General features: G+C 66.6%; 213 protein-coding genes and 9 tRNA genes (1 of these 222 cut by a window edge). 91 read left to right on the plus strand and 131 right to left on the minus strand.

Features of this window, described 5'->3' with window-relative positions; translation table 11 throughout:
- Positions 1-40: 40 nt before the first annotated feature.
- The 7 genes from SriyCCGPB3_RS14095 to SriyCCGPB3_RS14125 form a co-directional block, all read right to left on the minus strand.
- Positions 41-1,477, minus strand: a complete 1,437-nt coding sequence (locus tag SriyCCGPB3_RS14095; protein WP_110712845.1) for a replicative DNA helicase — start codon at positions 1,475-1,477, stop codon at positions 41-43.
- Between the two features lie 345 nt (positions 1,478-1,822).
- The gene (locus tag SriyCCGPB3_RS14100; RefSeq protein ID WP_110712846.1) at positions 1,823-2,383 is read right to left on the minus strand and encodes an NADPH-dependent FMN reductase; all 561 of its coding nucleotides are present in this window, start codon (positions 2,381-2,383) and stop codon (positions 1,823-1,825) included.
- 66 nt (positions 2,384-2,449) lie between these two features.
- Positions 2,450-4,393, minus strand: a complete 1,944-nt coding sequence (gene asnB / locus SriyCCGPB3_RS14105) for an asparagine synthase (glutamine-hydrolyzing) (RefSeq protein ID WP_164162678.1) — start codon at positions 4,391-4,393, stop codon at positions 2,450-2,452.
- A 3-nt stretch (positions 4,394-4,396) separates the two neighbouring features.
- Positions 4,397-6,676: a thiamine pyrophosphate-dependent enzyme gene (locus SriyCCGPB3_RS14110; protein WP_350259444.1), complete on the minus strand. Its 2,280-nt coding sequence runs from the start codon at positions 6,674-6,676 to the stop codon at positions 4,397-4,399.
- A 78-nt stretch (positions 6,677-6,754) separates the two neighbouring features.
- Positions 6,755-7,411 (minus strand): glutathione S-transferase family protein, encoded by a 657-nt coding sequence (locus tag SriyCCGPB3_RS14115; RefSeq protein WP_110714347.1) that lies wholly within the window; start codon positions 7,409-7,411, stop codon positions 6,755-6,757.
- A gap of 175 nt (positions 7,412-7,586) precedes the next feature.
- Entirely contained in the window at positions 7,587-8,129 is a 543-nt protein-coding gene (locus tag SriyCCGPB3_RS14120; RefSeq protein WP_032129637.1) for a GNAT family N-acetyltransferase, read from the minus strand.
- Positions 8,130-8,255: 126 nt separating this feature from the next.
- Positions 8,256-9,101 (minus strand): glycine zipper 2TM domain-containing protein, encoded by an 846-nt coding sequence (locus tag SriyCCGPB3_RS14125; protein WP_283102585.1) that lies wholly within the window; start codon positions 9,099-9,101, stop codon positions 8,256-8,258.
- 163 nt (positions 9,102-9,264) lie between these two features.
- On the opposite strand from SriyCCGPB3_RS14125, the gene SriyCCGPB3_RS14130 reads away from it, so the two are divergent.
- Both SriyCCGPB3_RS14130 and SriyCCGPB3_RS14135 read left to right on the plus strand, forming a co-directional pair.
- A complete protein-coding gene (locus tag SriyCCGPB3_RS14130; protein WP_110712850.1) occupies positions 9,265-9,480 on the plus strand; it encodes a DUF6116 family protein in 216 nt (71 codons plus the stop codon).
- Complete coding sequence (locus SriyCCGPB3_RS14135; protein WP_153855969.1) at positions 9,477-10,250, plus strand: TatD family hydrolase; 774 nt, start codon at positions 9,477-9,479, stop codon at positions 10,248-10,250. The genes SriyCCGPB3_RS14130 and SriyCCGPB3_RS14135 overlap by 4 nt, the downstream gene beginning before the upstream one ends.
- Before the next feature lie 77 nt (positions 10,251-10,327).
- Here the strand turns inward: SriyCCGPB3_RS14135 and SriyCCGPB3_RS14140 are convergent, their stop codons facing one another.
- The gene (locus tag SriyCCGPB3_RS14140) at positions 10,328-11,155 is read right to left on the minus strand and encodes a tRNA threonylcarbamoyladenosine dehydratase (RefSeq protein WP_033835434.1); all 828 of its coding nucleotides are present in this window, start codon (positions 11,153-11,155) and stop codon (positions 10,328-10,330) included.
- An 80-nt stretch (positions 11,156-11,235) separates the two neighbouring features.
- Here SriyCCGPB3_RS14140 and SriyCCGPB3_RS14145 point away from each other — a divergent pair, with 80 nt between their 5' ends.
- On the plus strand, positions 11,236-11,670 hold the full coding sequence (locus SriyCCGPB3_RS14145; protein WP_153855968.1) for a cytochrome c: 435 nt from the start codon (positions 11,236-11,238) through the stop codon (positions 11,668-11,670).
- A 136-nt stretch (positions 11,671-11,806) separates the two neighbouring features.
- Positions 11,807-12,301: a glycine zipper 2TM domain-containing protein gene (locus SriyCCGPB3_RS14150; protein WP_110712854.1), complete on the plus strand. Its 495-nt coding sequence runs from the start codon at positions 11,807-11,809 to the stop codon at positions 12,299-12,301.
- Positions 12,302-12,373: 72 nt separating this feature from the next.
- Here SriyCCGPB3_RS14150 and SriyCCGPB3_RS14155 read toward each other — a convergent pair whose 3' ends face one another.
- The gene (locus tag SriyCCGPB3_RS14155) at positions 12,374-12,583 is read right to left on the minus strand and encodes a cold-shock protein (RefSeq protein WP_010486802.1); all 210 of its coding nucleotides are present in this window, start codon (positions 12,581-12,583) and stop codon (positions 12,374-12,376) included.
- Between the two features lie 235 nt (positions 12,584-12,818).
- On the opposite strand from SriyCCGPB3_RS14155, the gene SriyCCGPB3_RS14160 reads away from it, so the two are divergent.
- The 3 genes from SriyCCGPB3_RS14160 to arsC all read left to right on the plus strand — a co-directional run bounded on the left by SriyCCGPB3_RS14160 (position 12,819) and on the right by arsC (position 14,919).
- Entirely contained in the window at positions 12,819-13,304 is a 486-nt protein-coding gene (locus tag SriyCCGPB3_RS14160; RefSeq protein WP_153855967.1) for a DUF456 domain-containing protein, read from the plus strand.
- 119 nt (positions 13,305-13,423) lie between these two features.
- Positions 13,424-14,578: a phospholipase A gene (locus tag SriyCCGPB3_RS14165; protein WP_019337376.1), complete on the plus strand. Its 1,155-nt coding sequence runs from the start codon at positions 13,424-13,426 to the stop codon at positions 14,576-14,578.
- Positions 14,578-14,919: an arsenate reductase (glutaredoxin) gene (arsC, locus tag SriyCCGPB3_RS14170; RefSeq protein ID WP_164161913.1), complete on the plus strand. Its 342-nt coding sequence runs from the start codon at positions 14,578-14,580 to the stop codon at positions 14,917-14,919. The genes SriyCCGPB3_RS14165 and arsC overlap by 1 nt, the downstream gene beginning before the upstream one ends.
- A gap of 96 nt (positions 14,920-15,015) precedes the next feature.
- Here the strand turns inward: arsC and SriyCCGPB3_RS14175 are convergent, their stop codons facing one another.
- The 3 genes from SriyCCGPB3_RS14175 to SriyCCGPB3_RS14185 all read right to left on the minus strand — a co-directional run bounded on the left by SriyCCGPB3_RS14175 (position 15,016) and on the right by SriyCCGPB3_RS14185 (position 17,684).
- The gene (locus tag SriyCCGPB3_RS14175) at positions 15,016-15,651 is read right to left on the minus strand and encodes a glutathione S-transferase family protein (protein WP_350259445.1); all 636 of its coding nucleotides are present in this window, start codon (positions 15,649-15,651) and stop codon (positions 15,016-15,018) included.
- A gap of 57 nt (positions 15,652-15,708) precedes the next feature.
- Complete coding sequence (locus SriyCCGPB3_RS14180) at positions 15,709-16,044, minus strand: hypothetical protein (RefSeq protein WP_350259446.1); 336 nt, start codon at positions 16,042-16,044, stop codon at positions 15,709-15,711.
- A gap of 122 nt (positions 16,045-16,166) precedes the next feature.
- On the minus strand, positions 16,167-17,684 hold the full coding sequence (locus tag SriyCCGPB3_RS14185) for a fumarate hydratase (RefSeq protein WP_049434851.1): 1,518 nt from the start codon (positions 17,682-17,684) through the stop codon (positions 16,167-16,169).
- A gap of 155 nt (positions 17,685-17,839) precedes the next feature.
- On the opposite strand from SriyCCGPB3_RS14185, the gene SriyCCGPB3_RS14190 reads away from it, so the two are divergent.
- From SriyCCGPB3_RS14190 to SriyCCGPB3_RS14210, 5 genes are all read left to right on the plus strand, one after another.
- Complete coding sequence (locus SriyCCGPB3_RS14190; protein ID WP_350259447.1) at positions 17,840-18,736, plus strand: RNA polymerase sigma-70 factor; 897 nt, start codon at positions 17,840-17,842, stop codon at positions 18,734-18,736.
- A 36-nt stretch (positions 18,737-18,772) separates the two neighbouring features.
- Positions 18,773-19,222: a carboxymuconolactone decarboxylase family protein gene (locus SriyCCGPB3_RS14195; protein WP_053509636.1), complete on the plus strand. Its 450-nt coding sequence runs from the start codon at positions 18,773-18,775 to the stop codon at positions 19,220-19,222.
- Between the two features lie 66 nt (positions 19,223-19,288).
- Positions 19,289-20,110: a hypothetical protein gene (locus SriyCCGPB3_RS14200; RefSeq protein WP_164161915.1), complete on the plus strand. Its 822-nt coding sequence runs from the start codon at positions 19,289-19,291 to the stop codon at positions 20,108-20,110.
- A gap of 96 nt (positions 20,111-20,206) precedes the next feature.
- Positions 20,207-22,078, plus strand: coding sequence for an ABC transporter ATP-binding protein (locus SriyCCGPB3_RS14205; RefSeq protein WP_164161916.1), 1,872 nt, complete (start codon positions 20,207-20,209; stop codon positions 22,076-22,078).
- Between the two features lie 80 nt (positions 22,079-22,158).
- Positions 22,159-22,938: a ferredoxin--NADP reductase gene (locus tag SriyCCGPB3_RS14210; RefSeq protein WP_153855963.1), complete on the plus strand. Its 780-nt coding sequence runs from the start codon at positions 22,159-22,161 to the stop codon at positions 22,936-22,938.
- 77 nt (positions 22,939-23,015) lie between these two features.
- Here SriyCCGPB3_RS14210 and SriyCCGPB3_RS14215 read toward each other — a convergent pair whose 3' ends face one another.
- On the minus strand, positions 23,016-23,495 hold the full coding sequence (locus SriyCCGPB3_RS14215; protein ID WP_153855962.1) for a glutathione peroxidase: 480 nt from the start codon (positions 23,493-23,495) through the stop codon (positions 23,016-23,018).
- 130 nt (positions 23,496-23,625) lie between these two features.
- Between SriyCCGPB3_RS14215 and SriyCCGPB3_RS14220 the strand changes: the two genes are divergently transcribed.
- Entirely contained in the window at positions 23,626-25,794 is a 2,169-nt protein-coding gene (locus tag SriyCCGPB3_RS14220) for a M3 family metallopeptidase (RefSeq protein ID WP_110712865.1), read from the plus strand.
- 150 nt (positions 25,795-25,944) lie between these two features.
- On the opposite strand, the gene cfa is transcribed toward SriyCCGPB3_RS14220, so the two are convergent.
- Genes cfa through SriyCCGPB3_RS14235 form a run of 3 tightly spaced genes read right to left on the minus strand, consistent with a single transcriptional unit; the run spans position 25,945 to position 28,301 of the window.
- Complete coding sequence (gene cfa / locus SriyCCGPB3_RS14225; protein ID WP_164161917.1) at positions 25,945-27,060, minus strand: cyclopropane fatty acyl phospholipid synthase; 1,116 nt, start codon at positions 27,058-27,060, stop codon at positions 25,945-25,947.
- A 19-nt stretch (positions 27,061-27,079) separates the two neighbouring features.
- Positions 27,080-27,961: a DUF3298 and DUF4163 domain-containing protein gene (locus tag SriyCCGPB3_RS14230; RefSeq protein WP_071229774.1), complete on the minus strand. Its 882-nt coding sequence runs from the start codon at positions 27,959-27,961 to the stop codon at positions 27,080-27,082.
- A 37-nt stretch (positions 27,962-27,998) separates the two neighbouring features.
- Positions 27,999-28,301, minus strand: a complete 303-nt coding sequence (locus tag SriyCCGPB3_RS14235; RefSeq protein ID WP_005417588.1) for a GNAT family N-acetyltransferase — start codon at positions 28,299-28,301, stop codon at positions 27,999-28,001.
- A gap of 209 nt (positions 28,302-28,510) precedes the next feature.
- Here SriyCCGPB3_RS14235 and SriyCCGPB3_RS14240 point away from each other — a divergent pair, with 209 nt between their 5' ends.
- Positions 28,511-28,672, plus strand: coding sequence for a hypothetical protein (locus SriyCCGPB3_RS14240; RefSeq protein WP_014037806.1), 162 nt, complete (start codon positions 28,511-28,513; stop codon positions 28,670-28,672).
- A 43-nt stretch (positions 28,673-28,715) separates the two neighbouring features.
- On the opposite strand, the gene SriyCCGPB3_RS14245 is transcribed toward SriyCCGPB3_RS14240, so the two are convergent.
- The gene (locus SriyCCGPB3_RS14245; protein WP_164161918.1) at positions 28,716-29,342 is read right to left on the minus strand and encodes a rhomboid family intramembrane serine protease; all 627 of its coding nucleotides are present in this window, start codon (positions 29,340-29,342) and stop codon (positions 28,716-28,718) included.
- Between the two features lie 7 nt (positions 29,343-29,349).
- Positions 29,350-30,915: an oligopeptide:H+ symporter gene (locus SriyCCGPB3_RS14250; protein ID WP_164161919.1), complete on the minus strand. Its 1,566-nt coding sequence runs from the start codon at positions 30,913-30,915 to the stop codon at positions 29,350-29,352.
- A gap of 162 nt (positions 30,916-31,077) precedes the next feature.
- On the opposite strand from SriyCCGPB3_RS14250, the gene SriyCCGPB3_RS14255 reads away from it, so the two are divergent.
- Entirely contained in the window at positions 31,078-31,926 is an 849-nt protein-coding gene (locus tag SriyCCGPB3_RS14255) for an endonuclease/exonuclease/phosphatase family protein (RefSeq protein WP_110712871.1), read from the plus strand.
- 132 nt (positions 31,927-32,058) lie between these two features.
- On the opposite strand, the gene SriyCCGPB3_RS14260 is transcribed toward SriyCCGPB3_RS14255, so the two are convergent.
- Positions 32,059-32,670 (minus strand): superoxide dismutase, encoded by a 612-nt coding sequence (locus SriyCCGPB3_RS14260; protein WP_005410310.1) that lies wholly within the window; start codon positions 32,668-32,670, stop codon positions 32,059-32,061.
- A 219-nt stretch (positions 32,671-32,889) separates the two neighbouring features.
- On the opposite strand from SriyCCGPB3_RS14260, the gene SriyCCGPB3_RS14265 reads away from it, so the two are divergent.
- Together SriyCCGPB3_RS14265 and SriyCCGPB3_RS14270 are read left to right on the plus strand one after the other, a co-directional pair.
- Positions 32,890-33,345 (plus strand): ribonuclease domain-containing protein, encoded by a 456-nt coding sequence (locus SriyCCGPB3_RS14265; RefSeq protein WP_110712872.1) that lies wholly within the window; start codon positions 32,890-32,892, stop codon positions 33,343-33,345.
- The gene (locus tag SriyCCGPB3_RS14270) at positions 33,342-33,755 is read left to right on the plus strand and encodes a barstar family protein (protein WP_197611425.1); all 414 of its coding nucleotides are present in this window, start codon (positions 33,342-33,344) and stop codon (positions 33,753-33,755) included. The genes SriyCCGPB3_RS14265 and SriyCCGPB3_RS14270 overlap by 4 nt, the downstream gene beginning before the upstream one ends.
- A 311-nt stretch (positions 33,756-34,066) precedes the next feature.
- Here the strand turns inward: SriyCCGPB3_RS14270 and SriyCCGPB3_RS14275 are convergent, their stop codons facing one another.
- Entirely contained in the window at positions 34,067-35,833 is a 1,767-nt protein-coding gene (locus SriyCCGPB3_RS14275) for a hypothetical protein (RefSeq protein WP_350259448.1), read from the minus strand.
- Between the two features lie 10 nt (positions 35,834-35,843).
- Positions 35,844-36,443, minus strand: a complete 600-nt coding sequence (locus SriyCCGPB3_RS14280; RefSeq protein WP_153855957.1) for an NfuA family Fe-S biogenesis protein — start codon at positions 36,441-36,443, stop codon at positions 35,844-35,846.
- A 90-nt stretch (positions 36,444-36,533) separates the two neighbouring features.
- Between SriyCCGPB3_RS14280 and SriyCCGPB3_RS14285 the strand changes: the two genes are divergently transcribed.
- The 3 genes from SriyCCGPB3_RS14285 (at position 36,534) to zupT (ending at position 38,205) form a co-directional block, all read left to right on the plus strand.
- Positions 36,534-36,884, plus strand: coding sequence for a 4a-hydroxytetrahydrobiopterin dehydratase (locus SriyCCGPB3_RS14285; protein WP_100440645.1), 351 nt, complete (start codon positions 36,534-36,536; stop codon positions 36,882-36,884).
- Positions 36,881-37,297 (plus strand): energy transducer TonB, encoded by a 417-nt coding sequence (locus tag SriyCCGPB3_RS14290; protein ID WP_164161923.1) that lies wholly within the window; start codon positions 36,881-36,883, stop codon positions 37,295-37,297. Before SriyCCGPB3_RS14285 ends, SriyCCGPB3_RS14290 begins: the two co-directional genes overlap by 4 nt.
- A gap of 98 nt (positions 37,298-37,395) precedes the next feature.
- Complete coding sequence (gene zupT / locus SriyCCGPB3_RS14295; protein WP_014037815.1) at positions 37,396-38,205, plus strand: zinc transporter ZupT; 810 nt, start codon at positions 37,396-37,398, stop codon at positions 38,203-38,205.
- 126 nt (positions 38,206-38,331) lie between these two features.
- Here the strand turns inward: zupT and SriyCCGPB3_RS14300 are convergent, their stop codons facing one another.
- Complete coding sequence (locus SriyCCGPB3_RS14300; protein ID WP_110712877.1) at positions 38,332-39,306, minus strand: RluA family pseudouridine synthase; 975 nt, start codon at positions 39,304-39,306, stop codon at positions 38,332-38,334.
- 407 nt (positions 39,307-39,713) lie between these two features.
- On the opposite strand from SriyCCGPB3_RS14300, the gene SriyCCGPB3_RS14305 reads away from it, so the two are divergent.
- Entirely contained in the window at positions 39,714-42,980 is a 3,267-nt protein-coding gene (locus SriyCCGPB3_RS14305; RefSeq protein ID WP_350259449.1) for an Rne/Rng family ribonuclease, read from the plus strand.
- Between the two features lie 177 nt (positions 42,981-43,157).
- Here the strand turns inward: SriyCCGPB3_RS14305 and SriyCCGPB3_RS14310 are convergent, their stop codons facing one another.
- From SriyCCGPB3_RS14310 to SriyCCGPB3_RS14355, 10 genes are all read right to left on the minus strand, one after another.
- On the minus strand, positions 43,158-44,054 hold the full coding sequence (locus tag SriyCCGPB3_RS14310) for an endonuclease/exonuclease/phosphatase family protein (RefSeq protein WP_180866313.1): 897 nt from the start codon (positions 44,052-44,054) through the stop codon (positions 43,158-43,160).
- 2 nt (positions 44,055-44,056) lie between these two features.
- Positions 44,057-47,224 (minus strand): discoidin domain-containing protein, encoded by a 3,168-nt coding sequence (locus SriyCCGPB3_RS14315; protein ID WP_350259450.1) that lies wholly within the window; start codon positions 47,222-47,224, stop codon positions 44,057-44,059.
- Positions 47,221-48,057 carry a carbohydrate ABC transporter permease gene (locus SriyCCGPB3_RS14320; RefSeq protein ID WP_110712881.1) on the minus strand — a complete coding sequence of 279 codons (837 nt, stop codon included), beginning with the start codon at positions 48,055-48,057 and terminating at the stop codon, positions 47,221-47,223. The genes SriyCCGPB3_RS14315 and SriyCCGPB3_RS14320 overlap by 4 nt, the downstream gene beginning before the upstream one ends.
- Positions 48,054-48,935 (minus strand): carbohydrate ABC transporter permease, encoded by an 882-nt coding sequence (locus tag SriyCCGPB3_RS14325; protein WP_005410323.1) that lies wholly within the window; start codon positions 48,933-48,935, stop codon positions 48,054-48,056. The genes SriyCCGPB3_RS14320 and SriyCCGPB3_RS14325 overlap by 4 nt, the downstream gene beginning before the upstream one ends.
- Positions 48,932-50,272: a sugar ABC transporter substrate-binding protein gene (locus SriyCCGPB3_RS14330; RefSeq protein ID WP_164161933.1), complete on the minus strand. Its 1,341-nt coding sequence runs from the start codon at positions 50,270-50,272 to the stop codon at positions 48,932-48,934. Before SriyCCGPB3_RS14330 ends, SriyCCGPB3_RS14325 begins: the two co-directional genes overlap by 4 nt.
- Before the next feature lie 4 nt (positions 50,273-50,276).
- The gene (locus tag SriyCCGPB3_RS14335) at positions 50,277-51,881 is read right to left on the minus strand and encodes a glucoamylase family protein (protein ID WP_164161928.1); all 1,605 of its coding nucleotides are present in this window, start codon (positions 51,879-51,881) and stop codon (positions 50,277-50,279) included.
- 252 nt (positions 51,882-52,133) lie between these two features.
- Positions 52,134-55,220 carry a TonB-dependent receptor gene (locus SriyCCGPB3_RS14340; protein WP_164161929.1) on the minus strand — a complete coding sequence of 1,029 codons (3,087 nt, stop codon included), beginning with the start codon at positions 55,218-55,220 and terminating at the stop codon, positions 52,134-52,136.
- Positions 55,221-55,296: 76 nt separating this feature from the next.
- Entirely contained in the window at positions 55,297-56,334 is a 1,038-nt protein-coding gene (locus SriyCCGPB3_RS14345; protein WP_110712884.1) for a LacI family DNA-binding transcriptional regulator, read from the minus strand.
- Between the two features lie 149 nt (positions 56,335-56,483).
- Positions 56,484-56,759 carry a BolA family protein gene (locus SriyCCGPB3_RS14350; RefSeq protein WP_164161930.1) on the minus strand — a complete coding sequence of 92 codons (276 nt, stop codon included), beginning with the start codon at positions 56,757-56,759 and terminating at the stop codon, positions 56,484-56,486.
- Entirely contained in the window at positions 56,756-57,055 is a 300-nt protein-coding gene (locus tag SriyCCGPB3_RS14355; protein WP_032129789.1) for a YciI family protein, read from the minus strand. Before SriyCCGPB3_RS14355 ends, SriyCCGPB3_RS14350 begins: the two co-directional genes overlap by 4 nt.
- Before the next feature lie 375 nt (positions 57,056-57,430).
- Here SriyCCGPB3_RS14355 and SriyCCGPB3_RS14360 point away from each other — a divergent pair, with 375 nt between their 5' ends.
- The 3 genes from SriyCCGPB3_RS14360 to SriyCCGPB3_RS14370 are packed head-to-tail and all read left to right on the plus strand — an operon-like array spanning position 57,431 to position 60,864.
- Positions 57,431-58,336, plus strand: coding sequence for a segregation and condensation protein A (locus SriyCCGPB3_RS14360; protein WP_164135962.1), 906 nt, complete (start codon positions 57,431-57,433; stop codon positions 58,334-58,336).
- Positions 58,337-58,349: 13 nt separating this feature from the next.
- On the plus strand, positions 58,350-59,225 hold the full coding sequence (gene scpB / locus SriyCCGPB3_RS14365) for an SMC-Scp complex subunit ScpB (RefSeq protein ID WP_110712887.1): 876 nt from the start codon (positions 58,350-58,352) through the stop codon (positions 59,223-59,225).
- Positions 59,218-60,864, plus strand: a complete 1,647-nt coding sequence (locus tag SriyCCGPB3_RS14370) for a pseudouridine synthase (protein ID WP_110712888.1) — start codon at positions 59,218-59,220, stop codon at positions 60,862-60,864. The genes scpB and SriyCCGPB3_RS14370 overlap by 8 nt, the downstream gene beginning before the upstream one ends.
- 106 nt (positions 60,865-60,970) lie before the next feature.
- On the opposite strand, the gene SriyCCGPB3_RS14375 is transcribed toward SriyCCGPB3_RS14370, so the two are convergent.
- Positions 60,971-61,759: an AraC family transcriptional regulator gene (locus SriyCCGPB3_RS14375; protein ID WP_350259451.1), complete on the minus strand. Its 789-nt coding sequence runs from the start codon at positions 61,757-61,759 to the stop codon at positions 60,971-60,973.
- A 90-nt stretch (positions 61,760-61,849) separates the two neighbouring features.
- Here SriyCCGPB3_RS14375 and SriyCCGPB3_RS14380 point away from each other — a divergent pair, with 90 nt between their 5' ends.
- Positions 61,850-62,998, plus strand: a complete 1,149-nt coding sequence (locus tag SriyCCGPB3_RS14380; RefSeq protein WP_110712890.1) for an MFS transporter — start codon at positions 61,850-61,852, stop codon at positions 62,996-62,998.
- A gap of 83 nt (positions 62,999-63,081) precedes the next feature.
- Here SriyCCGPB3_RS14380 and SriyCCGPB3_RS14385 read toward each other — a convergent pair whose 3' ends face one another.
- Positions 63,082-63,489, minus strand: coding sequence for a hypothetical protein (locus SriyCCGPB3_RS14385; protein WP_153855950.1), 408 nt, complete (start codon positions 63,487-63,489; stop codon positions 63,082-63,084).
- A gap of 352 nt (positions 63,490-63,841) precedes the next feature.
- Between SriyCCGPB3_RS14385 and SriyCCGPB3_RS14390 the strand changes: the two genes are divergently transcribed.
- Positions 63,842-64,135, plus strand: a complete 294-nt coding sequence (locus SriyCCGPB3_RS14390) for a hypothetical protein (protein ID WP_180855031.1) — start codon at positions 63,842-63,844, stop codon at positions 64,133-64,135.
- On the opposite strand, the gene SriyCCGPB3_RS14395 is transcribed toward SriyCCGPB3_RS14390, so the two are convergent.
- The 3 genes from SriyCCGPB3_RS14395 to SriyCCGPB3_RS14405 all read right to left on the minus strand — a co-directional run bounded on the left by SriyCCGPB3_RS14395 (position 64,122) and on the right by SriyCCGPB3_RS14405 (position 66,629).
- A complete protein-coding gene (locus SriyCCGPB3_RS14395) occupies positions 64,122-64,556 on the minus strand; it encodes a hypothetical protein (protein ID WP_110712893.1) in 435 nt (144 codons plus the stop codon). The two genes, SriyCCGPB3_RS14390 and SriyCCGPB3_RS14395, sit on opposite strands and share 14 nt — an antisense overlap.
- A 103-nt stretch (positions 64,557-64,659) precedes the next feature.
- A complete protein-coding gene (locus tag SriyCCGPB3_RS14400) occupies positions 64,660-65,466 on the minus strand; it encodes an amidohydrolase (RefSeq protein ID WP_153855949.1) in 807 nt (268 codons plus the stop codon).
- Between the two features lie 14 nt (positions 65,467-65,480).
- Complete coding sequence (locus tag SriyCCGPB3_RS14405; protein WP_049423978.1) at positions 65,481-66,629, minus strand: pyridoxal phosphate-dependent aminotransferase; 1,149 nt, start codon at positions 66,627-66,629, stop codon at positions 65,481-65,483.
- A 56-nt stretch (positions 66,630-66,685) separates the two neighbouring features.
- Between SriyCCGPB3_RS14405 and ccmA the strand changes: the two genes are divergently transcribed.
- The 11 genes from ccmA (at position 66,686) to SriyCCGPB3_RS14460 (ending at position 75,190) form a co-directional block, all read left to right on the plus strand.
- Entirely contained in the window at positions 66,686-67,447 is a 762-nt protein-coding gene (ccmA, locus tag SriyCCGPB3_RS14410) for a heme ABC exporter ATP-binding protein CcmA (RefSeq protein ID WP_429000264.1), read from the plus strand.
- Positions 67,444-68,139 carry a heme exporter protein CcmB gene (ccmB, locus tag SriyCCGPB3_RS14415; protein ID WP_032129785.1) on the plus strand — a complete coding sequence of 232 codons (696 nt, stop codon included), beginning with the start codon at positions 67,444-67,446 and terminating at the stop codon, positions 68,137-68,139. The genes ccmA and ccmB overlap by 4 nt, the downstream gene beginning before the upstream one ends.
- A gap of 43 nt (positions 68,140-68,182) precedes the next feature.
- Complete coding sequence (gene ccmC / locus SriyCCGPB3_RS14420; protein ID WP_099473661.1) at positions 68,183-68,953, plus strand: heme ABC transporter permease CcmC; 771 nt, start codon at positions 68,183-68,185, stop codon at positions 68,951-68,953.
- Positions 68,950-69,138 carry a heme exporter protein CcmD gene (gene ccmD, locus SriyCCGPB3_RS14425; RefSeq protein WP_005410342.1) on the plus strand — a complete coding sequence of 63 codons (189 nt, stop codon included), beginning with the start codon at positions 68,950-68,952 and terminating at the stop codon, positions 69,136-69,138. Before ccmC ends, ccmD begins: the two co-directional genes overlap by 4 nt.
- On the plus strand, positions 69,135-69,596 hold the full coding sequence (gene ccmE, locus SriyCCGPB3_RS14430; protein WP_014647764.1) for a cytochrome c maturation protein CcmE: 462 nt from the start codon (positions 69,135-69,137) through the stop codon (positions 69,594-69,596). Before ccmD ends, ccmE begins: the two co-directional genes overlap by 4 nt.
- Complete coding sequence (locus SriyCCGPB3_RS14435) at positions 69,597-71,516, plus strand: heme lyase CcmF/NrfE family subunit (RefSeq protein ID WP_164162939.1); 1,920 nt, start codon at positions 69,597-69,599, stop codon at positions 71,514-71,516.
- A gap of 8 nt (positions 71,517-71,524) precedes the next feature.
- A complete protein-coding gene (locus tag SriyCCGPB3_RS14440; protein WP_110712897.1) occupies positions 71,525-72,142 on the plus strand; it encodes a DsbE family thiol:disulfide interchange protein in 618 nt (205 codons plus the stop codon).
- Between the two features lie 4 nt (positions 72,143-72,146).
- The gene (locus SriyCCGPB3_RS14445) at positions 72,147-72,596 is read left to right on the plus strand and encodes a cytochrome c-type biogenesis protein (RefSeq protein ID WP_110712898.1); all 450 of its coding nucleotides are present in this window, start codon (positions 72,147-72,149) and stop codon (positions 72,594-72,596) included.
- Positions 72,590-73,579: a tetratricopeptide repeat protein gene (locus SriyCCGPB3_RS14450; RefSeq protein ID WP_350259452.1), complete on the plus strand. Its 990-nt coding sequence runs from the start codon at positions 72,590-72,592 to the stop codon at positions 73,577-73,579. The genes SriyCCGPB3_RS14445 and SriyCCGPB3_RS14450 overlap by 7 nt, the downstream gene beginning before the upstream one ends.
- A gap of 153 nt (positions 73,580-73,732) precedes the next feature.
- Complete coding sequence (gene metX, locus SriyCCGPB3_RS14455) at positions 73,733-74,845, plus strand: homoserine O-acetyltransferase MetX (RefSeq protein ID WP_164161163.1); 1,113 nt, start codon at positions 73,733-73,735, stop codon at positions 74,843-74,845.
- Positions 74,846-75,190, plus strand: coding sequence for a DUF1294 domain-containing protein (locus SriyCCGPB3_RS14460; RefSeq protein ID WP_164161169.1), 345 nt, complete (start codon positions 74,846-74,848; stop codon positions 75,188-75,190).
- A 71-nt stretch (positions 75,191-75,261) separates the two neighbouring features.
- Here SriyCCGPB3_RS14460 and cydC read toward each other — a convergent pair whose 3' ends face one another.
- Together cydC and cydD are read right to left on the minus strand one after the other, a co-directional pair.
- The gene (cydC, locus tag SriyCCGPB3_RS14465; protein WP_164161171.1) at positions 75,262-76,935 is read right to left on the minus strand and encodes a thiol reductant ABC exporter subunit CydC; all 1,674 of its coding nucleotides are present in this window, start codon (positions 76,933-76,935) and stop codon (positions 75,262-75,264) included.
- The gene (gene cydD, locus SriyCCGPB3_RS14470) at positions 76,932-78,674 is read right to left on the minus strand and encodes a thiol reductant ABC exporter subunit CydD (protein ID WP_350259453.1); all 1,743 of its coding nucleotides are present in this window, start codon (positions 78,672-78,674) and stop codon (positions 76,932-76,934) included. The genes cydC and cydD overlap by 4 nt, the downstream gene beginning before the upstream one ends.
- 228 nt (positions 78,675-78,902) lie before the next feature.
- Here cydD and SriyCCGPB3_RS14475 point away from each other — a divergent pair, with 228 nt between their 5' ends.
- From SriyCCGPB3_RS14475 to SriyCCGPB3_RS14495, 5 genes are all read left to right on the plus strand, one after another.
- Positions 78,903-80,492 carry a cytochrome ubiquinol oxidase subunit I gene (locus SriyCCGPB3_RS14475; RefSeq protein WP_071229725.1) on the plus strand — a complete coding sequence of 530 codons (1,590 nt, stop codon included), beginning with the start codon at positions 78,903-78,905 and terminating at the stop codon, positions 80,490-80,492.
- Between the two features lie 15 nt (positions 80,493-80,507).
- A complete protein-coding gene (gene cydB, locus SriyCCGPB3_RS14480) occupies positions 80,508-81,659 on the plus strand; it encodes a cytochrome d ubiquinol oxidase subunit II (protein ID WP_110712904.1) in 1,152 nt (383 codons plus the stop codon).
- 54 nt (positions 81,660-81,713) lie between these two features.
- Positions 81,714-81,830 (plus strand): cytochrome bd-I oxidase subunit CydX, encoded by a 117-nt coding sequence (cydX, locus tag SriyCCGPB3_RS14485; protein WP_005410354.1) that lies wholly within the window; start codon positions 81,714-81,716, stop codon positions 81,828-81,830.
- A gap of 55 nt (positions 81,831-81,885) precedes the next feature.
- A tRNA-Pro gene (locus tag SriyCCGPB3_RS14490) sits at positions 81,886-81,962 on the plus strand.
- Between the two features lie 140 nt (positions 81,963-82,102).
- Positions 82,103-82,179 (plus strand) — tRNA-Pro (locus tag SriyCCGPB3_RS14495).
- Between the two features lie 539 nt (positions 82,180-82,718).
- On the opposite strand, the gene SriyCCGPB3_RS14500 is transcribed toward SriyCCGPB3_RS14495, so the two are convergent.
- From SriyCCGPB3_RS14500 to SriyCCGPB3_RS14520, 5 genes are read right to left on the minus strand one after another with little or no spacing between them, the layout of a single operon-like run.
- Positions 82,719-83,468, minus strand: coding sequence for an Imm52 family immunity protein (locus SriyCCGPB3_RS14500; protein ID WP_153855943.1), 750 nt, complete (start codon positions 83,466-83,468; stop codon positions 82,719-82,721).
- Complete coding sequence (locus tag SriyCCGPB3_RS14505) at positions 83,468-84,265, minus strand: Tox-REase-5 domain-containing protein (RefSeq protein ID WP_164161179.1); 798 nt, start codon at positions 84,263-84,265, stop codon at positions 83,468-83,470. Before SriyCCGPB3_RS14505 ends, SriyCCGPB3_RS14500 begins: the two co-directional genes overlap by 1 nt.
- A gap of 8 nt (positions 84,266-84,273) precedes the next feature.
- Positions 84,274-84,609: a hypothetical protein gene (locus SriyCCGPB3_RS14510; protein ID WP_164161181.1), complete on the minus strand. Its 336-nt coding sequence runs from the start codon at positions 84,607-84,609 to the stop codon at positions 84,274-84,276.
- Positions 84,609-85,079 carry a DUF4123 domain-containing protein gene (locus tag SriyCCGPB3_RS14515; protein WP_164161183.1) on the minus strand — a complete coding sequence of 157 codons (471 nt, stop codon included), beginning with the start codon at positions 85,077-85,079 and terminating at the stop codon, positions 84,609-84,611. Before SriyCCGPB3_RS14515 ends, SriyCCGPB3_RS14510 begins: the two co-directional genes overlap by 1 nt.
- The gene (locus tag SriyCCGPB3_RS14520) at positions 85,080-85,502 is read right to left on the minus strand and encodes a PAAR domain-containing protein (RefSeq protein ID WP_164161184.1); all 423 of its coding nucleotides are present in this window, start codon (positions 85,500-85,502) and stop codon (positions 85,080-85,082) included. It abuts the gene before it with no gap.
- A 324-nt stretch (positions 85,503-85,826) separates the two neighbouring features.
- Between SriyCCGPB3_RS14520 and SriyCCGPB3_RS14525 the strand changes: the two genes are divergently transcribed.
- The 5 genes from SriyCCGPB3_RS14525 (at position 85,827) to pgaD (ending at position 93,014) form a co-directional block, all read left to right on the plus strand.
- The gene (locus tag SriyCCGPB3_RS14525) at positions 85,827-87,032 is read left to right on the plus strand and encodes a CynX/NimT family MFS transporter (RefSeq protein ID WP_110712910.1); all 1,206 of its coding nucleotides are present in this window, start codon (positions 85,827-85,829) and stop codon (positions 87,030-87,032) included.
- 341 nt (positions 87,033-87,373) lie between these two features.
- Complete coding sequence (gene pgaA / locus SriyCCGPB3_RS14530; RefSeq protein ID WP_180855196.1) at positions 87,374-89,401, plus strand: poly-beta-1,6 N-acetyl-D-glucosamine export porin PgaA; 2,028 nt, start codon at positions 87,374-87,376, stop codon at positions 89,399-89,401.
- 1 nt (position 89,402) lies between these two features.
- Positions 89,403-91,289 carry a poly-beta-1,6-N-acetyl-D-glucosamine N-deacetylase PgaB gene (gene pgaB / locus SriyCCGPB3_RS14535; protein ID WP_164161188.1) on the plus strand — a complete coding sequence of 629 codons (1,887 nt, stop codon included), beginning with the start codon at positions 89,403-89,405 and terminating at the stop codon, positions 91,287-91,289.
- A gap of 1 nt (position 91,290) precedes the next feature.
- Positions 91,291-92,547: a poly-beta-1,6-N-acetyl-D-glucosamine synthase gene (gene pgaC, locus SriyCCGPB3_RS14540; protein ID WP_110712913.1), complete on the plus strand. Its 1,257-nt coding sequence runs from the start codon at positions 91,291-91,293 to the stop codon at positions 92,545-92,547.
- Entirely contained in the window at positions 92,544-93,014 is a 471-nt protein-coding gene (gene pgaD / locus SriyCCGPB3_RS14545) for a poly-beta-1,6-N-acetyl-D-glucosamine biosynthesis protein PgaD (protein WP_164161190.1), read from the plus strand. Before pgaC ends, pgaD begins: the two co-directional genes overlap by 4 nt.
- A 138-nt stretch (positions 93,015-93,152) precedes the next feature.
- On the opposite strand, the gene SriyCCGPB3_RS14550 is transcribed toward pgaD, so the two are convergent.
- The 11 genes from SriyCCGPB3_RS14550 to SriyCCGPB3_RS14600 form a co-directional block, all read right to left on the minus strand.
- Positions 93,153-94,424, minus strand: a complete 1,272-nt coding sequence (locus tag SriyCCGPB3_RS14550; RefSeq protein WP_153855934.1) for a glutamate-5-semialdehyde dehydrogenase — start codon at positions 94,422-94,424, stop codon at positions 93,153-93,155.
- On the minus strand, positions 94,421-95,578 hold the full coding sequence (proB, locus tag SriyCCGPB3_RS14555) for a glutamate 5-kinase (protein WP_350259454.1): 1,158 nt from the start codon (positions 95,576-95,578) through the stop codon (positions 94,421-94,423). Before proB ends, SriyCCGPB3_RS14550 begins: the two co-directional genes overlap by 4 nt.
- 11 nt (positions 95,579-95,589) lie before the next feature.
- The gene (locus SriyCCGPB3_RS14560) at positions 95,590-95,853 is read right to left on the minus strand and encodes a YciI family protein (protein WP_097049329.1); all 264 of its coding nucleotides are present in this window, start codon (positions 95,851-95,853) and stop codon (positions 95,590-95,592) included.
- Positions 95,853-97,148: an argininosuccinate lyase gene (argH, locus tag SriyCCGPB3_RS14565; RefSeq protein WP_153855931.1), complete on the minus strand. Its 1,296-nt coding sequence runs from the start codon at positions 97,146-97,148 to the stop codon at positions 95,853-95,855. Before argH ends, SriyCCGPB3_RS14560 begins: the two co-directional genes overlap by 1 nt.
- Before the next feature lie 20 nt (positions 97,149-97,168).
- On the minus strand, positions 97,169-98,122 hold the full coding sequence (gene argC, locus SriyCCGPB3_RS14570) for an N-acetyl-gamma-glutamyl-phosphate reductase (RefSeq protein WP_153855930.1): 954 nt from the start codon (positions 98,120-98,122) through the stop codon (positions 97,169-97,171).
- On the minus strand, positions 98,119-98,721 hold the full coding sequence (locus SriyCCGPB3_RS14575; RefSeq protein ID WP_350259455.1) for a GNAT family N-acetyltransferase: 603 nt from the start codon (positions 98,719-98,721) through the stop codon (positions 98,119-98,121). Before SriyCCGPB3_RS14575 ends, argC begins: the two co-directional genes overlap by 4 nt.
- Before the next feature lie 3 nt (positions 98,722-98,724).
- Positions 98,725-100,053, minus strand: coding sequence for an acetylglutamate kinase (locus tag SriyCCGPB3_RS14580; protein WP_032129401.1), 1,329 nt, complete (start codon positions 100,051-100,053; stop codon positions 98,725-98,727).
- A 75-nt stretch (positions 100,054-100,128) separates the two neighbouring features.
- Positions 100,129-101,217 (minus strand): acetylornithine deacetylase, encoded by a 1,089-nt coding sequence (locus SriyCCGPB3_RS14585; RefSeq protein ID WP_350259456.1) that lies wholly within the window; start codon positions 101,215-101,217, stop codon positions 100,129-100,131.
- Positions 101,218-101,354: 137 nt separating this feature from the next.
- On the minus strand, positions 101,355-102,551 hold the full coding sequence (locus tag SriyCCGPB3_RS14590) for an argininosuccinate synthase (RefSeq protein ID WP_180846224.1): 1,197 nt from the start codon (positions 102,549-102,551) through the stop codon (positions 101,355-101,357).
- Positions 102,552-102,670: 119 nt separating this feature from the next.
- Positions 102,671-103,681: an N-acetylornithine carbamoyltransferase gene (locus SriyCCGPB3_RS14595; protein ID WP_350259457.1), complete on the minus strand. Its 1,011-nt coding sequence runs from the start codon at positions 103,679-103,681 to the stop codon at positions 102,671-102,673.
- A 318-nt stretch (positions 103,682-103,999) separates the two neighbouring features.
- Positions 104,000-104,563 carry a hypothetical protein gene (locus SriyCCGPB3_RS14600; RefSeq protein WP_110712920.1) on the minus strand — a complete coding sequence of 188 codons (564 nt, stop codon included), beginning with the start codon at positions 104,561-104,563 and terminating at the stop codon, positions 104,000-104,002.
- Between the two features lie 188 nt (positions 104,564-104,751).
- Here SriyCCGPB3_RS14600 and cysS point away from each other — a divergent pair, with 188 nt between their 5' ends.
- The 3 genes from cysS to SriyCCGPB3_RS14615 are packed head-to-tail and all read left to right on the plus strand — an operon-like array spanning position 104,752 to position 107,877.
- Entirely contained in the window at positions 104,752-106,128 is a 1,377-nt protein-coding gene (gene cysS / locus SriyCCGPB3_RS14605) for a cysteine--tRNA ligase (protein WP_110712921.1), read from the plus strand.
- A gap of 52 nt (positions 106,129-106,180) precedes the next feature.
- Positions 106,181-106,633, plus strand: a complete 453-nt coding sequence (locus SriyCCGPB3_RS14610; RefSeq protein WP_005410372.1) for a SufE family protein — start codon at positions 106,181-106,183, stop codon at positions 106,631-106,633.
- Positions 106,630-107,877, plus strand: a complete 1,248-nt coding sequence (locus SriyCCGPB3_RS14615) for an MFS transporter (RefSeq protein WP_049401154.1) — start codon at positions 106,630-106,632, stop codon at positions 107,875-107,877. Before SriyCCGPB3_RS14610 ends, SriyCCGPB3_RS14615 begins: the two co-directional genes overlap by 4 nt.
- 498 nt (positions 107,878-108,375) lie before the next feature.
- On the opposite strand, the gene dksA is transcribed toward SriyCCGPB3_RS14615, so the two are convergent.
- A complete protein-coding gene (dksA, locus tag SriyCCGPB3_RS14620) occupies positions 108,376-109,605 on the minus strand; it encodes an RNA polymerase-binding protein DksA (protein WP_110712923.1) in 1,230 nt (409 codons plus the stop codon).
- Between the two features lie 271 nt (positions 109,606-109,876).
- Between dksA and yidD the strand changes: the two genes are divergently transcribed.
- The 4 genes from yidD (at position 109,877) to SriyCCGPB3_RS14640 (ending at position 113,957) form a co-directional block, all read left to right on the plus strand.
- Positions 109,877-110,131, plus strand: coding sequence for a membrane protein insertion efficiency factor YidD (yidD, locus tag SriyCCGPB3_RS14625; RefSeq protein WP_014037867.1), 255 nt, complete (start codon positions 109,877-109,879; stop codon positions 110,129-110,131).
- Position 110,132: 1 nt separating this feature from the next.
- Complete coding sequence (locus tag SriyCCGPB3_RS14630; protein WP_012480835.1) at positions 110,133-111,479, plus strand: dihydroorotase; 1,347 nt, start codon at positions 110,133-110,135, stop codon at positions 111,477-111,479.
- Positions 111,479-112,324, plus strand: coding sequence for a M23 family metallopeptidase (locus tag SriyCCGPB3_RS14635; RefSeq protein WP_350259458.1), 846 nt, complete (start codon positions 111,479-111,481; stop codon positions 112,322-112,324). The genes SriyCCGPB3_RS14630 and SriyCCGPB3_RS14635 overlap by 1 nt, the downstream gene beginning before the upstream one ends.
- A 112-nt stretch (positions 112,325-112,436) precedes the next feature.
- On the plus strand, positions 112,437-113,957 hold the full coding sequence (locus SriyCCGPB3_RS14640) for a gliding motility protein (protein ID WP_180855203.1): 1,521 nt from the start codon (positions 112,437-112,439) through the stop codon (positions 113,955-113,957).
- Positions 113,958-114,056: 99 nt separating this feature from the next.
- On the opposite strand, the gene SriyCCGPB3_RS14645 is transcribed toward SriyCCGPB3_RS14640, so the two are convergent.
- The 5 genes from SriyCCGPB3_RS14645 to efp form a co-directional block, all read right to left on the minus strand.
- Positions 114,057-114,761: a squalene/phytoene synthase family protein gene (locus tag SriyCCGPB3_RS14645; RefSeq protein ID WP_180855205.1), complete on the minus strand. Its 705-nt coding sequence runs from the start codon at positions 114,759-114,761 to the stop codon at positions 114,057-114,059.
- A gap of 11 nt (positions 114,762-114,772) precedes the next feature.
- Positions 114,773-115,468 carry a phosphoglycolate phosphatase gene (locus tag SriyCCGPB3_RS14650; RefSeq protein ID WP_180846226.1) on the minus strand — a complete coding sequence of 232 codons (696 nt, stop codon included), beginning with the start codon at positions 115,466-115,468 and terminating at the stop codon, positions 114,773-114,775.
- Entirely contained in the window at positions 115,465-116,181 is a 717-nt protein-coding gene (gene ubiG / locus SriyCCGPB3_RS14655; RefSeq protein WP_180855207.1) for a bifunctional 2-polyprenyl-6-hydroxyphenol methylase/3-demethylubiquinol 3-O-methyltransferase UbiG, read from the minus strand. Before ubiG ends, SriyCCGPB3_RS14650 begins: the two co-directional genes overlap by 4 nt.
- Before the next feature lie 25 nt (positions 116,182-116,206).
- Positions 116,207-117,550: a TRZ/ATZ family hydrolase gene (locus tag SriyCCGPB3_RS14660; RefSeq protein WP_014037873.1), complete on the minus strand. Its 1,344-nt coding sequence runs from the start codon at positions 117,548-117,550 to the stop codon at positions 116,207-116,209.
- 205 nt (positions 117,551-117,755) lie between these two features.
- The gene (efp, locus tag SriyCCGPB3_RS14665; RefSeq protein ID WP_005410381.1) at positions 117,756-118,322 is read right to left on the minus strand and encodes an elongation factor P; all 567 of its coding nucleotides are present in this window, start codon (positions 118,320-118,322) and stop codon (positions 117,756-117,758) included.
- A gap of 96 nt (positions 118,323-118,418) precedes the next feature.
- Here efp and epmB point away from each other — a divergent pair, with 96 nt between their 5' ends.
- Positions 118,419-119,459, plus strand: a complete 1,041-nt coding sequence (gene epmB, locus SriyCCGPB3_RS14670; RefSeq protein WP_153855927.1) for an EF-P beta-lysylation protein EpmB — start codon at positions 118,419-118,421, stop codon at positions 119,457-119,459.
- A gap of 75 nt (positions 119,460-119,534) precedes the next feature.
- On the opposite strand, the gene SriyCCGPB3_RS14675 is transcribed toward epmB, so the two are convergent.
- Genes SriyCCGPB3_RS14675 through SriyCCGPB3_RS14685 form a run of 3 tightly spaced genes read right to left on the minus strand, consistent with a single transcriptional unit; the run spans position 119,535 to position 123,407 of the window.
- Positions 119,535-121,661 (minus strand): putative bifunctional diguanylate cyclase/phosphodiesterase, encoded by a 2,127-nt coding sequence (locus tag SriyCCGPB3_RS14675; protein WP_110712930.1) that lies wholly within the window; start codon positions 121,659-121,661, stop codon positions 119,535-119,537.
- Entirely contained in the window at positions 121,658-122,590 is a 933-nt protein-coding gene (locus SriyCCGPB3_RS14680; protein ID WP_110712931.1) for a phosphate/phosphite/phosphonate ABC transporter substrate-binding protein, read from the minus strand. Before SriyCCGPB3_RS14680 ends, SriyCCGPB3_RS14675 begins: the two co-directional genes overlap by 4 nt.
- Before the next feature lie 46 nt (positions 122,591-122,636).
- Positions 122,637-123,407, minus strand: a complete 771-nt coding sequence (locus SriyCCGPB3_RS14685; protein WP_010486603.1) for an RNA methyltransferase — start codon at positions 123,405-123,407, stop codon at positions 122,637-122,639.
- Positions 123,408-123,527: 120 nt separating this feature from the next.
- Between SriyCCGPB3_RS14685 and SriyCCGPB3_RS14690 the strand changes: the two genes are divergently transcribed.
- The gene (locus SriyCCGPB3_RS14690; RefSeq protein ID WP_005410386.1) at positions 123,528-124,355 is read left to right on the plus strand and encodes an inositol monophosphatase family protein; all 828 of its coding nucleotides are present in this window, start codon (positions 123,528-123,530) and stop codon (positions 124,353-124,355) included.
- Positions 124,356-125,092: 737 nt separating this feature from the next.
- On the opposite strand, the gene htpX is transcribed toward SriyCCGPB3_RS14690, so the two are convergent.
- Positions 125,093-125,959, minus strand: a complete 867-nt coding sequence (gene htpX, locus SriyCCGPB3_RS14695) for a protease HtpX (protein WP_121505056.1) — start codon at positions 125,957-125,959, stop codon at positions 125,093-125,095.
- Between the two features lie 93 nt (positions 125,960-126,052).
- Between htpX and gluQRS the strand changes: the two genes are divergently transcribed.
- The 3 genes from gluQRS (at position 126,053) to phaR (ending at position 128,454) form a co-directional block, all read left to right on the plus strand.
- Positions 126,053-126,973: a tRNA glutamyl-Q(34) synthetase GluQRS gene (gene gluQRS, locus SriyCCGPB3_RS14700; protein WP_350259459.1), complete on the plus strand. Its 921-nt coding sequence runs from the start codon at positions 126,053-126,055 to the stop codon at positions 126,971-126,973.
- A gap of 17 nt (positions 126,974-126,990) precedes the next feature.
- On the plus strand, positions 126,991-127,731 hold the full coding sequence (gene phbB, locus SriyCCGPB3_RS14705) for an acetoacetyl-CoA reductase (RefSeq protein WP_350259460.1): 741 nt from the start codon (positions 126,991-126,993) through the stop codon (positions 127,729-127,731).
- 183 nt (positions 127,732-127,914) lie between these two features.
- Positions 127,915-128,454 (plus strand): polyhydroxyalkanoate synthesis repressor PhaR, encoded by a 540-nt coding sequence (gene phaR, locus SriyCCGPB3_RS14710; protein WP_032130258.1) that lies wholly within the window; start codon positions 127,915-127,917, stop codon positions 128,452-128,454.
- Positions 128,455-128,528: 74 nt separating this feature from the next.
- Here the strand turns inward: phaR and SriyCCGPB3_RS14715 are convergent, their stop codons facing one another.
- From SriyCCGPB3_RS14715 to SriyCCGPB3_RS14740, 6 genes are all read right to left on the minus strand, one after another.
- On the minus strand, positions 128,529-129,482 hold the full coding sequence (locus SriyCCGPB3_RS14715; RefSeq protein ID WP_180846229.1) for a TraB/GumN family protein: 954 nt from the start codon (positions 129,480-129,482) through the stop codon (positions 128,529-128,531).
- 1 nt (position 129,483) lies between these two features.
- Positions 129,484-130,413: a DUF1684 domain-containing protein gene (locus SriyCCGPB3_RS14720; protein ID WP_110712936.1), complete on the minus strand. Its 930-nt coding sequence runs from the start codon at positions 130,411-130,413 to the stop codon at positions 129,484-129,486.
- Positions 130,414-130,424: 11 nt separating this feature from the next.
- The gene (gene mutL / locus SriyCCGPB3_RS14725) at positions 130,425-132,329 is read right to left on the minus strand and encodes a DNA mismatch repair endonuclease MutL (protein WP_350259461.1); all 1,905 of its coding nucleotides are present in this window, start codon (positions 132,327-132,329) and stop codon (positions 130,425-130,427) included.
- 121 nt (positions 132,330-132,450) lie between these two features.
- On the minus strand, positions 132,451-134,013 hold the full coding sequence (locus SriyCCGPB3_RS14730) for an N-acetylmuramoyl-L-alanine amidase (RefSeq protein WP_110712938.1): 1,563 nt from the start codon (positions 134,011-134,013) through the stop codon (positions 132,451-132,453).
- 82 nt (positions 134,014-134,095) lie between these two features.
- Positions 134,096-134,578, minus strand: coding sequence for a tRNA (adenosine(37)-N6)-threonylcarbamoyltransferase complex ATPase subunit type 1 TsaE (tsaE, locus tag SriyCCGPB3_RS14735; RefSeq protein WP_110712939.1), 483 nt, complete (start codon positions 134,576-134,578; stop codon positions 134,096-134,098).
- Positions 134,575-136,059, minus strand: coding sequence for an NAD(P)H-hydrate dehydratase (locus tag SriyCCGPB3_RS14740; protein ID WP_350259462.1), 1,485 nt, complete (start codon positions 136,057-136,059; stop codon positions 134,575-134,577). The genes tsaE and SriyCCGPB3_RS14740 overlap by 4 nt, the downstream gene beginning before the upstream one ends.
- A 23-nt stretch (positions 136,060-136,082) precedes the next feature.
- Between SriyCCGPB3_RS14740 and queG the strand changes: the two genes are divergently transcribed.
- Together queG and xseA are read left to right on the plus strand one after the other, a co-directional pair.
- Positions 136,083-137,153, plus strand: coding sequence for a tRNA epoxyqueuosine(34) reductase QueG (gene queG, locus SriyCCGPB3_RS14745; protein WP_350259463.1), 1,071 nt, complete (start codon positions 136,083-136,085; stop codon positions 137,151-137,153).
- Between the two features lie 44 nt (positions 137,154-137,197).
- Positions 137,198-138,529 (plus strand): exodeoxyribonuclease VII large subunit, encoded by a 1,332-nt coding sequence (gene xseA / locus SriyCCGPB3_RS14750; protein ID WP_350259464.1) that lies wholly within the window; start codon positions 137,198-137,200, stop codon positions 138,527-138,529.
- Between the two features lie 562 nt (positions 138,530-139,091).
- Here the strand turns inward: xseA and SriyCCGPB3_RS14755 are convergent.
- Entirely contained in the window at positions 139,092-139,988 is an 897-nt protein-coding gene (locus SriyCCGPB3_RS14755; protein WP_088026614.1) for a M48 family metallopeptidase, read from the minus strand.
- 89 nt (positions 139,989-140,077) lie between these two features.
- Positions 140,078-141,970: a formylglycine-generating enzyme family protein gene (locus SriyCCGPB3_RS14760; protein WP_110712943.1), complete on the minus strand. Its 1,893-nt coding sequence runs from the start codon at positions 141,968-141,970 to the stop codon at positions 140,078-140,080.
- 84 nt (positions 141,971-142,054) lie between these two features.
- Between SriyCCGPB3_RS14760 and rnd the strand changes: the two genes are divergently transcribed.
- Both rnd and SriyCCGPB3_RS14770 read left to right on the plus strand, forming a co-directional pair.
- Positions 142,055-143,134 (plus strand): ribonuclease D, encoded by a 1,080-nt coding sequence (rnd, locus tag SriyCCGPB3_RS14765; RefSeq protein ID WP_180846234.1) that lies wholly within the window; start codon positions 142,055-142,057, stop codon positions 143,132-143,134.
- 119 nt (positions 143,135-143,253) lie between these two features.
- Complete coding sequence (locus SriyCCGPB3_RS14770; RefSeq protein WP_350259465.1) at positions 143,254-145,326, plus strand: DUF4034 domain-containing protein; 2,073 nt, start codon at positions 143,254-143,256, stop codon at positions 145,324-145,326.
- A gap of 88 nt (positions 145,327-145,414) precedes the next feature.
- Here SriyCCGPB3_RS14770 and SriyCCGPB3_RS14775 read toward each other — a convergent pair whose 3' ends face one another.
- On the minus strand, positions 145,415-147,745 hold the full coding sequence (locus SriyCCGPB3_RS14775) for a TonB-dependent receptor (RefSeq protein ID WP_014037894.1): 2,331 nt from the start codon (positions 147,743-147,745) through the stop codon (positions 145,415-145,417).
- 208 nt (positions 147,746-147,953) lie between these two features.
- Entirely contained in the window at positions 147,954-148,535 is a 582-nt protein-coding gene (locus tag SriyCCGPB3_RS14780; protein ID WP_110712947.1) for a TetR/AcrR family transcriptional regulator, read from the minus strand.
- Between the two features lie 101 nt (positions 148,536-148,636).
- On the opposite strand from SriyCCGPB3_RS14780, the gene SriyCCGPB3_RS14785 reads away from it, so the two are divergent.
- From SriyCCGPB3_RS14785 to SriyCCGPB3_RS14800, 4 genes are all read left to right on the plus strand, one after another.
- Positions 148,637-149,692, plus strand: coding sequence for a sugar phosphate isomerase/epimerase family protein (locus SriyCCGPB3_RS14785; RefSeq protein WP_350259466.1), 1,056 nt, complete (start codon positions 148,637-148,639; stop codon positions 149,690-149,692).
- 21 nt (positions 149,693-149,713) lie between these two features.
- Positions 149,714-150,607: an alpha/beta fold hydrolase gene (locus SriyCCGPB3_RS14790; RefSeq protein ID WP_110712949.1), complete on the plus strand. Its 894-nt coding sequence runs from the start codon at positions 149,714-149,716 to the stop codon at positions 150,605-150,607.
- A complete protein-coding gene (locus SriyCCGPB3_RS14795) occupies positions 150,597-151,523 on the plus strand; it encodes an alpha/beta hydrolase (protein ID WP_110712950.1) in 927 nt (308 codons plus the stop codon). The genes SriyCCGPB3_RS14790 and SriyCCGPB3_RS14795 overlap by 11 nt, the downstream gene beginning before the upstream one ends.
- 94 nt (positions 151,524-151,617) lie before the next feature.
- A tRNA-Ala gene (locus SriyCCGPB3_RS14800) sits at positions 151,618-151,693 on the plus strand.
- 62 nt (positions 151,694-151,755) lie between these two features.
- Here the strand turns inward: SriyCCGPB3_RS14800 and SriyCCGPB3_RS14805 are convergent.
- Both SriyCCGPB3_RS14805 and SriyCCGPB3_RS14810 read right to left on the minus strand, forming a co-directional pair.
- Entirely contained in the window at positions 151,756-151,929 is a 174-nt protein-coding gene (locus tag SriyCCGPB3_RS14805; protein WP_180846240.1) for a hypothetical protein, read from the minus strand.
- Between the two features lie 104 nt (positions 151,930-152,033).
- Positions 152,034-152,789, minus strand: coding sequence for a hypothetical protein (locus tag SriyCCGPB3_RS14810; protein WP_153855915.1), 756 nt, complete (start codon positions 152,787-152,789; stop codon positions 152,034-152,036).
- Positions 152,790-152,914: 125 nt separating this feature from the next.
- On the opposite strand from SriyCCGPB3_RS14810, the gene SriyCCGPB3_RS14815 reads away from it, so the two are divergent.
- Positions 152,915-153,400, plus strand: a complete 486-nt coding sequence (locus SriyCCGPB3_RS14815; protein ID WP_153856125.1) for a hypothetical protein — start codon at positions 152,915-152,917, stop codon at positions 153,398-153,400.
- A gap of 6 nt (positions 153,401-153,406) precedes the next feature.
- Here SriyCCGPB3_RS14815 and SriyCCGPB3_RS14820 read toward each other — a convergent pair whose 3' ends face one another.
- Positions 153,407-154,168 (minus strand): SDR family oxidoreductase, encoded by a 762-nt coding sequence (locus SriyCCGPB3_RS14820; protein ID WP_153855914.1) that lies wholly within the window; start codon positions 154,166-154,168, stop codon positions 153,407-153,409.
- A 132-nt stretch (positions 154,169-154,300) separates the two neighbouring features.
- On the opposite strand from SriyCCGPB3_RS14820, the gene SriyCCGPB3_RS14825 reads away from it, so the two are divergent.
- Positions 154,301-155,143, plus strand: coding sequence for a bifunctional transcriptional activator/DNA repair enzyme AdaA (locus SriyCCGPB3_RS14825; RefSeq protein ID WP_153855913.1), 843 nt, complete (start codon positions 154,301-154,303; stop codon positions 155,141-155,143).
- Between the two features lie 73 nt (positions 155,144-155,216).
- Here SriyCCGPB3_RS14825 and SriyCCGPB3_RS14830 read toward each other — a convergent pair whose 3' ends face one another.
- Positions 155,217-156,242: an NADP-dependent oxidoreductase gene (locus SriyCCGPB3_RS14830; protein WP_153855912.1), complete on the minus strand. Its 1,026-nt coding sequence runs from the start codon at positions 156,240-156,242 to the stop codon at positions 155,217-155,219.
- A gap of 333 nt (positions 156,243-156,575) precedes the next feature.
- Between SriyCCGPB3_RS14830 and SriyCCGPB3_RS14835 the strand changes: the two genes are divergently transcribed.
- From SriyCCGPB3_RS14835 to dxs, 7 genes are all read left to right on the plus strand, one after another.
- Positions 156,576-156,651: transfer RNA gene (locus SriyCCGPB3_RS14835), tRNA-Phe, on the plus strand.
- Between the two features lie 73 nt (positions 156,652-156,724).
- Positions 156,725-156,800 (plus strand) — tRNA-Phe (locus SriyCCGPB3_RS14840).
- Between the two features lie 160 nt (positions 156,801-156,960).
- Positions 156,961-157,512, plus strand: a complete 552-nt coding sequence (locus SriyCCGPB3_RS14845) for a lipocalin family protein (protein WP_153855911.1) — start codon at positions 156,961-156,963, stop codon at positions 157,510-157,512.
- Positions 157,513-157,675: 163 nt separating this feature from the next.
- Positions 157,676-158,152 (plus strand): LEA type 2 family protein, encoded by a 477-nt coding sequence (locus tag SriyCCGPB3_RS14850; protein ID WP_110712962.1) that lies wholly within the window; start codon positions 157,676-157,678, stop codon positions 158,150-158,152.
- Between the two features lie 64 nt (positions 158,153-158,216).
- The gene (locus tag SriyCCGPB3_RS14855; protein WP_153855910.1) at positions 158,217-160,007 is read left to right on the plus strand and encodes an acyl-CoA dehydrogenase C-terminal domain-containing protein; all 1,791 of its coding nucleotides are present in this window, start codon (positions 158,217-158,219) and stop codon (positions 160,005-160,007) included.
- A gap of 477 nt (positions 160,008-160,484) precedes the next feature.
- Complete coding sequence (locus SriyCCGPB3_RS14860) at positions 160,485-161,150, plus strand: HNH endonuclease (RefSeq protein WP_019336875.1); 666 nt, start codon at positions 160,485-160,487, stop codon at positions 161,148-161,150.
- 105 nt (positions 161,151-161,255) lie between these two features.
- Complete coding sequence (dxs, locus tag SriyCCGPB3_RS14865; RefSeq protein ID WP_350260378.1) at positions 161,256-163,163, plus strand: 1-deoxy-D-xylulose-5-phosphate synthase; 1,908 nt, start codon at positions 161,256-161,258, stop codon at positions 163,161-163,163.
- Positions 163,164-163,315: 152 nt separating this feature from the next.
- On the opposite strand, the gene SriyCCGPB3_RS14870 is transcribed toward dxs, so the two are convergent.
- The 3 genes from SriyCCGPB3_RS14870 to SriyCCGPB3_RS14880 all read right to left on the minus strand — a co-directional run bounded on the left by SriyCCGPB3_RS14870 (position 163,316) and on the right by SriyCCGPB3_RS14880 (position 164,588).
- Positions 163,316-163,519, minus strand: a complete 204-nt coding sequence (locus SriyCCGPB3_RS14870) for a hypothetical protein (RefSeq protein ID WP_005417823.1) — start codon at positions 163,517-163,519, stop codon at positions 163,316-163,318.
- Between the two features lie 167 nt (positions 163,520-163,686).
- A complete protein-coding gene (locus SriyCCGPB3_RS14875; RefSeq protein ID WP_049401711.1) occupies positions 163,687-164,250 on the minus strand; it encodes a DUF3011 domain-containing protein in 564 nt (187 codons plus the stop codon).
- A 131-nt stretch (positions 164,251-164,381) separates the two neighbouring features.
- Positions 164,382-164,588, minus strand: a complete 207-nt coding sequence (locus SriyCCGPB3_RS14880; protein WP_049423877.1) for a hypothetical protein — start codon at positions 164,586-164,588, stop codon at positions 164,382-164,384.
- A 404-nt stretch (positions 164,589-164,992) separates the two neighbouring features.
- Here SriyCCGPB3_RS14880 and SriyCCGPB3_RS14885 point away from each other — a divergent pair, with 404 nt between their 5' ends.
- The 4 genes from SriyCCGPB3_RS14885 to SriyCCGPB3_RS14900 all read left to right on the plus strand — a co-directional run bounded on the left by SriyCCGPB3_RS14885 (position 164,993) and on the right by SriyCCGPB3_RS14900 (position 166,528).
- Positions 164,993-165,277, plus strand: a complete 285-nt coding sequence (locus SriyCCGPB3_RS14885) for a hypothetical protein (RefSeq protein ID WP_032128670.1) — start codon at positions 164,993-164,995, stop codon at positions 165,275-165,277.
- A 12-nt stretch (positions 165,278-165,289) separates the two neighbouring features.
- A complete protein-coding gene (locus SriyCCGPB3_RS14890; protein ID WP_180853657.1) occupies positions 165,290-165,523 on the plus strand; it encodes a DUF1653 domain-containing protein in 234 nt (77 codons plus the stop codon).
- Positions 165,524-165,609: 86 nt separating this feature from the next.
- A complete protein-coding gene (locus SriyCCGPB3_RS14895) occupies positions 165,610-166,182 on the plus strand; it encodes a TetR/AcrR family transcriptional regulator (RefSeq protein ID WP_032128668.1) in 573 nt (190 codons plus the stop codon).
- 13 nt (positions 166,183-166,195) lie between these two features.
- Positions 166,196-166,528: an SMR family transporter gene (locus SriyCCGPB3_RS14900; RefSeq protein ID WP_153855906.1), complete on the plus strand. Its 333-nt coding sequence runs from the start codon at positions 166,196-166,198 to the stop codon at positions 166,526-166,528.
- Between the two features lie 22 nt (positions 166,529-166,550).
- Here the strand turns inward: SriyCCGPB3_RS14900 and SriyCCGPB3_RS14905 are convergent, their stop codons facing one another.
- The 5 genes from SriyCCGPB3_RS14905 to SriyCCGPB3_RS14925 form a co-directional block, all read right to left on the minus strand.
- The gene (locus SriyCCGPB3_RS14905; RefSeq protein WP_006380555.1) at positions 166,551-166,724 is read right to left on the minus strand and encodes a DUF1328 domain-containing protein; all 174 of its coding nucleotides are present in this window, start codon (positions 166,722-166,724) and stop codon (positions 166,551-166,553) included.
- Between the two features lie 94 nt (positions 166,725-166,818).
- Positions 166,819-167,460 (minus strand): LysE family translocator, encoded by a 642-nt coding sequence (locus tag SriyCCGPB3_RS14910; protein WP_032128667.1) that lies wholly within the window; start codon positions 167,458-167,460, stop codon positions 166,819-166,821.
- Between the two features lie 98 nt (positions 167,461-167,558).
- Entirely contained in the window at positions 167,559-168,167 is a 609-nt protein-coding gene (locus tag SriyCCGPB3_RS14915; RefSeq protein ID WP_032128666.1) for an ATP-dependent Clp protease proteolytic subunit, read from the minus strand.
- Between the two features lie 37 nt (positions 168,168-168,204).
- Entirely contained in the window at positions 168,205-168,552 is a 348-nt protein-coding gene (locus tag SriyCCGPB3_RS14920; protein WP_088026629.1) for a polyketide cyclase, read from the minus strand.
- Positions 168,552-168,863, minus strand: a complete 312-nt coding sequence (locus SriyCCGPB3_RS14925) for an ArsR/SmtB family transcription factor (RefSeq protein ID WP_042358872.1) — start codon at positions 168,861-168,863, stop codon at positions 168,552-168,554. The genes SriyCCGPB3_RS14920 and SriyCCGPB3_RS14925 overlap by 1 nt, the downstream gene beginning before the upstream one ends.
- 86 nt (positions 168,864-168,949) lie before the next feature.
- Between SriyCCGPB3_RS14925 and SriyCCGPB3_RS14930 the strand changes: the two genes are divergently transcribed.
- The gene (locus tag SriyCCGPB3_RS14930) at positions 168,950-169,642 is read left to right on the plus strand and encodes an aspartate/glutamate racemase family protein (RefSeq protein ID WP_110712971.1); all 693 of its coding nucleotides are present in this window, start codon (positions 168,950-168,952) and stop codon (positions 169,640-169,642) included.
- Between the two features lie 24 nt (positions 169,643-169,666).
- On the opposite strand, the gene SriyCCGPB3_RS14935 is transcribed toward SriyCCGPB3_RS14930, so the two are convergent.
- The gene (locus tag SriyCCGPB3_RS14935; protein ID WP_100435043.1) at positions 169,667-170,062 is read right to left on the minus strand and encodes a hypothetical protein; all 396 of its coding nucleotides are present in this window, start codon (positions 170,060-170,062) and stop codon (positions 169,667-169,669) included.
- A 242-nt stretch (positions 170,063-170,304) separates the two neighbouring features.
- Between SriyCCGPB3_RS14935 and SriyCCGPB3_RS14940 the strand changes: the two genes are divergently transcribed.
- Positions 170,305-170,814: a DUF3011 domain-containing protein gene (locus SriyCCGPB3_RS14940; RefSeq protein WP_153855905.1), complete on the plus strand. Its 510-nt coding sequence runs from the start codon at positions 170,305-170,307 to the stop codon at positions 170,812-170,814.
- An 85-nt stretch (positions 170,815-170,899) separates the two neighbouring features.
- Positions 170,900-171,337, plus strand: a complete 438-nt coding sequence (locus SriyCCGPB3_RS14945; RefSeq protein WP_153855904.1) for a GNAT family N-acetyltransferase — start codon at positions 170,900-170,902, stop codon at positions 171,335-171,337.
- On the opposite strand, the gene SriyCCGPB3_RS14950 is transcribed toward SriyCCGPB3_RS14945, so the two are convergent.
- From SriyCCGPB3_RS14950 to thrS, 11 genes are all read right to left on the minus strand, one after another.
- Entirely contained in the window at positions 171,316-171,657 is a 342-nt protein-coding gene (locus tag SriyCCGPB3_RS14950) for a low molecular weight protein tyrosine phosphatase family protein (RefSeq protein WP_153855903.1), read from the minus strand. The genes SriyCCGPB3_RS14945 and SriyCCGPB3_RS14950 overlap by 22 nt on opposite strands.
- Positions 171,654-171,854 carry a hypothetical protein gene (locus tag SriyCCGPB3_RS14955; protein WP_153855902.1) on the minus strand — a complete coding sequence of 67 codons (201 nt, stop codon included), beginning with the start codon at positions 171,852-171,854 and terminating at the stop codon, positions 171,654-171,656. The genes SriyCCGPB3_RS14950 and SriyCCGPB3_RS14955 overlap by 4 nt, the downstream gene beginning before the upstream one ends.
- A gap of 117 nt (positions 171,855-171,971) precedes the next feature.
- Positions 171,972-172,048: transfer RNA gene (locus SriyCCGPB3_RS14960), tRNA-Pro, on the minus strand.
- Between the two features lie 68 nt (positions 172,049-172,116).
- The gene (locus SriyCCGPB3_RS14965) at positions 172,117-172,473 is read right to left on the minus strand and encodes a MerR family transcriptional regulator (RefSeq protein ID WP_005410431.1); all 357 of its coding nucleotides are present in this window, start codon (positions 172,471-172,473) and stop codon (positions 172,117-172,119) included.
- Positions 172,454-172,753 carry an integration host factor subunit alpha gene (locus tag SriyCCGPB3_RS14970; protein ID WP_005410432.1) on the minus strand — a complete coding sequence of 100 codons (300 nt, stop codon included), beginning with the start codon at positions 172,751-172,753 and terminating at the stop codon, positions 172,454-172,456. Before SriyCCGPB3_RS14970 ends, SriyCCGPB3_RS14965 begins: the two co-directional genes overlap by 20 nt.
- A 27-nt stretch (positions 172,754-172,780) precedes the next feature.
- Positions 172,781-175,177 carry a phenylalanine--tRNA ligase subunit beta gene (pheT, locus tag SriyCCGPB3_RS14975; protein WP_153855824.1) on the minus strand — a complete coding sequence of 799 codons (2,397 nt, stop codon included), beginning with the start codon at positions 175,175-175,177 and terminating at the stop codon, positions 172,781-172,783.
- Positions 175,178-175,262: 85 nt separating this feature from the next.
- Positions 175,263-176,258 carry a phenylalanine--tRNA ligase subunit alpha gene (locus tag SriyCCGPB3_RS14980; RefSeq protein ID WP_153855823.1) on the minus strand — a complete coding sequence of 332 codons (996 nt, stop codon included), beginning with the start codon at positions 176,256-176,258 and terminating at the stop codon, positions 175,263-175,265.
- 193 nt (positions 176,259-176,451) lie between these two features.
- Complete coding sequence (gene rplT, locus SriyCCGPB3_RS14985) at positions 176,452-176,811, minus strand: 50S ribosomal protein L20 (RefSeq protein WP_006380762.1); 360 nt, start codon at positions 176,809-176,811, stop codon at positions 176,452-176,454.
- Between the two features lie 11 nt (positions 176,812-176,822).
- Entirely contained in the window at positions 176,823-177,020 is a 198-nt protein-coding gene (rpmI, locus tag SriyCCGPB3_RS14990) for a 50S ribosomal protein L35 (RefSeq protein ID WP_005410436.1), read from the minus strand.
- 266 nt (positions 177,021-177,286) lie between these two features.
- The gene (gene infC / locus SriyCCGPB3_RS14995) at positions 177,287-177,829 is read right to left on the minus strand and encodes a translation initiation factor IF-3 (protein WP_005410437.1); all 543 of its coding nucleotides are present in this window, start codon (positions 177,827-177,829) and stop codon (positions 177,287-177,289) included.
- A gap of 48 nt (positions 177,830-177,877) precedes the next feature.
- Positions 177,878-179,779, minus strand: a complete 1,902-nt coding sequence (thrS, locus tag SriyCCGPB3_RS15000; RefSeq protein WP_153855822.1) for a threonine--tRNA ligase — start codon at positions 179,777-179,779, stop codon at positions 177,878-177,880.
- A gap of 429 nt (positions 179,780-180,208) precedes the next feature.
- Between thrS and SriyCCGPB3_RS15005 the strand changes: the two genes are divergently transcribed.
- From SriyCCGPB3_RS15005 to SriyCCGPB3_RS15015, 3 genes are read left to right on the plus strand one after another with little or no spacing between them, the layout of a single operon-like run.
- On the plus strand, positions 180,209-180,505 hold the full coding sequence (locus tag SriyCCGPB3_RS15005) for a hypothetical protein (protein ID WP_005410439.1): 297 nt from the start codon (positions 180,209-180,211) through the stop codon (positions 180,503-180,505).
- On the plus strand, positions 180,505-180,768 hold the full coding sequence (locus SriyCCGPB3_RS15010; protein WP_153855896.1) for a hypothetical protein: 264 nt from the start codon (positions 180,505-180,507) through the stop codon (positions 180,766-180,768). The genes SriyCCGPB3_RS15005 and SriyCCGPB3_RS15010 overlap by 1 nt, the downstream gene beginning before the upstream one ends.
- A 10-nt stretch (positions 180,769-180,778) precedes the next feature.
- Positions 180,779-182,338, plus strand: coding sequence for a PepSY-associated TM helix domain-containing protein (locus tag SriyCCGPB3_RS15015; RefSeq protein WP_049401220.1), 1,560 nt, complete (start codon positions 180,779-180,781; stop codon positions 182,336-182,338).
- A 38-nt stretch (positions 182,339-182,376) separates the two neighbouring features.
- Here the strand turns inward: SriyCCGPB3_RS15015 and SriyCCGPB3_RS15020 are convergent, their stop codons facing one another.
- Complete coding sequence (locus SriyCCGPB3_RS15020; protein WP_153855821.1) at positions 182,377-183,567, minus strand: glycoside hydrolase family 18 protein; 1,191 nt, start codon at positions 183,565-183,567, stop codon at positions 182,377-182,379.
- Positions 183,568-183,789: 222 nt separating this feature from the next.
- On the opposite strand from SriyCCGPB3_RS15020, the gene SriyCCGPB3_RS15025 reads away from it, so the two are divergent.
- Positions 183,790-184,776, plus strand: coding sequence for a tetratricopeptide repeat protein (locus tag SriyCCGPB3_RS15025; protein WP_228756389.1), 987 nt, complete (start codon positions 183,790-183,792; stop codon positions 184,774-184,776).
- Between the two features lie 134 nt (positions 184,777-184,910).
- Here the strand turns inward: SriyCCGPB3_RS15025 and pnp are convergent, their stop codons facing one another.
- From pnp to SriyCCGPB3_RS15160, 27 genes are all read right to left on the minus strand, one after another.
- On the minus strand, positions 184,911-187,019 hold the full coding sequence (pnp, locus tag SriyCCGPB3_RS15030; protein ID WP_032128652.1) for a polyribonucleotide nucleotidyltransferase: 2,109 nt from the start codon (positions 187,017-187,019) through the stop codon (positions 184,911-184,913).
- Between the two features lie 151 nt (positions 187,020-187,170).
- Positions 187,171-187,431 (minus strand): 30S ribosomal protein S15, encoded by a 261-nt coding sequence (rpsO, locus tag SriyCCGPB3_RS15035; RefSeq protein WP_005410445.1) that lies wholly within the window; start codon positions 187,429-187,431, stop codon positions 187,171-187,173.
- Positions 187,432-187,604: 173 nt separating this feature from the next.
- Entirely contained in the window at positions 187,605-188,513 is a 909-nt protein-coding gene (gene truB / locus SriyCCGPB3_RS15040; protein ID WP_110712981.1) for a tRNA pseudouridine(55) synthase TruB, read from the minus strand.
- Between the two features lie 107 nt (positions 188,514-188,620).
- Positions 188,621-189,004, minus strand: a complete 384-nt coding sequence (gene rbfA, locus SriyCCGPB3_RS15045) for a 30S ribosome-binding factor RbfA (RefSeq protein ID WP_005410447.1) — start codon at positions 189,002-189,004, stop codon at positions 188,621-188,623.
- A 159-nt stretch (positions 189,005-189,163) separates the two neighbouring features.
- Entirely contained in the window at positions 189,164-191,809 is a 2,646-nt protein-coding gene (infB, locus tag SriyCCGPB3_RS15050) for a translation initiation factor IF-2 (protein ID WP_032128650.1), read from the minus strand.
- Between the two features lie 92 nt (positions 191,810-191,901).
- Positions 191,902-193,413, minus strand: a complete 1,512-nt coding sequence (gene nusA, locus SriyCCGPB3_RS15055) for a transcription termination factor NusA (RefSeq protein WP_005410449.1) — start codon at positions 193,411-193,413, stop codon at positions 191,902-191,904.
- 4 nt (positions 193,414-193,417) lie between these two features.
- The gene (gene rimP / locus SriyCCGPB3_RS15060; protein WP_019660578.1) at positions 193,418-194,008 is read right to left on the minus strand and encodes a ribosome maturation factor RimP; all 591 of its coding nucleotides are present in this window, start codon (positions 194,006-194,008) and stop codon (positions 193,418-193,420) included.
- Between the two features lie 366 nt (positions 194,009-194,374).
- A tRNA-Met gene (locus tag SriyCCGPB3_RS15065) sits at positions 194,375-194,451 on the minus strand.
- Between the two features lie 84 nt (positions 194,452-194,535).
- Positions 194,536-194,612: transfer RNA gene (locus SriyCCGPB3_RS15070), tRNA-Met, on the minus strand.
- 127 nt (positions 194,613-194,739) lie between these two features.
- The gene (gene nuoN / locus SriyCCGPB3_RS15075) at positions 194,740-196,200 is read right to left on the minus strand and encodes an NADH-quinone oxidoreductase subunit NuoN (RefSeq protein ID WP_032128648.1); all 1,461 of its coding nucleotides are present in this window, start codon (positions 196,198-196,200) and stop codon (positions 194,740-194,742) included.
- Positions 196,201-196,215: 15 nt separating this feature from the next.
- Complete coding sequence (locus tag SriyCCGPB3_RS15080; protein WP_049437087.1) at positions 196,216-197,724, minus strand: NADH-quinone oxidoreductase subunit M; 1,509 nt, start codon at positions 197,722-197,724, stop codon at positions 196,216-196,218.
- 23 nt (positions 197,725-197,747) lie between these two features.
- Positions 197,748-199,907 carry an NADH-quinone oxidoreductase subunit L gene (gene nuoL, locus SriyCCGPB3_RS15085; RefSeq protein WP_110712983.1) on the minus strand — a complete coding sequence of 720 codons (2,160 nt, stop codon included), beginning with the start codon at positions 199,905-199,907 and terminating at the stop codon, positions 197,748-197,750.
- 7 nt (positions 199,908-199,914) lie between these two features.
- Entirely contained in the window at positions 199,915-200,220 is a 306-nt protein-coding gene (gene nuoK / locus SriyCCGPB3_RS15090; protein ID WP_005410454.1) for an NADH-quinone oxidoreductase subunit NuoK, read from the minus strand.
- Positions 200,217-200,873 carry an NADH-quinone oxidoreductase subunit J gene (locus tag SriyCCGPB3_RS15095; protein WP_075677133.1) on the minus strand — a complete coding sequence of 219 codons (657 nt, stop codon included), beginning with the start codon at positions 200,871-200,873 and terminating at the stop codon, positions 200,217-200,219. The genes nuoK and SriyCCGPB3_RS15095 overlap by 4 nt, the downstream gene beginning before the upstream one ends.
- 9 nt (positions 200,874-200,882) lie before the next feature.
- A complete protein-coding gene (gene nuoI, locus SriyCCGPB3_RS15100; RefSeq protein WP_006381128.1) occupies positions 200,883-201,371 on the minus strand; it encodes an NADH-quinone oxidoreductase subunit NuoI in 489 nt (162 codons plus the stop codon).
- Positions 201,372-201,374: 3 nt separating this feature from the next.
- Positions 201,375-202,469, minus strand: coding sequence for an NADH-quinone oxidoreductase subunit NuoH (gene nuoH / locus SriyCCGPB3_RS15105; protein ID WP_006381129.1), 1,095 nt, complete (start codon positions 202,467-202,469; stop codon positions 201,375-201,377).
- On the minus strand, positions 202,466-204,700 hold the full coding sequence (gene nuoG / locus SriyCCGPB3_RS15110) for an NADH-quinone oxidoreductase subunit NuoG (protein ID WP_006381130.1): 2,235 nt from the start codon (positions 204,698-204,700) through the stop codon (positions 202,466-202,468). Before nuoG ends, nuoH begins: the two co-directional genes overlap by 4 nt.
- On the minus strand, positions 204,697-206,037 hold the full coding sequence (nuoF, locus tag SriyCCGPB3_RS15115) for an NADH-quinone oxidoreductase subunit NuoF (RefSeq protein WP_005410459.1): 1,341 nt from the start codon (positions 206,035-206,037) through the stop codon (positions 204,697-204,699). The genes nuoG and nuoF overlap by 4 nt, the downstream gene beginning before the upstream one ends.
- A 4-nt stretch (positions 206,038-206,041) precedes the next feature.
- Complete coding sequence (gene nuoE, locus SriyCCGPB3_RS15120) at positions 206,042-206,569, minus strand: NADH-quinone oxidoreductase subunit NuoE (protein WP_005410460.1); 528 nt, start codon at positions 206,567-206,569, stop codon at positions 206,042-206,044.
- A 97-nt stretch (positions 206,570-206,666) separates the two neighbouring features.
- Entirely contained in the window at positions 206,667-207,974 is a 1,308-nt protein-coding gene (locus SriyCCGPB3_RS15125) for an NADH-quinone oxidoreductase subunit D (protein ID WP_110712985.1), read from the minus strand.
- Positions 207,971-208,720 (minus strand): NADH-quinone oxidoreductase subunit C, encoded by a 750-nt coding sequence (locus tag SriyCCGPB3_RS15130; protein WP_005410462.1) that lies wholly within the window; start codon positions 208,718-208,720, stop codon positions 207,971-207,973. Before SriyCCGPB3_RS15130 ends, SriyCCGPB3_RS15125 begins: the two co-directional genes overlap by 4 nt.
- A 33-nt stretch (positions 208,721-208,753) precedes the next feature.
- Complete coding sequence (locus tag SriyCCGPB3_RS15135; RefSeq protein ID WP_005417936.1) at positions 208,754-209,308, minus strand: NuoB/complex I 20 kDa subunit family protein; 555 nt, start codon at positions 209,306-209,308, stop codon at positions 208,754-208,756.
- A complete protein-coding gene (locus tag SriyCCGPB3_RS15140) occupies positions 209,299-209,655 on the minus strand; it encodes an NADH-quinone oxidoreductase subunit A (protein ID WP_008265012.1) in 357 nt (118 codons plus the stop codon). Before SriyCCGPB3_RS15140 ends, SriyCCGPB3_RS15135 begins: the two co-directional genes overlap by 10 nt.
- A 111-nt stretch (positions 209,656-209,766) precedes the next feature.
- Positions 209,767-209,851 (minus strand) — tRNA-Leu (locus SriyCCGPB3_RS15145).
- A 51-nt stretch (positions 209,852-209,902) separates the two neighbouring features.
- Complete coding sequence (secG, locus tag SriyCCGPB3_RS15150) at positions 209,903-210,340, minus strand: preprotein translocase subunit SecG (RefSeq protein ID WP_153855818.1); 438 nt, start codon at positions 210,338-210,340, stop codon at positions 209,903-209,905.
- Positions 210,341-210,371: 31 nt separating this feature from the next.
- Positions 210,372-211,127, minus strand: a complete 756-nt coding sequence (gene tpiA / locus SriyCCGPB3_RS15155; protein WP_153855817.1) for a triose-phosphate isomerase — start codon at positions 211,125-211,127, stop codon at positions 210,372-210,374.
- A gap of 689 nt (positions 211,128-211,816) precedes the next feature.
- A complete protein-coding gene (locus tag SriyCCGPB3_RS15160) occupies positions 211,817-212,794 on the minus strand; it encodes an isopenicillin N synthase family dioxygenase (RefSeq protein WP_153855816.1) in 978 nt (325 codons plus the stop codon).
- Between the two features lie 153 nt (positions 212,795-212,947).
- Between SriyCCGPB3_RS15160 and SriyCCGPB3_RS15165 the strand changes: the two genes are divergently transcribed.
- The 4 genes from SriyCCGPB3_RS15165 (at position 212,948) to galE (ending at position 217,940) form a co-directional block, all read left to right on the plus strand.
- Positions 212,948-214,828: a DUF3413 domain-containing protein gene (locus tag SriyCCGPB3_RS15165; protein ID WP_153855815.1), complete on the plus strand. Its 1,881-nt coding sequence runs from the start codon at positions 212,948-212,950 to the stop codon at positions 214,826-214,828.
- Positions 214,829-214,846: 18 nt separating this feature from the next.
- On the plus strand, positions 214,847-215,992 hold the full coding sequence (locus SriyCCGPB3_RS15170) for a glycosyltransferase family 4 protein (RefSeq protein ID WP_110712990.1): 1,146 nt from the start codon (positions 214,847-214,849) through the stop codon (positions 215,990-215,992).
- Complete coding sequence (locus tag SriyCCGPB3_RS15175) at positions 215,985-216,842, plus strand: polysaccharide deacetylase family protein (protein WP_014037956.1); 858 nt, start codon at positions 215,985-215,987, stop codon at positions 216,840-216,842. The genes SriyCCGPB3_RS15170 and SriyCCGPB3_RS15175 overlap by 8 nt, the downstream gene beginning before the upstream one ends.
- Before the next feature lie 75 nt (positions 216,843-216,917).
- Positions 216,918-217,940 (plus strand): UDP-glucose 4-epimerase GalE, encoded by a 1,023-nt coding sequence (galE, locus tag SriyCCGPB3_RS15180; RefSeq protein WP_164161532.1) that lies wholly within the window; start codon positions 216,918-216,920, stop codon positions 217,938-217,940.
- Between the two features lie 48 nt (positions 217,941-217,988).
- On the opposite strand, the gene SriyCCGPB3_RS15185 is transcribed toward galE, so the two are convergent.
- The 4 genes from SriyCCGPB3_RS15185 to trpA all read right to left on the minus strand — a co-directional run.
- The gene (locus tag SriyCCGPB3_RS15185) at positions 217,989-218,471 is read right to left on the minus strand and encodes an RcnB family protein (protein WP_110712992.1); all 483 of its coding nucleotides are present in this window, start codon (positions 218,469-218,471) and stop codon (positions 217,989-217,991) included.
- Between the two features lie 256 nt (positions 218,472-218,727).
- Complete coding sequence (gene glmM, locus SriyCCGPB3_RS15190) at positions 218,728-220,089, minus strand: phosphoglucosamine mutase (RefSeq protein ID WP_164161531.1); 1,362 nt, start codon at positions 220,087-220,089, stop codon at positions 218,728-218,730.
- On the minus strand, positions 220,089-220,964 hold the full coding sequence (accD, locus tag SriyCCGPB3_RS15195; protein WP_110712994.1) for an acetyl-CoA carboxylase, carboxyltransferase subunit beta: 876 nt from the start codon (positions 220,962-220,964) through the stop codon (positions 220,089-220,091). Before accD ends, glmM begins: the two co-directional genes overlap by 1 nt.
- 218 nt (positions 220,965-221,182) lie before the next feature.
- On the minus strand, positions 221,183-221,713 hold the 3' portion of the coding sequence (trpA, locus tag SriyCCGPB3_RS15200; RefSeq protein ID WP_164161530.1) for a tryptophan synthase subunit alpha. The gene runs 279 nt beyond the window's last position; the window shows 531 of its 810 coding nt (coding positions 280-810); its start codon lies beyond the right edge, outside the window — the gene reads right to left on this strand; its stop codon occupies positions 221,183-221,185.

Below are 221,713 nucleotides of genomic sequence, written 5' to 3' on the forward strand. Positions count from 1 at the left end.
TTGCCGGCCGTGGGGGGCCGGCCAGCGGCCGGCACTACGGTTACTCGAATGAACCGACCGAATCGTGGGCCAGGTTGTCGAAGCGGGTGTACTCGCCGAAGAACTTCAGCTTGCACGAACCGGTTGGGCCACCACGGTGCTTGCCGATGATGATCTCGGCCAGGCCCTTGTCCGGCGAATTTTCCTTGTTGTAGTAATCGTCGCGGTAGATGAAGACGATCATGTCCGCATCCTGCTCGATTGCGCCCGATTCGCGAAGGTCGGCCATCACCGGGCGCTTGTCGGTACGCGTTTCCAGCGAGCGGTTGAGCTGCGAAAGCGCGATCACCGGCACGTGCAGTTCCTTGGCCAGGCCCTTCAGCGAACGCGAGATCTCCGAGATTTCGGTCGCGCGGTTTTCGCTGTTGCCCGGCACGCTCATCAGCTGCAGGTAGTCGATCACCACCAGGCCCAGGTCATGTTCGCGCTTGAGGCGGCGGCACTTGGAGCGCAGCACTTCCGGCGACACGCCAGGCGTGTCGTCGATGAAGATCTTGGTTTCCTTCAGCATCTTGATCGCGCTGGTGACACGGCTCCAGTCCTCGTCTTCCAGCTGGCCGGTACGCAGGCGCTGCGCGTTGATGCGGCCGTTGGAGGAAATCAGGCGCATCGCCAGCTGCGATGCCGACATTTCCATCGAGAACACCGCCACGCCCTTCTTCGACTTGATCGCCGCGTACTCGGCGATGTTCAGCGCGAAGGTGGTCTTGCCCATGGCCGGGCGCGCGGCGAGGATGATCAGGTCGGTCGGCTGCAGGCCGGAGGTCATCGCATCGAAATCGTTGTAGCCGGTCGGCAGGCCGGTGATGTTGCCGCCGTTCTCGAAGCGACTGCGCAGCTCTTCGAAGGCATCCTTCAGAGCACCGGGCATCGCCACGAAATCGGTACGGCCGCGTGCGCCCTGTTCGGCGATGGCGAACACGCTCTTTTCCGCCGACGCCAGCAGCTCGCTGCTGTCACGGCCCTCGGGCTGGAAACCGTCGTTGACGATGTCGGTGCCCACCTGGATCAATTGCCGCAGCACCGCCTTGTCACGCACGATCTCGGCGTAGGCCACGATGTTGGCCGCCGACGGCGTGGTACTGGCCAGCTCGATCAGATAGGCACCATCGCCCACCAGTTCCATCTTGCCCTGCGATTCGAACCACTCGCCCAGGGTCACCGCATCGAACGGCCGCTCGCGTTCGGACAGCTCGCGGATCGCGCGGTAGATCATCTGATGATCACGGCGGTAGAAATCGCCTTCGGTCAACTGGTCATTGACCCGGTCATAGGCCTCCGGGGCCAGCATCAGGCCACCCAGCACCGCCTGTTCGGCTTCCACCGAATGGGGCGGCACCCGCAACTGGTCGATGCGCGACTCGTCGCGATCACGATCGCGATCAAAGCCATCACCGCGCTCTCTGCGGTTGGAACGGAAGCCGGGGCGAGCGGACATCTGCGGTGTTTCCTGCAAAAGTGGGCCAGACGAGTGTAGGCATGCGCCGACCCCGGCGGCCATGGACAAGCCTGTGGATAAGCCGTGGAGAAACGGGGGATATCCGCCAGTGCCTGTCCACTCTGGCGTGGGGGCGTCGCAGTGCCTGCGACGGGCGCCGTTGCGACGCCCGAGCGGGTCATTATCGCAGATCAGGCGATCAGGGTCGGACCCCGTGCAACGTACGGGCTCCGGCCTGCCCCGCTGGACGTGGGGTCAGAGCCCGCCACTGCGCGACGGGATCCGCCCCTTGGCATGGCTGGGTCGGATCCCTCTGCAAAGCAGAGGGCTCTGACCCCCTCGGTCTCAATCGCCCTTGACGTGAACCGCGATCAACGCCAGGAACCGGTCCACATAGCCCTGCAGGAATTTCTGCGTGCCCTCGTTGTGGATCGTGCCGTCGGCATCGATCAGACCGTCCTTGAAGTGGATGAATGCCTCGGGCTGACCCAGCACATGCATGTCCAGGAAGGCCAGGCTGTTGCGCAGGTGCTGCTGGGCCACAGCGGTGCCGATCTGGCCGATGGAGGCGCCGATCACCGCCGCCGGTTTGCCGGCAAACGCGCTGTCACCATACGGGCGCGAGCCGATGTCGATGGCGTTCTTCAGCACGCCCGGCACCGACCGGTTGTATTCCGGGGTCACGAACAGCACCGCATCGGCGGCACGGACCTGGTCCTTCAGCCGGGTACCCTGCGCCGGATACTGGCCATCGAAGTCCTGGTCGTACAGCGGCAGATCACCGATCTGCACGTACTGGAAGCGCGCACGGTCACCGGCAATCTTCTCCAGCGCATGGGCCAGTTTGCGGTTGCAGGAATCCTTGCGCAGGCTGCCGACGAACACGGCGATGGTGGGGACGGACATCGGGACATACTCCTCACGGTGCGGGAGGCCCAGCCTAGTCGCCGGGCCCTTGCATGCCGGTGAAGATCAGCCGCCGGTCACGCCCGCGCGCACCTGCCGCCAATGCGCCTGCCAGGCCTGGAACATCAGCACGTTCCACAGATGGGTATGCCACTTGCGTTGGCCGCCGAGGAACTGCTGCCACAGCGGCTGTACCGCGGCAGCCGACAGCACGCCCTCACGCTCCAGCCGTGCCGGCTGCAGCAGGTCTTCGGCCCACGGCCGCAGGTCGCCCTTCAGCCAGTCACTGACCGGCGCGCCGAAGCCACGCTTGGGCCGGTGCACCATCGACTGCGGCACATAACGGCCCAGCACGCGCTTGAGCAGCACCTTGCTGGTGGTTTCACTCCGCTTGAAGCCCAGCGGCAGCGACCAGGCGAACTCGGCCACGCGAGAATCCAACAGCGGTGCGCGGGCTTCCAGGCTGACCGCCATCGAGGTGCGGTCGACCTTGCACAGCAGGTCATCCGGCAGGTAGGTCACGTAATCGGCCAGCATCATCGCATCGGCCGGTGTGCCGGCACCGTGCAACGGGTCGGCCAGGTCGTAGAAGCTGCCCGCGGCCTGCGCCCCGGGCACTGCCGCCGCCGGGTCGCGCCAGCGCGAGATGCGGTTGCGGTACACGTCACCGATGCCACGCGCGCCGGATTCTGCCAACAGCGCGGCCAGGCCGCCGGTACGCGAGGCCTCGCCCTGCTGCTGGGAGCGCGCGCCCATCCAGCGCCGCAGCGGCCCCGGCACGCGTCCCAGCATCTGCCAGTTGCGCAGCGCGCGCACATAGCGGGTATAGCCGAAGAACAGCTCGTCGCCACCATCGCCGGACAGCGCCACGGTCACACCCTGCCGCGCCAGACGGGCGACCAGCGCGGTCGGTACCTGCGAGGCATCGGCGAAGGGTTCGTCGAACATCGCCGGCAACTGCGGTACCACCGCCAACGCATCGGCACCGCTGACGTAGAGTTCGGTGTGGTCACAGCCCAGATGCGCGGCCAGCTCCTTGGCCAGCGGCGCCTCGTCGTGGCCCGAACCGGTGAAGCCAATGCTGAAGCTGTGCACCGGCTGTCCGCTCTGTGCCTGCATCAGCGCGGCCACCAGCGACGAATCGGTACCGCCGGACAGGAACACGCCCACCGGCACGTCGGCCACCATGCGCAGCGCCACCGCGTCGCGCAGCAGCCCATCCAGCTGTTCCTCGGCCTCCTCGATGCGGCCCTGGAACGGCGCGGCCAGCGCCGCCTGCATGCGGGCACGGGCATCCCAGTACGGGCGCTGCGCCTGTTCCGGCCGGTGCGCTGCCGCACCCGCCGCTACGGCTTCGACATCCAGGCGCAGCACGCGGCCCGGCATCAGCTTGTAGCAGCGCTGGTGGATGCTGTGCGGTGCAGGAATGTAGTCCAACCGCAGCAGCAGGGTCAGGGCGTCACGGTCGATGTCGTTGTCGAAGGCCGGGTGCTGCCACAGCGCCTTCAGTTCCGAACCGAACACCAGCGTGTCACCGGCCCAGCCGTAGTACAGCGGCTTCTTGCCGACACGGTCGCGGGCCAGCCACAGGCACTGCTCCTGGCGGTCCCACAGCGCAATGGCGAACATGCCGTTGCAGCGCTGCAGGGTGTCTTCCATGCCCCATTGCAGGATCGCTGCCAGCAGCACTTCGGTGTCGGAGTGGCCACGGAAAACATGCCCCAGCGGCTCCAGTTCGGCACGCAGGGCGGCGAAGTTGTAGACCTCGCCGTTGTAGGCCATCACGTAGCGACCATCGGACGAGGCCATCGGCTGGTGCCCCAGCGGCGACAGGTCGAGGATGCTCAGGCGGCGATGCGCCAGCGCGATGCCGGCCGTGGCGTCGACCCAGCTGCCGCCATCATCCGGCCCGCGGTGGTGCAGCGCCTCGCCCATGGCCAGGACCTGCGCCTGCAGCACCTCGGCCGACGCCACCGGCGCCGGCAACAACATTCCCGCCAATCCACACATGCATCAGGGTTCCTGCGCCAGTTCAAGGGCGGCGCCAATCACTGCATTGTCGCTTGGAAGCCCGAACATTGCTGCCCCCGCCAACGGGGTATAGGTATCGGCACCACAGACCCGGCGCAGCGGCAGGTGGCCGAAGCCAGCCTCGACCAGGACGGTGACCACGCCCTCGCCCACCCCACCACTGTGGCGGCCCTCGTCCAGCACCAGCACCCGTCGTGCGCTGGCGGCCTGCGCGGCGATGAAACCGGCATCCAGCGGCACCAGCCAGCGCAGGTCGACCACCCGCACCTGCCAGCCCAGCTGCTGCTCGATCGCCCGCGCCGCGCGCAGCGCCATCGGCACGCCGTTGCCATAGGTGTAGACCACCAGGTCGCCTGCCTCCGGCGCATAGACCCGGCCCTCGCCCGGTACCAGCGCCTGGCCCTGGGCCGGGTAGTCGAACAGCCACTGTCCATCACCGGGCACATGCAGGTCCTTGCTCATGTACAGCGCGATCGGTTCCAGGAACACCGCCACCCGACCATCCACCTTTGCCAGCGCCGACAAGGTGCGCAGCATCATCACCGCATCGTCGCCGCGCGACGGGCAACCGACCACCAGGCCGGGAATGTCGCGCAGCGCGGTGATCGAATTGTCGTTGTGGAAGTGGCCACCGAAGCCCTTCTGGTAGCCCAGCCCGGCCACCCGCACCAGCATCGGGTTGCGGTACTGGTCATTGGAGAAGAACTGCAGCGAACACGCTTCACCGCGCACCTGGTCGATGGCGTTGTGCAGGTAGGCCAGGTACTGGATCTCCGGAATCGGCAGCATGCCCATGTTGGCCAGGCCCTGCGCCATGCCCAGGATCATGGTCTCGTCCAGCAGGGTGTTGAACACCCGGCGCGGGCCGAAGCGGCGCAGCAGATCCTTGGTGACGGTGTAGACACCGCCCTTTTGTGCCACATCCTCACCGAACAGCAGGCTCTGCGGATACTTGGCCAGCAGCTCCTGCAGGCCGTGGTTGATCTGGATGGCGAGGTGCCGTGGTGGCTGCCGCTCGGGCAGGGCCTCCGCACCGCCATACAGCGCTTCGCGCGCATCGGCGGGCACCTCGCGCCGCGCTTCGGCCTGCACCGCCGCCGGCGTGTACGGCGCCAGCGGCGCCATCACCTCCTGCAGTGACTGCAGCGTCGGGCGGCCTTCGGCATCCGCCGCCGCGGCCATGCAGCGCGCGCGCATCGTTTCGTAGGCGACCTCGATGGCGGCCGCATCCATCCAGCCCGACTCCATCGCGATCTGCGCCGAGCGCAGCAGCGGATCCTGCGCCTCGGCCGCGCACAGCTCCGGCAGCGCGCGCCATTCCACTTCAAAGTCGGTGCCGGCGTGGCCCATCAGGCGGGTGGTACGTAGATGCAGGAAGGTGGGCCGCCGCGTGCGCCGGCAGTGTTCCACCGCCGCCTGCACCTGGGCGTGCCCCGTGGCCAGGTCGAGGCCATCGGCAAAGAAATAGTCCAGCCCCGGCTGGCGGCTGAAGCGCTCTGCAATCCAGCCTTCCGGCGTCTTCACCGAGATGCCCAGGCCGTTGTCCTCGCAGACGAACAGGATCGGTGCCGGCAGCTTCTGGTAGGCCGACCACATCGCGGTGTTGAACGCGGTCTGCGCGGTGGCATGGTTGGCCGAGGCGTCGCCGAACGAGCACAGCACGATGCTGTCGGCCGGGATCGGCAACGGCTGCCCCAGGCGCTTGCCGCTCTCGATGGCCAGCGCGGTGCCCAGCGCTTTCGGCAGGTGCGACGCGATGGTCGAGGTCTGCGGCAGCACCCACAACGGTTTGCTGCCCCACACCTTGTGGCGCCCCCCGCTGGCCGGGTCATCGGCGCTGGCGGCGAAAGACAGCGCGGCATCGCGCAGCGGATCGATGCCCGGCACCTGGCGCGAACGCTCGGCCATGAAGGCACCAGAGCGATAGTGCAGGAAGGCTGGATCGGTATGCCGGCAGGCCCGCGCCAACAGCGCGTTGCCTTCGTGGCCGGAGGAACCGATGGTGTAGAAGACCTTGTTCTGCACGCGCAGCACGCGTGCCATCAGGTCCAGCTGGCGGCTGGCCAGTTGCGAATCGAACAGCTCGCCAAACGCTGCGGCAGTGAGCGTGCTGCCTGGCAGGATCGGCGCATCCGGTGCCGGGCGCGGACGCGGGGTGCCGCGCCAGCCACGCACCGCATCGAGGAAGTTGACGTCGCACACTTCGGCGCGGTTGAGCACGCGCATGCGTGCGGGAATCGGATCTGGAACCACAGCGAACATCGAACACCCTCCGTGTCGTTGTTGCATTCCGCCCGGCATTGGCCAGACGCTACCCTGTGGGGGTCACCCTGGTGAGAGTCACGCAGCCTCGAATCGCGAGCGCACTTCGGCAGTCACCGCCGGCATCGGCAGGAAGCGCGGTTGTTCACGCACGCGCTGCAGCCAGCCACGCACTTCCGGGAATGGTTGCAGGCTGATACCACCCTCGCCTGCGACGTCGGTGTAGGCGAACAGCGCGATATCGGCGATGCCATATCCGCTGCCAGTGAACCACTGCGCTTCGCGCAGATGTTGCTCCATTACTGCCAGCGCGGTGGCGGCGCGCTCGTGCAGGCGCGGCAGTTCGGCGCGGCGCGGTGAATCAGCGGGGGTCCAGCCACGGATGAAGCGCGCCACTGCCACGCAGGGCTCGTGCGTGTACTGCTCGAAGAACATCCAGCTCAACGCCTGCGCGCGCTCCCAGCCGTCGCTGGGCAGGTACGGCGTGCCCTCGGCCAGCCAGAACAGGATCGCGTTGGATTCGGTCAACACGCGGCCATCGTCGCGGACGATCAGCGGCACCTTGGCATTCGGGTTGAGCGCCAGGAATTCGGGGGTGTGGGTCTGGCCGTGGGCACTGTCCACTTCCATCCAGCGGTAGCGGCTGCCGAGCTGCTCCAGCAGCAGGCGGACCTTGTGGCAATTGCCCGAGACCGACATGCCATGCACCGTCAACGGGACGCGCTCTTCCACCATCGCCTGCTCCATCGGATCCGGCCGGCGGCCGGCTGCATGCAGTCTGGCAAGCGCGCCGGTGAATGCCAAGCGCGGGTGCAGCATGGCAACACGGTCGTGCCGGCCGCTGGCCGGCAATCGCACGAATCTGCCGCAACGCGGTTGCCGGCCAGCGGCCGGCACTACCGGGCAAGGCTCAGCGCGCGCGCTGCCGCCACTGCTCGCGCGACTGGCCCCAGATCTGCATCGGCTTGTCGTTGTACGGCGGCGGCAGTTCCCCCATCCGCAGCAGCGTGCTGCCGAGCTTGCGCGCGACCGCCCGCGAGTTGTCGTTGTTCTCGGCGATGGTATGGATCACCTCGTCCCATCCGAGCGTGTCGAATGCCCAGTCGATCGCGGCGACTGCGGCTTCCGGCGCATAGCCCCGGCCCCAGCTGGCATGGCGAATGCCCCAGCCGACCTCGGTACCGGGCCAGTCCTGCGGTTGCCACGGACCCATCCGCCCGATCCAGTCACCGCTGGACTTCTCGATCACGCTGAACATCGAGAAGCCGAACAGCTGCCAGGCACCGGCCAGGCTGCAGAAACCGCGCCAGGCCACCGACGGCGGCTGCACGCCACCGAGGGTGCGCATCGTTTCCTCATCAGCGCAGAACGCCAGATACGGTTCGTAGTCCTCGCGCAGCAGCGGGCGCAGGATCAGGCGCTCGGTTTCGATGCGCAGGTCGAAGATGCTCATGCCGGCTCCATGTCGAAGGAAGCGTCCATGATGGTGGATTCACGCCCCGCGCGGATGAATTTCGCCGGCTGCAACGAAACGGGCCGGCATGAGCCGGCCCGTCAGGTACTGCATGCTGCGCCTGGATTACTGACGCGTAGCGGCGGCAGTGGTACCGGCAGCAGCGGTCTGCGTGACCAGCTGGCCGTCGACCACCGGCAGGCGATCGCTGGCCGGCTTGTTGTCCATGCGCACGGTCTTCTCGGCGCCATCGTAGCGGTAGGTCACGTTGTAACCCTTGACCACATCGGTATTGCCCATGGCGATGCGGTTGCCCGGCTTGCTGGCCATGCGCATGGTGCCGGTGGTGCCGTCCTCGTTGCGATAGGTCACGTTGTAGCCGGTGACGCGGCTCGACTCGGAGGTGGCGGTCTCGGTGTGGCACTGGCGCTCGGTGCGGTTGACCACACGGCCACCCACATGGCGCTTGTCGATCTGGTTGCCGATGAAGCCACCGGCCACCGCGCCGGCCGCAGTGGCCGCCTTCTTGCCATTGCCGCCGCCGACCTGGTTGCCGAGCAGGCCACCCACCACAGCACCGACCACGGTGCCGCCCACATTGCCATCACGCTCCGGCAGGCGTTCCTGCACCGTCACGTCCTGGCAGACCTCATGCGGGGTCTGGGTGGTGGAGGTCTCACGCACCGCATCGGTACCGATCACGGTGGCATACGCCTTCTGCTTCTCGGTGATCGGGTCGACCTTCAGCACGTCGGCGTATTCCAGGCCGCGCGGCGCGGACGGATCCAGCTTGTCACCACGTGCGCCATCGTCGGCGGCGTTGCCATCGACCAGGCGCGATTCACCATTGGGGGTTCCGGCGCTGATGGAATCGGGCGATTTGTCGCCACTCTTCATGAAGGCGGCAGTGGCGATGCCACCGACCAGCAGCGCGCCCGCTGCGACCAGGACAGTTGTAGTTGTGCTTTTCATGACCTGCTCCTTGCGGACCATCCGCAACGTTCTCGGGCCAGATTGCAGCATGCGCTGCCTGAACGGAATCTCCACATTTCCTGCTCATTGCTGTAACCCATTCAGCATCGGGAAATGCTGGGCCCGTGGTAGCGTTTGCATATTCCCCACGAGGATTCCCGCCATGGCCAACCCGATGCTGCTGCCGGTACTGCAATGGGCGCGCCGGCTGCGCTACCCCACCCTGTTCAAGCTCACCGCGGGCCTGTTCGCGCTGACCCTGTTCATCCCGGACCCGATTCCGTTCGTCGATGAGCTGGTGCTGGGCTTCGGCACCCTGCTGCTGGCCAACTGGAAGAGCCGCAACGCCGCAACACCTCCGCCGCTGGAACAGCGTTGAGCGTGCTGGTCGACAGCCACTGCCATCTGGACGCCAGCGAGTTCGACCATGACCGCGCCGCCGTGGTCGAGCGTGCGCAGGCGGCTGGGGTGCGCCTGCAGGTGGTACCGGCGGTGACCGCAGCCAGCTGGCCGAAGCTGCGCGAGGTCTGCCGGCAGGCGCCGGGGCTGTACCCGGCCTACGGCCTGCATCCGATGTTCCTGGCCGAGCACCAGCCTGGGCACCTGCCGCTGCTGCGCGAGTGGATCGAACGCGAACGCCCCTGCGCGATCGGCGAATGCGGCCTGGACTTCTTCGTCGAAGGACTGGATGTCGAGGCGCAGCAGGCGTATTTCATCGGCCAGCTGGAACTGGCCCGTGAATTCGACCTGCCGGTGATCGTGCACGCGCGACGCGCGGTGGATGCGGTGATCGCCGCCATCCGCCGCATCGGCGGCCTGCGCGGCGTGGTGCACAGCTTTTCCGGCAGCCCGGAACAGGCCGCGCAGCTGCACCGGCAGGGCTTCCTGCTCGGGCTCGGCGGCCCATTGACCTACGATCGCGCGCAGCGCCTGCAGCGGCTTCTGCGCGAAATGCCGCTGGAACAACTGCTGCTGGAGACCGACGCGCCCGACCAGCCTGACGCCGGCATCCGCGGCCAGCGCAACGAACCGGCGCGGCTGGCAGTCATCGCCCGCCACGTGGCCGCGCTGCGCGGGATGGAGCTGGACGCGGTGGCCCAGGCCACGACGGAGAATGCGCGGCGGCTGTTCGCGCTGCCCGTGAACTGAGGGTAGTGCCGGCCGCTGGCCGGCATCTGCGCTGATTCAATCATTCCGGAGTTGCCGGCCAGCGGCCAGCACTACCGTCACGCGTCGGCGTGATCCTCGACCACTTCAGCCTTCACCTTCTTCGGCTCCAGCAGCATCTCCAACGCCTTGCCGACCGCTGCGAAGGCGAACGCGCCGGTGATGTGGGTCGCTGCGCCCAGGCCGGCGCCGCAGTCCAGCTTCAGCGCCGCATCGGCGCCCAGGTTCGGGCGGATGCCGCAGACACTGCCATCGGCCTGCGGGTACTTCACGTTCTCCAGCGAGTACACCGCCGGCACGCCGAAATAGCGCTTGGCATTCTTCGGGAAGTTGAACTCGCTGCGCAGCTTCTTGCGGATCAGCGCCAGCATGGCGTCATGCTCGGTGCGCGAGACATCGCGGATACGCACCAGGGTGGGATCGGTACGGCCACCGGCAGCGCCCACGGTCAGCAACGGCAGCTTGCGGCGACGGCACCAGGCGATCGTCTCGACCTTGACCCGGAAGCTGTCGCAGGCATCGATCACCAGGTCGAAGCCACGGTCCAGCAGTTCGGCCATGTTGGACACGGTCAGGAACGCCTGCACGGCATCGACCTCGATATCCGGATTGATCGCACGGCAACGCTCGGCCATCGCCTCGGCCTTGTTGCGGCCGTAGTTGCCTTCCATCGCCGGCAGCTGCCGGTTGGTGTTGGACACGCAGATGTCATCGGCATCGATCAGGGTCAGGTGGCCGACCGCTGAACGCGCCAACGCTTCCACCACCCACGAGCCGACGCCGCCCATGCCGACCACCGCCACGCGGCTGCCCTGCAGGCGCTCGAGTGCGCCCACGCCATACAGCCGTTCGATGCCGGCGAAGCGTTGTTTGACCTGTTCGTTCATCCCGCTATTTTAACGTGCAGGCGCCGGCACCCGCAGTACGTCGGCATCGAACCCACCGTTGCACGCCCGGAGAGCCCGCCATGAACGCCAGCCCGCCCCGCCGCCTGTCCACTGCCCATCGCTACCTGTTCGTGCTGTGCCTGGGCCTGCTGATCGGCCTGATCGCCACCGTGATGGTCAGCCGCGCCCTGCAGGCGCGTCGCGACCCGTTCCCGGACAGCCTGATGCAGGTAATGCAGCGGCAGTCGCAACTGCTGCAGCAGGCCCAGCAGCAGAACCGCTGCAGCCTGGCTGACAGTGTGCCGCGGCTGCAGGCCATACGCCTGCTGTCCAATGACCTGGACCTGGCCTTTCCCGGGCTGAAGGACAGCACGCAGTTCCAGCAGCACGCCAGCCAGCTGCGCGGCAACCTCAACGCCGCACTGGCAGCTCCGCCCAGCGACTGCAAGGCACTGGCCCAGGTGGTGGAAACCCTGCAGGCCGACTGCCGCGCCTGCCACCAGGACTTCCGCTGAGCCGCATTCATCCTGCAGCCGGGCAAGCCATGCACGGTTGGCGCGTCGTTCACGTTCGAAAGGAGAGGATTCGTCCACCCTGCTGCATGACGCAGTACCACCCCAGACACCCGCCTTCACGGCCAGGAGATGCCCCATGAAGATCCAGCTCATCGCCGCCACTGCCATCGCTACCCTTGCTCTGGCTGGCTGTGCCACCCCCGGCGGCTACGGTGGCGGCGGTTACAACAACGGCTACAACAATGGTGGCTACGGCAACAACGGCGGCTACAACCAGGGCCGCTGCGCCGACTGCGGCATCGTCACCCGCATCAACACCGTGCCCTCGGGCCGCACCGCGCCCAGCGCGACCGGCGCGATCCTCGGCGGCATCGTCGGCGCCGTGGCCGGTCATGAGATCTCCGATCACACCGGTGGCAGCCGTGGCAACAAGAACATCGCCGCCGCCGCAGGCGCAGTCGGTGGCGCCCTGGCCGGCAACCAGATCCAGAAGAACGTGACCAGCGATACCTACGACATCAGCGTGCGTATGGACGATGGCCGCACCATCGTGGTCAACCAGCGTGACCTCGGCGGCATCCGCGAAAACACCTATGTCCGCGTGGTCAACGGCAAGGTCATCCTGCGCTGATCCGCACCGGGCCATGCGCAAAGAAAAAGGCCCGCTTGCGCGGGCCTTTTTCATGCCGACGGGCGGCGGGTATTACACCGGCTGCACCTTGTCAGCCTGCAGGCCCTTCTGGCCCTGCACGACTTCAAAGCTCACAGTCTGGCCTTCCTTGAGGCTCTTGAAGCCCTGGGTCTCGATGGCACGGAAGTGCACGAACACGTCCTCGCCATTCTGCCGGCTGATGAAGCCGAAGCCCTTCGCATCATTGAACCACTTTACGGTACCGGTCTCGCGATCAGCCATCTCACTAACTCCCTTTGACTCTCTCTTGTTGTTGGAAACGCCTGGTGGGCGGCTGACAAGCAAGGGGGAAGCGAGGTGCATCGATGCAGCGGATCGGGAAGATCTTGCTTCATCAGGCCACGATCCACGGTGACCTTGCCAAGCTCAGCGACTGCAACTTAACCCGCCCAAAACGAAAAATCAACTGGCAAAATCTTTCACTGTCAACCCCAAAACGGCCACCATACGGGACAGCATGGGACTCTCATTCATCTTATATCTGCTAGCGGTCATTTTTGTCCTCGTCGGCATCGCCGGAATCATCCTCCCGGCCCTGCCCGGCATCCCGCTGGTGTTCATCGGGCTGCTGCTGGCGGCCTGGGCCGACGGCTTCGCCCATGTCGGCTGGCCAACCCTGGTCGCGCTGGGTGTGCTGACCCTGCTCTCGCTGCTGGTGGACGTGCTGGCCACGGTGGTGGGTGCGCAGCGGGTCGGCGCCAGCCGCAAGGCACTCTGGGGCACCTTCGTCGGCAGCATCGTCGGCCTGTTCTTCATGCCGATCGGCCTGTTTGCGGGACCGCTGGTCGGTGCCCTGCTCGGCGAGTACTGGCACACCCGCGAACTGGGCCGCTCGACCAAGGTCGGCCTGGCCACCTGGCTCGGCATCCTGCTCGGTCTGGCGTTGAAGCTGGCGGTGGTGATCGCGATGCTGGGCCTGTTCGCCTTCGCCTGGTTCCTGTGACTGGCGCAGCCTTCACGCCACGCGCACGCGGTGGCCGTGCATAAACCGTGGGGGCTGGCCGCGATCCGGTACAGCCGCCACACTGTGCGATCCCCGTATTCACCGAAGGGCCTGCTGGAATGACCCTCCCCCCGCTGCTTCCACGCCTTGCGCCGCTGGCGCTGGCCCTGGCCAGTGCCCCGCTGGCCGCGCAGGAATTCGTGCCCAGCACCGATACCTCGCCGGCCGCTTGCGCGGCCATCACCACTGACGCGGCGCGCCTGGCCTGCTATGACCGCCTGTTCGCGCATACGCCGCAGGCCACGGCCGCCGCCGATGCGGCTGCCGAGGCGGCCGCGCAGGCCCGTCGCGAAGAACGCCAGACCGCACGCGTGAGCCAGGGCGAAGAGAAACTGCGCGAGCGGGTCAGCGACCTGTTCCGCCCCGCTGCGCCGGACAGCGCGCTGGCCAATGCCGGCCGCGGTTCGCTGTTGGACAGCCGCTGGGAGCTGGCCGAAGACTCCAAGCTGGGCCCGTTCCAGCTGCGTGCGTACAAGCCGGTGTACCTGCTGCCTGCGTTCTGGACCAGCGACCGCAACACCACACCGCATTCGCCGAATCCGGCCAACACGGTCACCACGCCGCAGGTGCTGGACAGCGCCGAACTGAAGTTCCAGATCAGCTTCAAGACCAAGATCGCCGAGAACCTGTTCGGCGACAATGGCGACATCTGGGCCGGCTACACCCAGAGCTCGCGCTGGCAGGCCTACAACGGCGAGGATTCGCGCCCGTTCCGCGAAACCAATTACGAGCCGGAAGTGATGATGGTGTTCCGCAACGGCTACTCGATCGGTGGCTGGCGCGGCCGCATGACCGGCATCGCGCTGAACCATCAGTCCAATGGCCGCGCCGATCCGCTGTCGCGCAGCTGGAACCGGGTGATGCTCAACATCGGCCTGGACCGCGAGAACTGGGCGCTGGTACTGCGCCCGTGGTACCGCATCCCGGAAACCCGCAGCGACGACAACAATCCGGATATCGAGGACTACATGGGCCGCGGTGATGCGACCCTGACCTGGAACCGCAACGGCCACGAAGTCTCGTTGATGGCACGCCATTCGCTGCGCACCGGCAGCCGCTCACACGGTGCCCTGCAGCTGGATTACGGCTTCCCGATCAGCAACCTGCTGCGCGGCCACGTGCAGATCTTCGACGGCTACGGCGAGAGCCTGATCGACTACAACCACAAGGCCACCTACGTGGGCGTGGGCGTGTCCCTGCTGGAGTGGTTCTGATGGACGTGACGATCTGGCACAACCCGGCCTGCAGCAATTCGCGCGGCGCATTGAAGCTGATCCGCGATGCAGGCTTCGATCCTATGGTGATCGAGTACCTGGGCACTCCACCGGACGTGGCCACGCTGCGCCAGGTGCTGGCCGAATCCGGATTGAGCGCACGCGATCTGGTGCGCAGCAAGGAAGTGCAGTTCGCCGAACTGGGACTGGAAGAGGCCGACGATGCCACGCTGCTGGCCGCGATGGCCGAACACCCGCGGCTGATCAACCGCCCCGTGGTGCGCACGCCCAAGGGCACCCGGCTGTGCCGTCCACCGGAAACGGTGCTGGAGATCCTCTAAGCCCGCCCTACTTTTGGTAGAGCCGAGCCATGCTCGGCTGCGGTTCGCGTGCTACCCATGAATGCAGCCGAGCATGGCTCGGCTCTACAGAACGGGTTACCGCCAGTCGGTGATGCCTTCGCGGCGGTACACCTCGGCGAACGCCGGGCGCGCCTTCATCGACGTGGCATGTGCCTTCAGCACCGGCCAGGTGTCGCTGGGCTTCGGCATGTTGCGCGACCAGCGCATCAGCATCACCAGCATGTAGTCGACCACGCAGGGCGTGGCACCCAGCAGGTACGGTCCGTGTGCCTGCAGGTGCGTGGCCACATGCTGCCAGGCCGCTTCCAGGCGCTGACGGGCCATCTCGCGAGTGGCCTCCACGTTTGCCTCGCCCGCCATCTCATACGGATAGAACCAGGCACGATAGGCCGGCTGCAGCGTATTGGCACACCAGAACATCCAGCGGTAGGCATCGGCGCGCTGCGGCGTACCCAGTGCCGGCAGCAGGTTGGCTTCCTGATGGCGGTCAGCCAGATACAGTGCGATCGCCGCCGCTTCGGTCAGTACCAAGCCATCGATCAGCAGCGTCGGCACAACGCCGGCCGGATTCAGCGCCAGGTACTCCGCCGACTTGTGCTCGCGCGCGTCGAAATCCAGCAGCACCAGTTCGTGCTCGATACCCAGCTCGATCAGCAGCCAGTGCACTACCAGCGCGGCGGTACTGGTTGAACCATACAGCGTGGTGCTCATGCGGAAGATCCCGTGCAGGTGGATCGGCCGATTATGCGCCCACACGGGCGGTCACGCTCAGCCGCAGCGGCTCATGCAGGTATCGCGGCCTTCGCTACAGGACATGATCGGCGTGCGTATCGCGCAGTCGTGCGTCTTCAGTTCACAGGAACGGCGCAACTCGGGGTTGGCAACGTCCTTGCAGCGCTTGTCTGGCGCCGGCACCATCTGTTGTTCGCAGCTGAAGTCGTTGCTGCCGACACTGCCCCGCGCCATGCAGCTGCGATAGCCAGCCTGGCACTGCACGCGGCATTGCGCCGATGCAGGGAAATCCGCGCCTTCGTACGACGCCGGGGTACTGCAGCCGGCCAGGGCCAGCAGCACGCCCACCACGATGAATCGATGCAGGGCCATGGACACGTCCTGTGCGAAGGTGCGCCGACCGTAGCAGAACAACGGCTACAGGCGCGTTAATCCTTCTGCCAACACAACAACGGCGCCACACAGGCGCCGTTGTCTGGCCCGGGGTGGAAGGCTTACTCCACCACCACCGGAATCTTGCCGATGCGGGCCTGCCATTCGCGCGGGCCGGTCTTGTGCACCGATTCACCGGTGGAATCGACCGCCACGGTCACCGGCATGTCCTGCACGGTGAACTCGTAGATCGCTTCCATGCCCAGGTCAGCGAAGCCGACGACCTTGGCCGCCTTGATCGCCTTGGACACCAGGTAGGCCGAACCGCCGACCGCCATCAGGTAGGCCGACTTGTTGTCACGGATCGCTTCAATCGCCGCCGGGCCGCGCTCGGCCTTGCCGACCATGCCCAGCAGGCCGGTCTGCTCCAGCACCTGGCGGGTGAACTTGTCCATGCGGGTCGCAGTGGTCGGACCGGCCGGGCCCACCACTTCGTCGCGCACCGGATCGACCGGGCCGACGTAGTAGATGAAGCGGCCCTTCAGATCGACCGGCAGTTCCTCGCCCTTGTTGAGCATGTCGACCATGCGCTTGTGCGCGGCGTCGCGGCCGGTCAGCAGCTTGCCGTTGAGCAGCAGGGTCTGGCCCGGCTTCCAGCTGGCCACATCTTCCGGGGTGATCGTATCCAGGTCCACGCGGGTGCCCTTGGACGAATCGTAGGTCAGCTTCGGCCAGTCTTCCAGCGACGGCGGGTCCAGCATCACCGGGCCGCTGCCATCCAGCGTGAAATGCGCATGGCGGGTCGCAGCGCAGTTCGGAATCATCGCCACCGGCAGGTTGGCCGCGTGGGTCGGGTAGTCGTTGATCTTGATGTCGAGCACGGTGGTCAGGCCGCCCAGGCCCTGCGCGCCAATGCCCAGTGCGTTGACCTTCTCGTACAGCTCCAGACGCAGCTCTTCAATGCGGTTGGACGCACCACGGGCCTGCAGCTCGGTGATGTCGATCGGCTCCATCAGCGCTTCCTTGGCCAGCAGCATCGCCTTCTCGGCGGTACCACCGATGCCGATGCCGAGCATGCCCGGCGGGCACCAGCCGGCGCCCATGGTCGGCACGGTCTTCAGCACCCAGTCGACGATGGAGTCGGACGGGTTGAGCATGGCGAACTTGGTCTTGGCTTCCGAACCACCGCCCTTGGCGGCGACGATGACGTCGACGGTGTTGCCCGGCACCACCTTGACGTTGACCACGCCCGGGGTGTTGTCCCTGGTGTTGATGCGCTTGCCGGCCGGATCAGCCAGCACCGAAGCGCGCAGCTTGTTGTCCGGGTGCATGTAGGCACGGCGCACGCCCTCATTGGCCATGTCTTCCACGCCCATGGTGGCGTCGTCCCAACGCACGTCCATGCCGATTTCCAGGAACACGGTGACGATGCCGGTGTCCTGGCAGATCGGACGGTGGCCTTCGGCGCACATCCGCGAATTGATCAGGATCTGGGCCATCGCTTCCTTCGCGGCCGGCGACTCCTCGCGCTCGTAGGCGGCGGCAAGGTTCTTGATGTAGTCGACCGGGTGGTAGTACGAGATGTACTGCAGCGCGTCGGCGATGGACTGGATGAGGTCTTCCTGCTTGATCGATGTCACGACTTGCTCGCTTGCTGGAGGCTGGCGGGGGTAATCCCCCCATTTTACCCCCTCCCCCGGCCGCAGGATCACAATCTCGGGGTCGGATCCCCTGCAAGGGGCTCTGACCCCACACTCCCTGTCACGCGTGCTCCCTTCCCGGCGTCCTGGTCGACATGAACCCTGAAACCGCATTCCAGACCCACCGTCCGCGCCTGATGGCGCTGGCCTACCGCCTGCTCGGCAGTCGCGCCGACGCCGAAGACGTGGTCCAGGATGCCTGGTTGCGCTGGTCCGGCGCCGACCCGGCGGCCGTCCGCGACCCCGAAGCCTGGCTGGTCACCACCACCACCCGGCTCGGCCTGGACCGGCTGCGCGCAGCCAAGCGCGAGCGCGTGCATTACGTCGGCCCGTGGCTGGCCGAGCCACTGGCGGTCACCCTGGAGCCCGACCCAGCGCCCGGCCCCGCCCAGCTGCATGCGTTTGCCGACGATGTCTCGGTGGCTTTCCTGACCCTGCTTGAACAGCTCGGCCCCGAGGAACGCGCCGCCTTCCTGCTGAAGGAAGCCTTCGACCACGATTACCGTGAGATCGCCGACCTGATCGGCCACAGCGAGGCCAACTGCCGGCAGCTGGTGCACCGTGCCCGGCAGCGCCTGCAGGCCGGGCGGCCCCGCTTCAACGCCGACGCCAGCCAGCACCGGCAGTTGCTGGCGCGCTTCATGGACGCCTCGCAGCGCGGCGACAGCGAAGCGATCCAGGCCCTGCTGCACGCCAACGCGTTGCTGGTGTCCGACGGCGGCGGCGTGGTCACCGCAGCGGTGCGGCCCCTGCTCGGCGCCGAACGCATCGGCCGCCTGTTCTGGGCCATCGCCCGCCGCGGCGCGGTGCATCCGGCGCAGCTGGGCTACGTCAACGGCGAACCGGCGATCCTGCGCTTCCAAGGCGATCGCCTGCACTCGATCACCACCATCGAAGTGGTCGATGGCCGCATCGCCAACGTGTACAGCGTGTTGAATCCGGAAAAGTTGCCGGACGTTGTCACGCGCGGTGACGGCACGGCGTCTTTGTAATGAAAGGCGGCCGCCGTGGCCGCCGTGGAGCCGAAAATGTCCGACCACGCCTCTCCCCGCGTTCCCTACACCCGCCTGGCCGCCGAGGCCTTCAAGGGCCTGCTGGCTACCAGCAAGGCGGTGCATGACAGTTCGATCGACCCGACCCTGATGGAACTGCTGTTCCTGCGTGTGTCGCAGCTCAACGGCTGCGGCTACTGCATGGACATGCACGGCACGGCGCTGCGCAAGGGCGGCATCGAGCCGCGCAAGCTGGACACCCTGCCCGCGTGGCACGAAAGCCGCTTCTTCGATGCGCGCGAACGCGCGGCGCTGGGCTGGGCCGAGGCGCTGACCCGGCTGACCGACGGCGCGCCGTCGCAGGCGGCGTTCGATGCACTGGCACCGCACTTCGATGAGAAGGGCATCAGCGACCTGAGCATGGGCATTGCGGTGATCAATGCCTGGAACCGGCTGGGCGCCGGGCTGCTGCCGCCGCTGCCCTGAGCGCTTCGTTGACAGTGCCTGGACCGCCGGGCACTGTACCTGCCCCGCAGGAAGCATCCGAACGTCATGGCCGACGAAGCCCCCGACACGCCCAGCAAGGAGGCGCTGAAGGCGCTGACCCAGTACCGGGAGCGGGACACCGCGTCGCCCGAACTCCTGTCGACGCTTGAACGGCATGGGCTGTTGTGGCCCGTCGAACATCCGGGCCATGAGGCCCTCCAGGTGCGGATGTTCGCCGCCTATGCCCGCGCCGACCGCCAGCATGTGGCAGACAACTTCATCCTCGGCGTGCAGGAGAACCGCAGCGACCTGCGCGCCGGGCTGTCGGCGTATGCGTTCATGGTGCACTTCCCCAGGCATCAGGAGCAGCCACACCCCAGCCTCGCCTGTGCGGTCTGCGGCCAGGTCCGCGAAGGCAGATTCGACCCGACCACCTGGGCGCGCGTCCGCCACAACATCGGGGTCGTGCTCGGCGGAAGCGTAAACGCCATCACCTTCCTGTTGGAACAACACAATCTGACGCCCAGACGGGCGCCCGGCGACATGAGCACACTGGTGGCACTGCTGCGGCTGCTGCACCACGAGAGCGACGCCAAGGACACCCCGTCGACCATCGTCAAACGCGTGCGCGCGCTGCCGGGCCTGAAACTGTCCGTCGAGCAGGCGCGTCACCTGCTGGATGCCCTGGGCCATGCCGGGCTGCTGCAGACCCCCGAGCATCCCGGCCTGGCGCAACGCTTCACCCGGGTCGGCCTGGCACCGCGCACCTCGCGCTCTTCGGACTGGAGCTATCCCGTCGATTTCTGGAAAGGCGCCTACGGCATCGACAGCGGGGCCCTGCGCTTCTGGTTCGCTCACCATCCTGCGCTGCTGGCTGCGCTGGACTGAGCGCGCAGGCGGCGCCGACGCGCTGCCCTGCCGGCGCATGGCAGGCATGCGCCCCGTTCATGCCTCCGCCACGCGCAGGGCGCGCACAATACGCACATGCCTGCTACCCCCACCGCTGGCGCTGCCGCCGCGAAGAAACCCAGCCTGCGCCAGCGCTTCAGGGCGATGCGCAACCTGCCACCGTTCCTGCGCATGGTGTGGCAGACCAGTCCTGTCCTGACTCTGGCCAGCCTTGGCCTGCGCCTGATCCGTGCGCTGCTGCCGGTGGCGATGCTCTACGTCGGCAAGCTGATCATCGACAGCGCCCTGCACCTGAGCCAGCACGACGCTGGCTTCCCGCCGCTGGGCGAAGCGCTGTCCAGTGGCGTGCTCAATCCACTGCTGGGCCTGCTGGCGCTGGAATTCGGCCTGGCCATCGCCTCGGATCTGCTCGGCCGGCTGGTCAGCTACGCCGATGCCCTGCTCTCGGAACTGTTCGCCAACGTCACCAGCATCCGGTTGATGGAACACGCGGCAACGCTGGATCTGGAGGACTTCGAGGACCCGGACCTGCAGGACAAGCTGGACCGTGCGCGACGCCAGACCATGGGCCGGATGAACCTGATGAGCCAGTTGTTCGGCCAGGTGCAGGACGCGATCACCGTGGCCAGCCTCGCCGTCGGCCTGCTGGTCTACGCGCCGTGGCTGATCCTGCTGCTGGCGCTGGCACTGGTGCCGGCCTTCATCGGCGAATCGCACTTCAACGCGGCCGGCTACAGCCTCAACTTCCAGTGGACGCCCGAGCGCCGCCAGCTCGACTACCTGCGCCAGCTCGGTGCCAGCGTGGAAACGGCCAAGGAAGTGAAGATCTACAACCTGCACCGCTTCCTGGTGGAGCGCTACCGGCGCCTGTCGGTGGCGCTGTTCCAAGCCAACCGCGCCCTGGCCCGGCGCCGCGCGTTCTGGGGCACGCTGCTGGCCGCACTGGGCACACTGGGCTACTACACAGCGTACGCCTACATCGCATGGCGCACGGTGCGCGGCGACTTCTCGATCGGCGACCTGACCTTCCTCGCCGGCAGCTTCCTGCGCCTGCGCCAGCTGCTGGAGGGCCTGTTGATCGGGTTCTCGCAGGTGGCCAGCCAGGCGCTGTACCTGGATGACCTGTTCTCGTTCTTCCAGATCCAGCCGGAAATCCACTCGCGTGAAGGTGCGGTGCGCGTGCCGCAGCCGATCCGGCAGGGCTTCGTGTTCGAGAACGTCGGCTTCCGCTACCCGGATGCCGAGCAATGGGCGGTGCGCCACCTTGATTTCCAGCTGCAGGCTGGCGAAGTACTGGCGCTGGTCGGTGAGAACGGCGCCGGCAAGACCACCCTGGTGAAGCTGCTGGCACGGCTGTACGAACCGGACGAGGGCCGCATCCTGCTCGATGGCCGCGACCTGCGCGACTACGACCTGGATGACCTGCGCGCCAACCTCGGGGTGATCTTCCAGGACTTCGTGCGCTACAACCTCAGCGCCGGCGAGAACATCGGCGTCGGCCAGGTCGAGGCGATGGACGACCAGGCGCGCATCGCCGACGCCGCGCGGCGCGGCATGGCCGAGGAAGTGATCGACGACCTGCCCGGCGGCTACGACCAGCTGATCGGCCGCCGCTTCAAGCAGGGCGTGGACCTGTCCGGCGGCCAATGGCAGAAGATCGCCATCGCCCGCGCATGGATGCGCAATGCGCAGGTGATGATCCTGGATGAGCCAACGGCGGCGCTGGATGCGCGAAGTGAGTTCGAGGTGTTCCAGCGGTTCAGGGAACTGGCGGATAATCGCACCGCAGTGCTGATTTCCCACCGTTTCTCCTCGGTACGCATGGCCGATCGCATCCTGGTGCTGGCCGATGGCCGGATCGAGGCCAGCGGCACCCATGAGCAGCTGATGGCACAGGGCGGCCGCTACGCCGAGCTGTTCGAACTGCAGGCGGCCGGCTACCGCTGAGAACGCCTCTCGTTCCGCCTAATGAGAACCTGTCTCATTTGAGATAGAATCACCCCCGACGACTTCCGATAGATACGCCCATGTCCTCCGCTTTTGGCGCCGAAACGGTGCTTGAGGTCCGCCACTGGACCGATGCTTACTTCAGCTTCACCCTCACCCGCGACAGCGGTTTCCGCTTCGAGAACGGCCAGTTCGTGATGATCGGCCTGGAAACCGAGGCGCGGCCGCTGCTGCGTGCGTATTCCATCGCCAGCGCCAACTGGGAAGAGCACCTGGAGTTCTTCAGCATCAAGGTCCAGGACGGCCCGCTGACCTCGCGCCTGCAGCACATCAAGCCGGGTGACAAGGTGCTGGTCGGCAAGAAGCCCACCGGCACTCTGCTGATCAGCGACCTGCACCCGGGCAAGAACCTGTACCTGCTGGGCACGGGCACCGGCATGGCGCCGTGGCTGTCGGTCATCAAGGACCCGGAAACCTACGAGCGCTTCGAGAAGGTGATCCTCTGCCACGGCGTGCGCTACGAGAAGGACCTGGCCTACCGCGATTACTTCGAGAAGGAACTGCGTGAGCACGAGTTCCTGGGCGAGATGATCGGCGACAAGCTGCTGTACTACCCGGCCGTCACCCGCGAGCCGTTCGCCAACCAGGGCCGCCTGACCCAGCTGATGCAAAGCGGCGAGATGCAGCGCACCCTCGGCCTGCCGGAGCTGAACCCGGAGAACGACCGCGCGATGATCTGCGGCAGCCCGCAGATGCTGGCCGACCTGCGCAGCGTGCTCGATGCCCGTGGCTTCCAGGTCTCGCCGCGCATCGGCCAGCCGGGCCATTACGTGTTCGAGCGCGCGTTCGTCGAAAAGTAAGCAAAAAGGGGACGGAGGGGATTAAGTCGTTTGTGCACAAACGACTTAATCCCCTCCGTCCCCTTTTTGGGTTCATCTCACAGCAGCGCTTCGATCTCGTCGCGCAGCTGCTCCGGCCTGGTGGTGGGCGCATGCCGCGACACCACCTGCCCCTGGCGGTCGACCAGGAACTTGCTGAAATTCCACTTGATGCGGGCACTACCCAGCAGGCCGCGCTTCTCGCGTGACAGCCATGCCCACAACGGATCAGCCCCCTCGCCGTTGACCTCGATCTTCTCCGACAGCGGGAAGCTGACCGGGTAGTCCAGCGAACAGAACTGGCGGATCTGCGCGGCGTCGCCGGGCTCCTGTGCACCGAACTGGTTGCATGGGAACCCGATCACCACCAGGCCACGCTCGCGGTAGTCCTGCCACAGCTGTTCCAGCCCGGTGTACTGCGGGGTGAAGCCACAACGGCTGGCGACATTGACCAGCAGCAACGGGTGACCCTGGTACCGGGCCAGGGCCTGCGGCTGGCCGTCGAGGTCGCGGAAGCTGAAATCGTAGGCAGTGGTCATGGCAGCGGGCCGTGGGCGGTGAATGCATGGTACCCGCGCCCAGCCCCGGCAACATGCCTTTTGACACAAGTGCGGGCGCCGCCGGCCGGGTTACCCTCGGGCCCTTGTTTGCCTTACCGGAGTTCCTACCTTGACCACTCGCCTTGCCCTTGCCGTGGCCATGTCCCTCGGCCTTGCCCTGCCCGCCTTCTCGGCCGGCGCCGCCACCCCGGCTGCCAGCACCCATGCCCAGCAGGCCAATCCGTTCTTCGCCGAAAGCCCGCTGCCGCTGCATTTCCCGCAGTTCGACAAGATCAAGGACAGCGACTTCGCCCCGGCCTTCGACGCCGGCATGGCGCAGCAGCTGAAGGAAGTGGAGGCGATCGCCAACAACAAGGCCAAGCCGACCTTCGACAACACCATCATCGCCCTGGAAAAGAGCGGTGACATCCTCGACCGTGCGACCACCGTGTTCTTCAGCCTGGTCGGCGCCGATACCAACGACACCCGCAAGAAGCTGCAGGCCGACTACTCGGCGAAGTTCGCCGCGCACAGCGATGCGATCGCGCTGAACGGCAAGCTGTTCGCCCGCATCCAGGCGCTGTATGACACCCGCAGCCAGCTGGGCCTGGACGCCGAAGGCGTGCGTCTGGTCGAGAAGTACTACGACAACTACGTGCGTGCAGGCGCCAAGCTGTCCGACGCCGACAAGGCCACGCTGAAGGAGATGAACGCCGAGCTGGCCAACCTGGGCACCAAGTTCAGCCAGAATGTGCAGTCGGAAGTGAACGCTTCGGCGATCACCGTTGACGACGTCAAGGAGCTGGACGGCCTGTCCAAGGAGCAGATCGCCGCCGCCGCCGAAGCCGCCAAGGCTCGTGGCCTGGAAGGCAAGTACGTGATCACCCTGCTCAACACCACCGGCCAGCCGCCGCTGACCAACCTGGCCAACCGCGCCCTGCGCCAGAAGATCTACGAAGCCTCGACCACCCGCGGCAGCCGCGGCGGTGAGTTCGACAACACCGCGCTGGTCTCGCGCATCATGCAGCTGCGTGCCGACAAGGCCAAGCTGATGGGCTTCCCGAACTTCGCCGCCTACAACCTGACCAACCAGACCGCCAAGACCCCGGAAGCGGTCAACGCAATGCTGGGCAAGCTGGCTCCGGCCGCCGTGGCCAATGCCAAGCGCGAAGCCGCCGACCTGCAGGCGATGATCGACAAGGAACAGAAGGCCGCGCGCAAGCCGACCTTCCAGCTGGAACCGTGGGACTGGGCCTTCTACAGCGAGAAGGTGCGCCAGGCCAAGTACAACTTCGACGAGTCGCAGCTGAAGCCGTACTTCGAGATGAAGAACGTGCTGGAGAACGGCGTGTTCTACGCCGCCGGCCAGGAATTCGGCCTGACCTTCAAGCAGCGCACCGACCTGCCGGTCTACCACGATGACGTCACCGTCTACGACGTGTTCGACGCCGACGGCAGCCAGCTGGCGATCTTCATCTTCGACCCGTATGCACGCGCCTCCAAGCGCGGTGGTGCGTGGATGAACTCCTACGTCTCGCAGTCCAAGCTGACCGGCTTCAAGCCGGTGGTCGCCAACCACCTGAACATCCCGAAGCCGCCGGCCGGCCAGCCGACCCTGCTGACCTGGGACGAGGTGAACACCACCTTCCACGAGTTCGGCCACGCCCTGCACGGCATGTTCTCCAACGTGAAGTACCCGTACTTCTCGGGCACCTCGGTACCGCGTGACTTCGTCGAGTTCCCCTCGCAGGTCAACGAGATGTGGTCGGACAACCCGGTCATCCTGAAGAACTACGCCAAGCACTACCAGAATGGTTCGGCGATGCCGCAGGCACTGCTGGACAAGGTGCTGGCTGCGGCCAAGTTCAACCAGGGCTTCGCCACCACCGAGTACCTGGGTGCAGCGATGCTGGACCAGCGCTGGCACCAGATCGGCGCCGACCAGGTGCCGGCCGCCAAGGACGTGATGGCCTTCGAGCGCGCCGCGCTGGAGAAGGACGGCATCTACTACGCGCCGGTTCCGCCGCGCTACAAGACCCCGTACTTCAGCCACATCATGGGCGGCTACTCGGCCGGCTACTACGCCTACATCTGGTCGGAAGTGCTCGATGCCAACACCCAGAAGTGGTTCAAGGACAACGGCGGCCTGAGCCGCAAGAATGGCGACCACTTCCGCGCCACCCTGCTGTCCAAGGGCGGCAGCGTCGACGCGATGCAGCTGTTCCGCGATTTCGCCGGCCACGAGCCGCAGATCGAACCGCTGCTGGAAAAGCGTGGCCTGACCGGCGCCGGCAACTGATCGCCCGCGCGGTAGCCTGAAACGAAAACCGCCCGGGAGACCGGGCGGTTTTTTTGTTGTGATTGGGGTCAGAGCCCTTCTCTGCGAAAAGGGACCTGACCCCGGGGTCGGATCCCTTTCCGCGGAACGGGCTCCGACCCCGCTCCGGCTTCATCGTGGCGCCACGTACCCACCCGGCACGCCTTCCGGCGACAGCACCAGCTGCCACAGCTGCGCGTGCCGGCAACGGAAAGTGGCCATCGATCCAGCCAGGTAGAAGCGCCACATGCGCCGGAAGTGCTCGTCGTAGCGCGCATCCAGCCGGGGCCACGCCGCTTCCACGTTGCGCCGCCAGGCCTGCAGGGTCAGGTCGTAATCGGTACCGAAGTTGTGCCAGTCCTCCAGCACGAAGCGGCCCTCGAACGCCTTGGTGATCTGCACCGCCGATGGCAGCATCGAGTTGGGAAAGATGTAGCGCGCGATCCACGGATCGGTACGATGCCGCGAGATGTTGGTGCCGATGCTGTGCAACAGCAGCAGGCCGCGCGGTGACAGGCAGCGCTTGGCCACCTCGAAGAAACTGCCGTAGTTCTTGTCACCGACATGCTCGAACATGCCGATCGAGAAGATCGCATCGAACGGTTCGTCCAGCTCGCGGTAGTCCTGCAGGCGGATCTCGATCGGCAGGCCCGCACACAGTTCGCGGGCGAACTCGGCCTGTTCCTGCGAAATGGTCACGCCGACGCCGCTGACACCGTAGCGCTCGGCGGCGAACTTCAGCGCTTCACCCCAGCCGCAACCGATATCCAGCACGCGCTGGCCCGGGCGCAGGCCCAGCTTGCGGCAGACCAGGTCGAGCTTGGCTTCCTGCGCTGCATCAAGGTCATCAGCGTTGCGCCAATAGCCGCAGCTGTAGACCAGGCGCTGGCCGAGCATGGCCTGGTAGAGATCATTGCCCAGGTCGTAATGGCGACGACCGACTTCGTAGCTGCCCTGCCCCGCCTGCAGGTTGAACAGGCGCGCCTTCAGCGCGTCTGCCACTTCGCGCCAGCCGTGCACCCGCTCATCCAGGTGCGCCTGCATCAGGTGGACGAGGAATTCATCCAGGACGTTGGCATCCCACCAACCCTCCATGTAGCTCTCGCCCAGGCCGAGCGAGCCGTGGCCCATGACCCGCGCGAAAAAGCGCGGGTCATGCACCTGGATGTCCTGTGGCTGGGTGCCGCCGATGCGGACCCCGGCTTCGTGGAGCAGGCCGGCGACCCGCTCCTGCAACCCTGTATCCACGCCACCTCCTCGACTGCGGTCAACCGCGTGCGAACAGCTCCACGTAGTCCTTGGCCACGTGCGGCAACAGCACCGCCGCCGGTACATCGGCGGTCTGGGTGCCGTCCGAGTATGGACCCACCTGGTACGGCGGGAAAACAAAGCGCAGCGCGGTGATCTGCCCCTTGTCGTCGGTCAGCGGCTGGAACTGGCTGAAATTGTCGGCCTGCGGGCCGGTACCGTCGGCGATCATGCGCGATGCATTGCGCAGCGATTCCTGCAGCTGGGCCGGGTCCATGTCCTCGCCGCTGAGGCGCGTGGCCACGCGTTCGCGCAGCTGGTCGGCGACGAAATCGCTGATTGCCTTCCAGCCCTTGGCGTCGGCCACCAGCTTTTCGGCGCTGAGCATCTGCTGATGCTGCGGCAGCCACACGAAGCGGGCCACCAGCGGTTCACCGTGGGCGCCACCGGTGTAGCGGCTGCCATCGGCACTGACCACCACCAGCTGCGGGGTTTCCAGCAGCTTCTCGAAGCTCAGCGACAGCTCGTAGGGCATGGTCGGCTTGTCGTTGCCCAGCCCGTCCAGCGCCTGCTGCAGGTCGCTGCGCGCGCTCGTCGCATAGCTCTGCAGCGCGCGGGCCAGGCCCGGATAACGGTCGATGCCGGCCGGGTAGCTGATGCCCACCACTTCGCGCTCGTTGTTCTCGATCACGTCGCGCAGGTCCAGCGGCGCTTCCGTGGCCGGCGTTTCGCCTGCGGCGGTGGCTTCGGCGGCGGGCGCCGCGTCGGTCGCCGGTGCCGGCTCGCTTTCACGCTGGCAACCGGCCAGCAACAGCACGCCCACCACGCCGGCCAGCACGCTGCCGTGCAGTGGCCGGTTGTTTCCAATCTTCATCGGGATCCCCTGTTCATGTTTGTACATCATCGCCTGCCATGGCTGAAGCGTGGCCCGCTGGCATTCAGCCAACGAGCAGGTCGTGGTACTCCTCGTGCCGCTGCAGGAAGGCCTCGGCGTAGGAACATGCCGGCACCACCTTGTACTTCTGCTCGCGGGCGAAACGCAGCGCCACACGGGTCAGCTCACCGGCAATGCCACGGCCCGCGATCGGCTCGGGCACCTCGGTGTGGGTGATGACCATGCGCTTGCGCTTGATCTGGTAGTCCAGCACCGCCAGCTGTCCTCGCACACGGGCGGTGAAGCGGTGGTTGGCCAGGTCGTGTTCGACCTCGTAGGCCAGACCGGGGGGCGTGACCGAAGCCATGGAACTGTCTCCTGCGGCGACTGCGTGGATGGTGCGCAGCCGGGCGCCATGATCGCGTGAAGCCTGAACAGGGGCAAGTCCAGTGCGTTCACGTCAGTTTTCGACCCTCAAGCTGGAGGGCCAGCGGCCGCTATCGCCTGTGGAGGGGTCCGGCCAGGCTGGCACGACCCTTGCGACCGTTGACCATGCGCACCACCGTGGAGGCTCCCATGCACGCCAGCAATTCCCATTCCGATACCGACCGCGCCCTGCTGGAGGGCCTGCTGCAACTGGCGGTGGAAGGGCAGACCGAGGATCAGGATTTCCAGCGCATCGGCGAGGAAGTGTTCGCCCGCCTGCTGGATACCTACGGCCAGCAGACCGCGGCCTGACCCGGCCGGGGCGGATCGGACCCGATCCGCCCCGCTACCTGCATCAACCGCCGCCGAGGCGGAAGGTCGGGTTGGAGAGCTCGCGCAGGAAGTGGTTGAAGATGCTCGGCTGCATGGCCAGCATGAAGATCACGCCGAACGCCGCGCCCGCCAGGTGCGCGCTGTGGTTGATGCGGTCACCGCCGCGCTTGTCCATCCAGATGCTGTAGCCGACGTAGAACGCGGCATAGATGATCGCCGGTGCCGGGATGAAGAACACCAGGATGATCGACCACGGCTTGATCAGGATGAAGGCGAACAGCACCGCCGACACCGCCCCGGACGCACCGAGGCTGAGGTAGTTCGGGTTCTTCTGGTTCTTCAGGTAGCTGGGCAGGATCGAGACCAGCAGCGCACCGATGTAGAACGCCGGGTAGGTCAGGTAACTGCCGGTCAGCTGCACCATCACGCTCTCGATGAATCCCCCGAAGAAGAACAGGGTGATCATGTTGAAGATCAGGTGCGACCAGTCGGCGTGGATGAAACCATAGGTCACCAGCCGGTCGTACTGGCGGTGACGGTCGACGGCTGGCGGCCACAGGATCAGGCGGTCGGCCAGCTTGCGGTTGTTGAACGCCATCCACGACAGGAGGGCGGTGATGGCGATCAACAGCAGATTGACGGGGGTCATGTCAGGCTCAGGCGCTACGGTAGTTGTCGACCATACGATAGCGTTTCGCGTACCAACCGAAGGCCAACGCCGCGACGAAGGCGAAGCCGGCGAAGAAGAACATCAGGAACGCCGCTTCGCTCAGGCCTGTGCCGGCGATCTGGTGGGTCACCGTGTCGTTGCGCACCGCCGCGTTGGACAGCAGCACCCACAGGTTGCCGATGGTGGTGGTCAGGTTCCAGAAGCTCATCACCACGCCCTTCATCGCCTGCGGCGCCTGGCTGTAGGCGAACTCCAGGCCGGTGGCCGAGACCAGCACCTCGCCGAAGGTCAGCAACGCGTACGGCAGCATCTGCCAGAAGATCGACATGGCGTTGCCGCCGTCCATCACCACCTGGATGCCGCCCACCACGATCCAGGCCAGGCCACTGAAGGCAATGCCGGCGGTCATGCGGCGCAGTGCGGTCGGCTCGAAGCCGAAGCGGCGCAGGGCCGGGTACAGCACCAGGTTGTTGAACGGAATCAGGATCATCACCAGCAGCGGGTTCAGTGCCTGCATCTGCGAGGCGGTGAACCAGCTCGGCATCTGCATCTGCTGGCCCTGCAGGACCCAGGTCGAGGCCTTCTGGTCGAACAGCGAGAAGAACGGCGTGGTCAGCGCGAAGATCACCAGCACGCGCAGCACCGAGCGCACGCCCTCCACGGCTTCGGCCGGATGCTGGCCACGGGCGCGGTCCAGCTGCAGCCAGGTGCCACCGCCGATGCCCGCCAGGATCGACACCAGCGCAAGGCACAGGCAGATCACGATGCCCAGCGAGCCGACCAGGCCGAACGAGGCCACTGCCAGCACCAGGCCGAGCACGGCGATCACCAGGCCCGGACGGCCCTGGCCGGCCACGCGCGCGGTCAGCGCGGTGCGTACCACGTTGGCGAACGAATGCGGATCCTTCGGCGGCAGCGGCACCAGCACGTAGCGCTTGCGGCCCAGCCAGAACACGAAGGTGGCGATGAACATCAGGATGCCCGGGATGCCGAACGCCCACTGCGGGCCCCAGTTCTTCAGCACCAGCGGAATCAGCAGCGAGGCGAACAGCGAGCCGAAATTGATGATCCAGTAGAAGGCATCGAAGACGACCTTGGCCAGGTGCTTGTTGCTCTGGTCGAACTGGTCACCCATGAACGAGGCCACCAGCGGCTTGATGCCACCGGCGCCGAGCGCGATCAGGCCCAGGCCAAGGAAGAAGCCTTCGCGGCTGTTCTCGAACAGCGCCAGGCACAGGTGGCCGGCGCAGTAGACCAGGCTGAACCAGAGAATGGTGTGGTACTTGCCGAAGAACCTGTCGGCCAGCCAGCCACCGAGCAGCGGGAAGAAATACACGCCGATCATGAAGCTGTGCATGATGTCCTTGGCTTCACCGGCACGGCCTTCCGCCGTGATTTCCTGCAGCAGCAGCGAGGTGATCAGGAACTGCACCAGGATGTTGCGCATCCCGTAGAAACTGAACCGTTCGCAGGCCTCATTGCCGATGATGTACGGAATCTGGCGCGGCATCTTTCCTTGGCCGGCGATGGGGGCGACTGCGTCGTGGCTCATCCTGTAAGGCATTCCTGCAAAGCGAAAGGCGCAAGGTTACCGGAACCGGGGCTTGCGAAGCACGCTGCAGGGCTGCATGACAACGGTGCCAATCCATGGCAGGCCGTTCTGGCCCTGCCGGAAGTCACGGCACCTGCACGACAAAAGCGTAAACTTATCGTTATGCGCCCCCTCGCCCCCGCCCGCCTCCTGCTCAGCTGTCTCGTGCTGCTGCTGGCGTTGCAGGCCCAGGCGCGGCCGCAGGCGCCGGCCGCCACTGCCAGTGACAACGAGCCCCGGCAACTGACCGTGGCCGCGCTGGAACTGCCCAGCCGTGATGATGCGCATTGGAAGCAGCGCCGCGAGCAGGTCGCGCAACTGCTGACCGAGCTGCAGCCGGACGTGATCTCGGTGCAGCAGGTGCTGCAGCAGCAGGGCCGCAATCCAGCCTGCTGGCTGGCCAGCCGGCTGCGCTACAGCTGCGACTTCGTCACCGCTGACCCTCCCAGCCAGCCACTGCGGCATGGCAACGCCATGCTGACCCGGCTGCCGGTCAGCGAAGACGGGGTGACCCTGCTGCATCCTCCCGGCACCTTCAGTGCGGCCGGAATGATGCGCCTGAAGCTGGGCGAGGCGCTGGTCAACATCTATGTCGCGCGGCTGCGCCCGGACCCGGACGAGGCCACCGCCCGCCAGCACCAGACCAGCGATCTGATGACCTGGATCGGCGCCACCTCCGAGGGCATGCCGAGCCTGATCGCCGGCGATTTCTCGGCCAACACGGTGGAACTGGTGCGCAGCACGCCGGGTTTCCAGCCGGCCCGGCGCAATCCCGGTGGCCGTGCAGACCCGCCTGCGGCCAGCGGCGGCGGTGCGAGTGGCCATGGGCTGGACGTGCTGTTCCAGGTCAAGCACTTCGGCGGCATCCGCCAGCAGCCGATCCTGCTGCCGGCCGATGGCGACCTGCCCGGCCTGCGCCTGGGCGTGATGGCGACCCTGCGCCTGCAGGGTGATACGGCCACGGCCGAATAGGTAGTGCCGGCCGCTGGCCGGCGCCTCGGGTACCACACGATTGCCGGCCAGCGGCCGGCACTACCGAATGACTCCTGCAACAGAAAAGGCCGGGGTCTCCCCCGGCCTTTTCAGTTCATCCCGTTACCGCGATCAGGCGATCGCTTCCTGGTAACGGCGCTCGACTTCGTTCCAGTCGATGACGTTGAAGAACGCGCCGATGTATTCCGGGCGGCGGTTCTGGTACTTCAGGTAGTACGCGTGTTCCCACACGTCCAGGCCGAGGATGGGGGTGTTGCCTTCCATCAGCGGGCTGTCCTGGTTGCCGGTGCTCTCGACCACGACCTTCTTGTCCGGGGTCACGCTCAGCCACGCCCAGCCGCTGCCGAAACGGGTCAGCGCCGCCTTGGTGAAGGCATCCTTGAACTTGTCGAAGCCGCCCAGGTCCTTGTCGATGGCCTTGGCCACGTCGCCCACCGGGTTGCCGCCGGCGTTCGGGGCCATCACGGTCCAGAACAGCGAGTGGTTGGCATGGCCACCACCGTTGTTGCGCACCGGGCCCTGCAGGTTCTCCGGCAGCGACTTGAGCTTCTTCACCAGCTCTTCGACCGGCAGGTCAGCGTACTCGGTGCCTTCCAGCGCCGCGTTGACGTTGTTGATGTAGGTCTGGTGATGCTTGGTGTGATGGATTTCCATCGTCGCCGCATCGATATGCGGTTCCAGCGCGTCGTAGGCGTAGGACAGCTTGGGCAGGGTGTAGGCCATGATGCATCTCCTGATTGCGAGGGCACCCGACGATGTCGGGCGGTGCGCGGTGAATGATGGGGACAGACCGCCAGATTACCAAGGGGGATGTAAAGGAAATTGCGTCCTGCCAGTGAGCACGACGGCAATTGTTACGCATCAGTGACGCAGCGATCTCCTCATGCACCGTGCAGCGCGCAGGCGCTACAGTGCGTGTACCACCCTCGCGTGCCCCTGCCCATGCGCAACCCCCGGCTGCTGATCACCGCCATCGCCCTGCTGCTGCTCGGCCTGGTCGCCAACCATTTCCTGCAGCGGCCGCCGGCGCCGCAGTTCGCGCCGGACCTGCAGGGAGCGCCTACGGCACGGGCGCCTGCCACGGCCACGCCCGGCAAGGACAACGGCCTGCCCGCGTTCCTGCCGGCTGAAGCACGCCAGACCATCGCCCTGATCCAGCGTGGTGGCCCGTTCCCGCATCGCCAGGACGGGAGCACCTTCGGCAACCGCGAACAGCAGCTGCCGCAGCGCCCGCGCGGCTACTACCGCGAGTACACCGTCGATACCCCCGGTGCGCGTACCCGCGGCACGCGCCGCATCGTCACCGGTGGCGATCCGCCGGAGGCGTGGTACTACACCGACGACCACTACGCATCGTTCCGCAGCTTCACCGTGCCAGCCCAGGGAGCGCAGCAATGAGCCACGATGATTTCGGCCTCGGCCTGCATGACATCAACAACGCTGGCGTCTACGCCATCGACAGCGACGACATCAGCGCACTGGCCGCGGCGATGCGCGATGCCGGACTGAAGGTGATCCACATCGACCTGGAAAGCGTGGCCGACAAGCGCACCCTGCTGGCCCGGCTGGCCGCACAGATGGATTTTCCGGCAGGCTTCGGCGGCAACTGGGATGCCCTGTCGGACAACCTGCGCGACCTGCAGTGGCTGCCGGCCAACGGCTACGCGCTGTTCCTGGCCGACGTGGACACGTTGCGCGCCTCCACGCAGAAGGACTTTGACACGTTGCTGGACGTGATGGACGAAGCCAGCCGCGACTGGGTTGGCCGCGACGTGCCGTTCTGGGTGTTCCTGTCGCAGAGCGCGTAAGGTCACTGCCCTGGTGGATGCCGACCTTGGTCGGCATGCGTGCATCCGGTAGATGCCGACCTTGGTCGGCGCTTCTGTGCCAACCAAGGTTGGCACCTACCAAAGCGCGAGCCGGCCAGCAGGTCGGCCGTGACGTGCGGTTCTGGGTGTTCCTGTCGCAGAGCGCGTGAGGTTACTGCCCTGGTGGATGCCGACCTTGGTCGGCATGCGTGCTCCGGCAGAGGCCGACCTTGGTCGGCGTTTCTGTGCCAACCAAAGTTGGCACCTACCAACGCGCGAGCCGGCCAGCGTGTGGGGCGCGGCCCCCCTGCCTAGCGGCTCCCGTTATCTTCCTGCAGCTCTTTCTTGAACGGAATGTCCGGCGGCGGTCGTGCCACCGCCGGCTGGTCCTGCATGTTGGGGTTGGTCAGGCCACAGCCACCACCGGCCTGCAGGATCGAGATCACGCAGGAGATCTTCGTGCTGGTACCCGGCAATGGAATCTCCATCGCCTTGACGCCCTTGCGCACCCACTCGGCCAGCAGCGATTCCTGCGGCACCCAGTACTTGTCGAACGACGTGGGCGTGTAGTCGTACGGGGGTCGCTTCAACCAGGTGCCCGATTGCGCGATGCGTTCCTTGCTCCAGCCATCGTTGGCGCCACCGGGCGCACCGCGCTCGGCACGACCCTCGCCCTCCTGGCCCGGCACGCGGACGCTGCCATCGGCATTGAACAGGCCACTGCCCTTGCTGCTGGTACTGGCCTGTCGGGCGCCAGTGGCGGCGCCGTCATGGCTGCGGCTCGATGCACCCCAGTCATCGCCCTTGGCGGGCGTAGCCCAATTGCCCGGATTGGGAGCCGGGCGCGCTCCAGCCTGGGCCGGGGTCGTGCTGGATGCAGCAGGCCGCGCGGCGCTGCTGCTCGCCTGCGTCGCGCTGCCATTGGCCGCCGGCGCGGGCGTTGCCGCGGGTGCATTGCCACTGGAAGACGAAGGGGCTGCCACCGGTGCCGAGGCTACTTCGCGCTCGCGCACCTGTACGTCACGACCCGCCGGCGCATGCACTGCCGGTTCACGACCGGCGACGGTCGCCATCCGCACCTGCGGATCAACCACCGCCTGCACTTCACGCTCGCGCACCTGTACGTCCCGCTGCGGCACGCGCACCTGCACATCGGCCGTGCGCAGCGGCTGCGACACCGCCGGTGCATCGACCGTACTGACTTCGCGCTCCTGCACCGGGATGTCACGCAGCTGCGGCGTCCGCACCGCGATCTGCGGCGCACGCATCGCGGTTGGGGTTGGCGGCGCCTGCACCGGCTGCACGCTGCGCTCGCGCACCGTGGGTGTGGTGTCACGCGGCACGATGCTGACCTCGGTGCGCGGCACGCTGACCGGCGGCACCACGAAATCCGAGCTGGCCTGCGCCACTTCGGTGGCCTGCACCGGCGACGGTGGCGGGGCCGCAAGCGGGGCCGACTCGACTTCGGCCGGCGGCGACGGCACGCTGGCTGCCGGTGCTGGAGTCGGTGCGGGCGCAGGCGCCGACGCGGCCGCAGGACGCGGCTCAGGTGCAGTCGCAGCCCCCGCTTCCCGGCCGGCGGCAACCTGGCCGGCCGGTGCCGCCGCAGCCGCCTCGGCACCCGGCTGATCGCCCCCACCTTCCTGGGTGGCGCGACCGACGAATTCCACCTGCACACGCTCGCCTTCGGCGCCCTCTGCTTCCGGTGCCGTGGTGCGGATCACCGCCACCCACAGCAGCAGCATGAAGAACAGCAGGTGCAGCAGCGCGCTGGCCAACGCCGAGGTCCAGCGCATCCAGCGCTGATCGCGCGGCGCAGCATCCCAGTCCTGCCAGAACAACCGGCGCAGCGCCTGCCAGGGTGACAGGCGAGGCGATTGGCCCGGCGGTCCTGGCAGCGGGCGCGGCAGCAATACCGCAATCACTTCGCGGGCGTGGAACGGCCGCGGCAGCGGGCCCAGCGAGCGCAGCCACAGCGCCCAGCCATAGGGCAGGCGCGTAGTCTTCTCGAGGACGGCGCGTGGCTGCTGGCGGGCCAGCAGCAGTTCGATGAGTTGCTCGGCCCGGGTCAGAGGCACGCGTCAGCAGTCAGGCGACGTTGCCGCGCGGGATGTAAGGCGCGTGGCCGCTGTCGTGGTCGGTCGCGTCGCGCACGGCGGTCACGCCTGGCACGCGGCCCATCAGGGTCTTCTCGATACCCTGCTTGAGCGTCACGTCGGCCATGCCACAGCCCTGGCAGCCACCGCCGAAGCGCAGCAGCACCACGCCGTCGGCCGAAACCTCCTGCACGGCCACCTTGCCGCCATGCGAGGCCAGCTGCGGATTGACTTCGTTCTCCACCACCCAGTGCACGCGCTCGACCAGCGACGCGGCATCGCCGGGGGCCTCGCCCTTGATGCGCGGTGCCTTGATGGTCAGCTGCTGGGTACCGGCGGTGCCGGCGACGATGTCGATCTCGGCGCCGTCGAGCCAGCCGACGCTGCTCGCATCGACGTAGAGGGTGAAGCCATCGCAGTCCACCGCCCACTCGTCACCGAGCAGGTCGGTCGGTTCGGCGAACTCCAGCCGGGCATCGGCGCGCGGCGTGCCAGGTTCGACCGCGCTCAGGCGCACGCCCATGCCGGGCACGCCCTCGCGTTCGATCAGCTTGCGGAAATGGGTCTGGGCAGTGTCGGAGATCTGAATCATCAGGCTATTCTAGCCAAGTAAGCGTCAGCCGCTCATTCGGTTTATACACCGTCCGGCGCATTGTTCAGTCAACACGAGGTGGAGATTCCCATGGCCGACCTGATTCCACTGGCCCAGGCCCGTTGCGTGCCGCGCAAAGGCAGCGACCACAAGCTCGGCGAAGCCCGCCTGGCCGAACTGCTGCCGCAGATTCCCGGCTGGGAGCTGAGCGAGGGTGGCCAGGCCCTGCTGCGCACCTTCCGCTTCAAGGATTACTACGCCACCATGGCCTTCGTGAACGCGCTGGCCTGGATCGCACACCGCGAGGACCACCATCCGGACCTTGGCGTGCACTATGACCGCGCGGTCGTGCGCTTTTCCACCCACGACGTGGGTGGCCTGAGCGAGAACGACTTCATCTGCGCGGCAAAGACTTCGGCCCTGACGGAGCAACTGCCATGAACGTACGTTTGCTGAGCCTGTCCCTGATCGCTGCGACCGGCCTGGCCGGCTGTGGCGCGTCCGAACCGCCGGCACCGCCCCCGCCGCCGCCGACCGAAGTGGCCGCGGTGAAGACGCCGCCGCCGCAGTACCCGCTTGAGCTGGCCTGCATGGGCGTGGGTGGCACCAGCACCTTCAAGGTGACCATCGGCACCGACGGCAAGCCGAGCGAAGTGGCTCTGCTGACCGGCGCCGGCAACCCGCAGCTGGACGAGCTGGCCAGGACCGCCGTGCAGGGCTGGCAGTTCAATGCCGCCACCCGCAACGGCCAACCGGTGCCGGCCACCATCCAGGTGCCGGTCAGCTTCAACCCGCCGCAGCCGAAGCCCGACCAGTGCTTCGCCATCGAAGAACGCCTGCGCCGCGGCGGCTGATCGCGCACACCCCGACGAGGCCAGCCGACGCCCGCCTCGCCCTCGCCGCCCCGGCACTGCCCGGGGCGGTTGTCTGTTGACCAGGACCGCGTCGGTAGATGCTGCAGATTCCCCCCGAAAACATCTGGATCGCGCTGGCGGTCACCCTCGCGGCCGGCCTCGCCACCGCGATCGGCAGCCTGCTGGTGCTGTTCTCGCGCCGGCCCAATCCGCGCCTGCTGGCCTTCGGCCTGGCCTTCGCCGGCGGCGCGATGGTCTATGTGTCGCTGTCGGAGATCCTCAACAAGTCCATTGCGTCGTTCGCCCTGGCCTACGGCGAGCGCACCGGCTTCACCTACGGCACCCTGGCCTTCCTGCTGGGCGTGATCGTGATCGTGCTGATCGACCACTTCATCCCCAACCCGCATGACAGCCTGGACAAGCAGGACCCGGCGTTCCGCGAGAACAGCCGCGAGTACCTGAAGCGGGTTGCCCTGCTGACCTCGATCGCGATCACCGCGCACAATTTCCCGGAAGGGTTGGCAACCTTCTTTGCCACGCTGGAGAGTCCGTCGGTCGGCATGCCGCTGGCCTTCGCCATCGCCATCCACAACATTCCCGAGGGCATCGCCATTGCGGTGCCGGTGTACTTCGCCACCCAGAACAAGTTCTACGCGTTCAGTGCCAGCCTGCTGTCCGGCCTGGCCGAACCGGTGGGTGCGGCGCTGGGCTACTGGCTGCTGTCCGGATCACTGTCGCACGCCACCTTCGGCTGGGTGTTCGGGCTGATCGCCGGCGTGATGGTGTTCCTGGCGCTGGATGAACTGCTGCCGGCGGCCAAGCGCTATGCCAAGGGCCACGAAACGGTGTACGGGCTGGTGGCAGGCATGGGCACGCTGGCGATCAGCCTGGTGCTGTTCAAGTGGTGAGGGGTTTGCGACCCGCCCTGTAGAGTCGAGCCATGCTCGACTGTTCTTCGGCCGGGGCGCGCGAAAAGCCAGTCGAGCATGGCTCGACTCTACAACGGGAGCGCCGGGCACGGCCCGGCGCCAGCTTCAGCGCAGCCGATCCAGCGCCTCGACCAGCTCATCGGCCAGCGGCGCGTTCAGCACGTACGGGCTCTTGCCGTCGTCCAGCGCGAACTCCAGCGAGGCCGCGTGCAGGAACAGGCGCTTCAGCCCGATCTGCTCACGAAGCCGCTTGTTGACTGCAGGATCGCCGTACTTGTCGTCACCGGCCACCGGGTGCCCCAGATGCTGGGCATGCACGCGGATCTGGTGGGTACGGCCGGTCTCGATGCGGACTTCGCAGTAGGAATGACCACCGCGACGCTCCAGCACACGGAAGTGGCTGATTGATTCCTTGCCGATCGCATTGACCTGCACATGGCGCTCGCCGCCCTGGCGCAGGCCCACGTGCAGCGGCGCATCGACCGTCATCACGCCGTCGGGCATGCGCCCGGCCAGCAGGGTCAGGTAGCGCTTGCGGATGCCGGCGCCGTGATCTTCACGCAGCAGCGCCTGCAGTTCGCTCAGCGCGGAGCGCTTCTTGGCCACGATCAGCAGGCCCGAGGTGTCGCGATCCAACCGGTGGACCAGCTCGAGGGTCTGGCCTGGGCGCAGGGCGCGCAGGGTCTCGATGGCACCGAAACTGATGCCGCTGCCGCCGTGGCTGGCCACGCCGGTCGGCTTGTTCAGGGCCAACAGACGGGCATCCTCGAAGACGATGGCCTGCTCCAGGCGGCGCATGAACGCCTCCGGCGGACCGGCCTTGTCTCCTTCCTCAGCGAGACGAACCGGCGGCACACGCACTTCGTCACCGGCCTCCAGCTTGCGTTCGGCCTTGGCGCGGCCACCATTCACCCGTACCTGGCCGCTGCGCACCAGCTTGTAGACCAGGCTGCGCGGGGCACCCTTCAGCTGGCCGAGCAGGAAGTTGTCCAAGCGCTGGCCTGCGCGGTCGGCGGGAACGGTGATCATGCGCACGGAAGGCTTGTCGCCAGCGGGTTTGGTGGGGTCTTGGGCGGTCATCAGGCTGTTTATTCTGTTACACTCGGGGGGCGAGATAAGGGATTGATTTCGTTGGAAGTTACTCAGGGCCAGAAGCCCAGCTTCCGACGAATCCGGCACAGTGCGCGACCACCGCCCGCGGGGCGGCCATGTTAGCGGCTCACCGGCCTTCCCGGCCATCGCCGGATGCCTGACACGCAACCGTGCTGAACATGTCCCGCGTGGCGCTCCAGCCTGGCTGACAGCTGCCTGCGGCCTGTAACACCCCAAAACCCATAAGAGTGAAGCGCTCCCGCGGCCTGCCGTGGTGTCGTAGCGCTGGAAACCCAAGCCGCCCTCCCCGCGCTTGCGCGAATGGGCGGCGAACCGTGTCCAGAGGCGAAACCCCATGGCGTTCCGCGCGGTAGCCGCTTGCGAGGAACGCAACAATGAAGCGAATGCTGATCAACGCCACGCAGGCTGAAGAGCTGCGTGTTGCCATCGTGGATGGCCAGTCGTTGTATGACATCGACATCGAACAGCCGTCGAAGGAACAGAAGAAGTCCAACATCTACAAGGGCCGGATCTTCCGCATCGAGCCCTCGCTGGAAGCAGCCTTCGTCGAGTACGGCGGTGGCCGCCATGGCTTCCTGCCGCTGAAGGAAATCTCCCGCGACTACTTCCAGGCCGGTGTCGACCACAACAAGGCCGGCATCCGCGAGCTGCTGAAGGAAGGCCAGGAGATCGTCGTCCAGGTGGACAAGGAAGAGCGTGGCAACAAGGGCGCCGCCCTGACCACGTTCATCTCGCTGGCCGGCCGCTACATGGTGCTGATGCCGAACTCGCCCAGTGCCGGCGGCGTGTCCCGTCGCATCGAGGGCGAAGACCGCGCCGCCCTGAAGGACGCCCTGGACAAGCTGAACATCCCCGACGACATGGGCGTGATCATCCGTACCGCCGGCGTCGGCCGCGATGCGGAAGAGCTGCAGTGGGATCTGGACTACCTGCTCAACGTCTGGCGCGCCATCGCCGAAGCCGCACTGAGCAAGCCGGCCCCGTTCCTGATCTACCAGGAATCGCGCCTGATCGTGCGCGCCCTGCGTGACTACCTGCGCGCCGACATCGGCGAGATCCTGGTGGACACCGAGGAGATGTACGAGCACGCCCGCGAGTTCATGCAGCAGGTGATGCCGCAGACCCTGCGCAAGCTCAAGCACTACAAGGACGACATCCCGCTGTTCAACCGCTTCCAGATCGAATCGCAGATCGAAGGCGCCTACGAGCGCAACGTGCGCCTGCCGTCGGGCGGCTCGATCGTGGTCGACCAGACCGAAGCGCTGACCGCGGTCGACGTGAACTCCTCGCGCGCCACCAAGGGCAGCGACATCGAGGACACCGCGTTCCAGACCAACCTGGAAGCAGCCGAGGAAGTGGCCCGCCAGCTGCGCCTGCGCGACCTGGGCGGCCTGGTAGTGATCGACTTCATCGACATGGCCTCCAACAAGCACCAGCGCGAGGTCGAGAACCGCCTCGCCAACGCGCTGAAGTACGACCGTGCCCGCGTGCAGGTCGGCCGCATCTCGCGCTTCGGCCTGCTGGAAATGAGCCGCCAGCGCCTGCGCCCGAGCCTGGGTGAATCCAGCCAGATCGTCTGCCCGCGTTGCGACGGCCACGGCCGCATGCGCAGCGTCGAGTCGCTGTCGCTGTCGATCATCCGCGTCGCCGAAGAGCATGCGATGAAGGAGAACACCGGGCAGGTGCTGGTGCAGGCCCCGGTGGAGATCGCCAACTACCTGTTGAACGAAAAGCGCAGCGCCCTGCGCGAGATCGAGCAGCGCCACGAGGCGCCGATCGTGATCGTCGCCGACGAGCAGTTGCACACCCCGCATTACACCGTCACCCGCCTGCGTGAGAACGAGCTGGGTGAAGAGAGCAGCAAGCCCAGCTACCAGCGCGGCACCCCGCGCAAGCTGCCGGTGCATGCGCTGACCAAGGGCCAGCTGAACATCCCGCCGCCGGCGGTGACCCAGGTCAAGCACACCTCCCCCGCCCCGGTGCGTGAGGAAGTGGAACCGGCCGCAGTGGCCCCGGCTCCGGTCGCTGCAGCGCCGGTGGCGCCGGCCCCGGCGGGCGGCGTGATCGGTTGGCTCAAGCGCGTGTTCGGTGGCGAACCTGCCCCCGCGCCGGCGCCGGCAGCCCCTGCTGCGCGCCAGCAGCAGGACGGCGGCCGCAAGGACCGCAACAAGGATCGCAACAAGGACCGCAAGGATCGCCGCGACGACAACCGTGGCAATGGTGGCAACGCCAACGCGCAGCAGCAGAAGGACGGCGGCAACCGCAAGGACCGCGGTGAGCAGCGCAGCAAGGACGGCCGCAACGGCAACAACGGCAATGCCCAGCAGCAACCGCAGCAAGGCAAGCAGAAGGAGCCGCAGCAGAAGGATGGCCAGCAGCAGCCGCAGCAGCAGAGCAAGCCGCGCAACGAGCAGCAAGGCCAGAACCAGAACCCGCAGCAGCCGAAGCTGAAGCAGCCGAAGCAGCCGCGCCCGCAGCAGGACGGTGACAAGCCGGCCGAGAAGCCGCAGCGCAACGCCGCCGAAGCACCGGCCGAAGCCGTGACCGCGGCTGCCGCCGTGGCCGCCACGGCGGTCGCCGCCAATGCGGTGACCGCGCAGGAAGCGACCGCGCCGGTTGCTCCGGTGGCCGCCGCTCCGGCAGAAGCCGCAGCACCGGTCGACACGACTGCCAACACCGCCAGCGAAGCCGAGGTGGTTGCGGTTGCCGGTGAAGAGGCTGCAACCGACGCCAATGGCGAGCAGACCGGCGAAGGCGCGACCCGCCGTCGTCGCGGCCGTCGCGGTGGCCGTCGCCGTCGTCGCGGTGGCGCCGAGAATGCCGCTGGCAGCGACGCCCTGGGCGATGACCAGGACGATGGTGACGAAGGCGATGACGCCGATGGCGCCGAGCCGAACGTCGACAACATCGCCGGCACCACGCCGGTCGCTGCTGCGCAGCCGGCCCGTTCGCAGCCGGAATTCGACTTCGATGATGACGTCGAGCCGACCGCCGACGCCGCGAAGCCGGTCCGTGCCGCCGCTGCCGTTGTCGCCGCGCCGGTCGCAGTGGTGAGCAGCGCCGTGGTCGAAACCGCCGCGCCGGCCGTGGCCGAAACGCAGGCCCCGGTGGAAGCCGCTGCCAAGGCTGAAGCGGTGTCCTCGCCGGTGCAGACCAGCATGCTCGATGCCATCGACGCCGCGACCCCGGTCCAGCCGGTGGCCGTTGCGGCTCCGGTAGCGGACGCAAAGCCGGCGGCGGCTGAGGTTGCCCCGGTCGTTGAAGCCGCTCCGGTGGTGGAGGTGAAGCCGGTCGTGGTCGAGGCGGCACCGGTGGTGGAATCGAAGCCGCAGGTTGTTGAAGCAACCCCGGTGGTTGAAACCAAGCCGGTGGCCAGTGAGATTGCCGCGGTGGTGGAGGCCGCCCCGGCCGTTGAAGCCACGCCGGTCGTCGAGACTGCGCCGATCGTCGAACAGCCGGTCGCTCCGGTGGCGGTCGAAGCCGCGCCGATCGAAGCCGCTGCCCCGGTGGCCGAAGCCGTGGTGACGCCGTCGATCGATCCGGTCGCCGATGGCCATGCCGACGCTGCAGCCCAGGCTGCGGAAGCCAGGGCCGATGAAGAAGACGAAGAGGCCGCCAAGCGCACGCCGCCGGCGAACTGATCGCACGTTGATCGCGTGAAAACGAAACGGCGGGGATCAATGATCCCCGCCGTTTCTGTTTGTGCGTCGGACGCGTGCAGCGCCCTGGTAGAGGCCAACCTTGGTTGGCGCCGTTGTTGGAGCGAACGCGGACACGCCCGTGCCAACCAAGGCTGGCAGCTACCGGAGCGTGCTCCGTCAGGGTTTCGGTGCGAACTGCAACCGGGTCCACACACCGTAGTGATCGGAAGCCCAGCGACCGCTGTCGTCGGGCTGGTCAAACAGGAGTTTCGCCTCGCGCGCGACCATCTCGTCCTGCTGGAAGAAGATGTGGTCGATCCGCGAGGGCGCCTGGTAGTAGTGACGATTGAGCGTACTGACCCCGGCCAGGTCGGTATTGACGTGCACGCTGCCGTAGCTGTCGCCGTAGTGGCTGCGCAGCTCGCTCAGGTCACCGGCGTCCACCAGCGCATTGAAGTCACCGGCGATCACCACCGGCGCACCAGCGGACGTTGCAGTGATGAAGCGCAGCAGGTCCTCGACCTGGCTGCGACGGATGCGCTGCCCACTCTCGTCGTTGCGCTCGTTCAGATGCGTGGCGTAGACGTTCACTGGCGTGCCGTCGACGTCGATGCGCAGGTGAGCGACCGTGCGGTAATCATTCAATGGCTGCAGCAGATGATCGCCCTGGGCAAGGATCGGGCGGCGGCTCAGCAGCGCGTTGCCGTAGCGCTTGGGTGCCCCGACCGGATCGGTGGACACGAACACATACCTGTAGCCGAGTTGGCTGGCCAGCCACTGCGCCTGGTTGCGCACGTTGCGGCGCTGGATCACCTCCTGCAGCGCGATGGCATCGGGCTGCAGGCGCTTGAGTTCGGCCAGGATGGTGCGGCGGCGGCTCGGCCAGTCCTCGCGGTCATGATGCAGGTTGAAGGTGACCATGCTCATGCCTGGCGCACTGGCCACCTCAGCCACCTCAGCCGGCGCAGCGGTGGCCGCAGGCGCCACCGCCATCACCCCGACCGGCAATGCCAGGGCAATCGCCAGTCCCAGGGCGCGCACCGTCATGCGCGCCCTCGCCCCCTGTTGCTTCATCGTTACTGCCCCTTGCGTTCCGCGCGGCGCACCGCGCTCGGCACTTCGATCTCGACCCGCGCCGGCAGCTGGTGCACGTGCAGTTCCTTGTTGATCCACTCGGCGGCTTCGCCATTGACCGTCGCCTCGCCCGGATCACCCGCGTACGGCCATGGCAGCACCACGCCACCGACCGGCGGCGCCAGGCCCGGCTGCACCTCCAGCACCAGCTGCTTGTCGCTGCGCTGCAGCCGGTAGTTCAGCTGGCCCTGCGGCGTACGCAGGCCCTGCACGGCGATGCCCTCGCCCTGCAGCCATGACGACGGCACACCGGCGGCCAGCACCAGCGCATCGTCCATGTCGCGGTTGTAGGCAAACATGTCCAGCGCCGAGCGCACGAAGTCCGAAGCCACCCAGGCGTGTGGCAGGTCGCCAACAAAGAACGGCTTCCGCGGCGTACGCGAAACCACCTCGGCCCACTGGTTCCAGGCCTGCGGTACGCGGTCCTTGAAGAAGAACTCGGTCGCCTGCCAGGCGCGGTCGCGCCAGCCCAGGCGTACGAACGCAGCCACGTTGCGCCATTCGTAGGGCGTGTAGTCCTTCCACTCGCGCTTGCCATCGCGACGCGCCACGAATTCCTTCCAGTAGCGCTCGAAGGTTGCGTCCAACGCCTGCTGCGGCAGGCGGTCCTGCTCGCCCCCCGGGGCCAGCGCAATGGTGGTCGAAGTCGCATCGAAGTCGCCCAGCTCGGCCGAGCCCGGCAGGTAGTCGATGTTGTGCTGCTGCATCGCCGACAGCAGCGAGGCCTGCAGGTCATCACGGAACTGGTCACGCGATTCGGCGATCTGCATCGCCTCGACCTTGCCCAGCTGGGTCGCCAGCAGCGCCGCGTCCTTATAGCCACGCAGCGCCCAGAAGTTGTCCCAGTACGAGTGCATCGGCTTGGCCGAATAGCCTTCGTGGCTGATCGAGGCCGGCATCATGCCGTAGAAGGCCGGGTTGCGCGCGCGGTTCTCCTCGGTGCGTTCGCTGGCACGCAACTGCTCCATGTAGCTGTAGGCACCCTGCACGTGCGGCCACATCAGCTCGACGAAGGTGCTGTCGCCGGTATAGCGCCCATACTCGGCGATGCTGTAGATCAGCTCGCCATGGCTGTCGTTCTCCGGCACCGGGTCGCTGCCGCGCGCATCGACGCAGCACGGCACCTTGCCGTTCTCGAACTGGTAGGGGGCATACCAGTTGATGTAGTCACGCACGGCGTCGCTGCGGCCCATGCGCAGCAGGCCTTCTGAAATCATCGCGCCATCGCGGATCCAGCTGCGTGCGTACGAACGCGTGCCCGGCTGCAGGCGCGGACCGACCCGCGAGATCAGCATGTGCGCGACTGCCGTGCGCAGGGTGTCGACCAGCGGCTGGCCTGCAGCGGGCACCTGCAGCGAGACCACGTCCAGCTTCTGCCGCCACTGCCCGGCCACCTGCGCCTGCGCCTTGGCCACGTCCAGCGCCTTCGGCGCCCAGCCACCGGTCTGCGGCAGCACCACCGCCACCTCGCGGCTCTGCCCGGGCTCGAGCTTGATCGTATAGATCAACGCGCCCGACGCCATGCCGGTGCTGTCCTTCACTGCAGTGGTGGCCGGATACTTTCCGTCCGCCAGATGCATCGCATCGAGCTTGCCATCGAACGTGCTGGCAAAGCGCGCGTCCGGCACCTGCAGCGGGTAGATGCGCGGCTCGCCGTTGACCCGCACCAGCTGATCGCCCACATCCAGTGCATCGATGCGGCTGAAGCCACCGACGGTGTTGAGGAACTGGGTCGGGGGATTGACCTGCCACGGACGGATCGCCAGCGCCAGGGTGTATTCGTGTGCGACCTTGTCCGGATTGCTCAGCCGATAGCGGCCGATCAGCTGCGCGCGCTCCGGCGTGCCCTGCACGAAGCCGGTCACCGCCAGGCCGACCTTCTCATGCACCCAGTCAACGTTGGCGATCGGGAGGTAGTGATCCTGCAGCGACTGGGTGATGGCCACCTTCGACCAGTCCAGCAGCTTGCCGTCGAGGCGGATGAACGGCTCGATGCTGAAGCTGCCCTTGGCCGGCTCCAGCGCGCCATCCTCGCTGATCAGCGCCTGTTCCTGGCCGCCATCGAGGCCGAGCAGGGTCCAGTACGGCTGTTCGCCCACATAGGCACGCGGCAACGACCCGCGCGGCAGATCGGCCGCCACCGAGGACAGGAATGCGTTCGGCGTGGCCGCGAAGGCCAGCGGCTTGAGCGCGATGTCACGGATGCCGTAGCGCCAGTTCGGGCCATCCTGCAGATCGAAGCGCACGTAGCGTGCATCGGTATCCGGCAGTGCCAGCCAGTCACGGCCACCGGCACCACTGGTGACTTCGCGCACGGTACGCCAGTCACGGCCATCCTCCGAAGTCCGCACGGTGTAGCGGCGCGCCTCCAGGTTCGGCAGCCAGTCGATCACCGCACCGCCGATCTCGCGGCTCTTGTGCAGGTCCAGGCTGATGGTCTGCTGCTTGACGCCACCGCTGATCCAGAACGTATCGCTCTTGCCGTCGATCATGCGGTCCTGCAGCGCGGTGGCGGTATCGGCGATCACCGACGGCACCAGCGCCGAGTCATCCTGGGCTGGCAGGCCCTGCAGGGTCAGCTTGTCGAAGCACACGGTTCCGCGGCCGCCGACCTTGCTGTAGATCGTGAACTCGACCGCGGCGCTGCGTGCCATCTCCTTTTCGGGCGAAGGCCCCCACGCCTTGTCGATCTGGCGGCGGCGGTACTCGACCGGCGTCCACGCCCTGGGGAAGCTGTAGCCGGGCCGGTTGACCCACCAGACGTTGTCGCCGCTGGCATCGATCAGCTTGAACTGCAGGTCGTTGCCCGGTGAATCACCGCGCATCTGGAAACCGAAGCGGTAATTGACCGGGTATTCGATGTTGAGCGCGCGGCGGATGCCGACGTAGCCGGAGACATCGTGGAAATCGTAGTCCAGGCACAGTGCACGACCGCCGCCGGCGCCACTGACCGGTCGCAGCGATCCGCTGACCTGGTCGGACAACACCAGCTTCCAGGCGCCGATGTCGTCGAAATCGTCCAGCACCTTCGGTGCCGGCAGCGCCGGAGGTGCGGCGATCGCCAGGGAGGTCCACAACAGGCCCAGTCCAACGGCGATCGCTCGCTTCATCCTTTGACGCTCCCCAACAACAGACCTTGGATGTAGTACCGCTGCAGCACCAGGAACAGCGCCAGCACCGGAACCACGGTGACCACCGCGCCGGCCATCATCATTTCCACGTCCATGATGTGCTCGCGCGAGAGGGTGGCCAGCGCCACCGGCAAAGTGTAGTGCTCCTGGTCGGTCAACACGATCAACGGCCACATGAAATCGTTCCATGCACCCATGAAGGTGAAGATCGCCAGGGTCACCAGCACCGGCTTGAGCATCGGCAGCACGATCTGGAAGAAGATCCGCAGCTCCCCTGCCCCGTCGATGCGCGCCGCCTCCAGCAGTTCGTCCGGGATCGACCGCGCATACTGGCGCACCAGGAAGATGCCGAACACGCTGGCCAGCGCCGGCACGATCACGCCGCCGAAGCTGTTGACCAGGCCCAGCTGCTTCATCAGCAGGAACAGCGGCAGCATCGCCACCTGCGCCGGAATCACCAGCGCCGCCATCAGCACCTGGAACAGGCGCTCGCGGCCGACGAAGTTGAGCTTGGCGAAGGCGTAGCCGGCCATCGTGTTGAGCAGCAGCGAACCCAGGGTGATGCCAACCGACACCAGCAGGCTGTTGGCGAAGTTGCCGCCCATGCCGGTGCGCGCGAACAGCTCATGGTAGTTGCGCGTGGTGATGCTGGACGGCAGCAGCGGTGGTGGGAAGTGGGTCGCCTCGCCCTGCGGCATGAACGAGACCGAGAGCATCCACAGCAGCGGTGCCAGGCTTAGCAGGGCCAATACCAGCAACGCACCATTGATCATCCACGGGTACCAGCGCGACTGGCCGATTTCACGACTCATACCAACTGCCTCTTGCGGCCGAAACGCAGCATCACGGTGGTCACCGCCAGGATGATCAGGAACAGCAGGAACGCCACTGCGGAGGCGCGTCCCAGGTTCCACCACTTGAAGCCTTCCTCGAACATGAAATACAGCACGCTGACGGTGCTCTGCAGCGGGTCGCCGCGGGTCATCACGTACGGCTCGGCGAACAGCTGGAAGTAGCCGGACACGGTGATCACGCCGACCACCAGCAGCACCGGGCCGAGCATCGGCAGGGTGATGTGCAGGAACTGCTTCCAGCGCGAGGCACCGTCGATGCGTGCGGCCTCGTACAGGTCATGCGGGATCGCCTGCAGGCCCGCCAGGAAGATCACCATGTTGTAGCCGAAGTTCTTCCAGACCGCGAACAGCATGATGGTCGGCATCGCCCAGTTGGGATCACCCAGCCAGTCGATCGGGCTGATACCCAGGTGGCCCAGGCCGTAGTTCACCAGGCCGTAGCTGGTATGGAACAGATAGCGCCAGATCACCGCCACCGCCACCAGCGTGGTCACCACCGGCGCGAACAGCGCGGTGCGGAACAGCGCCTTGAAGCGCGCGGCCGGCGCATTCAGCAGCATCGCCGCGCCCAGCGACACGCCGATCGACAAGGGCACGCCGATCAGCACGAAGTAGGTGGTGTTCCACAGCGACTTCCAGAACATCGGCGTCTGCAGCAGATCGATGTAGTTGCCGAGGCCGACGAAGCGCAGGTTGCTGCTGTCAGCCAGGGCATACAGGTCGAAGTCGGTCACGCTCAGCGCCAGCGCCGAAGCCACCGGCAGGCCGAAGAAAACACCCAGCACGATCAACGAGGGACCGGCAAAAATCCAGCCGGCAAGTGAAGTACGTTTCATTGCGCGCTCCCGGCGGCCACGGCACTGCTCGATCGCGGCGACGGCACGCGCTGCTGCAGGCGTTGTTGTTCATGCATCCAGCGGCGCTTGGCCAGCACCTTGTCCACGCGCTGGTCCAGCTCTTCCACGGCCTTGTCCTGCGCCAGGCCACCGCGCACCACCTTCTCGGTGACGATGCGCATTTCCTGCACGATGCGCTCCCATTCCAGCACCTTCGGCGTCGGCCTGACCCGCTCCAGCTGGTCACGGAACGCGGCCGCCAGCGGATCGTTGGCCAGCGATGGCGCATTCCAGGCGCTGCGGCGCGGCGGCAGGTCACCGATGATCGAATGGAAGCGCGCCTGGATTTCCGGTCGCGACAGGAACTCGATCAGCTTCCAGGACGCTTCCTTCTGCTGTGACTTGCGGAAGATCACCAGGCTGGTACCACCGGCGATACCGGCACCCGGGCCATCCGGCCCCGGCAGCGGCGCGGTGCCCCATTGCCCTTCCAGTTCCTTGGGCTGCAGTTTCTTGAACTCGCGGATGTTCCACGGGCCGGAAATGTAGAACACGTTGAAGCCGCGGAAGAACTCATCCCAGACATTGGAGATCTGCGTCTCGGACATCTTCGGCGCCCAGCCCTGCTCGAACATGTTGGCGTAGAAGGCCAGCGTGCGGCGGAACCCCGGGCTGGCGAAATTGCCGCGGGTATCGTCGTCGCGCAGCAACGGATCGGGCTGCTGCAGCGCCAACGACAGCTGCTGCTCGAACTCGTTGATCGGCATCAGTACCGCATAGCGGTTCGGGCCCTGCATGCGCTTGATCGCCGCCATCTGTTCGTCCCACTCCTGCCAGGTCCGCGGCGGGTGGTCATAGCCGGCCTTGGCCAGCAGGTCCTTGCGGTAGTAGATCAGGCGGGTGTCGACATACCACGGCACGCCTACCAGCTCGCCGTGGATCACGTTGGTATCCCAGATGCCCTGGAAATAGTCCTTCGGGTCGACCACGGCCGAGCGCTGCACGAACGGCTGCAGCGGCGTCAGCGCGTCCAGTTCGGCGAACTCCGGCACCCAGGTGTTGCCCAGCTGGCACACATCCGGCAGGCCGTCGGCGGCGAACGCGGTCAGCAGCTTCTCGTGCGCGGCCGTCCACGGGATGTTCTGCACATCCACCTTGATGCCCGGGTTCTCCGCCTCGAACTCGTGGATCAGCTCACTGACCACCTCGGCTTCTCGCCCCATCGCCCAGAAGCGCACGGTGGTGGTGCCCGGCTCGGTACGGGCGCAGCCGGCCACGGCCAGCGCGGCCAGGGCAGGCAGCGCCCAGCGGCGCAGGCGGTCGATCCAGTTCGGCATCGGGTTACTTGCCCTGGCCTGTGGTGCGATTGGCATTGTTCTTCTGTTCCTGCGCGGCAGCCGCGCGTGATTCGGCGAGACCCACCGCGCGTGCCGCCGCGGCCTTTTCGTCTTTCTGCAGTTCCAGCGGCTGGAACGAACCTTCCGGCGCCAGCCAGCCACCGCTGAACCCGGCCCGTTCCAGGCCCTTGCGGATGTACGGGTTCTTCTTCATCACTTCCCAGACGAAGTCATCGCGGTAGTTGGCGATCATGGTCAGGATCGGACCCTGGTCGATGGCGATGTAGTCGCTGGCGACCCAGCCGCGATCGGGCACCAGGCGGCCGGTCTTGATCGGGATGTCGTAGTTGAAACTGGGGTTGAACGAATCCAGGAAGCCGTAACTGGAATAGATGTAATCGCCGAAGCGCTTGTGCATCTCCAGCGTGGCCGGGATCACCTGCTCGGGGGCGAACACCACCGAGGCGATCGCAGCGGTGGGGGCGATGGTGCCGTCATCGAAGTTCTCACGGAGGCCGGCGCCGCGCGAAGAGTAGTGGCGGAACTGGCGCTGCTCGCCACGGTAGTCCTGCGTGGTGTTCTGCGGTCCGTCGCTGGCGGTCAGGCCCCACACGTTCTCGCCATACTCCTTCCACTGCATCGGGTTGGCGATGGCGTACTCGCGTTGCGCCAGCGCAGCCGAGCGGCTGTTGAGGAAGTAGGTGCTGCCGCGCTCGCGCATGTACGCGTCCTGGATGTCGCGGAAGTCGATCCAGACGTGGCTGTACTGGTGGCCGAACAGCGGGCCGAAAGACAGGTATTCCTGGCCCTGGTAGACACCCCAGTCGTTGTCGTAGGTGCGCGTCCACACCGTCCATGCGTCCGGGCTGACCGGGTGCGTCGGCGAACCCAGGGCAAGGATGTAGACCATCATCGCCTCGTTGTAACCCATCCAGTCGTGGTCGATGAAGCCGCTCTCCGGGAACCAGCCCATCGAGATCAGCGGCGCACGCTGCTGCAGCCACGGCCAGTCGACCTTCTTGTAAAGCGTATCGGCGATCTGGCGGATTTCCTTCTCGCGCGGATCGTCACCGTCGTAATACGACTGTGCGAACAGCACCCCCATCATCAGCAGCGCGGTATCCACCGAGGACAACTCGACCCAGCTGTCGTAGCGACGGCCTTCCTGCATGTCCAGGAAGTGGTAGTAGAAGCCCTTGTAACCGGCCTTGCCGGTACGCTGCGGGCCCATCGGCACGTCGCGGAAGAACTTCAGCGTGGTCAGCGTGCGATCGATCGCCTGGTTGCGGCTGACCCAGCCGTTCTCGATGCCGATCGGATAGGCGGTCAGCGCGAAACCGACCGAGGCGATGCTGGCGAACGGCCGCGAGGGATAGCGGTCCGGGGTCAGCCCATTGATCTCGTTGGTGGTATCCCAGAAGAACTGGAAAGTGCGCCGCTCGATGTCATCGAACAGCGGCGGCAGCTCCGGCTTCATCGGCCGTGGCGGCGCATCGGCTTCGATCAGGATCACCGGCGGCCGCGGCTTGGCAGGCTCCTGCTGGGCCGGCTGGCAGGCAGCAACGGCCAGGCTCAACGCCGCGGCGGACAACAGATGGCGTGCCTGCATGGCGCGATTCCTCCGGTGGTCTGATCGATGGGAAAGCATAACGTCCAATGATCTGAAATCGTTTACAAGCTGCGCTCTTAAAAAACCACGAAAAACGTGGTTTGACACCGCGATCATTGCCCACGCCGCTGCCCCCTGCCCGGCAGCGGCGTGGGCAATGGACCGGCACGGGGCCGGCCATTGCCATGTATCCATTCAGCCGATGCCGCCGGCGGAGCGGCGGCATCGGGGTGTTGCTTCAGGCGGGCCCGCTTAGAAGCGGAAGCCCACTTCGGCCTTGATCTGGCGCGGAGTACCGATGATGTCGCCGGTCTCGTTGTAGCTGACCAGCAGCTTGCCGTCACTCTTCACGTAGTTCAGCTTGGAGAAGTTGTCGAAGTTGAGCACGTTGATGATGTCGATGCGTGCATACAGCTCGGTATCGCCGGCCAACTTGAAGGTCTTGGTCGCCTGCAGATCCAGCGAGCGGTAGCCGAAGATCTTGCCGCCGAGCAGGAAGTGGCCATTGCCCGACGGCGTGCCAGCAGCCGGGGTCGGCATGCAGTTCGAATTGCCGGCCTGGGCGATGCAGGCCCAGTCGTTGCCCGGGGTCGGCGTGGCCAGGGTCAGCTTTCCACCAAAGGTGATGCCCCAGAAGCCATCGTACGAGCCGGTCACCACCAGACGGTGGCGCGGCGCGCCATTGGACTTGATCGTCGGGTATTCACCGATGGTGCCGCGATCGAACGAGTAGTGCTCGTTGATGTTGCGGTTGTGGCGGGCGTTCGTCCAGGTGTAGGCGATCGAGGTACCCCAGCCGCTTTCCTTGCTGTACGGCTTCTGCGCCGACAGCAGGATCTGGGTGGAGCGGGTCTTGATGCCCTGCTGGCCGATGACGAGGCTGCCAAAGCCCGGGATGTTGCAGCCCCACGGCTGACCGTAGGTCGGCTCTTCAGCGCCGCACAGCATCTGGTTGTCGAAGAAATTGCCGTTGTGGAAGCGGTTGCCCAGCGTGTAAGCGAAGCCGTCGTAGGTCAGCGTGCGCGAAATCGTGGCATCGGTCAGCCACTCGCCGATCTGGTTGCTCATGCCGAGGCTGAACTGATCCGCGTACGGCACCTTCATGTTGTTGTTCAGCAGATCGACCTCCATGCCTTCATTGCTGGTGGAGCCCAGCAGCGCCTGCACGTTTTCGATGCCGTTCAGCAGATTCGGGTTCCAGTCAAAGCATGGCGGCTGACCATACATGCAGCTGCCGGTGGCCGGGTTGCGGAAATTCACGGTCGGCTGCGGGAGCGCCAGCTTGGTGGTCTCCAGGGCCAGATTGTCGAACAGGTCACGGTCGTAGGAACGGCCGGCGCCACCGTGGATCACGTGCTGCTCGTCGGCATTGACGTCATACGAGAAGCCCAAGCGCGGCTGCCAAGCGTTCTTGAAGTTCTTGCGGTTGTGGCCGGTACTGATGTAGTCGTTGACGTCCAGGCCGCTGAGCGCCAGCGTCTGCGCATAGGTCTGGGACACGCCCGGCGGTGCGTGCGGATCCTGCGAGTTCAGCGCCTTGACCACTTCCGGCGGCGTGACGAAGTCCGTGTAGACCGGGTTCTTTTCGTAGTCCCAGCGCAGGCCGATGTTCAGCTGCAGGTGGTCGTTGACCTGCCAGTCGTCCTGGATGAACAGCCCGATCTGCTTGACCTTGGCGCGCACTTCCGACGCGACACCGGTGACACCGGTGCTGGTCTTGGTGAACTGCGCCTTGTACGGGATATCCGAAGGGAACGCCGGGTTGTCGATGGTGTAGAAGAACTGCGGATTGATCTGCGCCGCGTCGGAGGCGTACAGGTCGATCTGCTTGTACTTGGCACCCATCTTGACGGTGTGGTCGCCCGCCCACTGCAGGCCATCCAGGGTCAGGTTGTCCTCGATCGCCCAACCCTTCTGGCCTTTCACCTGGGAAGACAGCGCATCTGCTGCACCGATCTGTACCAGAGTCTTTTCCACCGGGCGGTTCCGGTTCTTGTCACCAAAGTCCGGCGCGGTGTAGACGATACCGTTGCCGTAGGTCAGCGGCAGCGGATTGTTGAACGCCTCTTCATGAGTGACCATCAGCTCGTTGTAGAACCGCTCGCCGCTGTGGTTCCAGCGCAGCGCATAGCGACGGTCGGTGTTGTCCACCACCTTGCCGTGCACCTTCGCGGTCTGGTCGCTGAACTGCTGCTGGTTCTCGTCGCGGTCCTGGAAGGTCAGTTCGATGCGATCGTTGTCGGTCGGCTCGAAGTCGATCTTGGCGAAGATCAGGTCCTGCTGGAACGGCTGGCTGGCCGGGCCGAGGCCCGCAGCGCCATCGGCGGGCAGATGAGCGGCCGCCGCGCTCACCGCACCATCCGGCGCGATGGTCACCGGCAGGTCGAAGCGCTTGGCTTCATAGGTAACGAAGAAGTGGGCCTTGTCCTTGATGATCGGACCACCCAGCGCGAAGCCGTACTCCTTCTCGGCCGAGTCTTCCTTGCTCTTGCCCGGCTGGCGTTCGGCCGGGGTCATCGCACGCATGTTGTCGTTGGTGTAACGGTAGAAGGTTTCGCCCTTGAACTCGTTGGTACCCGACTTGGTCGCGGCGGTGATGGCGGCGCTGGAGACCTGGCCGTACTCGGCCTTGTAATTGCCAGTGATGACCTTGTATTCACCGATGGCCAGCTGCGGGAACGGGTTGCCGGCGCTGCCGGACTGGCCGGAGATGCCGCCCCCCTTCACGTAGCTCTTCTGGCCGACGCCATCGATGTAGACGTTGGTGCCGTCAGAGTTGGTGGCACCGCCGCGCAGCGAGGTGTTGCCCTTGGCATCGCGGGTGAAGATCATGCCCGGCACCGCGTCGGCGAACTCCAGGAAGTTGCGCGAGACCTGCGGGGTGGTCTGGATCTGCTGCAGGCTGACGGTCTTGCCGACTTCGGAGGTGCGCACTTCCTGCAACAGGGTCGGCGCGACAACGTTGACGGTGTCCAGGTTGGTGGCTGCGGTCGTACCCGGGGTGCTGCTGGCCGCGCCGGCAAAGTTCAGGGTAGCGGTCGAGGCCACGGTGACGGTGACCTTCTGCGACTGGCCGTTGGCGACCACGTCATAGGTGCCCGGGTCCAGGCCCATCAGCGAGTAGCTGCCATCGGCACGGACGGTGCCGCGACGGACGGTGCCGGTGGCTACGTTGGTGGCGGTGACTTCGGCGCCGGCCTGGGCGCCGGCAACCTGGCCGCGCAGGCTGGCATTGGCCGACTGCGCCATGACGTTCGGAGCAGCGGCCAGCATCAGGCAGCTGACCAGTGCAGTGCTCAGCAGCCGGCGTGCCGGCGTGCGGAAGGTGGTGTGCATCATCAACTCAATCTCCGGGTGGCGGTGACCGCTCGCGCGGTCCCTGCGATCAATCAAAAAAGAAGGAACGCCTCTGGCTTCAACGGCCCGATGGCGGAGTGGTGGAATCGCGAACTATCAAGCGGGGAACCAGGGTCTGCTTGTCCCCTGTCCCATCCGTGGAGGTGCCGTCCATCAACTGCAGCAGGCGCGTCATGGCCCGATCGCCGAGCTCGGCGATGCTGACCTGCATGGTGGTCAGCGACGGGTGGACGAAACGCGCCAGTGGAATGTCATCGAAACCCGCCAGTGCGACGTCGGACGGCACATGGACACCTGCCTGCGTGAACGCATACAGGCAGCCCAGGGCCATCATGTCGTTGGCGGCGAACACGGCATCGGGCAGCGCTCCGGCTGCCAGCAACTCCTGACCGGCGCGATGGCCGGAAGCTTCGTCGAAATCACCGGGCAGCTCGATGCCTTCGGCGTCACTGCCGAAAGCCGCCAGCGCGTCACGGAAGCCACGCAGGCGCTCGCGCGCGTCGAAGTTGAGGTCCGGGCCAGAAATGAAGGCAATGCGGCGGTGGCCGGCATCCAGCAGGTGGCGGGTCATCGCCATCGCGCCGGCGTGATCGTCGATGCTCAGCACCGGGTGGTCCTGCCCGGGCAGATAGGTGTTGATCAACACCGTCGGCAGCGACTGCGGCAGGTTGTCGGTCAGGAAGCCCGGGCTTTCGGCATAGGGCGAAAGCACCAGCAGGCCGTCGACGCGGCCGCGCATGGCACGCAGGGCCGCGCCCTGCTGTTCCTGGTCGCCGTGATAGCTGGACACCAGCAGGTGCTGGCGGCGGCTACGGGCGACGTTGTCGATGCCACGCATCAGCTCGGAGAAGAATTCGCCGTACAGGTCGGGCAGGACCACGCCCACCGTGTTGGTGCGGCGGCTGCTCAGGCTGCGGGCGGCGGCGTGCGGGGTGTAACGCAGCCGTGCGGCCACCTCCAGCACAAGCTGGCGGACCGGTTCGGCGACATTTTCATGCCCGTTGAGCGCGCGGGAAACCGTGGCCACGGAGACCCGGGCTTCGCGAGCGACGTCTTTGATTGTGATAGCTGCCTTGTTCACGAAGCCGCCCTCCACGGCTTGGACCTACCAGCATTGGCGCGGAATGTAAGCGTTTCCATCTGGGCTTGTAAACAGTCCGTTAGGCGAATGTCCCGAAATGGACATGGAAATCTGTCCATGGCGAGGCCCCGCAGGGACCTGCCAGGACAGCGTGGGACAAGGGCTCAGCCTTGTTCTGACGGGGTCTGGGCGTGGATGGACAACGCGTGGATATCGGTCTCCATCATCGACCCCAGCGCGGCGTAGACCGCGCGGTGCCGGGCCAGCGGGCCCAGTCCGGCGAAGCGTTCACTGACCACATGGACGTTGAAGTGGCCGCGACCATCGCGCGCGCCGGCATGACCGGCGTGGCGATGGCTGTCGTCCTCGATCTCGAGCACGCTCGGGGCCAGCGCCTGCTGCAGCGCGTCACGGATGCGCTCGATCCGCCCCGCGTTCACGGCAGGACCTTGCGGAACGGGCGTACCTGTACGCGGGTGTAGACGCCAGCAGCCACGTATGGGTCGGCATCGGCCCAGGCCTGGGCCTGCAGCAGCGACTCGAACTGCGCGATCACCACCGAACCACTGAAACCGGCCGGGCCCGGGTCTTCACTGTCCACCGCCGGGCAGGGCCCGGCCAGCAGCAGGCGCCCTTCGTCGCGCAGCGCGTGCAGTCGCGCCAGGTGTTCCGGCCGCGCCTGCAGCCGCTGCGCCAGCACATCCTGGCCGTCATACCCTTCGATCACATACCACACCGGCATTTCCTCGCTTGCGTTGTCGGGTGCGCAGATTCTAGCCAAAGCGGCCCCCGCCCCGGCCCAGCTGGACACTGGCGCGACAAAGGCTTACCCTAAGCTCCATTGCACGTGGCTGGATGCAGCAGCCCGTCGGTTTTTGCGGCCAACGCAGCCCCCGACGACCGTCCCGCTGCTTCAAACCGGACCACCCGGCCGGGCCACGTAGACGACCTCCCCGTAGTTTTGTCGCTGCCGTTCCCTGCGGCGCGTCCTGCTGTTTGATATGTGTGGAATCGCGCCGATCCCGGCGTGTCTGGTGCCCTGGGGCTCCGTGGCGCAGGCCCGGCGAACCCGGTGCCGCGACTGGTCCGTTGCAATCCTGATGTCCATTAGATGACTTCCGAACTCGCGCTCGACGCGAACCCGCCAACCCGGCCGCCCGCCCCCCAGCAGCAGGAAATGCCGCTGGCCGTGGTGCATGGGCAACCGGTCCTGCAGATTCCGCAGGACCTGTACATTCCGCCGGATGCGCTGGAAGTCATCCTGGATGCCTTCGAAGGCCCGCTGGACCTGCTGCTGTACCTGATCCGCCGCCAGAATCTGGACGTACTGGACATTCCCGTCGCCGAGATCACCCGGCAGTACGTGGAATACATCACCGTGATGCGCGAGCTGCGCTTCGAGCTGGCCGCCGAGTACCTGGTGATGGCTGCGATCCTGGCCGAGGTGAAGTCACGCATGCTGCTGCCGCGCCCGGTCAGCGAGGAAGGCGACGAAGCCGACCCGCGCGCCGAGCTGGTGCGCCGGCTGCAGGAGTACGAACGCTTCAAGCAGGCCGCCGAGGATATCGACGCCCTGCCCCGCCAGGACCGCGATACCAGCCTGGCCCATGCCTTCATGCCCGAACGCGCCACGGTGAAGCTGCCGCCGCCGGTGGACCTGAAGGAAATGCTGCTGGCCCTGCACGACGTGCTCAAGCGCGCCGAGCTGTTCAGCGGCCATGCCATCAAGCGCGAAGCACTGAGCGTGCGGCAACGCATGGGCGAAGTGCTGGGACGCCTGGAGGACGGCAAGTTCTATCGTTTTGAAGGGCTGTTCACCGCCGAAGAAGGCAAGCTGGGCGTGCTGGTCACGTTCCTGGCGGTGCTGGAACTGGCCAAGGAACAGCTGCTGGACATCGTCCAGGAAGAACCACTGGCGCCGATCTACGTGAAGTCACTGGCCGCCGGCAACACCAATGCCCCGCTGCAGTTCAGCAGCGAGTTCGACGACAACGACGCCGCCAACGAGAACGAGTGAGCGCTGACTGCCGATGGACCAAACGCTGATCAACCGCATTGTCGAAGGTGCCCTGCTGGCCTCCAGCCAGCCGCTCACCCTGGCCCAGCTGAAGGACCTGTTCCCGGAAGAGGAACCGGCACCCCCGGGCAGCATCGAACGTGCGCTGGAACGCCTGCGCGAAGCCTGCGAAGGACGCGGCGTGGAACTGGTCGAGGTCGCCTCCGGCTTCCGCTACCAGGTCACCGGCGAAGTGCATGGCTGGATCAGCCGGCTGTGGACCGAACGCAAGACCCGCTACACCCGTGCCACCCTGGAAACCCTGGCGCTGATCGCCTACCGGCAGCCGATCACCCGCGGCGAGATCGAGCAGGTGCGTGGCGTGGCGGTCAGCAGCAACATCATCCAGGCACTGGAAGAACGCGAATGGATCCGCGTGGTCGGCCACCGCGACGTGCCCGGCAAGCCGGCACTGTTCGGCACCACCAAGGGCTTCCTGGATTATTTCGGCCTGAAGCGATTGGATGAGCTGCCGCCACTGTCGGAACTGAAGGACCTGGGCGAGCTGGAACCCCAGCTGTCCCTGGACCGCGATGCACCGGCGGCGGCAAGCGCCGATGGTCCTGACATCTCGGCCGGCGCCGAAGGCGCTGCCGCGAACGATGATGCCGGCCAGGCCGGCAGTGACACCCCTGATTCCGTCGATGCAGCCCCTGCGTCGGCCTCCGATGAGCAAGCACCTTCGCCCTTCGATGATGGGCACCCCGATTCCGCGCCGGGCGAGCGCGCGGTGCCAGTGAACGAACGCGAAGACAACGCCGTCGCGATGACGACCGTGGCTGTTGACCAAGCCGATTCCGAACCAGAGGCCGACCTCGAAACCGTCGGCCGGAGCAAAACTGATGAGTGACACCCCTCGCAAGCTGTCGTTGAACAAGCTCTCGCTGAAGCGCGAAGCCACCTCCGAACAGTTCAAGTTGGAAGAACGCCTGCACAAGGTGCTGGCCCAGGCCGGCCTCGGCTCGCGCCGCGCGCTGGAACAGCGCATCGCCGAAGGCCTGGTCAAGGTCAACGGTGAAGTCGCGCAGACCGGCATGTCGGTCAAGAGCGGCGACAAGATCGAACTGGACGGCCGTGGCTTCGTCGCCACCGCCCTGGCCGAGCCGTCGCGCGTGCTGGTCTACAACAAGCCGGAAGGCGAAGTGACCACCCGCGATGATCCGGAAGGCCGCCCGACCGTGTTCGAGTCGCTGCCGCCGCTGAAGGGCGCGCGCTGGATCGCGATCGGCCGCCTCGACATCAACACCACCGGCCTGCTGCTGGCCACCACCGACGGTGAACTGGCCAACGCCATGATGCACCCGTCGTTCGAGGTCGAGCGCGAATACGTGGTGCGCGTGCGCGCGCCGGAAGGCGAGGAAAAGGTCTCCGACGCCATCGTCGATCGCCTCACCCGTGGCGTGGCACTGGAAGATGGCCCGGCCAAGTTCGACGAGATCGAACGCATCGGCGGCACCGACTCGCACGACTGGTTCCGCGTCGTGGTGAAGGAAGGCCGCAACCGCGAAGTGCGTCGCCTGTGGGAGTCGCAGGGCTGCCAGGTCAGCCGCCTGAAGCGCACCCGCTACGGCAAGGTGAGCCTGCCGCGCGAACTGGCCCGCGGCCATTCGGTGGAACTGGGCACCGCCCAGGTGGAAGCCCTGCGTGCGCAGCTGAAGCTGGAAGAAGGCGCACCGTCGGCACTGACCCTGCAGCCGGTGATCGGCCAGCGCCGCGCCGCCAAGACCACCGTGCGCGTGCGCGAAGGTGGCCGCGGCAACGCCTACGTCAACGGTCACAACACCGCTGACGAAGGCCGCGAGCTGCGTCGTTTCGACAACGTCCGCGAAGACCGCGGCCGTGGCCGCGGTGGCAAGGGCGGCGGCTTCAAGGGCGGCCTGACGGTCAGCGGCGAAGCGGCGGCCAAGCAGTCGCAGAAGCCGTTCAAGCAGCGCGCCCAGAAGAACGATCGTTCGCTGCCGGAAGGCAATCCGGCGGCGTTCCGCACCTGGTACGTGCCGGATGGCGTGAGCACCGGCCCGAGCGGCCATCGCAATGCCGGTCCGGGCGCACGTGGCCCGGGCGCCCGTGGTCCGGGCGCAGGCGGCCAGGGCCGTCCGTACGGCAAGCCGAAGGGTCCGGGTGCTGGCGCCGGTGGCGGCCAGGGCCGTGGCGGCTTCGGTGGTGAAGGTCGTGGCGGCGCAGGCGGCCAGGGTCGTCCGGCCGGTGCGGGCAACCGCTCGCAGGGCCAGGGCAACAAGCACCCGTACGGCCATCCGGGCAATGCCCCGAGCTTCCCGTCCGACCACGCCACGCCGGGCTTCAACCCGTATGGCAGCCCGAAGCCGGCGCAGGGCGCCCGTCCGGGCGGTCGCGGTCCGGGCGGCGGCAACCGTGGTCCGGGCGGTAATCGCGGTCCCGGTGGTCCGGGTGGCAACCGTGGCCCGGGTGGCCCCGGCGGCAACCGTGGTCCGGGCGGCCCGCGCCGCAGCGGCCCGCGCGGCGGCTGATCAGCAGCGACGTTGAAATGAAAAGCCCCGGCGCAGGCCGGGGTTTTTCTTTGAAAAGGGGACGGAGGGGATTAAGTCGTTTTTGCCTCAAAGGGGCGAAAGCGACTTAATCCCCTCCGTCCCCTTTTGCGTGGCGCTGGAACGCGGCTGGCGTGGTGCCGGTCATGCTGCGGAAGAAGGCGATGAACGGGCTCTCGGCGGAGAACCCGGTGTCCTGCGCCACATGCGCGACGCGATGGCCGAGCAGCAGCAACTCCATGGCTCGCATCAGGCGCCATTGCTGACGCCAGGCCTGATAGCCCATGCCGGTATCACGCTGCATCAGCCGGCCGACGGTACGCGTGCTCAGGTCCGCACGCGCGGCCAACTCGCCCAGTTCGGGCGGCAGCTGCTCGGCCAGCGGCAGGCAACGTGCGATCCGCGGATCACGCGGCAGAGGCAGGTCCATCGGCGCCACCGGTGCAGCGGCGATCTCCAGCACGCACAACGCCAGTTGATGGTGTGCGCGCGACGACTGCCAGTCATGGTTGAACGGTGCCTGCGCGATCGGCTCCAGCAAGGCCTGCAGCAGCGGGCCCACGCTGATGATCGCAGGCTGCTGCGGCAGTTGCGCCGATAACGCGACATCAAAGTACAACGAGCGGTAGTCGACCGCCTGGCGCATCTGTGCACGATGAAGCAGACCGCCCGGAATCCATGCCGCGCGCGACGGTGGCAGCAGGCTGATGCGATCTCCGTAGGTCAAGCGCGTGCAGCCCTGCCGGGTGTAAAGCAACTGCGCACGTGCGTGCCGGTGCCAGCCCGAATCATGGTCGGCCAGCGAAGAGGCGATACCCAGCACGGGCGCACTCCAGGCGTCTGCGTCGAATCGCGCATCCGGCTGCAACCACGCCATGACCGATTTCCTACATTTCCTGACAGGACCTACAGAGTGCGCCAACAGGGCCGCGACCACAATGCGCGCCCCTGTTTCCGGAGTGCCCGCATGCCGCGCCGCCTTCTACTGCTCACCATTGCTCTGCTGATGTTCCCGCAGCTGGCGCAGACCTTGTACAGCCCTGCCCTCGCCAGCCTGGCCGAACGCTTCGCGTTGCCACCCAGCGCCGCCAGCCAGGCAATGAGCCTGTACCTGTTCGGCTTCGCTGCAGGCGTGCTGCTGTGGGGGCGCCTGGCCGATCGTATCGGTCGTCGCCCTGCCCTTCTCTGTGGCCTCGGCGTCTTCGCAGTGGCTGCACTGGGCGGCTTGATGGCTCGCAGCTTCGGCCAGGTGCTGCTGGTCCAAGCGTTGGCCGCAGTCGGCGCCGCCGCCGCTTCGGTGGTCACCCAGACCGTCCTACGTGATCGTCTGCGGGGGCCGGCATTGGCGCAGGCGTTCTCGTGGATCGGCATGGCGCTGGCATTGAGTCCCGCGATCGGGCTGGCACTGGGCACGCTGCTGGTCGCTGCAAACGGCTACGCGGGCGTGCAGGCCGGGCTGCTGGTGGTCGTCGCCCTGCTGATGGCCGGGTGCACATGGGGGCTCCGCGAAAGTCGCGCCGCCGAAGGGGTGCACACGCCATTGCTGCCACTGCTGCGGCAACTGCTCCGCGATCGCTGGATCTGGTCGCAGGCACTACTGGTGATGGCGTTCAACGTGGCGATGTACAGCTGGTACGCACTCGGTCCATTCGTGTTCGCGCGCCAGCATTGGCCAGCCACCTGGTTCGGCGCCAGCGGCGCGGTGCTGGCACTGGGCTCGGCACTGGGCGCGTGGGGCAATGGCCGCCTGCTGCGTGCAGGCGTTGCCGCAACCACGCGCATCCGCATCGCCGCAGGCCTGGTTCTGACGGGAGGCCTGGTGGCCGCGCTGCTGCATGATCACCCTGCCCTGGTCGCGGCGATGGTGCCGGTGGTGACGGGCTTCGGCCTCGCCATCCCCAACGTGCTCGGCCAGGCCCTGCGCGGCTATCCACACTGCCTCGGCAGTGCTGGCGCGCTGTTCGGCCTGCTCTACTACCTGCTGATCGGCGCGGCGATGGCGCTGGTCGGTACGCTGCAGCTGCTGGCACCGACCCTCATCGCATGCGGCCTGCTGGCGCTGTGGCTGCAGCGGGATCGGCCAGTCGACAGCGGAAGGCCTGGCTGCCGATCGTAACGATGAAGGACCCGCTCCTGCTGCCACGTGGGCAGCAGGGGCCCCGGGGTCCCTGCCCCGGGGTCTGGATCAGCAACAACCGATTACTGGACGTTGATCACTTCGTCCATTGGTGCGAGGAAGTTGCCAGGGCTGTTGCGCGACGCCGAGATCACATAGGTCCCGGGTGTTGCGATGGTCGCGGTGCAATGGCGGATCGGCGTAGTGTTGCCACCGTCGTAATTGTCATTGGTATGGCACAGGAACTGGCCATTGGCATAGACCGAGAAATTACTCGTTCCATCCACCTGGCCGCCCCCTGTGATGTAGATTTCCGACGGCGAGCCAGCCACACGCGGCAAGGTCCCGATCTCGAACCTGGCCGTCACGGGATGTGGCAACAGGCTTGGACAGGACACGACGATTCCGCTGTCGGACAGGCAGACTTCGGCGTGGGCGATCGCGGGCGTGGCGATGAGGGCCACGAGCAGCACGGACGTTCTGAACTCCATTCCAGCGTCTCCAATGATCCCAGCAGAATCGCTGGGACGTCCCTGTTAGGCATTGCGGGGTTACTGCAGGGTCAAGGAAACGTAAATGCCTGCGCGCCCACAGCGTCGGATGGCTGCAGGATCCCCTGTGGGCGGCGCGTTGCACGCCTCCACTGCCGTTGGCACCCATCCCTGCCCGATGACTTCATGTCGATGCAGGATGCTCACCGCCGCGCGGCACTTTTCCGGCGCGTATCGACGCTCACACCGCATGTTAGGAATTGCTGCAAACACGAGGCATTGTGCGCCACGGCCGGAATTCACATCAGGGCGCTGGCTATCGTGCGCGCTCTCCCACACCAGGCAGATGCCCATGATCACCATTACCGCCGAACAGGCCCGCGCCAACGCCGATGCCGCCAAGCGCCCGATCGAACAGTTCTACCGCGACCTCGACAACTCGATCCAGATCGGCTCGGAGAATGGCCGCCGCTATCTCGTGTTCGGCTTCAGCCAGGTGATGGCCAGCGAGCAGCTCGTCGAAGACGTGACCACGCAACTGCTGAAGAATGGTTTCGGTGTCGAACGGTTGTTGAGCGATTCCGAACAGCACTACATCCGCATCAGCTGGAACACCGCGGAGCCGCGCCGCCTCAACGCCGGCTGATAGTGAACGCGGTGCCGTCCACGCCCAGGTCCCAGCCCTTGCCCGTGCCGGACAGGGCCAGCGAGATATCGCCCTTGGTCATCACCTGCGCATTGCTGGATTTCACTGCGCCAGCGTGAGCACCCACCGAAGCGTAGGTCCCCAGCAGTTCGTTGAGGCTGACCGCACCGGTAAAGCTGCCACGCCCGTTGGTGATCTTCGACTTGCCCACGGTCAGGCCGCCGCCCTTCATCTGGATGCGCACCGGCATGCTGGCGCCATTGCTGCAGGTGACCGTGCCATTGCCGGAGGCGGTCTTGTAGATCAGCGACCAGCCGGACAGGTTGTAGCGCAGCTGGCAATCGAGGTTGCCGGCGGCGTGCGCGGCCGGGGCCAGCGATGCGGCCGACAGGGCCAGCAGCAGGGCGAAGGACGTGTTCATGGCAGGACTTCCAGTTCGGTCGGACTGGCGGCGAATCTAGCAGCGCGCGCGTGCACGTTGGATGCAGGCACGCGCGCTGGTGCGGCGGCGTTCAGGCCGTCGCTCAGGCCTGTTCGTCCAGGTGGAAGGCATCGGCATCGAGCATCGCCGGGAAGCGCGCGCGATGGGCGGCCAGCGCCTCGGCCGAAATGGTGGTGGTGACCACCTGTTCGCGCTCGCGGATTTCCACCTGCGGCTGGCCGAGGAAATCCAGCACCGCGCTGTCACCCGCGTAATGCAGCTGGTTGCCATCGACGCCGACACGGTTCACCGCGGCAACGAAGCACAGGTTCTCGATGGCACGCGCACGCAGCAGGGTCTTCCACGCATAGGCGCGCGCCGACGGCCAGTTGGCAACGAAGATCTGCAGGTCGAAATCCAGCTGCTGCGGACGCTCCACGTTGTAGCGGTTGCGGCAGAACACCGGGAAACGCAGGTCGTAGCAGACCTGCGGATTGATTCGCCAGCCTTTCCATTCCACGCTCAGGCGCTCACGGCCGGCGGCATAGCGTTCGTGTTCACCGCCGTAGCGGAACAGGTGGCGCTTGTCGTAGTACTGCAGCCCGCCATCAGGCGTGGCGAACAACAGGCGGTTGTAGACGCCCTCGCCCTCGCGCAGCTGCACGCTGCCGATCACCGCCGCGTTCAAGGCCTTCGCCTGCTCGCGCACCCAGGCCACGGTCGGGCCGTCCATGCCTTCGGCCTGGGCGATGGCGTCGTTGGAGAAGCCACTGGTGAAGGTCTCCGGCAGGATCACCAGGTCGGTGCTGCCGGCCAGCGGTGCCAGCAACGCACCGTAGTAGGCGCGGTTGCCCGCCGGGTCGTGCCAGCGGGTGTCGCCCTGAACGAGGGAAATGCGCAGGTCCTGCATGTTCAACCCTCCGCTCACAGCAGGCGCAGGCGTTCGATCGCCGCGTCCATGGTCGCTTCGTTCTTGGCGAAGCACAGGCGCACCAGGCGCTGGCCGGCCGGCGGATTTTCGTAGAACGGCGACAGCGGAATGGCAGTGACGCCCTTCTCGATGGTCAGCCACTTCACGAACTCATGGTCCGGCAGGTCGCTGATGGCCGAGTAGTCGACCAGCTGGAAGTAACCGCCCGGCACCGGCAGCGCCTTCAGCCGGGTGCTGGCCAGCTGTTCGCGGAAACGATCGCGCTTGGCCTGGTAGAACGCACCCAGCTCCAGGTGGTGTTCGGGCTCGTCGCGGATCATCGCGGCGAAGCCGTACTGCGCCGGGCCGAAGCTGGTGAAGGTGTTGTACTGGTGCACCTTGCGGAACTCGGCGGTCAGCGCCGGCGGGGCGATCGCATAGCCGATCTTCCAGCCAGTGCAGTGGTAGGTCTTGCCGAAACTGGAGATGACGAACGCGCGCTCGCGCAGTTCCGGGTAGCGCAGCGCCGACTCGTGGCGGCGACCGTCATAGATGATGTGTTCGTACACCTCATCGGAGATCAGGTAGATCTGCGTGCCACGCAGCAGCTCGGCCAGCGCCTGCATGTCCTGCGCCGACAGCATCGCACCGGACGGATTGTGCGGGGTGTTGACAATCAGCATGCGGGTACGCGGGGTGATCGCCGCACGCACGCGGTCCCAGTCGACGGCGAAGGTCTGCGGATCCAGCGACACATGCACGGCCTTGGCGCCGGCCAGATCGATCGCCGGTTCATAGCAGTCATACGCCGGGTCGAGCACGATCACTTCCTCGCCCGCACGCACCACAGCATGGATGGCGTTGAAGATGGCCTCGGTGCCGCCGCTGGTGACGGTGATTTCGCTGTCCGCGTCGACCTGCGCGCCGTAGCAGTCCAGCGCCTTCTGCGCGATGGCCTGGCGCAACGGCGCCACGCCGGTCATCGGCGGGTACTGGTTCAGCCCGGCGGCCATCGCCTTGGCGGTCTCATCGATCAGGCGCTGCGGTGCGGAAAAGTCCGGGAACCCCTGTCCGAGGTTGACCGCGCCGTGTTCGGCGGCGAGCTGGGACATCACGGTGAAGATCGTGGTACCGACCTTGGGCAGCTTGGTGGTGGGTTGCATCGGCCTGGGCTGTGGGGGAACAAGGGATCCGAGTTTACGCAATCCGCGCGACGGTAGTGCCGGCCGCTGGCCGGCAACCTCGGCCCACGCGACTGGCCCCCTGGGGAATTGCCGGCCAGCGGCCGGCACTACCGCAGGCTTTCACCGCTACAATTGCCGCCGCACTCCGGCATGAAGACCTTTGCCCCTTGAACACCCCTGCATTGCTGGCCGCCAGCGGCCTGAGCTTTTCCCGCAATGACGAGCCGGTGTTCGGCCCGCTGGACTTCCATGTGGACGCCGGCGAGGCCCTGCTGGTGCAGGGCGGCAATGGCGCCGGCAAGACCACCCTGCTGCGCGTGCTGGCCGGCCTGGCCCGGCCCGGCGCCGGCCAGGTGCGGATCGACGGCAAGCCGGCCAGCAATGCCGAGCGTGCACGCTACGTGGCCTACCTCAGCCATCTGCCGGCCTTGAAGCCAGACCTGGACACGCTGGAGAACCTGCATTTCCTGTGTGGCCTGCACGGCCGTCGCGCACGGCAGATGCCGGGCAACGCGCTGGCCATCGTCGGCCTGGCCGGTTATGAGGACACCCTGGTGCGGCATCTGTCGGCCGGACAGAAGCGGCGGCTGGCACTGGCGCGCATCTGGCTGTCACCGGCGCCGTTGTGGCTGCTCGACGAACCCTATGCCAACCTCGACCTGGAGGGCATCACCCTGGTCAACCGGATGATTTCGGCGCACCTGCGTGCCGGTGGCGCGGCGCTGGTCACCACCCACGGCGCCTACGCCGCACCGCCGGTGCGCACCCGCCAGCTCGACCTCGGCGGTGCCGCATGATCGCGCCGGGTACCGAGCCGGGCCTGTGGCAGACCGCAGCGGCCCTGCTCAAGCGCGACCTGCGCCTGCTCTGGCGCCGCCGCGGCGATGCGCTGCAACCGCTGCTGTTCGCGGTGCTGGTGGTGGTGCTGTTCGCCCTCGCCCAGGGCCGCGAACCACAGCTGCTGGCCGCCACCGCCGGCGCGGTGCTGTGGCTGGCCGTGCTGCTGGCGGGCCAGCTGTCGCTGGATTCGCTGTTCCGCTCCGACGCCGAGGACGGTTCACTGGAACAATGGCTGCTGGCGCCGGTACCGCTGGCCTGGCTGGTGCTGGTGCGCGTGCTGCTGCATTGGGCCACCACTGCACTGCCGTTGATCGTGGTCAGCCCGCTGCTGGCCGAAATGCTGCATCTGCCGCATGACCAGCTGCCGATGTTGCTGGCATCGTTGCTGCTGGGAACGCCGTTGCTGAGCCTGATCGGTGGCGTGGTCGCCGCGCTGACCGTAGGCATCCGACGCTCTGGTATTCTCGTGGCGTTGCTGTCGTTGCCGCTGTATGTGCCGGTGCTGGTGTTCGGCGCTGGCAGTCTGGCGGCAGCCGGACGCGGACAGGATCCGGTCGGTGCGCTGCTGATGCTGGGCGCCGGCCTGCTGGTCGCGCTGGTGCTGGCGCCGTTGGCCACCGCCGCTGCAATACGTATTTCTCTGAGTTGACCGAGCTGAGAGCCAATCCACCCCTGCTGGATAGCCGCCACGCATGAATCCGATTGTCCGCTGGTTCCACCAACTCGGTTCGCCCCCCACGTTCGACCGTTTCGCTGCCCGCTGGTCGCGGGTGTTCTACCTCGCGGCGGTGCCGGTGCTGCTGGTCGGCATGTGGCAGGCGCTGCTGGTGGTGCCGCCGGAAGCCAAGCAGCTGGACAGCTTCCGCATCCTCTACATCCACGTGCCCAGTGCCTGGATGAGCCTGTTCGTGTTCGCGCTGATGGCGCTGTATGCGGCCATCGCGCTGATCTGGCGGATCAAGGTCTGCGAGATCCTGGCCATGGCCTGCGCACCGATGGGTGCCGGTTTCACCCTGATCACCCTGTTGACCGGCAGCATCTGGGGCAAGGGCACCTGGGGCACCTGGTGGGACTGGGACCCGCGCATGACCAGCGAGCTGGTGCTGCTGTTCCTGTACCTGGGCGTGATCGGCCTGTACCACGCCATCGAGGACCGCCGCAGCGCCGCGCGCGCGGCCGGGCTGCTGGCCATCGTCGGCGTCAGCCTGCTGCCGGTGATCCGCTACTCGGTGGACTGGTGGGGTGGCCTGCACCAGCGCCAGTCGATCAACGTGTTCGGTGAATCGGCGATCAGCAGCGCGATGATCGCGCCGCTGTGGTGGATGGTGATCGGCACCAAGTTCTGGTTCGCCGGTTCGGTGCTGGCCAAGGCCCGCGCTGACAATCTCGACCGCGAGGCCGGCAAGGCCTGGGTCGGCGGCCGCGTCGATGCCGCACGCCCCTCCCGGGAGGTCCAGCCATGACCCACCTGCCCTATGTGATCGGCGCCTACGCCGTGTTCGTGCTGGTGCTCGGCGCCGACGCCATCGGTTCATGGCTTCGCCTTCGCGTGGCGCGTCGGCTGGCACTGGCCCGGCAGCAACGGCAGCAGACCCGCGCCGGCAGGCAGGACGCAGCGGCGCCGTTGTCGACGGAGCTGGAACGATGACCCCGGTACAGCGTCGCCGCCTGGTCTGGGTGCTGCTGGCCCTGCTCGCCTCCGGCCTGGCCACCGCGCTGGTGGCGATGGCGCTGGAGCGCAACATCGCCTACCTGTACACGCCTTCGGAAGTGCTGCGCGGCGATGTCGATGCGCAGTCGCGCTTCCGCCTCGGCGGCATGGTGGTGAAAGGCTCCTTCAACCGACCGGTCGGCTCGTTGGAGGCCCGCTTTGAAGTGACCGACGGCGACGCGCAACTGGCAGTGACCACGTCGCGGATCCTGCCGGACATGTTCGCCGAAGGCACGGCGGTGGTCGCCAGCGGCCGACTGCAGGACGGCACCTTCGTCGCCGACGAAGTGCTGGCCAAGCACGATGAAAAATACGTGCCGAAGGAAGTGGCCGACAAGATGGGCGACGCCCATCGCAAGCACGACGTGCCGGTGACGGCACCCGAGGTGCGCTGAGTGCTGCCCGAACTGGGTCAGATCCTGATGTTGTGTGCGTTGCTGGCCTCGCTGCTGCAGGCCGGCCTGCCGCTGGTCGGCGCGCAGCGCAACAACGCCGCATGGATGGCGGTGGCACGACCTGCCGCTTTCGCACAGCTGCTGCTGCTCGCCGGCGCCTTCGCGGTGCTCACCGCTGCGTTCGTGCAGCAGGACTTCTCGGTGCGCTACGTGGCCGAGAACTCCAATTCGCTGCTGCCGATGATCTACCGCTACTCGGCGGTGTGGGGCGCGCACGAGGGCTCACTGCTGATGTGGGCGCTGGTGCTGGCGCTGTGGACCGGCGCGGTGGCGCTGTTCTCGCGGCACCTGCCGGCCCCGGTGCAGGCACGCGTACTGGCGGTGATGGGCGTGGTCAGCGTCGGCTTCCTCGCCTTCCTGATCTTCACTTCCAACCCGTTCCTGCGCCTGAACCCGGCACCGCTGGAAGGCCGCGACCTCAATCCACTGCTGCAGGACCCCGGGCTGATCATCCACCCACCGATGCTCTACATCGGGTATGTCGGCTTCGCGGTGCCGTTCGCATTCGCCGTGGCCGCGCTGCTGGAAGGTCGTGTCGACGCACGCTGGCTGCGCTGGACGCGGCCGTGGACCAACGTCGCCTGGGGCTTCCTGACCCTGGGCATCGCGCTGGGCAGCTGGTGGGCCTATTACGAGCTGGGCTGGGGCGGCTGGTGGTTCTGGGACCCGGTGGAAAATGCCAGCTTCATGCCCTGGCTGGTCGGCGCGGCACTGATCCATTCCCAGGCGGTCACTGAGAAGCGCGGCACCTTCGGCAGCTGGACCCTGCTGCTGGCGATCGCCGCCTTCGCGCTGTCGCTGCTGGGCACCTTCCTGGTGCGCTCCGGCGTGCTGACCAGCGTGCATTCGTTCGCCGCCGATCCGTCGCGCGGCCTGTTCATCCTGGTGTTCCTGTCGGTGCTGGTCGGCGGCAGCCTGCTGCTGTACGCGCTGCGCGCCAGCCAGCTGAGCGTGGACGCCGACGATCCGCGCCGTGGCTTCACCGCCACCTCGCGCGAGACCCTGCTGCTGGCCAACAACCTGCTGCTGGCCACCGCCTGCGCGATGGTGCTGCTCGGCACGCTGTACCCGCTGCTGGCCGATGCGCTGTCGCTGGGCAAGATCTCGGTCGGCCCGCCCTACTTCGGCAGCCTGTTCCTGCTGCTGATGGCACCGATGATCCTGCTGCTGCCGTTCGGCCCGCTGGTGAAGTGGCAACGCGACCAGCCCTCGCGCGCGTTCGCGTTGCTGGCACCCTGGCTGGGACTGGCAGTGCTGCTGGGCGCGCTGGCCTGGTGGCAGGCGCCGCAGAACGGCTGGAAGGCCGGTCTCGGTGTCGCTGCCGCGGTCTGGGTCGGCTTCGGTACCGCACGCTTCGTCTGGCAACGACTGCGCGGCAACGGCCGCTTCACCGCCGAGATGCTCGGGATGATCGTCGCCCACGCCGGCATTGCCGTGTTCCTGGCTGGCGCGCTGCTGGTGGAAGCCCTGAACGTGCAGCGCGAAGTGGCGTTGGCACCGGGCCAGCAGGTGGTGGTCGGCCGCCACGAAGTACGCTTCGAGGGCGTGGACCATCGCGAAGGCCCCAACTTCATCGCCGACCGTGGTCACCTGCGCGTGTTCCGCGACGGCCGCGAGCTGGCGCTGCTGCATCCAGAGAAGCGCCAGTACGCCAGCGGCGGCCAGGTGATGACCGAGGCCGGCATCGATGCACGCTTCGATGGTGATGTCTACGTGGCATTGGGCGAGCCGCTGGGCAACAATGCATGGGCGGTCCGGGTGCACATCAAGCCGTTCGTGCGCTGGATCTGGCTGGGCGCGCTGCTGATGGCCCTGGGCGGATTCATCACCGCCGCCGATCGCCGTTTCCGTCGTCCGTAGGAGTTCCCATGTCCGAGTCCCCCACCCCGCGCCCCTCCCGCCCGCTGCCGCCGGTAGCCATCGTGATCGGTGTGCTGTTCTTCTTCGGCCTGCTCGGGCTGATGATCTACGGGGTGATGAAATCGGGTGACCCGCAGCGCGACGTACTGCCATCTGCCCTGATCGACAAGCCGGCGCCGGCGTTCGCCCTGCCGGTGCTGCACGATCCCGAGATGATCGTGCACAGCGACGACCTGCGCGGCGCACCCTACCTGTTGAACGTCTGGGGCAGCTGGTGCGCGGCCTGCCGCGAGGAACACCCGGTGCTGACCCGATTCGCCGAGAGCAAGCGCGTGCGCGTGATCGGCTACAACTGGAAGGACGATCCGACCGACGCGCTGCACTGGCTGGAACAGCTGGGCAACCCGTTCATGGTCGTGCTCAGCGACGTGGAAGGCCGCACCGCGATCGACTGGGGCGTGACCGCCGCACCGGAAACCTTCCTGGTCGATGGCAGCGGCATAGTGCGCTGGAAGTACAGCGGTGCGATGACCCAGCGCGTGGTCGACGAGAAGCTGATCCCGGCACTGGAGAAGATCGAGAAGGCCCAGGGCAATGCCGGCAGCACGCTGCACACGGCGCCCTGAGCCCATGCGCTGGCTGCTGGCGCTGCTGCTCCTGATGCTGCCGCTGGCCGTGCTGGCCCAGCAGCCGCTGCACGATCCGCAGCCGTTGCAGTTCCGCGATGGCGCCGAGGAGCGCCGCTTCCATGACCTGGCTGCGCAGCTGCGCTGCGTGCAGTGCCAGAACCAGTCGTTGGCCGACTCGAACGCGCAGATCGCCCAGGACCTGCGCCGAGAGGTGCTGCAGCTGATGCAGCAAGGCCACGACGACGCCCAGATCAAGCAGTTCCTGGTCGCCCGCTACGGTGAGTTCGTGCTCTATCAGCCGCCTCTGCAGCCGGGCACCTGGCTGCTGTGGGGCGGTCCGCTGCTGGTGCTGGGCGCCGGCGCGCTGGTGGTACTGGGCATCGTCCGCCGCCGTGGCCGCACGGTCGCCGCCGCCCCCGCCAACAAGACCGATGAAGGAGACGGATGGTGAGCCATTGGCTGCCGATGCTGGCCGGGCTGGTGGCCGCACTGATGGCGACGCTGGTGCTGTGGCCGCTGCGCCACCACGGTCGCCGCAGTTTCGTGGTGGGTGTGCTCGCGCTGGGCGTGGCCGGTGCCTGCCTGTATCTGCTGGTCGGTGATCCGCGTGCAGCACAGGTACAACCGACGCCTTCGGTGGCCACCCTGCGCGATGGCGTGCAGGCCCTGCAGGATGCACTGAAGCGAGACCCGCAGCGGGCTGATGGCTGGGCGCTGCTGGGCCGGTCGCAGGCCGAACTGGGCAACGCCGCAGCCGCCGCGGACGCCTTCGCGCGTGCCGCCGCTCTCGCCCCGGAAGACCCCGGCGTGCTGGTGGAAGCCGCGCAGGCACGTGCGCAGGCCGATGCCGGCAAGCAGTTCGATGACACCGCGATGGCCTGGTTGCAGCAGGCCCGTGCACAGGCACCCGATGCCGAGCGCGCCAGCTGGCTGCTGGGCATCGCCCTGCGCCAACGCGGAAAGAACGCCGAGGCTGCCGACGTCTGGAGCGGCCTGCTGCCACGACTGGAACCGGGTGCCGCGCAGGCGCTGCAGGCACAGATCGCCATCGCCCGCGAGGCCGCCGGCCAGGCGCCCGATGCTGCCGCTGCGGCGCCACCAGCGCTGTTGCAGGTGCGCGTGCAGTTGCCTGCGTTGAAGGGCACCGAGTGGCCGGCCAGCACCCAGGTATTCGTGCTGGCCCGCGCCGTGGGTGGACCACCGATGCCAGTGGCCGCGCGCAAGCTGCCCCTGGCCGGTTTCCCGGCCACGGTCGGGCTGGGTGACGGTGACAGCCCGATGCCGACCGCACCGTTGTCCGCACATCGCGAAGTGGAAGTGCTGGCACGCATCTCGCGCAGCGGCAGCGCCAACCGCACCGAGGACGACCTACAGAGCACGCCAGTGAAGGTCAGCCTGCCGCATGAGGGCGTGGTGGAGCTACGGTTCCCTTGACGCGCCGCCCGGTAGTGCCGGCCGCTGGCCGGCAACCCCACAGCCGCATCACGATTCATGAGGTTGCCGGCCAGCGGCCGGCACTACCGGGTGCATCGCCGATGGAAACCAGCGTGTCGCCAGCTCCACATGCGGCCCCGCTAGAATGCCCGCATGACCGAATTCATCCCGCCCGGCACCCGCTTCCACGCCCTGCCCTCGCCGTTCCCGTTCAAACGCGGCGGCGCCCTGCACGGCGCACGCGTGGCCTACGAAACCTGGGGAACGCTGGCCGCCGACGCCAGCAACGCGATCCTGATCGTGACCGGCCTGTCGCCGGATGCACACGCCGCGGCCAATGACGCCAACCCCGCAGCGGGCTGGTGGGAAGGCATGGTCGGCCCCGGCAAGCCGATCGATACCGACCGCTGGTACGTGGTATGCGTGAACTCGCTGGGCAGCTGCAAGGGCTCGACCGGCCCCGCTTCGCTCAACCCGGCCAGCGGTGAGCCCTATCGTCTGGACTTCCCCGAACTGTCGATCGAAGACGGCGCACGTGCCGCCATCGAAGTCGTGCGTGCACTGGGCATCGAGCAACTGGCCTGCGTGATCGGCAATTCAATGGGCGGTATGACCGCGCTCGCCGTGCTGATGCTGCATCCGGGCATCGCGCGCAGCCATGTCAACATTTCCGGCAGTGCGCAGGCGCTGCCGTTCTCGATCGCGATCCGCTCCCTGCAGCGCGAGGCGATCCGTCTCGATCCGCGCTGGAATGGTGGTCGCTACGACGATGCCGAGTATCCCGAGTCCGGCATGCGCATGGCGCGCAAGCTGGGCGTGATCACCTACCGCTCCGCACTGGAATGGGATGGCCGCTTCGGCCGCGTGCGGCTGGATTCGGACCAGACCGACGACGATCCGTTCGGTCTGGAATTCCAGGTGGAAAGCTATCTGGAAGGCCACGCACGGCGCTTCGTGCGTTTCTTCGATCCCAACTGCTATCTGTACCTGAGCCGCTCGATGGACTGGTTCGACCTGGCTGAGTATGCCGACGGCGACATGCTGGCCGGGCTGGCGAAGATCCGGGTGGAGAAGGCACTGGCCATCGGCGCCAACACCGACATCCTGTTCCCGGTGCAGCAGCAGCAACAGGTCGCCGACGGCCTGCGCGCCGGCGGCGCCGATGCGCGCTTCATTGGCCTGGAATCGCCGCAGGGCCATGACGCCTTCCTCGTCGATTTCGAGCGCTTCGGCCCGGCCGTGCGCGGCTTCCTCGACGCGCTGTAAGTGGCATGGCGGCGTAACCTCGCGCTGGCCGCGTTCGGCGCGTTGATCGCGCTGATGATCAGCGGCGTGCTGCCGCTGTGGCTGGGTGGCTGGTGCCTGCTGGCCAGTGCAGTGTCGTTCGCGCTGTATGGCCACGACAAGCGCGCGGCACAGCGAAAGCAATGGCGGATCCCGGAACGAACCCTGCAGTTGCTGGCTTTTGCCGGGGGCTGGCCGGGTGCATTGCTGGGCCAGGCGCTGTTCCGCCACAAGCATCGCAAAGCCGAATTCCAGTGGGTGTTCTGGCTGTGCGTGCTGGCCAACGTGGCCTCGATCGCGGTGATGCTGCGCGAGTTCTCGCGCTAACCCTCGCAATCGGTAGTGCCGGCCGCTGGCCGGCAATCATGGGGTTGCCGGCCAGCGGCCGGCACTACCATTCACGCTTCGCGCTCCAACACCCCATCACGCAACCGGTACTGCGCATCGACCACGCCGTCGGGCAGGTCGTCGTGGGTGATCATCAGCAGGCTGCGCCCGTCCAGCAATCCGGAAAGATCCTGCAGCAGCGCGCGCGCGGTATCCACGTCGAGGCCTTCGGTCGGTTCGTCCAGCAGCAGGATCGGCGCATTGCGCAGCAGCGCGCGCGCCAGCGCCAGACGTCGTGCCTGGCCGGCCGACATCGTCGCGCCGTTCTCGCCCACCCAGGTCTGCAGGCCACCGTTGCGCTCGGCCCAGTCGCCCAGGCGCACGCGACGCAACACCGCCCACAACGCTGCGTCACTGGCGTCGGGATCACCCAATCGCAGGTTCTCGGCCACGCTGCCGGCAAACACCGGCGCGCTCTGCGGCAGCCACGCCAGTTGCCGGTGCCAGTCGGCCTGGGCGAAATCACGCAGGTCGCGGCCACCGTAGGTCAGCCGTCCCTGCTGCGGATCCCATAGCCGCAGCAGCAGGCTCGACAGCGTGGTCTTGCCACTGCCGCTGTCGCCGCGAATCGCGATACGCTCGCCCGGCGCCAGGGTCAGCTGCAGGCCGGACAACACCGGCCGCGCCGCACCGGGCCACTGGAAGTGCACGTCATCCCAGTGCACGCGCGCGGCCTGCGGCACTGCCTGCGGCACCTGCGGGTCCTCCACCGTCGGCGGTTGCTCGACGATGGCCTGCAACCGATCGGCGGCAATGCGCCCGGACTGCAGCGACTGCCAGGCCAGGCCCATGCCGGCCCACAGCTCGATCAACGCCACGGTCAGGAACACCAGGCCCGCGGCCATCTCCGGCGCGATGCGCTGCTGTTCGGCGGCGTGCAGGGCCAATGCCAGCATCGCCACCAGCCCCAGCCCGGCGACCAGGCCATGCAGGGTCGAGGCCGCGATCAGGCGCCAGCGCCGACGACGATCCCGCGAAGCCAGCTGCTTGGCGGCCACGCGCACCTTCAGCTGCCAGGCCGCATCGGCATGCAGCGCAGCCAGATCACCGGCCCCTTCCAGCCCTTCGAACGCAGCGGTGCGCAACGCAGCGCGGTGCGCGGCACGATCGGCCTCTTCGTCGTCATGGCCACGCACGCCCAACCAGGGCACACCGAAGGCGATCAGCAGCGCCAGCACCGCCAGCAGTACCGCTGCCGAGGGCAGGATCAGCGCTGCCGAGGCGACCGCCACCAGTGACAGCGCACCCAGCGCCACCAGCGGCCCGATCGCACGCACCAGCAGGCCATCCACCTCGCCGATGTCCCCCAGCAGCCGCGCCAGCAGCTCGCCGGTACGCGTGGCCCCCAGCCGCGCCGGTGCCAGTGGCAGCGCGCGGCGGAAGAACCACACGCGCAGGTCGCGGGCGATGCGCAGGGTGGCATCGTGGCCGACCAGCTTTTCGAAGTAGCGCGACACGATGCGCGCCATGGTCAGGCCACGGATGCCGGCCGAGGGTGAGAAGAAGTTGAAGCCCTGGCCGAGGCCGGCTGCACCGGCCAGCGCGGCCGCCGTGAGGAAGCCACCGGACAGGCCGAGCAGCGCCGTGCCGGCCAGCATCGTGGTCCACAGCAGCAGCATGGTCAGCAACAGGCGCGGCCGGTGGCGCAGGAACACCGCGCGCAGCGAATCAGGCGAACGGCTCATGCGCGCACCGCCTGTGCCGGCTCGACCAGGCGGCCTTCCGGCAACAGCAGGCAACGGTCGGCCCAGGCGATCACCGCGGGGCTGTGGGTGGCGACCACCACGCTGCGGCCACGTGCATAGGCGGCCAGGCTGCGCAGCAGGGCCGCTTCGGTATCGGCATCGAGGAACGCGGTGGGTTCGTCCAGCAACAGCACCTGCGGATCGCGCAGCAACAGGCGGGCCAGGCCGATGCGTCGTGCTTCGCCTCCGGACAGGCCGAAGCCGCGCTCGCCGATCACCGTGTCCAGCCCCTGCGGCAGGCGGGCAAACTGCAGGACCTGCGAGGCTTCGGCCACCGCGCGCAGTCGCGCATCGCTGGCACCGGGATCAGCCAGGCGCAGGTTGTCGGCGATGCTGCCGTGGAACAGGTACGGTCGCTGGCTGGCATAAGCCACCTGCACGCCGGGCCGCAACTGCAGCTTGCCGGCACGCGGTGGCAACCAACCGGCCAGCGCCTCCAGCAGCGTGCTTTTGCCGGATCCGCTGGGACCGACCAGGGCCAGGCGCTGGCCCGGCTCCAGCAGCAGGTCCAGATCCTGCAGCACATCCTGCGGCGCGCCCAGCGGGCGCAGCACCAGCCCTTGTGCCTGCAGCGGCGGCAAGGCGGCCTCGGCCGGCTCCACCGCCAGCGGTGCAACCTCGCTCTCGATCAGGCCCTGCTCATCGGGCAGCGACTGCAGCAGGCGCTCCACTTCGGCAGCAGCGGCCAGTGCATTGGCACGATCATGGTAGTGCGCGGCCAGCCGTCGCAGCGGCGCATAGAATTCCGGTGCCAGCAGCAGGCAGAACAGGCCCGCACCCAGCGTCGGCACCGCTGCATGCAGCGACATCATGCCCAGATAGCTCAGGCCCAGGTACAGCGCGACCATCGCCACGCTCACCGAGGCGAAGAATTCCAGCACCGTGGACGACAGGAACGCGATCCGCAGCACCTTCAGCGTACGCACGCGCACGCCTTCGGCGGCCGCCTCGATACCCTCCAGCTCAGCCTCACCGCGGCCATACAGGCGCAGCAGGCCCAGGCCCTTGATCCGGTCGGCGAAATGGCCGCTCATGCGCGCCAGCTCACCCAGCTGTGCGCGCCCGGCCGCTTCAGCGCCCCAGCCCACCAGCATCATGAAGAACGGCACCAGCGGCGCGGTGAACAGCAGGATCAGCGCCACCACCCAGTCGACCCAGGCGACCGCGGCCAGGATCAGCAGCGGCACCACCACCACTTCAGTGCGCACCGGCAGGAAGCCGCTGTAATAGCTCTCGATCGCATCGCCGTGATGCAGCATCAGTTCGCCCAGTTCGCCGGTGCGGCGCTGCCGCAGCCACAGTGGGCCGTGGCCCAGCAGGCGTGCGAACACGCGTTCGCGCAATGCCAGGCGTGCGGCGTCGGCCACGTCACCGGCGGCGGCCTGGGTGGCGCTGCCCAGCAGGGTGCGCAGCACCAGGATCACCGCCAGTCCCGCCAGCACCGGTAGGCTCGATGCCAGCGGCGCGCGCTCCACCAGCACCTGCTGCACCAGCCAGGCGATGGCGGCAGCCTGGCCGATCAACAGTGCGCCGGACAGGCTGATGCACAGCGCGGCCAGACGCTGGCGGCCCCGGGCGGAGCGTGCCAGATCGGCCAGCCAGGCCGTGCGGACACGCCGCTGGCGGGCGGTTTCAGCTTCCGGGGACAGGCCGTCAGGGGTCGTTTCGGCAGCGCTCAAGAGGTCTTCACGGGCAACGGGGGAGACACGGCATTGTAGGCGCAGGCAATAGCCCGCCCCTGCGGCCGGCGGTCGCAGTCTTCATCAGGTTCGCATACGATCCCTTCGCACACCTGTTCATACATTGATCTGGATCAAGGCTGTTTGAAGTAGTCGGTCACATCATTCACGTCGTAGACCACCCTTCCCGCCACCTGCAACGGCACTATCCAACGAGGTAGCCAGGCCATGATTGATCAGACAGTCGTAGAACTGTCGCGGCTGCAATTCGCGCTGACCGCGATGTACCACTTCCTATTCGTACCGCTCACCCTCGGCCTGTCCTTCATGGTGGCCATCATGGAGAGCGTGTACGTGATGACCGGCAAGGAGATCTGGCGCAGGATGACCCTGTTCTGGGGCGTCCTGTTCGGCATCAACTTCGCCATGGGCGTCGCCACCGGCATCGTCATGGAGTTCCAGTTCGGCATGAACTGGTCCTACTACAGCCACTACGTGGGTGACATCTTCGGTGCGCCGCTGGCCATCGAAGGCCTGATGGCGTTCTTCCTGGAAGCCACCTTCGTCGGCCTGTTCTTCTTCGGCTGGAACCGCCTGACCAAGGTCAAGCACCTGATGGTGACCTGGCTGATGGCGCTGGGCACCAACCTGTCGGCGATCTGGATCCTGATCGCCAACGGCTGGATGCAGAACCCGACCGGCGCGGTGTTCAACCCGGAAACCATGCGCATGGAAGTCGTCGACTTCATGGCCGTGGTGTTCAACCCGGTGGCGCAGGCCAAGTTCGTGCACACCGTCAGCGCCGGTTACGTGACCGGTGCGGTGTTCGTGATGGCGATCAGCGCCCTGTTCCTGCTGCGCAACAAGCACAAGGACCTGGCCCGTCGTTCGTTCGCGGTGGCCGCAGCCTTCGGCCTGCTGTCGTCGCTGTCGGTGGTGGTGCTGGGTGACGAGAGCGGTTACGCCGCCAGCGAACACCAGAAGATGAAGCTGGCCGCGATCGAAGCGATGTGGGAGACCGAGCGTGCACCGGCCGACTTCACCGCCTTCGGCATCCCGAACCAGGAAACCCACCAGAACGACTACGCGGTGAAGATCCCGTACCTGATGGGCCTGATCGCCACCCGTTCGTTGAACCAGCCGATTCCGGGCATCCTGGAACTGGTCGAGCGCGCCGAACACCGCGTGCGCGGCGGCCAGCTGGCCTACGGTGCGCTGGAACGCCTGCGTGCGAACAAGAACGACGTTGAAGCGCGCGAGATGTTCGACCGCCATTGGCAGGACCTGGGCCATGGCCTGCTGCTCAAGCGCTACCGCGATGACATCCTCAACGCCACCCCGCAGGAAATCTCGCAGGCGGCGATGGACACCGTGCCGCGCGTGATGCCGCTGTTCTGGACCTTCCGCGTGATGGCCGGCCTGGGCTTCTACCTGATCGCCTTCTTCGCACTGGCCTTCTACTACTCCTGCCGCAACAACTTCCAGGACAAGCGCTGGTTCCTGCGCCTGGCCCTGTGGACGCTGCCGGCACCGTGGATCGCGATCGAATGTGGCTGGTTCGTGGCCGAGTACGGTCGCCAGCCGTGGGCGGTCGACGGCGTGCTGCCGACCTTCTATGCGGCATCGGGCCTGGCCCTGCATGAAATCGTGCTGACCCTTGCCGGCTTCACCGCGATCTACACCGCGCTGATCGTGGTCGAGATCAAGCTGATGCTCAAGGCGATCCGCAAGGGTCCGGACGAGGTGCTGCCGTCGCTGCAGTCGCCCCAGCCGCATGCTTCCCACAATGCCTCGGCGCCGGCCGCCGGCCAGGCCTGAGGCAGGAGAACCAAGATGGATTTCATTCTTCTGGACTACACCACGCTGCGCGTGATCTGGTGGCTGCTGCTCGGCATCCTGCTGATCGGTTTCGCCGTGATGGATGGTTTCGACCTGGGCGTGGGCACCCTGCTGCCCTTCGTTGCCCGCAACGACGCCGAGCGCCGGCTGGTGATCAACACCATCGGCCCGGTATGGGAAGGCAATCAGGTGTGGCTGGTACTCGGTGGCGGTGCGATCTTCGCCGCCTGGCCGCCGCTGTACGCGGTCAGCTTCTCCGGGTTCTACCTGGCGATGTTCGTGATCCTGTTCGCCCTGATCCTGCGTCCGGTCGGCTTCAAGTTCCGCAGCAAGATGCCCAGCGAACGCTGGCGCAACACCTGGGACTGGGCGCTGTTCATCGGTGGCTTCATCCCGGCGCTGATCATGGGCGTGGCGGTGGGCAACGTGCTGCTGGGCGTGCCGTTCCACTTCGATGACAGCATGCGCATCTTCTACACCGGCTCGTTCTTCGGCCTGCTGATGCCCTTCGCGCTGCTGGCCGGCCTGCTCAGCGTGTCGATGCTGGTCGCCCACGGTGCCGCCATGCTGGTGCTGAAGACCGATGGCCCGGTGGCCGAGCGTGCGGCCCGCTTCGGCAGCATCGCCGCGATCATCGCCTTCGTGCTGTTCGCCGTCGGTGGCGCCTGGGTGGCCTTCGGCCTGCCGGGTTACCAGATCACCTCGCAGGTGGTCACCGATGGCGCCACCAATCCGCTGCTGAAGACCGCCGAACTCGGCGCCGCCGGTGGCTGGATGCGCAACTACAGTGCGATGCCGGCCACGATCCTGGCCCCGCTGCTGGGCCTGGCCGGCCTGCTGGCCAGCGCAGTGCTGCTGCGCGCCCGTCGCGGCGGCCTGGCCTTCATCGCCTCCGGAGCGGCCATCGCCGGCATCATCCTGACCGTCGGCTTCGCCATCTTCCCGTTCCTGCTGCCGTCCTCGAGCCAGCCCACCTCCAGCCTGACCGTGTGGGATGCCTCGTCCAGCCACCTGACCCTGTGGATCATGCTGCTGGCCACGGCGGTGTTCCTGCCGATCATCATCGGTTACACCACCTGGGTGTACCGCGTGCTGAAGGGCAAGACCACCACCGAAGAGATGGGCAACAACCCGAACGCTTACTGAGTGCCGATGTGCCGGCCCAGGGTCGGCACATCCGCTGGACAAAGGAGACTGATCATGTGGTATTTCGCCTGGATTCTCGGTGCCGGCCTCGCCTCGACGGTGGCCATCCTCAACGGCATGTGGTTCGAAGCCCGCGAGCAGAACCGCATCGAGAAAGAAAATCGTCGCTGAGTTGTAAAAAAACCTTGCCGCCTTGGCCTTCACACGGTATCTTAGGCGGCTCCTTCGGGGTGTAGCTCAGTCTGGTAGAGCGCTACGTTCGGGACGTAGAGGTCGCAGGTTCGAATCCTGTCTCCCCGACCACTCATGTGGTCGCATTGAAGCCTGGTGAAGTCGTCCAGGCTTTTTTGTTCCCTGAAGTGGCACTGCTTCGGCAGTGTGAAGAAAACAGCATTTACCCCTTGCCGCCATCGGGGTGAATCGCTAGAATAGGCGGCTCCCTTCGGGGTGTAGCTCAGTCTGGTAGAGCGCTACGTTCGGGACGTAGAGGTCGCAGGTTCGAATCCTGTCTCCCCGACCACTTCGGTGGTCACCAAGAAGCCTGGAAGACGACAGTCCTCCGGGTTTTTTTGTGCCTGATGCTTGGGGGCCCTGCCTGTGAAGCGCTGCAACGGGGCAAGGCAGCCGCCCTGCCCCGCCAGCAGGGCCGCACGTTAAGGCTGGCATACAGGCCCAGCACGCGACTGGCCTGCATCAGGCCCTCCATCGCGCGACCGCCTGCGTCCTGGCCCGGCCCGCCATCCTGCTGCGCCCGCCATGGAACACGGACGGATTGCCAGCCGGCGCCGTACGAGGCGACGCTGGCTGACAAGCGCAAACACGGCTGAGGCTCGAGTTTGCGGTGGTGGGCATTCGCGCCATTGCGGTGATTCGTGCGATTCCCATCATTGTTGCGCGGGGTCTGTAGTGGTCCTGCATCCTGCTGGGCAAGCGCTTGGCAGGTGTCAGGTGTCACGCTGCCTGGGAAGTGACGCCCACAGGGCGCCTGCGCACAGCACCAGCACCAGCACGACAGATCGCGCACGCGGGGAGCATTCCGTGCGAAAACCGGAAATGGCCCTAGCCCTTGAGGCTCGGGTCCGTTACCGGCAACAGGTCATAGCTGGCCAGATCCATTTCGACGCGGTGTACCTTGTCCACCTGCGCGTCGTCAGTGGGGTCGAACATGCCTGGCACCGAGACAATGACCGTGCCCTGGCCATCGACCGCGTGGACCGCATGTGCGTCGGGGATCTGCGCGTGGGTGATCTGCGCAGGAACGAAGCCCATCCAGCCAAAGTAGCGACGGTGTTGGTACAAGCGCCGATCAAGCTGGTACGTCACCAGCCCCTTCTCGCGCGTCTGCGCTTTGACATCCGTACAGGCATAGAGGGGCTTGACTTCCTCCACCAGACCTATCATTGCATTCAGCATCAGATCTGGCACGGCTTCACCAAATGGTTCGATCCCAACAAGACGGAACTTATGGGAGCCCATTGTGGGATCCAAGCCGAGCACGACCAGACCTGGCATGCGCCAATCACGACCATTGTCTACGTTGGCCAGCAACAGTGAAGCGCCAAGCTCATTGAAATCCCCAAATCTTCCGCGATCCTTCTCGATATCCCGTTCCATCCTGGCGAGGATCGCACCGGTGTCCTCCAACGGTATTGACTTTCCCTTTGCGCTCGATGGCAGCGCATACCAGCGTTTCATCAACGGGTGTAGCGACGCAAGACGTTCTGTTGCCTGTACCGCCAAACCAAGTAACTGGTCGGGAGATCGGGACACAGGGTCCGTTCGCAAGTTTGCTTGGACACTGACAATCATCAAATCTCTCCACGAAATGGTATGTGCCTGCAAAGCATTGGATCGACATACTCCGCTGCAATGGCTGCGGCCATCGTTCGAGGTTGCATGAAGCACCACAGGAGCTTTGCTTGCCGACCTGCAACGCCGATGGCGCTGCGCTGCCTGTTCATCTGCAATCCCCAAGGCCTGAGAACTCCATGTTCCACAAACTCATATCTGGGAAGTCCTCTTTCATCAAAGAAATGCTCATACCTCCCCTTCGCTTCCACCACCGTGCAGTCCTTCAACCAGAACCCATCAAACTCACAGGCGTTGAAATGCCATTCCTGCACGGTGCGTGAGAACCCATCGCGCTCAAGGTAGTCAAACAACGTATCCACCGAGAATAGCCGCCGATCAGGATCCGCCATGTCGGCGACCATGAAACCAAAGCGCAGCGGCGCCGAGCGCAGGTTGGCGATGTACAACTGATATTCGTAATTGATCAGGTTGCTTTGGGTGACATAGCGCGGGGTGAGAGGCGGACCGATGAACCCCTCCTTCAGCAGGCACTCGTTGCACGCGGTCTCGTCAGGCATCTGCGAGCAGTCAACCTCCCGCGCCTTGGCGGTCGGCTCGGCGCGCGCATCGGGCCTGGCTTCACCACGCACCCGCTGCTGGATTCCGTACACGGCATCGCGGATGCCATCGACCACATCGCCGGTGGTCGGCCCGCCGTAGGGATCCACCGGGTTGCCGTCTTCGTCGACGGTGCCGGTACCGCCTCCCACGCCTGGCCCCAGCCAGGGCCGGGGTCCGATGATTCTGGTGCCCATGATTGCTCCTAGTACCCTGCCAGATTCGACAACAGATCCGCCGCCGCCAGATTCGGGTGCTCCGCGTTACGTATCCACATGCCCACCGCAGGGACGGCCCGCAAACCGCACGCCCATGCCACGTCCGCCTTCACCCAGCGCACCAGCACCGGCAGGTGCGTGATGCGCAGCACATAGGCTGCATGGTCATGGCTTCGCACCACCTCATCCATCAGCGCGCCATCGCTCAGATGACCGACCCTGCCGGGGTACTCCTCGCGAATCTCCCGGCACAACAACGGGAAAAAAGTGGAGGGGTCAGGCAGGCGCAGCAGGGCCTCCTGTTCCTCGCTGATCTCAAACATCAACCGGTCTCCGCTGCATACAACGCGTCACGTTCCAGGGCGTAGTGCTGGCCCAGCATCTGGAAGCGCCACTGCCGCAGCGGGCCCATCAGCTGCCTGCGCTGCTGCAGCGTGAACGCCCGCTGCAAGCGCAGGAACACGCGACCATCCCAGTAGCGCAGCAGCGCCAGCTTGCCGCTGGGGCGGCGCAGGTCCAGGCAGGCTTCGAGGTGCTGGAACACCGCTTCAAATCCAGCTTCGCTGCTGAGCCAGGCCACGACCGGCTTGTTCATTTCCAGCGCGCGCAACCATCCATCCACCGGGGTCTGGTGCTGCGCGGGCAACTGGATCAACCAGGGCCCGAGGCTGGCATGCGCAGCCTCGGGCTGGCGTGCCAACAGGGGCCGGTGCGGCAGGTCCTGGGCGTACCAGGCCAGCGCCTTGGCCGTGTCGGCATAGGCCGCTGCATCGACAATGACGTATCGGTTCATTCAGCGCCCCAGGAAGGTCGCGCCGGAGCGCGAGGCGGCCAGCAGGCATGCTTCGCACACGGGCGGCTTGCCGGCCTGCGGCAGTACGGGCAACGGGGCCAGATCCGAAGCAGCAGCGACGTGGCTGACGCCGTCAGCCACGCTGCCTCCCCCGCCCATGTCCACATAGACCCGGGATTGCTTGCCGGCAATCAGCGAGCAGCCGCATGAGAGCCTGTCGCCGTGGCGCGCGACGGGCTGGCCTTCAAACGTCAGCGTGATGTCGCCGCTGACGATGGTGGTCACGCGCTGGTGCTTGGGGCAGGCGGCTTTGTCGCCCACCCGCGCAACGGCCATGCCCTCGATGTCGGTAACCGGGGAGCCGGCGATGACCCTGCCACCGCCCGTGGTTGCGTCACCCACCACAATCAACGTCCTTGCCACCCTGCAATCCTTCGGCCATGGATGTGGCCCGAACCTAGCAACGCCCCACACCCCCTGCACTTCAATGCGGCGTCCATCGCGGCGTGCCTGCCGCGGCCAAACGCGCGCAGGAGTCCGCAACGCAAGGGGTTGGCTGGATCACGGTGCCTACCCAGGCCGCACCGGCCGCCCTCACCCGGCTATGCAGATCGCGACAAATCGCGCCAACAGGACCTCACCTCGCCAGCCACGTACAATGGCGCCCTCCCCCACCCACCGCGCCGGCACAGCCCGGTGCGGCGCTGCATGCCAAGACACGGCGTGCGACACCTGCAAGGACCACCGATGAGTTCCTCCACTTCCGATTCGCCGTCGCTGCTGCACGGTCGCGTCCTCGCGTTCGCCGCGATCCTGCTGGCCGCGATCAACCTGCGCACCGCGGTCACCTCGATCACCCCGCTGCTGGACGTGCTCGGCCAGCAGTTCGGTTTCGGCACCACCATGACCGGCGTGCTGGGCATGCTGCCGACCGCCTCGTTCGCGCTGTTCGGCGTGGCCACGCCGGCACTGGCGCGGCGCCTCGGGCTGGAGCGCACCACGCTGCTGGCGATGGTGATGGCGATGGCCGGACTTCTCCTGCGCTCCAGCGCCGGCAATGTCGGTACCCTGTTGTTCGGTTCAGTGGTGGCACTGGCTGGCATGGGCATCGGCAACGTGGTGGTGCCGCCGCTGGTGAAGCGCTATTTCGCCAACAAGGTCGGCACCATGAGCACGCTCTACATCAGCGTGCTGCAGCTGGGCACGATGCTGCCGGCGCTGCTGGCGGTGCCGGTGGCCAACGCCGCGGGCTGGCGCGTGTCGCTGGGCATGTGGGCGCTGCTGGCGCTGGCCGCTGCGCTGCCGTGGCTGCTGCTGGCCAAGCGCGCGCCGAAGCCGCAGGCCGACGCCACCGATCCAACCGCGCAGCCGCACGGCAAGGTCTGGCGCACGTCGCTGGGCTGGAGCATGACGCTGATGTTCGGCATGACCTCGCTGATGACGTACTCGATGTTCACCTGGCTGCCGCGCATCGTGGTCGAGGCCGGTGGCACGCCCGCGTTCGGTGGCGTGATGGTGGCCGTGTTCTCGGCCCTGGGCCTGCTGCCGTCGCTGGTCATTCCATCGATGGCGGTACGCATGCAGAACCCGTTCCCGCTGGTGCTGATCGGCTTCTTCTCGTTCGTGATCGCCTTCACCGGGCTGCTGCTGGCACCGATGAAGGCGCCACTGCTGTGGGCCTGCCTGCTCGGCGTTGGCCCGTCCACCTTCCCGCTGGCGCTGACCCTGATCAACCTGCGCACCCGCACCCCCACCGGCTCGGCAGCGCTGTCCGGCTTCATGCAGGGCGTGGGTTACAGCTTCAGCTGTCTGGGCCCGTTCCTGGTCGGCTGGCTGCACACGGTCAGCGACGGCTGGACTCTCCCGTTCAGCTTCCTGTTCGGCTGCGCCACCCTGATGCTGTGCGCCTCGTGGGTGGCCTGCAAGCCACGCAAGCTGGAAGATCTCTGGTGATCGTCCGGGGCCGCCTGCCGGCCCCGCCCCTCCCTCATCAGCCTTCACGCGCATTTTGACGCCGGGCTGACAATTCCGGGCGGATAGTGCCCACGAATGCCCAACCTTGCCGCGTGCCGGCATCGGGCATTGGGGGCGGCATCGCCGCCCGGGCCACCACTCGGTGTGCGGGGGACTCTCGTTTCAGACAAGACATTGCAGGTCGCTGTCCGGGTTGTACCCGCCCTTCTGGGCGGCATGCACGAAGGGAGTGACGCGGGCCACGGCCACGCCAAAAGCTGGCATGTGATGTGCGTCACACTTTTACAGGTTGTCTGGTTCGGAAGCCAAGGGGGTCCCCAATGGTTGTCCACCGTCGGCTGGCGTTCTGCGTCGGCCTTGCCTGCACCGCCCTGGCCTGGGCCAGCAGCGCTGCCCCGCCCGACCGCGAGGCGGCCCTGACCGAGATCGGCCGCTACCGCGACCAGGCGCGTTGGCTGGATGCCCTGGGCGCGATCGAACGTGCCAGCCAGCAGCAGCCCAACGACGACCTGCTGTTCAAGCTGCGCGTGCTGACCCTGGGCGACATCGGCAATGCCTGGCGCGCCTGGGAGCTGTACCAGCAGCGCCCTCAGCTGTTCGACGATGCACAGAAGCAGCGCCTGGAAGGCGACTACCTGGCCAAGCTGGTGGTCTGGAGCCTGGCCTACAGCAGCAGCGAGGACAGCCGCCTGGAAGAGGCCGAATCGACGCTGGCGCGCATGCAGCGCTACTTCGGCGGTGAAGGTACGCCGCCCGCGCAGGCACCGCTGCGCATCCGCATGGACCGGCTGATCCTGCTCAACCGGCTGGGCCGCCATGCACAGGTCCGCGAGGAAGCCCGGGCACTGCAGGCCGAAGGCCACCCCCTGCCCGACTACGTGCTGCCCGCCGTGGGCGATTCGTTGATGGGCACCCTGCACCCGGAGGAGGCCATTCCGGTGCTGCAGGCCGCGGTGGCCGGCGACCCGACACGCGATGCCTCGCATTCGGAACTGGCTTACGCCTACCTGGAAAGCGAGCAGCAGGAAAAGGCCATCGACCTGCTGCAGGCATGGCGCGACAAGGAGCCGGCGTGGCGCTGGAGCAACGGCAAGTCACCGTATGCGAACTGGTCGCGCTACGAGGCCGATCTCAACCTGGCGATGGTGCGCGCGTACAGCGGCGACCTGCCGACCGCACAACGCGATCTGGAATCGATGGTCGACATCGCACCGGGGAATGGCGGCCTGCAGAGTGCGTTGGGCAGCGTGTACATGATGCGCGGCTGGCCACGCAGGGCACTGCAGCGCCAGCAGATGGCACACGCGCTGGACCCGCGTGACATCGAACCGCGACTGGGCATGGAAGAGGCCTACGTTGCTCTGCAGCGCGACGACCTGGCACGGCCGCTGCACGATGACCTGATCGCGCGCTACCCCACTCAACCGGCGGTCGAACGCATGGACCAGGCCTGGCGCGCGCATCGCGGCTGGCAGCTGAAGGCTTGGACCGACATCGGCCGCAGCTCCGGTGGCGGTGGCACCTCACCGTTGGGCAACAACGATCGCCACTACGGCGTGGAAGTGGAAACACCGATCCTCGACGACCGCTGGCGGTTGTTCGCCCTCGCCGACCGGCGCTCGACCGACTTCCAGGACCAGCGCATCGATCCGCTCTGGCTCGGTGCGGGCGTGCGTTACCGCTTCGGGCGGCTGGATGCAGAAGCAGCGGTGCTGCGCGCCAACGACCACATCGGCGATACCGGGCTGCGCGCCGGCGTCGGCTGGCAGTTCAACGACTACTGGCATGCTGGCGTGGTGGCCGCGCGCAATGATCCGGAAGCCTCGATGCAGGCGCGCGCGGCCGGCATCACCGCCGACAGCGTGAGCGCGCAGGTGGACTACCGGCGCAGCGAGCTCACCCACTGGATGTTCGGCGCCAGCCGCTTCCGCTACGACGATGGCAACCATCGCGAGCTGTTCAGCACCGGCCTGGAACAGCGCCTGCTGACCCGCCCCCGCTGGCTGATCGATGGCCTGGCCAGTGCCTACACCAGTCGCGGCAGCCGCGACGATGCGCCCTACTTCAACCCGAAACGCGACCGCATGGTCGAGATCGGCCTGCGCATCGACCAGCAGCTGTGGCGGCATTACGAGCGCCACTTCCGGCATCGGCTGACTGTCTCGCTGGGTGATTACTGGCAGGACGGTTTCGGCAGTGCACTGGTGCCGTCGGTGTCCTACATGCATGAGTGGCAACTGGGCCCCGGCCGCGTGTTCGAGTACGGCGTGCGCTGGTCACGGCCGGTCTACGACGGCCATCGCGAACGCCATATCGGCTTCGAAGCCGCATTGCGCTGGGGAGACTGACATGGCCCGCATCCTGCGACTGATCGTGCTCCTGCTGCTGGCCAGCGTGCCGCCGGCGTTCGCGCAGCAACCCCTGCATCTTGATGCGATCGACAACGGCCTGCTGATCCTCAGCTACCACGACATCCGCGACCAGGTGGCCGCCAAGGGTGATGCCGATACCTATGCGGTGAGCACGCAGAACTTCGCCGCGCACCTGGACTGGCTGGGCGCACATGGCTACCACCCGATATCGCTGTCGCAGCTGATCGAGGCCTCGCAGGGCCGCGCCACGCTGCCGCCCAAGCCGGTGCTGCTTACCTTCGATGATGGCCTGCGCAGTGTCTACGACAAGGCTTTTCCGCTGCTGCAGGCCTATCGCTACCCGGCCCTGGTGGCGGTGATCACCGACTACGTCGACATGGCGCCAGGGCGCACCATCGATTACGGCTACCGCCCGTTCGGGCATGACGACTTCGTCACATGGGCGCAGCTGAAGCAGATGCACGACAGCGGCCTGATCGAAGTGGCCAGCCATACCGATGACCTGCACCACGGCGTGCTCGCCAATCCGCAGGGCAATTCCACGCCGGCGGTGGTCACCCGCATCTACAGTCCGGCCACGCACAGCTACGAAAGCGAGGCGCAGTACGAGCAGCGCCTGCGTGCCGACCTGTCGCGCAGCGTGCAACGCATCCAGCAGCATCTGGGCGTGCGCCCGCGCGCCATCGTCTGGCCATATGCGGCCTACAACCAGCTGAGCAACGACATCGCCGAGCAGCTGGGCATGCCGGTCTCGTTCGACCTGGAGGGCCGCAGCACGCCGGTGGCCAGCGACCTGCATGGACTGGCGCGGTTGCTGGTGAGCGACAACCCGACGGTGGAAGGCCTGGCCTATGAACTTCGCCGTGATGTCGCACTCGACGGTATCCGCGCCCTGCAGATCGATCTGGACGATGTGTATGACCCCGATCCGGCGCAGCAGGCGCGCAATCTCGATGCATTGATCGAGCGGGTCAAGCGCATCGCGCCGACCCACGTCTACCTGCAGGCCTTCGCGGATCCGGACGGCAACAACACTGCCGATGCGCTGTACTTCCCCAACCGCCACATGCCGATGCGGGCGGACCTGTTCAGCCGCGTCGCCTGGCAGCTGAAATCCCGCGCGGGCGTGAAGGTCTACGCGTGGCTGCCCGTGCTCGGCTTCGAGCTGCCCGACCCGGTGCAGCGCCAGGCGTTGGCGATCCACAACGGTGATGCAGATGGCATGTACCGGCTGGACTTCACCAACCCGAAGGCGCGCCAGATCATGCTCGACATCTACGAGGACCTGGCGGTCAACTCGTACTTCGAGGGCCTGCTGTTCCATGACGATGGCTACCTGCGCGACACCGAGTTGCCCAGGCTGGCGGCCGGCGATGGTGGCAGCGCCCGCACGCAGGCATTGATCGACTTCACCCTGGCCCTGCGTGACAGCGCGCAGCGCTGGCGACCGAAGCTGGCCACGGTGCGCAACCTGTATGCTGAGCCGGTACTCCGCCCGCAGAGCGAAGCCTGGTTCGCGCAGCGCCTGGACCTGTTCAACAAGGCCTACGACCAGACCGCACTGATGGCGATGCCGTGGATGGAAGGCAGCAAGCACCCCGAACGCTGGCTCGACCAGTTGCTGGCTGCGGTACGCGCGCACGACCCGCAGCTTCAGCACACGCTGTTCGAGCTGCAGACCGTCGATTGGCGCAGCGGGCAGCCGATTCCCGCCGAGCGCCTGCGTGCGCAGATCCGCCAGCTGCAGGCGCAGGGTGTACACCACTTCGCCTGGTACCCGGACGATTTCATCGCCGACCAGCCCTCCACCCGTGATGCCCGCGCGGCAATGTCCGCCGGCAACTTCCCGTACCCGGAGAAGTGACATGGACATGCATCCGTTGCTGCAGGTCCTGTTCCAGTTCGCCTTCTACTACCCGATGGTGATGGCGTTCTTCTGGATGTCCGGCGGGCTGTATTACTACTTCCGGCGCGAGCGCCACTCTCGACCGCGCAACGATCCGCCGCTGATGGTCGATCCTCCCTTCGCCAGCCTGCTGATTCCCTGCCACAACGAGTCCGCGAACCTCGACGACACGCTCGGCGCGGCACTGGCGCAGCGCTACCCGGCCGACTATGAAGTGATCGCCATTGATGACGGCAGCAGCGATGACACCGGCGCGAGGCTGGATGCGCTCGCTGCGAAGCATCCGCGGCTTCGCGTGCTGCACCTGGACCGCAACCTGGGCAAGGCCAACGCCCTGCGCATGGGCGCACTGGCGGCGCGCTCGGAGTACCTGGTGTGCATTGACGGCGACGCGATGCTGGAAGAACACGCGCTGCACTGGATGATCTGGCATCTGGTCAGCGGCAACCGGGTCGGTGCCGTCACCGGCAACCCCCGCATCCGCAACCGCTCCACCCTGCTCGGTCGCCTGCAGGTGGCCGAGTTTTCCTCGATCATCGGCATGATCAAGCGCGCGCAGCGCGTGTATGGACGCATCTTCACCATCTCCGGGGTGATCGCCGGCTTCCGACGCACCGCCCTGCACCAGGTCGGCTGGTGGTCCGATGACATGGTGACCGAGGACATCGACATCAGCTGGCGCCTGCAGCGCGCGCACTGGGACATCCGCTACGAGCCCAACGCACTGTGCTTCATCCTGATGCCGGAAACCCTGAAGGGACTGTGGCGGCAGCGGCTGCGCTGGGCCCAGGGCGGCGTGGAGGTGATGCTGCGCCATGCGCGCTCGCTGCTGCACTGGAAGGAGCGGCGCATGTGGGGCGTGCTGCTGGAGTACGTGCTGAGCGTGATCTGGGCCTACACCATGCTGTTCATCGTGCTGCTGTGGGCGCTGGGCAAGTTCATCGAGCTGCCGCCACAGCTGCATATCGCCAGCCTGCTGCCGGAGTGGCATGGCGTGATCCTGGCGATGGTCTGCCTGCTGCAGTTCGCCAGCAGCCTGATCATCGACCGGCGTTACGAAACACAGATTGGACGCAACTACTTCTGGGTCATCTGGTACCCGATGGCGTACTGGCTGATCAGCCTTTCCACCACCCTGGTGGCGCTTCCCAAGACCCTGCTGCGTCGTCGCAGCAAGCGCGCCACCTGGACCAGTCCTGATCGGGGTATCCGATGAACGCACAACACCCGTCCAACCGCTTCGACTCGCGGATGATCCGCAAGCCACACCATCAACCGCGCTTCCAGCGCACTGCCTGGGGGTTCGTCACGCTGGCGTTCTGGAGCTTCTACTTCTACCTGTGGGCGCCCTTGGTCACTCTGCTCTCGTGGCTGATCGGCGGCCAGCTGGCCTGGCGGCAGCTGTACGAACGGCAAAGCCAGTTCGATCCCTATGTGCTGGTGGCACTGCCGCTGATGCTGTTATGTGCCAGCGTGCTGCTGATCGGCTGGGCCGAATACAACCGCGCGCGCTTCCGTGGCCACGAGCGACGCCTGCCGCGACCACTGGCCAGCCTCAATGAAGTCGCGGCCGATCTGGGTGCCAGCACCGGCCTTGCCGAGCGCCTGCTGGGCTGCAAGGCCGCCACGCTGCACATGGACGATCATGCGCGGCCGATCGGCATCCGCCGGGAAGTGGTGTAACTCGATTGCCCTGGGTGCCGACCTTGGTCGGCACTTGCTTTGGTAGATGCCGACCTTGGTCGGCGCATGGGCCTGGTGGGTGCCGACCTTGGTCGGTACCGGGGTCTACCGCGAAGAGCATCCACGCATGGCGTGGCTCTACTTGCGGGTCTGCCCTTCGCCGCGCACAACGAAGCGCTCGACGGTGAGTGCCTCCAACCCCATCGGGCCATACGCGTGCAGGCGCGTGGTGGAGATGCCGATCTCGCTGCCCAGGCCCAGCTGGCCGCCGTCGGAGAAACGCGAGGACGCATTGACCATCACCACCGCCGAGCGCAGTGCGTTGACGAAGCGCTCGGCATGGCCGGCGTCTTCGGTGGCGATCACTTCGGTGTGGTCGGAGGTATAGGTGCGGATGTGCGCGATAGCCGCATCGAGGTCGTCGACCACGCGCACCGCCAGCACCAGATCGAGGAACTCGGCGGCATAGTCGTCTTCGGTGGCGGCGGTGCTGCCCGGCAGCAGCGGTTGCGCCAATGCATCGGCGCGCAGCTGCACACCGCGCTCACCCAGCGCCTGCGCCACGCGCGGCAGGAACGATTTGGCCACGTCGTGGTGCACCAGCAGCGTCTCCAGCGAGTTGCAGGCTGCAGGGCGGCTGCATTTGCCATCCACCAGCAGGTCAATGGCCTTGCCGAGGTCGGCACTGGCATCCACGAACAGGTGGCAGACGCCCTTGTAGTGCTTGATCACCGGCACCCGCGCATGCTCGGCAACGAAGCGGATCAGGCCTTCGCCGCCTCGCGGAATCGCCAGATCGATCAGCTCATGCAGCTGCAGCAGTTCCAGCATCGCTTCGCGGCGCAGGTCGGTCAGCACGGTCACCGCCGCCGGCGGTACGCCGTTGGCCTTCAATGCGCCGGACAACGCTTGGGCGATGGCGGTGTTGGAGTGGATCGCCTCGGAGCCTCCGCGCAGGATCACGCCATTGCCGGCCTTCAGGCACAGGGCGGCCGCTTCGGCGGTCACATTCGGGCGGGCTTCGTAGATCATCGCGATCACCCCCAGCGGAACGCGCACCTTCTGCACACGGATGCCGTTTGGACGCACATCGTCGCGGGTGACCTGGCCGACCGGATCGGGCAGCGCAGCGACCTCACGCACGGCTTCGGCCATCGCGAACAGGCGCGCTGGGTCCAACGCAAGGCGATCAAGCATGGCCGTGCCAACGCCCTTGTCGCGCGCGGCGGCGAGGTCACGCGCATTGCCGGCCAGGATCAGCCCGGCATTCACTTCCAATGCCTGTGCCATGGCCTTCAACAGCGTGCGGCGGGCCTCACTGTCGAGGCCGGCAATCACCTGGGCCGCATCACGGCAGGCACGCGCCTGCGCTTCGATTTCGCTCATCGGGGTGTCCTTCAAACCGGTCATGGCAGCACCAGATCGTCGCGATGGACGACACTGCCGCCGTAGTTGTAGCCGAGCACAGACTGGATGTCGCGCGAATGGCGACCGGCGATCCGGCGCACATCATCGGCGGCGTATTGACTGACACCGCGGGCGATGCAGACACGGCCCTGTGGTGCATTCCAGCACACCTGCACCATATCGCCACGCCGGAACGCGCCCTCCGCACCGGTGATGCCCCCGGGCAGCAGCGAGGCGCCCTTCTCGCGCATGGCCTGTGCCGCACCGGCATCGATCACGATCGCGCCTTCGGTCAGCGGTGCATGCCGCAGCCAGTGCTTGCGGGCCGCCTCGCGGCTGCGCGCGGCGTGGATGCGGGTGCCGAACAGGCGGTCCTGCGCCAGTGCACGCACCACGTCGCTGCTGCGGCCGTTGAAAAGGTAGGTCTCGATGCCGAGACGACCCGCCTTGGCCGCCGCCTCAAGCTTGGTGCGCATGCCGCCGGTACCGGCGCGCGAACCTGTGCCGCCGGCCATCGCCAGCACATCGTCACTCAGCTCCGGCACGTCGTGCAACGGCCGCGCATCGGCCACGGTGCGCGGGTCCGCGCTGTACAGTCCGTCGATGTCGGTGGCAATGAACAGCGCATCGGCATCGACCAGCGCAGCCACGGTTGCCGCCAGGTTGTCGTTGTCGCCGAGCTTGAGTTCGTCCACCGACACGGTGTCGTTCTCATTGACCACCGGCAACGCGCCCAGCCGCAGCAACTCATTGAGCGTGGCACGTGCGTTGAGGTAGCGGCGGCGGTTGCGCAGATCGTCATGGGTCAGCAGCACCTGCGCCGCCGGGCGCTCGAAGAAGCGCTGCCAGAGCCCGATCAGCTGGGCCTGACCGAGCGCAGCCAGCGCCTGCCGCGCCGCCATCGCCGCACCGGGCTCATCAGCCCGGGGAAGAATCGCGCGGCCAGCGGCGACCGCGCCCGAGGACACGATCACCACCTCGCGTCCGGCCAGCACATTGGCCGAGACGAACTGTGCCAGGCCCAGTGCGTGGCGTGGCGACAGACCGCCGCCATCGGCCGCCAACAGGCTGCTGCCAACCTTGAGCACCGCACGCCGCCACGGCGGCAGCGCCTGTTCGGGGAACGGCGAGGCGACGGTGGCGGCGTGCAGGGTCATCAGTCAGTGTCTCAGCGGGTGTTCCATTCGTGCACGGTCAGCTCGGAGGCCTGCATCGTCACCAGCGGATCGGTGGCGACGATGGCCTGCGCCTGTTCCAGGCTCTCGACGTTGCACAGCACATAGGCACCACCGCTGCCATCGGCGAAACCGCCGGTCAGCTGCAGCTTGCCTTGTGCCTGCAATGCATCGAGAAAGTCACGGTGCGGCTGCACGGCGGCGGCGTTGAAATCGGGCCGGCGCATGGCCAGCACCAGGTAGACGGTGCCGGCCATCAGGCCAGCGCCTGCCAGCGTGCGCGCAGTTCGTCCAGGCGCAGGTCGGCGGCCGAACCCGGCGACACGCGTGCGGCCAGGCTGCCTTCCGGGGTGCGTCCCTGCCCTGCACTGTCGGCGCCGGCAGCTGCGGCCTTGTAGGCCTCGCGGAACGGCACGCCGGCCACGGCCGCTTCCACGGCCACGTCGGTGGCATACATGCCCGAGTCGATGGCCGCGCGCAGCCGGTCGTCACGCCATTCCAGGTTGGCCAGCAGCGCCGGCAGCAGCTCCAGCGCGGCCAGGCCACGGCCGAAACCGTGGAAGATCGCGCCCTTGGACGACTGCAGGTCACGGTGATAACCGGACGGCAGCGACAGCAGCTGTTCGATCTCGGTGCGTGCAGCGGCGACGCTGGCGTGGGTCGCACGCATCAGTTCGATCACGTCCGGGTTGCGCTTGTTGGGCATGATCGAACTGCCGGTGGTGTACTGCGCCGGCAATGCCACGAAACCGAATTCGGCGCTGGTGAACAGCGACAGATCCCAGGCAATGCGGCGCAGGTCCAGCGTGGCACCGCCGAGGGCTTCCAGTGCGGCCAGCTCGAACTTGCCGCGCGACAGCTGCGCGTAGATCGGCGAAACCTGCATGCGGGCGAAACCGAGCGCGGCCGTGGTGTGCTCACGGTCCAGCGGCAGGTTCACACCGTAGCCGGCAGCCGTGCCAAGCGGGTTGGCGTCGACCAGCGCATGGGTATCCCGGGCACGGATGGCGTTGTCGATGAAGGCCTCGGCCCATCCGGCCCACCACATGCCGGCCGAGGACACCACGGCGCGCTGGATATGGGTGTAGCCGGGAATCGGCAGGTCCTTCTCGGCCTGCGCACGGTCCAGCGCGACCTTGGCAACTTCTGCGCTGAGCTGGGCCACACGCTGCAGCTTCTCCTTCAGCCACAGACGGGTGGCGACCAGGATCTGGTCATTGCGGCTGCGGCCGGTGTGGATCTTGCGGCCGGCATCGCCGAGGCGTTCGGTCAGGCGCGCTTCGATCGCCGAGTGGCCATCTTCGTACTGCGTGTCCAGCACGAAGCGTCCTTCACGGAAGTCCTGCGCCAACACGTCGAGCTCGCGCAGCAGGCCAGCCAGTTCATCGGCGCTGAGGATGCCGATGTGCTGCAGGCCTTGTGCATGGGCGGCGCTGGCGGCGATGTCATGCAGGAAGAACTCGCGGTCGAGGATCACGTCGTCGCCGGCGAGGAAGGTCTGGATCTGGGCGTCGACAGCGACGCCGGGCTTCTGCCAAAGAAGGTCTGCCATGGGGGCTCCGGAATACGTGTTCAGTGCGGGATCGACGTCAGTTCGTCGATGCCCAGCGCGAGGTTGAGGTTCTGCATGGCCTGGGTGGCCGCGCCCTTCAGCAGGTTGTCCAGGGTCGCCACCACCACCACCCGCTTGCCGCCCGGGGCCAGGGTGAAGCCACCGACCTGGGCACCGTGGCGGCCGGCGATGCGGCTGACCCACGGCGCTTCATCCACCACCTCGATCAGCGGTTCGCCCGCATAGGCCTGCTGGAAACGCTCGACGATCTGTTCGCGGGTCTGCACGCGGTTCAGCCACAGGTTGGCGGTGAGCGTGATGCCACGGAAATGCGGCGCGACGTGTGGCATGAATTCAACCGCCACGCCCAGCTGGACCGACACTTCGCGCTCGTGCACGTGGTTGGTCAGCGCATACGGCATCAGGTTGTCGGCCAGCAGTTCGACGTTGTTCTTGTCCGACGGCGTGGTGCCGGCGCCGGAATAGCCGGACACACCGAAGCACTGCGGCGGACCGGCCAGCAGGTCCAGCAGCGGATGCACCGCCAGCTGCATCGCCGTGGCATAGCAGCCCGGGTTGCTGATGTGCTTCTGGCCGTTGTAGCGGCCGCGGGTCAGCTCCGGCAGGCCGTAGTACCAGCTGTTGTCGAAGCGGTAGTCGGCCGACAGGTCGACGATGACGGTGTCCGGCTTCGCCGCGTCCAGTGCGGCCACGAACGGTGCGGCCAGGCCGTTGGGCAGGGCCAGGATCACCGCGTCCACGCCCTTGGCGGCCACGGCGTCGGCGTCCAGGTTCTCGTACTGCAGCTCGCCCTGGAATTCCGGATGGTGGTCGGACAGGCGCTGCCCGGCGCGTTCGCGCGAGGACACGAAGGCCAGCTTCAGCCGCGGGTGTGCGGCCACCAGCTTGATCAGCTCGGCGCCGGTATGGCCACGGGCGCCGACGATGCCCAGGGTGAAAGTCGAATCGTTCATGCGTGGCTGTCCAGGCGGTGCTGCAGGTGGCGCTTCACGCCCTGCCATTCCGTATCGATGATGGAGAAGATGACCGTGTCGCGCGGCGTGCCGTCGGCATGCCGCTTGTGGTTGCGCAGCACGCCGTCCTGCTTGGCGCCGAGGCGGGCGATGGCGGTGCGCGAGGTGAAGTTGAACCAGCTGGTTTCCAGCACCAGGCTGATGCAGCCCATGGTTTCGAAGGCGTGCTGCAGCAGCAACAGCTTGGTTTCGGTGTTGACGCCGGTACGCTGCACGCGCGGTGCATACCAGGTGTAGCCGAGGCTGAGCTTGGGCACGCCGGCATCCAGGTCGTAGAAGCGGGTGGTACCCACGATGTCACCTGCCGCATCGAGGATCACGAACGGCAGCACCTTGCCTTCCACCTGCGCCTGCAGCGCGGCCTGCACATAGTGCTCGACCCGCTCCGGCGAAGGCACCTGGGTGTACCAGAGCTGGTCCAGGCCACTGCCCTCCACGGCGGCGCGCAGGCCAGGCACATGCTCGGACTGCAGCGGTTGCAGTGTCACGTTCTGGCCGCGCAGGGTGGGAATCGTAGTCCAGTGATCGGAATGGTCCATCATTCAGCCCTGCAGGCTCGGTGCGCGCTGGGCGCAGTGGTCGACATAGGTGCTGATCCGGTCGATGCCATCGGCGCCGTACCAGAACACCTTCCAATGGCCCTGCTTGTAGCAGCCATCGGATTCAGCATAGTAGAAATGATTGATCGGGTTGCCATTGCGCGAACGCCAGAACAGCTGCGGCGTTTCATCCCGCATCACGTTCCACACCGCGCGGCCGAGGCCTTCACCCTGTGCATCATCGAGCACGGCGAACTTGTCCAGGTACACGCCCTCGGCTTCGTCGGTGAGGATCACCGCGGTGCGGTAGTTCTCGCTGACATAGGCGCGCAGCAGCTTGGTCTTCTGGAAATAGTCAGGCACCAGCGTGCGGCCGAAGCTGGATTCGATCAGACCCTTCAGCCGCGGCAGGTCCAGCTCGTTCCACGCGGTGGCGCGCAGCACCTTCTCGCCCTTGCGCACCAGCGTGCCCGAGCCCTTGTGGGTGAACAGTTCCTTGGCCAGGTCCGCCGGCCGCGTGATCGACACCGACGATTCCAGCGGCAGGCGGTCGAGCAGATCCTTGATCTGTTCGATCTTCACCTTCATGCCGCCGTGGATCCAAGGCTGCGCGATCAGGTGGTCGTACTCGGTGGACAGGTTGATCGAATCGATCACGCTGCCCTGCTCGTCCAGCAGGCCGCCGGTGCCGGTCAGGAAAATGATCTTGTACGGCTGCAGCTCCTGCACCAGCTCGTTGGCGGCGAAGTCGGCATTGACGTTGAGGATCTGGCCACCGGCGGTTTCGCCCAGGCTGGTGATGACCGGAATCGAACCGGCGCGCAGGCTGGCTTCGATCGGCGCCAGGTTGACCCGCTTCACTTCACCGACCAGGCCGTAGGTGTCCACGTCCAGGTACTCCGCCTCGAACACGCCACCGGTGATCGAGGTGGCACGCGCGCCGTTCTGCTGCAGGGCTTCGACCAGGCGCAGGTTGGACTGCTGGAACACCCGGCGCACGATCGCCAGTGCCTCCGGCGAGGTCACGCGCAGGCCGTTGACGGTCTGCTTTTCGATGCCGGCGGCCGACAGCTCGGCATCCAGCTGCGGGCCGGCGCCGTGCAGCACGATCGGGGTCAGGCCGACTTCCTGCAGGAACGACAGCGAAGAGGTCAGCGCGTCGAGGTCGTCGCGCAGCACCGCGCCGCCGACCTTGACCACGGCAAAGCGCTTGGCGTCCAGCTGCGAGAAGCGCTTGAGGTACTGGCTGATCTCCTTCGCACTGGCCATGCTGGAAAGCAGGCGCACGATGGTCTGGCGGGTCTGGCGGTGGGGCTGGAGGGCAGGAGACATTTCGGTTTCGTCACAGGCGGCGGTCGCCGCGTTGCAGTTCCACCCGGCCAGGGCCGGGCGGCGTTGTGGGGTCGATCAGGCGCCGGCGGCGATGATGCGGTGCACGGCGTCGGTGTAGCGCTGCAGCTGGTCCAGCGTCACGAACTCATCGGCGGTGTGGGCCTGGGCGATGTCGCCCGGGCCGAACACCAGCGTGGTGTAGCCAGCAGCGGAGAACAGCGAGGCTTCGGTCCAGAAGTCCACCGCGTTGCCGATCGGCAGCTCCAGCGCATCGGCCACGTCGCGCGCCAGCAGGCGGCGGTTCTCGGCCTCGGCGATGTCACCGGCCGGCAGGCTGGGGCCACGGAAAGTTTCGGTGAACAGTGCCGCTTCCGGTTCGGCGAAGCCGGCGAAAGTGGCCAGCAATCCATCAATATCCATCGACGGCAGCGGACGGAACCCGAAACGCACTTCGGCGGCCGGCGCGATCATGTTGGCCTTGATCCCACCTTCGACGCGACCGATGTTGAAGCGCAGGCCGGTGAGGCCACCGAAGCGTGCCGAGGCCAGCGATTCCACATGGTCCAATGCGCGGTTGCCCCAGCGCATGGCCTGGTGCAGCGCGCTGGCGGCCGCATCCTGCTTGCCCGAAGCGTGCCCGGCGCGGCCGGCGAACTGCATCAGCACCGAACTGATGCCACGGTGCGCCAGCACCGCTTCGCTCATGGTCGGCTCCGCCACCAGCACCGCTTCATACAGCAGGCCACGGGCCAGGAACGCGGCGATGCAGCGCGGATCGTTGGCTTCCTCATCGCTGGAGAACAGGAACGCGGCATCGCCATCACTGGCATTGGCCGCGGCCACCAGTGCAGCAGCGGCGCCCTTGATGTCACACACGCCCAGGCCGACCACACGGTCGTCCAGGCGCCGCATCACGTGCGGGTCTGCACTCCAGTGCGGCGAATCCGGCACGGTGTCCAGATGCACGTTGAACAGGTACTTCGGCGTGCCGCGCACGGCGTACAGGCTGACCGCACCGGCGCCATGGTCGATCACCTCGACGTTGAAGCCGGGCAGGTTCGCGCGCAGGTAATCGAAGATGCCACCGGTGGTGATCGCACGCGGCGGGTTGCGGGTGTCGAAGGACACCAGGGCCTGCAGGTGATCGAGCGTCTGTTCAAGCATGAATCAACAATCCTGTGGAATTCCGCCGGGCATGGCCCAGCGCTACCGGAGCGCATCTGGAGGAGAGCCCCCTTCTTGTTGAAGGGGGCGCGCCAACGGCGCAGGGTTAAGGTGAAATGCGCGGGCTCGTGCTCAAGTCAACCACGGTTGACTTGAGCAAAGAGCGTCGAGCTCATGCCGAACAGCTTGATGAAGCCCTCAGCCTCCTCCACGCCCCAGTCGGCCGACTGCGCGTAGGTGGCGCCCTTGGTGTTGAGCAGGTGCGGCGACTTCACCGCCACTGCATCGACGCGGCCGCCGCGGGTTTCCAGCACCACTTCGCCATTGACCTTGGCCTGCGAGGACTTCAGGAAGGCCTCGATGTCGGTCTTCAGCGGGTCGTGGTAGAAGCCTTCGTACACCAGCTCCACCCACTTGCGCGCCACGTCCGGCTTGAAGCGGTTCTGCTGCTTGGTCAGCACGGCGTCTTCCAGCGCGCGATGCGCGGCCAGCAGCGAAACCAGGCCCGGGGCCTCGAACACGATGCGACCCTTCAGACCAATCACGGTGTCACCGGTGTAGACGCCGCGGCCAACACCGTAGGGGGCGAACAGCTTGTTGAGCTGGGCCAGAATCTGGTCGCCCGGCAGCGCCTTGCCGTTCAGTTCGACGGCTTCGCCCTCAACGAACTTCAGGGTCACGGTCAGCGCCTGTTCCGGCCACTCGCTGCGCGGTGCGCACCAGCCGCGGGCGCCCTCGCCCGGGGCTTCCCAGCGGTCGATCTCGCCGCCGGACATGGTCAGGCCCAGCAAGTTCTCGTTGATGGTGTAGGCCTGCTGCTTGGCACGCACGCCGAAGCCGCGTTCTTCCAGGTACTTCTGCTCGTAGGCGCGGGTCTGGGTGTGTTCCTTCTGGATCTCGCGGATCGGCGCGATGATCTGGTAGTCGCCCAGCGCCTTCACGGCCAGGTCGAAGCGGACCTGGTCGTTGCCCATGCCGGTGCAGCCGTGGGCGATGATGTTGGTGCCCAGTTCGGCGGCACGCTTCAGCGCGGCATCGACGATCAAGTAGCGGTCGGAGACCAGCAGCGGGTACTGGCCCTGGTAGCCTTCGCCGGCCCACACGAACGGCTTGACGAAGCCTTCCCAGATGGCCGGGCCACCGTTGACGGTGACGTGGCTGGCCACGCCCAGTTCGGCGGCGCGCTTCTCGATGAAATCGCGCTCTTCATCATCCACGCCGCCGGTGTCGGCGAACACGGTGTGCACGTTGTAGCCGCGCTCCTGCAGGTACGGCACGCAGAAGCTGGTATCCAGGCCGCCGGAGAAGGCGAGAACGACGTCTTTGTTGCTCATGGGGATCAGGTCCACTTGGGGGATGGGAATTCGGTAGAGCCGACCGCTGGTCGGCTGAAATGTTGGATGCGCCGCTGCGGGAGCAGCCGACCAACGGTCGGCTCTACCCCTTGTTTGATTCAGCGCCCGGCAACCGCCGCCATGATCGCCTTCTGCACATGCAGGCGGTTCTCGGCCTCGTTGATGGCGATGCACTGCGGCGAATCCATCACCGCATCGGTGGCCTTCACGTTGCGGCGCAGCGGCAGGCAGTGGCTGAACACACCGTTGTTGGTCAGCGCCATCTTCCGCTCGTCCACGATGAAGTGCTTGAACTGGTCGCGGATCGGCTTTTCCGGTTCCCAGTTGCCGAAGAACGGCAGCGCGCCCCAGCTCTTGGCGTAGACCACGTCGGCACCGGCGTAGGCGCTGTCGATGTCATGGCTGATCTTCAGCGAGCCGCCGCTCTCGGCCACGTTCTGCTCGGCCCAGCCCATGTAGCGGTCGTCGAGGATGTAGTCGGCGGTCGGACACAGCAGGGTCACGTCCATGCCCATGCGGGTGGCGATGGTCAGCGCCGAATTGGCGACGGCGGTGTTCAGCGGCTTGGGGTGGTAGGTCCAGGTCAGCACGTACTTCTTGCCACGCAGGTCCTGGGTGCCGAAGTGCTCCTGCAGGGCCATGATGTGGGCCAGCTCCTGGCACGGATGGGTGATGGTCTCCATGTTGATGACCGGCACCGGCGAGTACTTGGCGAAGCTGTTGAGGACGATGTCCTGGCGGTCGTAGGCCCAGTCGATGAACTTGGGGAACGCGCGCACGGCGATGATGTCGCAGTAACGGCCCAGCACCTTGGCCACTTCAGCGATGTGCTCTTCGGTATCGCCGTCCATCACCGTGCCGAGGTTGAACTCGATCGGCCACGCATCCTTGCCCGGCTGCAGCACCACCGCGTGGGCACCCAGCTGGAACGCACCCAGTTCAAAGCTGGTGCGGGTGCGCATGGACGGATTGAAGAACACCAGCGCGATCGACTTGCCCTTGAGCTGGTCGCCGAGCTTGTTGCGCTTGAACAGCGCGGCCTGGGTCAGCAGCGCGTCGAGATCGCTGCGGTTCCAGTCCTGGGTGTTCAGGAAGTGCTTGGGGGACATCATCTTTCCTTGCGTGGCGGCGCCGGGTTCGACGCGATGGAAGGGAAAACAGGAACCAAAGGTGGAATGAAAAGGTTGCAGTTGCAGCTTTCAGAACGCGAAAACGAAAAAACCCAGCCGGCGGGCTGGGTTTTTTTCGGACGAACAGCAAAAAGCTCCGGTTACCCAGCGAGGATGTGGGGTTCCGGTCGACGCGCACGCGAGGTCATGCCCGACGCCTGTCGGGCTGCGCTGCTGTCGTGCTGGAAGTCGGTGAGCTTCATGGTCATCCATCTTTGCATGCGGCCGGGGCCGGCGCAAGGGGCCGGGGTCGCAGAATCAGGGATTGCTGGCTGTACCCTGCTCGGGGCCGACCCAGGGGGTGATCGACACCCGGATCTTCAGCCGGTTGCCAGGGTCTTCCGGCAGCCGCGAGCGGTACTTGGTGCCCTTGTAAACGTAGTCCACGTCGTAGGCGATGGGCCGGCGGAACTCACGCCCCACCGGCACGATGCGGCAGTCTCGGGTCAGCATCGGGCCGTTGTTGGCCGGCGCTGGCGCCGGCGTCTCGACGGCAGTCTCCTCGGAGACCTCTTCATCGCTGCGCTTGAACATCGAGCGCACCGAGTCCCAGAAGCGGCTGATCCGTCCCTTGTCCTCGACCGGCTCTTCACCGGTGACATTGACCGGGGCCAGGGTCCGGGTCGAGATCGGCTCGCAGTGCTCTTCGGTCCGCGTCGCGCGCAGGGTCTGGAACACCGGCTCGACGTTCAGCACCTGCGCATAGTCGAACTTCACGTTCTCGACGATCACCACCCGGTTGCGCGGCTCGGCCTCCTGCGCCTGGGCCACGGCAGCCGTCGCCGACAGGCAGGCCAGGGTCAGCAACGCGGTGGATTTCATTGGCGACGGGAGCAAGGACACGGCAATAGTGTAGGCAGTGGCGAGCGCAAGGGGCTGAACATTACCCGTCCGCGCCGCTCCTGCCCACCCCACCCCGGGTGGAGCTGGCGTCCACCGGTGGCAATGGGTGCCCCCAAAGGGGGCCGACACGTTCTAAAATCACAGGCTTGTCCCCCAGCCACAGCCCCATGACCCTGCGCCTGCACAACAACCTGACTCGCCAGCTCGAACCGTTCACCCCGCTCGACCCGGCCTGTCCGACCCTGTATGTGTGCGGCCCGACGGTCTACAACTACGTGCACATCGGCAACGCCCGTGGCCCAGTGGTGTTCGGGGTGCTGGCCGACCTGCTGCGGCGCCGTTTCGGCGCGCTGCGCTACGCGCGCAACATCACCGACGTGGACGACAAGATCAACAACGCCGCGCGTGAGCAGGGCGTGCCGATCAGCACCATCACCGACAGGTTCGCCGCCGCCTACCGTGAAGACATGGCCGCGCTGGGCGTGGTGCCGCCGGACATCGAGCCAGAAGTGACCGCGCACATCCCGCAGATCATCACCATGATCGAGCAGCTGATCGCCAATGGTCATGCCTACGCCGCCGAAGGCCACGTGCTGTTCGCGGTGGCCAGCTTCGAAGGCTACGGCAAGCTCTCGCGCCGCGACCCGGAAGAGATGCTGGCCGGCGCCCGCGTCGACGTGGCCCCGTACAAGCGCGACCCGGGCGATTTCGTGCTGTGGAAGCCGTCCAGCGACGACCTCCCTGGCTGGGCGTCTCCCTGGGGCCGTGGCCGCCCGGGCTGGCACATCGAGTGCTCGGCGATGGCCGCCGCCCATCTGGGCGAGACCATCGACATCCATGCCGGCGGCGTCGACCTGCAGTTCCCGCACCACGAGAACGAGCTTGCGCAGAGCGAGTGCGCCCACGGCGGCAAGATCTTCGCCCGCTTCTGGCTGCACAACGGCATGCTCAACTTCGGCGGCGCCAAGATGAGCAAGTCGCTGGGCAACATCGAACGCGTGCACGACCTGGTCCGCCAGCACCCGCCGGAAGCGCTGCGCCTGGCCCTGCTGTCGGCCCACTACCGGCAGCCGCTGGACTGGTCCGATGGCCTCATCGAGCAGTCGGTGCGCACCCTGGACCGCCTGTACGGCACGCTGCGCGAGCTGGCGTCGGTCGAGGCCGTCGTGGCGATCCCGGCCACGGTCGAGGCGACCCTGGATGACGACCTGAACACCCCGCAGGCACTGGCCGAAGTGGCCCGCATCGCCGCAGATGCACGCCGGGCCACCGACCCGGCCGAACAGGCGCGCCTGAAGGGCGAGCTGCTCGGTGCCGGCCTGGCCCTGGGCCTGCTGCAGGCCGATCCGGCGCAGTGGTTCGGCACCGCGGCCAGCGATGACGGCGAAGATGCCCGCATCCAGGGCCTGATCGACGAGCGTGCCGCCGCCAAGCAGGCGCGCGATTTCGCCCGTTCCGACGCCATCCGCGACCAGCTGGCGGCCGAGGGCATCGTGCTGGAAGACACCCCGCAGGGCGTGCGCTGGTCGCGCAAGCGCGGCTGACCACCCTGCCCCGTGGCCGGTCCGCCGGCCACGCTCCACTGTAGAGACTGTTGTGACTGACTCCCCGTTCCCGCTTGAACCCACCGCCGCCGAGGCCCAGACCGCCATCGCCGAGGAATTCGGCTTCTTCGGCGACTGGTCCGAGCGCTACCAGTACCTGATCGACCTCGGCCGCAAGCTGCCCGCCTTCCCGGACGAATGGAAGACCGAGGAGCACCGCCTGCTCGGCTGCCAGTCGATGGTCTGGATCGTGCCGGAAGGCAATGCGCAGTCGCTGCGCTTCCACGCCATCAGTGATTCGGCCATCGTTTCCGGCCTGATCTTCCTGGCCCTGCGCGTGTACTCCGGGCGCTCGGCGCAGGAGATCCTGGATACCGAGCCCAGCTACATCCAGGACATCGGCCTGGCCCGCCACCTCTCGCCCACCCGCAGCAACGGCGTGGCGGCGATGCTGGCCTTCATCCGCGAGACCGCGCAGGCCCAGCTGCAGCGCGACCCGTCGTGAGCGAACCCGCCACGGCCGAAGACACTGCGCTGGGGCTGCTGTCCCGGCCCGGTTTTGCCAAGCTGCTGGCCTACCGCATCTTCGCGATGCTGTCCTACCAGGTGGTCGCGGTCACCGTCGGCTGGCACATCTACGAAGTCACCCGCAATCCGTTCTCGCTGGGCCTGGTTGGCCTGGCCGAGGTACTGCCGTTCTTCTGCGTGGCGCCGTTCGCTGGTTATCTGGTCGACCACCTGCCACGCCGCCGGCTCGGCATGGTCGCCTGCTCCGGGTTGATCGCCACCGCGCTGGTGCTGACCGGCGTGGCCAAGGGCTGGCTGCCGTTCGAAGGCGTGTGGCCGATCTATGCGGCCATTGCGCTGACCGGCATGGTCCGCGCCTTCCTGTCGCCAATCTACAACGCACTGTTCGCCCGCGTGCTGGCCCGTGACCAGTTCGCACGTGGCGCTGGCCTCGGCGCCGTGGTGTTCCAGGCCGGCATGGTGGCCGGTCCGGCATTGGGCGGCGTGCTGGTCGGCTTCGGCGGCAAGGGCCTGTCCTACGCGGTGGCCACGGGCTTCGCGCTGGTGGCGATGGCCTGCCTGGCCACGCTTAAGGTGGAAGAACCGGTGCATACCGGCCCGGCCGCCCCGATCTTCAAGAGCATCGCTGAAGGCGCGCGCTTCGTGGTCGGCAACCGGATCATGGTCGGGGCGATGGCGCTGGACATGTTCTCGGTGCTGCTGGGCGGCGTGGTGGCGATGCTGCCGGCGTTCCTGCACGAGATCCTGCACCACGGCCCGGAAGGCCTGGGCATCCTGCGCGCAATGCCGGCGCTGGGCTCGGTCTGCGTTGGCCTGTGGCTGGCGCGCCACCCGCTGCACCGCAATGCCGGCCGCGTGCTGCTGTTCGCGGTGGCCGGCTTCGGCCTGTGCGTGATCGGCTTCGGGCTGTCGCAGCACTTCTGGCTGTCCGCGCTGATCCTGCTGTTCTACGGGGCCTTCGACGGCGTCTCGGTGGTGATCCGCTCGACCATCCTGCAGCTGGCCACGCCGGAAGAAATGCGCGGCCGGGTGTCGTCGATCAACGGCATCTTCATCAGTTCGTCCAACGAACTGGGCGCGTTCTATGCCGGCACGATGGCGAAGCTGCTCGGCCTGGTGCCGGCGGTGGTGCTGGGCGGGTTCGCAGTGCTGAGCGTGGCCGGGATCACCGCGTGGAAGAACCCGACGCTGCGGAAGCTGAATCTTCGCGACCTGCAGTGAGCCTGTAGAGCCGAGCCCATGCTCGGCTGCGTATTTCCGTGCGCCCACGCGCCGATAGCGCCAGGCCATGCCCGGCGGGCTCTTTCCGTGACCACGGTGGGGTGTCACTTTTCTTTTCACGCGAAAAGAAAAGTAACCAAAAGAAACTCGCCGCCATCCGCGAGCCGGCGCTGCGCGCCGGTACCCTGCGCTCCTCGGCGAATCAGGGGACGGCGCCGAACTCGCTGCGCTCAAACAGCGGCGCCTCTTCGCCCCTGATTCTCCTGCGGTGCTCGGCTCGCTACAAGGCGGACCCAACAGCCGCGAGCGCACGCAGGACCGTCCGCGGCATGGATGCCGCGGCCGAGCTTACAGGGATGTACTTGCAGCGTGTCCTGCCCGGCCCCACCCGCAGGCTCCCTCCTATACCTGGAAGGCGCCGTTCTACCCAGCCAACCACACCCAACAAAAAACCCGGCCGAGGCCGGGTTTTTCGCATGACCAGACAACGATCAGGAATCAGTCGCCCTGCTGCTTCTGCAGGTGCTCCCAACGCTCCTGGGCGTCGATGGTGCGCTCGGCGGTCAGGCGCGCTTCAAGGCGCTCCAGGCCGATTTCTTCGCCGGTGTCGACGCAGTAACCGTAGTCGCCGGCTTCCAGGCGCTTCAGGGTGCTGTCGATCTTGCCGATCAGCTTGCGGTAGCGGTCACGGGTACGCAGTTCCAGCGAGTTCTCGGTCTCGCGGGTCGCACGCTCGGCTTCGTCGCCGATGTCACGCACTTCCTCGCGCAGGTTCTCGATGGTCTGCTTGGACTCTTCCACCAGGTCCGCACGCCAGTTCTGCAGGCGCTGACGGAAATATTCCTGCTGCAGCGGGCTCATGTATTCCTCTTCCGAGGACGGCTTGTAGCCAGCCGGCAGGATCGGGCGGCCGGTGGCCTCGTCGGTCTTGTATTCGACCACCTTGTACTTGCTGCGCGGGGCCGGTGCCGCCGAGCGGGCGGCGACGGCCACGGCAACCTTGCCGACAGGGCGCGACACGGTCTTCGGGGCGGAATCGGATTTCACGGCGGTTTTGGCAGGCGATTTCGAAACGGGCACGGGATTCTTGGATTGCGGGGCCTTCGAAGCAGCAGGAGCGGCGGCCGGGGCCGGCTTGGGGGCCGGTTGGGCTGCTGCCACTGCCACGGTCTTGGCCGGGACAGGCTTGGCCGGAGCCGGCTTGGGGGCAGGCTTCGGTGCGGACTTCACTACGGGGGCCGGGGTCGGCTTTGCGGCCGGCGCGGCAACATTCTTGGTGACTTTCTTTACAGCGGCAGGCGTGGCCGCCGGTTTAGCCGCAGCAACCTTCTTCGCTGCAGGCTTGGCAACCGGCTTGACCGCAGCCTTCTTCACCACCGCCTTCGGCGCCGGCTTGGCTGCTGCCTTCTTCGCTACCGGCTTGGCGGCGGCCTTCTTCACCGGCGCGGCCTTGCTGGCAGCCTTCTTCACCACCGGCGCCTTCTTGCTGGCAACGGCAGGTTTGGCCTTGGCCGGCGCGGCGGCCTTCTTCGCCACCGGCTTGGTTGCCTTGACCGGCGTTTTCTTTGCGGTGGCCTTCCTGGCCGCCGGTTGCGAGGATGCTGCCTTGGTCGCCGGCTTGCTGGCCGGTTTCCTGGCAACGGGCTTTGCCGCCAACTTCTTCACAACAGGCTTGGCGGTTTTCTTGGCGGCCGTTGCGGCCTTCTTTGCAGTTTTTTTAGCAGCCACGAAACGCTCTTCCTTGGATTCCCCGGGGCCCGGGAAAGCGGGCCTTTATAGCCTACCCGACCCGCAGCAGCAACCTCGGCACCCTGCTCCATTCAGTCCTGGAGTCAAGGCGCCCAAGGGGCAGTCCGACGAACACGGACCGCCTTGCGCGGTACGGAACCTGGCCAGCACCCGAAGGTACTGGTACCGGTCGCAGGCCATCGGCGACATGCGACCAACGGCCCATCCTGCACAAATGCGGCCTTCATGCCAACTGGCATAAGATGACTGGGTGATCTCGCGCCTGCTCATTGCCCTGCTGCGCTTCTACAAGCGCTTCATCAGCCCCTTGCTGGGGCCACGCTGCCGTTTCGTGCCGAGCTGTTCTGAATACGCGATGGACGCCATCTCGCGGCACGGCCCGCTGCGCGGCAGCTGGCTGGCTGCGCGCCGGCTGGGCCGCTGCCATCCGTTCCATCCTGGCGGCTTCGACCCCGTGCCCGAGTCTCCCAACGCCCCCTCTTGCCGTTGCACAGGAAAACACTGACATGTCCTCCACCCTCATCACCAACGCCCGCATGGTCAACGAAGGCCGCACCTTCGACGGCGACCTGCGCATCGAGAACGGCCGCATCGCGCAGATCGGCAGTGGGCTGGCGCCGCGCGACGGCGAACAGGTGGTGGACGCAGCCGGGCGCTGGCTGCTGCCCGGCATGATCGACGACCAGGTGCACTTCCGCGAGCCGGGCCTGACCCACAAGGGCGACATCGCCAGCGAATCGGCGGCGGCCGTGGCCGGTGGCCTGACCAGCTTCATGGACATGCCCAACACCAACCCGCCGACGCTGGATTCGACCATCCTCGAAGCGAAGTACGAACTGGCGCGCGGTCGCGCCTGGGCCAACTATGGCTTCTACCACGGCGCCAGCAATGACAATCTGGACGCCATCCGTGCGCTGGACCCGAAGAAGGCGCCCGGCGTGAAGGTGTTCATGGGTGCTTCGACCGGCAACATGCTGGTCGACAACCCGGAAACGCTGGACGCGATCTTCCGCGAATGCCCGACGCCGATCATCACGCACTGCGAAGACACGCCGATGATCGATGCCAACCTGAAGGCCTTCCAGGAGAAATATGGCGACGCGCTGACCCCGGACATGCACCCGGACATCCGCTCGCGCGAGGCCTGCATCAAGTCGACCCGCCTGGCGATGTCGCTGGCGCGCAAGCACGGCACCCGCCTGCACGTGCTGCACATCTCCACCGCCGACGAACTGGCGCTGTTCGAGAAGGGCCCGCTGATCCGCGCCGACGGCAGCCGCAAGCAGATCACCGCCGAAACCTGCGTGCACTTCCTGCACTTCGCGCGCCCGGACTATGCGACCAAGGGCAACCTGATCAAGTGCAACCCGGCGATCAAGGAAGTGTCCGACCGCGAGGCGATCACCGCCGCGCTGGCCGACGACGTGCTGGACGTCCTGGCCACCGACCACGCGCCGCACACCTGGGAAGAGAAGCAGAAGCCGTACGCGCAGGCACCGTCGGGCCTGCCGCTGGTGCAGTACGCGCTGGTGGCCGCGCTGGAACGCGTGCACGAAGGCAAGCTGACCCGCGAGCAGGTGGTGCAGAAGTTCGCGCATGCGCCGGCACAGCTGTTCGACGTCGAGGAGCGCGGCTTCCTGCGCGAGGGCTACTTCGCCGACCTGGTGCTGGTCGAGGACGTGCCGTTCACGGTCAAGCGCGAGGACGTGCTGTCCAAGTGCGGCTGGTCGCCGTTCGAAGGCACGACCTTCCGTTCGCGCGTGGCCTCCACCTGGGTCAACGGCCAGCTGGTGTGGGACGGCAGCAAGCTCGTTGGCGAGCCGGCCGGCCAGCGCATGACCTACGACCGCTGATGCGCTCCGCACTTCTGATCGGGGCGCTGCTGGCCGCGCCCCTGTTCACCGCACCGTCGGCGCAGGCACAGGACGGCATCGGCAGCCTGATCGACAGCCGCGTGGTGTTCCCGGCCAGCGCGTCGCAGGGCGCACTGGTGATCGGCAAGGTACCCGCCGGCAGCCGCGTGCAGTACGCCGGCCGCCAACTGCGGGTGAGCGGCTATGGCAGCGTGGTGTTCGGCATCGGCCGCGACGAGAAGGGTCCGCTGCGCGTGCAGGTGCAACGCCCTGATGGTGGCAGCGAGACCGCGACCATTGCGGTGACCCCGCGCGACTGGCCCACCGAGCGGGTCAACGGCGTGCCGCCGAAGACGGTCAACCCGCCGCCGGCGATTGCCGAGCGGATCAAGCGCGAACAAGCACAGGTGACCGCCGCGCGTGCCCGCGATGACGACCGTACCGACTTCACCCAGACCTTCATCTGGCCGGTGCAGGGCCGCATCAGCGGCCGCTTCGGCAACGCACGCGTGTACAACGGACAGCCCGGTGCCGGTCATTCCGGCATGGACATCGCGGTACCGACCGGCACGCAGGTGAAGGCGCCGGCCGCCGGCATCGTCACCTTCGCCGGCCCCGACCTGTACCTGACCGGCGGCACCCTGCTGCTCGACCACGGTTTCGGGGTCAGCTCCAACTTCCTGCACCTGTCGCGCATCGACGTGAAGGTCGGCGACCGTGTGGAACAGGGCCAGGTGATCGCTGCGGTCGGCGCCACCGGCCGTGCCACCGGCCCGCACCTGCACTGGGGCATGAACTGGTTCGATACCCGAATCGATCCGCTGCTGGTGCTGGAACGCAAATAACGGTCGTGCCGGCCGCTGGCCGGCAACCCCATGATCTTCGCGGCGAATCTGGATGCCGGCCAGCGGCCGGCGCTACCGTGATGTTTCGACGCATGGAAACAAGGAACGTTGCATGCCCGCTACGGGAGATATCCACGTCGTCCACAACGCACGCCTGGGCGCCCACGTGGCCTACCAGCTCACCCACCAGAGTACGGAGGACGGCAGCTTCGCCATCCTGGCACTGGACTGGGTGGGCAGTGCCCTGCCGGATGCCGCCGCCGTTGCAGCCATGCAACCTGCCCGCTTCAGCCCGTTCCGTGCGGCGCCCGCGATCCTGCACCGCTGGGTAGGCAAGCGCGTCCCGCGCGATTTCCGGCAGGTGGGCTGGCGCGAGCCGCTGATCGCCGATCGTCCGAGGACTTATGGCAGCTGGCCCGATGGCGCCGAATGGGTCGGGCAACGCAAGTGGGATGCACTGGATACCGATGCCGTGCGCGAATTCCACGCCGCGATGTCCGCGCCGCAAGACCAGAGCGTGGTACTGGAAAGCGATGCCTTTCCGGTGCGTCGCTGTACCCGCCAACTGGACAGCGCGACCCTGAACCGTGCGCCGTCACTGTCTGTATTCGATGCCCTGCCGCTGCTCACCCAGCTGGAGATCAGCACACCGGTGCCGGACCTGCTGCCGTGGCTGCGTACACGGCCATTGATCCATACCTTGCAGATCAGTGGCCAGCAGGAGACTGACGTCGATGTGCGAGGAACCAGGCTCCTGCAGATGACGATCGATGTCACCGGCCTGCGCTCGCTCCACCTCAACCCGCAGCTGGATCGCCTGACGCTGATCGGCAGCATCGATCCCGCGCTGATCATCCACGCCGAGGACGAGGGCCGCTGGCTGACCCTCATCAGCACCGATCCGCTGCTGCCAGGCCTGGGCCTGGCGCAGCTTGGTGAGCTGCAGCTGCGGGAGGTACGCGAACTCGACGCCGCACGCATCGCCCAGCAGTTCCCGCAACTGCAATCGCTCGCGATCAACGGCGCCCCCTGCCTGCTGCATCAGCTGCAGTGCCTCGGCGACCTGCAGCAGCTGCACACCCTCAGCGGCAGCGATCTCTTTCCGCCTGCTGGTTCGGTGTTTCCGGCACCGGAACGCTGGCCGCGCTTGTGCCGGCTGTGGCTGCACAGCCTACCGGCCGACCTTGGCACCGCCATCAGGAAGGCCTACAAGGGCGAGGCAGCAAGAGGCCTGGATCTGGACGTGGGACAACTGCGCAAGGCCGAATGGCTGGCCGCCAACCTGGACAACCCGTTCCGCGACTGGGACGGCAGCGCGCACATCAGCGCCGCGCAGGCAGGCAAGGCGGCGGCGCTCTATCGCAAGGCGTACACCGAGGCGCTGAAGGTGACGACGGCTGACGCCGGCACAACCGAATTGACCACGGCGCTGGCACAGATCGGCCGCCAGTACACCGAAGGCTTCAACGCACTGGATCGCCGCAGCGGCTTCATCGAAACCGAGGAACGCGAGCAGATCTACATGGCGTGGATGGGCATCATCGATGCCGTGGAAGCGAAGCGCACACTGGGCACGATGCCGCTGCAGCGCGACGTACTGCGCGAAGCAATGAACGAGGTCAGGACGTTCTGAGGCGCCCTGGAAGGGTAGCGCCGGCCGCTGGCCGGCCACCCCATCAATCCTGCATCGCCCGGGCTGCCGGCCAATGGCCGGCACTACCACGGCAATCAATCAGCCGCGCGCAGCCCACCACACACGCAGCAGCGTGCGTACCGGCGTGGCTTCGATCGGCTTGCCTGCCGCCTGCGCGGCCACACGGGCACGCGCCAGGCTGGACCACACGCGGCGCGGGCGCGGGCCGGGCACGCGGCTGCCCCAGCCCTTCAACAGATGCTGCGCCCAGCGCTGTGCGGCCGTGCTGGCATCACCGTCCAGCAGGCTGCGCGGCACACCGGCTACGCCGGCATCCTGCAGGCGCTGGGCCAGGATCTGCAGCTGCACTGCGCGACCGGCGCCGGTGCGCGGCTTGTCCGCGAACAGGGCTGCCTCCACCGCAGCCACGGCTTCAGCGTAATGGGCCAGCGCGCGCTCGGCGCCGGCCGCATCCAGCGCGACCGTGCGCGCTTCAACCAGATCCGGAAGTGCTTCGGCCAGCTGCGCCCACGGCGCACGCACCGGCTCCAGCAGGCGGCCCAGCGGGTGGCGCGAACGATGCGCGGCCCAGCTGCGCAGCTCCTCGCCCCACCACGCCAGCTTGGCGTCGGCCGGCAACGGGTCGCCGCTTGTGTTGAGCATGTCGTCGAATTCCTGCAGCAGCGCGAACCACGCCACCGCAAGCTCGCGTTGCGATTCGGCCACGAACGGGGCGGCCACCGACCATTCCGGCCAACGGCTGCGCCACTTGTCGAGGAAACTGTCCAGCGCGGTACTGCTCACTACGTGATTCCTTACGGCTGGGCCGGGGCTGCCGGCCGGGTCGGCCAGAGACTGGCCAGTTGCAGAAGTTCGGCGTTCTCGACCAGCACGTCGGCCTGCCAGGCCAGCGGATCGTCGCTGTGCAGGCGGTAGCCCCACAGTGCCGCCACCGACGGCATGGCGGCGGCGCGCGCAGCAATGATGTCGCGCTCGTCGTCGCCCACGTACACGCAGTCTTCGGCGGCGATGCCGATCGCCTGTGCGGCGTGCAGCAGCGGCAGCGGATGCGGCTTGCGTTCGGCCAGGCTGTCACCACCGACCAGCACCGCACAGCGCTGCTGCCAGCCGTGCTGCGGCAGGATCAAGCGCGCCAGGTATTCAGGCTTGTTGGTGACAATGCCCCACACTGTACCGGCGTCGTCCAACGCGGCGAGCATGCCGGCCACGCCATCGAACAGCACCGCGTGCTGGCCGATCAATGCTTCGTAGCGCTGCAGGAATTCCGGGATCAGCGCGTCACGTTCGGCTACGTCCAGTTCCGGGAACGCAGCCGAGACCATCGCCCGCGAGCCCTTCGACACCACCGGGCGCAGCGCGGCCGGATCGATGGGTGCGCGGCCGCGCTCGGCCAGCATCGCGTCGCAGGTGGCGACGAAGTCCGGTGCACTGTCCAGCAGCGTGCCATCCAGATCGAACAGCACCGCACGCGGGAAGCGGGCCGCGGTCATGCCGGCTTGATCGCGTAGGCCAGGTAGTTGATGTCGGTACGGCTGCTCAGGCGCGCATGGTTGCGCCACGGCTCGTAGGCCATGCCACTGACATCCACCAGTTGCATGTCGGCCTCGCGCAGCCAGCGCGCCAGCTCGGCCGGCTTGATGAATTCCTGGTAGTGGTGCGTGCCCTTGGGCAGCAGCCGCGCCACGTACTCGGCGCCGACGATCGCCACCGCGAAGGCGGCGGCGGTGCGGTTGATGGTCGACAGGAACAGGTGACCGCCTGGCTTCAGCAGGCGCTTGCAGGCCTCGATGATCGCGCCCGGATCGGGCACGTGTTCGAGCATTTCCATGCAGGTGACCACATCGAAGCTGCCCGGCTGCTCGGCGGCCAGATCTTCGGCAGCCTGCACCCGGTAATCGACCTTGGCGCCGCTTTCCAGCGCATGCAGGCGCGCGACCTTGACCAGTTCCGGGGCCAGGTCGATGGCGGTGACGTCAGCCCCGGCCTGCGCCAGTGCTTCACTCAACAGGCCACCACCACAACCGATGTCGAGCACGCGCGCACCGCGCAGCGGCACGCGATCGGCCACGTACTGCAGGCGCACCGGGTTCAGCGCATGCAGCGGCTTCTGCGGGCCGTCAGCGTCCCACCAGCGGTTGGCCAGTGCGGCGAACTTGTCCAGCTCGGCCTGATCGAAATTGGAGGAAGCGTGGGGGGCAGTCATGAGGGAGTCCTTGCGGCGCCGGGGTTCAGGCGCGGATATGACGGATGCGCTCGCGCCACTGGCGCGCGTTGGCGATGATGCCCGGCAGGTCCATGCCGACCAACTCGCGCTGCACCAGCTTCGGCTTGCCGGCAATCCAGACGTCGCTGACCTGCTGGCGGCCGGTGGCATACACCAGCTGCGACAGCACGTTGTGCAGCGGCTGGGTTTCCAGCGCGGACAGGTCGACGCAGACCAGGTCGGCCTGCTTGCCGACTTCGATGGAACCGATGCGGTCGCCGAAGCCCAGTGCGCGGGCGCCACCCAGGGTGGAGGCGCGCAGCGTGGTCGCCGCGTCGAGCGCGGTCGCATCGTCGGCCACGGCCTTGGCCAGGATCGCCGCGGTGCGGTTCTCGCTGAACATGTCCAGGTCGTTGTTGCTGGCGCAGCCATCGGTGCCGATCGCCAGGTTCACGCCGGCGCGCTGCAGGGCGCAGGCCGGGCAGAAACCGGAGGCCAGCTTCAGGTTCGATTCCGGGCAGTGCACCACGCTGACGCCGCGCTCGGCGCACAGGTGGATTTCCGCATCGGTCAGCTGGGTCATGTGCACCGCGATCAGGCGGTCGTTGACCAGGCCGAGCCGATCCAGCCGCGCCAGCGGGCGCTGGCCGTGCAGCTTGATCGAATCGTTGATCTCCTGCGCGGTCTCGTGGGTGTGCAGGTGCACCTGCATGTCGAGCTGGTCGGACAGCATCCGCACCCGCTCGAAGTTGGCATCGTTGACCGTGTACGGCGCATGCGGTGCGAACGCGGTGCCGATCAGCGGATCGGTGCGCCACTGGTCGTGCAGTTCACCGGCCTTGGCGAAGTATTCGTCGTCGGTCTTGGCCCAGGCGGTGGGGAAATCGATGATGACCGCGCCCACCAGTGCGCGGAAACCGTGCTTCTTGTAGACCGCGGCCTGCACGTCGCCGAAGAAGTAGTTCTCGTTGGCACAGGTGGTACCGCCGCGCAGCATCTCGGCGATGGCCAGGGTGGTGCCGTCGGCAACGAATTCGGGGCCGATCACCGCCGCTTCCACCGGCCAGATGTGCTGCTGCAGCCAGGTCATCAGCGGCAGGTCGTCGGCGACGCCACGCAGCAGCGTCATCGGGTTGTGCGTGTGCGCGTTGACCAGGCCCGGCATCAGCGCAGCCTCGGGGCGACTGACCACCTGGGTGGCGCGGAACCGCGCGCGCGCCTCGGCACGCGGCAGGATGGCCACGATTTCACTGCCACGCACGGCAACGGCATGGTCTTCCAGCACCACCGCATGCGGCTCGATCGGAACGACATAACCGGCTTCGATGAGCAGGTCGCAGGCTTCGGGGAGGTGCGGGCTATCGCTCATGCGGGCTCACTGGCTGGGGGTGGCGAGATACTTCTGGGGGACACGCCCCTGAGTCAGGGGCTGCCGCGAAGCGGCGGGGTCTGGAGACTCGTGAAGCGGGGCCCATGATCTGCCGAAGCAGATCATGGGAGCGCCAGCGCGAATGCGATGGCGCGTACCCGGCCAGCGGCCGGCACTACAGTAAGGTTGGCCTACGGCCTGAACCTTATTTGACGCGTGCGGAATATTCGCCCGAACGGGTGTCGACGCGGATCACTTCGTCCTGGTTCACGAACAGCGGCACGCGGACCACGGCGCCGGTTTCCAGGGTGGCCGGCTTGCCGCCGCCGCCCGAGGTGTCGCCACGGACGCCCGGATCGGTTTCGGTGATCTTCAGTTCAACGAAGTTCGGCGGCTGCACGAAGATCGGCTCACCGTTCCACAGGGTGACCACGCAGGACTCTTCGCCCTTCAGCCACTTCTCGGCGCCGCCCATGCCGGCCTTGGTGGCCTGGACCTGCTCGAAGGATTCCGGGTCCATGAAGTGCCAGTACTCGCCGTCGCTGTACATGAAGTTCATGTCGGTATCGACGACGTCGGCTGCATCCAGCGAGTCGGTCGACTTCATGGTGACTTCCTGGGTACGGCCGTCCTTGATCAGGCGGTACTTCACGCGGGTGAAGGCCTGGCCCTTGCCCGGCTTGACGTATTCGGTGTCGATGATGACGGCCGGTTGGTTGTTGACCAGGATCTTCATCCCGTTCTTGACGTCGTTCATGCCGTAGCTGGCCATGCGTAAACTCCTGAGTGGCAAAAACGCCGCGGGTGCGGCGAGCCGTTAGAATGGAAAGCCCACCGGATGCCGGTGGGCGACTGTTTTTCTGCCCCCATGATAACCGCAGGCCCCCTCTCCATGCAGCTTTCCGCCTTCCCACGGCCCCAGTCGCCAGGTACGCCCGCGCGCTGGCAGCAGCTCTGGCGCCAGGCGCTGCGTGACCCGCACGCCCTGCTGGCCCGGCTGCAGCTGGACCCGGCCGCGCTGGGCGTCTCGGAGGCGGCCATGGCACAGTTCGCGCTGCGCGTACCGGAGGGCTTCGTGGCCCGCATGCGCCCCGGCGATGCGGCCGACCCGCTGCTGCGCCAAGTGCTGCCGATCGACGAGGAAATGCGCCCGGCACCCGGGTTCAGCTTCGATGCGGTGGGTGATGGTGCCGCCAAGAAGGCCACCGGCGTCATCCAGAAGTACCGTGGCCGCGCCCTGCTGGTCGCCACCGGCAGCTGCGCGATCAACTGCCGCTACTGCTTCCGCCGCCACTTCGACTATGGCGCGGAAAACGCCGCCAAGGGCGGCTGGCAGGAGGCCGTAGCCGCCATCGCCGCTGACCCGGACATTGACGAAGTGATCCTGTCCGGCGGTGACCCGCTGTCACTGGCCACGCACAAGCTGGTGGAGCTGACCGACGCCCTGCGCGCGATTCCGCATCTCCGCCGCCTGCGCATCCATACCCGGCTGCCGATCGTGCTGCCGGAGCGCGTGGACGAGGAGCTGCTGGCCTGGCTGGGCAGCCTGCCGTGGCCGCTGGCGATCGTGGTCCATGCCAACCATGCCAACGAATTTGACGCCAGCGTGGACGCGGCAATGGGCCGCCTGCGCGGCGTCGGCGCCCAGCTGCTGAATCAGGCCGTCCTGCTGCGCGGGGTCAACGACAGCGTGCAGGCCCTGCAGGACCTGAGCGAGCGCAGCTTCGCCGCCGGCGTGCTGCCCTACTACCTGCACCAGCTGGACCGGGTCGAGGGCGTGGCCCACTTCGAAGTGGACGACAGCCAGGCCAAGGCGCTGATTGCCGGCCTGACCGCGCGCCTGTCCGGCTATCTGATCCCGAAGCTGGTGCGCGAACTGCCCGGCGACCCGAGCAAGCGCCCGGTGTAACAAAAAAGGGGACGGAGGGAATTAAGTCGCAAATGCACAAGCGACTTAATTCCCTCCGTCCCCTTTTTTTGCCGGCTACAGACCCGACTCGATCATCCGTACCACTTCAGTGGCGGTCACCGGATGGCTCAGCCAATAACCCTGGCCCAGATCGCAACCGCGCTGCGCCAACAGCTCGAACTGCGCCTGCTGTTCGATGCCTTCGGCCACCACCGTGATGCCCAGCGCGTGGGCCATTGCGATGATCGCCGTGGTCAGGGCCAGGTCGTCGGGATCACGCTGCATGTCCGCAACAAAGCTCTTGTCGATCTTCACGCCGTCCACGGGCACCTGGCGCAGATGACTGAGCCCGGAGAAGCCGGTACCGAAATCGTCCAGCCAGACCTTCACGCCGGTGCGGTGCAGCTTGTCCAGCAGCTGCGCGGCAACCATCTCGTCGCCGATCACGGCGGTTTCGGTCAGCTCCAGGTGCAGGCGCGACGCCGGCAGCCCGGACTCATGCAGGCATTGTGCGACCAGTGCCGGCAGTTCGCCGCCACGCAGCTGCCGCGGTGACACGTTGACCGACACGAACAGATCATCGCCGGCCGCCCCACGTGGCCACTGCGCGGCCTCCATGCAGGCCGCACGCAGCACCTTCGGGCCGATGATCTCGATCAGCCCGCTCTGCTCGGCCACTTCGATGAACACCGACGGCGGAATCGTGCCCAGGGTGGGGTGCTGCCAGCGCAACAGCACTTCGACGCCGATCATGCGGCGGTCACGCATGCGGAAGATCGGTTGGTAGGCAAGACGCAGCTCGCCACGCTCCCAGGCCCCGCGCAGCTCCTGTTCCATGTGCACGCGGCGCTCGACCGCATGGTCCATCGCCCGGCTGTAGTAGCGGTAGCAGTTCTTGCCGGCCATCTTCGCCTGGTACATGGCGATGTCGCCGTTCTTCAGCAGCGTGGTCGCATCGGCAGCATCGTCCGGGAACAGGGTCACGCCGATCGAGGTGCCAAGGAACAGTTCCCGGCCCTGCACCACCAGCGGCTTGCCCAGCTCGCGTACCAGCACCTCGGCCAGCAGCCGTGCGTTGGCCGCCACGTCGCCATCTCCGACCAGGATCACGAACTCGTCGCCGCCGAAACGCGCCAGCAGGGCCTCGTCGCCCCCGGCCTCGGTGACCGCGCGCCCGATACGCTGGGCGAACTGCAGCAACGCCTCATCGCCGGCTTCATGGCCGAGGGTATCGTTGACCCGCTTGAAGTCGTCGATGTCGGCAAACAGCAGGCCCAACCGATGATTGGACGCGCGTGCGGCCATCAACCGGTGGTCAAGGGCCTCGCGGAACGCCAGTCGATTGGTCAACCCAGTCAATGCATCGGTATAGGCCATGCGCCGGACCTCGCGGTCGTGGCGGGCGATCGCATCGCGCATGCGGGCGAAGCCGCGCACCAGTTCGCCCACCTCGTCATCGCGCGTGTTCTCGGCCAGCGGCGCCTGGTAGTCACCGGCTTCGATGCGCCGTGCGGCCGCGGCCAGGTCACGGATCGGTGCGACCAGGGTGCGCTGCACATACAGGATCACGGCCACACCGATCACCACCAGCAGACCCAGCATCAGCAGCAGCCAGCCCAGGTGGCGGCTGCCCGCCTGCTGCAGGCGTTCGCCCAGGGTCGCGTTGGCTGCCTGCTCGCGCTGCTGGACCTCATCCAGCGCCATGCCGACGCGGACGCCGCCAATGCGCTGGTTGCCGATCATGATCGGCATCGCGTTGTCGAGCACCTTCGGTGATTCCTGCACCACCAGCGCCTGTGCAGCGGCGGCCCTGGGGGCCAGCGGATCGGCCATGGGCTGGCCGAAACCGGATACTTCGATCGAACCGTCATGCACCAGCCGGCCACGTTCGTCGAACACCAGCACATAGCGCACCACCGGCTGTCGCGCGGTGCCGCGTACCAGCGCACCGACCTGGTCCAGATCGCGGTAGTACAGGGGATTGGCCAGCGAATCGGACAACTCGCGCGCCATCGCTTCGCCACGGCTGCGCACGCTGCGGTCGAACAGTTCATGGATGACACCACCACTGAGGCTGCGCACCTCACCCTGCATGGCCGTCTGGCGCCCCAGCAGCACCGCCAGGATCGCCACCACCACCACCATTGCTCCGCCCATCGCCAGCAGGAACCGGGCCTGCATCCCCGAGCCGAGCCACTTCATTCCACTTCCATCCGCACGCGCGTCAATCCTTGTTTCAATTCATCCAACCGCTGCTGCGCATGCGCATCGACGCGGTGGAAACCGGAAGTGCCAAAAAAACGATGCAACGCTCCCTGCGCCTGTGGATCACTGGCCGCCTGCAGCAGCACTTCCTGCAGGCGATCACGCACCCGCGGCTCGAGGTCGGCGCGGACCATCTCCACCGCACGCGGATAGGGTTCGGTGCGCAGCAGCTCACGGAAGTCGCGGCGGAACGCAGCCGGCACCCGGCGCTCGTCATTCCAGTCCACGCTGCTCACCGCCCCCACATCGACCACGCCCTTGTGCACGAAGGTCGCGATGTTCAGCTCGCTGCGCGCAAACACATAGCCCACGCTGTCCCGCCCTGGCATGTCCCACGTACCCGCCAGGATCTGCGGCGACAACCCTTGCTGCAGCAGGGTCATCACCGGCACCAGGTAGGCACTGGTGGACGCCGTGTTCTGCAGCGCCAGGCGGTGCCCGCGCAGATCCTGCACGCGCTGGATCGGGCTGTCGCTGCGCACGAAGAACACCGTCTGGTACTCGCGCACGCCATTGCGCTCGGTCAGCAGCAGGGGCCGTGCGCCACTGCGCTGGCCCAGCGCCACCGCCGTGCCCGACGTTTCCGTGACCCAGTCGACCCGCCCCCGCCGCAGATAGCTGGCCATCTGCTGTGGATCACGTGCCATCAGGATCCTCCCCTCCTTGATGCCAACGTCATGCATGCGCGCCACCACGTAGTCCAGCAATGGCTGCAGCTGCTCGTAGTGCGCCTTGGGATCATCGCTGATCCGGCCCAGCACCAGCACCGGGTCCGGTGCCGCACGCACCGTCCCGGCCAGCAGGACCATGGCCAGGCTCAGCAGTCCCCCCTGCATTGCCTTTCGCAGACCCGACACAGGCATCATCCCCCCTGGGTATCCGGACAGACTACCCGAAAAAATGAGAACGTCGTCAGCTGTCCTTGTTGCCCGCCTGGGCCAGCCGCGCCATGCGCTGGGTGTCGGCAAGGATGCCGCGCAGCAGGCGCACTTCCTGCTCGCTGGGCTCGCTGCGCAGGAACAGGCGGCGCAGCTTGCGCATCGCCGACTCCGGGGCGCGGCCCTTGTGGAAATCAATCTCGTCCAGCGTGTCGCCAAGCTGGGCGAAGAAGCTCTCCATCTGCTCGTGGCTGGCCGCCTGCTCGCGGAAGCCCGGCTCGGCGTCGGCCGCCGGCTGCGCACCCAGCAGCTGCATGCGCGTTTCATAGGCCAGCACCTGCACCGCGGCAGCCAGGTTGAGCGAGCTGAACTCCGGGTCGGACGGGATGTGCACCGCTGCATGGCAGAGCTGCAGTTCCTCGTTGGTCAGGCCGGTGCGCTCACGGCCGAACACCAGCGCCACCTCGGCGCCCTCGCCGGCCTTGGCCACCGCACGGGCAGCGGCATCGGCCGGCAGGTACTCCTCCAGCTGGACGCGGCGGGCACGGGCGGTGCAGCCCAGCACCAGACGGCAGTCAGCCACGGCCTCGGCCAGGGTGGCCACCACCGGGGCGTCCCCCAGCACGTCTTCGGCACCGGCCGAGCGGCGGAAGGCCTCCTCATCCAGCGGCTTTTCGGGGGCAACCAGCACCAGGCGGGCCAGGCCCATGGTCTTCAGGGCGCGGGCGGCAGCGCCCATGTTGCCGGGGTGCTGGGTACCGACCAGGACGAATCGGAGGCGGGTGGCGGCAGGAAACTGGGACATGAACAGGGAAAAGGTCGAGCTGGACGATGACCAATGGTAAACTGTGCGGCCGGCCACTGCGCCGGACCCGCTCTTTTCCCCCGCCAGTCCATCTCTTCTGCCTTTCCGGGAGCCCACGCCATGCAGAAACCCGCCGTAACCGTCATGGTCAAGGCCGCCCGCCTCGCCGGCAACGTCCTGTTGCGCAACATCAACAAGCTCGAGGCACTGAACGTGGTGCAGAAGGGCCGGATGGACTACGCCAGCGAAGTGGATGCGGACGCGGAAAAGGTCATCGTCAAGGAACTCAAGCGCGCTTACCCGGACTACGGCATCTTCGGTGAAGAAGGTGGCGTGCAGGGCGAGCGCCGCCAGATGTGGGTCATCGACCCCCTGGACGGCACCAGCAACTACCTGCGCGGCGTGCCGCATTACTGCGTGTCGATCGCCTTGGTCGAGAACGGCGAGCCGACCGATGCTGTCATCTTCGACCCGCTGCGCAATGAACTGTTCACCGCCAGCCGTGGCGCCGGCGCCGTGCTGAACGACCGCCGCATCCGCGTGGCCGACCGCAAGGATCTGGAAGGCACGATGATCCACACCGGCTTCGCCCCGCGCGAACGCAGCCGCGCCAGCGCGCAGCTGAAGTCGGTCGACACCCTGCTGGTCCAGGCCGAGGACATCCGCCGCACCGGTTCGGCCGCGCTGGACCTGGCCTACGTGGCCTGTGGCCGCGCTGATGCCTACTTCGAAGCCGGCGTGAAGGCATGGGACATCGCTGCCGGCCTGCTGCTGGTCCGCGAGGCGGGCGGCAAGGTCTGCGACTTCAAGGGCGCGACCCTGGGCCGCATGGACAACCGTGGCCCGGAGACCCACCAGATCGTGGCCGGCAACCTGAAGGTGGCCGAGTCGCTGCAGAAGGTGCTGGTGAACACTGGCTACGCGGCGGAGTTCGACGCGAAGTTCTGAGGTTCCGTGTAAAGCGGTTCATGGAGACGGCACCTGCGAAGGTGCCGTTTTCGTTTGCGCGCACGGCGATTTGTTTCCGCGACAGCGGAGGGGTGTCACTTTCTTTGCTCGTGCACCGCGCTGCAGGAGCAGCGTGGAACGGCGTAGCCGGCCCGTAGGGTGGCGCACACGGATGTGCGCCATCAAGAAAGTAACCAAAGAAACACGCCGCCGGGGCGCGAGCCGATGCTGTGCATCGGTACCCTGCGCTCCTCGGTCCGTCGAGGGACGGTGCGGGAACTCGCTGCGCTCAAACACCCGCACCTCTTCGCCCTCGCCGGACCTGCGGTGCTCGGCTCGCTCAAGGCGGACCCAAGGTCAAATGCCACAGCTGCACCCAGTAGATCCACGCCATGCGTGGATGCTGTTGCCGTTGATCTTGACCTTCCAGTCCGCCTGGAGCGAGCCGAGCATCGCAGGGGAATCAGGGGCGAAGAGGCGCCGGTGTTTGAGCGCAGCGAGTTCGGCGCCGTCCCCTGATTCGCCGAGAAGCGCAGGGAACCGTCGCGCAGCGACGGCTCGCGCCCTGGCGGCGTGTTTCTTTGGTTACTTTCTTTGCACGAGCAAAGAAAGTGACACCTCTCCGCAGGCGCGGAAACGATCCGCCGGGCACGACCCGGCATCCGCAATGCATCCCGCAAACAAAAACGCCCGGCGCGAGGCCAGGCGTTCCTGCACAACCGTGGAAGTACGGAGGCTTACGCCGCCGTCGACGCCCGCAGCGCGGCGATGCGCTCTTCCAGCGGCGGGTGGCTCATGAACAGCTTCTTCGCCGTCGAACCGGCAATACCGAACGCCGCGATCTGGGTCGGCAGCGTGCTCTGGCCGTGGTTGAGCTGCAGGCGCTCCAGCGCGGCGATCATCTTCTGGCGGCCGGCCAGCGAGGCACCGCCGGCGTCGGCGCGGAACTCGCGGTGGCGCGAGAACCACATCGAGATCATCGTTGCGAACAGGCCGAACACCATCTCCAGCACGAACACGATGATGTAGTAGGCGAAGCCGCGGCCGCCGCCTTCGCGGTTGCCCGACAGTGCGCTGTCGATGATGCCGCCGACCACGCGGGCCAGTACGATGACGAACGTGTTCAACACGCCCTGCAGCAGTGCCATGGTGATCATGTCACCGTTGGCGACGTGGGCGATCTCGTGGCCCAGCACCGCTTCGGCCTCGTCTTCGCTCATGTTGTGCAGCAGGCCGGTGGACACCGCGACCAGCGCATTGTTGCGGTTGGCGCCGGTGGCGAAGGCATTGATCTCCGGGCCTTCATACACGGCCACTTCGGGCATGCCGATACCGGCCGCCTTGGCCTGGCGCTCGACAGTAGCCAGCAGCCAGCGCTCGGTCTGGTTGCGCGGCTCGGTGATCACCACCGCGCCGGTGGAGCGCTTGGCCATCCACTTGGACAGCAACAGCGAGATGAAGGAACCACCGAAGCCGAAGATGCCGGCCATGACCAGCAGGCCGCTCATCGAGCGCGAGTCCACGCCCAGGAGGGACATCACGATGCTGGCCAGGATCAGCACCGCAAGGTTGGTCGCTAGAAAGAGGGCAATACGGGTGAACATGGGAAATTCCGGCTCGGAAGGGGTCGATATCGATCAATTTGCGGTGCGGTCAGCTTGAATTCAAGCGCCAACCTGACCGACGATTCAGCCAGCATGACCTCCCCTATTCCCACCGGCCGTTTCGCGCCCTCGCCGACCGGCCAGCTCCACCCCGGATCCCTGCTCGCCGCCTTCGGCAGCTGGCTGCTCGCCCGCCATCACGGCGGCCTGTGGCGCCTGCGCGTCGAAGACGTCGACCCGCCGCGCACCGTGCCCGGTGCAGCGGATGCGCAACTCCAGGCACTGTCGGCGTTCGGCCTGGTCCACGATGGCCCGGTACTCTGGCAGAGCACGCGTGGCGAGGCCTACCAGGCCGCGCTGGATGTGTTGCTGGCCAGCGACCAGGCCTTTGTCTGCCACTGCAGTCGCAGCGAACTGGCCGCCAGTGGCGGCATCCATCATCGCTGCGTCGCACGGCAATCACGACCGGACCCTGCCGTCCGCTTCCGCGTGCCAGCGGGCAGCATCGTGCGCTTCGACGATGGCCTGCGCGGCCCGCAGCAGCAGGACGTGCATGCCGAGGTCGGTGACTTCGTGCTGCGCCGTGCGGACGGCTGCTGGGCCTACCAGCTGGCGGTGGTGGTCGATGACGCCGCGCAGGGGGTGACCGAAGTGGTGCGCGGTGCCGACCTGCTCGACTCCACGGCACGGCAGATCCTGCTGCAGCAGGCATTGGGCCTGGCGGTGCCGCGCTACTGGCACCTGCCGCTGCTGCTGGATGCGCCGGGCCACAAACTGTCCAAGTCACTGGCGGCGCTGCCGGTGGACAGCGCACGCCCGCTGCCGGTGCTTCGCCAGCTCTGGCAGCTGCTCGGCCAAGCCCCTGAGGCGCTGGCGCAGGCACGCGATCTGGACGCGCTGCTGGCCGCCGCTCGACAGGCCTTCGACCCGGCGCGGCTGCCGCGTGCCGATATCCTGTTGCCCGCCGGCGCACTTTCCGCGCCGATGTTGCAGAATCCCCCTTCCCCCACCTGATACCCGGACAGCACTCCATGACATCTCGCGTCGCACTGGTCACCGGCGGAACCGGCGGCATCGGTACCGCCATCTGCCAACGCCTGGCCGACCAGGGCCACCGGGTCGCCACCAACTACCGCGACGAGGCCAAGGCCCACGCCTGGCAGCAGGCGATGACCGAACGCGGCTACAGCGTGTCGATCTTCCCGGGCGATGTCTCCGATCCGGACAGCGCCGAAGCGCTGGTGCGCGCGGTCGAGGCCGAACTGGGCCCGGTCGAGATCCTGGTCAACAACGCCGGCATCACCCGCGACACCACCTTCCACCGCATGCGCGCGGACCAGTGGCACGATGTGATCAACACCAACCTCAATTCGGTGTTCAACGTCACCCGTCCGGTCATCGAGGGCATGCGCCGCCGCGGCTGGGGCCGGGTCATCCAGATCAGCTCGATCAACGGACTGAAAGGCCAGTACGGCCAGGCCAACTACGCGGCGGCCAAGGCCGGCATGCACGGCTTCACCATCTCGCTGGCCCGCGAGAACGCCGGCTTCGGCATCACCGTCAACACCATTTCGCCCGGCTACGTCGCTACCGACATGGTGATGGCGGTGCCGGAGGAGGTGCGTGCCAAGATCATCGCCGACATCCCCACCGGACGCCTCGGCAAGCCGGAGGAAATCGCGTACGGCGTCTCGTTCCTGGTCGCCGACGAAGCCTCGTGGATCACCGGCAGCAACCTGGACATCAACGGCGGCCACCATATGGGTTGGTAAGCCGCGCAGCGGGCCCTCGCGGCGAACGCCGCCGGCCCCTGCCGATGGTCATGCTGCGCAACACGCAACCCCTTGTTGCGCAACATGATCGCCGCCGAAAGCCAAGCCTGGCGGGGGCTGAGGCGGTTGCAACGGCTGCTGCACTGCGCCATGCTGCGCGTCTACTGTGACGAGTACCGCTTCATGGCTGCGACCCGCATCATCAAGAAGTATCCGAACCGCCGTCTCTACGACACCGAGATCTCCAGCTACATCACCATCGAGGACGTGCGCCAGCTGATCCTGGACGGTGAAGACTTCGAAGTCCGCGACGCCAAGAGCGGCGACGACCTCACGCGATCGGTCCTGCTGCAGATCATCGCCGACCAGGAACAGGACGGCGAACCGATGCTGTCCACCCAGCTGCTGAGCCAGCTGATCCGCTTCTACGGCGACTCCCTGCAGGGCTTCATGGGCAATTACCTGGAGCGCAGCATGCAGGTCTTCCTCGACCAGCAGCAGCAGTTCCGCCAGCAGATGGGCAACCTGCTGGGCCAGACCCCGTGGGCGATGATGAACCAGCTGACCGAGCGCAACCTGGAGCTGTGGCAGGAATTCCAGCGCAACATGGGCACTGGCTTCGGTGGCCCGCGTCCAGGCGGCACCGGAACCGGAACCGGCGCAGGTACCGGAAACAAGCCGAACGAACCGGGCACCGGCACCGGCGGCAAGACCCGCCGCTGAGCTGCTGCAACGGCTGATACGAAAACGGCGCGCCACTGGCGCGCCGTTTTGTTTGGCATCGCGCCAACCGTATGTCAGCGTTTCGCCTTGCACCCCGTGCATACGCGCTCGACCTTGTAGCCCTTCGCCTTCAGCTTCTCGACCACGCCATCACTGCCCAGCAGGTGCAGCGTGCCGACCACCACCAGCGTACCGCCCTGCCCGGCCTGCAGGTACGGCAGCAGTTTCGGCACCCAGGCGTCATTGCGGCCGGTGTTGATGCGCTGATACAGCTGCGGATACTGCTGGCGCATTTCCGCCGCCATCCGGGTCCACAGCACGCGCTCGTCACCGCGGCGCCAGGCGTCGTGCAGCTGGCGTGCCTGCTCGTCGGCCTTGCCGGCCTGGTCCAGCGCTTCGGCCAGCATCTGCCGCTGTTCCTGCAGCGTCATTCCGTCAAGCATGCCGATCTGGGTGTCGATGTCTTCCAGTCCCGCGGTCTTGCGCCCGGTCTTCTGCGCACGCTCCATGAAGTGACGGTCCAGGCCCAGTGCCGGGTCCAGGCCCAGCTTCTGCATCTGACCGACCGAAATGCTCAGGCCGACAAACCACGGCTTCATCCCCTGCATCTGCGCCAGCGGCAGCTTGTTTTCGGTGGCGAACACCTGCAGCTTCTGCCAGGTCGCAGCATCGAGATCGCGCTTGAGCTCGCTGCCATCGGTGCGGACCGCGGCCTGCACCATGCGGCTGGCCAGCTGTGGCGACTGCATGTCTTCCGGCGACAGTTCGAACACGACCCGCTGCGAGGCTTCGAACGCCTGTTCGACATCGGGCGACAGTGGGTAGTCCTGCGGCTTCAGCAGGTGGAACGAACCCAGCAGATACACGCGCGCGTCACCAGGACCGGTCACCTTCCACAGCAACGGCACCGGCGGCTTGGCCGCCACTGCGCCAGTGGTATCGGCTTGCACGGTACGCGCCGCAACCAGCGGTGCCAGCGCACAGGCCGCCAACAGAACGGTGGCACGCAACAGGGATCTGATCGGCATATCAGCCTTCTCCTTCAGGCAGGTGGTAGGCCTTCTCGCCCGCTTCCACGCGCAGGTCCAACCGGTTTTCCGGTGGCGCCAGCGGACAGGTCGCATAGGCGGTGAATGCACACGGCGGGTTGTAGGCATGGTTGAAATCGATGCGCACGGTGCCATCGGCAGCGGGTGCATCGGTATCCAGATAGCGACCGGCCGGATAGCTGCCGCGGCCACTGGTGCGATCGGCAAAGATCAGGAACAGCGGCTGCCCCGGCGCACCGATCGCCTCCAGCCGCCAGCTGCGGCCATCACGCTGGAACTCGACCGCGCCGGCATTGGGCATTTCGGTGGTCAGGCCGGTGATGTCGACGATGGGCAGGGTCTTGCCCGGCGGGTGCGCGATGAAGCGCGCCTGCACCTGCCAGTCCGGACCACCCGGCCAGTACTCCAGGCTACCGAAATCGCGACGTGCCGGCGCATCGGCATGCTTGACCCGCAGCGCATCACGCGGACCACGGCGGATGATGCTCAGCTGGCCCTTGCCGCCATCGAATGCGAGCAGCGTCGGCTGCGGATCCTTGTCGGTGTCGACACGGATGCGGCCGCGTACCGGTTGCCCGTCGTGGCTGACGTCAACGCCGGCCTCAGGTGTAAACCACCACTGCGTCCCTTCGCGGCGCAGCAGGCCCAGCTTGTCCGGCCCAACCGCGAGGCGGATGCCATTGGTCGCGCCGCTGCCGACGAAGTGCGATTTGTTCTGCAGCCAGTGCAGGCCGACCAGCGCCGTCCAGCCATCCGGCCGGGTCAGGTCCTGGTAGCGCGCTACACGCCATTGCTGCTGCCCGGCCGCGTAGGCAGGATCTTCAGCGGCCGTCGGCGCCGGCGGTGTTGCCGGGTTGCAGGCGGCCAACACCACGGCGGCCAGCAGGCCCGCCATTCCCCGATAACGCATCGATGCTCCCCTCAACGTCCGCGCAGGAACCAGCGGTCGATCTCCGCCAGCGAAAAACGGGCCCAGGTCGGCCGGCCGTGGTTGCACTGGCCGGACCGCTCGGTGATTTCCATGTCGCGCAGCAGCGCGTTCATTTCCGGCACGGTCAGCCGCCGGTTGGCGCGCACCGCGCCATGGCAGGCCATGGTCGACAGCAGCTCATCGCGAGCACTGGCCACGCGCCGGCTCTGGCCGTGTTCGCGCAGGTCGGTCAGCACGTCGCGCAGCAGCCCTTCCGGTTCGGCATGCGCCAGCAGCGCTGGAATGCTGCGCACATGCAGCGATCCCGGGCCGGCACGGGTCACCTCGAAGCCGAGTGCGGCCAGCGTTTCGGCTTCGCTTTCAGCGGTATCCGCTTCGCGCTCGCCGACCGCCAGCGTGATCGGCACCAGCAACGGCTGCGACTGCAGGCCGATGCCATCGTGTGCGTTCTTCAGGCGCTCGTAGCCGATGCGCTCGTGCGCCGCATGCATGTCGACCACGATCAGGCCTTCTGCATTCTCGGCCAGGATGTAGATGCCGTGCAGCTGCGCGATGGCGTAGCCCAGCGGCGGTACGCCTGCGTCGGCACTGGTGACCGGCAGCCCATTCTCGGTGGGCATCGGTGGCAGTGCCGCTGCACGCTCGGCACCGGCCGGCGTGGCATACAGCGCGGCATAGGCCGCCGGTGCATCGGCCACCTGCAGGCCCAGTGGCTGCTGCGGTCGCCACCCGGAGAATCCACCGCCCCCGCCCGAGCCGGCACCGGGTGCCGGACCGCGCACCAGCCCGAAACCAGAGGCGCCCGCGCTCGATGCCATCGGAGCCATGGCCGCATCGACCGGATGCGCGGGGCCAGCACCGATCTCCTGCGCCGACATGCCGGCACGGGTATCAGCCAGCGCATCCTTCAGCGTGCGGTAGACGAAATCATGGACCAGCCGCGAATCACGGAAGCGCACCTCGTGCTTGGCCGGATGCACGTTGACGTCGACGCGGGTCGGGTCCAGTTCGAGGAACAGTACATAGGCCGGCTGGCGGCCGTGGTACAGCACATCGCCGTAGGCCATCTTCACTGCGTGTGCAACGCTGCGGTCACGCACCGAACGTCCATTGACGTACAGGTACTGCTGGTCCGCGCTGGCACGCGAATAATGCGGCTGCGCGATCCAGCCATGCAGGCGCAGGCCGGCACCGCTGTGGTCCACGCGCACGGCCTGGTTGGCGAAATCCTCGCCCAGCGTTTCGGCAAGGCGCGCATCGGAGTACAGATCGCCCGGCTTGTAGCGGCGCGAGGCCTTGCCGTTGTGCGATACGCGCAGCTCGACATCCGGCCGTGCCAGCGCCAGCGAACGCAGCCACTCTTCGATATGGCCCAGTTCGGTACGCTCGGCGCGCAGGAACTTGCGCCGCGCCGGCACGTTGTAGAACAGCTCGCGCACTTCCACCGTGGTACCCGGCGCATGCGCGCGCGGGGTCACCTCGCCGATCTTGCCGCCTTCGATCTGCAGCGCCGAACCGTGCTCGTCGTGCGCGCGGCGCGAGGACAGGGTGAAGCGGCTGACCGACGCGATCGACGGCAGCGCCTCACCACGGAAGCCGAGCGTGGCCACCGATTCAAGATCGTCCAGATCGGCGATCTTGCTGGTGGCGTGGCGTGAGACCGCCAGTGGCAACTGTTCCGGTGCGATGCCACTGCCGTTGTCACGGATGCGGATCAGGCGGACACCGCCCTCCTCAAGGTCGATATCGACGCGGCTGGCGCCGGCGTCGATCGCGTTCTCGACCAGTTCCTTGACCACCGACGCAGGACGTTCGACCACTTCACCTGCGGCGATCTGGTTGATGAGGATCTCCGGCAACGGCCGGATCGGGCGCGGATGGGTAGCAGACGTCATGCGGGGATGATAACTGAGCGGCCGAGGGTAGAGTCGAGCCATGCTCGACTGACGGGCTACCGGGAAGGCCCAGTCGAGCGCCGCTCGACTCTACAGAAAGCAGTAACCCGCCTTCGGCGGGTTACTTGCTGCCGCCGGCCATGGTGCCGGCTGCGTCGATCTCGGCCTGGGCGCGGGCCGCGTACAGCGTGCCCGGGGGCGGCTGGCGGCTGAAGAAGGTGTGCACACCATCCAGCACGGCCCCGGCGATTTTGCGCTGGTAGGCCGGATCGATCAGGCGGCGCTCTTCATCCGGATTGGAGATGAACGCGGTCTCCACCAGCATCGCCGGCATGTCCGAGGTGCGCAGCACTGCGAAGTTGGCGCGCTCGATGTTCGGCTTGTGGTTGTTGCCGATCCGCTTCAGGCCGCCCAGCACATGGCCGGCCGCGTCCTCGGACGCCTTCATGTAGCCGCTCTGGGCCAGGTCCAGCAGCACGTTGGCGAGCGTGCCTTCGGTCTGCTGCAGGCGCACGCCACCGACCAGGTCGGCCGCGTTTTCCTTGTCCGCCAGCCAGCGGGCGCGCTGCGAAGAGGCGCCCTTGGTCGACAGCACGTACACCGACGAACCGGTGGCCGAACGGTTTTCCGCCGCGTCGGCATGGATCGAAATGAAGATGTCGGCCTTGTTCGCACGCGCCTTCTGCGCACGCATCGGCAGCGGGATGAACACATCGCTGTCGCGGGTCAGGTAAGCCTTCAGGCCCGGCGTCGCGTTGACCTGGCGGGCCAGCTCACGCGCCACGGCCAGGGTCACATCCTTCTCGCGCTTGCCGGTCGGGCCGATCGCACCAGGGTCCTGGCCGCCGTGGCCTGGATCGATGGCCACCACCAGGTGGCGCATGCCGGCCTGCATGCGGATGCGCGAGGCATCGCTGGGCATGGCCGGACGCGGTGGCACCACCGTCGTCGGAACCGGCGCAGGCGCAGTGGCCGGCGGCGTGGTTACCACGGCGGCGGTACGCTGGCCGGCAAGGATCGCAGCCGGCGATGCGGACGGCGTGCTGCTGGCAGCCGTACCCGCTGCCGCGACCTGGGCTGGAGCGGTGGACGGCGCCGGGGTCGGCGTGGCCGGTGTGGCAGCGGCGGCGCTGGCCTGCTGCTGTACCTGCGCGGTCAACAGTGCGGTGGCGCGCGCGGCGTCGTTGCGCGACTGCGCGCTCTCGGCCGGCGTCGGTGCGGGCGTGCTGGCAGGGACCTGCGGCTGTACCGCCGGCGTCGCCGCAGGACGACTGGCGGCCACGGCAGGACCATCGCCCGGCCATTCGATCACCAGCTTGGATTCATTGCCCTCGCGCTGCATCTGCGGGCGGAACGGCGCCACCGATTCAGCGAGGTCGAAAACGACACGGAAAGTGCCCGGCACCGGCTGTCCGGTACGCACCGCCGTGACCACGCCCTGCGCGGCCGGCATCTTCAGGTTGCGTATGGCGCTGGAATCCGGGAAATCGACCACCAGGCGGTTCGGACCGGCCAACGACAGGGTCTTGTAACCGCCACTGCCGACCAGCGAGATCTCGGCACGGGTGCCGGTAGCGCCGGTATTCAGCAGGACCTGGCGGACTTCGCCGGCCCACGCACTGACGCTCGCCAGACCCAGTCCGACGGCGGCACAGATGGCAATGAGACGGTTCCCCGGGCGCATGGCTCAGGATTCAATCACCGCGCTGAACGGAATGCAACACCTTTTTCCTTAATAATCCGTAACCTGCCGGTGTTTGTTCTCGTCAGCCGACAGAAATGGCCTGCAAGTCGCCCCCTTGGGGGAGCCGTTCCAGCCATTCATGTCCGATGTCGCTGGCCCCAGTGAGACGGGCGCGACGCCCCTGCCCCTCGATCTCCAGCGCCACCACCAGGTCGGTCGGCGGCAGCGCGCCAGCGCCGCGTTCCGGCCATTCGACCAGCCACAACACCGCGCTGCCCTCGTCCAGCCCGAGAAAATCGAGCTCGCCGGCCTGGCCGATCCGGTACAGGTCCAGATGCCACGCCTCGCCACCGCTGGCCAGTGGGTAGCGCTCGACCAGGGTATAGGTCGGGCTGCGGATCGCGCCCTGCACGCCCAGCGCGCGCAGCAGCGCGCGGGCCGTGGTGGACTTGCCGGCGCCCAGGTCGCCGCGCAGTTCGACCAGCGCCTGCGGTGGTCGGGTGGCGGCCAGCCACTGCCCGAGCTGTTCGGTGGCATCGCTGTCGGCAAGAAAGAAGTCGGTCATGGAGAGAGGTCCGGGTTGGCCAGTCGCCGCAGCGGCGCCAGCAGGTCAGTGGGAAGCAGGCCACGCGCGCCGTCGGCGACCGCAGCATCGCCGGCGAGCGCGTGCAGCAACGCGCCAGCCGCAGCGGCGTCGAAGGCGGTCAGGCCCTGCGCACGCAGGCTGGCGATGATGCCGGTGAGCAGGTCGCCCATGCCCCCCACGGCCATGCCGGGATTGCCCGCAGCAATCAGCCGTGGCGTCTGCGCGGGTGCCGCCACGATGCTGCCCGCGCCCTTCAGCACCACCACGGCGTGGAAGCGCTCGGCCAATGCCTGTGCACTGCCATAGCGATCAGCCTGGAGGTCAGCGGTGCTGCACCCGAGCAGGCGCGCGGCCTCGCCCGGGTGTGGCGTGAGGATCGCGTGCGGCAGTGCGCGCGGATCCTTCGCCAGCAGATTCAGTGCATCGGCATCAACCACCAGCGGCTTGTCACACGCCAGCACCCGTGCAAAGAGTGCGCGCGCCCACTCGTCCTGGCCCAGCCCGGGGCCGATCGCCACCACTCCGGCCCTGTCCAGCAGCGCCGGCAGCGCGTCACCATCTTCCAGCGCGTGGGCCATGGCCTCGGGCAGGCGCGCCAGCAAGGGGCCGACGTGATCGCGACGGGTGCCAACGCTGAGCAGGCCCGCGCCAGCACGCAGCGCCGCCTCGGCAGCCATCACGACCGCGCCGCCACTGCCGTGGTTTCCACCGATGCAGAGAACGTGGCCCGATTCTCCCTTGTGGGTATTGGCGCGTCGCGGTGGCAGCAGCACCGGCAAGCGGTCGCCCGTCCAGCGCTGCGCGCTGGCGTGGACACCGTCCCAGGCCTGATCAGGCAGTTCAAGTGGCGCCAGCCGACGCTGGCCCACCTGTTCCAGGGCATCACCGGTGTACAGGCCGCGGTGACACGCGATGAACTGCAACGTGACAGTGGCCTTCACCGCCACGCCGGGCACACAACCGCTGTCGGCATCAACGCCACTCGGCACATCCATCGCCAGCACCGGCCGTTGCGCCGCATTGAGGGCCTCGATCAGCGACTGGGCCATGCCGGCTGGCGCCCGGTCCAGGCCAAGCCCGAACAGTGCGTCTACATAGACCTCGGCAGCCGGCAACTGACCGTCGAACGCAACGATGCAGCCGCCTGCCGCGGCAAATTCCGCTGCAGCCTGCGCCGCCAGCGCCGTGGAGGGCGCCGTGCCGGGCAGCGTGACCACCTGTACCTGCCGCCCTGACCGCACGGCATGGCGGGCCAGCACGTAACCGTCGCCGCCGTTGTTGCCGGCACCGGCCAGCACGCATAGCTGGAGGGCTTCCGGCCACTGCTGCAGGAGGCACTGCCAGCCGGCCAGACCGGCCTGGGCCATCAGGCTCCAGCCACCATCACCGGCCAGCGCCGATGCGCGTGCATCGAGCGCGCGCGCTGCTGCGGTGTCGAACAGAAGGGAAAGATCGGGCATGCAGGGATTTTATACTGGTGCGCATGTCCCCCGTCCCCGCCCCCGTCGATCCGGCCCAGGCCGTGCAGCGCATCCGCGAACTGGCCCGTGCGCATGGCTTCCAGCGCTGCGGCATCGCCGGCATCGAGCTGGGCGAGGATGAGGCGCATCTGGCCGACTGGCTGGGCCAGGGCCTGTACGGCACGATGGACTGGATGGCGCGCCACGGCACGCTGCGTGCGCGGCCGGCCGAGCTGCTGCCCGGCACCGTGCGGGTGATCTCGGTGGGCATGGACTACAGCCACAAGGACGACACCGAAGCCTGGGCGACCTTGGCCGATCCCGGCCGTGCCTACGTGGCCCGTTACGCGCTGGGCCGCGACTACCACAAGCTGATGCGCAACCGCCTGCAGAAGCTCGCCATGCAGATCAACGATGAGGTGGCGCCGCTGGGCTACCGCGTTTTCGTCGATTCGGCACCGGTGCTGGAACGCGCACTGGCGCGCAACGCCGGGCTCGGCTGGATCGGCAAGCACACCTGCCTGATCGACCGTCACGGCGGTTCCTGGTTCTTCATCGGCGAGATCTATATCGACATCCCCCTGCCGATCGACGCGCCGGCCACTGCCCACTGCGGTACCTGCACGCGCTGCATCGATGTCTGCCCCACCCAGGCCATCATCGGACCGCAGCGGCTGGACGCGCGGCGCTGCATTTCCTACCTGACCATCGAGCACGACGGTCCCATTCCCGAAGACATGCGGCCGCTGATGGGCAACCGCATCTACGGCTGCGACGACTGCCAGCTGGTCTGCCCCTGGAACAAATTCGCCAAGCGCACCGACGAAGCCGATTTCCGCGCGCGCAACAATCTCGATGCCGCGCGCCTGGACCAGTTGTTCGCCTGGGATGAAACCGAGTTCCTGCGCCGTACCGAAGGCAGCCCGATCCGGCGCAGCGGCCATGAACGCTGGCTGCGCAACATCGCGGTGGCGCTGGGCAACGCGCCGACCACGGCAGAGACGCTGGCCGCGCTGCATACCCGCGTCGATGATCCCTCGCCGTTGGTGCGTGAACACGTGCAGTGGGCGCTGGGCCAGCACGCGGTGCGCTGACGTGCGATCCTGAGCCCCCGTTCCGCCCGCAGCACGCCGTTCCCATGCAGCCACGCAACAACGACATCCTCACCCCCAGCCAGCTCAACACCCTGGCCCGCGACCTGCTGGAAGGCAGCTTCCCGGCGATCTGGGTCGAGGCCGAGCTGGGCAGCGTGGCGCGCCCTTCCTCCGGGCACCTGTATTTCACCCTGAAGGACGCACGTGCGCAGCTGCGCGCAGCGATGTTCCGGATGAAGGCGCAGTACCTGAAGTTCGTGCCGCGCGAAGGCATGCGCGTGCTGGTGCGCGGCAAGGTGACCCTGTACGACGCCCGTGGCGAGTACCAGATGGTGCTGGACCACATGGAAGAAGCCGGCGAAGGCGCGCTGCGCCGCGCCTTCGAGGAGCTGAAGGCACGCCTGGAGGCCGAGGGCCTGTTCGACGCGGCACGCAAGCGGCCGATGCCCGCACACGTGCAGCGCCTGGCAGTGATCACCTCGCCGACCGGCGCCGCCGTGCGCGACGTACTGAGCGTGCTTGAGCGCCGTTTCCCGCTGCTGGAAGTGGACCTGCTGCCGACCCTGGTGCAGGGCAGCAGCGCCGCTGCACAGATTACCCGCCTGCTGCAGGCCGCCGACGCCAGTGGCCGCTACGACGTGATCCTGCTGACCCGCGGTGGCGGTTCACTGGAAGACCTGTGGGCGTTCAACGATGAAGCGCTGGCCCGCGCCATCGCCGCCAGCAACACGCCGGTGGTCTCGGCGGTCGGCCACGAAACCGACTTCAGCCTCAGCGACTTCGCCGCCGACCTGCGCGCACCGACGCCTTCGGTGGCGGCCGAACTGCTGGTACCGGACCAGCGCGAACTGGCGTTGCGCCTGCGCCGGACTGCGGCGCGCATGGTGCAGCTGCAACGGCATGCGATGCAGCAGGTGATGCAGCGCGCCGATCGTGCCCTGCTGCGCCTGAACGCACAGAGCCCGCAGGCGCGGCTGGACCTGCTGCGCCGCCGCCAGCTCGATCTGGGCCGGCGCCTGCATGCCGCGTTCAACCAGCAGCAGGAGCGCCGCGCCGCGCGCCTGCGCCATGCGGCGGCGGTGCTGCGCGGGCACCATCCGCAACGCCAGCTCGACGCGATGCAGCGCCGCCTGGCTGCCCTGCGCGGGCGGCCGCAGGTGGCCATGCAGCGTCTGCTGGAGCGCGATGCCCTGCGCCTGCACGGACTGGCGCGTTCGCTGGAAGCGGTCAGCCCGCTGGCGACCGTGGCGCGTGGCTACAGCATCCTGACCCGCAGTGACGATGGCTCGCTGGTACGCCAGATCGACCAGGTACAGCCCGGTGATGCACTGCAGGCCCGCGTTGGCAACGGCGTGATCGACGTGCAGGTCAAGTAAAGAGTTGTTCGGCAGGGCTGCGCCCTGCACCTGCCGAAGCGTTCAAGCAACAGCAACAGCCGAAGCAACAGCCAAAGCTGGTATTCCGTGGGATGGCGGGGCGGTGTGGCTGTGCAGGACACGCCGTAAACCCATCCATGGGGGCTCGATGGCGCCATCCATGGCGCCAACGGTCCTGCACAACCACACCGCCCCGCCTCTGACAGATTCCGGAGGCTGTTGGTAGGTGTCGACCTTGGTCGACACGGTAGATCCACGCATGCGTGGATGAAAGCTGTCAGATATCGAATCAATTCGGGGTCAGATCCGTTTTCCTTAGGAAAACGGATCTGACCCCAAGCCATTCCGACAGGTCGCGAGAATCTGTCGAAGGCGGGGTGGGCCCGGTTGCGGGAGTGTCCGCGGCATGGATGCCGCGGCCAAGCCCCCATGGACGGGTTTACGGCGTCTCCCGCAACCGGACCCACCCCGCCATCCCACGGAATGCACGCTGTTGCTGTTGCTGCTGCCGGCCAGCGGCCGGCACTACCGCCGGTGCAGGGCTGCAAGCCCTGCCGCCCCCCTACTTTGCCTGCTCGCAGAATTTCTGCCGGTACTCGAGCGCCTTCGGCATCAGTGCCTGCAGGTTCTGGATACGGGTACCCGGATTCGGATGGGTCGAGGCGAACTCCGGCGGTGACTGGCCACCGCTGGCCTGGCCCATGCGCTGCCACAGCGGTACCGCCTCGCGTGGATCGAAGCACGCTGCCGCGGCCAGCATCAGCCCCACTTCATCCGCCTGCGTCTCGTGGCTGCGCGCATACGGCAACAAGTAACCATAGCCCATCGCCGACATCATCATCTGTTGCTGCTGTGCATCCATGCCGCTGGCGGCGCCGGCCATCTGCCCGATCTGGGTCAGCTTCTGCTGGGCCATGCGCTGTGCACCATGGCGCAGCAGTGCATGGGCGATCTCGTGGCCCATCACCACCGCCATCGCATCGCGCGTACGCGCCACCGGCACCAGCCCGGTGTAAACGGCCATCTTGCCGCCCGGGAGGCAGAACGCATTGGCCTGCTCGGACGGGATCACATTCACTTCCCACTGGAAATCCCGCGCGAAGTGCGCCGGCTGCACGCCATGCTCCTGTGCCAGCGCGGTCTCCACCACGTCGACCTTGGCGATCAGCCGCTGGGCGATGTCGCGCACGTCGCGCGCGATCGGTGCGTTCGGATCCATCGGCCGTTCCTGCGACAGGATCTGCTGGTAGGCCTGCAACCCCAGCGCCGTCTCCTGGCGCGCGTCCAGGCTGCTGTCGATCATCACCTTCTCGCCGGTATAGGGATCGACCGTGCGGTTGGAAAACCAGTAGAACACCGCGTAGCCGGCAGCCAGCAGCAACACCCACCAGCGGATGTTGCCGAACAGGCCGCGCCGTTGCGGGCCTTGCGGCGAGCGGGAGAAGGGATCATTGCGCATCGGGCGGTCTTCCGGCAGGTCCCGCCGGCTGGCGGGCACGGCGCAATCTTAGTGCGCCGATGCCCGCAGCGGGTGAAGCCCGGCGCCGCTCAGATGCCGCGTACCAGGCGGAAGCCGATGCGCGCGTTGGTGGTGTCCGAATCCTGTGACTGCCGCCAGGCGGCACGGGTCTGCTCCGGCGCATTGGCCCAGTTGCCGCCGCGGATCACCCGTGCGCGGCAACCCGGGTTGAACCAGGCGGCACCGTCAGACGGCGCGCGCCGGTAGCTGGCATGCCAGCAGTCGGCCACCCACTCGCTGAGGTTGCCACCCATGTCGTGCAGGCCGAAGGCATTGGCCTGGAAACTCCCTACCGGAGCCGGCCCCCACCAGCCATCGCCATAGCCGATGAAGGCGTTGTGCCAATGCCGGCCCGAAGGAGAAACGTCCTTGCTGCCAGTGAAGTTGCCGCTGCCAGGCGGCGGCGTGCCGGCATCGCCCCACGGATAGCGGCCGCTGCTGCCGGCGCGCAGTGCATATTCGAATTCGGCCTCACTGGGCAGCCGGTAGCTGCGCCCGGTCTGCTCGGACAGCCACGCTGCGTAGTTCTCGGCATCGCGGATGCTGACGTGCATCACCGGCGAATTGGCCATCGCGCGGCCACCGTCGTAGTCCGAGCGCCAGTCCACGCCGCTGCGGCGGATGAAGTTGCCGCTACGCTCGTCATAGACCACCGAATGGCCCCGCCGGGTCGCGCGCGGGCGCGCATTGGATGCCTTCACGTAGCGTTCGAAATCGCTGACCGTGACCTCGGTGATCGCCATCGCGAAGCCACGATCGAAGCGCACATAGTGCGAAGGGCGCTCGGAATCACTGGATCCCGGTTCGGCATCACCGGCACCCATCTGGAAGCCGCCATGTGGCACCACCACCATCTGCGGCCCGCGCCCGCCATCGCGCATGGCATCGCTGAACACCTGCCCCGGGCGGAAGCTGCCGTAATGGGTAGCCAGGTCGATGCGCTCCCGCAGCTGGCCCACCACCGCGTCGCCCGGCAGCGCGATGCGCAATGCCTCGGCCAGCTTCTCGCGGGCCGGCTTCAGGCCCTGCGGCGTGGCCAGGTCACGCAGACCGTCATCGCGCAGCTGCAGCAATGCCGCCGCACGGATCTGCTCGATGCGCTCGAACGCGTCGGCGATGGTCGGCGACGAATCGCGCACCTTGCTCGCTTCGGCCAACCAGGTGCCGGCGCTGGCGAAATCGCGCGTGCGTGCAGCGTCCTCGGCACGGCGGATCAGCCCGCTTTCGGCTGCGGCCAGTCCCTGCCGTGCGCGGCTGTTGTCCTCATCCAATGCCAGTGCCTCACGGAAGTTGCCGATGGCCCCATCCCCGTCTTCACCGATCCGGTCCGAGCGCAGGTCCTCTTCGCCGGCGCGGTTGTAAGCCACCACACGCTGGGCAAGCTCCACCCGTCCCTGCAGCGCACGCACCTTTTCGTCCTTTGGCGCCAGCGTCAGCAACACCAGCGCCTGGCGGCTGGCCTCGGCCAGCGCCTCACGCTGCTTCAGCGGCCGCACCAGCAGGGCGTCGGCCTGCTGCTGCAGGCGCTGGCGGGCACGTTGCAGGCCCAGCCGGGCCTGGCGGTCATCCGGGTCCTCTTCCTGCACGGCCAGCCACAACGGAATGGCGGCATCGGCATCCTCGTAGAGCCGGCCGTCGGCAAAGGCCTGTTCGGCCGCACGCCGCAACTGGGCAAGGCTGCGGCCCTGCCGGTCGACCCTGGGGGGCGTCCACTGCTGCACATCCTCGGCGGCATCCTCACCGCCGATGGTCACGCTGCCCTGCCCGGCCTGTGGGCTGGCATCGGTGCCGGTTTCGACGTCCTCGGCCTGCCGCGTGGCCCCACTGGCCGCCCGGTCCGCCGTCGCGGGCGGCGACGGCGTGCAGCCGGCCAGGGCGACGGCCAGCGCGGTGCACAGCACGGGCGACAACGGAAAACGCAAGCAGAGCCTCCTTCGGCACGGACGCGGATCGACGTTAGGCTATTCTCCCCTGCCTGAGCAAACCCGAGTAGTAGGCCCTGACCCGTGGCAACCTGGATCACCACCCCCGCCGAGCTGGATGCGTACTTCCAGCAGCGCCCGACCCGCATCGGCCTGGACACCGAATTCATCCGTGAACGCACCTTCTGGCCGCAGCTGGCGCTGGTGCAGATGGCGGTCGGCCAGGACATCCTGCTGATCGACCCGCTGATTCCGGGCATGACCGAGGCGCTGGCGCCGTGGCTGGCCGATGAATCGATCATCAAGGTGATGCACAGCGCCAGCGAAGACCTGGTCGCCTTCAAGTGGGCCTGCGGCGTACTGCCACGGCCGCTGTTCGACACCCAGATCGGCGCCTCGCTGGCCGGCATCGGCGGTGGCATGGGCTACCAGAAGCTGGTGGCGGAAATCACCGGCGTCGCACTGGCAAAGGGTGAGACCCGCTCGGACTGGATGCGCCGACCACTGTCGGAGTCGCAGCTGCAGTACGCCGCCGACGACGTCGAACACCTGTTCGCACTGCACGACGCCATCGATGCCAGGCTGCAGGCGCTGGGTCGCCAGCAGTGGCTGCATGACGACGGCGAGCGCCTGCTGGCCAGCGTTGCCAATGACGAGGACCGCTGGCCACACCTGTCGATGCGCTCGGCACAGTTCCTCGACGCCGCCGCACAGCATCGCCTGTTGCGCCTGCTGCGCTGGCGCGATGTGCAGGCGCGCAGCAGCGACCGCCCACGCAGCTGGATCCTGGACAACGAACTGGCCGCCACGCTGGCACGCACGCCACCGGCCGATGCCGCCGCGCTGGGCCAGCTGTTCGAGCAGTTCCCGAAGGCACCGCGCAAGCTCGCTGGCGCCGTGTGGCAGGCGCTGGAGACGCCGCTGGCCGATGAGGCCGACGCCCCGCTGGCGCTGCCGGCCAACGACAGCAACAAGCAAGCGCTGAAGAAGCTGCAGGATGCCGTGGCCGAACGCAGCCGCGAGCTGGGACTGCCGGATGGCATCCTTGCCTCGCGCAAGCACCTGGAAAGCTATCTGGAACGTCGCCAATGGCCCGCCGCACTGGCCGGCTGGCGCCAGCAGGAACTGGAGTCACGCCTGCAGGCGCTGCTGCCGGCACGCTGACACTGCGGGCGCCGGCACTGCGCCGGCGCCCGCAACACACAGAATGAGCATCTGCCACGCTTGCCGACGCGAGCGCGGGACTGTCCAATAGCGTCCCCGCCAATGTTGGATTGCATCAGATGACAAATGGAGTTGCGAAGGACGGCCTCTCCGCCGAGGACCTGGTGTGGCGCACAGGGGCGCGCGCTGCCTTGCAGGCGAAGCGCTACTCCGAACTGGACGCGCAGCTGGCGCCGCACGAACAAGCCTGGCTGGGCGGCGAACGGCCACTCCCCGGCATCCGCTGGCGCCTGCGCAACCTGCAGGATCCCACCCTGACCCTGGATGAGCGCCTGCAGCAGGCACAGCAGTGGGTCGCCGCCGCCCCCCACAGCTACTACGCCCATCTGCGCCTCGGTGCCTGCTGGGAAGAAGCGGCCGGTGCCTTGCGCAGCGCCGATGTGGCCGCGCTGGTGGAAGACAGCCAATGGCTGGCGGCGCAGCTGGCCCGCGATCATGCCGTGCATGCCTACCTGCAGGCGATTCCGCTGTCGCCACGACCTGCGTTGGCGCTGGATGGCATCAAGCGCATCACCAGCTACCTGCGCGAACCGAACTGGCTGCGTGCGCTGCAGGCCGGGGAGCCCGCCGCATCCGATGACGCCGCGCTGGCCGAGCACTACCCTCAAGCCTGGCCACAGGCATTGCAGCTGCTGTCGCGCTTCGGTGCGCCGTTGCAGACGCTGCCGGATACGCTGCCCCCGTTGCTGCGCGAGCGCAGCCAGGACGATTTCGACGCACCGCTGGCGTACTGGATGCGCCTGGTGCTGGAGCAGCGCCCGGACGATCTGGCCACGCTGGAAGACACCCTGTACTTCCTGTACCCGCGCTGGGGCGGCAGCCATGAGGCGATGGAGAACTTCATCGAGGGTGGCTGGTGCCGTGGCCTGGAACTGGCGCAGAGCAACGCGCTGCGCTGGCACAAGGAACAGGACTGGATGGGCGATCTGCCCCACCGCGAGGATGCCGACGCCGTGGCCGCGCACGAGCGCGCGTACGCGCAGATCCTCGACTGGCACCTGGACCGCAACCTGCGCGCGCAGGTGCTGGCCCAGCGTGCCGGGCTGCGCTACCGGCTTGGCCGCGTTGAAGACATCGAAGATGTCGTGCAGTGGGATCCGCACCACATGCAGGCCGTGCTTGAAGATCTGCAGCAGGCATGGGCACTGGACCGCGATGTGGTCCTGCATGAGGGGCTCAGCAACCTCGAGGCCTGCACCTGGTTCGCCCATGTCGACGGTGCCGAAGCACTGTTCGCACAGGTGGTGGACTATGCCGCGCGCGAAGGCGATTCGGCGATCGGCCTGCTCTGGGCCGCCACCGCCATCGAGCATGGCCTGCTCGGCCAGGCCAGCGACCCGACGCGCGCCAGTATCCTGCTGCAGCGCGCGTTGAAGCTTGCGCAGCAGGACAACACCTCGGCGGTGACGTTCGCCGCCAACCTGTTCTGTGATGTTTCGCAGGCCGCGGGCCTGTCACTGCTGCAGCGCATGGCTGAAACCGGTGACGCTGGTGCGATGTCGGCGCTGTGCGACCTGTACAAGGGCCGCCTCGGTGGCCGCGACCAACCGCAGTTCGCCGATGCGGAAAAGGCCGCCTACTGGCAGGAGCGTGCGGTGGAAGGCGGCGACCTGATCGCCACCTACAACCTGGCCGTGCGCCTCGTCGCCGCAGGCGGCGCGGAGAATGAAGCGCGTGCGCGCGAGCTGTACCTGCGCTGCTTGGATGAGGCCGAGGCCGGCGAGCGGGTGTGGGGCCCGACCTGCCGCAACCTGGCCTGCCTGGCGCTGGATGGCCAGAATGACGCGCACAAACGCGAAGCGGTCGAGCGCGCATTGATTCCGCTGTGGTGGCGCGGTGACGACGACGACAAGCTGTGGGCATCAGGCTACCTGGCCGACATCTACCACGTCGGCAACGGCGTCCCGGCCAATGCATTCCTCGCCCTGACCTGGCTGCAGCGTGCCAGCGAGATCGATCCGGAGTATGTGGACGTGGTGCGCATGGCGCCGCTGATCAACGGCGAGGGTCGCTGGTTCGGTGCCAGCCGCGCACGCAAGCAGCAGGAACAGGACCGCCAGCAGGTGGACAGCGCCACCTGGGCCCTGACCTTCGGCCAGCGCAGCCAGGACAGCAACCTCACTGCGGTCTGAACCAACGAAAAGGGCGGCCCGGTAATCCGGGCCGCCCTTTTCATTCCAGCAGCGCGATGGCGGGACGGCCCGCCACCGCGACAGCGCATTACCAGTTCATGTTCAGCGAGACACCCACGGTGCGCGGCTCGTTGTAGACCGCGGCCATGTAGTTCTCGATCACACCCTTGAGGTTCTTCTCGTTGGTGATGTTGCGCGCGAACAGCGCCACTTCGTAGGCACCGTAGTTGCCCGAGTAGCCGATCTTCAGGCCACCCTCGAAGTCACCCTTGGAATTGAACTCCTTGCTGTCGTACAGCACGAAGCTGGTGTAGCCCTGCTTGTTCCAGTCGGTGGAGACGAACATGGTGCCGGCATCGCTGACCGGGAAGTCATAGCGGGCGGCCAGGTTGACGTTGTACTTCGGCGCGTTCGGCAGCGGGTTGCCGTCGATCTGGGCGAAGGTGTTGGCACCGACCTTGATGGTCGGGTCATTCACCGTGCACACCACCTGGCCGTTGAGGCCGCAGACCTGCGCATACACGCGCTTGTCCTTGATCTCGCTGTGCAGCAGGCTCAGGCCGGCGCTCAGGGTCAGGTTCGGGATCGGGCGCAGCTCCATGTCGGCTTCGAAACCGTAGGCCTTGGCCTTGTCGGCGTTGAACAGCACGCCGTTGCCGTCCGAATCGTTGCCGTTGAGCTGGATGTCGTTGACGGTGTAGGTGAACGCGGTGGCGTTCAGGCGCAGGCGGTTGTCCCACAGGCTGCTCTTCACGCCCGCTTCCCAGGACAGGATGGTCTCGGAATCGGCGGTGGTGAAATCGGCATTGAACACCGCCGAACGGCCCTGGATGGTCGGGCCGCGGAAGCCGCGTGCGACCTTGGCGTAGACGCTCACGTCCGGCGTGATCTGGTACATCGCGCTCAGATCCCAGCTCGGGGTGGTATCGGACATCTTGACGTCGGTGCGGCCCTTGTAAGTGACCACGCCGGCGGCGGTATCAGCGGTCTTCAGCAGACGGGTGTGCTTCTCGTCCTTGGTCTGGCGCAGGCCGGCGGTGACGGTGAACTTGTCGGTGAAGGCGTAGCTGATCTGGCCGAAACCGGCCCACGAGGTGTTCTTGTTGCGCAGGCGCACCCAGTTGTTCGGGTTGCGTGCCGCGCCCTGCAGGAACCACGCGCGCTGGTAGAAGTCGGTGGTGTCGCTGCCGTTGAAATAGAACGCACCGGCCTGCCACTGCAGGGCGCTGTCGTCATGGCTGGCCAGGCGGAACTCCTGGGTCCACTGGTCCAGGTCGCGGATGCGGCCCATCGACTGGCCGTAGCCGTTCGGCACCCCGTTGACCGGGAAGTTCACCGCAGCGCCGCCGTCGGTGTCGCCGCGGCTGTAGCCGGAGGTGGTTTCGTAGGCGGTGATCGAGGTGAAGTCGATCGCGCCGAAGTCGTAACGTGCCTTCACCGAACCACCGTAGGTCTTGTAGGCCTGCGGGTTGTTGTCGGCTTCGTCGTAGGCGACCTTGTCGCGCGGCACGTCGGTCTTGTTCGAGCCCTTGGTCAGCGCACCGCGCAGGAACAGGGTCGAGGTGCCCTCGTAATCACGGGCGTGGGCCGAGGCCAGGATCGAGAACTGGTCGCTCGGGGTCAGCAGCAGCTGCGCACGCACGTTGCGGTCATCGAAGCCGCCCATGGCGTTCTTCTTCGGGCTGACCGTGCCGTCGGCGCTCGGGCCCTTGTAGGTGTTGTCGACGTAGTCGTCGCGGTGCTGGTACAGGGCCGACACGCGGAACGAGGCGATGTCGTTGATCGGGCCGCCGAAGCCGCCGTCGATCGACACGCTGTTGTAGGTCGCATAGCTGGCGCTGACGCGGCCGGTGTAGTCCTGGGTCGGCTTCAGGGTATCGAACTTGATGATGCCGGCGGTGGTGTTGCGGCCGAACAGCGAGCCCTGCGGGCCGCGCAGCACTTCCACCTGGTCCACGTCATAGACCGGGTTGGACTTCAGCACCACGTGTTCCAGCACCACGTCGTCCTGGATGATCGACACCGGCTGCGAGGCACCCAGGTAGAAATCGATGTTGCCCAGGCCGCGGATGTAGAAGCGCGGGAAGATGCGGCCGGTGGTGGTTTCCGCATACAGGCTCGGCACGCGGCCGGACAGTGCCAGCAGGGTGTCGTCGCCGCCGGCGGTGAAGTCGCGCATGCGCTCGCCCTGCACCACGCCGACCGAGACCGGCACTTCCTGCAGGTTCTGCTCGCGGTGTTCGGCGGTCACGGTGATCGTGTCCAGGCCGGTCGGGGTCGGCGCGCTATCCTGCGCGGCGGCACCGAAGCTGCCGACCAGGGCCAGGCCAGCACAGGCCAGGGCCAGCGGGTGGCGGCGGAAGGAAACGAAGGAAGACGACATACCCGACAGGCGGCGGGAATCGGAATGGGAGGGCATGAAATGCTCTGAGGAGGCGTCCGTGCGGCCTGCGCGAGCCGGGCGGCAAAAAGGAGGACAACTGCGCAAGCCGCCATTATCCCCCAAATTGTTACGATTTCGTTGCGCAGCACCCAAACCCGGCGAAACAAGCGGTTTCGGCACAGTCAGCCAGCACCGCCTGGGGTCAGATCCGTTTCCCAAGGGGAAACGGATCTGACCCCGGATCTCAGGGCAACGGGGTCAGCGCGATATCGACCATCGCCAGCAGTCGCTCGCGGCTGATGCCGTCGCGGGCCTGCACCGAGATGCCGTGCAGCACCGTGGCGAAGTGATCGCCCAGTGCCTGCACCGCCACATCGCCGGCCAGCTGCCCTTCGGACTGCGCCTGCTGCAGGCGCGCGATGATCGCCGCCGTACGCTGGCGACGATGGCTGGCCAACCAGTCCCGGACGCCCTCGCCATCGGGCGAGACGCTGCTGGCCGAAGACACCACCAGGCAACCGTGCGGCCGCCCACGCCGGGTGTAGGTCAACACGGCGTCACGCAGCATGGACCCGATCGCCTCGCGCAGCGTTGCCTGCTCCAGCGCGCGCGGCGCGAAGCCGCCCTCGCCGTCCTCGTACAGCGCAACGGCTTCGCGGAACAACTGCTCCTTGCTGCCGAACGCGGCGTAGATGCGTGCAGAGGCGATGCCCAGTGCCTCGACCAGTGCCGACATCGACGTGCCTTCATAACCGTGCTGCCAGAACAGCAGCATCGCCTTGCGCAACGCCTGGTCCCTGTCGAATTCGCGCGGTCGCCCTGCCATCTGCCTGCCTGCTCCAGTGAGGCGCGCAGTGTAACGCGGGTGTTGACCGCCGCGAGGGTCACGCCTATTCTTTGTTGATCGACAAACAATTGGAGCAACACATGCAGACCCTCAAGGGCCCCAGCCTGCACCTGGCGCAGTTCGCCGGCGACCAGGCCCCGTTCAACTCACTTGCCAGCATTGCCGCGTGGGCCGCCGGCCATGGCTTCAAGGCCCTGCAGATTCCTGCCTGGGATGCACGCCTGTTCGACCTGGCCACCGCTGCCGACAGCCAGGACTACTGCGATGACATCCGCGGCACACTGGCCGAGCACGGCCTGCAGGTCAGCGAACTGACCACCCACATCCTCGGCCAGCTGGTGGCCGTGCATCCGGCCTACGACGAACTCTGCGATGGCTTCGCCCCGGAAGCACTGCGCGGCAATCCGAGGGCGCGCAGCGAATGGGCGCAGCAGCAGCTGCACCTGGCCGCCCGTGCCTCGCGACGGCTCGGCCTGCAGGACATGGGCACCTTCTCCGGCTCGTTCGCTTGGCCGTACCTGTTCCCGTTCCCGCAGCGCCCGCCGGGCCTGATCGACGCGGCGTTCGACGAACTGGCACGACGCTGGCGGCCGATCCTCGATACCTGCGAGGACAACGGCATCAACCTCTGCTATGAGATCCATCCCAGCGAAGACCTGCATGACGGCACCAGCTTCGAGCGCTTCTTCGAACGCGTCGGCCAGCACGAGCGCTGCCGAATCCTGTTCGATCCCAGCCACTTCGTCCTGCAGCAGCTGGACTACCTGGAGTACCTGGACATCTATCACCCGCTGATCCGCATGTTCCACGTCAAGGATGCGGAGTTCCGCCCCAGCGGCCGCCAGGGCATCTATGGCGGCTATGCCGACTGGACCGAACGGGCCGGTCGCTTCCGCTCGCTGGGCGACGGCCAGGTCGATTTCAAGTCGATCTTCTCCAAGCTGGCCCAGTACGACTACCAGGGGTGGGCGACGCTGGAGTGGGAGTGCTGCCTGAAGGACCAGGAAGCCGGTGCACGCGAAGGCGCTGCATTCATCCGCGACCACATCATTCCGGTCACCGACAAGATCTTCGACGACTTCGCCGGTGCACCGATCAGCACCGCGCAGATGCAGCACATGCTCGGCATCGCCTGAGCCCCCACGGAGCACTCCCCCATGACCACTTCCCTTTCCGCTGGCGCTGCCGGCGACGCTTCGCTGCGCCACCACTACCTGCGCATCGATGGCCAGCGCGTGCATTGCGTGTCCGCGGGCCACGGTGAACCCGTGCTGCTGATTCCCGGCTGGCCGCAGACCTGGTACGCCTGGCGCCACGTACTGCACGCCCTGGCCGAGGCCGGCTTCGAAGCGATTGCCGTGGATCCGCCGGGCATCGGCGAATCCGATCGCCCCGCCCACGGCTACGACACCGGCAGCGCCGCCGCCGTCCTGCACCAGACCATGCAGGCGCTGGGCCACGACCGTTATCAGGTGGTCGGGCATGACATCGGCATGTGGATCGCCTATGCGCTGGCCAGCGACCAGCCGCAGGCGGTGCGCCAGCTGGCCGTCACCGAAGCGGTGATTCCCGGCCTGGCCCCGGAACCGGGCATCTTTGCCGCACCGGCCGACAACATCTTCCTCTGGCACTTCATGTTCAACCAGGTGGCCGACCTGCCCGAGGCACTGATCAGTGGCCGCGAGCGCGCCTACCTGGAATTCATGTTCGATCGCTGGTCGTACCGCCGCGATGCGGTGGCCGCCGACACCTACATTGCCGCCTACAGCCGTCCGGGCGCATTGCGCGCAGGTTTCGCCTGGTATCGCGCGATTCCGGAGACGATCCGCCAGAACAAGCAGCGTGCGCAGCGCCGCCTGCCAATGCCGGTACTGGCCATCGGCGCCGAGCACGCCACCGGCGATGCGCCGATGCTGACCCTGCAGCCACATGCCGACGATGTACGCGGCAGCATCGTGCCGGGCTGCGGCCACTTCATCATGGAAGAAGCACCGCAGGCGTTCCTGGCGCAGTTGCTGCCCTTCCTGCTGGAGGCACGCCATGCTGCTTGAACCGGCGCTGCAGGAGTTCGTCGACGCCGTCGCCGCCCATGCGCTGCCGGAAGACCTGCGCGAACTGCGGGTGATCAGCGAGAGCGCGCTGCCACAGTTGCAGGGAGCACCACAGGCCGTCGCACACGTGATCGAGCACACGGTAATCGCGCGCGACGGGCATGCGTTGGAGCTGCGTTTCTACACGCCGGAAGGGCTGCCCGATGGACCGGTACCGGCTCTGCTGTTCGCCCACGGTGGCGGCTGGTTCCAGTGCTCGCTGGCGGTCTATGACGGACCCTGCCGGGCATTGGCCAATGCCAGCGGCTGCGTGATCGCCGCGGTCGGCTACCGGCTGGCGCCGGAGCACCCGTTCCCGGTTCCACTACATGACGTCGCCGACGCTTGGCGGTGGTTGCAGGCCAATGCGGATCGCCTCGGCCTGGACCCACAGCGCCTGGCAATCGGTGGCGACAGCGCCGGTGGCAATCTCGCCGCCGCCTGCTGCCTGCTGCTGCGCGAACGGGGCCTGCCGCAACCGTGCCACCAGCTGCTGCTGTACCCGGCGCTGGATGCTGGCATGGGCAGCGATTCCTATCGGGACTACGCCACGGGCTATTACCTCAGCGCTAAACTGATGCAGCGCTGCTGGCAGGCCTATCTGGGTGGTCTGGCCCAACCGTCGGCGCTGGCCTCGCCCGCCCACGCAACCGACCTGCAGGGGCTGGCACCAGCCACCATCCTCAGCTGCGAGCACGACCCGCTGCGCGACGAGGCCGAGCAGTACGCAGGGCGGCTGCAGGCGGCAGGTATCGACTGCACGCTGGAACGCCTGCCCGGGATGATCCACGCCTGCATCCACCTGCGCACGGTCAGTGCCAGCACTGACGTAGCGGTTCAGCGCGCGGGCGCCTTGCTGCGCCGGGCCCTACACTGAACCGGATTAGGACGGTGGCAGGCCTTGTGCCGCCGCCGTCCCGGCCCGGCGCTTGGCAAGCCCGGCAGGCAGCGCTACACTGAAACCCTGCCGTGGGGCCATAGCTCAGCTGGGAGAGCGCGTCGTTCGCAATGACGAGGTCAGGAGTTCGATCCTCCTTGGCTCCACCACCATTCAGAAGAACCCGTAGATCTCCGTGATCTGCGGGTTTTTTCTTTTCAGCGCCCACGGTTCAGGCCGGATCCAGGCCCCCGTCCTTGCGCTGCGGGCTGCGCGAATGCGCATCACGCACCTGTTCATCACGCTGCGCTGGCCTGCGCTTCGCCACGTCATCCTGCTTCCGGTCCTGACGGCTTTCCTGCACACCCTGCTTCGGGTCGCTCTGATCGTTGTCGCGCTCACTCATCGCTCGCTCCTGCACTGGCACATGCCAGCCCTGGCTCCACGCTAGAGGCTGCCGGGTAATCCGCAGGTCAGCCCGGCGCGAACGCTGCGTGCAGCCGGCCCTCCTCAGCCTCCCGCGCAGCTGCGCACAGGGAACATGCGGCCGCACGCGCTGCACGGTGCTTCTCCAAAGGCTAATCCCAGCAGCCGCACGGCCTGGTGATCACCGTCGCGCAGGGCCTGCTGCAGCAACCACTGCTCTACTGCGTTCAGCGGCGATCCTGCCTGCAACGGAGTGCGGATCGTGGGCGCCCCATGCACCGGATCCTCATGGCAGAGATAGGGCGCTTCTTCGTCGAACTCGGCATACAGGTCAGCACCACAGCGATCGCACTCGCCTACCAATTCGCCTTCTTCCAACCGGTCCAGATGCAGGGACCACACCTTTTCCCCCTTCAGCCCGAGCCAGGCCTGGCGCAACGCGCGCCGTGCGAAGAGCTGTGCATCCGCGTCGATCACTGGCAGAGTCAGCCGGGCCTCCACCACGTCGATCAATGCCCCGATCGTCGACGAATGCGGGTGCAATCCCGGATCCTCCGGCACCGAACCGGCCACGATGGCTCCGGCCAGCAACAGGGCGTCATCCGCATCCAAACGAGCGTCCTGCAGGGCGATGCCCAGCAACACAGGCAGCGCCGCATGACTCGCTGGGTACACCGTGCCCTGGTGGCACAGATGTGACCACAGCTCCCCCCAGTCCTCCTGGTGTTCCGCGTTCTGCAGGGCGACCATCAGCTCGCCGGCATCACCAGCACTGCCATACGCCGCCTGCAGTGAAGGCCAGTCGATGTTGCTCGCATCGGCGGCGTGGAGCTGTTGCATGTACGATCCTGATGGCGAACGAGGTGCAGAGCATGACCGACATCGATGTGGCAACCAATGCATACGGGTTGCCGCGGGCATGCGGCACGTCCAGTTTCCAATGCATTATGCCTTCCGGGTACGCCATGCCCTTGTCTCCCCTGCACGCGGCGCACGCCGTACCGATGATCCTCAACCCTGCCGATGGCGGCATCCAGCTCGGCAACCTGCCGACGCTGATCGGCCCCACCTTGTCTCGGGATGAAGCGCGTGTCGCCTTTGCCGCGCTGGTGCGTGACGAGCGCGATGTCGGCACCGGCTATCACTGGCTCAGCCTGCACCGGCTCAGCCTGGGTGGTGCGCCCGCTGGCATCAGCCTGTGCTTCCACGGGCAACAGCTCGACATCTTGGCGATGGGCGCCGATCTACCCGGTGCAACACTGGAAGACGGCTGGCCAACCCAGGCAACCATCGATGCCGAAGTCGCCTTCATGCGCCGCACCTTGGCCACGGCATTGGGGCGAAAACTGGCCGGCGGCTGCGCCCGGTTCGACTGGGGCGAAGCCTGGGCCCGTTTCGATCCGAAAGGCTTCATGGCCTGCAGCGGTATTCGCTACTCACCACGCACGTGACCGCGCTCAGGTACGGGTGATCGACACCCCACCCTCCACGCGCATCGCGCTGCCGGTAACGAAACTGCTTTCATCGCTGGCCAGGAACAACGCGGCATTGGCGATCTCTTCCGGCTCGGCGAGGCGCTTGAGTGCGTGCAGCGAGCGCACGAAGTCGCGGGCATCGCCGGTCGGTGCGGCCTGCCGGCCCATTTCGGTATCGGTGCCACCGGGCAGCAGTACGTTGCTGCGCACGCCGCGCGCACCGTATTCGGCAGCGATCACCTGACTCAGGCCGATCAGCCCGGCCTTGCTCGACGCATAGGCTGCCATGCCCGGGAATCCCACGGTGTGGCCGACGAAGGTCCCGACGAACACCAGCGAGCCGCCGCCACGCGCAATCAGTGCCGGCAACTGTGCGCGTGCGGCATGGAAAGCGGCATCCAGATTGGTGGCCATCACCTCGCGCCAGGCGTCCAGCGGGAACTCCGCGGCCGGTACACCGGGGCCGAGCATGCCGGCATTGTTGAGCGCGACATCCAGGCCGCCGAAGGACTGCTGGGCCAGATCGACCAGCGCCTGCGCCGTGCCTGGGTCGGCCACGTCGGCAGCATGCACCACCACTTCCCCACCGGCGGCGCGGATCTGTTCGGCCAGCGCCTGCAGCGGTTCCAGCCGCCGTGCATTGAGCACCAGCTTTGCCCCTTCGGCGGCGAAGCGCAGCGCGCTGGCGCGGCCGATGCCGGCGCTGGCTCCGGTGATGAGGGCGATCTTGTTGTTCAGGCGCATGATCGTGGTACCGGTGGTGAAGTGGCCGCCACGATGCCGTGCCTTCGGCCCGCCAACACTCCGTTTCCGGACCTTGCTGACGGGTGCAGGAAACGGAGTTTCCGCAGCACCGGCACGTGCCAGAATCCGGCCATGGACAGTACCGCCACCACCGCCCTCAATGACCGCATCGAACGGGTCTGCCGGCACCTGCAGGCCAGCCTCGACGAACCCTCGCTGCAGGAACTGGCCGATATCGCTGGCTGCAGCCCGACGCGCCTGCATCGCCTGTTCAAGCAGTCCACCGGGCTGACCCCCAAGCAGTACGCCGCCGCGCTGCGCGCTGACCGCCTGCGCACCGGGCTGGAACAACAGGAACGCATCACCGACGCCTTCCACGATGCTGGCTTCGGTTCCAGTGGACGCTTCTACGAGAACGCACCGAAGTTGCTGGGCATGACGCCCAAGCAATGGCGCGCAGGGGGGCGCGGCGAAGTCATCCACTTCGCGCTTGCCGAAAGTTCCCTTGGCAGCGTGCTGGTGGCCAGCAGCGGGACCGGCGTGGTCGCGATCCTGCTCGGCGACGATCCGGAGACACTGCTGCAGTCGCTGCAGCAACGCTTCCGCCAGGCCGAACTGGTCGGCGCCGACCAGGGCTACGAGCAACTGGTGGCACAGGTGGTGGGCCTGGTCGAGGATCCTTCGCGAGGCGCCACGCTGCCGCTGGATATCCGTGGCACCGCGTTCCAGCAACGGGTGTGGCAGGCGCTGCAGCAGGTCCCACGTGGGCAGACCGCCTCGTATGCGGATATCGCCGCGCGCATCGGCGCGCCGCGCTCGAGCCGTGCCGTCGCACGCGCATGCGCAAGCAATCCGTTGGCGGTGGCCGTACCCTGCCACCGCGTGGTGCGCCGCGACGGCGACCTGTCCGGCTATGCCTGGGGCGTAGCGCGCAAGCGCGAACTGCTGCGCCGCGAGAAGGCCTCGACTGCCTGACGTGGGTGCCGACCTTGGTCGGCACGCCCAGCTTCCGGTAGGTGCCGACCTTGGTCGGCACGCCACCAAGCTCTCAATCCAGCTTCACCACCAGCTTGCCGAAGTTGTGCCCCTTCAGCAGCCCGAAGAACGCCTCCGGCGCATTCTCCAGCCCTTCCACCACATCCTCGCGGTACTGGACGCGGCCTTCGCGCAGCCATTGCGGCATCTCGCGTTCGAAGTCCGGCCACAGGTGGTTGAAGTCGTGCACGATGAAACCACGCACGGTCAGGCGCTGGCGCAGGATCTGGCTGAACAATGCCGGCAGGCGATCAGGGCCGGGCTGCTCGACGCCGCGCTCGTTGTAGGTGGCGATGGTGCCGCAGACCGGAATGCGGGCGAAGTCATTGAGCAGCGGCAGCACCGCATCCAGCACATGGCCGCCGACATTCTCGAAGTACACATCGATGCCCGCAGGCACCGCTGCGCGCAGCTGCGCGGCGAAATCAGCGGCGCGATGATCCAGCGCCACGTCCACCCCCAGCGTCTGCAGATAGGCGCGCTTGGCTTCGCCACCGGCGATGGCGACCACGCGCGCGCCCTGCAGCTTGGCCAGCTGCGCCACAGTCGCGCCGACCGGCCCGGTCGCGGCGGCCACCACCAGCGTCTCGCCTGGCTTCAGGCGGGCGATTTCATGCAGGCTGGAATAGGCGGTGAAACCGGGCATGCCATACACGCCCAGCGCCGTACTCAACGGCAGGCCGGCCGGATCCAGCCGACGCCCCAGCGCCTTGGCCGGCAGTACCACATGGGTCTGCCAACCGCCCGGCGCCAGCAGCAGATCTCCCACCGCCACACCTTCGGCGTTGGATCGCAGCACTTCGGCCACGGTCTGGCCCTCCATCACCGCGCCCACCGCCACCGGCGCGGCGTACGACGGGCCCTCGTCCATGCGTCCACGCATGTACGGGTCCAGCGACAGGTAGCGGTTGCGCAGCAGCACTTCGCCATCCGCCAATGCCGGCAGCGCAGCCTGTTCCAGGCGGAAGTTGGCCGCACTCGGCGCTCCCTGCGGACGCGACGCAAGCACGATGCGGGAGGTGGTCGAGGGATCGGACATGGCCAGGTCTCTGCTGTTGCCAGCATCAGGAAAGGACTGCCGACACTACGCCGCGACGACCCCCGATGGCGGCCACGAAAACAGCGTTCCATTGCCCGGACCCGCGCAGGTCCGGCGCAGCCCCTGCCCTTGCAGCATTCGCGCCTGCGGCGACCCGCTGATTTCCACGGCAGACGATGATCGATTGGCCACGCCCGCTCCACAACGGAGGATCAAGCACTTGCGAGCGCGCAGACGGCAATGTGAAGAAATCTTGGCGAAACGCTTGCCGAAGACTGCCGACCTCCGTAATATACGCCTCCTTGGCAGCGACCTCGCTGCTACGAAACATGTGGCCGAGTAGCTCAGTTGGTAGAGCAGGGGATTGAAAATCCCCGTGTCGGCGGTTCGATTCCGTCTTCGGCCACCACTTTCGAAGGCCTGCAGAAATGCGGGTCTTTTTTTTCCGGAAACCGGGTTTGATCACGGTTGCCACACAATTTGGCCGAGTAGCTCAGTTGGTAGAGCAGGGGATTGAAAATCCCCGTGTCGGCGGTTCGATTCCGTCTTCGGCCACCATCTTCAGAGACCTGCAGAAATGCAGGTCTTTTTTTGTTCGCGATACCCCCTCAACGCCTGACCTTCTTCCATGACAGGCGGCTACCTGTCGATTGACGAAACATTTACACCGGCCCGTGCCGTGGCACCTACGCTCCAGACTCCTGCCTGGAGCCTGCCGATGCCTCTGCGCCCCGCCCTGCTCGCCTGCCTGCTGCTGGCCGTCTTTCCGGTGATCGCCGCCGAACCGGTGCGTGCAGTCGACACGCTGGACATCGACCGCTATGCAGGCCAGTGGCACGAGATCGCGCACCTGCCGGTGTCGTTCCAGAAGCAGTGTGTCGGCGAGATCACCGCCAACTACGGGCTGCGCCGCGATGGCCGCATCAGTGTCACCAATGCCTGCCGCAACGGCGATGGCGAACGCGTGGTTGCTGAAGGCGTGGCGCGCCCGGTTGCCGGCCATCCCGGCCAGTTGCAGGTGCGCTTCGTGCCGGACTGGCTGAGCTGGGTGCCACTGGTCTGGGCCGACTACTGGGTTCTGGCACTGGACCCGGACTACCAATGGGCGCTGGTCGGTGAACCGGACCGCAAGTACCTGTGGATTCTCTCGCGCCTGCCGGAAATGGATCGCGCCCGGTTCGAACAGCTGAAAGAAAAAGCCGAAGCCATGGGCTACGACCTCGGACCACTGCGCCTGATGGCTCCGTTGCGCGATACGGCCACCGATTGAACCGCGCCGCAATCCGGCGCACCACGCGCGCTCGATCCGGCGCCGCGCACGCCCGTCCGCCATCTTCACGCGCTACCCTCTGCGACGGGTCGCCACAGGCGCTCCAAACAACCATACGCCGTAGTATGCTTATCCAACGCACCCCTCCAGAGGACCTGCGCCCATGCTCCACCGCTTCCGTATCGCCTTGATCGTCCTGTGCACCCTCGCCCTTGTTGCCTGCAACAACGGCATCGTCAAGCGTGTTTCGGAACCGGCGGCCAGCCTGCAGCAGCTGACCGTGCGCGCCGACGGCAACTGGACCGTGGCCCTGCGCCTGCAGAACTACAGTTCCATGCCGATGACCTTCGATGATGTCGCACTGGCGCTGACTGTCGGCGACAGCGACGCCGGCACCCTGATGGCCAAGCCCGGCATCTCCATCGGCGGCACCTCCGCCGACGTCATCAATGTCGACCTCGTGCCCAGCTCGGCCGCACGCCTGGTGGTGGCCGACGCGCTGGCCGGCAACCGCACCCTGGCCTATGGCCTGAAGGGAACGGTGGCGGCCACGCCGCAGGAAAAGAAGCAGCGCAGCTTCGACATCAGCAGCCGCAGCACCCTCAACCAGGCCCCCGGCCTGCCCGGCGTACTGCGCTGAACCCGCCTTTCGTCGCGGCGCCCCGCGCCGCTCTCCCCTGCCCTGATCAAATCGAGACGTACCGATGAGCAGCTACACCGCCCCGCTTTCCGACCTCCGTTTCGCCCTGCACGACGTGCTCAAGGTCGAACCCCTGTTCGCCCGCCTGGGCTTCACCGACGCCACCGCCGACGTGGTCGATGCCGTGCTGGAAGAAGCCGGCCGCTTCAGCGCCACCGTGCTGGCCCCGCTCAACAGCGTCGGCGACGAGATCGGCTGCGTGCTCGACCAGGCCACCGGCGAAGTGACCACCCCGCCCGGCTTCAAGCAGGCCTACGACCAGTTCGTCGATGGCGGCTGGACCGGCCTGACCGCCTCGCCGGAGCTGGGCGGCCAGGGACTGCCGCACACCCTGGGCGTGCCGCTCAACGAAATGATCAATGCCGCCAACCTGGCGTGGGGCAACTTCCCGCTGCTCTCGCACGGCGCCATCGAAGCGCTGAAGCAGCACGGCGAAGCCTGGCAGCACGAGGCCTTCCTGAAGCCGCTGATCGAGGGCCGCTGGACCGGCACCATGTGCCTGACCGAACCGCACTGCGGCACCGACCTGGGCCTGCTCAAGACCAAGGCCGAGCCGAATGCCGATGGCAGCTATTCGATCACCGGCACCAAGATCTTCATCACCGCCGGCGAGCATGACCTGACCGGCAACATCGTGCACCTGGTGCTGGCCAAACTGCCCGACGCTCCTCCGGGTGCCAAGGGCATCTCGCTGTTCGTCACCCCGAAGTTCAAGGTCGACCGCGAAGGCAACGTCGGCGAGCGCAACGCACTGCGCTGCGGCTCGATCGAGCACAAGATGGGCATCAAGGGGTCGGTTACCTGCGTGATGAACTTCGATGGTGCGCAGGGCTACCTGGTCGGCCAGCCGCACAAGGGCCTGCAGGCCATGTTCACCATGATGAACACCGCGCGCCTGGGCGTCGGCCTGCAGGGCATCGGCCTGTCCGAGCGCGCCTACCAGAACGCACTGAAGTACAGCCGTGAGCGCCTGCAGTCGCGCGCCCTGAGCGGCGCCAAGTTCCCGGACAAGCCGGCCGACCCGATCCTGGTCCATCCGGATGTGCGCCGCATGCTGCTGACGGTGAAGTCACTGGTCGAGGGCAGCCGCCTGCTGGCCCTGCACGCCGCCACCCTGATCGACGTCGCCCACCACGCCGAGGATGCCGCCGAGCGCGAGCGCGCCGACACCCTGGTGAGCTTCCTGACCCCGATCTCCAAGGCCTGCCAGACCGAATGGGGCATCGAGAACACCTACAACGCCCTGCAGTGCTTCGGTGGCCACGGCTACATCCGCGAACACGGCATGGAGCAGCTGGCCCGCGATGCCCGCATCACCACGCTGTATGAAGGCACCACCGGCATCCAGGCGCTGGACCTGATCGGCCGCAAGACCGCGTCCAGCCAGGGCGCCGGCCTGAAGCTGATGCTGGCCGAGATCGAGGCGTTCGCCAAGGCCAACGAGGGCAACGAAGCGCTGGCCGAGTTCATCGGCCCGCTGCGCGCCAAGGCCGCCGAATGGGGCAAGCTGACCCTGGACGTGCTGCAGCGCGCGGCCGCCAACCCGGACGAACTGGGCGCAGCCAGCTACGACTACCTGTTCTATTCGGGCTACGTGGTGCTGGCTTACTGGTGGGCCCGCAGCGTGGCGGCCGCCGATGCCAGCGCGCACGGCGCCGCTTTCGCCCAGGGCAAGCGCGAGACCGCACGGTTCTACTTCACCCGCGTGCTGCCGCGCACCCTCAGCCACGCCGCCGCGATCCAGGCCGGCGCCGCCCCGCTGATGGCAATGGACGACGAGCGCTTCGGCGCCTGAGCCGGGCTGCGCCCGGCACCCGCGGTAGTGCCGGCCGCTGGCCGGCCACCGCAACAGCAACATCAGCGGCAAGAGCTGGCTTCCTGCGGGGTGGCGAGGTGGGTCCAATTGCGGGGGACGCTGCAAGTACGTCCATGTAAGCTCGGTCGCCGCATCCATGCGGCTCACGCCCCCGCAACCGGACCCACCCCGCCTTCGACAGATTTCTGCTGCTGGTAGGTGTCGACCTTGGTCGACACGGCAGATCCACGCCATGCGTGGATGCGGGGTCAGAGCCCTTTCCTGCGGAAAGGGATCCGACCCCAGCCTGACAGCCCGCCCCACAATCCATCTGGAGAAGAGCCCCCCTTTGTTAAGGGGGGCGCGCCGACAGGCGCTGGGAATAGGTGGAATGCGTGGACCTGAATGTTGACGATTTGCGTATCGCCAACCGGCGATACACAAATCGTCAACATTCAGGTATAAGCTGTTCTCCCGATGGAGACAGACACTACACGCTTGGGTCTGATCGAAGCCGGAGCTCCGTTTTCTGCTCCGGGCGCCGAAGCATCGCCCAACGCCACGACGCTGCATCGCCCCGGTTCGGTCCGGCTGCTCTCGCTGGATGCCCACGGACGCGTACTGGACTGGATCACCTGGCAGGATGCGGCCTGCCTCTACGCTCGTGAAGCCGTGGCCTGGACGCTGGGCGATCCGTGCCTGCACATCCACGGCGGTACCAACCGCTTCAGCGGCCTGCAGAGCGGCATGGACCTGCACCCGATCATCGCCGCCCGCGGCCACGCCCGCTCCCGCGCGATCGACCCCACGCCGAACCTGACCAACCCGGCCCTGTTCGCCCGCGACGCGCACCTGTGCATGTACTGCGGCCAGCAGTTCAACCGCCCCACGCTCACCCGCGACCACGTCATGCCGCTGTCCAAGGGTGGCCTGGACTGCTGGGAAAACGTGGTCACCGCCTGCTTCCACTGCAACTCGCGCAAGAGCGACCGCACCCCGCAGCAGGCCGGAATGCCGTTGCTGGCGGTGCCTTACCGGCCCAGCTGGATCGAGCACCTGATCCTGTCCAACCGCAACATCCTGGCCGACCAGATGGCCTTCCTGAAGGCGCAATTGCCCAAGCGGTCAAAACTGAGCACCTGAATCGCTGAAAATGCAACCCTCACCGTCCTGTCACGGGCGGCGGCGTTTGCTTGCCCCACCCCCGTTTGAGGGCGAAAATGGGCGTTCAGAACAAGTGCGAACATGATGATCGACTCTGCCCGCTATCCCCGCCTCGCGCGCATCCAGACACCGGATGACCTGCGCACGTTCGACGAATCCGAATTGAGGGCGGTCGCCGACGAACTGCGCGCCTACCTCATCGAGTCGGTGGGCAAGAGCGGCGGCCACTTCGCCGCCGGCCTGGGCGTGATCGAACTCACCGTGGCCCTGCACTACCTGTACCAGACTCCGCAGGACCAGCTGGTCTGGGACGTCGGTCACCAGACCTACCCGCACAAGATCCTGACCGGTCGCCGCGACGAGATCCACACCGTCAAGCAGAAGGACGGCGTCGCGCCATTCCCGAAGCGCGAAGAGAGCGAGTACGACACCTTCGGCGTCGGCCACTCCTCGACCTCGATCTCGGCCGCACTCGGCATGGCCATCGCCCGCCAGTCCGAAGGCGACAACCGCCAGGTCGTTGCGGTGATCGGTGATGGTGCAATGACCGCCGGCATGGCCTTCGAAGCGCTGATGCACGCCGGCGGCATGGAGCCCGAGCCGAACCTGCTGGTGATCCTCAACGACAACAACATGTCGATCTCGGAGGCGGTGGGTGGCCTGACCAAGATGCTCGGCCGCGCCACCGGCAGCCGCACGCTCAACGCGCTGCGCGAAGGCGGCAAGAAGATCCTCGGCGACAAGAAGAACAACCCGGCGCGCTTCGTGAAGCGCTGGGAAGAACACTGGAAGGGCATGTTCGTGCCGTCCACGATGTTCGAGGAAATGGGCTTCCACTACACCGGTCCGATCGACGGTCACGACATGTCCGCCCTGCTGTCCACGCTGAAGACGCTGCGCGCCTCCAAGGGCCCGAAGCTGCTGCACGTGATGACCACCAAGGGCAAGGGCTACGAGCCGGCCGAAGGCGACCAGATCGGTTACCACGCCGTCGGCCCGTTCGATCCGGACAAGGGCCTGGTGGCCAAGGCCGGTGCCAAGAAGCCGACCTACACCGATGTGTTCAGCGACTGGCTGTGCGATGCCGCCGCCGCCGAGCCGCGCCTGTACGGCATCACCCCGGCGATGCGCGAGGGCTCCGGCCTGGTGCGCTTCAGCAAGGAATACCCGCAGCGCTATTTCGACGTGGCAATTGCCGAACAGCACGCGGTCACCCTCGCCGCCGGCATGGCCACCCAGGGTGGCAAGCCGGTGGTGGCGATCTACTCGACCTTCCTGCAGCGTGCGTACGACCAGCTGGTGCATGACGTGGCCATCCAGGACCTGGACGTGCTGTTCGCGATCGACCGCGCCGGCGTGGTCGGCCCGGACGGCGCCACCCATGCCGGCAACCTCGACCTGAGTTTCCTGCGCTGCGTGCCGAACATGGTGGTGATGGCACCGTCCAACGAAGCCGAGTGCCGGCAGATGCTCAGCACTGGCCTGCAGCATCCGGGCCCGGCTGCCGTGCGCTATCCGCGCGGCACCGGCACCGGCGTGGCCGCCGGCACCGACCTGTCGACCCTGCCGATCGGCAAGGGTGAGCGGCGCCTGCAGGGCAGCCGCGTGGCACTGCTGGCCTTTGGCAGCACCGTGGCGGCCGCCGAACAGGTCGGGCGCGAGCTGGGCCTGAGCGTGGTCAACATGCGCTTCATCAAGCCGCTGGACCGCGAGCTGGTGCTGGCCGTGGCCGCCCAGCACGAGGGCCTGGTGACGATCGAAGACAACGTGGTGGCCGGTGGCGCCGGTTCCGGCGTCGGCGAGCTGCTCAACGCCGAAGGCGTACTGCGCCCGATCCTGCATCTGGGCCTGCCAGACAGCTATCAGCACCACGCCAGCCGCGAGGACCTGCTGGCCGAGGCCGGCATCGATGCGGCGGGCATTCGTGCGGCAGTGCTCAAGCGCTGGCCGCAGCTGGCTGCCGGGACCCCGCCGCTCAGCGCGGCAGGCTGAAGCCGGTCACCACCAGTAGATCCACGCATGGCGTGGATCTACTGCGGAACAGGGGTCGATCCACGCCATGCGTGGAGACAGATGCAAAGTAGATCCACGCCGTGCGTGGCTAGCGGGCTCCGGAACGATGATCTGGCCGGAAACCCCAACCCTCAGCCGTAGCTGACCGCTTCCACGAACGCACCGCTGGCCTCCACCCGCACCGCAGCGCGCTGCCCGGTGTCGACGAAGTGGAGGCGTGCAAGGGTTTCAGCGAAATCGTAGGCCCGGGCACCATCGCGGAACTCGATCGGTTCCGGCCGGTCCGGGTGCAGCACGCGCCATTGGCGTTGCTCGCATTGCAGGCGGATCAACATGCAGCTCACTCCTTGAGGCAGCGTATCGACGGTGGCGGGACGGGCGTGCCGGTTACGGCAGACTTCATCGCGACGGATCAGGGGCACGCAGGGGTGCCCTGATCACAGAAGATACGACGTTCAAAATGTGAGCTGTATCAGATTATTCTGATTTTCGATGGGCGAGTTCAATTCACCTGGAACTGCGCCCGGCAGCCGTCGCTGACCCAGATGCCACGACGGTTCCAGCCCCAGGTCTGGCCCTCGATGCAGGCGCTGCGTGAATCCTGACGCACCAGGCGCACACCACGACGGATGCGGGCATCACAGTACTCCTGGCGGTGGCCGTTGGAATGGCAGGTGATCACCTCACCCCCGCCCCAGCCATTGCCACCGTTACCCCAGCCGTTGCCATGGCCACCACCCCAGCCACCGCCACGGCGGTACTCGCCAACGAACTCGGCACGGCAGCCCTGGGTGACCCACACACCGTAGCGCGATTGCCCCCAGGTCTCGCCTTCCACGCACGGCGAACCGGACAACTGGCGGATCATCCGGGCACGGCCTTCCAGGCGGCATTCATTGCTGCGGTTCTTGATCGATTCGCAGCGGACGATGCCGCCGCCATCACGACCGCCATAGCGATCGTCGTCATAACCGTAGCCATAGCTCTGCGCCTGCGCGCCGCCTGCGGCCGCCAGCATCGGCAGCAGCGTGCAGGCCAGGGTTCGCCAGGTGAGTGCCTTGCCCATCGGAATCTCCGGATGAATACGATGGCGCAAGCATCCGGGATTCGTGGCGCGGCGCACAGGGGGGCGACCACGGCGGTTTTTTCCCCATTCAAACAACTCAACCGTGGCTGACTGCGCCTCGGCCGGTGGCGTCACTCCCCGATATGGAGCGCATCCACGGTGCTGCCGAGCGCCTCGACCCGGACCGTGCTGCGCTGGCCGGTGCGACGATGGTGCTCGAGGGCCAGCGCAGCGGCCGCGTCGAAGGCATCGGCACCGCGGGCGTAACGGGTGGCGTCACCCGCCTTCGGATGCAACACGGACCAGTGCCGGGCAGTGCATTGGACAGTAAAGACCATGAGAAGCTCCTGCGGAAGGAAAGAGGCGGTGACAGGCGGCAGGGCCACGTGCCAGTACACCCTCAGGCTATCGATCGCGTCGGAGATGGCCTATCAGATTTGTACGAAAATGCCTCAGGATTCGGTCGGGCGCTTCCCAACCCTCACATCCCTGAGGCTGTTTAGTGAAGGCGTTCCGTGACCCTTGTCACGGAGTTGACGGAGCTTCACACTACCGTCACCAACAGGGGCCCCTTCCACATGCGCACCTTCTTCTCGCAGCAGCGCTGGACGCTGCTGAAGTTCTATTTCGTGGCCAGCTATCTGGTGCTGATTGAAGAGCTGATCCGCGCCGCCATGCACTGAGCGCTTGCTGGAGGGCTATTTGCGACAGACACTGTCGCTTTAGGCACGGAGCCCGCCCGATGAAAGCGCTTCTTCTGATTCCAGCCCTGCTGGTGCTGACCGCATGCGCCAACCAGCACGACGCCGCCGCACGTGCCGATGCGGCGCCCACCTCGTCTGCGATACCGAAGGTGGGCGGCGATCGCGATGCCCACGGATGCATTGGTTCGGCCGGCTACCAGTGGTGCGAGCACAGCCAGCGTTGCGAACGCCCGTGGGAACTGGCACAGGCACAGGGCCTGGCCAATACCGCCGAGGCCATCGATGCCTACTGCGCGAAGCCGGCCAGCCCGGCACGCAAGTGAGGCGCGCACCCCATGGCTGAGCTGAGCCCGCTACCCACCCTCGCCCCGGGTCGCTACCGCCACTTCAAGGGCGGCGAGTACGAAGTGCTCGATATCGTCCGCAGCAGCGAGACGCTGGAGCCACTGGTGCTGTATCGCGCGCTCTATGGCGAAGGCGGCCTGTGGGTGCGCCCGTATACCATGTTCGTCGAACAGGTAGCGGGCGAACACGGACCGCAGCCGCGTTTCGCCCGCATCGACGCATGACGGTTCCGCTGCCGGCCCTGGCCGGCAGCGCGGTAACGCCACGGGCCTGCGTTACAATCGTACCGTCCAGTCGGTTTCTTCCCGCCATGTCCGCATCCCCCTCCCGCTCGCGCCGCAAGGCGCCCGACAGCGTGCGCCAGTCACTGCTGCAGGCCACCATTGAAGTGATCGGCCGAGATGGCCTGGCCGCGTTGACCGTGCAGGACGTCGCACAGGCCGCCGGTGTCAGCAAGGGTGCGCTGTTCCATCATTTCAGCAGCAAGCAGGCACTGGTGGATGAAGCCATCGGAGCGCTCATCGGCGAATTCGAAGCGCGGGTGCGTGCCCTGCTGCAGGAAAACCCCGAAGGGCATGGCCGTTTCAGCCGCGCCTATGTGCAGGCCAATTTCGAGCATCTGCTGCAGCAGGAACAGGACAACGACATCGGCCTGACCCTGGGCAACCTGATGGAACCAGCCCTGCTCGCGCATTGGCGTACCTGGAAGCGTGCGATGCTGGCCGAGTTCGCCGGCGAAGCCAACGATCCGCGACTGTATGCGGCGCGCTGCGCTGCCGATGGCTACTGGGCCACGGCCTATGGGCGTCCGCTGGACGAGGAAGAACGCGCCAACGCATTGGCGATGGCCGAACAGGCCCTGAAACTATGCGACCCGCAGTGAGCAGGAGCGCTCAATGAATCCCTATCTCTACCTTGCCGCTGCCATCGTGCTGGAAGTAATTGCCACGTCGCTGCTGAAGGCATCCGACGGCATGAGCCGGCTGGCGCCGACACTGGGCGCGCTGGTCGGCTATGTACTGTGCTTCTACCTGCTGTCGGTGACCATGAAATCGATACCGACCGGCATTGCCTACGCCATCTGGTCCGGCGTCGGCATCGTGCTGATCTCGTTGATCGGGCTGGTGGTGTTCAAGCAGCGCCTGGATCCGCCGGCGTTGATCGGCATCGGCCTGATCTGTGCTGGCGTACTGGTGATCAATCTGTTCTCGCACAGCAGCGCACACTGAGTACGCTGCTGCGCGATCAACGTTAGCTGACCTTCTTCGCTACGGTCATGCCGAGCAGGAACAGCACCACGGCGATGATGATGCCGGCCCAGAACAGGAACTTGGCGATGCCGACCGCGGCGCCGGCAATGCCGCCGAAGCCGAGCACGCCCGCAATGACGCCGATGATGGCGAAGATGATGGCCCACTTGATCATGTCAAACCTTTCCCCGTGGGGACTGCGTACTGGATGATCAGGCTAGGCCGTAGCCGATGCGGCAGTCGTGAACAGGCCGCGTACGCGGCGTGAATCAGCGCGGGCGGAAACGCAGCAGGGCCACTGCAAAGGCCAGGAAAACGCTGCCCACCAGCCGCTCGAACCAGCGCCGCGCGAAGGGTTTGGCCAACCATCGGCGCAGGCCATGGCCACCGGCGGCATACATCACGTACCAGAACAGTTCGCAGCCGGCGAAGGTGGCGACCAGCACGCTGTACTGCAGCGCCTGGCCACGCGACGGGTCGACGAACTGCGGCAGGAACGCCGCAGCGAACAGCAGCAGCTTGGGATTGCTCAGGCCCACCAGAAGGCCACCACGGAACACCTTCCACGCGCCCAGCGACGCCGCAACCGGCAGCGCGGCATCGACCGTCACCGGTGGTGCCGGCCGGCAACTGTCACGCCATGCCTTCAGGCCCAGCCAGGCCAGATAGGCCACGCCCAGATAGCGCAGCACCTCAAACAGCATCGGCGAGGAATGCAGCAGCGCACTCAGGCCTGCTGCGGAGGCCGCCAGCACCAGCAGCATCGCCAGCAGGCAGCCAGCCATCGCCGGCACGCTACCGCGAAAGCCGAGCCCGACGCTGCGACCGAGGATATGCAGCATGTTCGGCCCCGGCGTACCACACAGAACGAACACCGTGGCGAGGAACCACCACCAGGTATGCAGGGCCATATCGGACATCCACTTCAGAAGATCCCACCAGCATAGAGTGCGCCGGCCTGGCGCGGCACACACAGCGCAGCATGGATGCGGTGGTTACAGAGGCAGGCTCAGGCCGCGAGCGCGTCGCGCCGTACCAGTACCTGGTCGATCAAGCCCCATTCGCATGCCTGCTCGGCACTCATGAAACGATCGCGGTCCAGGGTCTGCTCGACCTCCTCGACACTGCGTCCGCAATGCTGCGCATACAGCCGGGTGATGCGCTGCTTGGTGCGCTGCATTTCCTCGGCATGGATGAAGATGTCCGACGCCTGGCCCTGCACCCCGCCCAGCGGCTGATGCACATGCAGGCTGGCATTGGCCAACGCCGCACGGTGACCGGGCTCGCCGGCCATCAGCAGGAACGATCCCATCGACCGCGCGGTGCCCATGCACAGCGTATGCACCGGGGCCGAGATGTATTGCATGGTGTCGTACATCGCCAGGCCGCTGGAGATCACTCCACCCGGCGAGTTGATGTACAGATGGATCGGCTTCTCCGGGTTTTCCGATTCCAGGAACAGCAGCTGCGCGCAGACCAGCGCCGACACAGTGTCATCGACTTCACCGTTGAGAAAGATGATGCGCTCGCGCAGGAGCCGCGAGTAGATGTCATGGGAGCGCTCACCGCGCTCGCTGCGTTCCACCACCATTGGTATCAGCTGCATTCTGTCCCGCATGTGCCTGCTCCCTGTAGCGTTCGATCCAGGCGCCGGCTCAGGCCGCGCGCATCATGGTGCGATGATCGTCGTTGGCGGCCAACGGCAGCAGCGCGCGCAGGTCGGTGAGCCGATGCACGATGGTCAGCACCGTCCCCCCGCCGTCCGCGCGCAGCCGGAAACACACCAGGCTGTGCAGATGCGGGGGCTGCGCATCGCGCAGGTGGAACCCCAGTTCCCGCCCCTCCTCGCACAGGCAAGGCTGCGGATCGGCAAGATCGGCCGCAGGCAACCAGCGCTCACGCAGCGCCGGATCGAACAGTGCGCGCCAGACCCGTTCCGGTGGCGCTGGCAGCCACTGCTCCATCACCAACGCGGGAGCCGCTTCGTTCAGAACATCGTCCATCAGTCCATCTCCTTCAGCAGATCCTGCAAGGCATCCATCCGCGCGGGCCAGTAGGCCCGGTAGCGCTGCAGCCAGTTGCCGATGTGCGCCAGCCCGCGCGGATCGACCTCGTAGTGGACGAAACGGCCTTGGCGCTGTTCGCTCACCAGCCCGGCATCGCGCAGCACCGCCAGGTGCTGGGACATCGCAGACTGGCTGATCGCCATGCCCTCGCGCAGCGCGCTGGCATGCTGCCCGCCCTCGGCCAGCTTTTCGAAGATGTGGCGGCGGGTGGGGTCGGCCAGCGCTTTGAAGAGGGCGTTCTCGATCATGACCAACACATTAGCAATCACTAATGTGTAGTGCAACTTCCGCATCGGCTGTGCTGCAATGACGGCTCCCCGGCATGGAGCTGTGCATGAAGACCCTTGGCCTGATCGGCGGCATGAGCTGGGAAAGCTCGGCGCAGTATTACCGGCTCATCAACGAGGACGTGCGGCAGCGCCTCGGTGGCGCACATTCGGCGCAGCTGCTGCTGTGGTCGGTCGACTTCGCCCCGATCAAGCAGCTGCAGCATGACGGCGACTGGGATGCGCTGGGCGACCACATGGCCGACGCTGCACGGCGCCTGCAGGCCGGCGGCGCCGATCTGCTGCTGATCTGCACGAACACCATGCACAAGCTGGCCGACCGCATCGAGGCTGCCTGCCCCGTCCCGCTGCTGCATATCGCCGACCCCACCGCCCAGGCCATCGTGCAGGCAGGCGCTCGCAAGGTGGGCCTGCTCGGCACCGCCTTCACCATGGAACAGGACTTCTACCGCGGCCGGCTGCAGGAGCGCTTCGGGCTGGAGGTACTGGTACCCGAAGCCGATGATCGTCGCAGCGTGCACGACATCATCTACCAGGAGTTGATTGCCGGTGTGATCCGCGAACGCTCGCGGCAGGTCTACGCCGACGTGATCGCGCGCCTGGTGGCACGCGGTGCCGAAGCCATCATCCTGGGCTGTACCGAGATCATGCTGCTGGTAGGGCCGGAGGACAGCGCCGTGCCGCTGTTTGATACCACTGCACTGCATGCGCGGGCGGCGGTGGACGCGGCGCTGGCGTGAATCGATGCGCGCCGGAGCGCGGGATCAGTCCGCGCCCTGCACTTCCAGCGCGGTGATGAGCCAATCGACCACCGCCTGCGAATCACACAGGAAGAAGATGGCATCACCGGAGCGCGCTTCGGTGAGCAGGCGATAGACCGTGATCGCCACCGCCGACTGATTGGCGATGAACACTTCCGGGCTGCGCGGCCCCTCACTGTGGCCGGCAACCGCGTGCAGCGCCTTGCGTGCGGCCACGGTCGCTGCCGGGTCCGCGCTACGGGTCAGTTCCGGCCCGCGCAGGCCCCAGGCAATGAACACATGCTTGCCCTTGAACGTAGTGTCCAGGACCCGCACCTCGGCGCCGCCTGCGTCGGCCGAGCGATGAATGACGGTACTGCTGATCAACGCAACCCCCTGTGGTCGTCGTGGTCCGCGCATCCTCCCTCACAGGCCGCCCGCACGCCAGTGACGGCAGCCACAGGCTGCGCCGACAGGCGTGGAAGACATGTAAGAAGGTGTAAACCGATGCGATCGGATGTGCAGCGATGATACGGGATGTAAGCCTCTGCATGGGCCGGTGCGCACTACTAAATCCCTACTGAGCCACTTCCGGAACGATGCGTTCCGACGCCCCCGTGCTGGGTCATTCTTGCCGCCCGAATCCCCGCCCGAGGCTCCCCATGACCCTTCGCCTGCTGCTGCCGATCACCGGCGCCGCCCTTGCCCTGCTGCTGGCCGCCACCACCGTGGCCGCCCAGGACTACGACACTGATCACATTCCGGCGCTGCGCTGCGAATCCCAGTTCAACAAGACCGAGCAATGCCCCATCGAGGGCCCGATGCGCCTGGCCAGGCAACTGTCGGTCACCCGCTGCGTGGAGAACCAGAACTGGGGCCAGAGCCGCCGCACGTTGTGGGTGACCGACGGCTGCCGCGCCGAGTTCGTTGCCGACGGCTATGGGCGCGGACGCTGGCCGGGCCGCGGCAGGGACCGTGACGATGATGGCGAGCGCCTGGTCTGCGAGTCCTACGAAAAGAAGGACAAGGAATGCCGTATACGTGTGCGCCACGAGGTGCGCCTGGTCAAGCAGAAGTCGGTGACGGCCTGCATCGAGGACCAGAACTGGGGCTGGGACCGACGCGGGATCTGGGTCAGCGACGGCTGCCGTGCCGAGTTCCGGGTGTATTGACTGCCGAGCACGCGCTGGTTGCGGCGGGTGCGACTGCGCCTGCGGCAGAGCCGATAGACTGGGCCCTCCTGTCAGGAGCCCGATCATGCCCGCTGCGACCGTGCTGCGTGTCCGCGACGCGACGCCAACCGATGCCTCTGCGCTGATCGCACTCGACAGCGTGGCGGCAAGCGACCCTCGACGGGCGGAACAGATCGGCGAGTGGTTGGCGCAGGGCAACGTGCATGTTGCCGAACAGGAGCGCGAGATCGTCGGCTACATGACCCTCCATGAGCACTTCTTCGGCGAAGCCTTCGTCGAAATGCTGATGGTCGCGCGCGGGCGGCGCAGCCAGGGCGTCGGCGCCGCACTGCTGCGGCACGCGATCGCACAGCGTGGGCAACGCAAGCTGTTCACCTCGACCAATGCCTCCAACATCGCCATGCAGCGCCTGCTCGTTGCATCGGGCTTCATCGACAGCGGCATCGTGCATGGACTGGATGACGGCGACCCGGAGCTGATCTACCGTTTTGCCGGCAGCTGATCGAGATACGCCGTCACCTTGGTGTCCAGCAGATCCATCAGCACGGGATCCATGCAGCGATAGTCGTCGGGAACATCGAGGCAATGCAGGCGCTTGTGTTCCAGCAGGCGCGCGTATGCGGCCTGCAGTCGATGCTGATGCTTGGCCTCCATTACGAAGATGACATCGGCCCAGCGGATGTCCGCCGGGCCGATGGGGCGTCGTGCATGCGGGCTGGTGCCAGCCGACCGCGCAGTGAAGCCGGGCCGCCGTCGCCACATGGCTTCGGCGGTCGGGCTGCGCAGCTGGTTGCGGCTGCAGACGAACAGCAGGTTGATCATTCCTGTTCCTGCAGTTGGCGGGCGCTGAGCACCGGATAGGTGAAGCCCAGCTGGCGTGCGCGCGCGAGCTTGGCATCGCGCGTGTACAGCAGCTTCCAGTTCTTCTCGGGCTTGTAGCTGTCGGCGGTCGTGGCGCGGTCGCCACCACGGTTGCGGGCCTGGCTGCGACGCCAGGCACGGTTTCTTGCAGATTCCATGATGTGTTCTCGTGAGTACCGGGTTCAGCAGCCGCGGTAGTACGAGTGGCGCGCAGCATACACCGCGCGCACAAAAAAGCCCACGCATCGCTGCGCAGGCTTCTTGATTCATCACAGTGGTCGGGACGGCCGGATTCGAACCGACGACCCTCTGCCCCCCAGGCAGATGCGCTACCAGGCTGCGCTACGCCCCGACTGATGCTGCGATGTGCCCGCCAGTGCGGCGGGCCGTGAAGTATAGCGGATTACGATGGAAATGGGATCAGCGGCGCAACAACTGCAGCACTTCTTCCAGCTCCATGCGCACCTGCTTGATGATCTGGTTGCTCAGCGCCGATTCCTCGCGGGCATCGGGGCCATCCAGACGCAGGCGTGCACCACCGATGGTGTAGCCCTGTTCGTACAGCAGGCTGCGGATCTGCCGCACCATCAGCACGTCGTGGCGCTGGTAGTAGCGGCGGTTGCCTCGGCGCTTGGCCGGCTCAAGGCTGGGAAACTCGGTTTCCCAGTAGCGCAGCACGTGCGGCTTGACGTCGCACAGCTCGCTGACTTCACCGATGGTGAAGTAGCGCTTGGCCGGGATCGGCGGTAGTTCGCGGTTACTGCCCGGATCCAGCATAAGCTTCCACCCTCTCCTTGAGCTTCTGGCCCGGACGGAAGGTGACCACCGTACGGGCGGAAATCGGAATTTCCTCGCCGGTCTTGGGGTTGCGACCCGGGCGCTGGTTCTTGCGCCGCAGATCGAAATTGCCGAAGCCCGACAGCTTCACCTGACGTCCCTGTTCCAATGCTTCACGCAGCACATCGAAAAACGCGTCGACGAATTCCTTGGCTTCCCGCTTGTTCAGACCGACTTCGTCGAACAGCTTTTCCGCCATCTCCGCCTTGGTCAATGCCATTGCCTGCTACCCCCGAGTGCTGCCCGCTCAGCCGCGGATCCGGGCGTGATGTTCACGCTCGATGGCAGTGACCGCCTCGGCCACCACCGCATCCACGTCGCGGTCCGTCAGAGTGCGCGACTTGTCCTGCAAAATCAAGCCCATAGCGAGACTCTTGAATCCCGGCTCGACGCCCTGGCCGACGTAGCGGTCGAACAGGTTCAGGTCGCGCAGCAGCGGGCCAGCGGCCTGGCGGACGGTGGCCGCGAGATCGGCCCAGGCCACCTGTTCAGGCACCAGGAATGCCAGGTCACGACGCACTGCCGGGAAGCGCGACAGTTCGCCGGCACGCGGCAGGCGGCGGGCGGTCAGCGGCTCCAGGTCCAGTTCGAAGGCATAGACGTCGGCTTCGATGTCCATTGCCTTGGCCAGACGCGGGTGAATCTGGCCGATCCAGCCGATCGCCACGCCATCGCGGAACACCTCGGCCGAACGGGCCGGGTGGCCGTAAGGGCGGGCCGACGGGCGGAACTCCAGTACCGCACCACTGGCAGCGGCCAGCGACTCCAGGTCGCCCTTCAGGTCATGGAAATCGACCTTGCGGGCCGGCAGGCCCCACTGCAGTGCCTGTGCATCGCCACAGACCGCAGCGGCCACGCGCGGGGTCTCCAGCGGCGCCGGCCGGCTTTCGCCGAGCGACGCGTCGCCGGCCTGCTGGGCGAACACACGGCCCAACTCGAACAGGCGCACGCGGCCGATCTGGCGGGCGGCATTGCGGCCCAACGTGGCGACCAGGCCTGGCAGCAGCGACGGGCGCATCACCGCCAGTTCGGCCGACAGCGGGTTGGCCAGCGGTACCAGGCCGTCGCGCAGCTGCCACTGGCTCAGCAGCGCATCGTCGACGAAGGCGAAATTGACGGTTTCCTGCTGGTCACGGGCGATCAGCTGGCGGCGCACGCTCAGCGCGTCCAGCTGGGTCTCGCTCGGCATCGCCACGCGCGAGGCGCCGCCCGGCAGCGTGGTCGGGATCTGCTCGTAACCGTGGATGCGGGCCAGCTCTTCGATCAGGTCTTCTTCGATGGCGATGTCGAAGCGGCGGCTCGGCGCCGTGACCTGCCAGCCGTCGGCGGTGGCAACCACGTCCATGCCCAGCGCGCGCAGGATGCGCTCGACTTCCGCATCTTCGATGGTGATGCCGAGCACGCGGGTGATGCGGGCGCGGCGCAGCACGATGGTTGCCGGCTGCGGCAGATCGGCCTCACGCACGGCCTCGGTGACCGGCGCCGGGGTGCCGCCGGCCAGGTCCAGCACCAGGCGGGTGGCGTACTCGATGGCGGTACGCGGCAGTGCCGGGTCGACACCGCGCTCGAAGCGGTGGCCGGCATCCGTGTGCAAGCCCAGCTTGCGGCCACGGCCCATGATCGCGGCTGGCGCGAAATGCGCGGCCTCCAGGAACACGGCAGTGGTGGCATCGGTGACACGGGTGTCGAAACCGCCCATCAGGCCGGCCAGGCCGACCGCACGATCGGCGTCGGTGACCACCAGGAAGCTGTCGTCCAGCGCAGCATCGCGGCCGTCCAGCAGCTTCAGGCTCTCGCCGGCACGCGAACGGCGCACGGCGATGCTGCCCTGCAGGGTGCCCAGGTCGTAGGCATGCATCGGCTGGCCGAGCTCGAGCATCACGTACTGGGTGATGTCGACCAGCAGCGAGACCGGGCGCACGCCACTGCGGCGCAGGCGCTCGGCCATCCACAGCGGGGTCTCGGCGGCGGCGTTGACACCTTCGATGACGCGGCCCAGGTAACGCGGTGCTTCGGCGCCGGCGTCGAGCTGGATGGCCAGCTCACGGTTGCCGATGGCGGGAATCGTCTCGGTGGTGAAATCCAGCACGTCGCTGCGGGTGGCGGCGGCGACGTCATAGGCGATACCGCGCAGGCTGAAGCAGTCGGCGCGGTTCGGGGTCAGCTTGATCTCGATGCTGGCGTCCGGCAGGCCCAGGTACTCGACCAGAGCCTGGCCGACCGGTGCGTCATCCGGCAGCTCCAGCAGGCCGGAGGCATCGTTGTCCAGGCCCAGCTCCTTGGCCGAGCACAGCATGCCGTTGGACTCGACACCGCGCAGCTTGGCCGGCTTGATCTTCAGCTCGCCAATCTGCGCGCCGACCATCGCCAGCGGCGCAACCAGGCCCGGACGTGCGTTCGGTGCGCCGCACACGATCTGCAGCAGCTCGCCCTGCCCGGCATCGACCTTGCACACCTGCAGGCGGTCGGCTTCCGGATGGCGTACGGCGTCGACGATGCGCGCCACGACCACGTGCTCGAGGCCTTCGCCCAGCGCGGTCACGTCTTCCACTTCCAGGCCGATGGCGGTCAGCACCGCACTCAGTTCATCGCGCGAAGCGCGGGTCGGGACGTGGCTGCGCAGCCAGTTTTCGGAGAATTTCATGGTGTCACCCTGGTGGGCCCGGCGCATGCGCCTGGGCCTGCGAATTTAGAAGCAGTCGAGCAAGCTCGACTCTACGGACCGGCGCTTACGCGAACTGCTTGAGGAAGCGCACATCGTTCTCGAAGAACGCGCGCAGATCGTTGACGCCGTAACGCAGCATCGCAAAGCGCTCCACGCCCATGCCGAAGGCAAAGCCGGTGTAGCGCTCCGGATCGATGCCGACGTTGCGCAGCACGTTCGGATGGACCATGCCGCAGCCGAGCACTTCCAGCCAGCGGGTGCTGCCATCGGGCTGCTGCCAGGCGATGTCCACTTCCGCACCCGGTTCAACGAACGGGAAGTAGCTGGGGCGGAAGCGCATCTCGAAGTCGCGCTCGAAGAACGCACGCACGAACTCAGCCAGCGTGCCCTTCAGGTCGGCGAAGGTCGAATGCTCGTCCACCAGCAGGCCTTCCACCTGGTGGAACATCGGCGAATGGGTCTGGTCGCTGTCGCTGCGGTACACCTTGCCCGCGGCGATCATGCGCAGCGGCGGCGCGTGGTCGCCCATGTAGCGCACCTGCACGCCCGAGGTGTGCGTGCGCAGCAGGCGGCCGTCGCCGAAGTAGAAGGTGTCGTGCATGGCACGCGCCGGATGGTGCGGCGGGAAGTTCAGCGCCTCGAAGTTGTGCCAGTCGTCCTCGATCTCCGGACCTTCCGACAGCTCGTAGCCCAGCCGGGCGAAGATGCCGGTGATGCGCTCCAGGGTGCGGGTGATCGGATGCAGGCCGGCACGATCGCCATTGCGGCCCGGCAGGGTGATGTCGATGGTTTCGGCGGCCAGGCGTGCATCCAGTGCAGCGTCTTCCAGCAGCGCCTTGCGCTCTCCCAGCGCGCGGGTCAGCGCGTCGCGGGCCTGGTTGATCGCTTCACCGGCGGCCTTGCGCTCGTCGGCCGGCAGGGCGCCGAGCTGCTTGAGCTGCGAGGTGATGCTGCCACTCTTGCCAAGCAGGGCCACGCGCAGCTGTTCCAGCACGTCGGGGCTCTGTGCGGCGGCCACATCGGCCAGCGCCTGGGTGGTGAGGGATTGGATGTCGCTCATGGGGGGCCGGAACTCCAGTCGATCTGCCATCGCGATGCGCGAAGGGCCGACCCCTGTCGCCACCGCCGTCCCCGCGCTGCCGCTGTGGCCTCGCCGGGACCCAAAAAAGAATGGGGAAGGACTTGCGCCCTTCCCCATGCATTGCCTTGACCTGACACCGTTCCGAGTGAACGGTTACGGCATCGGGAAGGACTTATGCCGCCAGCGCGCCCTTGGCCTTTTCGGCCAGCGCGGTAAAGCCGGCTGCGTCGTGCACGGCGATGTCAGCCAGGACCTTGCGATCCAGGGTGATGCCGGCCTTCAGCAGACCGTTCATGAAGCGGCTGTAGCTCAGGCCGTTGATGCGGGCAGCCGCATTGATACGGGTGATCCACAGCGAACGGAAGTTGCGCTTCTTCTGCTTACGGCCGATGTAGGCGTACTGCTGTGCCTTGATGACCGCCTGCTTGGCGACGCGGAAGACCTTGCGACGGGCGTTGTAATAGCCCTTGGCGAGATCCAGAATCTTCTTGTGGCGGCGACGCGCCTGTACGCCACGCTTAACTCGTGCCATTTTTCAGTTCCTCAGAGGTAAGGGAGCATGCGGTCCAGACGGCCTGCGTCTTCTGCACGGACATGGCCCGTCTGACGCAGATTACGCTTACGCTTGGTCGCTTTCTTCGTGAGGATGTGGCTACGGTTGGCGTGGCCGCACTTGTACTTGCCCGAGGCGGTCTTGCGGAAACGCTTGGCCGCTGCCCGGTTGGTCTTGATCTTGGGCATTGCAATGTCCTTGATGGGATATGACCCTGGTTTCTGACTGATCTGGCGGCGGCCTGGGCCGCTCTTTCCGTCCTGCCATGATCGGCGTACGACCCGTCCTGGGTGGGTCGAGCCGGGCATGATACAGGCAAAACCGCCCTGCCACCAGCCCCTGCAACCCTTTCGCCGGCAATTCACCGGCTTCCTGCAAAAGCAAAGGGACGCCCATGGCGCCCCTCTACCCTGAACCATTCAGCCAGGCGCCCCGGAAGGCGGCCCGTCAGGCCTCAGGTCTTCTTCTTCGGCGCGATCATCATGACCATCTGACGCCCTTCCAGGCGCGGACGGGATTCAATGACGATGTCCTCGCCCAGATCGGTCTCGATCCGGTTGGCCATTTCGCGGCCCAGTTCCTGGTGGCTCATTTCACGGCCACGGAAACGGATGTTGACCTTGATCTTGTCACCATCCTCGAGGAACCCGCGCATCTTGCGCAGCTTGATCTGGTAGTCGCCCTCGTCCGTGACCGGACGGAACTTCACTTCCTTGATCTCGACCTGCTTGGTCTTCTTCTTGGCCTCGCTGGCCTTCTTCTGCGCTTCGAACTTGAACTTGCCGAAGTCCATGATCTTGCAGACCGGCGGATCGGCCTGCGGCTGGATTTCGACCAGGTCCAGGCCTTCATCTTCGGCCATGGACAGCGCTTCGTCGCGCGACAACACGCCGATCATTTCTCCGTCACTGCCGATCACGCGGACGCGCGGCACACGGATTTCCTGATTCTTGCGGTTCTGTTTGTTGTCAGGGGTGCTGATATTACGTTCTCCCAAGGGTATCGAACCGGTCCGGGTGCCTGTGCCCCCGGACCGGACCTTTGCTTACGCGCCCTCGGCCTCGAGCCGCTCGATGAAGGCCTGCAGGCTCATGCTGCCCAGGTCTTCGCCAGAACGCGTACGCACCGCCACAGCCCCATTTTCCTTCTCGCGGTCACCAATGACCAGCAGGTAGGGCACGCGCTGCAACGTATGCTCGCGGATTTTATAGCCGATCTTCTCGTTACGCAAATCCGAGCTGACGCGGAAGCCTTGCTCCGCAAGGGTTTTGGTCACGCCCGAGACGTACTCGGCCTGAGCGTCGGTGATGTTGGCCACCACCACCTGGGTCGGCGCCAGCCAGGTCGGGAACTGGCCGGCATGGTGCTCGATCAGGATGCCCAGGAAGCGCTCCATCGAGCCCACGATGGCGCGATGCAGCATGACCGGGTGCTTCTTCTGGCTGTTCTCGTCCACGTACTCGGCGCCCAGACGGCCCGGCATCATGAAGTCGACCTGCATCGTGCCCAGCTGCCAGGTACGGCCGATCGCGTCCTTCAGGTGGTACTCGATCTTCGGGCCGTAGAAGGCGCCCTCGCCCGGCAGCTCCTGCCACTCCACCCCGTTGCTGGACAGTGCCGAGCGCAGCGCGCCCTCGGCCTTGTCCCAGGTGGCGTCATCGCCCAGGCGCGATTCCGGACGCAGCGCGATCTTGACCTGGATCTCATCGAAGCCGAAGTGCTGGTAGACCGCCAGCGCCTGCTGGTGGAACGCGGTCACTTCCGCCTCGACCTGGTTTTCCGTGCAGAACACGTGGCCGTCGTCCTGGGTGAAACCACGCACGCGCAGGATGCCGTGCAGCGCGCCGGACGGCTCGTTGCGGTGGCAGGCACCGAACTCACCATAGCGGATCGGCAGGTCGCGGTAGCTGTGCAGGCCCTGGTTGAACACCTGCACGTGGCCCGGGCAGTTCATCGGCTTGAGCGCGTAGGTGCGCTTCTCCGATTCGGTGAAGAACATCGCGTCCTGGTAGTTGTCCCAGTGGCCGGATTTCTGCCACAGGCTCACGTCCAGGATCTGCGGGCAGCGCACTTCGCCGTAGCCGGTCTTGCGGTACACCTTGCGCATGTACTGCTCGACCACCTGCCACAGTGCCCAGCCCTTCGGGTGCCAGAACACCAGGCCCGGCGCTTCTTCCTGCAGGTGGAACAGGTCCTGCTGCTTGCCGATGCGGCGGTGGTCGCGCATCTCGGCTTCTTCGATGCGCTTGATGTACGCCTCGAGCTGCTTCTTGTCGGCCCAGGCGGTGCCGTAGATGCGCTGCAGCTGTTCGTTCTGCGCGTCGCCACGCCAGTAGGCGCCGGAGATGCGGGTCAGCTTGAAGGCCTTCAGGAAGCGCGTGTTCGGCACGTGCGGGCCGCGGCACATGTCCACGTATTCCTGGTGGTAATACATGCCCATCGCCTGGATGTCGTCGGACATGTCCTCGATCAGGCGCAGCTTGTAGTCCTCGCCACGGGCCTTGAAGATCTCGATCACTTCGGCGCGCGGCGTCACCTTCTTGATGACGTCGTAGTCCTGGGCGATCAGTTCACCCATGCGCTTCTCGATCGCGGCCATGTCGTCCGGGGTGAACGGGCGCTCGGAGTAGATGTCGTAGTAGAAGCCCTCGGCGATCACCGGGCCGATCACCATCTTCACGTCCGGGTACAGCTGCTTGACGGCGTGGCCGACCAGGTGGGCGCAGGAGTGGCGGATGATCTCAACGCCCTCCTCGTCCTTGGCGGTGATGATGCGCAGGCTGGCATCGTGGTCGATGACGTCGCTGGCATCGACCAGCACGCCATCCACGGCACCGGCGATGGTGGCCTTGGCCAGGCCGGCGCCGATCGACTGGGCGACCTCCATGACGCTGACGGGGTTTTCGAATTCGCGGCGGCTGCCGTCGGGAAGAGTAATGTTGATCATCGCAGTGGCTTCGTGCGGGGCCCGCAGGGCGGGCTGGAAAGCGTTCCCGGGGCGGCGCCCGGGCAACAAAAAAGCGCCGCGAGGGCGCCTGGAACACAGGGCCTTCGGGGGCAGGTCAACAGTGGGCGGTGGTAGTGCTCATGTCGCACGCTCGGCCGGCGCTGGGCGCGGGCCACCTTGTTCCAGTCAGGGTTCTACGCTGATCTTAAACCAGCGCAGGGGAAAGCCCAAGGCCTACCGTACGGTCCGCTGAATGGGTCTCGCTGGCGGCGTGAAATTGCAATGATTACCATGTCGGCGCAGGCCGCCCTGTGCCAGCCTGCCCGCTTTCCCCCAGGACCCCGTGATGCGCCACCCGCTCCGACCGGCTCCCGCCGGCCCCGCCCGTGCCCCGCGTTCGCCGGCCCGCTGCCACGCTGGCCGCCCGCGATGATCACCGTCGGCCTTTCCACGCTCGGCTTCTGCAGCCTGGGCATGCTGGCGGCGATGTTCTCGGCGCTGGCCTTCTATGCCGCCTCGCCGCACTGCCGCTGGCCGCGCCTGCGCCGTGCCGGCCGCCTTGGCCGCCAGATCGGCCTGGTCGCCGCTGCCGCCGCGCTGTGGCTGTGGATGGCCGAGCTTGGTTTTGCCGCCGGCCTGGTGGCGATGCTGTGCACCTGGATGCTGGCCGCCATGCTGCTGCCGGCGCTGGCGGCCTGGCACCGCCCCGGCACGGAGTCGCCGTGATGTGGCCGCGCGCCTTCGCCGGCATCGTGGTCGGCTTCCTCCTGGCCGCCGCCGTCACCGGCCTGCTGGCATGGCTGCCGCCCGGCCCGTGGCAACGGGCGCTGGTGCCGACCCTCATCGCCTTCATCCCGCTATGGATGCTGGCCGCCCTGTGGGCGTTCAGTTTCCGCAGCGCGCTGCGCGCCTGGCTGGTGCTGGCCGGCAGCGCCGCCGCCGGCTTTGCCGTGCTCGGGCTGCTGCGCCTGACCGGCGCGGTGCAATGAGACCTTTCCCATGAAGTTCAGTTCGCAGACGCTGCGCACGTTCACCACCCTGCACACCTGGGTCGGCCTGGTTGCCGGCTTCGGCCTGTTCGTGGCCTTCTACGCGGGTGCGCTGACCCTGTTCCACCACGACCTGCCGCTGTGGCAGACGCCCGGTGCAGCCACCGCACTCCCCGCCGGCCTGGACGACGCGCAGTACCTGCTGGAAGACGTGCTTGCCGCGCATCCGGAAGCGCGCCGCCACGTCGGCATGACCTTCCCCGGCACCGAACACCCGCAGCCACTGGCCTACTGGCAGGCCGATGACGGCAGCTGGCGCTACGCCTGGCCGGGACAGATCGCCGGCAGCCCGACGCCGCCACAGACCGGGCTGGCCGAACTGGTCAACGAGCTGCATTACAGCCTCGGCCTGCCGGTGGCCGGCATCTACGTGATGGGCATCGTCAGCCTGCTGTATGGCATGGCACTGCTGAGTGGCCTGGTGATCCACCTGCCAAAGCTGTTCGGTGATCTGTTCGCACTGCGTCCGGGCCGCAACCTGAAACAACTGTGGCAGGACGCGCACAACGTGATCGGCGTGCTCAGCCTGCCCTTCCACCTGATGTTCGCGGTCACTGGCGCCCTGCTCTGCCTGGTGTTCGTGCAGATGGCCCTGCTCAACCCGCTGATCTACGACGGCAAGGCCCTGCAGGCGGTACCGACCGCAATGGACACCGCGCCCGTGCGCGACGCCAGCGGCATCCCGGCACCGCCGGGCAGCCTGCGCGTGCTGCATGCACGCGCGCTTGAAGTGGCCCGCGCACAGGGCGTGGCCAATTTCGAACCGGCCTACCTGAAGCTGGCCAACGCCGGCGATGCCAACGCCACCATCGAGATCACCGGCGAATCCACCGGAACGCTCGGCCCGCTCGGCGCGGTGGCACTGGACGTGGCCACCGGCAACGTCCTGGCCTCGCAGCTGCCCGGCCAGCGCGACGCCAACCACGCCACGCTCAGCGCGGCCTATGCCCTGCACTTCGGCGAGTTCGGCAACGGCGTAGTGGTCTGGCTGTACTTCCTGCTCGGCCTTGGCGGTGCCTTCCTGTTCTACTCCGGCAACCTGTTGTGGATCGAATCGCGGCGCAAGCGTCGCCAGCCGCAGCAACCGCGTGCCGGGGTGAACATGGCACGGGCCACGGTCGGCGTCTGCATCGGGCTGTGCGTTGCGATTTCGGTGGCGTTCGTCACCGCACTGGTGCTGGAGCGGCTGGCACCGTCCGCGGTCGACCACGGCATCCGCTGGGCCTGCTTCGGCAGCTGGGCGGCCTGTGCGCTGTGGGCCGCGCTGCGACGCCCGGCGCAGGCGGCACGCGAACTGCTGTGGGCGGCGGCGATCAGCACCGCGCTGGTGCCGATCCTGCATGGCGCGCTCAATGGTGACTGGCTGTGGCGTGCTGCTGCGCGTGGCCACTGGCCGCTGTTCTGGGTCGATGCCATCGCGCTGGCCATGGCCTTCGGCTTCGCCCGCCTGGCAGTGGCCAGCCAACGCCGCGCCCGCAACGGCGATCCCAACAGCGTCTGGGCCAACTGAGCCGTCGCCGGGCATGACCCGGCGCAGCCAGGCGAGGTTCAATCGCCGATGCGTGCCTTCTGCCAGGGACCCAGCATGGCGTTGAGCAGGCTCGCCTGTTCGTCGTCGCCGGTCAGCTCCCACATGAAGACGCCGGCCAGGCCCTGCTCACGGGCGAACTGCGCACGCAGGCCGATCGAGCGCGGGTCTTCATAGCTGATGAAAACCTTCTGCTCGGCGTTGTACAGCCACGGGCTCTGCGCCTGTGGTTGCCAGTGCTTCGTCCAGCCCGGCTGGTCGAGATAACGCGCCTTGATCACCCGCCAATCGCCGGCATCGGCCGGTGCGCTGTAGGCCTGATACAGACCGTCCGGTGCATCGCCGGTGACCTTGAAGCCGCGCCCGTAGAACGGCACGCCCAGCACCAGCTTGTCGGCCGGCACACCATGCTCGCGGTAGTACTGCACTGCGCCGGCGACGTTGTTCCAGCGCCGCAGCTCCGGCGCCAACGGATCGGTCGGCACTTCATGCAGGGGCGCATTGAACGTCGACACCGATGAGAAGCCGGTGCCCATGTCGTAGCTCATCAGGTTGATGAAATCGAACACCTTGGCCAGCGCCGGCAGGTCATAGCTTGCCGCTGGATCGTAGGGGCCATCGGTCTGCAGGCGACCGGCGGCCAGTGCGGCGGTCAACAGCATCGGCTGCCCCGCCTTGCGGCCATGCGCATCAAGGGCCACGCGGAACGCCTGCGCGAGCCGGGTCAGATTGGCGCGGTCCTGCGGACGGTGTGCCAGCTCCTTCGGCCCGCCACTGACCGGGAACTCCCAGTCGATGTCCACGCCATCGAAACTGCCAGCATGACGATCGAAGAACAGCGCCATGCATGAGTCGACCAGGCGCTTGCGGCTGGCCTCGGTCAGCGCTGCATCGGAGAATCCACCTGCCCCCCAGCCACCGATCGAAATCAGCGTGCGCAGATGCGGGTGCGCCTTCTTCAGCTCGGCCAGCGCCGCGAAATTCTTCGCCGCTTCCGCGCCGATCGTGCAGCGCCCGTCCTCGATGGTGGAGAACGCGTAGAACAGGTGGGTGAGGCGCTCGGCCGGAATGCTCGACACCGGGTAGCGCTCGGCCGAACCACCGGGGTAGTAGGCACCGAAGATCGGCGGCTGCGCGGGTGCCGCATGCACGGCAATGGGCAAGGCACCGGCAATCAGCACGGCAAGGGCAGCCACGGTCTGGCGGAACATGGGATCTCCCGGTTCGAAGGCGCAGCCACGTTAGCAAACGGATGGGGCTGTGGGACGGTTGTCGTGGCATGTCGTCCAGTGGACAGGTGCATCCCGCCGAATGACGACAACGCGCCAGTCATGCAACGACCCTCATGCACTGCAGCAGGACACGCGCCGACGCCGCGTTCGCGGGCTCGCGCATCGGCTAAGGTAGCCGCGGACCTTCAACCGCGCATGGACATGAGCACCGACCACGACAACCTCGACGACAGCGACCTGCTGGACGACGAAACCCTCGACGAAGGCCAGGCCCTGGAGGCACGCGCCTACGACGCGTTCCACGAAGGCGACCTGCAGCAGGCGGTGGCGCTGTTCGGCGAGCTGATCGCACTCGCCCCCGAAGTGCCGTACCTGCATTACATGCGCGGGCTGGCGCACAAGTACCTGCGCGACTGGGCTGCCTCACTGCAGGACAACCTGCAATCGGAGCAGCTGCGCGGCGAGTTCGATGTCGCCACTGCCTGGAATGCCGGCATCGCCGCCACCGGCGCCGATGACTGGGCCGAAGCACGCCGCCAATGGGCCCGCTGCGGCATCACCCTGCCCGAGGGCGAAGGCCCGATCGAGGGCCACTTCGGCGTGGCCTGCGTGCGCCTGGCACCGTGGTCGGATGCTGAAGTGGTGTACATGAGCCGCATTGATCCGGTGCGTGCACGCATCGACAACGTACCGCTGCCCGAAAGCGGCTTCCGCTTCGGCGACATCGTGCTGCACGACGGCGCCTCGACCGGCCAGCGTGCCTACGGCGAGCGCCAGGTGCCGGTGTTCAACGCGATGCAGCGCCTGCAGGCATCGGACATGGCGACCTTCACCGTGTTCGTGCAGTGCGATTCGGCCGATGACATCGCTGCCCTGGAGGCCATCACCCTGCCCGGCATCGGCATGGTCGAGGATTGGACAGCCACCGTGCGCCGGCTGTGCCGTCGCTGCAGCTACGGCACGCCGCACCAGCATGGTGATGAGGCGCCAGATGAAGACCAATGGAGACGCGAACGTGACCTCGGCGTGGCCGCACAGGGCCGGGCTGCGGTGGAAAAGCTCATGGCGGTGTGGGTCGCTGCAGCCCCCGGCCGGGTGCTGGAGGCCATCGAACAGCGCGAGCACCCGCTGAGCGACCCGGAGCCAGGCCAGGTCTGGTGGCTGGGTGAGGACGAAGAAGACGCGTAAGTGCAAGGACCAACGGTCCTCATCCACAGGATTACAGGCAAAGAAAAAGCGGGCCGAAGCCCGCTTTTTCATTTCAGCGATTCCAGAAGCGTGTCAACCAAGGTTGACACCTACCGTAATCGACCGGAGGTCGATTACTCGGCGCTGACGGCGTCGCCTTCTTCCACGGCCTTCATCGACAGGCGGATACGGCCCTGCTTGTCGACTTCCAGCACCTTGACCTTGACCACATCGCCTTCCTTCAGCACGTCGCCGACCTTCTCGACGCGATCGCTGGAGATCTGCGACACGTGGACCAGACCGTCCTTGCCCGGCAGGATGGTGACGAACGCACCGAAGTCCATGATCTTGGCGACCTTGCCTTCGTAGATGCGGCCCGGCTCGACGTCCGAGGTGATCTGCTCGATGCGGGCCTTGGCGGCCTGGGCAGCGATGGCATTGACCGAAGCGATGACGATGGTGCCGTCATCCTGGATGTCGATCTGGGTGCCGGTTTCCTTGGTGATGGCCTGGATGGTCGAACCACCCTTGCCGATCACTTCGCGGATCTTGTCCGGGTGGATCTTGATGGTCAGCAGGCGCGGCGCGTAGTCCGACAGCTCTTCACGCGGAGCGGTCAGGCCGTGGGCCATTTCGCCCAGGATGTGCAGACGGCCAGCCTTGGCCTGCTGCAGAGCCTGCTTCATGATCTCTTCGGTGATGCCTTCGATCTTGATGTCCATCTGCAGGGCGGAGATGCCCTCAGCGGTACCGGCCACCTTGAAGTCCATGTCGCCCAGGTGATCTTCGTCACCCAGGATGTCGGACAGGACGACGAAGCGCTCGCCTTCCTTGACCAGACCCATGGCGATACCGGCAACCGGCGCCTTCACCGGCACGCCGGCGTCCATCAGGGCCAGCGACGAACCGCAGACCGAGGCCATCGACGAGGAACCGTTCGACTCGGTGATTTCCGAGACGACGCGGATGGTGTACGGGAAGGCTTCCAGCGACGGCATGACAGCCAGCACGCCGCGCTTGGCCAGGCGACCGTGGCCGATTTCGCGGCGCTTCGGGCCCATCATGCGGCCGCACTCACCCACCGAGAACGGAGGGAAGTTGTAGTGGAACAGGAAGTTTTCCTTGTACTCACCGGCAACGGCGTCGATGACCTGGCCGTCACGGGCGGTGCCCAGGGTGATGGTCACGATGGCCTGGGTTTCGCCGCGGGTGAACAGCGAGGAACCGTGGGTACGCGGCAGCACGCCGGTCTTCACGGCGATCGGGCGGACGGTGTCCAGCGCACGGCCGTCGATACGGACCTTGGTGTCCAGCACCGAGTCACGCATGGTGCGGTACTCCAGCTCGCCGAATTCCTTCGACAGCTCGGCCGGGTTCCAGCCTTCAGCGGCCACGCGGCCAGCCAGGGTTTCGACCACGTCCTTCTTGATCGCCGAGATGGCGTCACGGCGCTGCAGCTTGTCACGCACCTGGAAGGCTTCGCCCAGGCGCGGGCCGATGGCTTCCTTCAGGGCGGAGATCAGCGCGTCGTTCTTGGCCGGGGCTTCCCAGGTCGACGGCTTGGTGCCGGCTTCGACTGTCAGCTCGTTGATCGCGTTGATGACCTTCTGCATTTCGCGGTGACCGAAGGTCACGGCGCCCAGCATCACTTCTTCGGACAGCAGCGCGGCTTCGGATTCGACCATCAGCACGGCGTTGGAGGTACCGGCGACAACCAGTTCCAGCTGCGAGTCAGCCAGTTCGCTGACGGTCGGGTTCAGGATGTACTCGCCGTTCTTGTAGCCGACCTTGGCAGCGCCGATCGGACCCATGAACGGGGTGCCGGCCAGGGCCAGAGCAGCCGAGGCGCCGATCAGGGCCGGGATGTCACCGTCCACGTCCGGGTTCAGCGACATGACCGTGGCGATGATCTGCACTTCGTTCTTGTAGTCTTCCGGGAACAGCGGACGGATCGGACGGTCGATCAGGCGCGAGATCAGGGTTTCCTTCTCGGTCGCACGGCCTTCACGCTTGAAGAAACCACCCGGGATACGGCCGCCGGCGTAGAACTTTTCCTGATAATCGACGGTCAGCGGGAAGAAGTCCTGGCCTTCGCGCGCGCTCTTGGCGGCGACGGCGGTGACCAGCAGTACGGTGTCGTCCATCTTGACGATGACGGCGCCGCTGGCCTGACGGGCGACTTCGCCGGTCTCAAGCGTGACGGTGTGCTTGCCGTACTGGAAGGTTTTGGTGATTTTTGCCACGGAGGGTGTCCTTGGGGATGCTGTCTGCGAATTTGGACCGTCGGCGACCCTTGCCGCCAGCGGGTGGCCGGATCGTTCCGGCCTGAATCGGGGATTGCGGTGCTACAAAACAAAACCGCGGCGCATCGCTGCGCCGCGGGGGATTCGTTGCTTAGCGACGCAGGCCAAGCTTCTCGATCAGGGCCTTGTAACGCTCGACGTCCTTCTTCTTCAGGTAGTCGAGCAGGCTGCGACGGCGGTTGACCATCTGCAGCAGGCCGCGGCGGCTGTGGTGGTCCTTCTTGTGGGTCTTGAAGTGGCCGGTCAGCAGTTCGATGCGGGCGGTCAGCAGTGCAACCTGGACTTCCGGGGAGCCGGTGTCAGCCGAGCTGCGCTTGTTGTCTTCAATGACCTTCTGGGTGTCGATCGACATTTCTTTTTTCTCTGTGATGCGTGGCCGGCAGGAACGCGCTTCGCGCACCGCCAGGCTCGCCGTGGACTACGAGGATGAAACCTGCGCGAGGCAGGCTGCCGGAAAACGGCCGCGAAATTGTAACGGTCGGGGGCTTCCGGGACAAGGACCGGGGCTGAACCGCCCGGCCCAGGTCAGAGGTTGAAACGACGCTGCGGGGCCAGCAGGCCACTGTCATCGACCTGGCCCAGGCCCTGGACAGCATCGTCCGGGCCAAACACGGCCACCAGGCCATGCGGCCAGGACAGGTCGCGCTGGCGCTGGCCGACGCAGAAGCGGTGGGCCTGGTCGGCATCGAGGTCGACCCGCGGGTATTCAGCCAGGCCGGCCGCCAGCGGCAGCAGCAGCGCGTCCATGCCGGCCTCGTCGCCCGCCTCGACCATCGCCCGCAGTTGATCCAGCGTGACCATGGCAGGCTCGCGGAACGGCTCGACCCACAGCCGGCGCAGCGCGCTGATGTGGGCGCCACAGCCCAGGCTTTCGCCGAGGTCGCGGGCCAGGCTGCGGATATAGGTGCCGGAACCACAGGTCACGCGCAGCCGCAGCCGTTCCGGCTGCTGCTCCAGTACCTCGATGGCATGCACCTGCACCTCGCGTTCCGGCGCTTCGATGACGTCACCGCGGCGGGCCTTCACATACAGCGGTTCCCCACCCTGCTTCAGCGCCGAATAGATCGGGGCACGCTGGCGGATGTTGCCGGTCAGCGGCACCAGCGCCGCCTGCAGGGCCTCGGCACTGATCGCCGGCACCGCGCGCTGCAGCAGCACCTGGCCTTCGGAGTCATCGGTGTCGGTGGTCTGGCCCAGCATGATCTCGGCGTCGTAGGCCTTGGCCGAGCCGAGCAACAGTCCGGCAATCTTGGTCGCCTCGCCGAAGCACAGCGGCAGCAGGCCGGTGGCCAGCGGATCGAGGCTGCCGGTATGGCCACCCTTTTCGGCACGGAACAGGCGACGGGCCACCTGCAGGGCGGCGTTGGAGCTCATGCCGGTCGACTTGTCGAGCAGCAGGATGCCATCCAGGCGGCGGAACTGAATTCGGGTCATGACAGGAGTTTGTAGAGTCGAGCCATGCTCGACTGCTGCAGCGCGGTCTGCATCAGACATCGCGCAGCCGGAATGCAACAACGCCGGGCATGCCCGGCGTCGCGCGGTTATTCTTCGTCGCTCTCGCGACGCTTCTCGGCGGCCAGCGTATCGGGCAGGTCGCGCAGGATGTTGTCGATGTGTTCACCACGGTCGACCGAGTCGTCGTAGTGGAAATGCAGCTCCGGCACGTGGCGCAGCTTCATCGCTCGGGCCAGGTCCATGCGCAGGCGATAGCCCAGCTCCTTCAGGCCGGCCACGGCTTCAGCCGAACGTTCCGGCATCAGCGCAGTGACGAATACCTTGGCATGGGCCATGTCGCGGGTGATTTCCACGTCGGACACGCTCACCGAGGGCAACCCGTGCTCGCGCACGGCGTTGTGCACCAGGGTGCCGAGTTCACGGCGCAGCTGGGCGGAGACACGGTCGGTTCGATGGAAAGTCTTGGGCACGCGGTCGGGCTCTCGATTCAAATGTGACCCGACCAAGGTCGGGTCCTACCAGGAGGAGCGGCCCGACCTTGGTCGGGTCCTACCAGGAGGAGCGGCCCGACCTTGATCGGGCCCCACCAGGGGGCGGACCGGCCCGTGAGGGCTGGTCCGTTGCAGCAATTACAGGGTGCGCGGCACTTCGATACGCTCGAAGCACTCGATCTGGTCACCCGGCTTGACGTCGTTGTAGGCCTTCACCGCGATACCGCATTCGGTACCGTTGCGGACTTCTTCGACGTTCTCCTTGAAGCGACGCAGCGATTCCAGCTCGCCCTCGAAGATCACCACGCTGTCGCGCAGCACGCGGATCGGCTTGTTGCGCTTGACCACGCCCTCGATGACCATCGAACCGGCGACGGCACCCAGCTTGGAGCTGCGGAAGACGTCGCGGACCTCGGCAATACCGATGATCTCTTCGCGGATCTCCACGCCCAGCAGACCGGAGGCCACCTGCTTCACCTGGTCGATCACGTCATAGATGATCGAGAAGTAACGCAGGTCAACGCCGTTGGATTCGATGATGCGACGGGCCGAAGCATCCGCACGCACGTTGAAGCCGATGACGGTGGCCTTCGAAGCGGCAGCCGAGTTGGCGTCCGACTCGGTGATGCCGCCCACGCCGGAGTGGATCACGTTGATGCGGATGTCTTCGTTGGACAGCGCGACCAGTGCCTGGCTCAGCGCCTGCACCGAACCCTGCACGTCGGCCTTGATGACCAGATTGAGGACCTGCTGGCCCTCGCCCTTGCCCAGGGTCGCCATGATGTCTTCCATGCGGCTGCCGGCGGTGGCGACCAGGCGCGATTCACGGCGCTTGGTTTCGCGCTGCTGGGCAACGTCCTTGGCCAGGCGCTCGTCCTCGACGACCACGAAGTCGTCACCCGCTTCCGGCACGCCGGACAGGCCCAGGACCTGCACCGGGATGGACGGGCCGGCAAACTCCGGCTGCTTGCCGGTTTCGTCGAACAGCGCACGCACGCGGCCGTACTGGATGCCGCACACCAGATAGTCGCCCTTCTTCAGGCGGCCCTGCTGCACCAGCACGGTGGCGACCGGGCCACGGCCCTTGTCCAGCGACGATTCGATCACCACGCCCGAGGCGCGGCCTTCGTCGACGGCCTTCAGTTCCAGCAGTTCGGCCTGGATCGAGATGGCGTCCAGCAGGTCGTCGATGCCCAGGCCGGTCTTGGCCGAGATCTCCACCATCTGGGTATCACCACCGAAGTCTTCGGCCACGACCTGCTCGGACAGCAGTTCGTTCTTGACCCGCATCGGGTCGGCGTCGGACTTGTCGATCTTGTTGATCGCCACGATCAGCGGCACACCCGCCGAACGGGCGTGCTGGATCGCTTCCTTGGTCTGCGGCATGACGCCGTCATCGGCGGCCACGACCAGCACCACGATATCGGTCAGCTTGGCGCCGCGCGCACGCATCGAGGTGAATGCCGCGTGGCCCGGGGTATCCAGGAAGCTGATCACGCCCTTCGGCGTATCCACGTGGTAGGCACCGATGTGCTGGGTGATGCCGCCGGCTTCGCCGGTGGCGACCTTGGTGCGGCGGATGTAATCCAGCAGCGAGGTCTTGCCGTGGTCGACGTGGCCCATGATGGTGACCACCGGCGGACGCTGGGTGGCTTCGCCCTGGTTTTCACCGGTCGAGGCCAGCAGTGCGTCTTCGGCGTCGTTGTCGTTGGCACGGATGGCCTTGTGGCCGAGTTCTTCGGTCACCAGCGCGGCGGTGTCATGGTCGATGGACTGGGTGATGGTGGCCATCACGCCCATCTTGAACAGCGCCTTGACCACCTCGCCGCCCTTCAGCGCGAGCTTCTGCGCCAGGTCGGCCACGGTGATCGTGTCGCCGATCGCCACTTCACGCACCACCGGCGCGGTCGGACGCTCGAAGGCGTGCGGACCTGCATTGTTGCCACCGCGCGACATGTCGCGACGGCCACCGGCCTGGTTACGCCCGCCCGGACGACCACGGGTGTTGCTGTTGTTGCTGTTGCCACGACGCGCGCGGTCGGCAGCCGACAGGTGCATCTGGCCGGCGAAACGGTCGCCCGGGCCACGCTCGTTGCGCGGAGCGCTGCGGTTGTTGCGGTCGTCGTTGCGCGGCGGCGGCGGAGCGCTGCGCGGCGCAGCCGGAGCGGCGGCCGGAGCACGCGGCGGGCGCGGCGCGGTTTCATCGATCGGAGCGCGCTTGGGCTTGCTGGCAGCCAGTGCCTCGGCAGCCTTGGCGGCGGCCGCAGCTTCCTCGGCGGCCTTCTTCTCGGCCTCTGCGCGTTCCTTGGCCGCAACCTCTTCCTCACGGGCACGGACGATGGCTTCGTCGCGCAGACGATCCTTCTCGGCCAGAGCCTGCTGTTCGGCGAGGTTGCGCGCACGCGACTCTTCCAGCTTGCGCAGGATGTCGGCGCGCTCTTCGTCCGGGGTCATGGCGCGAGCACCATCCTTGACGTAGGTACGCTTCTGGCGCACCTCGACATTCACGGTCGTCTTGCTGCGACCGGAGCTGACCGTCACTTCCTGCTGTTTCCGGCGGTTGAGCGTGATCTTCTTTGCGGACTGATCCGTCTCTTCCGGGGCCTGCTCGGGCTTGCCATGCGAACGACGAAGGAAGCCCAGGAGCTTCACCTTCTCGGTACTGGTCACGACCTGGTCGGGACCGCTGAACTTCATGCCGGCACCGGCCAGCTGTTCCAGCAGTTTTTCGACCGGCGTGTTGACCAGTTCGGCAAGCTTGCGGATGGTGGTTTGCTGCGACATTCGGATCCTATGATCTTGTGGGCGCCCCCCCGCATCTGGAGGTGGCGCGGATTCTACGCCCTGAGCGGCTCAGGGCCCTGTTCATTGCCGGCTCATTCGCCGCGTTCCAGTCGGGCGATCTCCTCGGCACGCGCGGCCAGGATCAGCGCAGCGGCGCGCGCCTGGTCCAGCCCTTCGATGCCGAAGTCCATGACCTCGTCGGCGGCCAGGTCGGACAAGTCCTCACTGGTGCGCACGCCGTGGCCGGCCAGCGCATACGCGGTGGCTTCGTCCATGCCCTTCAGGGACAGCAGGTCCTGCGCCGGCTGGCCGTCTTCAAGGCCTTCCTCGACTGCCAGGGCCTCATTGAGCAGCGCATCGCGGGCACGAGCGCGCAGCTCTTCGACGATGTCTTCGTCGAAACCTTCCACGGCCAGCAGTTCGCCAACCGGGACATACGCGATTTCCTCGACGGTGCCGAAGCCTTCGCTGACCAGGATGCCGGCGATCTCTTCGTCCACTTCCAGCTTGTCCATGAACAGCTGGCGGGCCGAAGCCTGCTCGGCCTCCGACTTGGCGGTGACCTGGTCCTGGGTCATCACGTTGAGCTGCCAGCCGGTCAGGCGGCTGGCCAGGCGCACGTTCTGGCCGCCCTTGCCGATCGCCTGGGCCAGGCGGTCTTCAGCGACAGCCAGGTCCATCGAGTGCTTGTCTTCATCGACGATGATCGACTGCACTTCGGCCGGCGCCATCGCGTTGATGACGAAGTTGGCCGGGTTGTCGTTCCACAGCACGATGTCCACGCGCTCGCCATTGAGCTCGTTGGACACGGCCTGCACGCGCGAACCGCGCATGCCGATGCAGGCGCCGATCGGATCGGTGCGCTGGTCGTGGGCCAGCACGGCGATCTTGGCGCGGTCGCCCGGATCGCGGGCGCAGGCCTTGATTTCCACCAGGCCCTGGCCGACTTCCGGCACTTCCAGCTTGAACAGCTCGATCATGAATTCCGGGGCGGCGCGGCTGATGAACAGCTGCGGGCCACGCGGTTCCGAACGGACTTCGGCCAGGTAGCCGCGCACGCGGTCACCGGCGCGCAGCACGTCGCGCGGAATGCCCTTGTCCTTCGGGATGAAGCCTTCGGCGTTGCCACCGAGGTCGACATAGATGTTGCCGCGCTCGGCGCGCTTGACCACGCCGGTGATCAGCTCACCCACGCGATCCTTCCATGCATCCACGACCTGCTGGCGCTCGGCTTCGCGCACGCGCTGGACGATGACCTGCTTGGCGGCCTGGGCAGCAATGCGGCCGAAGTCCGGGTTCTCGATCTGCTCTTCGATGTAGTCGCCGACGTCCACGCCTTCGGCTTCATCGACGGCGTCCATCAGGCGGATCTGGCGGTCCGGCGATTCCATGACCACGTCATCGGCCACCACTTCCCAGCGGCGGAAGGTTTCGTAGCTGCCATCCTTGTGGTCGATGACCACGCGGGTCAGCACTTCCTCGTCGGGATAGCGCTTCTTCGCTGCCGAGGCCAGGGCGGCCTCGATGGCATCGAAGATCACTTCACGCGGCACGCCCTTCTCGTTGGCGACCGCGTCGACTACCAGCAACAGTTCCTTGCTCATTGGCTCACTCCGCGCGCGGCTTCTTTGCCGCCGGCTCGTTGGAAGAAGAATTCGTGTTCGGCTTCGGACGCTTCGGTGCCGGACCGGTCGGCTTGCTCGGGGCCAGCCCCAGCGCCACCCAGTCGGGCATGATCCGTGCCTTGTCGATGTTGTCGGCCGACACGACCACTTCGGCCTTGTCGACGATGAAGGTGATGGTGCCCGCGGCCTCGTCGGTCGCTTCGATGCGGCCCTGCAGGCGACGGCGATTGTCCTGCGGCAGCTTCAGCGTGACCTTGGCCGATTCACCCTGGTGGCGGGCGAACTGCTCCAGGTTGAACAGCGGGCGGTCGACGCCCGGCGAGGACACTTCCAGCGTGTAATTGCCGCTGATCGGGTCTTCGACGTCCAACTGCGCCGACACTTCGCGGCTGACCCGCTCGCAGTCGTCGACATTGATGATGCGCTCGGGCTGTTCAGCCAGCGGCACGTCGATGTAAAGGCGCAGGGTCGCACCGCCGGGGGCCGGCAGATACTCAACGCCCAGCAGCTCCAGGCCCAGCGACACAACGGTCGGGGCGAGCAGATTCGCGATGTCGGTTGCCTTGTCGCTCACAGCCTGCCTTGATCTCTTGGTTGGGTGCCGGCCTTGGCCGGCGTGAAAACATGACGCCCCGGAAACGACAAAGGGCCCGCTGGGCCCCTTTTCCGGAAAGACTCCGGTGACTGGATTCCGGTTGCAACCTGCAGTGCCTGCCGGTTGCGGCCCTCCTTCCGGGTCCGGGCTCCCGCTGGGAGGCCGCCTTCAGGGGTACTGCTAGGTCGCTGATGATAGCGACTGCACCGCGCTGGTGCAAGGTGCGGACCCGGGGTCAGATCCCTTTTCCACGGGAAAAGGGATCTGACCCCAATCACGCAGAAACGATGCAGGCCCCAAAGAAAAACGCCCTCGAAGCAGGACTTCGAAGGCGATCTCTTTACTTGGTAGCGGGGGCAGGATTTGAACCTGCGACCTTCGGGTTATGAGCCCGACGAGCTGCCAGACTGCTCCACCCCGCATCAGAAGCGGAATTATGAGGCATAACTTCAAAACCTGCAAGCTTTTCCTCATTCATCGAACTGGTTGGCGCCGATTCGATGTGTTGGTAGCGGGGGCAGGATTTGAACCTGCGACCTTCGGGTTATGAGCCCGACGAGCTGCCAGACTGCTCCACCCCGCACCGGAAGTGTTTGAACTGCTGCCCTGCTCTTTCGAGGAGGGCTACCGCAACGATGTTCTGGCTGAACCGCTGCAGTGACAACTCAGGCTGCGCATATTACACGAATCGCGCAGCTTTGTGTCAACTTTTATGCAAGATGCGCAAATGCCTGCTGGCACCAGACCATGATCGGGTTCCAGGCCAGGCCCAGCGCCAGCAGCGCCAGCGCGTTCACGCCCAGCACCAGGCCCAGCACACGGTCGTTGCTGCGCGGCATGGCCTCGCCCACCGGCTCATCGAAGTACATGACCTTGATGACGCGCAGGTAGTAGAAGCAGCCGACCACGGCACACAGCACGCCAAGGATGGCCAGCCACAGCAGGCCCCCGTTGACGGCCGCGCCCAGCACCGCCAGCTTGGTCCAGAAGCCCAGGAACGGCGGGATGCCGGCCAGCGACGCCATGATGCACAGCACCAGGCCGGCCATCCACGGGTTGCGGGCGTTGAGGCCCTTGAAGTCTTCGATGTTCTCGGCTTCGAAGCCGGCACGCGACAGCGCGATGATCGCGCCGAAGGCGGCGGTCGACATGATGGCGTAGGCCAGTGCGTAGAACAGTGCGGCGGCATAGCCCTGCGAACCGCCACCGGCAATGCCCATCAGCAGGAAGCCGATGTGCGAGACGGTGGAGAACGCCAGCATGCGCTTGAGGTTGCTTTGCGCGATGGCCATCAGGTTGCCGATGACCAGCGAGACCGCGGCCAGGCCGGCGATCAGCAGCTGCAGTTCGGTCGACAGCGGGCCCACGCCCATTTCCAGCAGGCGGTAGGCCATGCCGAAGGCGGCCAGCTTCGGCGCCGAGCTGATGAACAGTGCGATCGGTGCCGGGGCACCCTGATACACGTCCGGCAGCCACATGTGGAACGGCGCGGCACCCAGCTTGAAGGCGACGCCGGCGATCATGAACACCGCACCGGTGATCAGCAGCACGCGCTCTTCCGAGTGCGGGATGGCCTCGCGGATGACGTCGAGGTGGAGGCTGCCGGTGGCGCCGTAGATCAGCGACATGCCGTACAGCAGCAGGCCGGAGGCCAGCGAACCCAGCACGATGTACTTCATCGCCGCTTCCGAGGCCAGGCCGTTCTCACGGTTGCTGGCGACCAGGGCGTAGGAGCACAGCGCCAGCAGTTCCAGGCCCAGGTAGACCATCAGCAGGCTGCCGGCCGAGACCAGGATCATCATGCCGGCGGTGCCGAACAGGATCAGCACCGGGATCTCGCCCTGGAACAGGTTGCGATCGCGCAGGTAGCGCCAGCCGTAGACCAGGGTCAGGCCGCTGAGCAGCACGATCCCGGTCTTCATCACGTCCGCGGCGGTATCACGCACGAACATGCCATGGAAGACCTCCCCCTGCCCGCCCACGCCGGTGGCCAGCATGAACAGCACCACGGCCAGCGCAGCGAGCGAGAACAGGTGGGTGACGATCTTGTTCCGGTTGCTGACGAACAGGTCGAGGATCATCAGGGCGAAGGCGCTGCCGATCAGCACCAGCTCGGGAGCGAGCGGTGGCAGGTCAGCGGCGGTCAATGGCAGCAGCGGCGAGGTGGTCATCATCAAATCCTGGAATTACAGCAGCTTGCTGGATGCGATCTGCATCGCCAGCTTCGCGATCGAGGGCTCCATCAGGTCGGTCAGCGGCTTGGGGTAGATGCCCAGGGCCAGCACGCCGATGGCGAACACGCCCAGCACCAGCCATTCGCGGCCGTTGATGTCCTTCAGTTCGGCAACATGGCTGTTGGCCACTTCACCGAAGAAGATGCGCTTGTACAGCCACAGGGTGTAGGCGGCGCCGATGATCAGGGTGGTGGCCGCGCCCAGCGCGATCCACGGATTACGCTGGAAGGCCGACAGGATGACCATGAACTCGCCGACGAAACCACTGGTACCCGGCAGGCCCGCGTTGGCCATGAAGAACAGCATGGCGAAGGTGGCGAACCACGGCATCACGTTGACCACGCCGCCGTAATCGGCGATGCGGCGGCTGTGCATGCGGTCGTACAGCACGCCGACGCAGGAGAACATCGCGCCCGACACGAAGCCGTGCGAGATCATCTGCACCATGGCGCCCTGCAGGCCCAGGCGGGCGGCATCGGCGTTGCCGGCTTCACGCACCAGCCACAGGGCAATGAACGTGCCCAGAGTGACGAAGCCCATGTGCGCGATCGACGAATAGGCGATCAGCTTCTTCATGTCGTCCTGCACCAGGGCGACGAGGCCGACGTAGATCACCGCGATCAGCGACAGCGCGATCACCAGCCACGCCCATTCCTGCGACGCGTCCGGGACGATCGGCAGGTTGAAGCGCAGGAAGCCGTAGCCACCGATCTTCAGGGCGATGGCGGCCAGGATCACCGAACCGGCGGTCGGCGCTTCCACGTGGGCATCCGGCAGCCAGGTGTGGACCGGGAACATCGGCACCTTGACCGCGAAGGCGATCAGGAAGGCGAAGAAGATCCAGGTCTGTTCCTTGGCCGACAGCGGCAGCGCGTACAGGTCGGCCAGCTGGAAGCTGCCCCCCTTCATGTACAGGTAGATCAGCGCCACCAGCATCAGCACCGAGCCGAGGAAGGTGTACAGGAAGAACTTCAGCGCGGCGTAGATGCGGCGCGGGCCGCCCCAGACACCGATGATCAGGAACATCGGGATCAGCATCGCCTCGAAGAACACGTAGAACAGCATCGCGTCCGTGGCCGAGAAGATACCGACCGTGACGCCTTCCAGGATCAGGAAGGCGGCCACGTACTGGTTGACGCGCTTGTCGATGGCGCTCCAGGCGCCGATCAGGGCAAGCACGCTGACCAGGGTGGTCAGCAGGATCAGCGCCACGGCGATGCCGTCCACGCCCAGGTTGTAGCCGATCTTGTACGCCGGGATCCAGGCATGGGTCTCGACGAACTGCAGACCGTCGATGCCCGCGTTGTAGCCGCTCAGCAGCGAGAGGCTCGCCACGAACGTCAGCACCGCTACGCCCAGCGACGCCCAGCGGGCGGTCTGCGCATCACGGATCGCAAGGATCAGGGCACCACCGATGATCGGCAGCCAGATGAGGACACTGAGTAGAGGCCAGTTCGACACGTCTTCTTATTCCGTACAGGTCATCAACGCAGGTAATGCATCAGCACGCCCAGAAGGGCAATCAGGCCGATGATCATCGCGAAGGCGTAGTGATAGAGGAAACCGGATTGGGTACGACGCAGCACGCCGGCTGCGACGTCCACAACACGTGCCGAAAGATTGACCACGCCGTCGACGATGTTGCTGTCGATCCAGCGTGCGACCTTGCCCAGCTTGACGCTGCCACCGGCAAAGCCATCGATCCACAGCTTGTCGAAGCCGTACTTGTTTTCCAGCACCGACACCAGCGGGGCGAAGGTCTTGCGCGCCTTGCCCGACAGGTCCGGCTTCCACAGGTAGAACAGTGCAGCCAGCAGGAAGCCCGCCAGGGTCAGCCAGAACGGCGGCAGCATCATGCCGTGCAGCGCGAACGCCACCGGACCATGGAACTCTTCGCCCAGGAAGCCAACGGTGTTCTTGGCCGGATCGTAGAAATTCACGATGCCGGTGAAGAACGTCTGCGCCTGGCCCTTGATGGCCTCGTGCGCATGGTGGCCGGCCCAGTCGGTGCCGTGCAGCATCGGACCGATGCTGAAGAAACCGATGGCGATCGACGGAATGGCCAGCAGGATCAGCGGCAGCGTCACCACCCACGGGGTTTCGTGCGGCTCATGCGCACCGTGGCCATGGCCGTGGTCGTCATGGGCATCGCCGTGGTGGGCGTCGGCGGCGTGATGATCGTCATGGCCATGGCCGTGATCATCATGCGCGTCGCGGAAGCGCTCCTTGCCGTGGAAGGTCAGGAACAGCAGGCGGAAGCTGTAGAAGCTGGTCACCAGCACGCCACCCAGCACTGCCCAGTAGCCATAGGTGGCCACCCAGCTGTTCTGCATGTGGGCGTGGATCTCGGCCGCCTCGATGATGGTGTCCTTCGAGTAGAAGCCGGAGAAGAACGGCGTACCGACCAGGGCCAGGGTACCGATCCACATGGTGACGAACGTGATCGGCATGTACTTGCGCAGGCCGCCCATCTTGCGCATGTCCTGCTCGTGGTGCATCGCGATGATGACCGAGCCGGCGCCCAGGAACAGCAGCGCCTTGAAGAAGGCGTGGGTCATCAGGTGGAACACGGCGGCCGAGTACGCCGACACGCCCAGTGCAACCGTCATGTAGCCCAGCTGCGACAGCGTGGAGTACGCGACGACGCGCTTGATGTCGTTCTGCACGATGCCGATCAGGCCGGTGAAGAAGGCCGTGGTGGCACCGATGAACAGGATGAAGTTCAGCGCGGTCTGCGACAGCTCGAACAGCGGCGACATGCGGGTGACCATGAAGATACCGGCGGTCACCATCGTCGCGGCGTGGATCAGCGCCGAGATCGGGGTCGGGCCTTCCATCGAATCCGGCAGCCACACGTGCAGCGGAACCTGGGCCGACTTGCCCATGGCACCGATGAACAGGCAGATGCAGATGACGGTGGCGATCGACCAGATCACCGGCTCGTTCAGCAGCTGCATGCCGAACAGGGTGCCGTCCCAGATCTGCAGCTGGGCGCGCGGGTCAGCCAGCATGCCGGCCTGCGAGAACACCTGCGAGTAGTCCAGGGTGCCGAACACCCACAGCACGCCGGCGATGCCCAGCAGGAAGCCGAAGTCACCAACGCGGTTGACCAGGAACGCCTTCATGTTGGCGAAGATCGCGGTCGGGCGCTTGAACCAGAAGCCGATCAGCAGGTACGACACCAGGCCCACCGCTTCCCAGCCGAAGAACAGCTGCAGGAAGTTGTTGCTCATCACCAGGGTGAGCATCGAGAAGGTGAACAGCGAGATGTAGCTGAAGAACCGCTGGTAGCCCGGATCGTCCTGCATGTAGCCGATCGTGTAGATGTGGACCAGCAGCGACACGAAGGTCACCACCACCATCATCATCGCGGTCAGCTTGTCGACCATGAAGCCGACGTGGGCCGAGTACTGGCCGACTTCGAAGAACGTGTAGATGTTCTGGTTGAACGGCTGCGCGCCGCCCCAGAGCAGCTGGTAGAGCGTGTACATCGACAGGCCGCAGGCCACCGCGACGCCGAGGATGGTGATGGTCTGCGCGCCGAAGCGCTTGACCTGGCGACCGAACAGGCCGGCGATGATGCTGCCGAACAGCGGTGCAAGCACCACTGCGATCAACAGACTCTTGGAGAGAGTGATTTCCATCTGTGGATCAGCCCTTCAACGAATCGACTTCGCCGACATTGATCGTGCGGCGGGTACGGAACAGGGTCACCAGGATCGCCAGGCCGATGGCGGCTTCCGCGGCGGCGACGGTCAGGATGAAGAACACGAACAGCTGGCCGGACGGATCGCCCAGCTGACGCGAGAAGCCGACGAAATTGATGTTCACCGACAGCAGCATCAGTTCGATCGACATCAGCAGGACGATGACGTTCTTCCGGTTGAGGAAGATGCCGGCCAGGCTGATGGCGAACAGCACCGCGCCAAGCGCAAGCATGTGGCCAAGGGTAATCACGGCTGGGTCTCCTCGCCGGCGGCCGGCTTGCTGTTGCTGTGCACGACCGGTGCTTCGGCGCCCATCTTGACCATGCGCAGGCGCTGGCCGGCCTTGACCATGGTCTGCTCGCCCGGGTTCTGGCTCTTCACGCCGGTACGGCGGCGCAGGGTCAGCATCACGGCGGCAACCACGGCCACGGTCAGGATGACCGCGGCGAACTCGAACGGCAGCAGGTACTCGGTGAACAGCGTGCGCGCCAGCCAGGTGACGTTGGAGCTGTCGGCGGCGACCGCAGCGGCGTTGTCGGCCGGGAACGGCGTGACAGAGCGCGCCTTGACGCCGATCAGGATCAGCATCTGCGCCAGCATCGCCACCGCGACGATGAGGCCGACCGGCAGGTAGCGCACCCAGCCCTCACGCAGCTTGGTGGGGTCGATGTCGAGCATCATCACCACGAACAGGAACAGCACCATCACCGCGCCGACGTAGACCAGCACCAGGGCGACGCCGAGGAACTCGGCACCCACCAGCAGCCACACGCAGGCAATGGAGAAGAAGGTCAGCACCAGGCAGAGCACGGCGTGAACCGGGTTGCGCACGCTGATCACCGCACCGGCCGAAACCGTTGCCGCGATGGCGAACACCCAGAAAGCGATATTTACCCAATCCATCTCTCGACCTCAGCGGTAAGCGGCATCGGCGGCGCGACGCTCGGCGATCTCGGACTCGAGACGGTCGCCCAGGGCCAGCAGCTGCGGCTTGGTAACGATGTTTTCGCCACGATTCTCGAAGTGGTACTCGAGGATGTGGGTTTCGACGATCGAGTCCACCGGGCAGCTTTCTTCGCAGAAGCCACAGAAGATGCACTTGAACAGATCGATGTCATAGCGCGTGGTACGGCGGGTGCCGTCTTCGCGCTTGGCCGAGTCGATGGTGATGGCCAGCGCCGGGCACACCGCTTCGCACAGCTTGCAGGCGATGCAGCGCTCTTCACCGTTGGGGTAACGGCGCAGGGCGTGCAGGCCACGGAAGCGCGGCGACTGCGGGAACTTCTCCATCGGGTACATCATCGTGTACTTGGGCTTGAAGCTGTACTTCAGCGTCAGCCAAAGGCCACCCAGGAGTTCGAGCAGCAGCAGGCTCTTGAAGTAATGGGTAATCCTGTTCATCACTTAGACGCCCTTTTGAATCACGCCGAAGAACACCATGACGGCGGTAACCGCGATCCACAGAATGGCCAGCGGGATGAAGACCTTCCAGCCCAGGCGCATGATCTGGTCATAGCGGAAGCGCGGGAAGCTGGCACGGAACCAGATGTAGGCACTGGCGAAGAAGAACACCTTGACGAACAGCCACGGTGCACCGCCCTTCCAGATCCAGTCGACCAGCGGCGAGACGTCGCCGAAGTTGACCCAGCCCTGGATGGGGCTCAGCCAGCCGCCGAGGAAGAAGATCGAGATCAGGAAGCTGATCAGGATCATGTTGGCGTATTCGGCCAGGAAGAACAGCGCGAACGCACCGCCCGAGTACTCGACCATGTGGCCAGCGACGATTTCCGATTCACCTTCCACCACGTCGAACGGCGCGCGGTTGGTTTCGGCAACGCCCGACACCCAGTAGATGACGAACAGCGGGAACAGCGGCAGCAGGAACCAGTCGAAGAAACCGGAATTGCCGGCCTGCGCCATCACGATGTTGCTCAGGTTCAGGCTGCCCGACGCGATCATCACGCCGACCAGGGCGAAGCCCATGGCGATTTCGTAGCTGATCATCTGCGCCGAGGCGCGCATCGCACCCAGGAACGCATACTTCGAGTTGGATGCCCAACCGGCCAGGATGATGCCGTAGATGCCCAGCGAGGTCATCGCCAGCAGGTACAGCAGGCCGGCGTTGGCGTTGGACAGCACGATCTGCGAATCGAAGGGAACCACCGACCAGGCCGCGAAGGCCGGGGCCAGGGTGATCAGCGGGGCCAGCAGGTAGATCGCCTTGTTGGCGCTGCTCGGCTGGACCACTTCCTTGAACAGCAGCTTGAAGACGTCGGCGAAGGCCTGGAAGATGCCCATGCCCACGTACATCGGGCCGTGGCGGACGTGCATCCAGCCGATCAGCTTGCGTTCCCAGACCACGTAGAAGGCCACCGAGATGATCACCGGAACGGTGATCACCAGGATCTTCAGGATGATCCAGATCAGCGCGCCGATGTCACCAAGGCCAAGCAGCCACTGGTGCAGCGGATCGACCGCGTTCAACAGCAATTCGTTCATGCAGCCACCACCGTTACGCGAGCGGCACCCAGCGGCGCGGTCGCGCCGTGGCCCGATTCAATCCAGACCGAACCCGCAGCGACGCGGGCGTCGATCACCACCGGCAGGGTGGCCTTGCCGGCATCGGTGCCGACCTTGGCCATCTGCCCTTCCTGCAGCTGCAGGCGAGCGGCATCTTCAGCGTTCAGCACGATGCGCGGGGCGTTGTTGAGCGGATGCGACTGCAGCGCCGGGGCGCGACGGACCACCGCATCGGTGCGGTAGATCGCGGCGGTCGAAGCCACTTCCAGGCCTTCGCCGGCAACCACCGGCTGTGCCGAGGCGGCAACGGCGACCGACACCGGGGCCAGGCTGGCGCGCAGGCCGGCCAGGTCGGTGAAGTCGAAACCGGCTACCGCCAGCTCACCGCCCAGGGCGCGCAGCACGCGCCAGCCCTCACGGGCCTCGCCCGGCAGCTTGCCGCCGGCACGCGCCGACTGCTCGCGACCATCGAGGTTGGTCAGGGTGGCGTCGATTTCCGGCAGCGCACCGATCGGCAGGATCACGTCGGCAACGTCGCGGGTGGAGACGCAGGCGAACTGGCTGAAGGCCACCACCTTGGCGCCGACCAGCGCCTTGCGCGCGGCGGGGGCGTCGGCGAAGTCCAGACCCGGCTCCAGGCCGTACACCACGTAGGCCTGGCGCGGCTGCGCCAGCATTGCGGCGACGTCCTTGCCGGCCGGCAGCACGCCTGCGCGGGTCAGGCCAACGGCGTTGGCACCCTGCGGGATGCGGCACAGCTTGGCACCGGTCGCAGCGGCGAAGTCACGCGCGGCGGCGCGGATCGCGGCAGCCTGCGGATGGTTTTCGGCGATGCCACCGACGATCAGCACGGTGTTGTTGCCGCCCTGCACCGCCGAACGCAGCTCGGCGTTGGCCAGCGCGTCGACGAACTTCGACGGCGCGACGATCTGCTTGCCGGCGATGCTGAAGGCGAAGTCGAAGTCCACCGGGTTGACGACGTGGATCTTCGCGCCGTTGGTGGTCTGCGCCTTGCGCAGGCGGGCGTGCAGCAGCGGCAGTTCGTGGCGGATGTTGCTGCCCAGAACGACGATGCGGTCGGCGCCTTCGATCTCGGCGAGCGGCAGGCCGAACACTTCGGCGGTTGCGGCGTCGGAGAAATCGCGGTTGTTGATGCGGTGGTCGATGTTGCTCGAGCCCAGGCCCTTGGCCAGGCGGGCCAGCAGCGCGCCTTCCTCGTTCGAGGTGGACGGGTGCACCAGCACGCCCAGGTTGTCGCCCTGGTTGGCCTTGAGGATCTCGGCGGCCGCGGCCAGGCCTTCGGCCCAGCTCACTTCCTTCCACTCGCCATTGACCTTGCGCAGCGGCTTGACCGCACGGTCTTCGCTGTACAGGCCCTGGTGCGAGTAGCGGTCACGGTCGGACAGCCAGCACTCGTTCACCGCTTCGTTGTCGCGCGGCACGGTGCGCAGCACTTCGCCGCGACGCACGTGCAGGAACAGGTTCGAACCCATCGCGTCGTGGTAACCCAGCGATTCGCGCGCGGTCAGTTCCCACGGGCGGGCGCGGAACTGGAACACCTTGTTGGTCAGCGCGCCGACCGGGCAGACGTCGACGACGTTGCCGGACAGCTCGGTGGTCAGCGGCTTGCCGTCGAAGGTACCGATCTGCAGGTTCTCACCGCGGTACATGCCACCCAGTTCATAGGTACCGGCAACGTCGGCGGTGAAGCGGACGCAGCGGGTGCACTGGATGCAGCGGGTCATCTCGGTGGCGACCAGCGGGCCCATGTCCTCGTCCGGCACCACGCGCTTGCGCTCGTTGAAGCGGCTGACCGAACGGCCATAGCCCAGCGACACGTCCTGCAGCTCGCACTCGCCGCCCTGATCACAGATCGGGCAGTCCAGCGGGTGGTTGATGAGCAGGAACTCCATCACCGAGCGCTGGAACTTCAGTGCCTTCTCGCTGCGGGTGGCGACCTTCATGCCATCCATCACCGGGGTGGCACAGGCCGGCGCCGGCTTCGGCGACTTTTCCACGTCCACCAGGCACATGCGGCAGTTGGCGGCGATCGGCAGCTTCTCGTGGTAGCAGAAGCGCGGAATCGAAATGCCGGCCTTGTCGGCCGCCTGGATGATCATCGAACCCTTGGGCACGACCAGCGACTTGCCATCGATTTCGATGGTCACGTGATCCGGTGGCACGTTCGGGTTTACGGGTTGCGCGCTCATGCGGCGGCTGCCTCCACCTTCTTGCCGTCAACCATCGAATGACCGTTGACGATGTAGTACTCGAATTCGTCCCAGAACTGGCGCAGGAAGCCCTGGATGGGCCATGCAGCCGCTTCACCGAACGCACAGATGGTGTGGCCTTCGATCTGGCCGGCCACCGCCTTCAGCTGGTGCAGGTCTTCCATCGTGGCCTTGCCGGCGACGATGCGCTCCAGCACGCGGTGCATCCAGCCGGTGCCTTCACGGCACGGGGTGCACTGGCCGCACGATTCCTTGTGGAAGAACTGGCTGATGCGGCAGGCGAACTTGACGCAGCAGACGCTGTCGTCCAGCACCACGATCGCACCCGAACCCAGGCCGGAGCCCAGCGCACGGATGGTGTCGTAGTCCATCGGCAGATCCTTCAGCTCGGCCGCGGTCAGTACCGGCATCGACACGCCGCCCGGGATCGCGCCCTTGAGGGTACGGCCCGGACGCAGGCCACCGGCCATTTCCAGCAGGTCGTGGAATTTGGTGCCCAGCGGCACTTCGAAGTTGCCGCCGTTCTGCACGCAGCCGGACACCGAGAAGCACTTCGGACCGCCGTTGGCGGTCAGGCTCAGGCCCTTGAACCACTCCGGACCGTTGCGGATGATCGCCGGCACCGAACCGTAGGTTTCGGTGTTGTTGATCGTCGACGGCTTGCCGTACAGGCCGAAGTTGGCCGGGAACGGCGGCTTGTAGCGCGGCTGGCCCTTCTTGCCTTCCAGCGATTCCATCAGCGCGGTTTCTTCGCCGCAGATGTACGCACCGGCGCCCAGCGCACCGTAGATGTCGATGTCCACGCCCGAGCCCATCACGTTCTTGCCCAGCCAGCCATTTGCATAGGCGTCGGCCAGGGCCTGCTCGAAGTGCTCGAACGGCTCGTGGTGGAACTCACCGCGCAGGTAGTTGTAACCCACGGTCGAACCGGTGGCGTAGCAGGCGATCGCCATGCCTTCCACCACCGAATGCGGGTTGTAGCGCAGGATGTCGCGGTCCTTGCAGGTGCCCGGCTCGGATTCGTCCGAGTTGCAGAGGATGTACTTCTGCATGTTGCCCTTGGGCATGAAGGACCACTTCAGGCCGGTCGGGAAGCCTGCGCCACCGCGCCCGCGCAGGCCCGAGGCCTTGACCATCTCGATGACCTGCTCCGGCGGGATCTTCTCTTCGAGGATCTTGCGCAGGGCAGCGTAGCCACCGGTCTTCAGGTAGCTTTCGTACGACCACGGGGTGTCGTAATGCAGGGTGGTGTAGACCACCTGGTGCGGCAGCGGCGCGGGGCCGACCGGACCCTTGGATTCGTGGTGATGTGCCATGCCCTTACTCCAGCCCGTCCAGCAGCTCGTCGACCTTTTCCAGGGTCAGACGCTCATGGTAGTGACCGTTGATGACCATCATCGGCGCGCCACCGCAGCCGGCCAGGCACTCTTCCTCGCGCTTGAGGTAGACGCGGCCGTCCGGGGTCGATTCACCGTGCTTGATGCCCAGCTTCTTCTCGCAATGGCGGACGATGTCCTCGGCGCCATTGAGCCAGCAGCTGATGTTGGTGCAGATGGCCACGTTGTTGCGGCCCACCTTCTCGGTCTCGAACATCGAGTAGAAGCTGGCGACCTCGTAGGCCCACACCGGCGGCAGGTCGAGGTACTTGGCCACGCCGGCGATCAGTTCGTCGGTCAGCCAGCCCTGGTTCTGCTCCTGGGCCGCATGCAGGCCCTGCAGCACGGCAGAGCGCTTGCGGTCCGGCGGGAACTTGGACAGCCAGTGATCGATGTGAGCGCGGGTCTTGTCGCTCAGCACCACCATCGGGTCGACGTCGCGCGCCGCCTCGAAATTACCTGTCGCCTTCATCGGCCGACCTCAGCGAAATGCATAACGTGAAATTCCAGAAACTGCGGCGCCGGCTTGCGCCGGCTGCCTGCAGCGGGCGTTGGCGTGGCGGACGGCATTACCGGTCAACCTCGCCGAACACCAGGTCGTAGGTACCGATCATCGCCACCACGTCGGCCAGCATGTGGCCGCGCACGATCGAATCGATCGAGGACAGGTGGGCGAAGCCCGGTGCGCGCAGGTGCACGCGGAACGGCTTGTTGGCGCCGTCGGAGACCAGGTAGCAGCCGAACTCGCCCTTGGGCGCTTCCACTGCCGCATAGGTCTCGCCGGCCGGCACGCAATAGCCTTCGCTGAACAGCTTGAAGTGGTGGATCAGCGCTTCCATGTCGTCCTTCATGTCCTCGCGCTTGGGCGGAGCGACCTTGAAGTTCTTGACCATGACCGGGCCGGGGTTGGCCTTCAGCCATGCCACGCACTGCTTGATGATGCGGTTGGACTCGCGCATTTCGGCAACGCGGACCAGGTAACGGTCGTAGCAGTCGCCTTCCTTGCCCAGCGGGATGTCGAAATCGACGGCATCGTACTTGGCATACGGACGCTTCTTGCGCAGGTCCCAGGCGATGCCCGAGCCGCGCAGCATCACGCCGGTCATGCCCCACTGGTGGGCCAGTTCCGGAGTGACCACGCCGATGCCGACGGTACGCTGCTTCCAGATACGGTTGTCGGTCAGCAGGGTTTCGTATTCGTCGATGCGCTTGGGGAACTCGACGGTGAAGTTCTCCAGGAAGTCCAGCAGCGAGCCCTCGCGCGAAGCATTGAGCTGCTTCAGCGCCTTGCCCTTGTGCCAGCGCGATTCCTTGTACTTCGGCATGTGGTCCGGCAGGTCGCGGTAGACACCGCCCGGACGGTAGTACGCCGCGTGCATGCGCGCGCCGGAGACCGCTTCATAGCAGTCCATCAGCTCTTCGCGCTCGCGGAAGGCGTACAGCATCACCGCCATCGCACCCAGGTCGAGCGCGTTGGAACCCAGCCACATCAGGTGGTTGAGGATGCGGGTGATTTCGTCGTACATGGTGCGGATGTACTGCGCACGCTCCGGCGCCTCGATGCCCATCAGGGTCTCGATCGCGCGCACGTAGGCGTGCTCGTTGCACATCATCGACACGTAGTCCAGGCGATCCATGTAGCCGATCGACTGGTTGAACGGCTTGGACTCGGCCAGCTTTTCGGTACCACGGTGCAGCAGACCCACGTGCGGGTCGGCGCGCATGATGGTTTCGCCGTCCATTTCCAGGATCAGGCGCAGCACACCGTGCGCGGCCGGATGCTGCGGGCCGAAGTTCATGGTGTAGTTGCGGATTTCCTGCCGTGCTTCGGCCGGATTGCTCGCGAACGCTTCGCGGGCCTGGTGGAACTCGCTCACTTCACTGCCTCCTGCGCGCGCTCACCTTCTGCGGTCTGCAGACGGGCGTCGTCGCGGATCACGCGCGGCACGCCGACACGCGGCTCCACCGAGGTGACCGGTTCGTAGATCACGCGCTTCTTTTCTTCGTCGTAGCGGACTTCGACATTGCCGATCAGCGGGAAATCCTTGCGGAACGGATGGCCGACGAAACCGTAGTCGGTCAGGATCCGGCGCAGGTCCGGGTGGCCTTCGAAGATCACGCCGTACAGGTCGAACGCTTCGCGCTCGAACCAGTTCAGGCCCGGCCAGATGCCGGTCAGCGAGGACACTACCGGCAGCGCTTCGTCAGGGGCGAAGCAGCGCAGGTGCATCATCAGGTTGTGCTGGTACGAACGCAGCTGGGCGACCACGGCAAAGCGCTGGGTCGGCATGTGCTGCGGGCGGGCACCGTCGGCACCGTTTTCCTCGGTGGGGAACTCGCCCCACGCGAAGCGGCCCTGGGCCTTGCCTTCGACGCCACGGCTGAAGCCCTGCGAGGACACGTCGGCGGTGTCCCATTCGTCGGAGCCATAGCCGAGGTAGTCGACGCCGCAGAGATCCACGGCCTGCTCGAAACCAAACTCGTCACGCAGCGCCAGGGCGGTGGCGTGCCACTCGGCGGCAGGCACTTCCAGCGTCACTTCGCCGCGGGGTTCGACCACGATGACCTTCGCACCTGCGAAACGTGCGGAGAGTCGGTCGATGAAGGATGCTTGCTCTGCCATGGGGGCTTGGCGCGCTCTTGTCAGGTGAAGGGGTCAGCGGGCGATGGTCTGTGTACGCCAGATCTTCTTCTGCAACTGCAGGATCCCGTACACCAGCGCCTCGGCGGTCGGCGGGCAGCCCGGGACGTAGACGTCCACCGGCACCACGCGATCACAGCCGCGCACCACAGAATAGGAGTAGTGGTAATAGCCACCGCCGTTGGCGCAGCTACCCATCGAGATGACCCACTTCGGGTCCGGCATCTGGTCGTAGACCTTGCGCAGCGCCGGGGCCATCTTGTTGACCAGGGTACCGGCCACGATCATCACGTCGGACTGACGCGGCGACGGACGGAACACCACGCCGTAGCGGTCAAGGTCCAGGCGCGCGGCGCCGGCGTGCATCATCTCGACCGCGCAGCAGGCCAGGCCAAAGGTCATCGGCCACATCGAGCCGGTGCGCGCCCAGTTCAGCAGTGCGTCGACGCTGGTGGTGACGAAGCCCTTTTCCAGCAGCGGGTTGTCGCCTTCCGGCCGCAGGATGTCATCAACCCGGCCTTCCGGCGACGGGTTGTTCATGAGGCCATCGAGAGTCTGAATCACTCCCATTCCAGCGCTCCCTTCTTCCAGACGTAAATGAAACCGAGGAACAGCATGCCGACGAACAGGCCCATGGTGATGAGCGAACGGGCACCCAGCTCCATGAAGACCTGGGTCCACGGCACGATGAAGATGATTTCCAGGTCGAAGACGATGAACTGGATCGCGATCAGGTAGTAGCGCACGTCGAACTTCATGCGCGCGTCTTCGAAGGCCTCGAAGCCGCACTCGTACGGCGACAGCTTTTCCAGATCGGGGCGGCGGGGACCGAGGAATCGACCAACCAGCATCAGCGTAATGCCGATACCGGTGGCAACGATCAGAAACAGCAGAGACGGCAAATATTCGGCCAGCACAGCGATTCTCTCTTGCCTCTGCCGCTGCGCCTGCAGGCGCTTTGGCATGGGGGAGTGGACGGGAATCTGCCTGGCGCCTTGCGCGCCAGACGAACCCGCTTTACTTACAAATGGTGCCCAAGAGGGGACTCGAACCCCTACGACTTGCGTCGCTACCACCTCAAGGTAGTGCGTCTACCAATTCCGCCACCTGGGCAAACGATCACATCAGACTATCTTCCCGATGCGCCGCGTATTGTAACCGGCTTCAGCGTTTCTGGGAGCCTTCCGAAGGCTTTTCTTCACCAGAAACCGAAGATTCCGCCTGAGCCGGCACATTCGCAGCCGGAACCGGGGCGACCGGGACCGCATCGGCCTTCGGAACGGCCGGCAGCTCGCCCGCCGGAGCCGCCGGAGCGACTGCCGCCGGGGCGGACATCAGACCCAGATCCTGGTCGGCCGCCGGGCGGCTGCCATGACCGGCATACCAGGCCATGAAGAGACTGATGCCGAAGAACACGACGGCCAGCCACTTGGTCGACTTGGACAGGAAATTCGAGGCGCCGCGCGCACCGAACACCGTACCCGAGGCACCGGCACCAAAGCCCGAACCCGCCGCCGCACCCGAACCACGCTGCATCAGGATCAGCGCGATCATGGCCACAGCGACCAGCACGTAGACGACATTGAGGATCAACATCAGCATTGGAAACCGCCCTCGGACAATACTTCTAGGATTAGTTCGCGGCCGCCGCCCTTGCGATGGCCAGGAAGTCCGCGGCCACCAGGGAGGCGCCGCCGACCAGCCCACCATCGACATCCGGCTGCGCGAACAGTTCCCCGGCATTGTCGGGTTTCACGCTACCGCCGTAAACAATGGGCAGTGAATCAGCGATTCTAGCATCGATACGCGCGACTTCGCCACGGATGAACGCGTGCACCTGCTGCGCCTGCTCCTTGGTAGCGGTACGGCCGGTACCGATGGCCCAGACCGGTTCGTAGGCGACCACGGCCTTGGCGAAGCCGGCTGCGCCGACCAGTTCCAGCACCGGCGCCAGCTGGCTGGCGATGACCGCTTCGGTCTGCCCGGCCTCGCGCTGTTCCAGGGTCTCGCCCACGCACAGCACCGGCACCAGGCCGGCGTGCTGGGCGGCGGCGAACTTGCGCGCGACCAGCTCGCTGCTCTCATGGTGGTACTGGCGGCGCTCGGAATGGCCGACCAGGCCATAGCGGGCGCCGACCTCGACCAGCATGGCCGCGCAGACCTCGCCGGTGTAGGCGCCCTTCTCGTTGCTGCTCACGTCCTGCGCGCCAAAGGCCAGGCCGGTATCACCAAAGTCCTCGACCAGCTCGCCCAGGTACGGCAACGGCGGCAGGATCACCACGTCCACCCCCTCCAGCGGCAGCCCGGCGGCGACCTGCCCCAGCAGTTCATTGGCGAATTGACGGCTGCCATGCAGCTTCCAGTTTCCGGCGACGATCTTGCGGCGCATGAGCGGGTGGCTCCTGTGTGAAGTCAGCCGGTCATGATACCCGCTACGGCAAAAATCCGTTTCCGTGTAAGCGGTTACATGGATTTTCAGCGAACGGCGCAGCCCCTCGTGGCGGGGGTGGGGTTGGTCGCGGATCGCCCGGTTGGATTGGTGAGCTTGGCCGGGCGGGTGGGGATGCCGGGGGACGCCGTAAACCCGTCCCTGGGGGCTTGGCCGCGGCATCCATGCCGCGGACACCCCCGCCATCCCCACCCGCCCGGCCTCTGACACATTCTGGCGGTTCCGCCCGCCACGGAAAGAAATAAGAAGAGCAAAAGCAAAAGCGGCATTGCGGGTAGCTGCCGGGGTCAGATCCCTTTTCCTGCGGAAAAGGGATCTGACCCCTACCCCACACGCATGGCGTGGATCTACCGTGTCGACCAAGGTCGACACCTACCGGGAATCGCGATTTACCCACCGTCACCAGGAAACTGTCGGGGGTGGGGCGGTGTGGGTTGGCAGGACCGTTGGCGCCATGGATGGCGCCATCGAGCCCCCAGGGACGGGTTCACGGCGTGTCCTGCCAGCCCACACCGCCCCGCCAAACCAGCAGAAACCCAGAGCCGCTTTGGCTTTGGCTTTGGCCTCTGCAGGTGCAGGGCGGCAGCCCTGCAAAGAAAAAGGCCGCCTTTCGGCGGCCTTCTCACTCATTACTTCAGCTTGATCTCGCGCAGGCGTTCCTCGAGGAAGCCGTGGGCGGTGATCGCCTCCGGGTACCGGCTCGGGTTCTCCGGGGTGATGCAGGACGGCAGCACGTCGATCAGGTAGTCGGGGTTCGGATGCAGGAAGAACGGCACCGAGTAGCGCGGCTGGCGCGCCAGGTCACCCGGGGGATTGACCACGCGATGGATCGTCGACGGATACACGTGGTTGGTCAGGCGCTGCAGCATGTCGCCGATGTTGACCACGATGGTGTCCGCGTCCGAAGTGAACGGCACCCATTCGCCCTCGTGCGACTGCACCTCCAGGCCAGCGGCACTGGCACCGACCAGCAGGGTGATGAAATTGATGTCGCCATGGGCGCCGGCGCGCACGTTCGGGATGTCGTCGGTGGTGATCGGCGGGTAGTGGATCGGGCGCAGGATCGAGTTGCCGAAGTTGGTCTTGTCGGCGAAGAAGTCTTCCGGCAGGCCGATGTGCAGGGCCAGCGCAGACAGCACGCGCGACCCCAGGTTGTCCAGCGCCTGGTACAGGCCGTAACCGCGCTCACGGAAGCCCTCGACCTCGGTCGGCCACAGATTCGGCGCCATCACGTCACGGTACTTCGAGTCATCGGCGATTTCACGGCCGATGTGCCAGAACTCCTTCAGGTCGAAATGCTTGGAGCCCTTGGCGGTCTCCACGCCGAACGGGGTGTAGCCACGGGCGCCGCCGCTGCCGGCCACGTGGTACTTCCGCTTGATCTCTTCCGGCAGGGCGAAGAAGGCCTTGAAGGCATCGTAGGCCGCATCGATGTCGGCCTGCGGGATGCCGTGGTTGCGGATGCCCGCGAATCCCCATTGGCGGTAGGCCGCGCCCAGCTCGGCCACGAAGGCCTCGCGGTCGCTGTCAAAACGGGTGATGTCGAGGGTGGGGATCTGGCTCACAGCGGTTCCTGGCTTGTCGTTGGGTCTGGGGGGCCAGCGCATTCATGGCCCGCCTGAACATTGTGACAGATCGCCCGGCGAACGCGACTCGATACAAGGAAACAAACCGATACAATGCGCGACCCGCGCGCATTTAACGAATCCATTACGTTGCCGGCGCGCCGCCCTCCCGCGCCGCCTCAACCCGCCAGCACCATGCCCACAGCCCCTGCCCCCGCTGCCACCTCCTACGCAGGCCCCGCCCGCCGCTGGCGCCGCCTCGCATGGTGGTCCCTGTTCGTCATGGGCAATGCATTGCTGGCGATGATGATCACCCTCGGCAACGTGCCGCTGCGCGACAACCCGGGCGGCAGCCTGGGGCTGGCCTATCTGGCGATCGCCCTGCCCGGCCACCTGCTTGCCTTCGGCGCGCTGGCCGGCCTGCTGCCGCTGCTGCTGGGCCTGTGGCAGCGCAGCGCGCGCACGCTGAGCATCAGCGCCGTGCTGCTGCAGGGCCTGTGGCTATGCCTGTTGCTGGTTGATGCGAAGGTTTTCACTCTGTATCGGTTCCACCTCAATGCCATGGTGGTGAACATGGTGTTCGGCGGCGCGCTGCAGGACCAGGTCGCGTTGTCCTGGAAAACCTGGCTGCAGGCCGGACTGCTGGTCGCCGCCATCTTCGCCGCCGAAGGCATCCTCGCCTGGGCCTGCTGGAAGCTGCTGCCTGCCGCGCCGCGCCGGCGGCGGGTACTGCAGGCCTGGGCGGTGGTCGTTCTGCTGATGGCCGGTGGCCAGGTGGCCACCGCCTACTACGATGCGCGCGGCGACCGCGACGTGATCGCCCAGTGGAACTACCTGCCCTGGGCGCAGCCGATCACTGCCAAGAGCTTCATGCGCAGGCTGGGCGTGGTCAGCGAGCAGCAGGTCGGCCTGCCCGATCCACGCCATGCGCAGCTGTTGTACCCGCTGCAGCCACTGCGCTGCCAGAATCCACACCGGCCGAATGTGCTGATGGTGGTCCTGGAATCACTGCGCCACGACGCCCTCACCCCGCAGATCATGCCGAACACCTCGGCACTGGCGCAGGACGCGCGCGTGTACGACCGCCACTTCAGCACCGGCAATGCCACCCGCTACGGACTGTTCGGCCTGCTCTACGGCCTTCCGGGCGGCTACTGGCAGAGCATGCTCGACGAGCAGCGCGGCTCGCAGTTGTTCAAGGTGCTGGGCCAGCAGGGCTACGACCTGCATCTGTACGGCAGTGCGCCGATGTACAGCCCAGAGTTCGACCGCACTGTGTTCGCGGATGTCCGCGACCAGCTGCACCAGGGGCCTTCCGAGCTGGGTTCGGAAGGACGCGACCGCAGCATCGTGGACGCGCTGCGGAAGGACATCCGGACCAGCCAGGCCGCGCACACGCCGTGGTTCGGGTTCGTCTTCCTCGATTCCACCCACGCGCCCTACCACATGCCCCCCGGCTACCCGCCGCTGGCGACCCCGATGGCGAGGGAAATCGACGTCATGAAGTTCGGCCCGGACCACGACCCGACCCCCGAACTGAACAAGTATCGGACGGCCGTGCACTACGCCGACAGTCTGGTCGGCACGCTGCTGGACGATCTTCGCGCGCAGGGCCTGGACCAGGACACGATCGTGCTGGTCACCGGCGACCATGCCGAGGAATTCAACGACCTCAAACTGAATTACTGGGGCCACAACGGCAACTTCTCCGACTACCAGCTGCAGGTACCGTTCGTGCTGCACTGGCCCGGAAAGGGCAATGCACATGAAACGCGCATCAGCTCGCACGAGGACTGGGTGCCGACCCTGATGCGCCACGCATTGGGCTGCGAGAACACGCTCACCGATTTCAGTACTGGCCAGGACCTGCTGGCCGAACCTGCGGGCGAGCGCGCGCTGGTGGTGGAAAGCTGGTCGCAACGGGCCGTCCGCCATGGCAACGCCATCTACGTGTTCGACAAGTTCGGCAACGCGACCTCGCTGGACCTGCACTACCGCCCACTGCCGCAGCAGGCCCCGGATGCCGCTGCCGTCCGTACCGCATGGGAAGCGCTGACCCGCTTCCGCAACCGCTGACCACAGAGGATGGTTTCCATGAAACGCGCACTGCGCATCCTGCACACCGAAGCCGCCAGGGGCATGGGGGGCCAGGAGATCTACATCTTCCGCCACATGCAGGTGATGCGTGCGCGTGGCCATGAGGTGTCGCTGCTGTGCCAGCCCGATGCACGCCTGGCCCAGCTGGCTCGCGATGATGGCTTCACCGTACATACCCTGCGCATGGGAGGCCTGGCACGGCTGCTGCGCGGCATCTGGTCGGTATCGCGCCTGGTGCGCCGCGAGCGCTATGACGTGGTCAATACCACCAGCCGCCGTGACGCGCTGATCGCTGCCGCCGGCGCGCGCCTGGGCGGTACACCGCTGGTGGTGCGCTCGCGCCACCTGATGAGCCCGGTCAACTCGCTGCTCACCTATACCCGCCTACCGCACCGGATCATCACCGTCAGCGACTTCGTCAAGCAGCTGCTGGTCGACCGTGGCATCGCTGCGGAGCGCATCGGCATCGTGCCCCCCATGGCGACACCACCACGCTGGAACGCCTCCGGGCAGGCCGATGCGTGGACCCGCCTGCAGGACACCCGCGCCCAGGTGCGTGCCGAACTCGGTTTCGCCGAGCGCGACATCGTGGTCGGCTGCGTGGCCGTGCTGCGCGAGCCCAAGGGCCATGCCGAACTGCTGCATGCCATTGCACCGTTGTGCAAGGCCAACCCCGACCTGCATCTGGCCGTGGTCGGCGACGGCGAGCCGGTGATGGGCCGCCTGCAGGCCCTGCGCGGCGAACTCGGGCTGGAGCGCCAGGTGCATCTGCTCGGCTTCCGCAGCGACGCCCACCGGCTGATGGCCGGTTTCGACATCTTCGCCCTGGCCACCCACAAGGAGGCTTCGGGCACGGTCTTCCTCGAAGCCGCGCAGGCGGCGCTGCCGATCGTCTCGCACCGCGTTGGTGGCGTACCTGAAATGCTGGTGGAAGGCAGCAATGCCATCCTCACCCGGCTGGGCGATGACGCCGCCCTCACCGGCGCGTTGCGCCTGCTGGTGGACGATCCGGAACGCCGGCGGCAGATGGGCCGTGCCGGTTGGGACTGGATCCGCAGCACTGCGCGGTTCAGCGCGGCCGGCCATGGCGAGGCCACCGAAAATTACTACCTCCAATGGTTGAAGGAGCTGGGTCATGGCTAATGCCAGAACCGTACCGGTGCTGATGCACCACCATGTCAGCAACTCTCCGGGCATGATCACCGTCTCCCCTGAGAACTTCGAGAGCCAGATCGCCTGGCTCGCACGTACCGGCTGGACATCGCTGACGCTGGACCAGTACGCCGACTTCCTTGCCGGCAAGCCGGTACCGCGCAAGTCGATCGTGATCACGTTCGATGACGGCTACCTGGACAACTGGGTCTACGCCCATCCGATCCTGCAGAAGTACGGCATGCATGCGGTGGTGTTCGTGGTCACCGGCTGGATGCACGAAGGACCGGTACGCCCGCACGCCGGCATCGAAGGCGCGGAGCTGCCGGTTACGCCGGAACACCGTGCCTGCGAAGACCTGATCTACAAGCAGGGCCGCAGCGACGAAGTGATGATGCGCTGGAGCGAAGCGCGCGCGGCGATCGAAGCGGGCACGTTCGAGGTCCACTGCCACACCCACAGCCACACGCGCTGGCTGAAGCGTGACGACCTGGATCGTGCACAGCGCCGCGAAGGCATCAGCGGTGACCTGGCGATGGCCAGGCAGACGCTGCTGGAGAAGCTCGGCGAAGTCTCCGACACGCTGTGCTGGCCCTATGGCGACTTCGACGATGACTACATCGAAGTGGCGCGCGAACAGGGTTTCCGCTACCTGCATACCACCCATCCGTTCGGCCGCAACGTGGTCGGTGGAGATCCGGAGCGCATCTACCGCTTCGCGATCCGCAACCGCCCGGCCAGCTGGCTTCGCAAACGCATCGCCTGGAGCTACAACCCGCTGATCGCACCGATCTTCAACGGCTTCAAGGCCCGGCAGAAGAAGATGGTGCCGGGCCCGTAAACGGCGCGAATGCACCGGTCCCGGCGATCGGGCAGCACCCGATTCTTGAATGGATTCGAAGGAACAGTGAAGGCAATGAACGTACTGGTGACCGGCGGCGCTGGCTATATCGGCTCGCATGCATGCGTCGAGCTGCAGCAGCAGGGGCACGATGTCGTCATCGTGGACTCGCTGTGCAACAGCGACGCCGGTGTCGTCGAGCGCATCGGGCGGATCACCGGCACGGCGCCGGTGTTCGTGCAGGCTGACATCCGTGATCGACCGCGCATGACCGCCCTGATGCAGCAGCATGCGATCGATGCCGTGCTGCACTTCGCGGCGCTCAAATCCGTGGGCGAATCGCAGAAGGTGCCCCTGCAGTACTTCGACAGCAACATCAGCGGCACGATCGCCCTGCTCGGTGCGATGCAGGATGCCGGGGTGACGCTGCTGGTCTTCAGCTCCTCCGCCACCGTGTACGGCAACCAGGAGCACTGCCCGGTGGCCGAGTCCGCTTCAACCTGTGCGATGACGCCCTATGGCCGTACCAAGCTGGTGGTGGAACAGCTGCTTGCAGACCTGATCGCCACGGGCCAGGACCTGCATGTGGCGACGCTGCGCTACTTCAATCCCGTCGGCGCGCATGGCACGGCATTGATCGGCGAGCTGCCGCAGGGGACACCGAGCAACCTGATGCCCTACATCGCGCAGGTTGCCGCCGGACTGCTGCCGGAAGTCCAGGTCTTCGGTGATGACTATCCGACCCATGACGGCACCGGCGTACGCGACTACATCCATGTGCAGGATGTAGCCAATGCCCATGTGCTGGCCCTGCGGTTCCTGCGCGATCAACGGCGCAGCATCACGCTCAACCTCGGCACCGGCCAGGGCCACAGCGTGCTGGAGCTGATCCAGGCGTTCGAGCAGGTCACCGGGACACGGATTCCGTTCCGCATCGTCCCGCGACGCAATGGCGACATCGCGGTCAGCTTCGCCGACGCCTCGCTGGCGCTGCGCGAGCTGGGCTGGAAGGCCCGGCACACGCTGGCCGACATGTGTCGCGACACCTGGAAGTGGCAGCGGGAAATGCCGACCCAAGCGCCACCGTCACGCCCGTGAGCGATACACCGCACCTGCCTGCGCCATGACGCAGGCTGGTTCCATCGGTCAGAAGAATCGCCCGTAGACGACCTGCACGATCTCGCCGTTGCCCGTGTTTATCAGCAGTGCATCGGGCCCATAGCGCACCCATTCAAAGCCCATCGGCGGCATGTCCAGGCCGAACAGCCAGAAATCGTTGAGGATATAGTCGCCGACCCAGTAGGGGCGCGGCAGGATCTGTCCGTAGTGCCAACGCTGGTAGGCGTAGCCGACCGGCGGATGATAGGGGCCGATGCGGAAGGCATGGTCGGCACGGAAATTGTGCCGGTAGTCTTCGCGGAACGCTGGGCGCGCATTACCCAGTTCGCGCGGGCGCTCCATCCGCGGGTAGCCCCACGGCGCCCGCAGGGGCTCTTCGCGTGGCGCGGACATGTGCGGCCCTCCTTCGGGCCGGCGTTCTGCGCTGGCAATGGAGACACCGCCCAGCAGCGGCAGCACCAGCAGCGCACCTGCCAGCAGGCGGCGGCTGTAGCGCAGTGAGGTGTTCATGGTCATGGTCCTTGCAACGAAGGAAGAAGGATGGAGCGTGGTCCGCTCCGACCGGGTCCCCACCTGCGCATGGCGTGCGTCGATGCAGGGATCCTGATGCCGGGGATACGCCGCGCATCGTTCAAAGCGCGTCACAAAGCGCACAGCAGCAGCTGAACGTGATCGCAGGTCGCGATCGGTTCAGCCAGTGGTGCTGGAAAGCGACATGGCCGCAGAAGCGGCCATGTCGGGGTGCCAGGTTGTACCGTCGCCAGCCTCAGGCCGCGGCGTCGCGCACCGCAGCGGACAGGCGGTCCAGCGTGTCCTGCATCAGCGTTGCATCATCGGCCTCGACCGTGACCCGCACCACCGGCTCGGTACCGGACGGGCGCAGGAATGCACGACCACGACCCGCCACCGATTGCTGCGCGACGGCCAGCGCGGCCTGCACGCTGTCGGCCTGCACCGTGGCCTTGGCCGAGACATTGCCCAGCCGCACGTTGACCGTCTTCTGCGGCACCCGCATCAGCCCCTTGAGTGCCTGGCGCAGGGTCTGCCCGCTGTTGCGCAGCGCCACCAGTACCTGCAGCGCGCTGACGATGCCGTCACCGGTGGTGGCCCGGTCCAGGCACAGCAGGTGGCCGGAGGCTTCGCCGCCGAGCACGCCGCCGCCTTCGATCAGCGCCTGGTGCACGTAGCGATCGCCGACATTGCTGCGCACGAACGGAATCTGCAGGTCGGCAAATGCCTTCTCCACACCGTAGTTGCTCATCAGCGTGCCGACCACCGGGCCGCGCAGGCGGCCTTCGTCCTTCCAGGCGCGAGCCAGGATGTACAGCAGGTCATCGCCGTCGACCGGATTGCCCTGGTCATCGGCCATCAGCACACGGTCGCCATCACCATCGAAGGCGATGCCGAGATCGGCACGGGTTTCGCGGACCTTGGCCGCCAGGTTGTCGATATGGGTGGAACCCACGCCGGCGTTGATGTTGACGCCGTTGGGCTCGGCACCAATGCCGATCACCTCGGCGCCCAGTTCGCGGAACAGCAGTGGTGCGATCTGGTAGGTGGCGCCGTGCGCGCAGTCCAGCACCAGGCGCACGCCACGCAGATCAAATGCGCGCGGCACGCTGGCCTTGCAGAACTCGATGTAGCGGCCGACCGCTTCGCGCGCACGCGACGCCTTGCCCAGCTTTTCCGATTCGGCAGTGGTGAACGGAACGTCGAGCGCCGCTTCCAGGGCCAACTCGGTGGCATCGTCGAGCTTCTCGCCCTGGGCGGAAAAGAACTTGATGCCGTTGTCGTAATGCGGATTGTGCGAAGCGCTGATGACGATGCCGGCATCCACGCCCAGCGTGCGGGTCAGGAACGCCACCGCCGGGGTCGGCATCGGCCCCAGCAGCTGTACGTCGGCGCCGGCGGCGACCAGGCCGGCTTCCAGTGCCGCTTCGAACATGTAGCCGGAAATGCGGGTGTCCTTGCCGATCACCACGATCGGCCGGCGCCCGTCCTGGCCGCGCTGGGCGACCAGGACACGGCCCAGGGCATTGCCCAGGCGCAGCACGAAGTCGGCCGAGATCACGCCCTGGCCGACCCGCCCACGGATGCCATCAGTACCGAAGTACTTGCGGCCTCCCATCAAGCCACCTCCGGCGCCGGCTGACGGCCCAGCATTGCCAGCAGATCGGACAGGCGGTCGCGCATTTCACGGCGGTCGCAGATCTGGTCGATGGCACCGTGCTCCAGCAGGAATTCCGAGCGCTGGAAGCCTTCCGGCAGCTTCTCGCGGACGGTCTGCTCGATCACGCGCGGGCCGGCGAAGCCGATCAGCGCCTGCGGCTCGGCGATGTTGATGTCGCCCAGCATTGCGAACGAGGCCGACACGCCACCGGTGGTCGGATGGGTCAGCACCGAGATGTACGGCAGGCCGGCTTCACGCAGCTTGCCCAGCGCGGCCGAGGTCTTGGCCATCTGCATCAGCGAGAACAGGCCTTCCTGCATGCGTGCGCCACCGCTCTGCGAGAAGCACACGTAGGGCGCACCGATCTCGACTGCGGTTTCGGCAGCGAGCGAGAAGCGCTCCCCCACCACCGAGCCCATCGACCCGCCCATGAAGGCGAAGTCGAACGACGAGGCGACCAGCGCGCGGCCCTTGAGCAGGCCACGCATGGCGATCAGCGCGTCATACTCGCCGGTGTTCTTCTGCGCGATCTTGATGCGCTCGCTGTACTTCTTCTGGTCCTTGAACTTGAGCAGGTCGGTCGGGCCCAGCCGCGCACCGATTTCGGTGGTGCTGTCGGCGTCGAACAGGGCGGCCAGGCGTGCGCGCGCGCGGATCGCCATGTGATGGCCGCACTTCGGGCAGACTTCCAGGTTCTCTTCCAGTTCCGGACGGTACAACGCGCTGCCGCAGTTGCTGCACTTTTCCCACAGGCCCTCGGGGACACTGCGCTTCTTGCTGGGGGTGTTGTCGGTGCGGATGCCGGACGGCATCAACTTGCTGAGCCAACTCATGCGGGAGGACACTTCCGTTCAGGGCGGCCCAGGGGCCGCAAAGGCGGACAGTCTAGCTCCGCTTTCCCCGCCCGTGCACCCCCTTGCCGGCCACGGGGCAGCTGGAAAAAACCATGCTGGGACGTACGTTTAGGTGCGGGGAAGTGCCAGCCGCTGGCCGGCAACCCTTGTCGCACACGCGGCCCAGGCGTGTGCCGGCCAGCGGCCGGCACTCCCCCTCAGGCATCCAGCGCCTGCCGCAGCGGGGCGAGGAAGGCCCGGGCGCGCTGCGCGGCCTCTTCCGCCGAGCCCGCTTCGGCCAACGCCGCCACCAGCGCGCTGCCCACCACCACGCCGTCGGCCTGGCGGGCCATGGCCGCAGCACTGTCGGCATCCTTGATGCCGAAGCCCGCCACCACCGGCACCGACGCGCGCACGCGCAATGCCTGCAGGCGGGCACTGGCGGCATCGCTGTCCAGGCGCTCGGACGCGCCGGTGACACCGGCAAAGCTGACGTAATAGAGATAGCCACGGGCCAGCGCCAGCAGCTTGTCGGCACGCGCCTCGCTGGTGGTCGGCGACGCCAGCAGGACCAGCGCCAGGCCGGCTGCGTCGAACGCCTGCAGGGCCTCGCCCGCTTCTTCCGGCGGCAGGTCGACCAGCAGCACACCGTCCACGCCGGCGTCCACGGCGGCCTTGGCGAAGGCCGCGTAGCCGTGGATCTCCACCGGGTTCAGGTAGCCCATCAGCACCACCGGGGTCTGCGCATC

The sequence above is a fragment of the Stenotrophomonas riyadhensis genome, assembly GCF_040256885.1.
Lineage (GTDB): Bacteria > Pseudomonadota > Gammaproteobacteria > Xanthomonadales > Xanthomonadaceae > Stenotrophomonas > Stenotrophomonas riyadhensis.

What these genes read in the sequence shown, in the direction of transcription:
- nuoI (WP_006381128.1), bottom strand. Translation starts at nt 201,371, where the DNA reads ATGAACAGGATTACCCATTACTTCAAGAGCCTGCTGCTGCTCGAACTC.
- SriyCCGPB3_RS14390 (WP_180855031.1), top strand. Translation starts at nt 63,842, where the DNA reads ATGATCACCATTACCGCCGAACAGGCCCGCGCCAACGCCGATGCCGCC.
- glmM (WP_164161531.1), bottom strand. Translation starts at nt 220,089, where the DNA reads ATGGGAGGCCGCAAGTACTTCGGTACTGATGGCATCCGTGGGCGGGTC.
- SriyCCGPB3_RS14690 (WP_005410386.1), top strand. Translation starts at nt 123,528, where the DNA reads ATGCAGAAACCCGCCGTAACCGTCATGGTCAAGGCCGCCCGCCTCGCC.
- SriyCCGPB3_RS14280 (WP_153855957.1), bottom strand. Translation starts at nt 36,443, where the DNA reads ATGATTCAGATCTCCGACACTGCCCAGACCCATTTCCGCAAGCTGATC.
- SriyCCGPB3_RS14400 (WP_153855949.1), bottom strand. Translation starts at nt 65,466, where the DNA reads ATGCAGGACCTGCGCATTTCCCTCGTTCAGGGCGACACCCGCTGGCAC.
- thrS (WP_153855822.1), bottom strand. Translation starts at nt 179,779, where the DNA reads ATGATCAACATTACTCTTCCCGACGGCAGCCGCCGCGAATTCGAAAAC.
- ccmC (WP_099473661.1), top strand. Translation starts at nt 68,183, where the DNA reads ATGAATCCGATTGTCCGCTGGTTCCACCAACTCGGTTCGCCCCCCACG.
- SriyCCGPB3_RS14820 (WP_153855914.1), bottom strand. Translation starts at nt 154,168, where the DNA reads ATGCGCCTGAACAACAAGATCGCCCTCATCACCGGAGCCAGCGCCGGC.
- ccmB (WP_032129785.1), top strand. Translation starts at nt 67,444, where the DNA reads ATGATCGCGCCGGGTACCGAGCCGGGCCTGTGGCAGACCGCAGCGGCC.
- SriyCCGPB3_RS14635 (WP_350259458.1), top strand. Translation starts at nt 111,479, where the DNA reads ATGCGCTCCGCACTTCTGATCGGGGCGCTGCTGGCCGCGCCCCTGTTC.
- SriyCCGPB3_RS14290 (WP_164161923.1), top strand. Translation starts at nt 36,881, where the DNA reads ATGAACGTACGTTTGCTGAGCCTGTCCCTGATCGCTGCGACCGGCCTG.
- SriyCCGPB3_RS15160 (WP_153855816.1), bottom strand. Translation starts at nt 212,794, where the DNA reads ATGCGCTGGCCCCCCAGACCCAACGACAAGCCAGGAACCGCTGTGAGC.
- SriyCCGPB3_RS14740 (WP_350259462.1), bottom strand. Translation starts at nt 136,059, where the DNA reads ATGCCCGATCTTTCCCTTCTGTTCGACACCGCAGCAGCGCGCGCGCTC.
- SriyCCGPB3_RS14580 (WP_032129401.1), bottom strand. Translation starts at nt 100,053, where the DNA reads ATGTCTCCTGCCCTCCAGCCCCACCGCCAGACCCGCCAGACCATCGTG.
- SriyCCGPB3_RS14245 (WP_164161918.1), bottom strand. Translation starts at nt 29,342, where the DNA reads ATGACCCCCGTCAATCTGCTGTTGATCGCCATCACCGCCCTCCTGTCG.
- SriyCCGPB3_RS14910 (WP_032128667.1), bottom strand. Translation starts at nt 167,460, where the DNA reads ATGGCCCTGCATACCTGGTGGTGGTTCCTCGCCACGGTGTTCGTTCTG.
- SriyCCGPB3_RS14100 (WP_110712846.1), bottom strand. Translation starts at nt 2,383, where the DNA reads ATGTCCGTCCCCACCATCGCCGTGTTCGTCGGCAGCCTGCGCAAGGAT.
- nuoH (WP_006381129.1), bottom strand. Translation starts at nt 202,469, where the DNA reads ATGAACGAATTGCTGTTGAACGCGGTCGATCCGCTGCACCAGTGGCTG.
- SriyCCGPB3_RS14180 (WP_350259446.1), bottom strand. Translation starts at nt 16,044, where the DNA reads ATGGCCCTGCATCGATTCATCGTGGTGGGCGTGCTGCTGGCCCTGGCC.
- SriyCCGPB3_RS14855 (WP_153855910.1), top strand. Translation starts at nt 158,217, where the DNA reads ATGAGCAGCTACACCGCCCCGCTTTCCGACCTCCGTTTCGCCCTGCAC.
- SriyCCGPB3_RS14285 (WP_100440645.1), top strand. Translation starts at nt 36,534, where the DNA reads ATGGCCGACCTGATTCCACTGGCCCAGGCCCGTTGCGTGCCGCGCAAA.
- SriyCCGPB3_RS15165 (WP_153855815.1), top strand. Translation starts at nt 212,948, where the DNA reads ATGCCCACAGCCCCTGCCCCCGCTGCCACCTCCTACGCAGGCCCCGCC.
- SriyCCGPB3_RS14945 (WP_153855904.1), top strand. Translation starts at nt 170,900, where the DNA reads ATGCCCGCTGCGACCGTGCTGCGTGTCCGCGACGCGACGCCAACCGAT.
- zupT (WP_014037815.1), top strand. Translation starts at nt 37,396, where the DNA reads ATGCTGCAGATTCCCCCCGAAAACATCTGGATCGCGCTGGCGGTCACC.
- SriyCCGPB3_RS14230 (WP_071229774.1), bottom strand. Translation starts at nt 27,961, where the DNA reads ATGTACAAACATGAACAGGGGATCCCGATGAAGATTGGAAACAACCGG.
- SriyCCGPB3_RS14935 (WP_100435043.1), bottom strand. Translation starts at nt 170,062, where the DNA reads ATGCGCGGACCACGACGACCACAGGGGGTTGCGTTGATCAGCAGTACC.
- SriyCCGPB3_RS14125 (WP_283102585.1), bottom strand. Translation starts at nt 9,101, where the DNA reads ATGAAAAGCACAACTACAACTGTCCTGGTCGCAGCGGGCGCGCTGCTG.
- SriyCCGPB3_RS14785 (WP_350259466.1), top strand. Translation starts at nt 148,637, where the DNA reads ATGCAGACCCTCAAGGGCCCCAGCCTGCACCTGGCGCAGTTCGCCGGC.
- rpsO (WP_005410445.1), bottom strand. Translation starts at nt 187,431, where the DNA reads ATGTCGATCGACACCCAGAAGGTCATTGAAGACAACAAGCGCAGCTCG.
- infB (WP_032128650.1), bottom strand. Translation starts at nt 191,809, where the DNA reads ATGTCGCAGCAAACCACCATCCGCAAGCTTGCCGAACTGGTCAACACG.
- SriyCCGPB3_RS14515 (WP_164161183.1), bottom strand. Translation starts at nt 85,079, where the DNA reads ATGAACCGATACGTCATTGTCGATGCAGCGGCCTATGCCGACACGGCC.
- arsC (WP_164161913.1), top strand. Translation starts at nt 14,578, where the DNA reads ATGGACGTGACGATCTGGCACAACCCGGCCTGCAGCAATTCGCGCGGC.
- mutL (WP_350259461.1), bottom strand. Translation starts at nt 132,329, where the DNA reads ATGACGTCTGCTACCCATCCGCGCCCGATCCGGCCGTTGCCGGAGATC.
- SriyCCGPB3_RS14200 (WP_164161915.1), top strand. Translation starts at nt 19,289, where the DNA reads ATGGCCGACGAAGCCCCCGACACGCCCAGCAAGGAGGCGCTGAAGGCG.
- SriyCCGPB3_RS15135 (WP_005417936.1), bottom strand. Translation starts at nt 209,308, where the DNA reads ATGGGAGTGATTCAGACTCTCGATGGCCTCATGAACAACCCGTCGCCG.
- SriyCCGPB3_RS14810 (WP_153855915.1), bottom strand. Translation starts at nt 152,789, where the DNA reads ATGCAACAGCTCCACGCCGCCGATGCGAGCAACATCGACTGGCCTTCA.
- ccmD (WP_005410342.1), top strand. Translation starts at nt 68,950, where the DNA reads ATGACCCACCTGCCCTATGTGATCGGCGCCTACGCCGTGTTCGTGCTG.
- SriyCCGPB3_RS14195 (WP_053509636.1), top strand. Translation starts at nt 18,773, where the DNA reads ATGTCCGACCACGCCTCTCCCCGCGTTCCCTACACCCGCCTGGCCGCC.
- SriyCCGPB3_RS14095 (WP_110712845.1), bottom strand. Translation starts at nt 1,477, where the DNA reads ATGTCCGCTCGCCCCGGCTTCCGTTCCAACCGCAGAGAGCGCGGTGAT.
- SriyCCGPB3_RS14235 (WP_005417588.1), bottom strand. Translation starts at nt 28,301, where the DNA reads ATGGCTTCGGTCACGCCCCCCGGTCTGGCCTACGAGGTCGAACACGAC.
- SriyCCGPB3_RS14825 (WP_153855913.1), top strand. Translation starts at nt 154,301, where the DNA reads ATGGACAGTACCGCCACCACCGCCCTCAATGACCGCATCGAACGGGTC.
- SriyCCGPB3_RS14380 (WP_110712890.1), top strand. Translation starts at nt 61,850, where the DNA reads ATGCCGCGCCGCCTTCTACTGCTCACCATTGCTCTGCTGATGTTCCCG.
- SriyCCGPB3_RS14755 (WP_088026614.1), bottom strand. Translation starts at nt 139,988, where the DNA reads ATGCGCAATGATCCCTTCTCCCGCTCGCCGCAAGGCCCGCAACGGCGC.
- SriyCCGPB3_RS14385 (WP_153855950.1), bottom strand. Translation starts at nt 63,489, where the DNA reads ATGGAGTTCAGAACGTCCGTGCTGCTCGTGGCCCTCATCGCCACGCCC.
- SriyCCGPB3_RS15170 (WP_110712990.1), top strand. Translation starts at nt 214,847, where the DNA reads ATGAAACGCGCACTGCGCATCCTGCACACCGAAGCCGCCAGGGGCATG.
- SriyCCGPB3_RS14395 (WP_110712893.1), bottom strand. Translation starts at nt 64,556, where the DNA reads ATGAACACGTCCTTCGCCCTGCTGCTGGCCCTGTCGGCCGCATCGCTG.
- SriyCCGPB3_RS14210 (WP_153855963.1), top strand. Translation starts at nt 22,159, where the DNA reads ATGTCCTCCGCTTTTGGCGCCGAAACGGTGCTTGAGGTCCGCCACTGG.
- SriyCCGPB3_RS14885 (WP_032128670.1), top strand. Translation starts at nt 164,993, where the DNA reads ATGAAAGCGCTTCTTCTGATTCCAGCCCTGCTGGTGCTGACCGCATGC.
- dxs (WP_350260378.1), top strand. Translation starts at nt 161,256, where the DNA reads ATGATCGACTCTGCCCGCTATCCCCGCCTCGCGCGCATCCAGACACCG.
- phbB (WP_350259460.1), top strand. Translation starts at nt 126,991, where the DNA reads ATGACATCTCGCGTCGCACTGGTCACCGGCGGAACCGGCGGCATCGGT.
- queG (WP_350259463.1), top strand. Translation starts at nt 136,083, where the DNA reads ATGTCCCCCGTCCCCGCCCCCGTCGATCCGGCCCAGGCCGTGCAGCGC.
- SriyCCGPB3_RS14140 (WP_033835434.1), bottom strand. Translation starts at nt 11,155, where the DNA reads ATGAACGAACAGGTCAAACAACGCTTCGCCGGCATCGAACGGCTGTAT.
- metX (WP_164161163.1), top strand. Translation starts at nt 73,733, where the DNA reads ATGACCGAATTCATCCCGCCCGGCACCCGCTTCCACGCCCTGCCCTCG.
- SriyCCGPB3_RS14405 (WP_049423978.1), bottom strand. Translation starts at nt 66,629, where the DNA reads ATGCAACCCACCACCAAGCTGCCCAAGGTCGGTACCACGATCTTCACC.
- nuoG (WP_006381130.1), bottom strand. Translation starts at nt 204,700, where the DNA reads ATGAGCGCGCAACCCGTAAACCCGAACGTGCCACCGGATCACGTGACC.
- efp (WP_005410381.1), bottom strand. Translation starts at nt 118,322, where the DNA reads ATGGCCAGCTACGGCATGAACGACGTCAAGAACGGGATGAAGATCCTG.
- gluQRS (WP_350259459.1), top strand. Translation starts at nt 126,053, where the DNA reads ATGACCTCCCCTATTCCCACCGGCCGTTTCGCGCCCTCGCCGACCGGC.
- SriyCCGPB3_RS14370 (WP_110712888.1), top strand. Translation starts at nt 59,218, where the DNA reads ATGAGTGACACCCCTCGCAAGCTGTCGTTGAACAAGCTCTCGCTGAAG.
- SriyCCGPB3_RS14160 (WP_153855967.1), top strand. Translation starts at nt 12,819, where the DNA reads ATGGGACTCTCATTCATCTTATATCTGCTAGCGGTCATTTTTGTCCTC.
- SriyCCGPB3_RS14805 (WP_180846240.1), bottom strand. Translation starts at nt 151,929, where the DNA reads ATGAGTGAGCGCGACAACGATCAGAGCGACCCGAAGCAGGGTGTGCAG.
- SriyCCGPB3_RS14875 (WP_049401711.1), bottom strand. Translation starts at nt 164,250, where the DNA reads ATGGGCAAGGCACTCACCTGGCGAACCCTGGCCTGCACGCTGCTGCCG.
- SriyCCGPB3_RS15020 (WP_153855821.1), bottom strand. Translation starts at nt 183,567, where the DNA reads ATGTTCCGCCAGACCGTGGCTGCCCTTGCCGTGCTGATTGCCGGTGCC.
- ubiG (WP_180855207.1), bottom strand. Translation starts at nt 116,181, where the DNA reads ATGACTGCCCCCCACGCTTCCTCCAATTTCGATCAGGCCGAGCTGGAC.
- SriyCCGPB3_RS14165 (WP_019337376.1), top strand. Translation starts at nt 13,424, where the DNA reads ATGACCCTCCCCCCGCTGCTTCCACGCCTTGCGCCGCTGGCGCTGGCC.
- SriyCCGPB3_RS14575 (WP_350259455.1), bottom strand. Translation starts at nt 98,721, where the DNA reads ATGGACCATTCCGATCACTGGACTACGATTCCCACCCTGCGCGGCCAG.
- SriyCCGPB3_RS14265 (WP_110712872.1), top strand. Translation starts at nt 32,890, where the DNA reads ATGCGCAACCCCCGGCTGCTGATCACCGCCATCGCCCTGCTGCTGCTC.
- nusA (WP_005410449.1), bottom strand. Translation starts at nt 193,413, where the DNA reads ATGAGCAAGGAACTGTTGCTGGTAGTCGACGCGGTCGCCAACGAGAAG.
- proB (WP_350259454.1), bottom strand. Translation starts at nt 95,578, where the DNA reads ATGACCCTGCACGCCGCCACCGTCGCCTCGCCGTTCCCCGAACAGGCG.
- SriyCCGPB3_RS14915 (WP_032128666.1), bottom strand. Translation starts at nt 168,167, where the DNA reads ATGCGGGACAGAATGCAGCTGATACCAATGGTGGTGGAACGCAGCGAG.
- SriyCCGPB3_RS14330 (WP_164161933.1), bottom strand. Translation starts at nt 50,272, where the DNA reads ATGCCGAACTGGATCGACCGCCTGCGCCGCTGGGCGCTGCCTGCCCTG.
- SriyCCGPB3_RS14595 (WP_350259457.1), bottom strand. Translation starts at nt 103,681, where the DNA reads ATGTCCCCCAAGCACTTCCTGAACACCCAGGACTGGAACCGCAGCGAT.
- SriyCCGPB3_RS14120 (WP_032129637.1), bottom strand. Translation starts at nt 8,129, where the DNA reads ATGAGCATCTTCGACCTGCGCATCGAAACCGAGCGCCTGATCCTGCGC.
- SriyCCGPB3_RS14970 (WP_005410432.1), bottom strand. Translation starts at nt 172,753, where the DNA reads ATGGCATTGACCAAGGCGGAGATGGCGGAAAAGCTGTTCGACGAAGTC.
- SriyCCGPB3_RS15185 (WP_110712992.1), bottom strand. Translation starts at nt 218,471, where the DNA reads ATGAACACCTCACTGCGCTACAGCCGCCGCCTGCTGGCAGGTGCGCTG.
- tpiA (WP_153855817.1), bottom strand. Translation starts at nt 211,127, where the DNA reads ATGCGCCGCAAGATCGTCGCCGGAAACTGGAAGCTGCATGGCAGCCGT.
- SriyCCGPB3_RS14145 (WP_153855968.1), top strand. Translation starts at nt 11,236, where the DNA reads ATGAACGCCAGCCCGCCCCGCCGCCTGTCCACTGCCCATCGCTACCTG.
- rpmI (WP_005410436.1), bottom strand. Translation starts at nt 177,020, where the DNA reads ATGCCCAAGATCAAGACCAACCGGGCAGCGGCCAAGCGTTTCCGCAAG.
- SriyCCGPB3_RS15010 (WP_153855896.1), top strand. Translation starts at nt 180,505, where the DNA reads ATGTGGCCGCGCGCCTTCGCCGGCATCGTGGTCGGCTTCCTCCTGGCC.
- SriyCCGPB3_RS14585 (WP_350259456.1), bottom strand. Translation starts at nt 101,217, where the DNA reads ATGCTTGAACAGACGCTCGATCACCTGCAGGCCCTGGTGTCCTTCGAC.
- SriyCCGPB3_RS14510 (WP_164161181.1), bottom strand. Translation starts at nt 84,609, where the DNA reads ATGTTTGAGATCAGCGAGGAACAGGAGGCCCTGCTGCGCCTGCCTGAC.
- SriyCCGPB3_RS14175 (WP_350259445.1), bottom strand. Translation starts at nt 15,651, where the DNA reads ATGAGCACCACGCTGTATGGTTCAACCAGTACCGCCGCGCTGGTAGTG.
- SriyCCGPB3_RS14305 (WP_350259449.1), top strand. Translation starts at nt 39,714, where the DNA reads ATGAAGCGAATGCTGATCAACGCCACGCAGGCTGAAGAGCTGCGTGTT.
- SriyCCGPB3_RS14315 (WP_350259450.1), bottom strand. Translation starts at nt 47,224, where the DNA reads ATGAAGCGAGCGATCGCCGTTGGACTGGGCCTGTTGTGGACCTCCCTG.
- SriyCCGPB3_RS14630 (WP_012480835.1), top strand. Translation starts at nt 110,133, where the DNA reads ATGTCCTCCACCCTCATCACCAACGCCCGCATGGTCAACGAAGGCCGC.
- nuoF (WP_005410459.1), bottom strand. Translation starts at nt 206,037, where the DNA reads ATGGCACATCACCACGAATCCAAGGGTCCGGTCGGCCCCGCGCCGCTG.
- SriyCCGPB3_RS14790 (WP_110712949.1), top strand. Translation starts at nt 149,714, where the DNA reads ATGACCACTTCCCTTTCCGCTGGCGCTGCCGGCGACGCTTCGCTGCGC.
- SriyCCGPB3_RS14965 (WP_005410431.1), bottom strand. Translation starts at nt 172,473, where the DNA reads ATGCTGGATCCGGGCAGTAACCGCGAACTACCGCCGATCCCGGCCAAG.
- SriyCCGPB3_RS14895 (WP_032128668.1), top strand. Translation starts at nt 165,610, where the DNA reads ATGTCCGCATCCCCCTCCCGCTCGCGCCGCAAGGCGCCCGACAGCGTG.
- SriyCCGPB3_RS14955 (WP_153855902.1), bottom strand. Translation starts at nt 171,854, where the DNA reads ATGGAATCTGCAAGAAACCGTGCCTGGCGTCGCAGCCAGGCCCGCAAC.
- xseA (WP_350259464.1), top strand. Translation starts at nt 137,198, where the DNA reads ATGCAGCCACGCAACAACGACATCCTCACCCCCAGCCAGCTCAACACC.
- SriyCCGPB3_RS14830 (WP_153855912.1), bottom strand. Translation starts at nt 156,242, where the DNA reads ATGTCCGATCCCTCGACCACCTCCCGCATCGTGCTTGCGTCGCGTCCG.
- SriyCCGPB3_RS14450 (WP_350259452.1), top strand. Translation starts at nt 72,590, where the DNA reads ATGGTGAGCCATTGGCTGCCGATGCTGGCCGGGCTGGTGGCCGCACTG.
- SriyCCGPB3_RS14500 (WP_153855943.1), bottom strand. Translation starts at nt 83,468, where the DNA reads ATGATTGTCAGTGTCCAAGCAAACTTGCGAACGGACCCTGTGTCCCGA.
- SriyCCGPB3_RS14660 (WP_014037873.1), bottom strand. Translation starts at nt 117,550, where the DNA reads ATGAGCGATAGCCCGCACCTCCCCGAAGCCTGCGACCTGCTCATCGAA.
- SriyCCGPB3_RS14770 (WP_350259465.1), top strand. Translation starts at nt 143,254, where the DNA reads ATGACAAATGGAGTTGCGAAGGACGGCCTCTCCGCCGAGGACCTGGTG.
- SriyCCGPB3_RS14445 (WP_110712898.1), top strand. Translation starts at nt 72,147, where the DNA reads ATGCGCTGGCTGCTGGCGCTGCTGCTCCTGATGCTGCCGCTGGCCGTG.
- SriyCCGPB3_RS14155 (WP_010486802.1), bottom strand. Translation starts at nt 12,583, where the DNA reads ATGGCTGATCGCGAGACCGGTACCGTAAAGTGGTTCAATGATGCGAAG.
- SriyCCGPB3_RS14930 (WP_110712971.1), top strand. Translation starts at nt 168,950, where the DNA reads ATGAAGACCCTTGGCCTGATCGGCGGCATGAGCTGGGAAAGCTCGGCG.
- scpB (WP_110712887.1), top strand. Translation starts at nt 58,350, where the DNA reads ATGGACCAAACGCTGATCAACCGCATTGTCGAAGGTGCCCTGCTGGCC.
- pgaC (WP_110712913.1), top strand. Translation starts at nt 91,291, where the DNA reads ATGGACATGCATCCGTTGCTGCAGGTCCTGTTCCAGTTCGCCTTCTAC.
- SriyCCGPB3_RS14475 (WP_071229725.1), top strand. Translation starts at nt 78,903, where the DNA reads ATGATTGATCAGACAGTCGTAGAACTGTCGCGGCTGCAATTCGCGCTG.
- SriyCCGPB3_RS14505 (WP_164161179.1), bottom strand. Translation starts at nt 84,265, where the DNA reads ATGGGCACCAGAATCATCGGACCCCGGCCCTGGCTGGGGCCAGGCGTG.
- accD (WP_110712994.1), bottom strand. Translation starts at nt 220,964, where the DNA reads ATGAGTTGGCTCAGCAAGTTGATGCCGTCCGGCATCCGCACCGACAAC.
- argH (WP_153855931.1), bottom strand. Translation starts at nt 97,148, where the DNA reads ATGGCAGACCTTCTTTGGCAGAAGCCCGGCGTCGCTGTCGACGCCCAG.
- SriyCCGPB3_RS14980 (WP_153855823.1), bottom strand. Translation starts at nt 176,258, where the DNA reads ATGAGCGACATCCAATCCCTCACCACCCAGGCGCTGGCCGATGTGGCC.
- galE (WP_164161532.1), top strand. Translation starts at nt 216,918, where the DNA reads ATGAACGTACTGGTGACCGGCGGCGCTGGCTATATCGGCTCGCATGCA.
- SriyCCGPB3_RS14300 (WP_110712877.1), bottom strand. Translation starts at nt 39,306, where the DNA reads ATGACCGCCCAAGACCCCACCAAACCCGCTGGCGACAAGCCTTCCGTG.
- SriyCCGPB3_RS15015 (WP_049401220.1), top strand. Translation starts at nt 180,779, where the DNA reads ATGAAGTTCAGTTCGCAGACGCTGCGCACGTTCACCACCCTGCACACC.
- cysS (WP_110712921.1), top strand. Translation starts at nt 104,752, where the DNA reads ATGACCCTGCGCCTGCACAACAACCTGACTCGCCAGCTCGAACCGTTC.
- SriyCCGPB3_RS14730 (WP_110712938.1), bottom strand. Translation starts at nt 134,013, where the DNA reads ATGCGCCCGGGGAACCGTCTCATTGCCATCTGTGCCGCCGTCGGACTG.
- SriyCCGPB3_RS14260 (WP_005410310.1), bottom strand. Translation starts at nt 32,670, where the DNA reads ATGGCCTACACCCTGCCCAAGCTGTCCTACGCCTACGACGCGCTGGAA.
- epmB (WP_153855927.1), top strand. Translation starts at nt 118,419, where the DNA reads ATGATAACCGCAGGCCCCCTCTCCATGCAGCTTTCCGCCTTCCCACGG.
- SriyCCGPB3_RS14780 (WP_110712947.1), bottom strand. Translation starts at nt 148,535, where the DNA reads ATGGCAGGGCGACCGCGCGAATTCGACAGGGACCAGGCGTTGCGCAAG.
- pgaB (WP_164161188.1), top strand. Translation starts at nt 89,403, where the DNA reads ATGGCCCGCATCCTGCGACTGATCGTGCTCCTGCTGCTGGCCAGCGTG.
- SriyCCGPB3_RS14905 (WP_006380555.1), bottom strand. Translation starts at nt 166,724, where the DNA reads ATGATCAAGTGGGCCATCATCTTCGCCATCATCGGCGTCATTGCGGGC.
- rplT (WP_006380762.1), bottom strand. Translation starts at nt 176,811, where the DNA reads ATGGCACGAGTTAAGCGTGGCGTACAGGCGCGTCGCCGCCACAAGAAG.
- SriyCCGPB3_RS14250 (WP_164161919.1), bottom strand. Translation starts at nt 30,915, where the DNA reads ATGAGCCACGACGCAGTCGCCCCCATCGCCGGCCAAGGAAAGATGCCG.
- phaR (WP_032130258.1), top strand. Translation starts at nt 127,915, where the DNA reads ATGGCTGCGACCCGCATCATCAAGAAGTATCCGAACCGCCGTCTCTAC.
- SriyCCGPB3_RS14640 (WP_180855203.1), top strand. Translation starts at nt 112,437, where the DNA reads ATGCCCGCTACGGGAGATATCCACGTCGTCCACAACGCACGCCTGGGC.
- SriyCCGPB3_RS14150 (WP_110712854.1), top strand. Translation starts at nt 11,807, where the DNA reads ATGAAGATCCAGCTCATCGCCGCCACTGCCATCGCTACCCTTGCTCTG.
- SriyCCGPB3_RS15005 (WP_005410439.1), top strand. Translation starts at nt 180,209, where the DNA reads ATGATCACCGTCGGCCTTTCCACGCTCGGCTTCTGCAGCCTGGGCATG.
- SriyCCGPB3_RS14270 (WP_197611425.1), top strand. Translation starts at nt 33,342, where the DNA reads ATGAGCCACGATGATTTCGGCCTCGGCCTGCATGACATCAACAACGCT.
- SriyCCGPB3_RS14880 (WP_049423877.1), bottom strand. Translation starts at nt 164,588, where the DNA reads ATGGTCTTTACTGTCCAATGCACTGCCCGGCACTGGTCCGTGTTGCAT.
- SriyCCGPB3_RS14685 (WP_010486603.1), bottom strand. Translation starts at nt 123,407, where the DNA reads ATGTCCCAGTTTCCTGCCGCCACCCGCCTCCGATTCGTCCTGGTCGGT.
- SriyCCGPB3_RS14560 (WP_097049329.1), bottom strand. Translation starts at nt 95,853, where the DNA reads ATGGCCGGCACCGTCTACCTGGTGCTGGCCATGCGCCGGCCCGATTTC.
- SriyCCGPB3_RS14360 (WP_164135962.1), top strand. Translation starts at nt 57,431, where the DNA reads ATGACTTCCGAACTCGCGCTCGACGCGAACCCGCCAACCCGGCCGCCC.
- tsaE (WP_110712939.1), bottom strand. Translation starts at nt 134,578, where the DNA reads ATGACCGACTTCTTTCTTGCCGACAGCGATGCCACCGAACAGCTCGGG.
- SriyCCGPB3_RS14720 (WP_110712936.1), bottom strand. Translation starts at nt 130,413, where the DNA reads ATGCGTTATCGGGGAATGGCGGGCCTGCTGGCCGCCGTGGTGTTGGCC.
- SriyCCGPB3_RS14650 (WP_180846226.1), bottom strand. Translation starts at nt 115,468, where the DNA reads ATGACCGCGGCCCGCTTCCCGCGTGCGGTGCTGTTCGATCTGGATGGC.
- asnB (WP_164162678.1), bottom strand. Translation starts at nt 4,393, where the DNA reads ATGTGTGGATTGGCGGGAATGTTGTTGCCGGCGCCGGTGGCGTCGGCC.
- SriyCCGPB3_RS14950 (WP_153855903.1), bottom strand. Translation starts at nt 171,657, where the DNA reads ATGATCAACCTGCTGTTCGTCTGCAGCCGCAACCAGCTGCGCAGCCCG.
- cydX (WP_005410354.1), top strand. Translation starts at nt 81,714, where the DNA reads ATGTGGTATTTCGCCTGGATTCTCGGTGCCGGCCTCGCCTCGACGGTG.
- SriyCCGPB3_RS14850 (WP_110712962.1), top strand. Translation starts at nt 157,676, where the DNA reads ATGCTCCACCGCTTCCGTATCGCCTTGATCGTCCTGTGCACCCTCGCC.
- SriyCCGPB3_RS14680 (WP_110712931.1), bottom strand. Translation starts at nt 122,590, where the DNA reads ATGATGCCTGTGTCGGGTCTGCGAAAGGCAATGCAGGGGGGACTGCTG.
- pgaA (WP_180855196.1), top strand. Translation starts at nt 87,374, where the DNA reads ATGGTTGTCCACCGTCGGCTGGCGTTCTGCGTCGGCCTTGCCTGCACC.
- cydC (WP_164161171.1), bottom strand. Translation starts at nt 76,935, where the DNA reads ATGAGCCGTTCGCCTGATTCGCTGCGCGCGGTGTTCCTGCGCCACCGG.
- SriyCCGPB3_RS14440 (WP_110712897.1), top strand. Translation starts at nt 71,525, where the DNA reads ATGTCCGAGTCCCCCACCCCGCGCCCCTCCCGCCCGCTGCCGCCGGTA.
- SriyCCGPB3_RS14205 (WP_164161916.1), top strand. Translation starts at nt 20,207, where the DNA reads ATGCCTGCTACCCCCACCGCTGGCGCTGCCGCCGCGAAGAAACCCAGC.
- SriyCCGPB3_RS15095 (WP_075677133.1), bottom strand. Translation starts at nt 200,873, where the DNA reads ATGGATTGGGTAAATATCGCTTTCTGGGTGTTCGCCATCGCGGCAACG.
- pgaD (WP_164161190.1), top strand. Translation starts at nt 92,544, where the DNA reads ATGAACGCACAACACCCGTCCAACCGCTTCGACTCGCGGATGATCCGC.
- SriyCCGPB3_RS14900 (WP_153855906.1), top strand. Translation starts at nt 166,196, where the DNA reads ATGAATCCCTATCTCTACCTTGCCGCTGCCATCGTGCTGGAAGTAATT.
- SriyCCGPB3_RS14920 (WP_088026629.1), bottom strand. Translation starts at nt 168,552, where the DNA reads ATGGACGATGTTCTGAACGAAGCGGCTCCCGCGTTGGTGATGGAGCAG.
- SriyCCGPB3_RS14815 (WP_153856125.1), top strand. Translation starts at nt 152,915, where the DNA reads ATGCCCTTGTCTCCCCTGCACGCGGCGCACGCCGTACCGATGATCCTC.
- SriyCCGPB3_RS14115 (WP_110714347.1), bottom strand. Translation starts at nt 7,411, where the DNA reads ATGGTGGAAGAGCGCGTCCCGTTGACGGTGCATGGCATGTCGGTCTCG.
- argC (WP_153855930.1), bottom strand. Translation starts at nt 98,122, where the DNA reads ATGAACGATTCGACTTTCACCCTGGGCATCGTCGGCGCCCGTGGCCAT.
- SriyCCGPB3_RS14110 (WP_350259444.1), bottom strand. Translation starts at nt 6,676, where the DNA reads ATGTTCGCTGTGGTTCCAGATCCGATTCCCGCACGCATGCGCGTGCTC.
- SriyCCGPB3_RS14715 (WP_180846229.1), bottom strand. Translation starts at nt 129,482, where the DNA reads ATGCCGATCAGATCCCTGTTGCGTGCCACCGTTCTGTTGGCGGCCTGT.
- SriyCCGPB3_RS14925 (WP_042358872.1), bottom strand. Translation starts at nt 168,863, where the DNA reads ATGATCGAGAACGCCCTCTTCAAAGCGCTGGCCGACCCCACCCGCCGC.
- htpX (WP_121505056.1), bottom strand. Translation starts at nt 125,959, where the DNA reads ATGTTCACCCGTATTGCCCTCTTTCTAGCGACCAACCTTGCGGTGCTG.
- secG (WP_153855818.1), bottom strand. Translation starts at nt 210,340, where the DNA reads ATGCTGATGTTGATCCTCAATGTCGTCTACGTGCTGGTCGCTGTGGCC.
- SriyCCGPB3_RS14310 (WP_180866313.1), bottom strand. Translation starts at nt 44,054, where the DNA reads ATGAAGCAACAGGGGGCGAGGGCGCGCATGACGGTGCGCGCCCTGGGA.
- nuoN (WP_032128648.1), bottom strand. Translation starts at nt 196,200, where the DNA reads ATGACCACCTCGCCGCTGCTGCCATTGACCGCCGCTGACCTGCCACCG.
- truB (WP_110712981.1), bottom strand. Translation starts at nt 188,513, where the DNA reads ATGACCCGAATTCAGTTCCGCCGCCTGGATGGCATCCTGCTGCTCGAC.
- SriyCCGPB3_RS14870 (WP_005417823.1), bottom strand. Translation starts at nt 163,519, where the DNA reads ATGTTGATCCGCCTGCAATGCGAGCAACGCCAATGGCGCGTGCTGCAC.
- SriyCCGPB3_RS14860 (WP_019336875.1), top strand. Translation starts at nt 160,485, where the DNA reads ATGGAGACAGACACTACACGCTTGGGTCTGATCGAAGCCGGAGCTCCG.
- SriyCCGPB3_RS14675 (WP_110712930.1), bottom strand. Translation starts at nt 121,661, where the DNA reads ATGAAGTGGCTCGGCTCGGGGATGCAGGCCCGGTTCCTGCTGGCGATG.
- SriyCCGPB3_RS14190 (WP_350259447.1), top strand. Translation starts at nt 17,840, where the DNA reads ATGAACCCTGAAACCGCATTCCAGACCCACCGTCCGCGCCTGATGGCG.
- SriyCCGPB3_RS14525 (WP_110712910.1), top strand. Translation starts at nt 85,827, where the DNA reads ATGAGTTCCTCCACTTCCGATTCGCCGTCGCTGCTGCACGGTCGCGTC.
- pheT (WP_153855824.1), bottom strand. Translation starts at nt 175,177, where the DNA reads ATGAAATTCTCCGAAAACTGGCTGCGCAGCCACGTCCCGACCCGCGCT.
- SriyCCGPB3_RS15025 (WP_228756389.1), top strand. Translation starts at nt 183,790, where the DNA reads ATGAGCACCGACCACGACAACCTCGACGACAGCGACCTGCTGGACGAC.
- SriyCCGPB3_RS14255 (WP_110712871.1), top strand. Translation starts at nt 31,078, where the DNA reads ATGCGCCCCCTCGCCCCCGCCCGCCTCCTGCTCAGCTGTCTCGTGCTG.
- SriyCCGPB3_RS14845 (WP_153855911.1), top strand. Translation starts at nt 156,961, where the DNA reads ATGCCTCTGCGCCCCGCCCTGCTCGCCTGCCTGCTGCTGGCCGTCTTT.
- SriyCCGPB3_RS14590 (WP_180846224.1), bottom strand. Translation starts at nt 102,551, where the DNA reads ATGAGCAACAAAGACGTCGTTCTCGCCTTCTCCGGCGGCCTGGATACC.
- SriyCCGPB3_RS14940 (WP_153855905.1), top strand. Translation starts at nt 170,305, where the DNA reads ATGACCCTTCGCCTGCTGCTGCCGATCACCGGCGCCGCCCTTGCCCTG.
- SriyCCGPB3_RS14775 (WP_014037894.1), bottom strand. Translation starts at nt 147,745, where the DNA reads ATGCCCTCCCATTCCGATTCCCGCCGCCTGTCGGGTATGTCGTCTTCC.
- cydB (WP_110712904.1), top strand. Translation starts at nt 80,508, where the DNA reads ATGGATTTCATTCTTCTGGACTACACCACGCTGCGCGTGATCTGGTGG.
- nuoL (WP_110712983.1), bottom strand. Translation starts at nt 199,907, where the DNA reads ATGGAAATCACTCTCTCCAAGAGTCTGTTGATCGCAGTGGTGCTTGCA.
- SriyCCGPB3_RS14375 (WP_350259451.1), bottom strand. Translation starts at nt 61,759, where the DNA reads ATGGCGTGGTTGCAGCCGGATGCGCGATTCGACGCAGACGCCTGGAGT.
- nuoE (WP_005410460.1), bottom strand. Translation starts at nt 206,569, where the DNA reads ATGAAGGCGACAGGTAATTTCGAGGCGGCGCGCGACGTCGACCCGATG.
- SriyCCGPB3_RS14335 (WP_164161928.1), bottom strand. Translation starts at nt 51,881, where the DNA reads ATGCAGGCACGCCATCTGTTGTCCGCCGCGGCGTTGAGCCTGGCCGTT.
- SriyCCGPB3_RS14890 (WP_180853657.1), top strand. Translation starts at nt 165,290, where the DNA reads ATGGCTGAGCTGAGCCCGCTACCCACCCTCGCCCCGGGTCGCTACCGC.
- SriyCCGPB3_RS14130 (WP_110712850.1), top strand. Translation starts at nt 9,265, where the DNA reads ATGGCCAACCCGATGCTGCTGCCGGTACTGCAATGGGCGCGCCGGCTG.
- SriyCCGPB3_RS14320 (WP_110712881.1), bottom strand. Translation starts at nt 48,057, where the DNA reads ATGAGTCGTGAAATCGGCCAGTCGCGCTGGTACCCGTGGATGATCAAT.
- SriyCCGPB3_RS14550 (WP_153855934.1), bottom strand. Translation starts at nt 94,424, where the DNA reads ATGACCGGTTTGAAGGACACCCCGATGAGCGAAATCGAAGCGCAGGCG.
- SriyCCGPB3_RS14600 (WP_110712920.1), bottom strand. Translation starts at nt 104,563, where the DNA reads ATGAAATCCACCGCGTTGCTGACCCTGGCCTGCCTGTCGGCGACGGCT.
- SriyCCGPB3_RS14240 (WP_014037806.1), top strand. Translation starts at nt 28,511, where the DNA reads ATGCACGCCAGCAATTCCCATTCCGATACCGACCGCGCCCTGCTGGAG.
- SriyCCGPB3_RS14325 (WP_005410323.1), bottom strand. Translation starts at nt 48,935, where the DNA reads ATGAAACGTACTTCACTTGCCGGCTGGATTTTTGCCGGTCCCTCGTTG.
- ccmE (WP_014647764.1), top strand. Translation starts at nt 69,135, where the DNA reads ATGACCCCGGTACAGCGTCGCCGCCTGGTCTGGGTGCTGCTGGCCCTG.
- SriyCCGPB3_RS14795 (WP_110712950.1), top strand. Translation starts at nt 150,597, where the DNA reads ATGCTGCTTGAACCGGCGCTGCAGGAGTTCGTCGACGCCGTCGCCGCC.
- SriyCCGPB3_RS14340 (WP_164161929.1), bottom strand. Translation starts at nt 55,220, where the DNA reads ATGATGCACACCACCTTCCGCACGCCGGCACGCCGGCTGCTGAGCACT.
- SriyCCGPB3_RS15130 (WP_005410462.1), bottom strand. Translation starts at nt 208,720, where the DNA reads ATGGCAGAGCAAGCATCCTTCATCGACCGACTCTCCGCACGTTTCGCA.
- SriyCCGPB3_RS15175 (WP_014037956.1), top strand. Translation starts at nt 215,985, where the DNA reads ATGGCTAATGCCAGAACCGTACCGGTGCTGATGCACCACCATGTCAGC.
- SriyCCGPB3_RS14215 (WP_153855962.1), bottom strand. Translation starts at nt 23,495, where the DNA reads ATGACCACTGCCTACGATTTCAGCTTCCGCGACCTCGACGGCCAGCCG.